Source organism: Mesorhizobium sp. ISC11 (assembly GCF_037162595.1).
In the GTDB taxonomy this organism is placed as follows: Bacteria; Pseudomonadota; Alphaproteobacteria; order Rhizobiales; family Rhizobiaceae; genus Mesorhizobium; species Mesorhizobium ciceri.
On record NZ_JAVSPW010000001.1, the window covers coordinates 2026024 to 2246568 of the forward strand.

Here is a 220545-nt window from a genome sequence, read left to right on the forward strand (position 1 = left end):
GTGGAGCTTCTGCGCAAGGAAACCGACGGCACGAAGTATCGGCTGCTCGGCATCGGCGTCAGCGACCTCTCGGACGACGACAAGGCCGACCCGCCCGATCTGGTCGACATCCAGTCGCGCAAGCGCGCCATGGCCGAAGGCGCCATCGATGCCTTGCGCGACAAGTTCGGCCGCAAGGCGGTGGAAACCGGCTACACATTCGGCAAGGGCCGCGATGCCCATCCGCCGGAGCCGCTCGAGGACTAGGTGCGCTGCAAGTCTATCCTGCTCGTCACCACGCTCTTGCCGGTTTTCGGGTCGGTGTCGATGACGGTCAGCCGCATGCCGTTCTCGCCGCGTTTCTCGACCTTCATCTGCGCCCTTCGGTCGCCATTGACCTCCTTGGCCCAGCGAATGCCCAGGTTGATCGCATTGCCCGAACGGCTGCCGTTGAGTTGCGCCGGTCCCGTGCGAGAGCCGACATAGGTGCCGCTGTATTTGGCACCTGTAACTTTCAGATTGGCGCTGATGGCCCGCGACACCACAATGAGACCGCGGCAATTTCCATCCAGCGATAGCGTGGTTGAGGTCGCATTCGACTTGAAGCTGCACGATACGGTGACGTTCGGAGCATCCGTGGTTACCTGGACAGTGCCCTTGCCGGCGAAATTGCCCTTGAACGACTGGAGAAATTGGGTCTCGTCGGCATGTGCTGCGCCTGCCGCAACCAATAGACCGCCGGTAAGCGCGAATTGCGCGAAGGATCTCATCGAAGCTCTCCTTGTCGTTTTCGAAAAAAGGCGGGGCGGTCCACGAGCACGGCTGACCATCGGGACTCAACGCCACCTACCGTTTCAGGTTCCGCCCGCCACATGACTGTTTTACAACATCGAGCCAGTCGCGACTGGCCCAGAAGAATGCCTTGGCTAGCGGTTGCAGCAGAGGTGCTGGCCTGCGACATAGCGCGAATGGCACCCACCCCCTCGATCCCCAAGGCCGCGTTCTGGATGGCGCTGTCTATCGCCTCGTTCCTTGGCATGACGGTCGCCGGCCGGGCCACGACAGCGGAGCTCAACGTCTTCCAAGTGCTGGAGTTGCGCTCCGTGATCGGCTTCTTCATCCTGCTGCCGCTGGTGATGATGAGTGGCGGCTTTCAAGCCATGCGCACGCAGCGCCCGGTTGCCCATATCGCCCGCAACGTCATCCATTACACGGGCCAGGCGGCATGGCTCTACGCCCTCACCTTGATTCCGCTGGCCGTGTTGATCTCGATCGAATTCACCACTCCGATCTGGACAGCTATCCTGGCGGTGATCTTTCTGGGCGAAAGGCTGAACCGGCCCAAGTTGGCAGCGATCGCGCTGGGGCTGATCGGCGTGGTGATCATCGTGCGCCCCGGTGTCGGCTCGGTCGATCCTGGACATCTCGTCGTGCTGGGCGCCGCGGCCTGCTTCGGCATCTCGGTGGTCACCGTCAAGTCGCTGACCCGGACGGACAGCGTCGTACGCATCATCTGCTGGATGCTGATTGTCCAGTCGGTGGTCGGTCTCATCCCGGCGCTCTATACGTGGCGCAACCCGCCACTGGAGCTATGGCCATGGATCGTGCTGATCGCCTTCACCGGCATGTCGTCGCATTTCTGCATGGCCCGCGCGCTTGGCTATGCCGACGCGACCATCGTCTCGCCGATGGATTTTCTACGCGTGCCGCTATCGGCACTGATCGGCTGGCTGCTCTATAGCGAGCAGATCGACGCCTTCACCGCCGGCGGCGCGCTGCTGATCCTGATGGGCAATCTGCTCAATCTGCAGCGCAGGCAGATAAAGCCGGCCGAAGTGGCGGCGTCGTAGTCCCGCCGGCCGTCAGTTCCCTTCGTCGGGTATGTTGAGAAGATGGCCGCAGGCCTTGCAATGCACGGCGTCCGGCTCGTGCCGCCGCAAGCCGCACTGCGGACAGGGAAACAACACCTTGGCTGGCCGGAAGATCGCCTGAGCCAGTCTGACAAACAGCGATATGCCGATGATCATGGTGACGATTGCCGTCAGCTTGCCGGCCATGCCCGGCAGCACGATGTCGCCGAAGCCGGTCGTCGTCACCGTGGCGACAGTGAAATAAAGCGCGTCGATATAGTTTTCCAGGCCGGCGCCAGTGCGAAAGAAGAACGTGTAGACGAAGCCGGTGATGACGAACAGGAAGGTCAAAAGGTTGATGACCGCGTGGCTGGCCTCTCGCCACGGCCGCAGTCCTCGCATCTCGAAATGCCGCCAGAGCGAACCGCTGCGCGACAGGGACCACAGCCGCAGGATGCGCAGGAAGGCGAGATTGGCGAACGCCGTTGGCATCAGCAGCGTCAAGAGGATGAAGACATCGACCCACGAGGTCGGCTGCTTCATCAGCCGCAGCATGTTCTTGGAGGCAAGCAGGCGGGCAGCGAGGTCCGCGGCAACCAGCGCGGCCGCCGAATAGTCGAGCCAGAGGAAGGACGGCTTGTCCTGGAGAACCGGCGTCGCGATGAAGAAGGCGATGATGGCGAGGTCGATGACGACGGCCACCAGTTGGAACCGGAAAGCGGCCGGCGTGCGCCCATGATAAAGCCTGCGCAGCCGGTCACGCAGCCGCGCCAAGGCCGAAACCGCCTGCGACCCATTCCTCTGCGCCGGCTTCATGCTGACTGCGCCGGCGTTGGCGGCAGCGACCGCCCGGCTGATTGCCGCGCGCCGAAACGAGCGGGGGTCACACCAATTCCACTTCGACCACGCCCGGCACCGCGCGCATCGCCGAGGCGATCTGCGGCGAGATACGGTAGCGGTTCGGCAGCTCTATCTCGATTTCACCCTCGCCTTCTTCCTTGATCAGCACGAAACTGACCTGGCCTTCGCCCCTGACGGTCAGTTGGCCGGCCAGCGTGTTGATCGGCGTGGCGTTGCGCACGAAGATACGCAGCGCCTTCTGGATGCGACTTGCCTCATCCTCCAGCGACTGCACCGAGTTGATGCGCAGATTGACGCCTTCCGGCCTGTCCTCGGCCGCAACGGTGATGACGACGGAGCGGCCGGCCTCGAGCAGGTCGCGATACTGTGCCAGTCCTTCCGAAAACAGCACGGCTTCGTACTGGCCTGACGTATCCGAAAAGGCGATGACGCCCATCTTGTTGCCGGTGCGCGTCTTGCGTTCCTGCTTGGATGTCACCGTGCCGGCCAGGCGTCCGGCGGCGGCACCGCGTTTGACGGCCGCCGAGAACTCGGCCCACGTTTGCACCCGCATCTTCTGCAGGGCCGCCTTGTACTCGTCGAGCGGGTGGGCCGAGAGGTAAAAGCCGACCACCTGGAATTCACGGTGCAGCCGGTCGGCGGCGAGCCACGGCTCTGTCGCCGGCAGATTGAGTGCCTGCGACTGGGCGCCGAGCGAGGCGCCGAAGATGTCGTGCTGTCCGGAAACCGCGTTCTGCTGCGCCAGCGACGCCAGCCCCATCATGCGCTCCACGCCCGCCATCATCGACGCGCGGTCGTGGCCGAAGCAGTCGAGCGCGCCGGCCATGATCAGGCTTTCGAAGACGCGCTTGCCGACGATCTTGGGATCGACCCGCTCGCAGAAATCGGCGAGGTTCTTGAACGGCTTTTCGCCACGCTGGGCAACGATGTGCTCGACCGCCGCGTCGCCGACGCCCTTGAGCGCTGCCAGCGAATAGTAGATGCGGTTCTCGCCGACCTCGAAGGGGCGAAAGCTCGATGTCACCGACGGCGCGAGAACCTCGATGCCGAGGCGCAGCGCGTCCTGGCGGAAATCGGCGAGCTTGTCGGTGTTGCCCATGTCGAGCGTCATCGACGCCGCCAGGAACTCGACCGGATAATGCGCCTTGAGATAGGCGGTCTGGTATGAAACCACCGCATAGGCGGCGGCGTGCGATTTGTTGAAACCATAGTCGGCGAACTTGGCCAGCAGGTCGAAAATGAAGTCGGCTTGCGGCTTGCCGACGCCACGCTCGACCGCGCCGGAGACGAAGCGCTCGCGCTGCTTGTCCATCTCGGCGCGAATCTTCTTGCCCATGGCGCGGCGCAGCAGATCGGCTTCGCCGAGCGAGTAGCCCGACAGCTCCTGCGCGATCTGCATCACCTGTTCCTGGTAGACGATGACGCCTTGCGTCTCCTTCACCAGATGGTCGATCTTGGGATGGATCGAGGCCATCTCCTCCTCGCCATGCTTGCGGGCGTTATAAGTCGGGATGTTTTCCATCGGGCCGGGTCGATACAGTGCGACCAGCGCGATGATGTCCTCGATGCAGTCGGGCCGCATGCCGATCAGCGCCTTGCGCATGCCGGCACTTTCCACCTGGAACACGCCGACCACTTCGCCGCGCGACAGCATGGCGTAGGTCTCGGGATCGTCGAGCGGGATGGTTGCCAGGTCGATCTCGATGCCGCGCCGGCGGATCAGCTTCACCGCCGTCTCCAGCACGGTCAGCGTCTTCAGGCCGAGGAAATCGAACTTCACCAACCCGGCCTGCTCGACATATTTCATGTTGAACTGGGTGACGGGCATGTCCGAGCGCGGATCGCGGTACATCGGCACCAGCTCCGAGAGCGGCCGGTCGCCGATGACGATGCCGGCGGCGTGCGTCGAGGCATGGCGGTAGAGGCCTTCCAGCTTCTGCGCCATGTCGAGCAGCGTCTGGACGATCGGCTCCCTCTCGGCCTCTTCGGCAAAGCGCGGCTCGTTGGCGATGGCGTCGGCGAGCTTGACGGGATTGGCCGGGTTCTGCGGCACCATCTTGGAGAGCTTGTCGACCTGGCCATAGGGCATTTGCAGGACGCGGCCGACGTCGCGCAGCACGGCGCGCGCCTGCAGCGTACCGAAGGTGATGATCTGGCCGACCTGGTCGCGGCCGTATTTCTGCTGGACGTAGCGGATGACCTCCTCGCGCCGATCCTGACAGAAGTCGATGTCGAAGTCGGGCATCGACACGCGGTCGGGATTGAGAAAGCGCTCGAACAGCAGCGAGAAGCGCAGCGGATCAATGTCGGTGATGGTGGTCGAATAGGCGACCAGCGAGCCTGCGCCCGAACCGCGGCCAGGCCCGACCGGAATGCCTTGCGCCTTGGCCCATTTGATGAAGTCGGCAACGATCAGGAAGTAGCCGGGAAACTTCATCTTGGTGATAATGCCAAGCTCGAAGTTCAACCGCTCGCGGTATTGCTCGACCGTATAGCCCGCGGTCGGGCCATGCATGGCAAGGCGCGCGTCGAGCCCCTCATGGGCCTGGCGGGCCAGTTCGTCGGCTTCCGCCTGCACGGCGGCGTCATTGTCGGCGACATCGCCGCCGGTGAAGCGCGGCAGGATCGGATTGCGGTTCTTCGGGTAATAGGAGCAGCGCAGCGCGATCTCGACAGTGTTGTCGATCGCCTCCGGCAGGTCGGCAAAGAGCCTTGCCATATCGGCCTGGCTGCGCAGGAAATTGTCGGGCGACAGCCGGCGACGGTTGTCGGCGGCGACGACCGATCCCTCGGCAATGGCAATCAGCGCGTCATGTGCGTCATAGTCGTCGCGAGAGGAAAAGAACGCCTCGTTGGTGGCGACCAGCGGCAGTTCATGGGCATAGGCCAGATCGATCGAGGATTTTTCGATCAGGCGATCGTAGCCGGAAACCCGGTCAAGCTCGACATAGAGCCGGTCGCCGAACATCTCCTTGAGAGTCAAAAGCCGGGCTTCGGCCAGATCGCGGCGATCTTCCTTGAGCGCGGTGCCGATCGGTCCGCGCGGTCCGCCGCTGAGGCAGATCAACCCGTCACAATAGCCTTCCATCATTTCGGTGGTCAGGTGCACGGCTTCGCCCGGCGGCGTTTCGAGGTAGACGCGGCTGACCAGCCTGACCAGATTGGAATAGCCCGCCTCGGTCGCGGCAAGCAGGACGACCGGCCGCATATCGGGACCTTGCCGTCGGCGGTCGCGCTGGCCATCGCTGTTTTCGCCGGAAAAGGCGAGCGCCGTCTGGCAGCCGATGATCGGCTGGATGCCGTCCTTCACCGCCTTCTGCGCGAATTCGAGCGCGCCGAACAGGTTGTTGGTGTCGGTGACGGCGATGGCCGGGGCTTCGTCCTTGACCGCATGAGCCACCACCTTGCCGATCTGCAAGGCGCCTTCCAGCAGCGAATAGGCCGAATGCACGCGCAAATGGACGAAGGGCCGCGCCGGGGCCTCCGGCCGCGCCGCAGCAATCGCCGCTTCTCGCTTCAAGGGATCGCGGGGGAGTTTTTCGTCGGCCATGGTGCTGCGTGAAGGTCCTTGAGTCGATGGAGATGTATTGTCCGGGACCGCGCGATGCCAGTCCAGTACAAACCACTGCTGATCACAGGCTGCCTGTCCGGCTAGCCCTAAGCAAACTCCATGATCACGGCGTCGACAGCCAGGCTGTCGCCCGGCTTGGCGTTGAGTTTGGAGACGACAAGGTCGCGTTCGGCGCGCAGCACGTTTTCCATCTTCATCGCTTCGACCACCGCCAATGTCTCGCCTGCCTTGACCTCCTGGCCTTCGGCAACGGCAATCGACACGACAAGGCCGGGCATCGGGCAAAGCAGCAGCTTCGACGTGTCCGGCGCTACCTTTTCGGGCATCAGCCTTTCCAGTTCGGCGGTGCGCGGCAGCATGGCGCGCGCGGTCACCGACATGCCTTTCCAGGCGATGCGAAAGCCATTGGCGACCGGCCTGACCTGAGCCGTAACCTTGCGCTTGCCGACCGTACCGCGCCAGACCAGATCGCCCGGCCGCCAGTCGGATGCAACGGTCAGCGCCTTGCCGCCCGCGATCGACAGATCGACTTCCATCGGAATGGAAATCATGCCCTCGATGATGGACGCCGACAGATAGTCATCATCGATCTTCACGACCCAGTCGCGCTTCAGCGCTCCCGAATGCGGCGCCAGGCGCCCGCCCAGCCGATCAAGCCGATCACGTCGCAGCAGTTCCACTGCGGTCGCGATCGACGCCAGCACCGCTTTCTCGTCGTCGTTCGACACGACCGGCGCGAAACCGTCGGGATATTCCTCCGATATGAAAGCGGTCGATATCCGCCCTTCCCGCCAACGCTGATGCTGCATCAAGGCAGCCAGGAACGGAATGTTGTGCTCGATTCCGTCGACGACGAAGCTGTCGAGCGCTTCCGACATGGCATCGATGGCTTCCAGACGCGTCGGCGCCCAGGTGCACAGCTTGGCCAGCATCGGATCGTAGAACATCGAGATTTCGGAGCCTTCGGTGACGCCGGTGTCGTTGCGGATGACGACATCGCCGAATTGTCCTTCCTCCGGCGGCCGGTAGCGCGTCAGCCGGCCGATCGAAGGCAGGAAATTGCGGTAAGGGTCTTCGGCATAGAGCCGGCTTTCCACCGCCCAGCCGTTCAGCTCGATGTCGCTTTGCTTCAGGCCAAGCTTTTCGCCGGCGGCGACGCGGATCATCTGCTCGACCAGATCGATGCCGGTGATGAGCTCCGTCACCGGGTGCTCGACCTGCAATCGTGTATTCATTTCAAGGAAATAGAAGTTCTTGTCATTGTCGACGATGAATTCGACCGTGCCGGCGCTCTGGTAGTCGACGGCCTTGGCCAGCGCCACGGACTGCTCGCCCATGGCCTTGCGTGTCGCTGCGTCCAGGAATGGCGACGGCGCCTCTTCGGCGACCTTCTGGTTGCGTCGCTGGATCGAGCATTCGCGCTCGCCGAGATAGAGCGCGTTGCCATGCGCGTCGGCCAGCACCTGGATTTCGATGTGGCGCGGATCGACGACGAATTTCTCGATGAAGAGACGATCGTCGCCGAACGAACTCTTGGCTTCCGAGCGCGCGCGGTCGAAGCCATCGCGCACTTCGGCTTCGCTCCAGGCGATGCGCATGCCCTTGCCGCCGCCGCCGGCCGAAGCCTTGATCATCACGGGATAACCGATTTCGCCGGCGATCTTTTCGGCATGATCGGCATTCTCGATGACGCCGAGCCAGCCGGGCACGGTGGAAACCTTGGCGGCGTTGGCGAACTTCTTCGATTCGATCTTGTCGCCCATCGCCTTGATCGCCTTGGGCTTCGGGCCGATGAAAATGATGCCTTCCGCTTCCAGCGCCTCACAGAAGGCCGCCCGCTCGGACAGGAATCCGTAGCGGGGTGCACGGCCTGGGCTCCCGTCTCCTTGCACGCGGCGATGATCTTTTCAGGGACGAGATAGCTCAGCGCGGCTGGCGAAGGCCCGATATGCACCGCCTCGTCGGCCATCTCGACATGCACGGCGTCGCGATCGGCATCGGAATAGACCGCGACCGTGGCAATGCCCATCTTGCGTGCCGTCTTGATGACGCGGCAGGCAATTTCGCCGCGATTGGCGATCAGGATCTTGGTGAACATGCGAAATGTCATCCCTCGGGTCGGCCGTTCCTTTTATGGCCTGTGCTTGCAGGGTCAAGCCGACCATGCAATTCACTGCCTTTCAATCGACTTGCGATTCCAATTCATCGCTGTGGCCCAGTCGGGGAGCCAGCTGCCAGTTGATCGTGTCGGCAAAACCTGAAACCTTGGAAAAAATTCGTATTGGAGGACGCCTGATGAAAACCCGCGCCGCTGTCGCTGTTGCCGCCGGAAAGCCGCTGGAGATCATGGAGGTCGACCTCGAGGGCCCGCGCGAGGGCGAAGTGCTGGTCGAGATCAAGGCGACAGGCATTTGCCACACCGACGAATTCACACTGTCGGGCGCCGATCCGGAAGGTCTGTTTCCGGCCATCCTCGGCCATGAAGGCGCCGGCGTCGTCGTCGATGTCGGCAAGGGTGTCACCTCGCTCAAGAAGGGCGACCACGTCATCCCGCTCTATACGCCCGAATGCCGCCAGTGCCCGTCCTGCCTGTCGAGAAAGACGAACCTCTGCACGGCGATCCGCGCCACGCAGGGCCAGGGCCTCATGCCCGATGGTTCATCGCGCTTCTCGATCGGCAAGGACAAGATCTTTCACTATATGGGCTGCTCGACCTTCTCCAACTTCACCGTGCTGCCCGAGATCGCACTGGCCAAGGTCAACCCCGACGCGCCCTTCGACAAGATCTGCTACATCGGCTGCGGCGTCACCACCGGCATCGGTGCCGTGATCAACACCGCCAAGGTCGAGATCGGCGCCACCGCGGTCGTCTTCGGCCTCGGCGGCATCGGCCTCAATGTCATCCAGGGCCTGAAACTTGCCGGCGCCGACATGATCATCGGCGTCGATTTGAACAACGACAAGAAGGAGTGGGGCGAGCGCTTCGGCATGACGCATTTCGTCAATCCGAAGGAGATCGACGGCGATGTCGTGCCCTACCTCGTCAACATGACCAAGCGTGGCGCCGACCAGATCGGCGGCGCCGACTACACATTCGACTGCACCGGCAGCACCAAGGTCATGCGTCAGGCGCTCGAAGCCTCGCATCGCGGCTGGGGCAAGTCGGTGGTCATCGGCGTTGCCGGCGCCGGCCAGGAGATCTCGACCAGGCCGTTCCAGCTGGTCACCGGCCGCACCTGGATGGGCACCGCCTTCGGCGGCGCGCGCGGCCGCACCGATGTGCCGAAGATCGTCGACTGGTACATGGACGGCAAGATCCAGATCGACCCGATGATCACCCACACGCTCAAGCTCGAGGACATCAACAAGGGTTTCGATCTCATGCATGAGGGCAAATCGATCAGAAGCGTCGTGGTTTACTGAGGAAGATCACAGGCCGCGGTCCAACCGGCGCGCGGCCTCCGTGGTTCACAATGGGAGGAGAAAAGAAACATGAGCGAACTCCCCGCCATTCTCGTCGATGCAGATGCCTGCCCGGTCAAGGCCGAGGTCGAAAAAGTGGCCGACCGGCATGGCGTCCTTGTCACCTACGTCTCCAATGGCGGCCTGCGGCCGTCGCGCGATCCGATGGTCCGCAATGTCGTGGTCTCCAAGGGCGCTGATGCCGCCGACGACTGGATCGTCGACAATGCACGCACCAACGACATTGTGATCACCGCCGACATTCCGCTGGCCGCCCGCGCGGTAGCGCTTGGCGCCCATGTGCTTGGGCCAACCGGACGTCCCTTCACGCCGGAAACGATCGGCATGGCGGTGGCGATGCGCGACCTGAAGCAGCATCTGCGCGAGACCGGCGAAAGCAAGGGCTACAATGCCAGCTTCGCGCCGCAAGACCGGTCGCGGTTTCTGGGCGAACTCGATCGCATCTTGCGGCGTGCCATGAAATCGGCCACACCGGATTAGCGCTATCCAGGGCTGGAACCACCATGGCCGCCGAAGCTCCGATAGACAAACCCATGCAGCGCCACATGCTGTTTGCTGTGTCTGCCTGCTTCGGCGTCTTTGCGCTTCTGGTGGCGTTGCTGCTGCACGCTCCGCTTGCCTATTCGATCGGCGCCAACGCGTTCTTTGCCGCCTATGTCATTCTCGTCGTCGCCCAGATGCCGAAGTTCACCGGCAGGTATCTGAGCAAGAATGCGCGCGCCACCGACCAGCCGGTGCTGGTCATCTTCGCCGTGACGCTTGTCGTCGTCGGCGTTGCCGTTGTCGCATTGTTCCTGCTGATCAATCAGAAGGACAGAAGCCATCCCATCGAGCTCTTGTTCGCGCTGCTGTCGATCCCGCTCGGCTGGTTCACCATCCATGCCATGGCAGCGCTCCATTATGCCCATGTCTACTGGATGGATGGCGATGCGATGGATGCCGAGACCAGGAAGAAAATCCCGGTCGGCGGACTGCTGTTTCCGGGCGACAAACGGCCGGAGGGTTGGGACTTCCTCTATTTCTCGACGGTGATCGGCATGACGGCGCAGACCGCCGACACCAACATCTCGACGACGCATATGCGTCGTGTCGTGCTTGTCCACTCGATCCTGTCGTTTTTCTTCAACACGGTCATCGTCGCCGCTGCCGTCAATCTCGCCGTCAGCCTGGGCGGTCCGTAATAAATCCGTGATCGGATGAAACATCGGTTTGGATCGCGACGTATCAGGAGGACAATGAGCGCGCAGGCCATGCCGCGAGGCCGGGAGACGAAACACGATGGAATCCGTTGCCAGAAGCCAATCCGCCGCCGATCCAGGCGCTTCGGCGTCGAACGACAAAACGCTGATTTACCGGCAGTCGCGCTGGACGCGGCTGACGCATTGGCTGTGGGCCATCTCGCTGTTCTTCATGCTGCTCTCAGGCCTGCAGATCTTCAATGCCCGTCCGCAGCTCTATATCGGCAAGCAATCGGGCTTCGATTACAACAACACCATCTTCGCCATCGGCGCCGAGAACTCCGATGCGGGTCCGCGCGGCTACACGGAGATCTTCGGCAAGCGCTTCGACACCACTGGGGTACTCGGCTGGTCGGGTCCGGCCGGCCAGGAGACGTCCCGCGCCTTCCCGTCCTGGGCGACCATCCCGTCCTACTATGATCTCGGCACCGCGCGCGTCATCCATTTCTTCTTTGCCTGGATACTCACCACGACGTTGATCGTCTGGCTGGTCGCCAGCATCGTCAACGGTCACATCCGCCGCGATCTCGCCCCACGCCTCGACGATTTGAAGCGGTTGCCGCAAGACATCGTCGACCACGCCAAGCTCAAATTCCACCACACGCGCGAATACAACACGTTGCAGAAGATGGCCTATGGCGGGGTTCTGTTCGTGCTGCTGCCGCTGATGATCATCACCGGTCTGGCGATGTCGCCAAGCATGAACTCGGTGCTGCCTTTCCTCAACGATCTGCTCGGTGGCCGGCAGACGGCACGCACCATCCATTTCACCGTCATGGTGCTGCTGGTCGCCTTCTTCGTCGTCCATATCCTGATGATCCTGGCCGCCGGCCCGATCAACGAGCTGCGCTCGATCATCACCGGCTGGTACCGCACCGATCCTCCCGCACAGGACGACAATACAGCCGAGAGGAGTGCCTGACATGGCGAAGTTTGAGATCAGCCGCCGCAAATTCCTGACCGCTGCCGGCCTTGGCGCTTCCGGTATCGTGCTGTCGGGCTGCGACGCCTTTGACAGCCAGCTAAGCGTCGGCAGCGGCCTGCGCAGTTTCCTCGAAAACGCCAATGGCCTGACCTACCGCGCACAGCGCCTGCTGGCCGGACGCGACGCGCTGGCGCCGGAATTCACCGAGGCCGATATCCGCCAGCCGCAGCGGCCGAACGGCGTCACCGCTCCCGATGACGACGTCTACAAGGGCCTGCTCGCCAACAATTTCGCCGACTGGCGTCTGGAAGTGACGGGTCTCGTCGAAAAGCCGCTGTCGCTCAGCCGCGAGCAGCTCCAGAACATGCCAAGCCGCACCCAGATCACCCGCCATGACTGCGTCGAAGGCTGGAGCTGCATAGCCAAATGGACCGGCACGCCGCTGTCGCTGGTGCTGGACCAGGCGGTGGTCAAACCGCAGGCGCGCTATGTCATGTTCCATTGCCTCGACACGATCGACCGCAGCCTGTCGGGCGACATCAAATATTACGGCACCATCGACCTCATCGATGCCCGTCACCCGCAGACGATCCTCGCCTACGGCCTGAACGGCAAGCCGCTGCCGGTCGAGAACGGCGCGCCGCTGCGGGTTCGCGTCGAGCGCCAGCTCGGCTACAAGATGCCGAAATATCTCTACAAGATCGAACTGGTCGACGGCTTTGCCGATGTCGGCGGTGGCAGGGGCGGCTATTGGGAAGACAATGGCTATGACTGGTACGGCGGGATCTGAGCTGCACACCGCAAATCCGGCGCTGAAGATGCTAGCCTAGCGAGCGGCGAAACAGCTCGCCTTTTCCGGCAATCTGCTCGCCAATGCCGCCAAGCCGCAGCATATGCCAGGCAAGTGCATGGTTGCTGGAGGTGACCGGTTTCCCCAACTCCTTCTCGACCTCCTCGATGATGCGGGCAACGCGCATGCTGGTGCAGGAAACGAACACCGCATCACAGTCGCTCGACGCACCGATTTCCAAGATGGCCTGCTTGACCGATGCCGGCGTGATGCGTGCAACGACATTGTCGTCCGCCTCGTTGAAGGAGCCCATGACCGGAATATCCATCCCCCGCGCCATCAACGATGCCCGCAGCGAATGATTGATTTTCGCCAAGTAAGGGGTGAGCAGCGCGATCCTCGAGACCCCCAGGGCCTTCAGCGCGGCGCGTGCCGCGGTCACCGGATTGGTCACCTGCACACCAGGCAGCACCTCGTGAACGCGCTCGGCAACCTTATCCTCGCCGATGACCAGCGCTCCCGACGTGCAGGCAAAGCCGATCACATCGAACTTGACGTCGGGCAAGAGTCCCACCGTTGCCGGGATTACCGCCGACATTTTCATCAGGTTTTCCGGTGTGATCTCGACATCGCTGTAGAGCCGCGCCTCGTACAGCGCGATGTCGCGCGCGGGCAGCGCATAGCGGAATTCATCCTCGATGGTCTGGTCGGTCCGCAGCACGAGCAGGCCGAGTTTGGCGCGCGTGCCGATACCGTCATCGGTCGTGAAGGGAATGTGTTCCTTGTCGAGGACAAGCGTGTCGTCGGCGCGCGTAACCGGGGCGTCCATGGTGCAGTGCCCTTCCTGATGTCCTCAATCAGAATTGTCGACAATAGAAACGGCGATATTGCCGAAACTGTCAAGGGCTCTGTGCAGATCCTGGGAACCGGTAAACGCCTCAATTTTGCGCTTGCGCGGATCGCTTGTCCGTCGCCGACCCATCCACCGTTGACAGGGATCGGCGTCTTCCTATTGAATTGTCGACAATAGGAACACAGCCCTTCGGGACAGCAATGCGCGTATTGATCTTGGGCGGCGGCGTGGTCGGGATCACCACCGCCTATCAGTTGCAAAAGGACGGCCACGCGGTCACTGTTCTCGAGCAGGCACCGCAGGTGGCCGAGGGCGCGAGCTGGGCAAATGCAGGCATGATCGCGCCCGGTCACTCCTTCGTCTGGTCATCGCCAGCCGCGCCAAAAATCCTGCTGAAGTCGCTGTTCCTGAAAGACCAGGCGCTTCGCTTCAAACTTTCCGCCGACCCGCATCTCTACAGCTGGTCGCTGCGCTTCCTCAGGGAATGCACGGCCGCCAAAGCGCGTCGCAATACCCTCCTCAAACATCGGCTTGCGGTCCATTCCCAATCGGTCCTGCAGGCGGTCGTCAGGGAGGAAGCGATCCAGTACGACAGGACCTCGGCCGGCATCCTTTACTTCCACCGCAGCCGTCAGGCGCTCGACAAGGGCGTCGCCAACATGCGCCTGCTGGAGGCCGACGGCCAGGAGATCCGCATTGTCGACGCACAGGAAATCATTGACCGCGAGCCGGCGCTGGCTTCGTCGCGCGGCAGCATTGCCGGCGGCATAATGTGTCCAACCGATGAAACCGGCGACGCCGCCAAGTTCACGCGCGCGCTGGCGGCCATCGTCGAAACGAGGGGCGGCAAGATCGGGACAAGCACGAGGATCGTCGGGATCGAACGCAGGAATGACGCGATCATCCGGGTCGTCACCGACAAGGGAGAATTTCTGGCCGACGCCTACGTTCTGTGTCTCGGCGCCGAAAGCCCGATCCTCGCCCGCAAGATCGGCCTTGGTCTGCCGATCTATCCGGTCAAAGGATATTCCCTGACCATTCCCATCGTCGACCCGGCGCTGGCTCCAAAACTCCCCGTCATCGATGAGCACAATCTCGTTGCCATCACGCCGATGGGCGATCGCATCCGCGTCACCGCCACCGCGGAATTCGCGGGCTATGATCGCAGCCACAAGCCTTCGGATTTCGCCTTCATGAAGCGCGTCACGCAGGACCTGTTCCCGCGCGGTATCGCCTATGATCGCGCCGAAATGCGGGCCTGCCTGAGACCTATGACGCCCGACAATCTGCCGATCCTCGGCCTGCGCAACATCAAGAACCTTTGGCTGAACACCGGCCACGGCCATATCGGCTGGACGATGGCGCATGGATCGGCCCGCATCGTCGCCGAACTGATCGCCGGCCGGGCTGCGCCGATCGCCCTCGACGGTATCCTTCCCACACAGGCGCGGTTCGCCGAACCAAGCGCCGCAAAGGCTTGACCGACGCCATGCTCCGACCCACCAGGCACAGCAACCAGGACGACGATGCGGCGTTGGCATCCAAGCCGATCAAGACCGGCCCGCGCGTCTATGAAGAGATCCGTCGCATGGCGATGGACTATCGCTTCAAGCCGAACGAGCGCATCAACGAAGTGGCGCTTGCCGCGAGGCTGAATGTCAGCCGCAGCCCGATCAGGGAGGCCCTCCAGCGGCTGGTCACGGAGGAACTCATCACCTTCCAGACCAATCGCGGCTTCTTTTGCCGCGGCTTCGATGTCGACGAGGTCGTCAATCTTTCCGACGTGCGGGCGGTGCTTGAGGAGCGCTCCGTCAGGCTGGCGATCCAGCGCGCGACCAACGAAGAGCTCGCCGCGCTCGTCGACTGGTGGACGCTCACCATGGCGCGCGCCGACTCGTTTTCCAGCGCCGAGCTGACCGCCAGGGACGAGGAGTTTCACATCCGCATCGCCAGTCTGTCAGGCAATCCCGAACTGGCGCGCATGCTCGAAGGCATCAACACGCGCATCCATTTCGTTCGCAAGATCGAAGTGGAGATGCACCGGCGACTGTCGACGACCTACACCGAACACAGCGAAATCGCCCGAGCCATGGTAGCCCGCGATGCCGACACGGCCGCAAGGCTCATGCATGACCACATCGACATCAGTGTCGCCGATGCCATGTCGACCGTCCGGGAAGGCCTGGCCCGGATATACGTCGACGTCGATCAGATCTGACCAGCATCCCGGATCCGATTAAGCAATCCCTGGCCGGTCAGGCAACCTTGTCGAGCAGCGGCCTGAGCGCCGGGTGAATTTCCGGCGAGGCGTGCTTGATCAGGGTCAGCAGCGCGCGTTCGTTCTCGTAAAGTGGCCTGTCGACGCCGATATGTTCGATCAGCCAGCCGGCTTCGCCGGCATCGATCGTCTCGGCACGGCGGGCCAGGGCCTCGGCCGCCCTGTTCTTGGCTTCCCATTCGGCTTCGATGTCGCCAGGAGATCGGTAGGCCTCCATGATGCCGGCAAGCCCGCCGGAGATCATGCGGCTGAAGAAGCCGCCGATTTCCGGATCGGCATGTTCGAGGAAGGCGTCATGGCGCAGCGCCACGTCGCGCGTCGGTGCTTCGTAGCCGGCCGAGCACATGACGAAATTGGCGATCGCCTTGACGAACAGCTCGTTCCAGGACGGATCGTTTTGTCCTTGAGCAGTCCGCTCGTTGATCTTGAGCAGCACCTCGGCCTCGGCGCGCGTGATGGCGATGTTGCCGTCGCCGCCATGGGCATGGAGTATCCGGCGCAAAAGCTCGACCTCCGCCTGCGCGACGAGGCCCGGAGCCAGCGCGCCGCCGAGCATCAGCGGCCCCTTGCCGTCAATGACGGCATGCGCCACCTGCTCCAGCGCATACACACAAAGCTGGGCCGGCGACGATTTCGCCTGTTCCAGCACATGCACCAGCAATTCGAGTTCGGTCCGGCTGTCGACCATGCCGTCGCGCGAGATCGTGCGGATCAGCCAGTCGGCATTGTCCTGCGAGATATAGCCCGATGGCTTTTCCTGGTGGACGATATAGTCGGTGACCGCCTCAATGAAGAAGGGCGGCCATTCCTGGCATTTGTCCTTCGCCGTGGCATCGAGCGCGAACAGCGCCTCGGCCTCGCCACGCGTCACGACGCCGTCGCCGAACACTTCATGGCGCAACATCGCCACGTCCTCCGCGGCGATGCGGCTTTTCGAGGTCAGCCCGGCCACCGGCGCGCTCATGATCAATTCGCCCATTTGTCGTCCCCGTCCGCCGTCGCCAAGCGCCGGCCCGATAGCGTCATACAAGCCAACATATCAGCAGTGTCTTGAAAAACCGGCAAACGGCGTGGTTAGTGAAGACTTGTCGCCAACGCATGTCGCCTGACAGCGTGCCGCGGTTTGAAGAACGACATGCACGCGCTTTAGATGTTGCTGACAGGTGACAAGCCGTCGCGCGCAAGCTATGGATGGCGCGTCGAGGACTCAGGGTCTTGAGTCCTACCTGTTTGCGGGAGAGAACAGCGAGAGCTGTCGCCGAAGGGGAAATCGCCCGAAATCTCTCAGGCAAAAGAACCGTAGACGGGAAAGACACTCTGGAAAGTCGGGGCTTGCCCCCGCGCCGAAGGTGTAAGCGCCGCTGACAGAGTTCCGGCTGCGCGAGTCTCTCAGGCTTCAGACAGAGGGGCACGGACTGGTCGCCATTCGCGACCGATTGCGTGCGACTCTGGAGACGACATGACGGGCGACGACACAAAACACCTTCCCCTTGAAGATATCCATATGGCCGCCGGTGCGCGCTTCGGCGCCTTTGCCGGCTGGTCGATGCCGCTGACCTATCCGGCCGGCGTCATGAAGGAACACCTTCACACCCGCGAGCAGGCCGGCCTGTTCGACATCTCGCACATGAAGCTGTTCGAGGTCAGCGGACCGGAAGCGGCGGCACTGCTCAACCGTGCTTGCCCACTGGATGCCGGCGCGCTCGAAATCTCGCAATCCAAACTGTCCTTTTCCCTCAACGAAGCAGGCGGCATCCTCGACGACCTGATCGTCACCAGGCTTGGCGATGCCAGGTTCATGGTGGTCGCCAATGCCGGCAACGCCGTAGCCGACGAAAAGCATTTGCGTGCACTTGCCGCGGATTTCGACGCCAGGATCGAGCCGCTCGACCGCGTCTTCCTGGCCATCCAGGGTCCTGAAGCCTGGGCCGCCCTTTCCCGCGCCGGCATCGAGACCGGCTCGCTGCTGTTCATGCATGGGGTCGAACCGCGCAAGAACTGGTTCATGAGCCGGTCGGGCTATACCGGCGAGGACGGGTTCGAGATCGGCTTGCCGGAGGCCGATGCACGCGACCTCGTCGCGAAGCTGCTCGGAGACGAGCGCGTGCTGTGGATCGGCCTGGCTGCGCGCGACAGCCTGCGCCTGGAGGCCGGTCTCTGCCTGCATGGCCAGGACATCACACCGGAAACCGACCCGGCCAGCGCCGCCTTGATGTGGGCAATTCCAAAGGACATCCGCGCTTCCGGCACTTTCATCGGCGCCGATGCGCTCCGCGCCGCGGTGGAACGAGGACCCGCGCAAAAGCGCGTCGGTTTGAAGCCGGAAGGCCGCCAGCCGGTGCGTGGCGGTGCCGCGCTCTTCGACGCCGACGGCAATCCGGCCGGCCATGTCACATCGGGCGGCTTCGGCCCCTCGGCCGGCCATCCGGTCGCCATGGGCTATGTCTCGACACCTCTGGCAAAGCCCGGAATTCGGGTTTTCGCCGATGTGCGCGGCACGAAAATCCCAGTCGATATCAGCTCCCTGCCCTTCACACCGCATCGCTACCGAAAAGGATGATCTCAATGGCAACGACCTATTTCACATCAGATCACGAGTGGCTCCGCGTCGAGGGCGGCATCGCCACGGTCGGCATCACTGATTACGCGCAGGAGCAGCTCGGCGACCTCGTCTTCGTCGAACTGCCGGAGACGGGAAAGAAATTGACCAAGGGCGACACCGCCGTCGTGGTCGAATCCGTCAAGGCGGCATCCGATGTCTATGCACCAGTCGACGGCGAGATCACCGAGGCCAACGGCACGCTGTCGTCGGATCCGTCACTGGTCAATTCGGCCGCAACAGGGGCCGGCTGGCTGTGGAAGATGAAGCTTGCCAACGAAAGCCAGCTCGCCGGTCTCATGGATGAGGCCGCCTACAAAGCCCATATCGGTTGATATCAGGACTTATTGAGATGACCGCAGCACCCTACCCCTTCTCGGCCCGCCATATCGGTCCCGGCCTCAACGATACCAGAGCCATGCTGGCCGCCATCGGCGTGCCCTCGATCCAGACGCTGATCAGCCAGTCCGTCCCGAAGTCGATCCGGCTCGATCGGCCGCTTGCCCTGCCGGCACCAGCGAGCGAGGCGGAAGCGCTGGCTGAGCTTTCGGCTGTCATGGCCGGGAATACGGTGCTGAAGAGCTTCATCGGCGCCGGTTATCACGGCGTCCATGTGCCGCCGGTTATCCAGCGCAATCTGTTCGAGAACCCGGCCTGGTATACGGCCTACACGCCCTATCAGGCCGAGATCAGCCAGGGCCGGCTGGAAATGCTGTTCAACTTCCAGACCCTGGTCGCCGAACTGACCGGCCTGCCGGTGGCATCGGCGTCGCTGCTGGATGAAGCAACCGCCGTGGCCGAGGCGGTCGGCATTGCACTGCACCATCACCGCGACAAGCGCACCAAAGTAGCACTTGCCGGCACGCCGCACCCGCAGACGCTGGACGTGGTGCGCACCCGCGCCGAGCCGCTCGGCATCGAGATCGATGGCGAGACGATCGACGACAACACCGCCGCCCTGCTTGTCTCCTGGCCGGATACTTTTGGTGTCTATGGCGACCACAAGGCAGCGATCGACAAGGCACACGCGACCGGCGCCCTCGTCGTCTTCATCGCCGACCCGCTCGGCCTGACGCTGACCGACGCGCCGGCCAAGCTTGGCGCCGACATCGCCGTCGGCCCGATGCAGCGCTTTGGCGTGCCGATGGGCTTTGGCGGCCCGCACGCGGCCTATTGCGCCGTCTCCGACAGGCTGACGCGGCTGATGCCTGGCCGCCTGGTCGGCCAGTCCACCGACAGCAAGGGCCGGCCCGGATACCGGCTTGCCTTGCAGACGCGTGAGCAGCATATCCGCCGCGACAAGGCGACCTCCAACATCTGCACCGCGCAGGCGCTGCTCGCCAATATGGCGACCGCCTATGCCATCTGGCACGGCCCCGCCGGGCTGCAGGCGATTGCCGGGCGCATCCACACGCTGGCCAATCGTCTTGCCGCCGGGCTCAAAGCAGCAAACATCTCCGTGCTCGGTTCAAGCCGCTTCGACACGGTGACGGCCGAGGTGAAGGGCAAGGCAGCTTCGATCGCCGCCGCCGCTGAAAAGGGCGGCAGATTGCTGCGTGCCGTGGATGCCGACCACATCGGCATCGCCTTCGACGAAACCTCCACCGAGGCCGATCTCGACGCAATCGCGGCCCTGTTCGGCGCCAAGGCTGGCGCCTCCGCCGACAGCACGGTGCCCGGCAAGCCGCGCGGCAAGGAGTTCCTGACCCAGCCTGTTTTCCACGAAAACAAGTCGGAAACCGAGATGATGCGCTTCCTGCGCCGGCTGGCCGACAAGGACCTGGCGCTCGACCGCGCCATGATCCCGCTGGGATCCTGCACCATGAAGCTCAACGCCGCCGCCGAGATGATGCCGGTGAGCTGGCCGAGCATTGCCAATCTGCACCCTTTCGCCCCGGCCGCGCACTCGGCAGGCTACCGTGCCATGATCGGTGAGCTGGCGGGCTGGCTGTCGGAGATCACCGGCTTCGACGCCGTCACGTTGCAGCCCAATGCCGGCAGCCAGGGCGAATATGCCGGACTGCTCGCCATCCGCGGCTATCACCGCTCTCGCGGCGACAACCACCGCACCGTCTGCCTGATCCCCTCCTCGGCGCATGGCACCAATCCCGCGAGCGCGGCGATGGCCGGCATGAACGTCGTCGTCGTGCGCTGCACCGAAGACGGCAACATCGACATGGACGACATGAAGGCCAAGGCGACTGAGCATGCGCAAAATCTCGCAGCGCTGATGTTCACCTATCCCTCGACGCATGGCGTGTTCGAGGAAGGCGCACGCGATCTCTGCGCGCTGATCCATGAGCATGGCGGCCAGGTCTATTTCGACGGTGCCAACCTCAACGCGCTGGTCGGGCTTGCCCGTCCCGGCGACATCGGCGCCGATGTCTGCCACATGAACCTGCACAAGACCTTCTGCATTCCGCATGGCGGCGGCGGACCCGGCATCGGGCCGATCGGCGTCAAGGCGCATTTGAAGCCGTATTTGCCCGGCCATGTCACCGAAGGCTCGGCGCACGCCGTCTCCGCCGCCCCCTTCGGCAGCGCCTCGATCCTGCCGATCACCTGGATGTATATCCGCATGATGGGCGCCTCGGGCCTGAAGCAGGCGACCGAAACAGCGATCCTTTCCGCCAACTACATCGCAACGCGGCTCGGTGCGCATTTCCCGGTGCTCTACAAGGGCAGGCAGGGACGCGTCGCGCATGAATGCATCCTCGACACCCGTGTGCTCAAGGAGAGTGCAGGCATCAGTGTCGACGATGTCGCCAAGCGGCTGATCGATTATGGTTTTCACGCGCCGACCATGTCGTTCCCGGTCGCCGGCACGCTGATGGTGGAGCCGACCGAGTCCGAGCCCAAGCGGGAAATCGACCGCTTCTGCGAGGCCATGATCGCCATATCGGCAGAGGCAGCAAAAGTCGCCAGGGGCGAATGGCCTTTGGCCGACAATCCGCTGGTCAACGCGCCGCACACCGCCGCCGAGGCGCTGGCCGGCCAGTGGAACCATCCCTACTCGCGCCTGGAAGCGGCCTATCCGGCCGGCGACGCCGACACGGCAGCCAAGTACTGGCCTCCGGTGTCACGCATCGACAATGTCGCCGGCGATCGCAACCTGGTCTGCTCGTGCCCGCCGCTGTCCGACTATCTGGGGGCCGCGGAGTAATTTACGCTGAGCGCAAGGCCGGCTTGATCGGCTCGGCCTTGCCCATCCTCTTGCGGCTGATGACGCAATTTCGTCCGGCGCGTTTGGCGGCATAGAGCGCCGCGTCTGCCTCGGTGAGCACGTTGTCGAGGCTGCTGCCGCTTGCCTCGCCAAAGCCGATGCCGCCGCTGACCGTGCTGCGCAATTTGCCGAGCTGGGTGGGGACGATTTCGGCGCCGAAAGCCACGCCGATCTTGCTGGCGAGATCGTAGGCCTTTTCGTCCGTCATCCGCGACATGACGACTGCGAACTCCTCGCCGCCAAGGCGAAAAGCGTCGACGCCGGGCCGGGCATATTTCTTGATGACGGCGGCAAAACGGCACAAGACCTGATCCCCAACCGGGTGACCGTAGACATCGTTCGTCCGCTTGAAGTGGTCTAGGTCGAACATGACGATGGACATGAATGGACCGAAACTCCGCTCGCCGTAAAGCGACGTCAATGCCCGGCGGTTCAGCAACCCTGTCAGCGGGTCGGTCATGGTCTCGGCCTTGAGCTCGATCTGCGCCTGCAGATGATGGAGGGAGAGCGTCAATGCTCCGAGCCCGGTCATGCAGGCCACCGCCACGACGGAATTCAATCGTTCGGCCCAATTGTCGGGCGCAACCGCGAGCGTCCATTGCCCCTTGGTCAGCAGAACCACGCCGCAAAACGCAAACGACATCGCGCAGGTGCCGCTCAGAAACGAAACCACCAGAAGGATGCGGCGATCCTGACTGCCGTTGATCCAGAACATGGCGCCGATCGCCGACAGCAGCGCCGTCACCGTGGTGTAGGTGATGATGAAACCAACGCCGTCAAAGCCCATAAAGGTCACGATGGCACAAATGGCCATGGCAGCAAGCGCCGGTGCAACGGCGCGCCTGTAGCCGGGCACGCCGAGATATTGCATGGCCGACAAGCAGAGGATCAGGAACCCCAGGCTGAGCAGCGCAAGCACGATCTGGCAAAGCAGCGGATCGGGATCCTTGGTGTACCGCCAGAACAGGATCACATGCGCGACGAGCACCAGAATTCCGCACGCCACCGTCAGCACGAAACCTGCCTTGGGTGCGGTGAACCAGATCGCAAACATGGTGACGCTGAGGCATATGCCCGACAGCGCGGCTGCGAGCAGGAGCGAACTGAAGTCCAGCATATCGGGCAAGGGCCTCTCGAGCGTCGGCGGTTGCGCTGCATTCTAGGTCAGCGGCTGCCCCCAGATACGGGTTTTCAGGCGATCCATCGATGCAACCTGCAGATAGGGTTTACAAAGCGTCGATGGCACGTGTCCCGAAACCGGACCATTGGACGCGAGATCAACCCTTGTTCAGGAGAGCGAGGTTGGCGTTGACGACGGTGGGATCGGCCATGCCGGCCTTCGCTTCGAGCAGCAGCGCCTTGGCCTTCTTGCGATTGCCGCGCAGCAGTTGCGAATAACCCATATTGTTGACGATCTGCGGCCTGCGACCGGCGACTTTCAGAAGCTGGCCGTAGGCACGGTCGGCGAAGTCGAAGCGGCCGAGTTCATCATAGGAAGCGGCGAGCCCCATCCAGGCCTCCGCATTGTCGGCCTTCAACTCGACGGCCTTGCGGAAGTGCTTTTCGGCGAGGCCGTAATTGGCGTCGCGAAACTGCGCCTTGCCTTGCGCCAGATCGGAGGTTTCGGTGTCTTTAGCCGCCGGTTGGATGGCGGTGGTCTTGGTGGTGTCGACGCCACTCGTCGAACAGCCAGACATCATCAAGACGGCCGCCATCGTGGCCATTGCCGGGAAATTATTGTGACGCATGCCCCTGCCTCATCGCCCGATTTGCCGGGTCGTTCTTCAGGAAACACAATATATCAGCGGCGATTAAACTTCGGTGCCGAAACGCCGCCAAAATTCGGCTTCGGGCACACCAGCCATTAACCACCAGGCCGCGGTGCTTCAGTCGCAGCCAGCGGCGTCCTCACGGCTCCAGGGCTTTGAGCCCCGCAGGAGCCGTATACCGGCTGCCGTCATAGCGCAGCCGGTAGGTTTGGCTCACGGACTTGCCGGGATGGGACTGGCACTCGCCATCCTTGTCGGGCAACGGATTGTCGGTATCCATTCGCTCGACCACCGTTATGTCGTGGTAGCCATGATGTTTGGCCGGGCTCATCGCCAGGCTAACCCGACTGGTATGGAAGGATCCGGCGCAATTGGTATCACCCTCGCCGCCATTGCCGGCCACGACCAGGCCATCGAGCACCATCCTCAGGGAATCGCCATCGACGGCATAGAGCCGCAGGTCGGTTTCACTGAACGGATTAGGCAGCGAATTGTTTGCCATTTCGATGCGCAGGCCAAAGGCAGTAACATCGGGCGCCAGCGCATAGCGGCCGGTATCAAGTTCCACCTGGCGGATGGCGATGGCATCATCATTCATCAGCCCGGGCTGGAGCAGGCGCTGGCGCACCTGCCGGCTCTTCCTGTCGACAATCAAAAGCTCGATATCGCCGGCATGCGCGTAGTCGCTGGGTTGGGACCCGTCCATCAGCGGCACTGCGACCAACAGCAGGTCGTCATGGGCGGGCCAGATCTTGCAAACCAGCCCTGGCGGATCGCCATACGCGAATGTCAGGGCAATGCTGGTGTGGGGTTCGAGCGTGAACGAGGTGCCGTCGGCGCTCTTTCGAGCTTTGGGATAGGCCTGCTGCACCAAGGCGGCGGCATCGCCGCAATCGCCGGCCACGGCCCAGGCGGGCGACAGGCTGGCCGCGGCAAGGCCAAGGAAGAGGGTGCGCAGCAGCATGGACTTTCTCACCTGCAAAGCCGGGTTCGGTCAGAACAATGGTTTGTCAGCCCCTTGCTAGGGCTTTTGTGGAGCGCTCGCTAGTGCGCCGTCATTTTGACGATGACTGGAATGGCCGCGATCATCAGCACCACCGGCAGGATGCACACAACCACGGGCACCGACATCTTGGCAGGCAGAGCGTGCGCCTTTTCCTCGGCCAACGACATACGCTTATGGCGCATGTCGTCGGAGAAGACGCGCAGCGCCCCCGACAGGCTGGTGCCGAGTTCCTTGGACTGCTGCAGCAGCGTGGCGAAGGAACGCACCTCGTCCAGGCTGAGGCGATCGGCGAGCGCCTTCAGCGCATCGTCGAGGCTGCGCCCGGCCCTCAGCTCCAGCGACACCAACTGCAGGTTCTGGCTGAGCGCGGGATAAGTCTTGGCGAGTTCCTTGGAGACGCGCTCTATGCCTGCCTCCATGCTCATGCCGGCATCCGAGCAGACAATCATCAGGTCCATGAAATCGGGAAAGCCGTTGCGGTACTCACGCCTGCGTTCCCGCACTTTCTGGCTCAGCACCAGGCCGGGCAGGAAATAACCGGCCGCGCCCGACAGGATGACGAATGTCCAGCGGCTGGCCATCGTTGCGTCCGGACTGGCCATCCAGCGGTTGAGCACAAACACACCGATTGCCGTGCCGATCATCGCGGTGAACCGGATCAGGAAGAACGTACCGACAGCGCGCGGCTCCATGTAGCCCGCCTGGATAAGCTTCATGCGCAGCCGCGCGACATTTTCCGGATCGCTCCTGGCGTAGAATTCCTGCGCCCGCTTCACCGCCTTCTCGCGCACGATGCCGGTATTCTTCTTTTGCACCGGCTCCGGTTTGGCGGCCACGGGACCGTTGTCGACCCTGAGCCGGCGCATGACCTCGTTGCGATCGCCCTTCGCCATGACAACAGGCCAGGCAACAGCGGCAGCACCCACCGCCAGCAGCAGGATGGCCACCGGCATCAATGAGGTCGGCGCAAGCGAGGCGAGGAATTCGATGAAGCCCTGCATGTCAGAACTTGAAATTCGACATCTTGAACATCATCAAATTGCCCAGCATCAGCCAGGTGATCGACGCGCCAAGCAGATACCAGGTCTTCGGCTCGCCCCAGACGTCGCTGTAGAAGCCCGGCATCAGTGCCATGATGGCGGCAAACAGCAACGCCGGCACGGCCGTCAGAATGTAGGCCGACATCCGGCCTTCTGTCGCAATGGCGCGCACCTTGCGGCGCAGCTTGCCGCGCTCGCGAATCGTCGTCGCCAGGCCGTCGAGGATCTCGCGCAGATTGCCGCCCGAACTGGTCTGGATCGAGACGGCGGTGACGAACAACGGCAGATCCTCCTGGCCGACCCGGTCGAACAGCGAGTTCAACGCCGAAACCAGATCGGATCCGTAGGTCACTTCGTCGGCGATGACGCCGAACTCGCTGCCGATCGGGTCGGGCATCTCGCGCGCCACCATGGCGATCGCCACCGGCACCGGATGGCCGGCCTTCAGGCCACGCGTGATCAGTTCCAGCGCCTCCGGCAACTGCATGCCGAACCGCTTCAGCCGGCGCTTGCGCTTGAAACGCAGCGCCAGCACCGGCAACAGCGGCATGAGCACCACGAACAGGACGAACCCCATCAGCGGCGGCAAGCCGTACCAGATGGCGACCAAGGCCATCGCCATCGCCACGCCGCAGGTGATCATGAGGAATTTCGACAGCGGCATGATCATGCCCGACTGGGTTCGCAGAGCGCGAAACCGGTCCGCCGAAAACAGCGGCGTGCCCGCGTCAAGGCCGCGCTCCTTGCGCAGTTGGACGAGCACCTGCTCCTGGCTGATCTTGTTTTCCTGCAGCTTCATGCGCCGGTTGATGGCGGTGCGCTTGTCGCTGCGGCCGGCATAAAGCAGGTAACAGGCCTCGGCGATCAGGATGCCGGTCAGCGCGGCCGCGGCATAGACGACATAGATCGCGCTCATTCCATCGAACACTTGGCTACTCCTGCGGCCGGCCGGGTTCGAAATATCGTCCGGGAAACTCGATGCCCATGGCGCGCAGGTCCTCGAGGAAGCGCGGCCGGATGCCGGTCGCCTCGTAGTGGCCCAGAATCTTGCCGTCGGCCTCCATGCCGGTGCGCACGAAGCGGAAGATCTCCTGCATCTGGATGACATCGCCTTCCATGCCGGTCACCTCGGCGACACTGGTCACCTTGCGCTTGCCGTCGGACAGGCGCGTCAGTTGGACGATCAGGTCGAGCGCGCTGGCGATCTGGCTGCGGATCGACTGCACCGTCATCGGCATGCCGGTCATGCCAAGCATCTGCTCGAGCCGCGAAATGGCGTCGCGCGGCGTGTTGGCATGGATGGTCGCCATCGACCCTTCGTGGCCGGTGTTCATTGCCTGCAGCATGTCGAAAGCCTCCTCGCCGCGGCACTCGCCGAGGATGACGCGGTCGGGGCGCATGCGCAGTGCGTTCTTGACTAGGTCGCGCTGCTTCAGCTCGCCATGGCCTTCGATGTTGGCCGGCCGCGTTTCCATGCGCGCGACATGCGGCTGCTGCAGCTGGAGCTCGGCCGCGTCCTCGATGGTGATCAGCCGCTCGTCTTCCGGAATGAAGGCCGACAGTGCATTGAGCATGGTCGTCTTGCCGGTGCCGGTGCCGCCCGAAATGATCGTCGTCTTGCGGGCATGCACGGCCGCCGCCAGCACTTCGGCCATGTTCTGGGTGATGGCGCCGAATTCGACCAGTTTATGCAGGCCGAGCTTGTTCTTGGAGAATTTGCGGATCGACACCAGCGGGCCGTCGACCGCAACCGGGCGGATGGCCGCGTTGAAGCGCGAGCCGTCCAGCATGCGGGCATCGACCATCGGCTGCGATTCGTCGACGCGGCGACCGACCGCGGCGACGATCTTGTTGACGATGCGCAGGAGATGCGCCTCGTCCTTGAACGGAATGTGGACCGGCTGCAGCTTGCCCTTCTTTTCGACAAAGCAGTTCATGTGGCCGTTGATCAGGATATCGTTGATGTCGGGGTCCTTGAGCAGCGGCTCGAGCGGACCGAGGCCGACCATCTCGTCGACGATGTCGTCGACCAGCGCATCAAGCTCGACGGTGTTGATCGCCATCCGCTCCTGCTTGGTCTTTTCCGAAACGAAGTCATGCACTTGCCGGCGCATCTCATCCTTCGGCAAACGCTCCAGCGCGACAAGATTGATCTCTTCGAGCAGCAGCCGGTGGATACGCACGCGCGCATCGAGCACCTTGTTGGCATTCTTCGCCAGCGCTGCTTCCGGCTTTGCCGGCAAAGCCTTTCGGCTGGTTGGTATGACGACGGCATGATGGGCGACCGGCGTCGTCTCATGCGCGCGCTGCGGACGCGCATCGCGGTTCTGCAGGGTGGAGAAGCGGCTGGTCATCCGGCTTTCCTCTTCAGCAATCCACGGCCCATGCCAAACAGCGAGCGCGATTTCGCCCGGGTCGGGACCGCTTCTTCCGGCAGGATGATCTTCTTCAGATCGTTGACGACATTGGCGTTGGGATCGATCTCGTGCAGCGGTACGCCGCGATCGACTGCTTCGCGCACCAGCCGGTAGTTGTTGGCGATGCCGCCGACGAAATGCTCGCCAAGGATTTCCTGGACGTCCGCCTGCTTGATGCCGTTATCGAACATCTTCTGTTCGAAACGGTTGACGATGACGTTCGGCTTCACTTCCTTGCCGGCCGTCTCGTAGACCGCCTGGATCAGCCGCTGGGTGTGGCGCAGGCACGGCACCGTCATTTCCGCGACGATGTAGAGCTTGTTGGAACCGAGCAACACGGTCTCCGTCCATGGAAACCAGGTGCGGGGCATGTCGATGACGACATTGTCGAAATAGGCCGAAACGAGATCCAGCATGCGCACCACGACATCGGTCTTGAACGAGCGCATCTCGGCTGGATGCGCCGGCGCCGCCAGCACGCAAAGCCCGCTGGCATGCTTGGACAGCATCACGTCGAGCAGTTGGCGGTCGAGACGCTCGGGCTGGTTCTCGATCTCGGTGATGTCGAAACGCGGTTCGAGGTCGAGATATTCGGCACAGGCGCCCTGCTGGAAGTTGAGATCGACGACGCAGGTCGAGGCTCCGCGCGTCACCGAGTGATGCAGCTGGAAGGCGGTCTGCAGCGCCAGCGTCGTGGTGCCGACGCCGCCCGCCGCAGGCATGAAGGTATAGATTTGCGACTCGGTGTTTTCCTCGCGCCCGGGCCCTTGCAGCGCCCGTACCACGGAGCGCACCAGATCGGCCGTGGTGATCGGCTTGACCAGGAAATCCGCGACCTTGAGCTGCACGAGAATACGCACCGCGGCCGCGTTGAACTCCTGGGTGACGACGACGACCGGAACCTTGTCCTCCAGCCGACGCATGATGCGCTGCAGCGACTCGACCTCCTCCAGCCTTGCCGCATCCATGTCGACGATGATGGCGCCGAAGTCGGCTTCCTGGATCTCGCCGCGCAACTCGGTAACGTTCTTCTCCACCGTCGAGAGCTGTATGATCTCGGAGGCGGAAAATGCGGTGCGCGTGTCCTGCGCAAACGTCCTGTCGGTCGATACGAGCAGGATCTTCCTGGTCTTGATGCCGTTTGCCATTCTGTCAGCCTGTCAGGTCGCCCGTTGACCAGTTGCCCGTTGAATCAGTTGCCTGTGGTCGACTGCGACGCCTTGGCACCGGCCGCCTGATCGGGTGTGACAGCCGCGGCACTGCCTCGTTGGGCCGGCACCAGGAGCCTGGTGTTCTGGACCCCGTATTTCCAGGGATCGACCATCTGCATGACGGTGTTGGCGGCCTGCGCATTGCCGGCGCCGGCCGTTGGCCCTTCGCTGCGCACATAGTCGTCGCTGGTGCAGCCAGCGGCAAAGCCGGCCAGCAGCAAGGCGACGCTCGATCCAAAGACCAGACGCATGGCTTCAATCCTTCGGCAGGTCGAGGAAATGCCCAGCCGAAGCGGCCGCTGCAGGTTGAGTGACGCGGCCGTCTGCCAACGCCACGGTGCGACCGGCATCGGAATCCTTCACTTCCTCGGTGTTGTTGAGAAAATAGTCGGCATTGCTGGCCGGCTGCGTGCCATCTGTCGGCTCGACGAGCTTCTTCGACGGATCGACCGGCTTGACCAGATAGGGCGTTACGATGATGACGAGGTCGGTCTCGCGCCGCTGATAGGATTTCGACGAGAACAGCGCCCCAAGCACCGGCATCTTGCCGAGGCCCGGAATGCGCGACGTGGTGATGTCGTTTTGCGACTGCAGCAGTCCAGCGATCATGAAGCTCTGGCCGTTCTTCAGGTCGACCGACGTCCTGGCACGGCGCACGATGAAGCCAGGAACCGAGATCGTCCCGATATTGTAGGAGGCCGACGCGTCGATCGAGGAGACTTCCGGCGCGATATCAAGGCTGACCAGCCCGTCTTTCAGAACCGTAGGCGTGAAATCCAGGCTGACGCCGTATTTCTTGTAGCTGACCGAGATCTTGCCGTTGTCCTCCGAGACCGGGATCGGGAACTCGCCGCCGGCGAGGAAGCTCGCCGTCTGGCCGGACCGGGCGATCAGGTTCGGCTCGGCCAGTCGCCGCGCCAAGCCGCGCTCTTCCAGCGCCTTGATGGCGATATCGATCGATACGCCGTTCGATAGGAGACGACCGATGATCTCGCCAGTACCGGCCGTCGGCACTGTGCCCGGATCGATCGAGACGTCGCGGCCGCCAAGGCCATAGGCGAAATTGGCGGCGTATTTGGCACCCAGATCCTGGCCCGCCTGGCGGTTGATCTCGACAAAGCGGACGTTGAGCTGGACCTGCTGCGAAGATGAGATGTTGACTGAGTTGATCACCTCCTCGGCACCGGAAAAGCGCGTCGCGATCTTGTTTGCCTTTTCGGCGGCGACGGCATCGTCGGCCTCGCCCGACAGCACCACACGGCCATTGGCCGATCCGACCTTGATCCTGGCATCCGGCACGCTGGCGCGAATGGTGCTGGCCAGTTGGTCGGTGTCGAGCGTCACCTCGATGTCGACGGTGCCGACAAGCTGCTTTTTCTCATCGAACAGCGCAATCCCGGTGGTGCCGAGATTGTTGCCGAGCACATAGAAGGATTTGTCGGTCAGCGGATTGACGTTGGCGATCTCCGGATCGCCGATGACGATCTGGTAGAAGGCAGCACTGGTGATGATCGTCTTCGGCTTGCCCTTGGCAACCTTGATTGACGCATTCTTGGTCGACGACACGTAGACGACGTCGTTGTCAGCTCTCGCCGCCGAGGCGCCCAAGGCCAGCATCGCCGCAGCGGCCAACGAAGACGCGACAGCCACGGCGCGCAAAACGCGCAACCGCGTCATGACCCGATATATGAACAGCCCGAACATTGTCCCGTCCCTCACCCAGTCCCCACTGGTTTATTTCTGGTCCCGCGAAGGAACCTGGTATTCCTCGGCCTTCGTGCCGCGCGTTACGATGACCGTCTTGAACTTCGGTTTCTCCGGCTCCTTGGTGACGGCGTCGAACACCGAGCCGGCCGCGGCCTGCACATTCGAGGCGACCGATCCGCCGAAGGAGGAGATGGTGGTGACGCCGCTCTTGCCGTCAGCGCCTTCGCTGGCGGACCGAAGCGACAGCGAGAGCGTGCCGACGGTGCGGGCCAGCGCTACTTTCTGCGCGCCGTCCGTCGTCACCTCGATTGTCACCGAATTGGAAATCTGCGGCGTTGTCTGCCGCTCGTCGGCGCCCTGCCCGACGCTCAGCACCTTGGCATCGGCGACAACGATCTCGGAGGTGATGGTGGAACCGGCAGCGCCTTGCGCATTCTTGGCCACTTCCTGAATTTCGCCGGCATCGCGTGTCAGCACGACATCAACCCGGTCGCCCGGCGTGACGAAGCCGCCAACCCCGGCGATCTCGTCGGTACGGATGGTCACCGCCCGCATTCCGGGCGTCATCATGTTGGAGAGCGTCGCGCGGCCATTCGGGCCGGACAGCTTGGTCAGCAGCACCGGTTCGTTGACCTCGATCGGCGACAGCACCACGCGGCTGCCGTCGGCGAGCAACCCATTGATGGTGGTGAAGGCGCCCTGCGGCACGGACTCTTGCGACCACGGGATTTCGCTGAGCTGCGCGCGGTCGAGCTCCATGCCGTAGCGCAACGGGGCATTCGCCACCACGATGGTCTTGAATTCGACCTTCGGCACGACAGGTGCCGGAATCGACGACGTCTTCTCTTCGGAATCGGCCTTGGCCTGGCTTTTGACCCAGAAATCCGCGGCAAAGATCGAGATCGCGCCGAAAACGGCGGCGATGCCGATCATCGATATGGCCTTGCCCCTCACGCCTAAACCCCTGATATCAGCAGTTTCTTATTTAGTTGGGCTCACGTTAGGCGGCATTGTTAAAGAATCAGGAATCCCGGGCGTTGGTATCGGATCTATTTCCGCCGGCTTGGTTATCGAATGGTTTTGGGGTAAGAGGGCCCAGATCCCCGAACGGAACAGGAACCTCGGTCGCTTGGCGCTGAAAAGCGTGGCAGTATCGCGAGGTGATTCGCAGCACCGGAACCTATGGCAGGCATGGACGACAGCAACGATCTCTTCGGCAATATGGACAAGCAGCCGCAGCCGGTGCGTACCGCTGCGCGCCCGGCGGATCCACTGGTGGTGCAAGCCACCAAGCGTCCTGCCTCGACCAAGGACGGCAGCGAGGGCTATAGCGCCGCCGACATCGAGGTGCTGGAAGGGCTGGAGCCGGTGCGCCGCCGGCCAGGCATGTATATCGGCGGCACCGACGACAAGGCGATGCACCATCTGTTCGCCGAGGTCATCGACAATTCGATGGACGAAGCGGTTGCCGGCCACGCCACCTTCATCGATGTCGAGCTTTCGGCTGACGGCTATCTCGCCGTGACGGACAATGGCCGCGGCATCCCGATCGATCCGCACCCGAAGTTCAAGAAGCCGGCGCTTGAAGTGATCATGACGACGCTGCATTCGGGCGGCAAGTTCGACTCCAAGGTTTACGAGACATCAGGCGGCCTGCATGGCGTCGGCGTGTCCGTGGTCAACGCGCTGTCGGACCATCTCGAGGTCGAGGTCGCGCGGGGACGGCAACTCTATCGGCAAAAATTCTCGCGCGGCGTTCCCGTGACCGGCCTGGAACAGTTGGGCGAGGTCCACAACCGGCGCGGCACAAAGATCCGCTTCCACCCCGACGAGCAGATTTTCGGCAAGGGCGCGGCGTTCGAACCGGCGCGGCTCTACCGTATGACGCGCTCGAAAGCCTATCTGTTCGGCGGCGTCGAAATCCGCTGGACCTGCGATCCGTCGCTGATCAAGGAAAAAGACCAGACGCCGGCCAAGGCGGAATTCCATTTTCCCGGCGGCCTGAAGGACTATCTCAAGGCATCGCTCGGCGACGACTTCCAGGTGACGCGCGAGATTTTCGCCGGCAAGAGCGAGAAACAGGGCGGCCACGGCTCGCTCGAATGGGCGGTGACCTGGTTCGGCGGCGACGGCTTCATCAATTCCTACTGCAACACCATCCCGACCGGCGAAGGCGGCACCCACGAGGCCGGCTTCCGCAACGTTCTGACGCGAGGCCTGCGCGCCTATGCCGACCTCGTCGGCAACAAGCGCGCCTCGATCGTCACCTCGGAAGACGTCATGATCTCGGCAGCGGGCATGCTGTCGGTGTTCATCCGCGAGCCGGAATTCGTCGGCCAGACCAAGGACAGGCTGGCGACGATCGAGGCAATTCGAATTGTCGAGACCGCGATCCGCGATCCGTTCGACCATTGGCTGGCCGACAATCCGCAGGAAGCCTCGAAGCTGCTCGAATGGGTGATCGCACGCGCCGACGAGCGGGTGCGCCGGCGCCAGGAAAAAGAGGTGTCGCGCAAGAGCGCGGTGCGCAAGCTGCGGCTGCCGGGCAAGCTCGCCGACTGCACGCAGAATGCCGCGGCCGGTGCAGAACTGTTCATCGTCGAAGGCGACTCGGCCGGCGGCTCGGCCAAGCAGGCGCGCGACCGCGCCAGCCAGGCCGTGCTGCCATTGCGCGGCAAAATCCTCAACGTCGCCAGCGCCGGCAACGATAAGCTGGCGGCCAACCAACAGATTTCGGACCTGATCCAGGCGCTCGGCTGCGGTACGCGTTCGAAGTACCGCGATGAGGATCTGCGCTACGACCGCGTGATCATCATGACCGACGCCGATGTCGACGGCGCCCATATCGCCTCGCTGCTGATCACCTTCTTCTATCAGGAGATGCCGGCGCTGGTGCGTGGCGGCCATCTCTATCTCGCCGTGCCGCCGCTTTACTCGATCAGGCAAGGCGGCAAGGTCGCCTATGCCCGAGACGACGCCCACAAGGACGAGCTCCTGCGCACCGAATTCACCGGGCGCGGCAAGGTGGAACTGGGCCGCTTCAAGGGTCTGGGCGAGATGATGGCCGCCCAGCTCAAGGAAACCACCATGGATCCGAGGAAGCGAACGCTGCTCAGGATCGATGTAATCGACGCCGAGACGGCGACCAAGGACGCCGTCGATGCGTTGATGGGCACGAAGCCGGAGGCCCGCTTCCGGTTCATCCAGGAACGCGCCGAATTCGCCGAGACGGAAGTGCTGGATATCTAGCCGCCAGCCGGTCCATAACAAGGCTCCAGTTGCGGAGACGAGCATGTGACCAGGACGCGGCTGAAAGGCTATTTCGAGACGAGTTTAGCCGGGTTGACGCAGCCGACGCGCTCCGACTGGATCTTTGCCTTGCGCACCGTTTCAGCCGGCTTGATCGCGCTGCTGGCAGCCTATGCGCTGAAGCTCGACCATCCGCAATGGGCCATGATGACGGTGTTCATCGTCGCCCAGCCGGTTGCCGGCATGGTGCTGGCGAAGGGCTTCTACCGGCTGCTCGGCACGCTGGTCGGCGGCATCGCCGCGATCGGCATCACCACCGTTTTCGGCACCAACCCCTGGGTGCTGGTGACTGTGCTTGCCATCTGGCTCGGCATCTGCACCTTCGTCTCGTCGCTGCTGCGCAATCCGGAAGCCTATGGCGCTGCGCTTGCCGGCTACACCGCAATGATCATAGGCCTGCCCGCTTTCGGACAGCCGCATCTCGTCGTCGACCTCGCTGTCGCGCGCTGTGCCGAGATCGTGCTCGGCATCGTCTGCGCCGGCCTGACCAGCCGGCTGATCCTGCCAAAACTGGCCAGCGACGCCATCGTCTCGCGCCTGAAACGCTGCATCCTCGATCTTGCCACCTATGCCGGCGGTGCGTTCTCCGGCGGCGACCCGGCAACGCTGTCCGCGCTGCACCGAAAGCTGGTCACGGATACCCAGACGCTCGGCGAGATGCGCGCCTATGCCAGGCTCGAGGCGCCGAGCTTCGCGCCGCGCGCGCATCCGGTCCGGCGCACGATCGGACAACTGCTCTCGGCGCTGTCGGCGGCACGTGCGTTGCATTCGCATGCCGCTCCGAAGAATGCGGCGCTCATTCCGGTGCGTTCGGAGTTGCAGGCCCTTGTCGGTGAAATGGCCGCGAAGCCCGGCGCGCTGGACGACACCACGCCTTGGGTGGCGCGGCTCGACACCATCTCGGCCAAGGCCCGGCAAATGCCCGATGCCTCGACCGACCAAGGCGACGACAGGGTCGGCACGATCACCCGCCTGACCATTGCCGCCGATTTCGCCGATGCGCTCAAGCAGGTGCTGCGCGGCCTCGATGCCCTGCGTGCGCCTGCCACGCGCCCGGCCAGGGGCAGCAGGCAGCCTGCGCTGGTGGTGCATCGCGATTACGCCGGCGCATCGCGCAACGCGGTGCGCGCTGCCCTTGCGACGCTGCTGGTCGCGGCCTTCTGGTTGACGACGAAATGGTCGGAAGCCGCCGGCACGGTCATTCTCGTTGCCGTCGTGTCGAGCCTGTTTGCTGCTCGCCCCGACCCAGTGCAGGTCGCCTGGGGTTTCTTCAAGGGAACGCTTCTGGCGCTGCCGTTTGCCTTTCTCGTCGGCCAGATCGCATTGCCTGCCCTGCCCGGCTTCGGCTGGTTCATGCTGTTTGTCGTGCCGATCCTGGTGCCGACGGCGCTGGCCATGGCCAATCCACGTTATGTCGGCGTGGCGACGGCTTTCGCCATCAACTTTCTCGCCTTCCTCAGTCCACACCAGGCGATGACCTACGATCCCGGACCCTTCTTCGCCGGTTCGGCGTCGATCCTGGTCGGCATCCTGCTGGCGATCGGTGTCTTCATCGTCGTGCTGCCGGCCGATCCTTGGCTCGCGGCCAACCGCATCGTGCGCGCCATGCGTGAGGATCTGGCGCGGCTTTGCCTGCATGAGCGGGTGCCGAGGCGGTCGGCCTTCGAGAGCCTCGCCTACGACCGCATCAACCAATTGATGCCGCTGGTGCAGAATGCCGGTCAGAAAGGCGATGCGGTTCTGGGCGGCGGCGTCGCCGCCGTCACCGTCGGCCTGGAGGTCCTTCGGCTGCGCGATGCGAGCCAAAGCCATGCCATCCCATCCGAGACCGCGCTTTCGATCGCCAACTTCCTGAGAGGGCTGGCGCGCGAACTGCTCTTCCGCGCCCCCGGCGATCCGCAGACATCCACCGTCACCGTCGCCCGGCAATATGCGGCTGGTATTGCCCAGCGAAACGGTACCGGGGAATTGCTGCAGATCGCGGCATCGCTGCGCATCATCGCCGCCGCGATGGAGGATTTTCCGGATTTTTTTGCCAGGGATAGGGGCTAGGCCGCGGCGATCGCCAGCGCGTGGCCGCGTGCGTTTTCGCGCAGCGCGTCGAGATGGATCGACTTGACCAAGGCGGCGAGATTACCCTCGGCGGATTGACCGCCCACTTCCTTGAGCATCAGCCAGCTTACCTCCTGCACACCGGCGACGCGCTTGCCGTTGGCGACCTCGCGCCAGATCTTCAGCGCACGCAGGATGATGGCGTGCGTGGCGCCGGCGAGCCCGGCGCTGCGGAACAATGCCTGCAAGGCCACGTCGTGCCCGCCGGCCAGCAGCGCCCTCACACGTTGTTCGGACTGCTGGCTGAGCGCAACCAGTGCCGAGCCGAAGAAATCGACCTTGCCATGCGCGATGGTGCGGATGAGGAAGCTCGCGGTGAGGTCGCCACGCAGCCTGAGATGCTCGATCAGGGCCGCATGTTCTTCCGTGCGCGTGCCTTCGATCAGCGTCACCGAAGCCTTGACGCAGGCGTCGCGCATGACGCGGTCGGCTCGCGCCGCGCCCATCATCGCCATCACCAGTGGCGACGTTTTCAGCATTTCGCCAAGCTTGACGAGCAGCATATGCCGGCAGTCGGCCGGCAGCCTGACATCCGATATCAGCGCCTCGCGCACCAGCGGCAGGTGCCCATGCCGTTCGGCCATGCGGCGGAAGCTGAGCGAGGCGATGTCGGCGCCGCTGTTGGCGAGCAGCACGGCGCAGGCGTCCGCCTCGCCGATCTCGGCGATGGCCGCTGACAGCGCCATCGAGACGAGCGGCCGGTCTGCGATCAGTTTTTGCGTCGCCTTCGGACTCGAAGCCACGCGGTTGATCAGGTCGGCGTCGGTGAGCAGCGGCGAGCGCGCCAGCACCACGCCGGCGACTTCCGGCTGGTCGGAGGCCAGCACGCTGATGATCTGCATTGGCGCGTGTTGGCTCATCGACAGCGCCTCGGCCATCGCCAGCCGCACCTTTGACGAGGCATCGTCGAGCAACAGTGTCAGCGCCGCCTCTGCGGCGCAGCGGTCCTCGAAGGGCAATTCGGAATTGATGTAGGCTCGGGCCAGAGCGCTCGCCGCCGCGGCGCGCTCCGACACCTTGGCCGTGTAGATCCACTTCAGGAAATGCGAAACAACAACCATGCCCGCCTGCTTACGCCCCTTGCCGGAAGGTTCCGACCCCACTGACGACCGTAGGCAGAATTGGTTTACGAACCGTTCACCATGTTCATTAACTGGCTTGCGAGGCTGATTTGCAGCGCCTATCAACCGTCAAGCACCTGAGGAGAAAGAAATGGCCGGACTTTATCTCGAAGAGTTCGTCGTCGGCCATGTCTTCCAGCACACGCTGCGCAAGACCGTTACCGAAAGCGACAACATGCTGTTTTCGGTGATGACGCTGAACCCGCAGCCGCTGCACATCGACTTCGATTTCGCCGCCAGGAGCGAATGGGGCAAGCCGCTGGTCAATTCGCTGTTCACGCTCGGGCTGATGATCGGCATTTCGGTCAATGACATCACCGTCGGCACCACGGTGGCCAATCTCGGCATGAAGGAAACCGTGTTTCCACATCCGGTCTTCCATGGCGATACCGTTCGCGTCGAGACGACAGTCATTTCGGTGCGCGAGTCCAGGTCGAAGCCCGATCGCGGCATCGTCGAATTCGAGCATCGCGCCTACAACCAGCATGGCGATCTCGTCGCCAAATGCACCAGGCAAGCGATGATGCTGAAGAAGGCGGCCTGATCATGCGCTCGCTGCTGTTCGTCCCCGGTGATTCCGAGAGGAAGCTGGAAAGGGGTTTTGGTGCCGGCGCCGACGTGGTCATCGTCGACCTCGAGGATTCCGTGGCGCCGCACAACAAGGCGCTGGCGCGCGGCGTAGCGGCGCGCTTCATCCTGGAACGCAGGGCACAAACGACTTCCGCCATCTATGTCAGGGTCAATGACCTCGCGACCGGGCTGACGGATGACGATCTGGCGGCGCTGGTTCCGGCGAAACCCGACGGCATCATGCTGCCCAAGTCGAACGGCGGCCAGGATGTGCAGCACCTGTCGGCAAAACTCAGGGTGCGCGAGGCCGAAAAAGGCCTGGCCGACGGCGCGATCAAGATCCTGCCGATCATCACCGAAACGCCGGCAGGCGTGCTGGCGGCGGCAACCTATGCCGGGACCAGCGCGCGGCTTGCCGGGCTCACCTGGGGCGCGGAAGACCTGTCGGCGGCGCTCGGCGCGCGCAGCGCCCGCGACGAGCATGGCCGCTACACGGACGTGTTCCGTCACGCTCGCACCATGACCATACTCGCCGCCGGTGCGGCGGAGGTCGCGGCGATCGACACCGTCTTCCCGAATTTTCGCGACATGGCGGCCTTCGCCGCGGAGTGCGCCGAGGCCGAACGCGATGGCTTCACCGGCAAGATGGCGATCCACCCCGATCAGGTGCCGGTCATCAACGCAGCCTTCACGCCGTCGGCCGAGGCGGTGAGACAATCGGCGGCAATCGTTGCTGCGTTCGCGGCAGCGGGAAGCCCCGGCGTCGTCGCTATCGACGGCAAGATGTTCGACCGCCCGCACCTGCGGCTGGCCGAGCGGCTTCTGGCGCGGGCAAAGGCGGCAGGTGTTTCCGCCTGAGCGCCTGCTACCAAACCAATGGAATCAGGCGGTAACGGACCCGGGCCACATAGTCGTCATAGCCGCGCAGACCGGCGCGAAGCGTTTTCTCTTCGATGAAGGTGCGGATGGCCAAGAGAACGACGAGCACGAGCACCGACGCCAGCCCCCACCAGGAACCAAGCAGAAGTGCCGTGCCGGCGAAGAAGAGGATGGCGCCGGCATACATCGGATGGCGAACGTAGCTGTAAGGCCCGGTGGAGATCACACGTTGTCCGCGTTCGTCCTGGATCTTGACCACGGGCGCCGCAAAACTGTTCTCCAGCATCGTCAGATAGCAGATCCAGATTCCGAGCAGCAGGACCAGTGCGCCGACCACCTGCACCCAGACGGGAACCGCCGACCAGCCGAAACGAACGTCGAATCCCATGAATATCTGAGAACCAAAGATGGCGAGCAGAAGTATGGACAGCAGCACCTTGTCGGCCGCGTCCTGATTCTTCTGGATGGGAGAGCTCAGCCGCTCATTCATCAGACCGGGATCGCGCCTCGCCAGCGCCACGCCCAAGGTGAGACTGAGGCCCACCATCCCCACCAGATAGACCCAGGCCCCCGGCCAATGCAGCGTGCCGGCCGACAGGAAGAGCAAGGCGCCCATAGCGACGAACCAGACGAATGTCTGAAGAACCAATTTCGCGATCATGATCGACCTGCCTTGATATCCGCTGATGATTGATATTTTAGACCATTGGTCTACCATACAGACCACTGGTCTATAGTTCAAGCGAACCTTCGACCCGAGGCTCCGAACTCCAGCTTAACAAAAGGCTTGCAGCAGTCGGTTGTGTTGGCCGCTTTTGCCGGGCAGCCTCCGTGATAGGAATTTTTTCTTGACTCGGTGATCTCAGCTATGGTACATTTTTGCCCATGGTGCTGATTTGCGCCAGTGACCCGCCGCACAGGCGGGTTTTTCGTTTGATGCTCCGTCAGCCAACGCGCAGGCGGAGGCTCCGAAGGGACCCGTTAACCCGAAATTCGTTGCCCTGGCTGCCGACGTCGGGACTGGACGGGAGCAGCCATCACGTGCAGAAAGTTCGTCATGCCCCGTGTCATCAAGCATCCAGAACTCAGGCGAGAAGAACTTCTGGATCATGCCCAGACCCTGTTCCTGACCCAGGGCTATGACAAAGCGAGCCTCAATGACGTGATTGCGTCCGCCGGCATCTCGAAGGGTGCTTTCTATCATTACTTCCCCTCCAAGGAGGCTCTCCTGGAGGCATTGGCCGATCGCTTTGCAAGACAGGCACTGGCTGGGGTCCAGGACATACTCCACGATCCCGGCCTCGACCCGCTTGGCCGCCTGAATGGCCTGCTCAGCCAGTCGCGGCGGGCCAAGATCGAAACCGTGCCGGAAGCTTGGGCTCTTTTCGAGACGATGTTCCGGCCTGAGAATCTGGTGCTTTTCCACCGTATCAATCTGGCCGCCAGCGCGTCGTTTTCACCGCTGCTGGTCAAGGTCATCAGGCAAGGAATCGAAGACGGCACTTTCAGGACCTTCGATCCGGAAGGTGTCGCCGACATCGTCATGCAATTCGGCATGGCCACGCGTGATGTCGTGGCCAAGGCCATTGCCGGCGGCAGCGACGCCGACATGGAGGCCGCGATCGAAGTCCTGGAGAAACGCGTCAGGCTCTACGAGATCGCCCTCGACCGCATACTGGGCCTGCCCGATGGAAGCATTCGGATCGGCGAGCCCGGCTATGTGCGCACCGTCATGACCGCCAGGCGGCGAACGAGTGCCGGCAAGGCGCGGTAACTGGCCGAGCCTTGGTATCTAGTCCTTGTCCCAGCGTGGCCGGCGCATCGAAAACACCTCGTCGACGCTGGCATAGTCCATATAGCCGAGACGAGCGACATTGCCGGCCTTGGTGATGTCGAACAGGCCGTCCGTCAGGAAGGCGTCGTCGATATGCACGCCGACCACTTCACCGGCGACGATGACGGCACTTGTCGGCGACCCGTCCAGGGCCTTTGGCCGAAAAACTTCAGTCACCCGGCATTCGAGCGCGGCCGGCGCTGCCGCCACGCGCGGCGGGGCGACCAGCCGCGACGGCGCCATGGCAAGATCGGCATAGACGAACTCATTGACGCCGCGCGGAGCATTGACTGACGTGCGGTTCATCTTCTCCGCGAGATCGCGGCTGACCAGATTGGCGACGAACTCGCCGGTTTCCTGGGCGAAGGAGGCGCTGTCCTTCTCGCCTTCGGAGGAGAACCAGACGATGAAAGGCCGCGTCGAAACGGCATTGAAGAAGGAATATGGCGCGAGGTTGATCTCACCAGCCCTGTTCAGTGTCGAAATCCAGCCGATCGGACGCGGCGCCACGATCGCCTTCGAAGGGTCGTGCGGCAGGCCGTGGCCCTTTGAAGGCTCGTAGAACATTCAGCCGACCCACGGCCCCGAATAGTCACTGTACAGCTTTGCCGGATCGGGCCGGGGCCGCTCCGGCGCCGGGCCGGCATAGGAGCCGATATGGATGAAGCCGATGACCCGCTCCTGCGGCGCCAGCCCCAGCAGTGCCCTGCCCTCCGGCACATCCGAATACCAGTTGCTGATCATGTTGGTGCCAAAGCCCAGCGCGTTGGCTGATATCATCAGGTTCATCGCCGCCATGCCGCCCGACAGGAACATTTCCCATTGCGGGATTTTTGGATTCTCCCTGGGGACAGATACGACGCCGATCACCAGCGGTGCGCGCGAGAACCGCGCCAGTTCCTGATTGCGGCGGCCCTCCGTCAATGGGCCCTCCCGCTGCTCGGCAAGTGCTGCCAGTTGCCTGCCGATCTCGACGCGGGCGTCGCCACGGTAGAGGATGAAGCGCCAGGGCTCCAACCGGCCATGATCGGGCACCCGGGAGGCAGCAGTGATCATTGTCGCGATCTCCGCATCGCTCGGCGCCGGCTCCTTCAGATCTGGAATCGGTGCGGAGTTTCGGGTCAGCAGGAAGTCGATAATCGGCGACGCCATGGGCGCAAGTCTCCTGGACATTCTGTTTTGAGCTGAAGCGCACCATCGGGGATTCGGGCGGCTCGGGCATTGGCGCGGGATACGCCGGACGGAAGAGTCGTATCGGTCGGACTCTTAAGCCTTGAAATTGCCACCGCCATGGGCTTCAACGCAAGGCATGTTTGAGGGGACTGTCCGTCTTTTCCTGATCTGGCTCGGCGCCCTGCTGTTCATGGCGCCGGTTTCGTTCGCCATGGCGCAGAATGTCGACGGTGTCAGCGACCTGAAGCTTCCGGGAATTTCGAGCTACGCGACGCCGAAAGGCGAGACGTCACTGGCGCTGAGCGGCGGCGGTGCCATCACACTCTCTGCCCAGTTGACCGACAAGGGTTCCGACATCACGCGCGGCATCGTCTGGCGGGTCTTCAAGCCGGAAGCCGTCAACGGCAAATTGCCGATGGTCGCCTCCTCGCATGGCGGCACCGCCGTCTTTCAACTCGAACCCGGCAGCTATCTGGTTCACGCCTCCTACGGCCGGGCCGGCGCCACCAAACGCATCACTGTCGGCAAGGACGCCAAGCGCGAAAGCCTCGTGCTCGATGCCGGCGGCCTCAAGCTCGACGCCGTGCTGTCCGGCGGCGTGCGCATTCCACCGAAGAAGCTGCGCTTTTCGATCTACGAGGGCACTGCCGAGGCCAATGGCGACCGCGCGCTGATCATTCCCGATGTCGAGCCCAACAGCGTCGTGCGGCTCAACGCCGGCATCTACCATGTCGTCTCGACCTATGGCGCGGTCAATGCGGTCATTCGCTCCGACATCCGCGTCGAGGCCGGCAAGCTGACCGAAGCCACCGTCGAGCATCACGCCGCCGAGATCACGATGAAGTTGGTGCGCGAAACCGGTGGCGAGGCGATCGCCGACACGTCCTGGTCACTGCTCAACGAGTCCGGCGATCCGATCAAGGAAACCGTCGGCGCTTTCGCCTCGATGGTGCTGGCCGAGGGCGACTACACCATCATCGCCAAGAACCGCGACCGCATCTACCAGAAGGATTTTACGGTCGTGGCCGGGCAGAACCAGGAAATCGAGGTTCTGGCCACCGAGGCCGCGGCGATGGACCCTGAAGAAGGCGCGGATTAACCTTCGTTTTAAGGATCAAGCCGCCAGCTCGGTCCGCGCCGGCAGGAACGGGATCCGGCGGCGTGGCAAAGCTGGCGCCAGGTCGAACACGCCGCGATAGAGGCGGTCGAGCAAGGCCTTGCGGTCGCGCAACGGCTCCAGTTCGCTCCAGCTCAGCACATCGCCGACGCGCACGTCGATCGCCTTGCCCGACAGCCGCGCGAATTCGTGGATGAGCAGCGATGTGCGCAGCGTCAGCGAGGCCTTGCCGACGAACTTGGCCACCCGGCCGTCGCGCTCGGCCATGTTCATCGGCCCGCTGACAAGATGGAACAGCCTGCCGTTCTGCCCGGAAAAATGCATCGGGATGACCGACGCCCTGGCGTCCTGGACGAGGCGGGCCGGAAACATCTTCCACGGCAGATCGCGCGCCCGGCCAAAACCCTTTGGCGCGGTGGCGACACCGCCGGCCGGAAATACCACGATGGTGACGCCCTCTTTCAACAGTCGCACCGCTTCATGGCGCACGGCCATGTTGTTCTTCAGCGCATCCTTGGTCTCCGAAAAGTCGATCGGCAGCGAATAAGGCTCCATCTCGCGGATCTTGAGCAGATCCTTGTGGATCATCACCCGGAACGGACGGCCGAGCTGCTCGGCCAGCGACAGCACGGCGATACCGTCACCGATGCCGAACGGATGATTGGCGACGATCACCAGCGGCGTGTCCGGCAATTGCGCGGGCGGCCACTGATCAGCGGTCCGCACCCGCACGTCGATCAGGTCGAGCATGCGGCTGAACACGCGTTCGCCGGTCGGCACGATCTGGCGGCGCCAGAAATCATAGAGTGCTGTGTAGCGGTCGCGGCCCGACAAGCCTTCGACCGAATGTATGAACCAGCGCGTCAGCGCCGGCTGGCGCGGATTGGCATAGGAAAGCTCGGGAAAGGGTCGTTCGCGCAATTTCAACTTGAGCATAGGGGCTCGTTACAAGGTCGGCGTGACAGGGATATGAAAATGGCGGTGGATCGCTCCACCGCCATTGGTCGAAATTATGCCAATCAGGCCGCGCGTTTGCGCCGGCGGTCGGGTGTAACAGCTTCCTCGGTCAGTCGCGCGATCGCCTGGTCAAGGCCAAGCGATTCCTGGTCGCGCGAGCCCAGTCGGCGCATGTTGACCGTCTGCTCTTCCGCTTCGCGCTTGCCGCAGACGAGGATGACCGGAACCTTGGCCAGGCTGTGCTCGCGGACCTTGTAGTTGATCTTCTCGTTGCGCAGATCCGCTTCCGCCAACAGCCCAGCGGCCTTGAGCTTTGCCACCACCTCGGTCGCATAGTCGTCGGCATCCGACGTGATCGTCGCCACCACCACCTGCAGCGGCGCGAACCACAGCGGGAAATGGCCGGAATAGTTCTCGATCAGGATGCCGAGGAAGCGCTCCATCGAGCCGCAGATGGCGCGGTGAACCATGACAGGCTGCTTCTTCTCGGAATCCGAGCCGATGTAGAAGGCGCCAAACCGCTCCGGCAGGTTGAAATCGACCTGCGTCGTGCCGCACTGCCATTCGCGGCCGATGGCATCCTTCAGCACATATTCGAATTTCGGCCCGTAGAAGGCGCCCTCACCCGGATTGATCGAGGTCTTGATGCGATTGCCGGACCGTGTCCTGATCGTCTCCAGCACGCCGCCCATGATCGCCTCGGCGTGATCCCACGCCTCGTCGGTACCGACGCGTTTGTCCGGCCGCGTCGAGAGCTTGACGCTGATTTCGTCGAAACCGAAATCAGCATAGGTCGACAGGATCAGATCGTTGATGCGCAGGCATTCCGCCGCCAATTGCTCCTCGGTGCAGAAGATGTGCGCATCGTCTTGCGTAAAACCGCGCACGCGCATCAGCCCGTGCAGCGCGCCGGATGGTTCGTAACGGTGGACGTTGCCGAATTCCGCAAGTTTGACAGGCAGATCGCGATAAGACTTCAACCCATGCTTGAAAATCTGCACATGGCCCGGGCAGTTCATCGGCTTCAGAGCGAAAACCCGGTCGTCATCGGTATCGTCGCCGGCCACCGTCACCTTGAACATGGCGTCGCGATACCATCCCCAATGGCCTGACGTCTCCCACAGGCTCTTGTCGAGAACCTGCGGCGCGTTGACCTCCTGATAGCCCTGCTCGTCGAGGCGGCGGCGCATGTAGTTGACCAGGTTCTGGAACATCTTCCAGCCCTTGGCGTGCCAAAAGACGACGCCAGGCCCCTCTTCCTGGAAATGGAACAGGTCCATCTCGCGGCCGATCTTCCTGTGGTCGCGCTTCTCGGCCTCCTCCAGCATCGTCTGATAGGCTTCGAGCTGCGCCTGATCAGCCCAGGCCGTGCCGTAGATGCGGGTCAGCATCGGATTGTTCGAATCGCCGCGCCAATAGGCGCCGGCCACCTTCATCAGTTTGAAGGCGTTGCCGATCTGCCCCGTCGAGGCCATGTGCGGGCCACGGCAAAGGTCGAACCAGTCGCCCTGCGCGTAGATCTTGAGATCCTGATCCTCGGGAATGGCGTCGATCAGCTCCAGCTTGTAGCGCTCGCCCTTGTCGGCAAACACTTTCTTCGCCTTGTCGCGCGACCAGACTTCCTTGGTGAACGGCTTGTTGCGCGAAATGATCTCGCGCATCTTCTTCTCGATCACGGGAAAATCGTCAGGCGTGAACGGCTCGTTGCGGGCGAAGTCGTAGTAAAACCCGTTCTCGATCACCGGCCCGATGGTCACCTGCGTTCCCGGCCACAATTCCTGCACGGCTTCCGCCAACACATGTGCGGCGTCGTGACGGATCAGTTCGAGTGCGCGCGGGTCGTCGCGGGTGACGATCTCGACCTTGCCGGATTTGCCTAGCGGATCGCTGAGATCGCGGACGGTGCCGTCGATCGCATAGGCGACCGCCTTCTTGGCCAGCGATTTTGAGATCGATTCGGCGAGGCCCGCACCGGTCATCGCCGCGTCGTATTCGCGGACGGAGCCATCGGGAAATGTCAGGGAAACGGAATTCAGCATGTATATCTCCTATCCAGTCCCGCAAACGAGCGCGGGTGGTTGAAATGCATGTCGCCCAAAAGTGTGTGGACGGTTTTGGGGTTACGACATGCAAAGAGTAGGCCGTATGCGTCCGGCAGCGGCTGTCTTTTATGGACAGATTCCGCCGCCGTAAAGCCCGGCTCAAATGTCAGACTTCATTTGATGAGCAGCGGCAGGTCCTTCAGGAACGCGGCCCGGGTCTTGAGGCCTTTGGGCATATCGGTCCGATCGGTGTCGACGACAAGGCGCGCAAAGACGATCTGGCGGCCATCCTTGTTCGCCCAGCCGACGAACCACCCAAGCGAGCGCTTATCCTGAACCTTGTCGGCATCGTTGCGCAGCCTGGTGCTTCCGGTCTTGCCCTGCACCGTCCAGCCTCCGGCCTGGAAGGTCGGGATGATGGCTGATGTCATGTCGTAGGCCCTGGCCGAGACAGGCAGCTTGCGGGCCAGCAGCTTGCGCAGGAAATCGACCTGCTCGACCGGCGTGATCTTGAGCGAGGAGTTTATCCAGGATTGGGTCAAACCATCATTCTTGCCGGGATTGCCGGAAACATCGGCATTGCCGTAGCCGAATTTGGAGACATAGCCAGCCAATTTTTCCGGCCCGAGCCGACTGGTGATTTCACGGGAGAACCAGACGATCGAATCCCGTTCCCAGATCACCGGATCGACGGTCTTCTGGTCCCGCTTCACCGCCTTGAACTCCGGCTTGTAGTCCCACGCCGGCGTATGCTCGTCGCTCAGGATCCCGCTGTCATAGCCGATCAGCGACAGCGGCACCTTGAACGTCGAGGCCGGGCTGAACCGCTGGTCGCACACTCCGTTCTGGTAAAGCGTCTTGCCGCTCGCCGCATCGGCGATCACCGTGCACTGCAAATCCCCCAGCGGCGCCGATTGCGCGCGCAGCGGAAATCCCAGCAGCCAGGCGAGCAGGAACAGGATCCCGGCAAAGATGAAGGGAAGACGGTCGAAATTGCGCATTTTCTGCTCGCTCCAGAAGGGGGTTCGCGAGCGGCTTAGCGGGGTCTCTTGTCTCGATTTTGTCTCAAATGCGCAGTCTTTGTGCAGGCTGTTGTTAACCCTACCGGATCGTAAACCTGCTCTCCCCCCGGCCATCATTCCTGCGCTTTGTCGCGCTTGCTGCCGATCCGCCAGTACCGCCAGGGCATGAACCAGAGATAGCGATCCGCAAGCGCCTCCGGCACGAGGTCTATGCCATGCGTGCCGAATGGCCCGCAGCGCAGCACGCGGAAGAATCCCATCCAGCCGCCGGCCCACAGACCATGGCGGGCGATCGCCTCATGCGCATATTCCGAACAGGTCGGCAGATGCCGGCAGGAATTGCCGACAAAGCCCGACAGCGTCAGCTGGTAGAGGCGCACGAGCGACGTGCCGAGGAGACGGCCTGGCGTCTTGCGCCAGGGGCCGGGCCAGTTGCGGCCGCGTTTTTGCGACCCGTCTATATGCGCATGCCCATGCTGGTCGCGCACCACAGTCTCCGTATCGCGTTTCCCAGGCGATAGATGTGGACTTCCGCCGGAGAACGCAATCCCCGCTCCTTGCGCGCCCCGCCATCACGGACGGGAACGGCGAAACGGCTGCCTGTCAGCCGACGGCGCCCAGCGGCCACGACTGGCCGGCCCCTCGCGGCGCTTTGAATGCTGCTTTTCGTCACGCCATTGAAACGTCACGATCCGCATGACATCGCAAAAAATGCTCAGCAACTGGATCATGGTCGGTCTCCTTTGACATGGATTAGACCGCCGCTGGCCTTCGCCTTCAAACGAGTATAATTTCCACTTCGGATAATCCTGGGTTATGCGAAATGAAGCGTGGGCGCCTGCCGCTGACGGCATTGAGGAGCTTCGAGGCGGCGGGCCGGCATCTGAGCTTCAGCCGGGCCGCCGAGGAGCTTTTCGTCTCGCAGGCGGCGATCAGCCGGCAGATCCGCGAGCTCGAAATCTTCCTGCATCGACCCTTGTTCGAACGTCACCATCGACGAGTCGAACTGACCGACACCGGCCGGCGTCTGCTGGATCAGCTTGTCAGAAGTTTCGACGCCATCGATACCTTGCTTGGCGATCTGGTGGCGACACCGGCGCAGTCCGTGGTCCGTGTCAGTGTCGAGCCGTCGCTTGCCTCCGTGTGGCTGGTGCCCCGGCTCAACCGCTTTCGCCAATTGCGGCCCGACATCGACGTCTCTCTCGAGGTCGATCCAAGGCTGATCGAGTTCCGCAGCGATCAGCCGGAGCTTGCCTTGCGCTTCAGCGCGCATGCCGACTCGTGGCCGCGCAGCCAGGCCGAGCGGCTTGCCTCGACGGTCGATTCGCCGGTCCTGTCGCCGGCGCTGCTTGCTTCTGGCCCTGCCCTCAGGAAGCCAATCGATCTTGGCCGCTACACGCTTTTGCACGAGGAGAATCGCCAGGGCTGGGTGCGCTGGTTCGAAGCGGCCGGCGTGCCCGCCGACGCCGTGCCCGCGCGCGGGCCGATGCTGGCGGATGCGTCGCTTTCAAAGCAGGCCGCCTTGCTCGGACATGGCGTGGCATTGGGCGATCTGTTGCAGATCGGCGGGGAAATCGCATCCGGCGCGCTGGTCAAGCCGTTCGACATCGACGTCGCATCCGGCGCCTATTGGCTGGTGGCCAGAAACCTGCACGACCTCTCGGAGCCGGCCGCCGCGTTCGCCGACTGGCTCAGAAGTGAATTTGCCGAAAGCAGGCGGGCGCTGGAAGCGCAGGTTTAAACCCTTCTGGCCCGGTTCCTGTCCAGCCAAATGCCAAGCAGTGGCAGCAAAGATTTGGGCGCCTGCGCGAAGCCTGCGCACCGTGGACGGCCAAATCCCAAGGTCAGGCCGCTTCTTCGGCGCGCTTCTTCTCGATCTGGCCGATCGCGTCGACCACGGCATCGAAAGTCAGCATGGTCGAAGCGTGCCGCGCCTTGTAGTCGCGCACCGGCTCCAAATATCTGAGATCCGCAAAGCGGCCGTCCGGCGGGGCGCCATTTTCCTTGAGCATCTTCAGCATGGAGTCGCGCACCGCGCGCAATTCCTCGGCACTCGCGCCGACGACATGCTGCGCCATGATCGATGACGACGCCTGGCCGAGCGCGCAGGCCTTCACGTCATGGGCAAAGTCCGTGACGACGCCGTCCTGCATCTTGAGGTCGACGGTGACGGTCGAACCGCATAGCTTGGAGTGCGCCTTGGCGGTCGCGTCAGGATGATCGAGACGGCCGATGCGGGCGATGTTTCCGGCAAAACCGAGAATTTTCGCGTTGTAGACGTCGTTTATCATAATTTTCCAATCCGTCGCCGCCAAGCGAACAGCGATTGCCGCTGTCGTGTCTTCCTTTCGCTCGCTATGACCTTATATAATGCTGGCAGTCCGGTATCGACAAGAACGACGAAAGCCAATGTCCTTGCCGGGAAGTTCACGCCGCTTACGGGGCTGGAAACGGGGCGAGTTTCCGACACCGAAAGGTCGTGGTCCGTTCAACTCGTTCCTCCGCCGAGAGGGACTACGGGAGACGCCTTTATGGATGCCGTCATCAAGAAGCTCATGCCACAGTCAGCCTATATGGAAAAGCCGGTCACCGACCGGCCAAGCGAAGCCGAAGTCGAAGCCGCCGTGCGCACACTTTTGCGCTGGACCGGCGACAATCCGGACCGCGAAGGGTTGGTCGACACGCCGAAGCGGGTGGCAAAGGCCTTTCGCGAAATGTTCGGTGGTTACGACATGTGCCCGGCCGACGAGCTCGGCCGCACCTTCGAGGAGGTCGCCGGCTACGATGACCTGGTCATCGTCAAGGACATAACATTCCATTCGCATTGCGAGCACCACATGGTGCCGATCATCGGCAAGGCGCATGTCGGGTATCTTCCGGACGGCAAGGTCGTCGGCCTGTCCAAGATCGCGCGTGTCGTCGATATCTTCGCCCACCGCCTGCAAACCCAGGAGGCGCTGACGGCGCAGATCGCCGGCGTCATCCAGGACGTGCTCAATCCGCGCGGCGTCGCCGTCATGATCGAGGCCGAGCACATGTGCATGGCCATGCGCGGCATCCGCAAGCAGGGATCAACCACGCTGACCTCGACCTTCACCGGCGTTTTCAAGGACACGCCCGAAGAGCAGGTCCGTTTCGTCACCATGGTGCGCGGCGGCGGGGTCTGATCGGCCCTCGCCGGCCATCAAAATAAGGACCGGCGATGTCGGCACTGGAATTTCCAAAAGCTCCGTCGGACAAGAAGGCTCTCGAGGAAGGCGCGGTGTTTTCGCCGCGCTTCGATGCAGCCGGGCTGGTCACGGTCGTCGTGACAGACGCCGCGGACGGCATGCTGTTGATGGTTGCGCATATGAACGCGCAAGCACTGGCGCTGACGCTTGAGACCGGCATCGCCCACTACTGGTCGCGCTCGCGCAGCGCGCTTTGGAAAAAGGGCGAAACATCAGGCAATTTTCAGCATGTCGTCGAGATGCTCACGGATTGTGACCAGGATGCCATATGGTTGCGCGTCAAAGTGTTGGGCCACGACGCAACCTGTCACACTGGCCGGCGTTCATGCTTTTATCGGACGGTGGGGCTGGTCGACGGCAAAGGGACGCTTGCCATCGACGGCAGCAAGCCGCTGTTCGATGCGGAAAACACGTATCGGAAACCAACAGCTTGAACCTTCTGCCTGACACCGACGACACAGATTCATCATTTCGATACGCCCCGCTCGTATAGTAGCCGTGGGACAAGGGAGATTATGATGCTCGAGTGGGCGTCATTGCGTAACAGACCAGATGTCAGGGAGGCCAACGGCCTGTCCTCGTCAGGCGGCGCGTCCGAAACGAACTCCCAAAAGAAAACAGGCATTTCGCTCGCCTTGGGTGGCGGGTGCGCCCGCGGCTGGGCGCATATCGGCGTGCTGCGCGCGCTGGATGAAGCCGGCATCGAAGTATCGATGATCGCCGGCACCTCGATCGGCGCGCTGGTCGGCGGCTGCTATCTCGCCGGCAAACTGGACGAGCTCGAAGAATTCGCCCGCAGCCTGACCAAGCGCCGCATTTTCGGCCTGCTCGATCTCAATTTACGCGGCAGCGGCCTGTTCGGCGGCATGAAACTCGATGCAAGGCTGCGCGAGCACATGGCCGGCATTCGTTTCGAGGACCTTGCCAAGCCGTTCGTCGCGGTCACTTCCGAAATCCGCACGGGCCACGAAATCTGGCTGTCGAGCGGCTCATTGATCACCGCCATGCGCGCCTCTTATGCGCTTCCCGGCGTGTTCGAGCCGGTGAATTGCAACGGCCGCGTGCTGGTCGACGGCGCTCTGGTCAACCCCGTACCGGTTTCGGTCTGCCGCGCCTACGAGCAGCCGCTCGTCGTGGCGGTCAACCTTCACTATGACCTGTTCGGCCGTGCCGCCGTCATCAAGCACAGCGCAGGCGAACTGGTCGTCGAAAAGGACGCGCCGAGGGCCGGACATGGCGATCCCGAACACCAGTCGCATCAGACCCGGCTCGGCATCACCGGCGTCATGGTCGAGGCCTTCAACATCATCCAGGACCGCATTTCGCGCGCCAGGCTTGCCGGCGACCCGCCCGACATGTCGCTGCAGCCGAAGCTCAGCCATATCGGCCTGACCGAGTTCCACCGCGCCGACGAGGCGATCAATCTCGGCTATCAGGCGACGATGGCGCAGATCGGCGAACTGACCCGGCTGCAGACAGTTCTCGCCTGATCAAAACCTACGCACGAGCCGCATCGGTGATACGAAACTGAACGGTGCGGTTGCCGTTCCAGTAATTCCCTGAGAGCGAACCGGCGACGTGGATTGTCTTGCCCCGGTTCTTGAACAGGAATTCGCCAAGCGCGGTATCGACGGCGCGAAAGGCGATCGCCTGGATCCGGCCGCCGCTTTCCGATTGCAGCTCGACGCGGATGTGATTGGTGCCGACCGGCCGCGCATCGGCCAACCGGTGGCGCGGCAACGCGAAAACAGGGGCCACGTGCCCGGCACCGAAAGGTCCGGCTTGTTCCAGCGCGTCGAGCAGGCTGAGTGTCGCGCCTTCAGCGGCAAGCGCACCGTCTATGGCCAGGCTTTCCTCGCCCTGCAGGCGAAACACGTCGGCTGCCGCCCGCTCTTCGAAAAACGCCCTGAGCTCACCAAGCCTCGCCCGCTCGACGGTGATGCCCGCCGCCATGCCATGCCCGCCACCCTTGACGATCAGACCGGCAATGGCCGCCTCGCGCACCAGCCGGCCGAGGTCGAAACCCGAGACCGAGCGGCCCGAGCCGGTGCCGATGCCGTTGGCGTTGAAGGCGATGGCGAATGCCGGCCGGCGGGCATGATCCTTCAGCCGTGAGGCGAGCAAACCGACGATGCCCGGATGCCAGCTGTTGCTGGCGGTGACGACGATCGCCGGGCCATTGCCGCCGGCGAGCTCCGCATCGGCCTCGGCGCGCGCCGCCGCCAGCATCTCCTGCTCCATCAGCTGCCGTTCCTGGTTGAGCCGGTCGAGCGTCTCGGCAATGGTGCGCGCCTCGACCGGGTCGTCGGTCGCAAGCAACCGGCTGCCAAGTGCGGCATCGCCGATGCGTCCGCCGGCATTGATGCGCGGGCCGATCAGATAGGCCAGATGGAAAGTGCTGATCGGCTCGCCGATGCGCGACACCCGTGCCAGTGCCGCGAGCCCTTCGTTCTTCTGCTGGCGCGCCATCTGCAGCCCCTTGACCACGAAGGCACGGTTGACGCCGGTCAGCGGCACCACATCACAAACGGTGGCCAATGCCACGATATCGAGCAGCGAAAGCAGGTCCGGCGGCGTAGCATCGGCCATGCGGCTACGCAGGATCCTGGCCGTCTGCACAAGGGCGAGGAAGACCACGCCGGCGGCACAGAGATGGCCCTGCCCGGAAAGGTCGTCGTCGCGATTGGGATTGACGACAGCGATTGCCGCCGGCAAGGCACCGCCGACCTGGTGGTGGTCGAGCACCACGACATCGGCCCCGGCCTCATTGGCGGCATCGATGGAGGCGGCGCTGTTGGTGCCGCAATCGACGGTGACGATCAGTGTCGCGCCACGCGAAACAAGTTCGCGCATGGCGTCGGGGTTGGGGCCATAGCCCTCGAAAATACGATCCGGGATGTAGATTTCCGACGGCACCGAGAAATGCGTGAGGAACCGCTTCAGCAAGGCCGACGAGGCGGCGCCGTCGACATCATAGTCGCCGAAGATCGCCACCTTTTCCCTGGCCATCACCGCGGCGGCGATCCGGGCCGCCGCCCTGTCCATGTCGGTCAGCGATGCCGGATCCGGCAGAAGATCGCGGATCGTCGGATCGAGAAACCGCTCGGTCTGCTCGGCGGTGACGCCGCGGCCGGCAAGCACCCGTGCTACGATATCGGGTACCCCGTAGCCTTGCGCGATGGCGAGCGCGATCATGTCCTGCCGCTCGGTCAGCCGGTGCTCCCAGGAAACCCCTGATACCGACTGCCTGACATCGAGGAAGAGGCGCTTTTCGCCGGTCATACGCTTTGCCAACTCATCGTTGGCCGCACGATAGTGCATGTCGCCCAAAAGTGCGCAGCGGTTTTGGGGCGACGACCTGCATTGGCAACGATTTAAATCGTGTCACGTTCATGCGACGCTCTATAGGCCAAAGGCAGGCAAAGCCAAGCGATTCACGGTGTGCGCCGTCCGGGAAGTGTCAAGAAAACTGCGCTTTCCGCTTTTCAGCCTGGCGCCGAAGCCATTCGTCGGCCGCATCGCCCATCGTCTTTTCCACACCGTCCTTGAGCCAGGCCATGAAAGGCCGGTCGAAGCTGAATGCGTAGCTGCATTCCCGGATGAGAAAGCGACGCACATTCTGGGTGTTGCGATAAGACTGCGTGATGGCGGTGGCGCGCGAGATCGGATCCGCGTGCCAGTCGAACGGTTTCATCGTCAAATCCTTGCAGCCAATATCGGGTGCGCCCGAATGGCTAACAATTGCAAGGTGGCTTCGCAAGCAAGCGTCAGAACTTATCCAGGTCCTGATGGCGTGCCTTGATCTCGCGCACCGTCCGCGACGACGAGCGCAGCACGATGGTGTGGGTGGTGATGTAATTGTGGCCGAACTTGACGCCAGCCAGCATGTTGCCGTCGGTGACACCGGTGGCCGCAAACAGCACATCGCCGCGCGCCATGTCCTCCGTCCGATAGACCCGTTTCGGATTGGAAATACCCATCTTTGCCGCGCGAGCAACCTTTTCCGGTGTGTCGAGGATCAGCCTGCCCTGCATCTGGCCGCCGGTGCAGCGCAGCGCGGCGGCGGCCAGCACGCCCTCGGGTGCTCCGCCAGTGCCGAGATAGATATCGATGCCGGTTTCTTCCGGATCCGTGGTGTGGATGACGCCGGCGACATCGCCGTCGCCGATCAGCCGGATCGCGGCACCCGTGGCGCGCACGGCATCGATCAGCTTGGCATGACGTGGCCGGTCGAGGATACAGGTGGTGATGTCCGAAATAGCCACGCCCTTGGCGCGGGCGAGGCTGGCGATGTTTTCGGCCGGTGAGGCATCGATATCGATGACGCCGTCCGCATAGCCCGGACCGATGGCGATCTTGTCCATGTAGACATCGGGCGCAAACAGCAGGCTGCCCTTTTCGGCGATGGCGATGACGGCGAGCGCATTGGGCAGGTTCTTGGCGCAGATCGTCGTGCCTTCGAGCGGATCGAGCGCGATATCGACCGCCGGACCTTTGCCGGAGCCGACTTCTTCGCCGATATAGAGCATCGGCGCTTCATCGCGCTCGCCCTCGCCGATCACCACCGTGCCCCTGATGGAAAGCCGGTTGAGTTCCTGGCGCATGGCATCCACGGCGACCTGGTCGGCCGCCTTTTCGTCGCCGCGCCCACGCAGCCTGGCGGCCGCGACGGCGGCCCGTTCGGTGACGCGCACCAGTTCCATGGTGAGTATCCGGTCAAGGCCGGCGACGATGTTCTGGGCCACATTCATCTGGTAATTTCCTCGTTGGCAATGCGGCCTCCCGCCGGAGGCGGGCCTGTTTTGTCAAACGAGCATGACAACGGCAAGACCTGCCACGAATATTATCGAATATCCAACAATATCAATCGATTAAACTACGTCTTGAAACACGACCGGCCCGATCGCCACGCGCCGGGCCAGTCTTAAAACGGTGAGAATGGCGGCCTTCGCGGCCTAAAAAACCGCGAGGTATTTGAGCAGCGAAATGATGCCGATGATGATGACGATGACCTGAACTATCTGTCTCATCCGGCCATCGAGCGGCAGGCGTTGAACCAGATAGAGAACGAGGATGATGACGAGGAATGTGATCAGGATGCCGATCAACGCTGATGAAGCCATGGTGTCCTCCTTAAAAGTGATTTGCTGAAAACAATAGAAAAGGCCGGAAGCCCGGCCCTATTGCGCTACGGTCAATACCAGCGGCGGGAGGTATCGTTCGTCGATTGAGCAATGGCGAAGCCGGCCAGAAAGCCGAGCAGGCCGATCACGCCGACCAAAGCTGTCGTCGTACCAGGATTCTCGCGCGCGACTTCCGAAACAGCCTGGGCCTGGCTGCGCAGTTGTTGCGCCGTACGCGAAGCGCGGTTCGCCGCGGTGTCGTACAACTCGGACGCCTGTTCGCTGGCGTCATCGAGCATCTCCGCGCCTCGCGCCGAGATGCTCTTGTTGATCTTGGTGATCTCCCTGCGCAGTTCGGCAATCTGCTTTTCCAGCGTCTTCTGGATGTCGTCGATATCGGGGGTGTCGGATTTGTTGGTGTCAGCCATGAAGCGGTTCCTCTGGTTGGTGACCAAGAGAACGGCGTCGACGCGAATTCGTTCCGGTCTGTGGCGGCTGCCTGCCTCCAGACCGGACCTCAATGCCTGCGGAATTTCCCGCGCGACTGTCGGACAGAGCTACCCTGCCCGTTCGATGCGGATGACCTGCGGTTTGTCGGTCAGATGTCCGTCCTTGGTGATGCCGTCTACCGCCTTGCGCACGGCGGCCTCCGTCGTCTCGTGGGTGACAAGGATCACTGTCTTCTGTGCCGCCGCCTCGCCGTTGACTGCGTGCTGGACGATCGATTCCAGCGAGATGTCATTGTCGGCCATGCGCTTGGCGATTGCCGCGAACACGCCGATGCGGTCGTGCACGGTCAGCCGGATGAAATAACCGCCGGCATGGCTGCGCATCTGCGCCTTCTTGTAGGGTTTCAGCTCCTTGGCCGGCCGGCCGAAGACCGGACCATGCTGGAAGCCTGGCCGGCTCTTGGCGATGTCGGCGATGTCGCCGATGACGGCCGATGCGGTGGCGTTGCCGCCCGCACCGGGGCCGGACAGCAGCAGCTCGCCCAGAATGTCGGTCTCGATCGCCACCGCATTGGTGACGCCATGCACCTGCGCGATGACCGATGCGGTCGGCACCATGGTAGGATGCACGCGCTGCTCGATGCCGCTCTCGGTGCGCTGGGCGACACCCAGCAGCTTGATCCGGTAGCCAAGATCGGCGGCCGCGCGGATGTCGGCCTGGGTGATGTTGGAAATGCCTTCCATGTAGATGTCGTTGGCGGCGATCCTGGTGCCAAAGGCAAGGCTGGTCAGGATCGACAGCTTGTGCGCCGTGTCGTGGCCCTCGATGTCGAAGGTCGGATCAGCCTCGGCATAGCCCAGCCGCTGCGCGTCCTTCAGGCAAGCATCGAACGAGATGCCCTCGGCCTCCATGCGGGTCAGGATGTAGTTACAGGTGCCGTTGAGGATGCCGAACACGCGGGTGACCGAATTGCCGGCCATCGCCTCACGCATCGTCTTGATGACGGGGATGCCGCCCGCCACCGCCGCCTCGTAATTGAGAAGCACGCCCTTCTTCTCGGCGATCTCGGCCAGCGCCACGCCATGCTTGGCCAGCAGCGCCTTGTTGGCGGTGACGACGTGACGGCCGGCTTCGAGTGCCGTCTTCACCGATGAGCGCGCCGGGCCCTCGTCGCCGCCGATCAGTTCGACGAACACGTCGATTTCTGCGGTCTGGGCCATCTTGACCGGATCGTCGAACCACTTTGCAGAGCTCAAATCGACGCCCCGATCGCGCTTGTGGTCGCGCGCCGAGACGGCGGTGACGATCACGTCACGGCCGCACTGGCGGGTCAGTTCCACCGCTTTGTCGCGCAGCACGCGCGCCACCGATGCACCGACCGTGCCGAGGCCGGCAATTCCAACACGCAATGCTTCAGCCATGTCCGGCGACGTCCCTCAAAGTCAGATCGAATTTGCGTGCGGCAAGCTTACCGGTGAGCGGAGAGCGGCACGACATTGTTGGGCTGCTTGGCGCTGGTCGACAGGAAGCGCTTGATGTTGCGCGCCGCCTGCCGGATCCTGTGCTCGTTCTCGACCAGAGCAACGCGCACGAATTCGTCGCCATGCTCGCCGAAGCCGACACCGGGCGCCACGGCCACGTCGGCATGTTCGATGAGCAGCTTGGAGAATTCGAGCGAGCCGAGATGCTTGAACGGCTCCGGGATCGGCGCCCAGGCGAACATCGATGCCGCCGGTGCCGGAATGGTCCAGCCGGCGCGGCCGAAGGCGTCGACCATCACGTCGCGGCGCTTGTGGTAGATGTCGCGCACCTCGGCGATGTCGGCGCCGTCGCCGTTGAGCGCGTGTGCCGCCGCCACCTGGATCGGCGTGAAGGCGCCGTAATCGAGGTAGGACTTCACCCGCGTCAGCGCCGAGATCAGCCGCTCGTTGCCGACGGCAAAGCCCATGCGCCAACCGGGCATGGAGAAGGTCTTCGACATGGAGGTGAATTCGACGCAAACGTCGATCGCGCCAGGCACCTGCAGCACCGAAGGCGGCGGATTGCCGTCGAAATAGATCTCCGAATAGGCAAGGTCGGACAGGATGATGATGTCGTTCTTCTTGGCGAAGGCGACCACATCCTTGTAGAAATCGAGCGAGGCGACCAGCGCTGTCGGGTTCGACGGATAGTTGAGGATCAGCGCCAGCGGCTTCGGGATCGAATGCTTGACACCGCGCTCGAGCGCCGGGATGAAACCGTCGTCCGGCTCCACCTGCAGCGAGCGGATGACGCCGCCCGACATGATAAAGCCGAAGGCATGGATCGGATAGGTCGGGTTCGGGCACAGGATCACGTCGCCGGGCGCGGTGATCGCCTGCGCCATGTTGGCAAAGCCTTCCTTCGAGCCAAGCGTGGCCACCACTTGCGTGTCGGGGTTGAGCTTCACGCCGAAGCGCCTGCCATAGTAGGCGGCCTGGGCGCGGCGCAGGCCCGGAATGCCGCGCGACGAGGAATAGCGATGCGTGCGCGGGTCGCGCACGACCTCGCACAATTTGTCGACGATAGCCTTGGGCGTCGGCAGGTCCGGATTGCCCATGCCGAGGTCGATGATGTCGGCGCCACGCGATCGGGCGCTGGCCTTGAGCCGGTTGACCTGCTCGAACACGTAAGGCGGAAGCCGGCGAACCTTGTGAAATTCTTCCATGGCAGTTCCAGACAGCGAAGGGGTGTTGGGCGCGCGCTATATACTTATTTGCAGGTAGGGTCGAGGGCGGGGTCGCATTTGGCTTCGATCTGCTTCAGCGTTTCGTCGCCATGCTTCTTGGCCAGATCCGTCAGCGCAGCCTGGTTGGCGACCTTGGGGCCGCCGCCCTTTGCCGCCTGCGCATTCTCATCCGCCTTCAATTGCGCGAGCTTGGCGTTCTTCTCGGCTTCGGTGAACTGCGGCGCCGCCACTTGCGGCTTGATGTTCAGGTTCGGGAAGGTGCCGGTGTCCTTCGGTCCCGCACCCACAGCGACAGGCGTCGGGCCATTCGTGTTGGTGCTCGAGCACCCGGCAATGCCGATGAGGACGATCGCCGCGCCGATGCGGCAAAAACGTCCGGCACCGAAAAAAACAGTCTCGCCAATATTAATCGTCATATTGTTTCCTTGGCAGCCGAGGTAGAGCGAGATTGGCCCGGTCGGATGTCCCATGTTAATATGTCAAGAAAAGGCCTCGGGAGGAACCCCGCCAACCATGTCCAAAACACCCGATTCGGGCAAAGCGGAAGATGACCAGCCTTCGACCGTCGAGCAATATCTGGTGAAGGACCCGGAACGCTTCGCCCTGAACATGGCGCGCATGATCGAGCAGGCCGGCAAGGCCGCTTCCGCCTGGGCCGAGCCGCGCGAAAAAGGCGACGTGCGCGACCATGTGGCCGAGCCCGTCGTCGATATGGTGAAGACCTTTTCCAAGCTCAGCGAATACTGGCTTGCCGATCCGCAGCGCGCGCTGGAAGCGCAGACGCGGCTGTTCTCCGGCTATATGACAGTCTGGGCCAACGCCATTCAGCGCACCAGCAACGCCGCGCAAGACACCGAAGACGCGGTCAAGCCGGAGCGCGGCGACAAGCGCTTCCTCGACCCGGAATGGGGCCGCAACGCCTTCTTCGATTTCCTCAAGCAGGCCTATCTCGTCACCTCGCGCTGGGCGGCCGATCTGGTCGAGCACGCCGAAGGTCTTGACGAGCACACCCGCCACAAGGCCGGCTTTTACGTCAAGCAGGTGTCCAACGCCATCTCGCCGTCGAATTTCATCCTGACCAATCCGGAACTGTTCCGCGAAACCGTCGCCTCGAACGGCGAAAACCTGGTGCGCGGCATGAAGATGCTGGCCGAGGACATCGCCGCCGGCAAGGGCGACCTGAAGCTGCGGCAGGCCGACTACTCGCCCTTCGAGATCGGCAGGAACATCGCCACCACTCCCGGCAAGGTGGTCGGCCGCAGCGACGTCGCCGAAATCATCCAGTACGAACCGGCGACCGAGACGGTGCTCAAGCGGCCCCTGCTGATCTGCCCGCCATGGATCAATAAATTCTACATCCTCGATCTGAACCCGCAGAAATCCTTCATTCGCTGGGCGGTTGAACAGGGCCACACCGTGTTCGTCATCTCCTGGGTCAATCCGGACGAGCGCCACGGCACCAAGAGCTGGGAAGCCTATATCCGCGAGGGTCTGCAATACGGCCTCGACACGGTCGAGAAGGCCACCGGCGAACGCGACGTCAACGGGATCGGCTATTGCGTCGGCGGCACGCTCCTGGCGGCGGCACTGGCGCTGATGGCGCAAGAGGGCGACGACCGCATCAAGTCGGCGACCTTCTTCACCACGCAGGTCGACTTCACCTATGCCGGCGACCTGAAGGTGTTCGTCGACGAAGAACAGGTCGCGGCAGTGGAAAAGTCGATGAGCGAAAAGGGCTATCTCGACGGCACCAAGATGGCGACCGCCTTCAACATGCTGCGCTCAGGCGACCTGATCTGGCCCTATGTCGTCAACAACTACATGCGCGGCAAGGATCCCCTGCCCTTCGACCTGCTCTACTGGAATGCCGATTCCACCCGCATGGCCGCAGCCAACCACTCTTTCTACCTGCGCAACTGCTATCTCGAGAACAACCTTTCGCAAGGCACGATGGAACTGGCGGGCCGCACGGTCTCGCTCGGCGACATCACGATCCCGGTCTACAACCTTGCCTCCAAGGAAGATCACATCGCGCCGGCGCTTTCGGTGTTCCTCGGCTCCAAATATTTCGGCGGCACGGTCGAGTATGTGATGGCGGGGTCGGGCCATATCGCCGGGGTCGTCAATCCGCCGGCATCCAACAAATACCAGTATTGGACCGGGGGTACGCCGACGGGCGACTTCAGCCAGTGGATAGCCAATGCCACCGACCATCCAGGATCCTGGTGGCCGCACTGGCAAGGCTGGATAGAGGCCAAGGACAACACCCGTGTGCCTGCCCGCAAACCGGGCAAGCATATGAAAACCTTGGGTGATGCTCCGGGCACCTATGTGAAGGTCCGTGTGTAACGGACTGTAATGTGTGGTGAGTTGACGGGCCGCCAAAAGCGGGCGAAATGGTGTCGTCAACCATCAAGCGGCCGTAATTCGGCAATCACTGCAAAAATACTTCCAGGCTTGCGGATTTGACACAGGTCTCGTTTCCGGATCGGAGACAAAGGTCACCTTGGCAGCGACGCATGCATGCCGCGCCAAGATATACCGACCGGACATCGAGGGGGAATTTGACTTTGAAATCAGCAGGATGGAGCCTCGCAAAGGGAGAACGCCGCGCCATTGTGGCAGCGCTCTGCTCCTTGCTTCTGGCCTCCTGCACTTCGGCTGGCGACCCGGCAATGTCGGTCGGAATGCCCGGCTACAATGCCACCGCATCGGACGTAAGCGCGGCCTCCAGCGGCAAGGCGATCGCCGCCTCCGATTCGTCTGATGTCACGACGGAGCAGACGACCGTGATGACGGCAAGCGACACGGCGCTGCCTGAAAAGGTCGCCTATGTGCCTGTGTCCAAACCGGGAGCTGCCTTTCCGCTGACCATGCCGGCGGGCGCCGAAACCATCGTTGGAAACACGCCGCAGTCGCTGACGCAGCAGGCACAGACCGCGCAGCAGACCGATGCGGTCGCCCAGCAGATCGCCGCGGCCGACGGCGACGTGGCGGCGCCGAAGCCCGCTGCCGCTCCGGCCATGAACAACCCGGTCTATGTGACGGCTGGCGAGATGCCGCAGGCCGAAGCACCAAAGAAGAAAGGCTTCCTCGCCTCGATGTTTGGCGCAACGCCAGCCTCGGCGACACCAGCCCCCCTCATCAGCAACGCCCGGACGGGCGAGCAGCCCCCGGCGCAGGCAAAAGCGACGCCAGCAGCGGCAAAGCCGATCATCACGCTTGCCTCGGCCAATTCCACGGCCAAGCCGGTACAGCTGGCTTCGCTCGGTGGCGATAGCGGTCACATCACCGGCAGCGATGCCCTGCCCGGCGTGCGCCAGACGGCCCTGTTCGAGATCAAGCGCAAGTCGGGCCTCGATGACGAAAGCGACGTCGACCTCAACGAGGATGAGGGGCCAGTGGGCGGCTCCTATCAGGTTGCGTCCGCCGCCGGCATGGCCCGGCTGGCGCCCAACGGGCTGCTCAAGCAGAACGAAAGCGTCGATGTGGCCTGCCTGAAGCCGTCGCTGGTGCGCGTGCTGAAGACGATCGAAGGCCACTACGGCCGCAAGATGACGGTGACGTCAGGCTATCGCGACCCGGCCCGCAACCGGCGCGCCAACGGCGCCAAGAATTCGCTGCACATGTATTGCGCCGCCGCCGACATCCAGGTTCCCGGCGTTTCGAAATGGGAACTAGCGAGCTACATCAGAAGCATGCCCGGTCGCGGCGGTGTCGGCACATACTGCCACACAGAATCGGTTCACGTCGACGTCGGTCCCGAGCGCGACTGGAACTGGCGCTGCCGCCGGCGCAGCGGCGGTGACGGCTAGCAGCGCTATTTGACGGCCTACGCCTGTCAGCCGCCAAGGCCGTTCCGGCAATATCGTTCCAGCCTCCTGAACATTCGAGATAGGCCGAAGCGTCCCCAACTTCGTCATCCTCGGGTCTTCGCGACGGAGCGCTCCTTGCTCCGCCCGTGGATGACGAAACGATGGGTGTCGCCGCTAATCGTCAAGCCTGCCAACCCTCGGCAAACCGTTGATTTGGCAGGCCTGGAAAAAAGTTGTCCAAGGTGGCACCTGACGGGTTGCCGGTTGCGCACAACGCCAGTATAAGCCGCTTCGTCTGAGCGCGCCCATCGTCTAGCGGTTAGGACACCGCCCTTTCACGGCGGTAACAGGGGTTCGATTCCCCTTGGGCGTACCAGATATTTCAAGCACTTAGCTAAAATGAACTCGGCTCTGTCCAATTTTTGGCCAATATCCGAACGAATCGCAAACCTGGGATGAAAGAGAATGCCGCTCGTGAGGACCAGCACTCAGGATCGAAACGGGACCGAGCTGAGTTCCGGGTTTCTGCCTCAGGGCTATGACACTGAGGAGGCGGCCAAGGTGCACATCTCCGAGATGCAAGAAATGTTTGACCTCTCCGGCTTTGACGGGCGCAGTGCGCGTTGGTGGGCACGGGATGCGAGCGCACAGTACGAAATCACCTATTGGTGGATCGAATACCCGTCCTAATAAAAGGCCCGCCACCGTGAGGCAGCGGGCCAACTGGGTGCGGGAGGTTTCGGGACAAACTGTCCCTAAACCCAAGTCGCCAACTTGGCGACTTGATCGGCCCCTCTTGATCAGCCTCGCAGCACGGTCACAAAGCCGGTCTGATGGTCGATCAGAATTTGCCACTTCCCGCCGTGGATTATAGCCATCGCATTTGCGATCGAAGCCGCTGCCTGCCGGATCAGCGCTGCTGACTCAACCATAGACGACATGCTGGACGCCATTCGCAACTGTGCCAGTGGCTCGGCTTTCATAGCGACACCAGCACGTCTTGGGACGCCAGATCGTCGCCCCACATGACGGTTTCGCCGTAGACGTCTGGACAGGGTTCAGGGTCGCCGCCTTCCTCGTCGTCAGCATTGTCGAGCTCTGGATCCAGCACGTCGCCGGGAGGTAGGTTCGGGGCGGTGCTGGACAGGAATGATTGCCCGCCGCGATGCCCCCAGCCTAGGGACGGCTCGTCGTCGGCTGTTTCCTCCAGATCGCAATCAACTTCCATGAGATCCAGTGCCGTTATTAGGCTCATGGCGCGGTCCAGGAGATCGTTCAGACGCGCCTCGACCGACTGGCGCCATGTGCGAGGGTCGACACCTTGCGGGCAGCCGTAGGGCTTCAGAATGGGCGTGTGGGCGTTCATGATGCACCGCCTTCCAAGAGCCTTGCAAGTCCCGTCCGCTCATAGCGAACATCACCGGGCTTGTCGGCCTCGACATGGGAAAGGATGATGACCATCCCGTCCGCGATGTTGTCGATGTCCATGATCCGAAGCGGTGCATCGGGCCACTTCTCCCAGAAGGCCGCCTTGATTTCCTCGATTGCGGCGGTGATCCGTTCGTCCGGTGTAGGCGACGTTGACGCCAAGTTGGCGGCAACGTTCGGGGGAAGCACGGACAGCGCTCCCAGGCCAGCCGCAGTTGCCCCTGTGCCCAGCAGCAGGCGCCGCCGGTCGATCGTTGTTGCCTTCGAGTTCATTTGATAGTCCCCACGGTTGGAACCGGCTTTCTACGGCCGGCGGAAACTCTCCCTGTTCTATGAGAGTTTCCATCATCGGCGACGGGCCGAAGCCGGGGGGTAGAAACCAGCCGTGAGACTGGCGCGACGCTTTTAAGCCCGAAGGCTCTGGACAGAACGGCGCCCCCCGGCCATAAAGGTCGGGTTTGGAGCCGCGCCGCCAAGCGCGTCCATTGTTTGCAAAATTTGCAAACATTCATCCGAGAGACTTTCCCGCCAAGGAAAGTTGTGTCCCCGCCAAGGGACCGTTCGGAGATATCACGGTCCGGGTTTCTACGCCCACGGACGATAAGCCGCTGATTTGCCGATTTCGTCAAGCCGCTCCCTTCGGGGGAGCCCGCTTGCGCGCGCGCCTGGTTTGCGCAATTGTTGGCTCGGGCAAATAAACAGGGGGAGATTACTATGCCTCACATAGAGCGCATCGAGAAACGCAAGCGCGGTTTCTTCGGCATGATTTTCTGGTGGATGTTCCTGGCCTTCAACGCGCTGATGGGCCTGTGGATATTCTACGCCATCAAAATATCGAGCGAGCACTTCCAAGCCACGGCCGATGCTGCGTCACAGGCCGGCACTGCCATCGGCGGGACACTGGCGGTCGGCATGCTGCTTTGGCTTTGGCTCTTCGGCGACATCATTCTCGGGTTGCTGGTCGCCCTCTCGCGCGGGAAGAAAGTCACGATCGAGCGGACCGTCGGCTGATGAGCGAAGACGACGACGACAAGGAAATTGTGCTTCAAGGCAACGGATTCTCTATAGTCAAGCTCAAGCAGCCTGGCACCATGGTGCCTTACCCGGCGCGCTCGATACCGGTGGAAGGCCGGTTGAATTACGGTTGGCTGGACCTTCGAGGAAGGCCGGACCTTGTCGACCAAGTTCCGGAAGCGCGGGAGATTCCGGCATTGGCGAAGCTGCTAAGGGTGCTCGCTACGTCTCCCACATTGATGTCCAGTGCGTGCGAACACGGGGTGTTTTATCGCGAAGGCCTCGATCCGCCTTGGCAAGGTGGATCCTTCGTCGTTATCGAATTCCTAGAGGAAGAAGACAACACCAACAGCGACAGGTTCGTTGATCTCGCCAAGTCTGTCTTAGGCGGCATCAAGCCGACAGAGGCACACCACATTGGCTTTGACATGATCGTCGAACCGTTAAAGACTTTTTTCGGCCGTGCTGACTGTTTTGCGCTCATGATCAGGTCGCTAGGATTAGGGTCGACCGAAAAGGAAGCTGTGGCGGCAATGGAACATGCAATCAATGCTGTCGCCGAATCGCTCCAGCGTAATCGACCTGAAGCGAAAAAGATTATCTGAACGGAGGATCCCGTCAGCGCACCACTCAGGCCGGCGGCTGTCCAATCACCGTTATGCGCCCCGTGCGTCTCCTGGCGCTTCGCTTACCACTTCTGATCGCGATTATCCCCAGTGTTCGATGCCGACGAGATCGGAACTGTCGGACCAGCACGACACGTTGAGCTTGGCAAAGTGCAGCACCCTGGCCGCCCACCATACCTTGTCGATGGGGATCTCGCCCGCGCCTTCCTGCCATGGCGTCCAACCCTTGCCGGGACGCTCGACTAGCTCGGCATCGCGCATTAGTCTGCCGCTGATGCCAGTTTCCGCTGCTTGGCGACATTCATTTGATGACCTCGGCGCTGATTGCATCCTAGGCACGCGGCAGCGAGGTTAGATCGCTTGTTCGATCCGCGGTGCATCTTAGGTGTTTTGTGTTCCAAGGTGGCTACCTTCCGCCCGGTCTCTGTGAACGGTTGTCGGCAGTAGCAGCATTTCCCGCCTTGGATCTCCACCAGTTCGCTGCGCACCTTCGCTGCATTCTTCATGGGGGTTGATTTCCTCCTTTTTCTTTTGACAGGATCACAGCCCGCACAGAAGGTCAATTGGCCCTAGACCGGCCACCAGGCCAGCGCCAGCACCACGCCAGCGGAGATTGTGAAGGCGAAGATGGGCATCATCATGCGGCGCCACCCGGCTCGGAGTCGTCGTCTTTCCCGCCCGGCAGCACCGTCAATTGCGTTGGCTTCCTGTCCAGAAACATAACCATTGCCTCGGCGTTCCTAAGCCCTTCCACCCAAGGCCGGATTTTCTCCAGCACGTCTGGCATGATCTGTTGCTCACCATCGCCGCGCTCGATTGCGTCGGTAAATGCGCAGGAAATGAAGCCGCGAAAATGGGCAATTGCCGCCTGCGCTGGCGAGCACTCGCGAACTTCGAGCATGGGCGAGGTGACGAGACGCGAGAACTCTTTGGAGACGTGCTCGCGCCAGGCTTCGTTTTCGCCTTCGAACGGACCTAGGTTTGCATTTGGCCAAGTCATTTCGTGCCCCTCAACGGTTTGCGACCGGTCGAGAGTAGCCCAGCTTTGACCGCAACGTTCTGCAGTTTTCTGATGACGTGGCCTTCGCCGATCAGATCGACGACATCTTGAGGGCCGAGACCGAAATCGAGCCGCACAGTTGTGAGGCCCGACGATCCTGCGATGCCGGCCGGCGCCAGCTTCATCTTGGCTAAACCGCCATCGGCGAAACGCGGGATCTGCATCGAACGATTGAGGTTGTCAGCAAACCCGCCGATGCTGAAACCGCGGAAGCTGTCCATCGCAGGCAGGAAGCCGTTGTTCAGCCTATGGAAGAAATCTACCCCGAGCTGCCGCACCACTTTCGCCTGGATAACGAATTCGCCTGCGCTCAGTCGGGCCAGAATGGAATCGGACCGCGGGCCACCAGGACCGCGAACAGAGCCGCCAGCAGCGAACCCTTTCCTTGAGGATGATCCGCCGCCGCCCGAGTCTCCGCCGCCGAACCCGGCAAGTTGCTTCGCGTAGTCGATCGCCGATTTGATCTTTGAGATGATAGAATCGACCAGCGATGACACACGCCCCAGCACCCTTTGGGCTATGCCGACAATCCCGTCGAAGATTGCCGAGATGCGAGCCGTGATGGCTTGGAAGACCGCCACAATGCGCTCGACGATCGCTTGAGCGATTGTGCCCAGGCGTTCGGACAAACTGCCCCACGCCGCCACGATGGCCTCGACGATGGCGTTGAAGGCATCCACTGCCATCTGCTGACCTGACTGGAAGGCGCCGACGATCTGAGACCATAGATCGGTTGCACCTTGCGCGATCGCGCCCCAAGCGGCTGTGGCGCCGTCCGTGACGTATTGCCACCCGGCAGCCGAACCGGCTTTTACCTGCTCCCAAAACACGGCAATTGCTATTCCTGCCGCAACTACTGCTGCGGTGATTGCCAGCGGGATACCGCCCACCACACCGGCCAGGAAGCCGACGCCGGCAATAACGGCGCTTATGGTTGAGGCGAGCAAGGTAAAGGCGCCGACGAGCGACAAGACGGCAGCGCCGAGCGCGAGCTCGCCGCCTGTGATGTCGGTTCCGAAAACCTTGTTGATCTGCTCGGCAACGAACTGCGCGCCCTCCCGGAGCAGCTTGAATGCCGGCAGGACGAGCCCGTTGAAGACGCCGGCGACATCGTTGCCAAACTGGACGATGGCAGCGGACCATTCCTTGATCCACGGGTTCTTGATGTTCTGGCTGTTGCCGCTCAAGAGGTGCAGCAGATCGCCGACCACACTGAGCACGTTTCGATTGATCGTCTGGCCGAACTCGACCAGCAAGTCGCGGTTGTTGGCGATGATGTCGGCGAAACCGTTGGCGAGCGCCGTCAGACCAGGCGCGAAGACCAGGCCGAGTTGCAGCCGGGCGCCGGCAGCGGCCTTGCTCACCGAATCGAGACTGTCGCCCAGATCGTCGCCGATCGCCGCCTGTGCATCGGTCAGGGTGACCCCGAGTTTCTTTGCCTGCTCGCCGAGCTCGAATAGCCCGGCTTTGCCCTCGTTGAGGAACGGCAGCAACTCGGCGCCGGCCTTGCCGAAAAGTTCGATCGCAAGCGCTGATTTAAGGGCGGAGTCCGGCATGCGGGCGAAGGCATCGGCGACGTCCAGAAGGATCGCTTCGTTGCTTCGCAGCTTGCCGTTGGCGTCGCGGACCTTGACGCCAAGTCGTGTGAACACGTTGCCGGCATCAGCGACCTGTTTGGCAGCATCCTTGGTCTTTTCGCCGAAACGCGTAACCGACACGCCACTGGCGTCGAGCGTGTCGCCGGCCTTGTCGGTTCCTTTGGCCGCCTCGGCGATCGCCTTGTTCAACCGGCCCATGCCCGAGACGAACTGCTCGTTGGAAACGTTGGCCATCTCGGCGGCGAATTGGAGCTTGGTGAAAGCCTCGACCTGCAAGCCTGTCGTTTGGGCTGCCTTGCCAGCTTTGTCGGCAACCTCGCCACTGGACTTGGCCAGGCCGAACATGGCAGCGCCAGCGCCGGCAGCGGCTGCCGTCAGACCAGCGCCGAGCAAGGCGATGTTCTTGCCGATGGTGGCAAGGTCGGTTCTCACCTTTGAGAGCGACGCCGTGAACCTGTCGAAGTTCGCCTTGTTGGCGGCCGCCTGAATCTCTTTGAACGCCTTCTCGCCAGCGGCGCCAAGCGACTTGAGTTGCTTCTCAATGTCTTTGCCGCCGTCGAGCGCGATGCGTTGCGTGATCGTCTTTTTGCCGGCCATCTTCTACATCCCCCCGCGCTTGTTGGCTTTATCGACCGCGCTCTTCCAGATGTCGTCATTGTTGCGCCGAGCGTAGATTTCAGAACTGTTCGGCATCTGGCCTTTTGCCTTGGCGACACGGCCGAGTTTCAACGCGGTCGCATAGGCGGCGGGCGATTCGGCTTTCAGCGTGCCCATCAGCGATGCAACGTCCGGTTCCTTCTCGCGGCCGAGACAGAACTGGCGAAGGAAGGACGTCACTGCCTCGTCGGTCGCTGCTTTGCGGGCCGTCGTGTAGCGCGCCTGGACAGCCTCAAAAGCGGCCGTGTTACGCACGGAACCGGCGAGCGCAACCAGTTGAGATGGCGCTTTGGAATAGACAGACCAATCGAACGCTGCGTGGCTGGGGAATTTGGCCCGACCGTCCACCACCTTGTCAGCGAACCGCTTGGCCACTGCCTCGTCGGCCGTGAACCACGTTTCGGCAGCCATCCACTTCTTGATTTCCGCGATCGGTTGCCGGGTCCGGTCGGCGTAAACTCGGACGATCGATTCGTTGATCGTTTTTAGTGCTTCGATCATCTCGGCATGGTCGGACGCCGTGCCGATGGTCATTGCACTTGCCTCATGGATCATAAAGAACGCGCCTGGCCTGATGATGATTTCCCGCCCGCCCATCGCGACGACGGACGCCGCCGACGCTGCGATGCCTTCAATCCACACAGTGACCTTTCCGCGATGCGCGGCCAGAATGTTGAAGATTGCGGCGCCATCGGTGACAGACCCGCCAGCCGAATTGATGCGAACTGTCACGTCCGCCGTTGGGCCGACCTTGAGCAGCGCGTCGCGGACGTTGAGGGGCGTAAAGCCGTCGAGGCCCTCTGCGATGCCTTCGCCAACGGTGCCGTAAAGCCAGAGTTCGTTGCCGATTAAGACGTTCATGGGTTTCCCCCGTGATTGATGGCGACAAGGCGCCGTTCGGTTTCGTTGATTGCTTCGACGGGCACGCCGGCCAGGCTTTGACGCGCAAGGATGGGGACAGCCTCGATCATCGGGCGCTTACCCGATCGTGTGCCAAGCTGGCCTCCCAGGCCCAAGTCTCGCCACCGGGCAGGCCTTCGCCTGGTTCGTCCGATGTCCAAAGGGTTTCGAATTCGGTTTCGGCAGTGCCGCCGACCGCTTCGAAAAACGCCTGCACTTCTGGCGATGCCCAGGTTAATTCTGGGATTGGCGTCAGCGGTTCTCTGAAATCGAAAACCCGGCCAGCGTTGAAGTCGTGATGCACGGCAACGGCAAGCGTGTCGACGAGATCACGCACGGTGATGACGGCACGCGCCTGGTTGAGTTCGTCGGCCCCGAGCAGGGCCATGGCCTTGCGGACCAGATCCGGCCACGCCGTCCGCATGACACACAGACACGCCATGACAGCCGGATCATAACCGTTGCTCTGCCTGGCTTTCCATTCCGATGCCTTGCGCAAGGTGCGATCAGGTCGCCCGCCGTGGCCGGTTACGATGTTGGAGTTCCGGCGCCGTGCAGAATCGGCCGCAGTGCGATCGATCAGCCGGCGACCGTCTGCCAGTTCCACAACCGGGATGGTGCCTTTCTGCACGCCCCGAGAAACCGTTGATGCGTGGACGCCTATCGCGTCGGCATACGCTGCAAATGTCATAAGTGCAGTCATGGCGGGCACCTCGATCTTACTTCGGCAATGCGCGGGAATGCGGGTTGCTCAACGGCGAGAGGGCCTTGCAATTGGCCATGCACAAGTTTTGGACACCTGTGTCTAGACATGCCGTGCGCTCAGCCGCCCCGCATACGTGGTACGGTTGGCCAAGGACCCGCCTTGCCAGCTTTGGGATCGGTGCAGGCAGGCCAGCCCGGAATGCCAGCCTGCCTGCGACGCACGCTGCGGAAAGGAGTTGACCCGCAACCGCGCCATTCATGAACGGCAGAGACCGGGCAGCGCCAGCCGTCCGGTCGAATAGCTTCAAGGAATCATCCATGCTCTGGATCATTGGGGCAGCGCGCTATCATGGGCGAGCACCGCTGCCGGGTTGGCGTCGGGCCGGCGCTGGACTTCGAAGCCAGCCTGCTCGGCGTTGCGAATGAGGCTTTCCTCAACCAGTTCGAGGTCGAGCATCTCGGCGTCGATCGCCTCGATCTTGGCCGCGCGCTCCTCGTTGGTGAGGCCGGGGCGGCTGGCCTGACTGGCCCGAATCTTGGCGTCCATCTCCTTTGCCCAGGCGTCAGCGCCGAGAGCTAGTGCCAGTCGTGCAGCGTTGTCGGTGTTCATGCCGAAGTCTTGCCTGACACCAGGAGCCGCCAAGAAGGCACCGACATAGTAGCTGTCCAGCGGCTGGCGCAGATAGAGCCGATGCTGTTCGAGGCGTTCGAGCGCCATATCGAGCGACGAGTGCGCTTCCTCGATTGCCTGACGTTCCTTGGCCAACTTAGCGATGCGGTCTCGCACGCCCTGGAGGCCGTCGGCGAGTTCGTTGGTGGCCTTGCGCGTGGCGCCAAGAGCGGCCTTGATCTTGTTGGTGATCGACGACATCAGATCAGCCTTTTCTCTTGCGCCCACCGGCGGACATTGCTGGCGAGGTTGCCGGCCGCGTTGTATCGCTCATGGGCGATCTCATTCGTGGTCCTGGCGAATTCCAATTGCTTCTCGGCCGCGGCGAGGGTGGCCCGAGCCGCCATGATCTGATCGGTGAAGTCGAGGCCAGGGCGATTGCGTGCCTGATCCTCAAGTCGGGTGATGTCGGCCAGCGCGGCAAGGCGCGCCTGGTTGGCTTCATTCTGCGCTTCGGTCCCATCGCGGGCAGCGCCGAGGTATCGGCCCTTGATGCGGTCCAGGAAGTTCAGGCGGCTTGGATCGAGCTTGTGCATGTCAGTTCGCCAGATGCCGGACAGCGACGATGGCGTCGGTCAACGTGGCCTTGCTGTTGAGCAGATCGACCATTTGGGTGAGAGGAGCATTGGCCAGGACACAGACTTCGACGATGGCGAGGACGTCAGCCTCAGCCTTGGCGAGACCAGCGGCATATCCCTGCGTAGGGTCGTACGACGCTTCAATCTGTCCCTCGACCTCATCGAGATCGATTGCCAGGCGGCGCAGCTCCTTGCGATTGACGGGATCGGATGCGGCGACGTTCCAGGCTGCGGCGAGAGCGTTCCGCTTTACCCTGAGTTCGGCGATGGTGGCCATGTGGCGTCCCTTTTTTCTGTTTTTCACTGTCAGGAAGGTGCGCTTGGCGAGTGGACATCCAAAGCATCGATGTCCACTTTTCTTCAGTCGCTTTCGAGGATCCGTTTCATCTGCTTGGCCGAACCGGGCATGGAATGCTCGCCCCTCAGAAGGCGCCAGAACGTCGCCTCGGGCTCCTGTGTCGGTGCCGACAGTGAGCGCGATTCCTGCGGCCAGCGTCGGGTTTCGTATTGCCGATATGCCCGCAGCATCGCCCTGGCTACGGCGCCGGGCCTGAGGTCGCGCCAGCGCTCGTGCTTCTGCCACAAGGCGCAGATGAGCCGGTTGCGTTCGGCCAGGGCGCTGGAGTGGACGAGCGAGGCGCCACCGCGTGCGCTTAGTCGACTGGAGGAGGCATACAGCCTCGCCATCTCGGCACCGACCATCTGGCAATCGGGATCATTGTCAGCTCGTAGGAGGGCGATGGCCTTTTCGATCGGCACCAACTCGGAAGGAAGGGCGCCGACGTTCGATCCTGGTCGGCCCTTTTTTTCAGAGCGATGCTCTAAAATCTCTCTTTCGGTTTTTCGTATGGTCTTAATCTCGGTCTCGGTCTCGGTCTCCGTATATCGATAGTCATCCGATACCGTATCCATGGGCTATCCCCTCATGATGCGGGTGTTCAGCAATCGGCTGCCCGAATTGGCTGGGGATGGTCTCTCGCTGGCCCGATCTGCCTCGCCAGCCTCATAGGCAGCTTGCCCGAGTTCGGTGGCCGCGAAATCGGCGTTCACCTTCTCGCGGAGCATCTCGCTTTCGATTTTGTCGATCTGGCCCTGGATTGCCTTGGCGTACTTCCAAGAGCCCTTGGAGTTGTGCTTGAACCATCGTTCGATGTAGATCTCGTCGGTTTCTGCATCGGTGATGATCAGCCCGGCTTGCCCTTCAAGGTCGCCCAAGGTCGTGAGATATTTTGCCAAGGGCCAGTTCGGCCCTAGGTCTGCACAGGCATAGCCAGGCTTGATCTGCGAGCAGCCGCAGCTTGTTTGATGCGGGCCTGTCAAAAGATAGACGAACAGCGCGCGGCCGCTGTCATCGAGGTCTAGGAAGCGCTTGGAACTATGAAGCACTGGCGCAACCATCGTGAAGTTGCGGGTGTTGCTCATCCGGTTGCCTCGCACCGCATGCGCTTATGCTCCCGGCGATGGTGGAGCCGGCAAAGCCAATCCACATCGAGCGGCCTGTCGTAGTCGCTATGGTGGGCCTCAGCCACAAGGTCGCCGCACTGAGAGCAAGGCATCTGAATGATGAGCCCGCGATTCAGCGCAGACCGCAGGCACTGGTGCGCCCAAACCTCTTTCGGATGAGCGTTTTTCCATTTGGTCTGTGCCGAAACCGGCCTAGCCAAATGAACCGATTTCTGGTTAAGTGCGTTTTGCGTATCTGCTTCTGAAAGTGCCCGGTTGTTGTCGCTGGCAGGCGATGGCGCCGGGCTTCGTTTTTCATGAGGCATTGTCGCCTCCTTTGATCTTCCGCAGCAGCGCAACGGCTTCGTCCTGGCTCAACTGGAACCGTTGGCGAAGCAGTTCTGTTGGCCAGCCCCCACTGGCGTAGGTCAGAAACCAGGCAGCCCGGTCGATTAGGTCGCGGGTGATGATCTCGGTCATGATGCGCGCGCCCAACGAAGCGCCTGGGCACGGCGGATTGCTTCAACAGCCTGCAACGGTTCTAAGCCAAAACGGCTGCGGATCTCCGGTATGATGGGGCTGGGTCGGTCCTTGGCATTTGCCAGCCATTCGGCGGCGGTCTGCACTTCGGCGTCGGGATTGAGGTCGGTCATCTATGCGGCCTCCGGCTTAGCCGTGCCGGCTTCGCAGGCTTTCCGCCAGTCGGCCGCCGCTTCCTTCGAGATCAAGACGCGCGAACCCACCTTCATGGTGCGCGGCGCATGCCCGTCATTCAGAAGGTTGTAGAACGTCGCGCGGCTGATCCTGTGAGCTGCGCAAAACTCTGGAATGTTGTAGGCTTCGAATATGTGGTCCACTTGAGTGCTCCTGTGTTGCTACAGGCCCAAGGTGGACGCGACATTGCACCGTCGCTAATTGTCGATGGTGGTAGTTAGTTCATTTTAATTCCGACAATTCTTGGCGGGCGCGTCGGCAGGTGTCCCGCGACGCCTTGAACTGCTCCGCCATGGCCTCTTCGGTCATGGTCTCCAGGATATGGCGATCGAAATTCAACATCTCCGTCTTGACGCTCATCAGCTTTTTGGGCTTAGGACCCCGCTTTCGTGGGGTCGGCAGTATTCTCGCCAAGTTGGCGACGAGTTGCGGCGACGAGTTTTCAGAATTGGCAAGGCGAAGTTTTTCGAGGATGGGATCGTCGGCTGGTACAGCGGCAACGAAGGCGCAGCGCAGCGCACGGAAATCGAGTCCGTCACCTTTGGCCGTCGCATTCTTCATATCCAAGGTCAGGAACGGCCAATAGCGGCCAGGGATGACCTCCTCGCCGGCCTCTATGTTTCGGCGTCCAACAGCAAACCATTTGCCGCGTGCAGCCCAATCCAACATGAGCCGAAGCGTTTCAGCATCCGCTGCCTCGATGAGGGCCCTCGTTGGCGCTACAGTCGCCTCATAGACGGGTAAGTCCTCGGGTTGCATCCCAGATGCCTCCCAAACGCGGGCCTCTTGCAGCAAGATGGCTTGCCATTTCTTTTGCAATGTCGTGACAGCCACGTACCTGCCATCCACCCCTGCCAAAGCCTCCCGCTCAATTGCCCGAAATATCTCTCGCGGCGATTTCCAGAAAGTCGCCATGGCTCACGCGTCCTTCTGCATGGAAAGGACGTTGCTTTTCGGGACGGTGCCGAACCGCGGCGCCCCTGCCCTCACCGCGTCAGCGACGTAGGACGGCGACAGATGCCCATAGTGCTTCTCGACCATCCGCGTGTCAGTGTGGCCTAGGTTCTTGGCAACGACCATGAGCGGCATGCCGTTCATTACGGACAGGCTGGCCCATGTGTGCCGCAGCCCGTGGAAGCCGATTGCCGGAGTGATCTTGGCGTTCTTGCATGCTTCATTCATCGGCCGGAACTGGTGAGACTTCTCCCACGTCCCACCGGCTGGCGCTGTCAGCAGCAACTGATCGCGCCGCTTGCCGGCTGCTAGTTGCCCGAACAGTTCGCTGCCCTCGTCGGTCAGCACCACATGCCGGGCTTTTCCGGATTTGCTTTCTCGAATGGTCAGGGTGCCGACATCGGCGTTGAAGTCCTCGACCCGGACCCGTGCGAGCTCGCTATAGCGGGCGCCAGTCTGCAGGGCTGCCTGGACAAGATCCCGGAAGCTGCCGCTGGAAGCATTCACCAGCCGTTGCGCATCGGCAATCGTCAGATAGCGGACGCGGGCGCTCTCGACATCTTCAAACGGCTCGACCCGGCGCCATTCCTTGTCCGAAGCCGCCTTGCCTTCTCGCCATGCATAGTTCAGCGCTGCCTTCAGGATTGTCAGGACGCGGTTCGCTGTCGCGCGGCGCTGCCGGATCGATTCCGCATCGGTCCCGAGTTCCTGAAACTTCTGCTCCGCATCCTTTTTGCTGCGGAGACGCGGTGCGGTTGCGGCAACCTTGCTGTGCCATTTCCGAATCTGGGCAGCTGTGAGTTTGGAAACATCCGTGCCGCCCAACTCGGGCAGGATCAGCGCCTCGGCCCGATACCGGGCATCCTTGGACGACTTCCGGTTGCCATCCATCCAGAGCAGGTAATCGGCTATGGCCTCTTTGACGGTGTAGGCGCCGGCAACCTCGCCGCTGTCCCCTGACAGGCGCTTGTGAAGCTCCCTTGCCTTGTCCTGGGCCTGCCAGAACGAAAGCACGCCCTTGCCGTCGGCGTCCGCTCTGTCGTCGGCGCTGGCGATCGTCTCGACGCGGTAGTCCTGATCGCCGACATACATGCGCACGACCCACCGGGCGGCTTCCTTGCCCTTCCGGTAGCCGACATGAAGGCCAGGCCCGATGCTCTTGTAGTAGGGCTTGCCGCGCGCCTTCAGTTTCGCCCGAGCTTCCTTGCTGTCGAGCGTCGCGTCACGAACTCTCTTTGCCATGCCCCTGCCCCTGCCGTGTCCAACACTTTGTCCAATATACCGGCGTGGACGACGTTGGACAAGCACAAACGCAACTGTACAGAAAACCTTATGCCGCAAGGGGTGCAGTAAATATGGCTGGACGGCGCTGGACGGCTTAGAAGCCCTTTCACGGCGGTAACAGGGGTTCGATTCCCCTTGGGCGTACCAGAAAAATTTGCGTTTGGCGCAAACCTCCCTCCCAATGTCGGCAATTTCGCTTGGCTCTCTGCTGCTCTCTTCAACTGACGCGCAGTCTTCCGCGATCACACCATAGGCCAACGCGGCCACACGGGTCATAATCCTGCTACAAAGTGGTCGATTCCTAAGGGATGTAGCCGCTCCAAGAGCCCGCCGCAGGTCGCCCCCGTGGCGGGCTTTTTATTGCACGGTCGAGTTGGGCTTTCACGGCATTGCGACAACGGGGCGAAGCCCCGAGTGGCAAGTCCGTATTTATTTGCCTGGTTTGCGTGCGGGAGCCTACATGAGAACGGGTCGCGCGCCGCTCAAGACGACCCTCTTCAGCGCTTCAACCGGCATCCGACAGTGCAAAGTCAAAAGCCTGTTATGATCCACGGATTGGAGTCGTATCCGAGACGCGGCTCTGCCTTTGCGCCGCTGTCTTCCAATTTGGCGGTTCCGGTGAAACCGCAGTCCAGATTTGCAACGGGCTTCTTGGTCGACGGTTTCGTGGAACACAAGGCGGCAGCGTCACTGACCGCCGCCTTCTTTTCCTTGGCAACAGCGACACCGGTCGCAGCGAAAACAACAGCCGCGCACAATACAGCCACTCTCATTGGAACCCCCACATTGCACCCGACAGATGGTCGAACATGACGTAACGTAATCTTAATATTAGCAATAACGAATATATTAGCTAGCCCCGTGCCATAAAAAGCAGGCCGAGTGCCAAGCTTGCGCCACGACCGCCAAACCGGTGCCATCTGGACACCAGCCGGCATGAGTCGCATTCTGCTCGTGGGGAGAAGGGCATGGATAAACTAAACATAGGAGCTGATCAGGCCAAACGCTGGCGCGACCGCGCCCTGCGCGGCCGACGGAGGCGTCTGTCGCACAACATCGTGTCGTGGGCGCTGATCCTGATAGCTATAGCCATTCTCGGTGGGCTGATCACGCTCAAGGCGTACAAGTAAGCAGAGCCCCAGCGCGCGAGGCTATCAGGCCACAGCCTAGCCGCTGCCAAGCAGCGGCACGGTAACGGTTGTCGCGTAGTTGATCGGGAAGGAACTGAAGTAGGGGAAGTCGATGACGAAGGCATAGGCGGCGGTCAGATGCGCCATGCGGAAGCCACCGCTCACCGGGTCGATGGCGATCGTGACGTTCACGTCCTTGAACCCCAAGGCCTGCAATTTCTGCGTGGCGATCGATTGAATGTCGGCTTGGGTCAGCGTGTTCTTAAGCTGCAGCGAGCGCGCTGACGTCTCCAGCGTATAGCGAACACTGGAGACCGAGTGCATCGACCAGCCAAAGGCGAATATTCCGAACAGCAGCATGACAAGGAAGGGGGCGATCAGCGCGAACTCCAGCCCGGCCCCGCCCGATCGATCCCGCCGCAACGCGCTTACCCTAGCGGACACGGATCATCTCCTGGTGACCTATGACGGTGGGAGCGGCAAAGGCGCCGAAGGCAATTGGCGGCACCCAGGTGCCCGATGCCTGTATCTGGACATAGATCGACGGCACCTTCGGCCCACTGCACATGGTGGAAGCGTCGACCACGGTCGTCCCGCACATACGGATGTGGCTTAGCGTGACCTGGCCGTCTTCCGGCCGATTTTCCCAGCTCGCAATGGCAAGGGCCTGGGTCGCCGCATCATCGGTCGATCCGCTCATGACCAGGTTCGCGGCCGTCTTCACACCGGCGCGCATCGACAGTGAACTCGTTATGTAGGACCAGCCGTCCAGAATACCAAGCAGCACCAGGCACAGAATGGGCAGCACCATCGCGAACTCGACTGCCGCAACGCCCGAATCATCGCCGAGGATCGGCATCGACCGGCGCCCCACGGAGCTACTCGGACAGTGCCACGGACCGCGCGGCTGGAATGTTGGGCACTCCGAGGCTCGAGCAATCCTGATTGATGGTTGAATTACCGGACCATTGAATCGTATTTGCGACGACCCTGGTGCAGCCGCCATTGCCCGAGAAGTTGCCAAGATAGCTCACTTGCTGCTTGGGGAAATAGATGGCCCCGGTCAAAAGCGAGTCCGCTGTGCCGTTGAATGTGCTGGATGCACTCATGCCGGTCCTGTCGCCGTAGAACAGAACGCCTGAGTAGGTGCCCGAAGTCGCCGCGCTGAGCTTCACGGACGCATTGCCATTCATGCTGACGGTCGAACTGCCCGACATGAAGATGGTCACCCCGGCGCCGGTGATGGCCGCGTTGGCGTTTATCTTGAGATTGCCCTGGACGACATAAACGCCGGGCGAAAGCGTGACGTTGCCCTTCAGGTTCATGCCGCTGCAATAGGTGCCTGGACCGAGCGTCGCCTTGTTGTCGTTCAGGCAGGGGGTCGCGGCCACCGGGGCCGGCAGGTCGACAAAGGGATCGCCGGCGGGCAGTGCCTGGGTGATCGGGGCCGCGCAGACGGTGGTGACGGGATTGCTGAGAGAGACACCGCCCGCCGATATCAGGCAATCGGCCTGCAGACCGGCCGCGCCCTGAAGCTTGATGGCGTCGGAGGCGATGGAATTGGACATGACCGAGCAGCCGGTGAGCTTAACGCTGGTGCTGCCGGAAAACAGCACCGCCTGCGACGCGGACGGATCGAGCGCGAGCATGCAAGCACTCGAGGCATCGGTAATAACGGCCACCGCCCTCGCCTGTTCGGGAACCTTTTCCTGTGTGAAGATCAGGGTGAACATCCGGTCGAGCTTCTGGCCGACGATCACCTCGACCGCTTTTTTCGCCGTATTCGGTCCGGACGCGGGCGGCGTATTGACGACGATCGTGCCCGAGCCCAGCCCGTTCGACGCCGCGGACTGGGTCGCAGCCGCGACGATCGTCGGCTTGTCGGAACCCGAAATCTGTTCGAGCGCTCCGGCATAGGCGGCTGCATCGGCCGTCGCCTGCAATCTCAGGCTGTTGTAGTACCAATAGGAGGTCTCGACGCCGAAGCCCGCAGCGCCGACAACGACCGGCAAGGTGAGGGCAAAAATGGTGGCGACATTTGCGCCCGTGCTCCGGCGCATGGCGTCCATTACAAGCCGAACACGGGTGAAGCTATTCAAGGCCATGGCTTAGATTAGAAAGCACGCATAAATGAACGAATGGCTAAAAAGTTCGGTGCATTTTTGAGCAGTGGTCCATTGGCTTCAAAAAAGAAGTGCTTCGCTGGCTGATCAACGCGCGAGCGCACTTCCTGGCAAGCGAGAAGGGCTAGGGCCAGCGGGAGGCGGCGAGAGAGAGCATCGATGTCCTAGAGCATCCGCCTGCGATAGGCAGCCATGGGTTCGCACCCGATCAGCGAACTTGCCGTCGAAGGCAGCAAACACCGATGTGTTGCTGCTCGCACTGTTGGAGAATGCAGTGGGAAGCCAAAGCTGTGCAGGATTTTCTTCAAGCGGAAAGAATCGGCATCGGCTCCGCAACCACCCCGGCCGACATCTCTCTTTGCACGGCCTGGAAAAACCTGCGCACTTCGTCGCCGGCTGCCGTTCTGTCCCTGCCCGATCCGACGACGAGATCGAGCAACTCCGACGCCTTGGCCCTCCAGAACGAGGTGGCGGGCTCGCCATGCAGATTGCCGAGCTTGGCGGCAACCTCTCTGACCAAGAATACCTGACGGTCGATCGGGAATGCACGGATTTTTTCTGGGGACATCTTCCGAACCATGAGACTGACGCAACGAATCAACCATTGCCAACAAGCAATGGCGTAGCCGGGAAGGTGGAAACGGAAGCTTAACGGCGCTGACGTGGGTGCGGGGACGCAACGATACGCTCGCGACATCGCCTGTGCGTCAAACGCGCTTCATTGGTTGCAGTGGGGGGCAGGCGAAACGGCGGCGGCCCTCAGGCCTGGAGCGCCCTCGCCTCACCGCCGCGCTTGCGCGGCGTCATCATGTCCCTGGCCATCAGTCCGCTGGCCCGGCAAAACGCCATGAACGCCCGGCAAGCATCCTCGGTCTTGACCACGTCTACCGTGGCCCCAAAGCAGGCGTTGAAGGCTTTCTGGTAGATCGGGCCCTGACGGCGCGCAGGCCAGTCCTGGAGAAAATCGAGCGCCTGTTCGACCCCGTAGATCTCCTCGACCGGCAGGCCGGGCGCGGGCGCTATGCGCACCGGCACCTCGAATTGCAGTCTGTCCATTTCCTGTCTCCCGAACTGGCGCCACCGCAGCAACGCCGTTCGTCGTCAAAAGTTGCTTTGACCGGCTTTTGGCCCAGAAATGTGTCGTCACTTGGGTCGCTGAACCGCCCATGCAAGGCGAATATCTCGAACTGTGCGGGTGCATCGGGCAGTTCTTCCTTGAACCTTTTGCCCTCAAGTGCCAAATCTGGGGAGATCTTCACGTCGGCTCTCCTGCAGGGCCCTACCCGCTACACGGACAAAATGGTCACCTATCTCGACGCTGCCACGGCCCCGCTCAGAAATACCGGCCAGATCCGCCTCTATGGCGAGGACGGCTTTGCCGGCATGCGCAAGGCATGCGATCTCACCGCGCGCTGCCTCGATGAGCTGGTGCCGATGGTCCAGCCCGGCGTCACCACCGAAGCAATAGACCGCTTCGTCTTCGAATTCGGCATGGACCACGGCGCGCTGCCGGCGACGCTCAACTATCGCGGCTACACGAAATCATCCTGCACCTCGATCAACCATGTCGTCTGCCATGGCATTCCCGACAACAAGCCGCTCAAGGATGGCGACATCGTCAACATCGACGTCACCTACATCCTCGACGGCTGGCACGGCGATTCTTCGCGCATGTATCCGGTCGGCACGATCAAGCGCGCCGCCGAGCGGCTGCTCGAAGTCACGCATGAATGCCTGATGCGCGGCATTGCGGCGGTCAGGCCGGGCGCCCGCACCGGCGCCATCGGCGCCGCCATCCAGACCTTTGCCGAAGGCGAGCGCTGCTCGGTGGTGCGCGACTTCTGCGGCCACGGCGTCGGCCAGTTGTTCCATGACGCGCCGAACATCCTGCATTACGGCAGCGCCAATGAAGGCGTCGAGATGCGGCCAGGCATGATCTTCACCATCGAGCCGATGATCAATCTGGGCCGGCCGCACGTGAAGGTTCTGTCGGACGGCTGGACCGCGGTGACGCGCGACCGCTCGCTGTCGGCGCAGTACGAGCACACGATCGGCGTGACCGACACAGGGTGCGAGATTTTCACGCTGTCGCCCAAAAAGCTCGATCGCCCCGGCCTGCCGGCTTAGAGCGCACCTTACCCGGCGGGAGGCCGTCTATGCCGACTGCACATCCGCGGCATTCGGCAGGTCGATGGTAACGACCAGTCCGCTGGGCTGGTTGTCCTCCAATTCGATCCTACCGCCGTGCCCCTGGACGATGTCGGCAACGATCGAGAGGCCCAGACCGAAGCCATGCTTCGACGCAATGCCGCGCGACGCATCTTCCTTGAAGAATGGTTCGAAAACACGGGCACGTGCCGTCATCGGAATACCCGGCCCGTCGTCCCCTACCGTGATGCGCGCCGCCGTGCCGGTCGCTGTCAAGGCGACAGTGACATTGCCAGCGAATTTGACCCCGTTGTCGCAAAGATTGGCGATCGCACGCGCCAATGCATTGGGCTTGCACCAGCCCAGAAGCCGGTCCGGCCCGGAATATGAGACAGGAAATCCGACATCAGAGAATTCGGCGCAGACGGTTTGCAGAACGCTGGCAATATCGGCGCGCTGCAGCTTCTCCGTCGAAACATCGTTGCGCAGGTAGGTAAGGGTCTCATCGATCAAGATTTCGATGTGCTGGACATCGGACAGGATTGCGGTTCGGATTGGGCCATCATCCATGCGCTCGGCGCGAAGCCGCAGCCGCGTCAAAGGCGTGCGCAGATCATGACTGACGCTGCGCAACATGCGCGTGCGGTTTTCGATCATCGTGCGGATACGCGTCCTCATCCTGTTCAGGGCGCGCGCCAACCCCACCATTTCAATGGAGCCGTGTTCGACGAAGAGCTGGTCGCCATTCTCGATCTCGGCCGAACCGACTGCCGCCGAGATGCGCTTCAACGGATCAGTCACGGCCCAAACCGCAAACAGCCAGATCAGCACGGGCAAGGCAACGAAAGCCATGAACCTATAGAACGAGGCACGGACGAGGCCCGATGTCAGCCAGGAATCGGGCATGCCGAAATGGGCCAGGACGTCCTGCTGGTCGAGGTCGATGACAAACGCGTATCGGCCGCCGACCCTTATCCAGCGTCCCTCAACCGTCCCCCTGTCGATACGCAAAAGCCATTCGACACTTCGCCATTGCAGATAGGATTGGGCAATGCCGGTTATCCGGTCCTTGGGCAATATCTCGAAATCAAAGCCGGCCCGCTTTGCTGTCGCCAGAATTGCGCCACGCGCCTGCGCCGGCGTTTCTTGCAACAAGGCAGCAACAACGGCCGCACGCCTGGCGTTATCTTCCGCGGCGGGAAGATCGGCGTTCTCTATGAAACTCTCGACGACCGAACCGACGAACATGATCACGATCACCGCGATGAAAATGATTGCCACAAACTGCCCACGCACGGACTGTGGCAAGAAACGGCGGATGAAATCCCTCATGCTTCCTCCACCGTCGCGGTGAAGATGTAGCCACCCAACCGAACGGTCCTCAAAAGCACCGGATCGCGCGCATCCTTTTCGATCTTCCTGCGGATTCGACTGATATGGACATCGACGCTACGCTCGATCGGCCCCGCGAGCCCGGCATGGGTTACGCCCAGAAGTTCCTCGCGCGAGAGAACCCGGCCTGCGTTGCGGCAAAACGCAAGCAACAGGTCGAATTCATGCGTCGTGGTCGTCACCCGCGCATTGTTGGGGTCATGCAATTGCCGGCGTATGGGATCAAGGCGCCAGCCGTTGAAACGAAGCACCTTCGACCAGTCCCGCTCGTCGGGATCATAGGCTGTACGGCGCAGCAGCGCCCGTATCCTGGCCGTCAGTTCACGCGCGCTGAACGGTTTCGTCACATAGTCGTCCGCGCCGATTTCCAGCCCGAAGATGCGGTCGATTTCCTCGCCGAGCGCGGTCAGCATCAGGATCGGAATGTTGGTTGCGGCACGAAGGCGGCGGCAGATGTTGAGACCGTTTTCGCCCGGCAACATGACATCGAGCACGATGAGATCGAATTTCTGGGTGCGAAGCGCGGCATTCATCTGGACGCCGCTCTCGGCAATTTCCACGGTCATGCCGTTGTCGGTGAGCGTGTCGCCCAGCATGCGCGCGATCTCCAGATCGTCTTCGACAATGAGGATGCGCGAACCTTGCCTTGCCGACCTGGATTCGGCGCTCAAATCGCTTTGGTGCCGTTGCTGTGCCATTCCGGAGCTTGTCCAGCTTGCATTTGGTGCCCTGGGTAGGCGTCAGAACCGATATCCGACGAGAAGCATCCCTGAAGGCTGGATCTTTTCGACGACGACGGGGCTGTCGGCAGCGTCACCCAAGAGAACGCCGACCCCCGCTTCGCCGCGCACCATCCAGTTCTCGTCGAGCATATATGTGGCGGAAATCGAAAAATCGGCGCGCTTCAAACCGGCGCCGGCATCATAGCGCGCCAGCCCCGAGCGAGCCGATTGCTCGGGCGTGACGCCAAAATAGGCCTGCATGTAGTTTTCGTCGGCGAACACGGCGGACGCGCTGGCGCCGATCATCAACGATTGAGACAGAGGCCGGGTCACCTCGATCCCCACCCTGCCCTCCAGGCCATCGCTGCCGCCGATGGTCTTGTCCAGCTGCGCGAATATTTCGGCCGGACCGAACTTCGCCGCTGCCTTCACGCCGACCGTCGCGCCCATGTCGACATCCCCCAAGCCGCGCAGATGGTCGGAGTCGTCTTCCTTGCGGCCCATCTCATAGCCAAGCCGCGCGCTGAAGGCGAACGGTCCTTGTTCATAAACGGCAATGTTGGCACCAGTCGGATCGATCGTCACCGTGTCGAGGAATGTCGCCGTGACGAAAGGCACCGGCATGATCTTGAATTCATTGCTGCCCTCGTATTTGGGGACGATGATGGCGCCGCCGCCGAGCACGACGTGCCAGTCGGACAGTTTCTGTTCGAAGCGCCCGAAACGGGAAGGCTCGGGCGGCAGGGTAAAATCATCGGAATTCACCGCAATGGCATCTGCCGCCAGCGCGCCGTCCGAATGGGCTGAAAGCAGGATTGCCATGACCGCAAGAGATGCCCGGCCGGCAAATAGTCCAGAGTCAATTTTGGCGAACATGCGTGCTCCAGTATAGCGAGGCAAAGAGCCTCCGGTGGCGTCACCATGTCAGGTGAAAGTGGCCGCATGCGTTAAGTGATGTTAAGTTTTGTTGCGCAATCGTGGTTTCATCTTGCCGTATAGGGAGGCCCTAGGCTGACAGTGGGCTGCCACGATCTGCCGTGGATCGTCTCGCGATCGGAGAACGGAACTGTTTCAATCCAGGCCAGAACAGCTCTAATGTCTGTGCCGGAGCAATGTGGGCGGGGTATGGGGAACACAAGCGACGATGACGAGCGGAGTTTCTTCTCCGAAGCGCCGATGCGGCCTGCTGCGAAAGCCAAGGCGACGCTCGACGAAAAGCCGCATTACCTCGGCCATCGCGACCGCTTGCGCGAGCGCTTTGCCCTGGCGGGTCCGGATGCCCTGCCCGATTACGAACTTCTGGAACTTCTGCTCTTTCGCCTGATCCCTCGTGCCGACACCAAACCGGCGGCCAAGGCGCTGCTGGCACGCTTCGGCACGCTGGCCGAAGTGCTTGGCGCCCCGGTGGGCCTGCTGCAGGAGGTCAAGGGCATCGGCCCTGCGGTGGCACTCGACCTGAAAATCGTCGCCGCAACGGCGCAGCGCATGGCACGCAGCGAGGTCCACGGCCGCGAGATTCTCTCGTCCTGGCAGCAGCTCCTCGACTATTGCCGCTCAGCAATGGCCTTCGAGGCGCGCGAGCAGTTCCGCATCCTGTTCCTCGACAAGAAGAACACGCTGATCGCCGACGAGGTGCAGCAGACGGGTACTGTCGACCACACGCCTGTCTACCCGCGAGAAGTGATCAAGCGGGCGCTCGAACTCTCGGCGACTGCCATTATCCTGGTCCACAATCACCCGTCAGGCGACCCGACGCCATCGCGCGCCGACATCGAGATGACGAAGGAGATCATCGACGCGGGCAAGCGGCTGGGCATCGCGGTGCACGACCACATCATCATCGGGCGGAAGGGATATGCCAGCATGAAGGGCCTGCTGCTGATCTGAGATGGCAGGGCCGGCGCCAACGCCGGCCGACCCCGACCACGCGATCCCAGAGATCGGGGCGGGCGAAGCCGGCTAGAACAAGCGACTGGCGGAATCAGGAGAGTATGATCATGGCGAAGACAAAAGTCCTTCTTGTCGGCGAAAGCTGGGTGAGTTCGGCGACCCACTACAAGGGGTTCGACCAGTTCGGCAGCGTCACCTTCCATCTCGGGGCAACGCCCCTGGTCGACGCCTTGAAGGACAGCGAATTCGATCTCGACTACATGCCCGCTCATGAGGCCGTCGAGAAGCTGCCTTTCACCATGGAAGGGCTGTCGCAATACAGGACGATCATCCTGTCCGACATCGGCGCAAACTCGCTGCTGCTTCATCCCGATGTCTGGCTGCACGGCAAGACAGTGCCGAACCGGCTCAAGCTCCTGCGCGACTGGACGCTGGCCGGCGGCGGCCTGATCATGATCGGCGGTTACTTCAGCTTCCAAGGCATTGACGGCAAGGCGCGCTGGCATCGCACGGCGGTCGAGGAGGCGCTGCCGGTGACCTGCCTTCCCAATGATGACCGGCTCGAAATTCCGGAGGGCTTTCGTCCCGAGATCACCGGTTCCAGAGACCATCCGCTTTTTGCCGGCATTGAGGGCGAATGGCCGCTGCTGCTCGGTGCCAACGAGGTCGTCGCCCGCGATCGCGACGATGTCGAGGTTCTGGCGCGGCTGCCGCAGGACCAGGGCGGCCATCCCCTGCTGGTCACCGGGCGTCACGGCGAAGGGCGCACGCTGGTCTGGACGTCGGACATCGGACCGCACTGGCTGCCGAACAGTTTTGTCGAATGGCCCGGCTATGCGCGGCTTTGGACCAACGTGCTCCGCTGGGTCAGCAACGCCGTTTGATGATGTCGCCCCAAAGTGCGTTTTTGAGGCAACGACATGTATGAGAACAAAGGTTTGAAGCCGATCAGCATCACCGGGAACGGCGAGCTCGGCCGTTGCCGCCTTCGCCTCACGGTCGTTCACGGCGGATCGGTGTTGCAGTTTCCGGCAACCTGGCTGACCGCTTCGCCGAACCCGGCGAGGTCGAAATCGGCCTCGCCGCGCCCCGCCAGCAGCCCGAACCGCCACGAAAGCTGGAGCCGGTTCGCGGCGACAAGGCGCCTGATGCCATCGGCGCCATCGCGCACCAGCATCCGGCCGCGCGGCCCGACCGACCAGCTTTCGTCGAACTTGCTCTCCTGATCGACCGTAATCGACATGGTGATCTTGCGGCTGGCCGAAACAGCGTCGTTCAGTTGCAGCCATTCAGTCCAATGCGGCTCGCCGTTTGCCCGGCAGGCAATCGTCAGGATCGGGCTGTAGCTCAAGGCACCGCCGCCGGTGATCAGCTTGTTGGTGGCGTAGAGCGAGGCCGTCACGAGGCCGTCTTCACTCGTGCCGAAGCGCCAGTTGTCAGGCACCGTGCCGGCCTGGGCAATGCCGCAGACCGAGATAAGGATCAGCGCGATTGCCGAAGCGTGTCCCAATTCGACGAACAGTCTCAACACGCCCTCCAACAACCAAGCGGCTTGCAATAGAAGCGCAGATAATGATCAAAGCTTGGTCGCCACAGGCCGTCGCTCGCGAAGCATGGCGGCTGTTGCAGTTTGGCAACGAAAAAGGCCGCCTCAAGGGCGGCCTTCCTGTTTCAGCAGAGCGCTGGTGTTATTCGGCGGCCTTCTTCTTCGGCGCGGCCTTCTTCTTGGGCTCTTCCGCGTCGTCGGCCGTCTTGGCGTCGGCCTTCTTGGCGGCGGCTTTCTTCGCCGGCTTCGCCTTGACGGCGGTCTCGTCCTCTTCGTCATCGGCCATCAGCTCTTCCTTGCTGACCTTGACGTCGCTGACCGAAATCTGACCGAGCAGATGGTCGACCACCTTTTCCTCGAACATCGGCGCCCGCAGCGTGTTCAACGCTTCCGGGTTGTTGCGGTAGAACTCGAAGACTTCCTGCTGCTGGTTTCCTGGATAGCGCCGCACCTGCTCGAACAGGCCGCGCTGCAGCTCTTCGTCCGATACGGTCACGCCGGCCTTCTCGCCGATTTCAGCCAGCACCAGGCCGAGGCGCACGCGGCGCTCGGCAAGCCGCAGATACTCGGCGCGCGCCTCTTCTTCCGTCGTCTCTTCGTCGGCGAAGGTGCGTCCGGCTGCTTCCAGATCACGATTGACCTGCGCCCAGATGTTGTTGAACTCGGCGTCGACGAGCTTCGACGGCGCCTCGAACGAATAAGCCGCATCGAGCTGGTCGAGCAGCTGGCGCTTGACCTTCTGGCGCGTCATGGCGCCGAACTGGTTCTCGATCTGGCCGCGCACGACGTCGCGCAGGCGCTCCAGCGACTCCAGGCCGAGGTTCTTGGCGGTCTCGTCGTTGATTTCCAGCGCGCCGGGCTGGGACACTTCCTTGACGGTGACATCGAAGGTCGCTTCCTTGCCGGCCAGATGCGCCGCCTGGTAGTTTTCCGGGAAAGTCACGGTGACCTGCTTTTCGTCGCCGGCCTTGGCGCCGACAAGCTGATCCTCGAAGCCGGGGATGAATTCCTTCGAGCCTAGCACCAGCGGCTGATCGGTGCCGGCGCCGCCATTGAAGGCCTCGCCGTCGATCTTGCCGACATAGTCGATGGTGACACGGTCGCCATTGGCGGCCTTGCCGGTCTTCGGCTCGTAGCTGCGCGCCGATTCGGCAACGCGCTGGACCTGCTCGTCGATCTCGGCATCAGGCACGTCGAACACCTGGCGCGTCACCTTGATGTCGGAAAAGTCCTTGATCTCGATCGCCGGGATGATCTCGTAGTTGAGGCGGAATTCGAAGTCGGCGCCGCCGGCCAGGATCTTCTCGGCTTCCTTCTCGTCCTCGGTCATGATGACTTCGGGCTGCATGGCAGCCTTTTCACCACGCCCGGTAATGATCGAACGGGTCGAATCGTTGAGGATTTCGTTGACCACTTCGGCCATGAACGACTTGCCGTAGACCTTGCGCAGGTGCTGCACCGGCACCTTGCCAGGACGGAAGCCGTTGATGCGGACCTTGTTGCGGGCATCCGAAAGCCGCGCCATCAGCTTGGCTTCCATGTCACCGGCCGGCACGGTGATCTTGATCTCTCGCTTGAGACCGGAGTTGAGCGTTTCGGTGACCTGCATCGTAAAACCTTTGTTTTCACCAATGAGACTGCCACGGCCTCTGCCGTTCACAGCCTGCCGGTATATTCTTGCCGGGAATGGCTTTTGGTACGGAACCTGGCGATTTGACCGAAAACCCGGCTCAAACTCTCCCAAACTGCGTTCCAAAATGTGAATAAGTTCTTGTTTTTCCTACTTCTTATCACATTCTGCAGAAGCGGATCGTCGCGTCCCGTCACATTTGACACGCCTTTTGTCACAGGCGAGGCCAATTTTCAACAGTCTTCGCATCCCAGCCAATAACCAGCATTCGGGCCTGCCCCACATCTTGTCGCTGGGCCACATCTTGTCTCTGACATTGACAGAATGATGGCCACATGGGATTGCCGGTCCATGCGGATGTGGCGGAACTGGTAGACGCCCTGGATTTAGGTTCCAGTGCCGAAAGGCGTGGGGGTTCGAGTCCCTTCATCCGCACCACCCTTCGCCCTTCGAGCTTCGGGTGGCGGGCCACCCGAAAGCCCTGGCAAGGAGGACCGGCGCCGTTCAGGCAGGCATCGGATTGAGCTTCAGATGCTGGATCAGGATGATGGTCTTGGCGTCGACGATACGGCCATCGGCGATGCCGGCCAGCGCCTCGTCGAGCGGCATTTCCAGAACCTCGATGTCCTCGCCCTCTTCTTGCGCGCCGCCGCCGGCCGAGATGCGGTCGGCGGGTGAATAGCGGCCGATGAAAAACCAGAGCCGTTCGGTGACGCTGCCGGGGCTCATATAGGGCGAAAACAGCCGCTCGATATCCTTCAAGCGATAACCCAGCTCTTCCTCGGCTTCCTTGCGGATGGCGGTCTCCGGATCGTTTTCGTCCAACAGGCCGGCACAGGCCTCGATCAGCGGCTCGCGGTGGCCGGTGACGTAAGCGGGATAGCGGAACTGGCGCACCAGAAGCACGGTCGAACGCAAGGGGTCGTAAGGCAGGATCACCGCACCATCGCCGCGATCATAGGTCTGGCGGATTTGCGTCTCCCACTGACCGTCGCGCCGGCGGTAGTCGAGGACGGTCTTCTTCAGGATGGCCCAGTCGTCGGAGAGGATTTCCTCCGAACGGACGCGAATACGATCTTCCATCCCGGTCTCCATGCTAAAGCGCGTCGCGCTTCATGCTCCTGTTTATGCCTGTCGTTCTCCCAAAACCGGAGCCACTTTTGGGAGACATGCCTGGCCGAGGCGTAGCCGCGAACCGGCATTTCGGCAATCCCGCCCGTGATTGGTCCAGAAGCCCTTTCACCGCCTCGTGTCTGGCGCAGGCGCCATCGGTCGCCTAAATAGCTGCGAACCCTCCCGGAGTTTCTCATGACAGCGTCGCTTTTCCAGTCGATCACTCTCGACGGCCTCACCTTCCCCAACCGCATCGCCGTCGCGCCGATGTGCCAGTATTCCGCCGAGGACGGCTCGGCCAGCGACTGGCATCTCCATCACTGGATGAACCTCGCAATGTCCGGCGCCGGCATGGTCACGGTCGAGATGACCGATGTCGAGCGGCGCGGGCGTATCACCCATGGCTGCCTCGGCCTTTACTCCGAAGACAATGAAGCGGCCGCCCGCCGCGCGCTGGACGCTGCACGACGCGTCGCCGCACCCGGCACGAAATTCGGCTCCCAACTCGCCCATGCCGGCCGCAAGGCTTCGAACCGCAAGCCGTGGGAGGGCGGCGGGCCACTGAAGCCAAACGAGGATCCCTGGCAGACCGTGTCCGCCTCGGCCATCCCCTACGACACCGGCTGGAACGTGCCGCACGCTCTGGAGGACGAGGAGATCCTACAGCTGATCGAGCGCTTCGCCGAGGCGGCAAGGCGAGCCGAACGCGCCGGCTTCGATTTCCTCGAACTGCACGCCGCGCATGGCTATTTGATCTTCCAGTTCCTGTCGCCCTTGTCCAACCAGCGCACGGACCGCTGGGGTGGCGCGCTGGAAAACCGCATGCGTTTTGCCGTCGAAATCACCAAGGCGGTGCGCAAGGCGGTGCCAAAGCTGATGCTCGGCGCAAGGCTGTCCGTGAAGGATTGGGTCGACGGCGGCTTCGACGTGGCGGACGCGATCGAAGTGGCCAAAGCGCTGAAGCACGAGGGCGTTGCCTATCTCTGCTGTTCGAGCGGCGGCAATTCGCCGTTGCAGAAATTGCCCACCGGCCCCGGCTATCAGGTGCATCTGGCGGAGGCGGTGCGCAAGGGCGCTGATATTCCGACCCGCGCCGTCGGCCTGATCGACGACCCCAAGCAGGCCGAAGCGATCGTCACCGAGGGCCGCGCCGACATGGTGGCGCTGGCGCGGGCCTTCCTGGCTGATCCGCGCTGGGGGTGGCGTGCGGCGGCGACATTCAGCGAGACAATCCACCCGGCGCCACAACTTGCCCGTTCGGTGACCACGATGCAGCATTGGATGAAGGCGGCGGGCTGAACAGTTCGCGCTCCCGACACGGCGCTGTAGAGCCTTCAAACAGCCTCTGAGACGTTTGGGCGCAGGCTGACGGCCATGGTTGCAACCAAATTGGCTGCTTTGCGTTGCGGCCATGATGGACAACAAACCTTTTGAAGTGCCGGTCGTCGTCGAACTTGGCCACGTCGGCAAATATCGCCACATCCGCAGCGCCCAGGAGGCCGCGGAGTGCCTGATGACGGTGTGGCCGCTCAATCGCGGCCCGCGCCATCGTGATGCCCTCGACACTTGCCTCAAAGTGCTGGAAGGTTATCGTTCGACAGCAGATGCGCGCCGGGCGCTGATTGAAGCCGCCAAGGAATCGGAAGTGCTGGTGCCCGACGACAGACTGCCCGACGACCGACTGCATTGAGCAGACGGACCTTTCAACCGGAGGTTTTTCATGGCGAAGCTGACTTACAAGATCGTCGAACATGACGGCGGCTGGGCCTACAAGGTCGGAGCGACCTTTTCCGAGACGTTTCCGACGCATCAGGACGCGTTGCGCGCCGCCGAAATCGCCTCGGCCGAGCAGCAGGTCGCCGGAGCGACGGACGGCATCCAGTATGAGGACGCCGAGGGAAAATGGCATGAGGAACTGGCCGACGGCCGCGACCGGCCGCAGACAGAAGTCTCGGATTGATTCGGTATCGCGGTTGACGTGGAGCGGTTCGACGGAGCGCCGACCGCAGCGCCGTCCGGAGAGAGGACGCGCCAGCGGCCAGCGGCTGTCCTTGCGGACTAGCCCTCGAACATGGATTTCCAGAAAATCGGCGTGCGCTTTTCGGAAATCACGTTCTGGCTATTTGCCGCAATACTGATCGTTGACGTTTTGCCCTGCGTTAGCGTCCGGGCCTGGTGTGTTGTGAGCACATGGGCCAATAGCGCCGGTGTTGCCTTGGGTGTTCAACCCGGAGCCGTCACTGATGCTTCCCGTGGTGTAGGGGTCGACAGTTGTCTGGTCGTTGTTACCGAACAGCCACCAGTCATGATTGTTTGAGTACCTGTCGTCCAGTGACTGGGCCATCGCCGATGTGGCGAGACCAATCGTCAGGACGGATGCTGCGAGAAGTTTTGTAACCATTGAATCACTCCGTATCTTAGCCGCCTTGGTGCGACACTCATAAAACCCGGTAGTCAGCCGAATGGTTCCTTGAAATTGTCGTGAAGCTGAGGTGAGGCCCCGATCAGCCCGGCCGGCGATGCGCTCGATGGATGCGGCGGTTCGCTCCGCGGCCACGAATTCCGGCAAGTGCCCCTTGCCATTGGGCCCCTCGATGCGGCCGAGATCTTGCTCGACCGCCACGTTATCGCAGAACATGGTGGGGAAATGCGTTGGACTCAACCGAGCCATCCACCTCCGGCGGTCATGTAGTCGGGCAGGGAAGCCGGCGCCGCGGAGATGACATTGCGGCCACCGCCGCGCCGCGCTATCTCAGACCACTCGCCTTCCCTGGCCACTCGCTTGCCGGAGCTTCCCATGCCTGAAATCGTGACCGCCGCCATGCTCGTCATCGGCGATGAGATTCTGTCCGGCCGCACCAAGGACAAGAACATCGGCCATCTCGCCGACATCATGACGGCGATCGGCATCGACCTGAAGGAAGTGCGCATCGTCCCGGACGAGGAAGACGAGATCATCGCGGCGGTGAACGCCGTGCGCGCGCGCTACACTTATGTGTTCACCACCGGCGGCATCGGGCCGACGCATGACGACATCACGGCCGATTCCATCTCCAAGGCCTTTGGCGTGCCTTGCGAATACGATGCCCGGGCCTATGCGATGCTGGAAGCAAGCTATGCCGCGCGCGGCATCGAATATACCGAGGCCCGCAAGCGCATGGCACGGATGCCGCGCGGCGCCGATCTCATCGACAATCCGGTGTCGGTCGCGCCTGGCTTCCGAATCGGCAACGTCCACGTCATGGCTGGCGTGCCGTCGATTTTCCAGGCCATGCTAGACAATGTCGTGCCGACGCTGAAGGCCGGCACGAAGATGCTGTCGGCGACCGTGCCCTGCCCGTTCGGCGAAGGCCTCATCGGGGGGCCGCTGGGTGATATCCAGAAAGCGCATCCCGATACGATCATCGGCTCCTATCCGAAATATGGCGATGGCAAGTTCTGGACCGAACTGGTCGTGCGTGCCCGCAGCCAGGAGGCGCTGGACGCTGCCCGCGCCGATGTCGAGGCGATGGTCGCCGGCTTCGCCAGCAATCCCGGCTGATCTGGTCCAGACCGGAACAAAGCACGACGCTGCAACGTTTCCCCGGCACGAGTTCGCCAGCTCGTGAACTGAGGGATTGTCATGCGATTCAAAACCATCGTCGCCATTCTGCAGAACGAGCAGGACGCCGAGCGCGTGCTCGACTGCGCCATTCCGCTCGCCAACCGGTTCCAGAGCCATCTGGTCGGCATCCACGCCGAAACGCTTCCCGTGCCCTACACCTCTGCCACAGGCTTTCCCGACACCGAATTCCTGCAGGTTTCGGCAGACATGAACCGGGAACGGGCCGAGAAATTGAGGACGCTGTTTCTCAGGCATATCGAGGATTCCGGTCTTTCCTTCGAGTGGCGAAGCCTGGAGAGCTTTTCGGGTGACAGCGCGCTGACCGGGATTTCGAGCGTGCGGGCCGCCGACCTGATCATAGCAGCGCAGCGCGAAACGGGCGGCGATTCCAGCGCGGACGTAGACACGCTGGTCTACGATGCCGGCCGGCCGGTATTGGTGGTGCCGCACGAGGGTCCGCTGATCACCACCTTCAAACGCGTCTTGCTCGCCTGGAACGGCAGCAAGGAAGCGGCGCGCGCCGCCTTCGACGCGCTGCCCTTCATCATCGAAGCCGAGAAGACCGACATATTGGTTATCGACCCTCCTGAAACGCTCGACGACAGCCCGGAGGCCGCCGGCGCCGAAATCGCGGCGGCGCTGTCGCGCCACGGCGCCACCGTCAGCGTCTCGGTGCAGCAGTCGGGCGGCAGTTCGGTCGATGACATCATCCAGACCAGGATCGCGGAGACCGGCGCCGATCTGCTGGTGCTCGGCGCCTACAGCCATTCATGGCTGCGCCAGCTTCTGTTCGGCGGCGTGACGCGCAGCGTTCTGCGCACCGCGCCGGTGGCAGCCTTCCTGTCGCGGTAAGCCCACGGCGATCGCTGGCCCTTGCCTTGCCAAGGCCCCTGCTCTTGCCAAGATGGGGGCTTTCCAGCTAATTCCGCGCGCATTCCCCTGTTTTCTTGCGCGCGATCCCCGCGTGCTGTGGAGTGCGCGACATGTCCCTTCCCGAAAAAGCCTTTCCGGTCTCCTGGGACCAGTTCCATCGCGACGCTCGCGCACTCGCCTGGCGGCTTGCCGGCGCCAACAAAGGGCAATGGAAAGCGATCGTCTGCATCACGCGAGGCGGGTTGGTGCCGGCGGCGATCATCTCGCGTGAACTTGGCATCCGCGTCATCGAAACCGTCTGCGTCGCCTCCTATCACGATTATACCAGCCAGGGGCAGCTGCAGGTCCTCAAGGAGATCACCCCTGCCCTGCTCGCCGAAGACGGCGCCGGCGTGCTGATCATCGACGACCTGACCGACACCGGCAAGACGGCGGGCATCGTGCGCGCGATGATGCCCAGGGCGCATTTCGCCACCGTCTATGCCAAGCCGAAAGGCAGGCCGCTGGTCGATACTTTCGTCACCGAAGTCAGCCAGGACACCTGGATCTATTTCCCGTGGGATATGGGCTTCACCTACCAGAAGCCGATCGCCGACGACCACGCCGGCTGATTCACAACTACCCTGTTACAGACCAGCAGCTTGCACCGGGGATGGATTTGCTTTCGCAAACACGTCCGGCAGAGCCGGATATTTCGCGAAATCGACGTCTATTGGCGGAAATTGGCCAGGCGAATGAAATTTTTTACTTTTATTGCCGACAATTAGCCGTAAGATTCGTGAGACGGCAAACGATTCCGGAGGCTGGGGCTAGCTTCTTCGATGTTGACGAGGCCAACGACACACAATCATCTGGCCGAAAGGGTCCGACGGCTCTTCGGCACCGCGCCGTGCCGCCTGCAGGTTGCCGCCCTGCCCTGGCGCGACACGGGAGACGGCGTCGAAATCATGCTGATCACCAGCCGCGATACCGGCCGTTGGGTTTTGCCCAAGGGTTGGCCAGAGGCCAGGGAGCCGCTCTGCGAGGCCGCCGCGCGCGAAGCCGGCGAGGAGGCCGGGCTACGCGGCCGTGTCTCTCATCTTGAAGCCGGCCGTTACTTCTACGCCAAGGCGCTGGCTTCCGGCGAAGAAGTGCCGTGCGAGGTCCTGGTGTTTCCGCTGCATGTCGACAAAGTCGCGGACCGCTGGAAGGAAAAACGCTCACGCACCCGCAAATGGGTCCGCGCAAGCGAGGCGGTGCGCATGGTCAACGAACCCGACCTTTGCCAGATCATCGCCTATTTCTGCGCCGACCCGCACAGCTTCTCCTGACGGGCGGCCACACCGCGCTCTTTGCAAAACGGGACTGGCTTGCAAAGGCTGGACACGCGTTGCCGCGCATCGACATGAATGCTTTGCTAAGGAATCAAAGGTAGGATTCGGCAGCTCTGGTATTTTTTGATCGATGGCGAATCCCGCAAATCCAATTCCAAACGAGTCCGACGAGCCTGAGCGCGAGCATCGTCCGCGCGTGCTCAAGGGCGGGTCGATCATCACCGGAATTTCGAATTCGGAAGTCGGCTGCACGCTGCGCAATCAACACGAAGGCGGAGCCGAACTGAAGATACCGCTGGAAGCCCGGGTTCCCGATCGCTTCCTTCTCTATGTGCCGCTCGACGGCATTGCCTATCGGTGTGAGGTCCGCTGGCGTCGCAATGACCGTATCGGGGTGCAGTTCACCGGCACCGAGCCAAAACCCAGGCTGCACTACGGCTGATCCATTCAGGCACGACGCTTTGGATCGTTGCCGCGTCCGGATTGCCTGGTGACGGCAAAATTGCGATCGCCGCACCGCATTCTATCCCCGTTATCCACATATGTGACACACAAGATGTTGGGGTCACAAAAGCTACGCAAACGAATCCTTGACGGCGCAAAACGAGTCGCCTTTTATAGGCCATGCGCTCCTGTTGAGAGTGCGACCGGAAAGTTCTGAGCCCGGTCTTTTTCCCGGATTATGTGCGTTTTGCTCGCATTTTCGCCTGGTTACGAGGCCGGCGGAAGCGTTGGAATTGTGGGGCGGTTGGGGTCGATAGGGACAATTGTCGGGCTTGAATAAATTGTCTGTTAATACTATATTTAGTGTTTGCAGGTAGGTTCGACGCTAGATAGTGTGAATTTCCCTCGACCGAGGGAATCGGAAAAAAATCAGTTTTGAGGGACCCGTGGGTTCGTCGGCACGTTGGACAGGCACTTCGCAAGGAGTTTGACCAGCAGGGCCGGCGGAGGCTGCGAAATGGAGAGCCGGCCGTTTTCGAACGCCGGCAGACGGCGGACATGCGCGTTTCGCATCGGGGGCAGAAATCCCTGGGGAAAAGCGCTACATATAGACAAAAGGGACCGGACCAATGCGCATCGAGCGTCGTTTCACCAAGCCAGGACAGTCCGCCTATGCGGAGATCGAATTCCGCAAGGCGCTTTCGGAGATCAAGAATCCGGATGGCTCGGTGGTGTTCCGCTTGGACAATATCGACGTGCCGGCGCAGTTCTCCCAGGTCGCAGCCGATATCCTGGCACAGAAATATTTCCGCAAGGCCGGTGTTCCGGCACGCCTGAAGAAGATCGAAGAGAACGACGTCCCCTCCTTCCTGTGGCGCTCCGTCGCCGATGAGGCGGAACTCGCCAAGCTGCCGGAAGCCGAGCGCTACGGTTCCGAGATCGACGCCCGCCAGGTCTTCGACCGCCTTGCCGGCACCTGGACCTATTGGGGCTGGAAGGGCGGCTACTTCAAGGCGTCGGAAGAAGACGCACGCGCCTTCCGTGACGAGCTTGCCTACATGCTGGCCACCCAGCGCGTGGCGCCGAACTCGCCGCAATGGTTCAACACCGGCCTGCACTGGGCCTATGGCATCGACGGCCCGAGCCAGGGCCACTTCTATGTCGACCCGTTCACCGGCAAGCTGACCAAGTCGAAATCCTCCTACGAGCATCCGCAGCCGCATGCCTGCTTCATCCAGGGCGTACAGGACGACCTCGTCAACGAGGGTGGCATCATGGATCTGTGGGTGCGTGAAGCGCGCCTGTTCAAATACGGCTCCGGTACCGGCTCCAACTTCTCGCTGCTGCGCGGCGAAGGCGAAAAACTGTCCGGTGGCGGCCGCTCGTCGGGCCTGATGAGCTTCCTCAAGATCGGCGACCGCGCGGCGGGCGCCATCAAGTCGGGCGGCACGACGCGCCGCGCCGCCAAAATGGTCATTGTCGACGCCGACCATCCCGATATCGAGGAATTCATCGACTGGAAGGTCAATGAAGAGCAGAAGGTCGCCTCGCTGGTGACCGGCTCCAAGATCGTCAAGAAGCATCTCGAAGCGATCATGAAGGCCTGCGTCAACTGCGAAGGCAATGGCGACGACTGCTTCGATCCGTCGATCAACTCCGCGCTGAAGCGCGAGATCAAGGCGGCCAAGAAGTCGGCCGTGCCGGAGAACTACATCTACCGCGTCATCCAGTTCGCCAAGCAGGGCTATAGCTCGATGTCGTTCAAGACCTACGACACAGACTGGGATTCGGACGCCTACCTCACGGTCTCGGGCCAGAATTCCAACAATTCGGTGTCGCTGAAGGACAATTTCCTGCGCGCCGTCGAGGACGATGCCGACTGGCACCTGACCGCCCGCAAGGACGGCAAGGTGCTGAAGACGCTGAAGGCCAGGGATCTCTGGGAAAAGATCGGTTACGCCGCCTGGGCGTCGGCCGATCCGGGCCTGCATTTCAACACGACGATGAACGACTGGCACACCTGCGCTTCCGCCGGTGCGATCCGGGCGTCCAACCCGTGCTCCGAATACATGTTCCTCGACGACACGGCCTGCAATCTCGCCTCGATCAATCTGCTGCCCTACCGCAACGCCGACGGCGCGATCGACATCGCAGCCTACGAGCACACGGTGCGGCTGTGGACCATCGTTCTCGAAATCTCCGTCATGATGGCGCAGTTCCCGTCGAAGGAGATCGCCAAGCAGTCCTACGAATACCGCACGCTCGGCCTCGGTTATGCCAATATCGGCGGCCTGCTGATGACGTCGGGCATTCCCTACGACTCCGATGAAGGCCGCGCGATCTGCGCCGCACTCACCGCGATCATGACCGGCATGGCCTATGCCACCTCGGCCGAGATGGCCGGCGAACTCGGTGCCTTCGCCGACTACGACCGCAATGCCCAGAACATGCTGCGCGTCATGCGCAACCATCGCCGTGCCGCCTATGGCGAGAAGCAGGGCTACGAGAAGCTCGCCGTCAACCCGGTGCCGCTCGTCGCTTCCGACCTGAAGCAGCAGGACCTTGCAACCCACGCCAAGGCCGCCTGGGACCGCGCCATCGAACTCGGCGAGGAGCATGGCTACCGCAACGCGCAGGCGACCGTCATCGCGCCGACCGGCACGATCGGCCTGGTCATGGATTGCGACACCACCGGCATCGAGCCCGACTTCGCGCTGGTGAAGTTCAAGAAGCTGGCCGGCGGCGGCTATTTCAAGATCATCAACCGCGCCGTGCCGGAAGCGCTGCGCACGCTCGGCTATTCCGAAGCCCAGATCGCCGAGATGGAGGCCTATGCGGTCGGCCACGGCAACCTCAACCAGGCGCCGGCCATCAACCCCGGCGCGCTCAAGGCCAAGGGTTTCACCGACGAGAAGATCGCGGCGCTCAACGCAGCCTTGAAGTCGGCCTTCGACATCAAGTTCGTCTTCAACCAGTGGACGCTCGGCGCCGACTGGGTGAAGGAGACGTTCGGCTTCACCGACGAGCAGCTCAACGACTTCTCGTTCGAGATGCTGCCGGCGCTCGGCTTCTCCCGCAAGGACATCGAGGCCGCCAACATCCATGTCTGCGGTGCGATGACGCTGGAAGGCGCGCCGTTCCTCAAGGCCGAACACCTCGCCGTGTTCGATTGCGCCAGCCCGTGCGGCAAGATCGGCAAGCGCTCGCTGTCTATCAACAGCCACATCCAGATGATGGCGGCGGCACAGCCCTTCATTTCCGGCGCGATCTCCAAGACCATCAACATGCCCAACGATGCGACGGTGGAAGACGCCAAGGGCGCCTACATGCTGTCGTGGAAGCTGGCGCTGAAGGCCAACGCGCTCTACCGCGACGGCTCGAAACTGTCGCAGCCGCTCAATTCCTCGCTGCTCGCCGACGGCGAGGACGACGAGGATGAAGCCGTCGAGCAGCTGCTCGCCGCACCTGCGGCAGCACGTGCCGCACAGATCACCGAGCGGATCGTCGAGCGCATCATCGAGCGCGTGTCGCGCGAGCAGGAAAAGCTGCCCGGCCGCCGCAAGGGTTACACGCAGAAAGCCAAGATCGGTGGCAACACCATCTTCCTGCGCACCGGCGAATATGACGATGGCCGTCTCGGCGAGATCTTCATCGACATGAACAAGGAAGGCGCGACTTTGCGTGGCCTTCTCAACAACTTCGCCATCGCCATTTCGTTGGGCCTGCAATATGGCGTGCCGCTCGACGAATATGTGCACGCCTTCACCTTCACCAAGTTCGAGCCGGCCGGCATGGTGCAGGGCAATGACGCCATCAAGAGCGCGACGTCGATCCTCGACTACGTGTTCCGCGAGCTGGCGATCTCCTACCTCGGCCGCAACGATCTCGCCCATGTCGACCAGTCGGACTTTTCCAACACCGCACTTGGCCGTGGCATCAGCGAAGGCAAGACCGATGCGGTCTCCAAGGGCCTGACCCGTGGCGCCTCGCCGGTGAAGCTGGTGTCGCGCGTCAGCGGCAACGATCCGAAAGGCTTTGCGGCCCCATCGGGCGCCCCTGCCCGCTCGGCACCGACCGCCTTCTCCGGCTCCAACGTGCTGGCGCTGAAACCCGCCAGCGACGAAGCGGTCGCCTACAAGCGCGACTATGAGGAGCGGGCAAAGGAATTGGCCGAGGACATCGCCTTCGAGGAAGCGGCGGGTGCTGCCTCCGACGCCACGGCAGGATTGTTCACCGACGCGGCGGCCGTCGAGGCGGCCGAAGCAAAAAAAATTGCCAACGACCGCCGCGCCAAATCGCTGCTCCAGGGCTACACCGGCAATTCCTGCTCCGAGTGCCAGAATTTTACCATGGTGCGGAATGGGACCTGCGAGAAGTGCGACACGTGCGGTTCGACGAGCGGGTGCAGCTGAGATCTAGTGCCACCTCGGCTTACAGTTCGCGAGATCATTCGCCTGCTGGAGGCCGATGGCTGGTATCTGGTTGCAACCAAGGGCAGCCATCGCCAATATAAGCATGAATTCAAAGCCGGCCGCGTCACCGTGGCTGGCAAGCCGTCTGAAGAGGTTGCGCCAGGAACACTGAACAGCATCCTCAAGCAGTCAGGTTTGAAGGAGTGATGACATGCGTTACGCGGTGGTGATTGAAAAAGCAGGAAATAATTTTTCTGCCTATGTGCCGGACCTACCCGGCTGCATCGCGACAGGTGCCACTGTGCCTGAAGTGGAAACCGAGATTCGCGATGCAATACGCTTTCACATCGAAGGTTTGCGAGCCGATGGGCTGGATGTGCCCAAGGGTGTCAGCCTCGCGGAATACGTAGAGGCATAGAGGCAGGCCTCCACTCGATCCGGATCAGGCTCTGGTCGGGGCGTCTAACTCGCCGGCAACACCCTTAGCGTCTGCTTGTCAAACAACGGCTCGTCCTGGCCGATGCGGACGAACAGCAGCTTCCGACCCTCGCCCAAGGGTACTTCGAAATACTGGATGCCGCTGGATGCCGTCAGGCATTTCGCCCCAGCCGCCGCAGGGTGGGTCGGGAACCTCATCGGGGCTGGCCAGTGCTTTCAGTATTTTCGCAATCCAGGGATGTGTAGCGTTTGACGGCGGCAAGCGCGGCGCTCTCGGTGTAAGGCGTCGCAATAACTTGTTTGCATCTGGCCATGCCTTCGGCCTGCCCAGATCAAAGCCTCTCAGCATGCCATCTCAGATGGTCGTCCATGAAACTGGAGATGAAAAGATACGAGTGATCGTATCCATCCTGCATCCGCAGCTTTAGCGGAATACCTGCTTTGGCGCAGGCCGCTTCAAGCAGCCAAGGCCTCAGCCCGTCGTCAAGAAATCCGTCCGACGTTCCCTGATCCACCAAAAATTCGGGGAAACGGTATCCGTCGTCGATGAGCGACGTCGCGTCGCAGCTTCGCCACGAAGCCTCATCCTTGCCGAGATACTTCTCAAAGGCCGGTCTTGACCAGCCGGCGGTGCTTGGCTGGGCGATCGGGGCGAACGCCGAGCAGCTCTTGAAACGTTGCGGATTCTTCAAGGCAATCGTCAGCGCGCCATGCCCGCCCATCGAATGGCCAAAGATTGCCTGGCGCGCCATATCGGCTGGAAATTCAGCCGCGATGAGAGCTGGCAACTCCTCGGCGACATAGGAATACATACGATAGTTCTTCGCAAAAGGCTCTTGCGTCGCATCGAGATAGAAGCCGGCGCCGGAGCCGAACTGCCAGTTGTCTTTTTCATCCGGAATGTCGGCCCCGCGCGGGCTGGTGTCGGGACAAACGACGATCAGGCCAAGCTCGGCGGCCATGCGCCTGTACTCGCCCTTGTCCATTACATTGGCGTGGGTACACGTCAGGCCTGAGAGATACCACACAACGGGACAAGGCGCCTCCCGCGCCTGCGGAGGTATGAAAACGGCAAAAGTCATGTCGCAACGGCAACTCGTCGACAAATGGGAATAGACGCCCTGCACGCCGCCATGGGCTTTCGCTTGAGAGATGATTTTCATGTGTTCTCCACGTTGCAGGTCGAATGACGGTCGGCCCCACCACTACCCCAGCGGCAAGCACTTGCGTCCTGCCATCGTATGGTTCCTGTGTCGACGGATCTCAGCGCGGAAAAAGAACCTCGCCCATTCCGAGCACTGCGTTATCCCCGCCATATTTGCGCGGTGCGCTCCCCAGAAGCGGCCGTTTCAAAATGCCCTCGGCGATCAGATAACGATCGATGATGGCGGCGAAGACGCTTTCGGGTGCGCCGCATTCGACGAAGCTCGGCGACATGCGTGCCGGCGCGCGATCGAGAAGGATCGAACCGCGACGCATCAGATAGCCGGGCATCTCACCGGTGCCACCGGCCACCACCAGGGTGCCGGCGATCATACGGCTGCCTGCATGGTCGCCGGAGCCTTTCAGCACCGCGATCAGGCCGCGCCGCATGCGGTCCGCGGCGAAGGCGCCCGCTTTGCCCCTGACGATCAAAACACCGCCGTTCATGCCGGCCAGTTCCCCGACGAGTGGCGCACCGAGGTGGTCGCCGGCATTGCCCGTTATCTCAAGCCTGCCGCCGCGCATGCCGGAGCCGGCGTGTGGACCCGCATTGCCTTCGATCGTGAGCTTGCCACCGCGCATAGCGCGCCCGGCCTGGGCGCCGGCATTGCCAACGAGGCGAACCGACCCACCCCGCATGCCTTGCGCCACAAGGTCGAGGCGCGTGCTTCCGCCCTCGAACACGATGTTTGTCGGATCGCTGCCGGCGACGCGAAAAATGTCGCCCACCTTCGAGCCGTGCTTCGTCATGCCGATCTGGATTCTTTCAACGTCGCGCCTGTCGATCCCGGCCAGCCGCTCCGGCGTCAGCGGCGACAGGTCAAGGCGCTCCGCCGGCTCGGCAACCAGGGTGAAGGTCAGCGCCTTCATGGCAGCATATCCTTCAGCGAGTAGATGAATTTTCCGAGCTTGCCGCCGTAATTGCCGGCGCTGATCCGAACCGCGCCTCTTTTCGGGCCGAGCTCTATGACAGCCTTAATGCCGGCCTTCATCGCGGCGGCAACTGCATCATTGGTCTCACCATCGATGACGATTTCCAGGACGGCGTTGATGTCGGGACCGAGTTCACTCGCGACGACGCCGCGCAGTGTCGGCGCGTAGGCTTCGTTGGCCGAGGCGATCATGCCTTTGTATTTGCCACCAATCTTGGAACCCGAACGGGCAATGCCGCCCGGAAACGGCACGATGGCGCCAGGCACCATGCCGATCGCACCGACGGCGGCCTCGGCAGCGGCCAAAGCGTTGGCGCTGCTTTGCGCCATGACAAAGAAATTGCCGCCACCGACAGCTTCCTTCGTCAGTCCGGTCGTTGCTTCGCACAGGAACTCGCCATCCATGACGGGAATACGCCAGAAATGCCTGTCGCCGATCTTCTTGGAGATTTGCCAGCCGTCGCCGAAATAACGCAGTGCCGAACCGAGCTTGAGCTCGGCGCTGCCCTGCAGCCCGGCAAAGCAGGCGGAACCCGGCGAGGTCAAAACGCACTGGCCGACACGATTGAGCAGTTGTTTCTGCAATTCGTCCGTTCCCATCGCGAAAATCATGACGCGGCAGCCCGGCCGGCCATCCGGTGTGGCCGATGGCGGCAGGTCGAGATCGATTGCCGCTTCGCAGCCGCAACCGATCACCGAGGTGGCGAAGCCGGTCATTGTGATCGCCGCCTGGCGAGCCCATTTCCGGCTCGGCGCGGTGATGACGATGGCGGTTGCGCGCATGCCGAAGGCTTCCGCGAAGGTATCGTCGATCGTTACGCCATTGATGCTCATGTTCGGCATGGCACCTCGCCGAATGGCTGTTCGCGCGCAATCGCGGAATCCGGGAAATTAAACCAGTCCAGCGACAGGCCGTAGCGCTGCTGGTGATAGTCCTCGAGCCGTCGCACCATTGCCTTGTCGACAGGCGGCTTGAGCCTCAATGCCTTGCCCCAGCGGTAATGGATGATTTCCCCGTCTTGCACGACGAGATCGCCATCCTTGAAAACATACGCCGCCTCTCCGAGCATTTTGGCGATACTGCGGTCCCTGCGATAGACAGCGACGTCGGCTGTTGCGCCGGCGCCGAGATGGCCTCGATCCGTCAAGCCGAGCAGCTTGGCCGGCGCCGCGCGCGTCATGATGGCGATTTCCTCGAACGTGTATTCGCGGTCGATTGCGGCCAGGGTAGAGAGCGCCAGGGCGGATCGGGAAAGTCCGGCGGCCATTTCGGTGCGCGCTTCCCGGCTCATCAGCAGTTCGAACAGCGCCGGATAGGCGGTAAAAGGTGCACCGTTGGGATGATCGGTGGTGAAGAACACACGCCAGGGATCGTCGATCAGGAGAAAAAGCTCGAGCCCGATCGCCCACTGCATCGTGCCGTAGAAGTCCTTGCCATAGCTGTAAGGCACGATGCCGCCGCCATTGCCGTCACCGTCATGAATGACGGTCTTTTTCGGATGCGCGCTGCCGCGCGCCGAAAACTGCCGCATGACGTCGGAGGAGACCGTGACCGTCTGGCCGAACATCACCTGGCCGATATCGATGGTGACTTCCGGCGTCGCGTTGACCAGTTCGGCAAGCCGTGCGGCGGCAGAGGAAAACCCGCGTTTTCCTTCCGTGCCATAGCCATAGAACTGGAGGTGGGCGAGATGCAGCGGCAGTCCATCCGTCGCTGCAATCGTCGCAGCCGCCGTATCCGCCGATCCGGGGCTGCCCAGATTGTTGCAATGGACATGCAAGGGATGCGGCAAGCCAAGATTGTCGACGGCGGCCTGCAGCGTCTTGACGATCTTGCGCGAACTGACGCCATAGGAAGGCACGACATCATCCAGCGAGAAGGTGCGGACGTTCTCCTTGAAGGCGGCCGCCGCACCGGCGTTGATCACCTTGACCCCAAGCGCTCGCGTCGAAGCGACCGTCCAGGCGACATAGTCCTCGATCATCGTCCGGGGGGCGTCGTCGCGGATCATCGACAACAGGAAATCGTCATTGCCGAGAATGGCAAGGGTCGCTTTGTCGATGATCGGGATGTCGGCCAGTTCGAGATGCGTGTGCAGCGCCGCTCCCGGCGACATCGCCGGCTCGACGACCGTCGTAAAGCCCATCTTTGCGTAGAGGCAGCCGGTCTGGAACGTCGACCAGCCGGCATTGGCGAGCGGCGTCATTGCTGGCCGCAGCTGATGGGCGGCATGCTGTTCGGGCAAGAGCAGCCGCGCGGTGTTCACATTGCCGCCACCGATGTGGGAGTGGATGTCGATGGCGCCAGCCATCACGATGCAGCCGCTGGCTTCGACGGTCCGGTCGGCCGCCCCTCCCGCCGGCGCCGGAACGATCTTGTCGTCCTTGATCCAGAGGTCGCCTTTGCCGAGACGGCCGTTGACGGGATCGATGATGTCGCCGTCGGCGATTTTCGTCAGCATGGCAGTGGCTCGAGGAAAGCGTGGGTAGCGATCAGGCGGATGATCGTCGCGGCGGAGGGCAATTGCGAGGCCGCTTGCGCATCGATCGACCTGAGCGAGCCCGTGCGGCTGGAGTAGACAACCGCATCGTGATCGACTCCAGCCTCGCCGATGGCCATGGTGACTGCGGCGCCGGCAACCGGCTTTTCCGTTTTCGTCAGCACAATCAGCGCCATGCGTGCCCTTTTTTTCTGTAGTTGGGCCGTTGCGGCGGAGATCCGCAGGTGCAGGTCAGCTTCGCCGGCAGCGATCATGCGCTCCACATCGCAGCGCCAGGGATCGAATTCAGGGAGGCCGCGCGCAAAGCCGGTGCGCAGCGGAAAACCTGTCATCCAGGCCGAGGCGAGCGCGCTTCCCCACCCGTTTTCGCTCGCCGGCAGATAAAGGCCGGATGCGCGCGATTTGCGATTGAGATCGGCGATCAGTCCTTGCAGCATCTCCAATGCCAAGCCTTCGGCGGCGTGGCCTGAAAACAGGAACACGGGAAAATGCGCGGCCGCCAGAGCTTTGGCAAAATCATTGAAATTCGACACCGGTTGCGATGTACGCCGCCCTTTGTACTGTGCCCTCAGTGCCGCCAGCGTGGCGGTGAGGCTAGCTTGGCCACAGGAAAGTTGCGTTGCCTTGCGTCCGCCGCTCAGCGGCGGCACAGACATCCCGTTTGGGCCTACCACGAAGAACGCGCGCTGGTTGCCGGTCGAGAGGTCGGGAACCGTCCCGGCAAGTTCGCCAACAAGACCATGATGGATCCGCGGGAGCTCGCCCACGATCACCACGACATCGGCACGCCGGCGCGTCTCTCCGGGGGCGACGGTCATTGCCCCCTTGTCGGTAAAAAGCGCGGTCTCTCGGGCAAGTGCCGCACCATCGGCATGGTCGTATGCCGCGCCAGCCCGCTCAGCCAGCGCGATCGCCGCCCTCGTGCCATCTATATCCGTATCAAAGCTGAAAACCGGGCACCGACTTGACGACACTAGCGACGCGGCATGCGCAGCCGCGTGCTCAATCAGCGCTTCCCGGTTGCCGATCCAAGCAACCGCCATTCGCTAAACTACTTTCTGGTGCCGGCTCGATCCTAGACGAAACTGGATTGGCCGTGAACCCCACCCTGCAGCGGATCAGCGAATGTTTTCATACGCGTCAACAAATTCCGACCCTGCTTAGTCATATTTGACGTAAGCGAAGCGTTGATCGGTCAGTGGAGTGCCCTCCAGTGCCCCGCCTTCCTTGGCCGGCTGCCACTGGACAACATCCTCGATCTTTTTCGCCAACTCGAAATCCTTGTCGGTAATGCCTTTCGCCGCGTGATTCGTCAGGCGCACCTCGACCCAGGCATAGGAGGCGGTGATATCAGGATGGTGCCACGCCGCCTCGGCGAGATGACCAACCGTGTTGATGACCATGAGCGTCGATTTCCAGCTGTGGGTCTTGTATTTGCGCCGGATCCAGCCGTTTTCATAACGCCATTTCGGCAGCTCCTTCTCAAGCCGGTCGGCGATCTCGGCTTCCGAATAGACCTTTTCCTTGACTGTCTCGTTCATCTCGACCTCCGCGAATTGCTCGGTCTGTCACACGCCGGAGCCGGCAAACACGTATGCGTTCTCTTTGGCTTGCCCCATCGACGAAAACAGTTATCATGGTACCGGGCACCTAAACTTCCATGATGCATCCATGATGCACCCATCGGGGGGCAGATGTCGAATTCTGTTACCATACGAGTGCCCGCTCGCCTGCACCTTGGCTTCCTTGATCTCAATGGCGATGCCGGACGGCGGTTCGGTAGCGTCGGGCTTCCATTGAGCGAACCCGAAACCATCGTCACCCTGTCGCGGTCCAGCGAGACCATCGTCGAAGGCTCCGAGAGCACCCGCGCCAGCGAGCATCTGTCGACGCTCTGCAAGCATCTCGGCATTCGCGGCCAGCACCATCTGGTGGTAGAGCAGTCGATCCCCAGTCATGCGGGTCTGGGCTCCGGCACGCAGATCGCCCTTGCCGTCGCCTCGGCGTTGCGCACGCTCCACAATCTGCCTCTGGACATCGCCGGCGACGCTAACCTGCTCGAGCGGGGCGGCCGATCCGGCATCGGCATCGCAAGTTTCGAAGACGGCGGCGTCATAGTCGACGCCGGCAAGAACGACCGCGGCGGAACGCCTCCGGTCGTCGCGCGGCTGCCGTTTCCGGAAGAGTGGCGCGTCCTCCTCATCCTCGACCATTCCGGGCATGGACTGCATGGAGCAGCCGAGGTTGCGGCGTTTCGCTCGCTGCCGCCATTCCCAACGGCAGGCAGTGGGGAGATCTGCCGGTGGGTGCTGATGGGCATAATGCCGGCTTTGGTCGAGCGGGACCTTCCGGCATTCGGCGCCGCCGTCACCGCGATACAGATGCTGATCGGCAGCCATTTCGCCCCGGCCCAGGGCGGCGTGTTCACCTCGAAGCGGGTCGAGATGGTGGCCCACTGTCTCAATGAAGCAGGCGCCGTCGGCATCGGCCAGAGTTCCTGGGGGCCGACAGGCTTTGCCTTCGCGCCATCGCAGGACGCCGCACTCAAGTTCGTCGACGCGGTTCGGAAGACGACAGTTGAGGGCGGCCTTGAGGTCAAGATCGTCAAGGGCAGGAACTCCGGCGCGAAGATCAGTTCAACCAGGCTGGATCTCGTCGGCAGCTGACGCTTCAGTTTCAGGCAGAAAGGCAAGAAATGGCCCGCAAACACATCCTGCACATGCTGACACCGTTGAAGCAGATGAGCCCCTTCGACGTGAACATGGCGCTCGACGCAGGTTTCGACGCCGCCGTCCCCTATGTCGATGTGGGCCTGGCCGAAGTGACAGGACTGGTCCAGGACGCGATCTTTTCACGCCCGCCGGATGCGGGTGTCGACACCGGCATCTTCATCGCCGGGAAGGATGCCTCGTTGGCGCTCGACATGTTCGACGCCGCGAAGAAGGCGATGGTGCCGCCTTTCCAGGTTTCGGTATTTGCCGATCCAGCCGGCTCGTTCACCACAGCCGCGGCGATGGTGGCCAAGGTCGAAAAGGCGCTGGAGAAGAAATTCCAGCGTGCGCTCAGGGATACGAGGGTGGCTGTTTTCGGCGCCACCGGAGTCGTCGGCTTCTGCACCGCCGTCATCGCGGCAGGGGAAGGTGCCCGGGTCACACTTGTCGGCCATGACGGCATCGAACGGGTCAAGCAGATCGCGGCCGAGATCGAAAGCAGGTTCCACCTCACCGTCGATGCGGCTGACGGATCGAGCGACGCCCGCAAGACAAAGCTGGTCGAAGCCAACGAAATTATCCTGGCTTGCGCCAAAGCTGGCGTCCAGGTGGTCTCCAAAGCCCAATTGAAAGGCAATGACCTGCTTATTGCGGCCGACGTCAATGCCGTTCCCCCGGCCGGCATCGAAGGATTGGCCGTCAATGCCAATGGTGATCCACTCGATGCGGCAAAAGCTGTCGGCATTGGTCCGCTTGCCATCGGCAATGTCAAATATAAGGTCGAATTCGGTCTCTTCAAAAGAATGATCGAATCCGAAAAGACGATCACGCTCGGTTTTCAGGAAGCGTTTTCCCTTGCACGCGAGATTGCCAAGTAACGCCGGATCTCTTTTGATCGCGGCAATTTCAGGCCGGGCGCTGGCCGCCGCCGCGCGTCGCGCCGGCTATCGTCCGCTGGTCGCCGATTTCTTTTGCGATACGGACACCGTCGCGCTCGCAGAACGCGCGACAATGCTGCCAGGCGACCTGCAAGGAGGCATCGACGGCGAGCGCATCATCGACACGCTTCGGCGATTGGCTGGCGACGACCTGCCGGCCGCCATTGTCCTGGGCTCAGGGTTTGAGCGGATGCCTGAGACCGTGGACAAAATCGCGCGACACTTTCGGCTCGCCGGCAATGGCGGCGCCGCGATCCGCAGGATCAAGGATCCGCAGTTGCTGGCCGATGATTGTGCCGAACTCGGCATCCCGCATCCGCAACTGCGATGGGACCAGCCGCCTGACCCGGAGAACTGGGTGGTCAAGACCGCGGGCGGCGCCGGCGGCGGACACGTCAGACGAGCAGCCGGAGAAAGCCCGACCGCCGGCCGCTACTTCCAGCGCTTCGTTGCCGGTCGCAGCATCTCGGCCCTGTTCGTCGGCAATGGTCAAACCGCGCACCTCGTGGGTTTCAGCCAACAATGGACGTCTCCCGCCCCCACAGCGCCCTATCGCTACGGCGGCGCCGTACGGTTGAGACGCTTCGATCGCAGACAGGCGGCGGTCATCGGCGGCTGGGTCTCAAGTCTGACGCGGCGCGCCGGCCTGGTTGGATTGTGCAGCGCCGATCTGATCCGTGGACCGGATGGCTACACGTTCATCGAGATCAATCCGAGGCCGGGCGCCACCCTCGACATTTTCGACGATGTTGACGCGCCATTGATCGAAGCGCATCTGCGCGCCGCGACGGGTCAGGTCTTCCGCTTGCCGCGCTTCGTCGATTCGATGGCGTCGATGGTGACCTACGCCGCGACGCCAATCACTCACTTTCCGTCGATTGCCTGGCCTGAATGGACAGCGGACCAACAGTCGGCTGGCACCCGTCTGATTGCCGGCGACCCTGTCTGCACGGTCTTCGCGCGCGGTCCGAGCGCCCAATCGACCAAGCGGCTCATCAAGGGACAAGCCAGCCAATTGCAACTCCAATGGGAAGGAGACCGGACATGAAAGACGGTTCGGCATTCCTGAACGACAATGCACAGCGCATCGTTGACGGCATGATCGGCGACGCCGAACGCCTGCGTATCGTCGTTTCCAGGGGACCATTGGGCGAGCGCCTGATCGATGCCGGCGCCAAGACCGTCGGCAGCGTCGAGGCCGGGATGCGCATGGCTGAGGCTGCGATGGGCGGTCTCGGCAGCGTTTCGGTGTTCATGGATCGCGCGTCACAGCAATGGCCGTTCACCGTCGAAGCGCGATCTTCGCAGCCGGTGCTGGCCTGCCTGGGCAGCCAGTATGCGGGCTGGAACCTGTCTGGCCAGGACTATTTTGCGATGGGATCTGGGCCTGCGCGGGCCCTCGCCCGGGTCGAACCGCTGTTCGAAACACTTTCCTATCACGACATCGCATCTTCCGCGGTGCTTATCCTTGAGACGGCCGAACCGCCTCCCCGCGCGACCGTTGAGAAAGTGAGCAAGGCAACTGGACTGGCGACGGAAAAGCTCACCTTCCTCTATGCGCCGACACAAAGCCTTGCCGGCGGCGTGCAGATCGTGGCGCGCGCGCTCGAGGTTGCCCTCCACAAGATCAACGATCTCAAATTCCCGCTGGAAAACGTTGTCGACGGCATCGGAACGGCGCCGATCCCCGCCCCCCATCCGGATTTCCTGACCGCTATGGGCCGAACCAACGATGCCATCATCTATGGCGGCAGCGTCCAGCTCTTCGTCAAAGGATCGGCGAAGGAGGCTGGCAAACTCGCGGAAAAACTTCCCAGCAGCGCCTCACGGGACTACGGCCAACCCTTCGCCGAGATATTCACGCGGTTCAAGGGCGATTTCTATGCCATCGACCCGTTGCTGTTCAGCCCGGCTGAAGTGATCGTGACAGCGATCGAAACCGGCGATACTTTTCGCGCCGGTCGGCGTGATCTGAAGATGCTCGAACGGAGTCTCGGCTAGGGCATGGCGGTGCAAAGGGATTCGTCTGTCATTCGCCCGCCCGGCGACTGCCTTTCGTGCAGCCCTGCCGCGGACGCGGCCATGAGGGCGTGGAATCGCTCGCGCCGCCGACATTCCCGCACCCGAGAGGCCACATGATCCCTCGCATCCTGATCGTCAGCGACAAAGTGGACACCGGCTCCAACGGCCTGGCGGCAGGACTTGGTCGGGGGGGCGCCGCCGTTACAGCCGTGCCGCTGGCGGCGATCGCATTCGATACCAGCAGCCCGAGCGGACTTGCGATCCCCGGCTTCGGCGGCACGCTGCCCGACGCCGTGCTCGTCCGTTCGATCGCCGCCGGATCGTTCGAAGCGGTTACCCGGCGCCTCGGGGTGCTGCACGCGTTAAGCAGACTGTCGGTTCCCGTATGGAATTCCGCGCAGGCGATCGAGCGCTGCGTCGACAAGTCGATGACGACATTCCTCCTGAAAAATGCCGGCCTGCCTACGCCACGCACCTTTGCCGTAGAAGGACTTGCCGTCGCCGAGGAGGTCGCGGCGCAAGAGCTTCCGCGGGGATCGCTGGTGCTGAAACCATTGTTCGGGGCGCAAGGCCGCGGCATAAAGCTGATCCGCACGTTCTCGGACCTGCCGGCCGCAGAAGAGGTGAACAGCGTCTACTACCTTCAGCAATATGTGTCGCGTGCCGGTCCGCCTTTCCGGGATTTCCGCGTGTTTGTCTGCGCCGGAGAGACCGTGGCGATGATGAGCCGCATCAGCGACGACTGGATCACGAACGTCAACCGGGGTGGCGTGCCGGAACAGGTTTCCGAACATGGCAAGGCGGAACTGGCATCGCTGGCCGTCGCTGCGTCAGCCGCGGTCGGCGCGGATTTTGCCGGCGTGGACATCGTGCGGGCTGACGACGGCAATCTGTTCATACTCGAAGTGAACAGCATGCCCGCATGGTCGGGATTGCAGTCGGTGGTCGCCGTGAACATCGCCGAAGCAATCGCCGATGCCTTGCTGAAACTTCTGGCCGACCGCGCCGAGGCGGCCGCCGCACCGCGGCCCTACCGTTTTGCCGCGCCTGCGAATTCGTGAGGGCGGGCAAGTTGGCGCTTTCGCGTGAACGCCTCCGGGCCAGCTATAAGAATGCCTGCAGGATGGAGATCGAAGCCCTAAAGCCGGGCAACGTCCATCTGTTCGCCGACGGACACGGCATGTCCGCCGCCCAGTTCATGACAAGTGCGGAGGTTTCCTCCGGGCCGCTGACCGATCCACGTCTGCCGGTCGGGCAGCGGATGCTGGAGGCGGTGCGCGCGACACGACTGGCGGTCGCAACCAATACCAATCTCGGAATCATCCTTCTGGCAGGGCCTCTGATATGCGCCGCCGAAATGGGCGGTGACAGACTGCGCGACAATCTCGATTCGCTGCTTCGGGCTTTGAGCGTGCAGGATACCAAGGCGGTATTCGAGGCGATCGTCACGGCCGCGCCAGGCGGCCTCGGAGAAGCCGCCAACGATGTGCGGCAGGAGCCGAAGGTCCATTTGCTGGACGCGATGAGGGAGGCTGCCGATCGCGACATGATCGCTCGCCAGTACAGCAACTGTTTCGGCGACGTGTTCGGGGTCGGGCTCGCCGCGCTGGATGGAGCGTTGGCACGTGAAGAAGACGGCATGTGGCCGACGGTGTTCGTCTACATGGCGTTTCTCGCCGGCTTCCCCGACAGCCATGTGATCCGCAAGCACGGCGTTCACGTCGCAAATCAGGCGCGGCAGGAAGCCGTTGCCGTTCAGGCGGCGCTCCATGCCGAGGGCGACGAACCGTCGCGCATTCGTCTGCTCATGGAGTTCGACCGCCGGCTGAAGGCCGACAACATCAACCCCGGCACCTCGGCCGACCTCACCGTGGCTACTCTTTTAGTCCACACCCTCGCCCTCACCTTGCATAATCGCGGCGTTGGTGCTTGACTTCCAAAAGCGGAAGCTGTGCTTCCGCGGCTATCTAGCCAACCGGTCCGGGCAAATCCGGACGCTGCCAACAAGGATAGCTGTCCATCGAGCGCCTGCTCGGTTGCAGCGTCCGTGGACATCATAATTGTGTCTTGGAGGAAATTGGCATGGCAAAAATCTCAAAGGTTATGGTCGGTGAATCACTGGTGGGAGACGGCAACGAAGTCGCGCATGTCGACCTGCTCATCGGCCCGCGGGGGAGCGCGGTCGAAACGGCATTTTGCAACGCGCTTACCAACAACAAGGACGGCTTTACTTCGCTTTTGGCGGTGATCGCGCCCAATCTTCAATGCAAACCCAACACCGTGATGTTCAACAAGGTCACGATCAAGGGTGCCAAACAGGCGGTCCAGATGTTCGGCCCGGCGCAGCACGCCGTGGCAAAGGCCGTGCAGGACAGCGTTGCGGACGGGACCATTCCTGCCAACGAAGCAGACGACGTGTTCATCTGCGTCGGGGTCTTCATCCATTGGGACGCGGCGGACGACGCCAAGATCCAGAAATACAATTACGAGGCGACAAAGGAAGCCATCCAGCGCGCCGTTGCAGGAACCCCGACCGCCGCCGAAGCAACGGCCCAGCGCGACAAGGTCAAGCATCCGTTCGCAGCCTAGACAAGAGACAGCCCCGCACAGGAAAAACCCTCTTCTGAGACGGATGGTCTGTTGCGCCGGCTGAAAAAGGTTCTGGGCTTTTGAAACGTCAGCTCCCGAAGGGCGCACGCCCTTCGGGAGCTGACGAGCAACGATGATCAGGCGCCGAGTGACGCGAGGCGGCCGGGCGTGAGCGTAGCGTTGTGCAATGAGGTTGCGACCAGTGCCGCGGCGACGCCCATGGCGGACAAGGCCCTGATGTCGTTCTCGTCGCGGACACCGCCGGCCGCAATGACAGCGCGATTTCCGGCCTTGGCCTTGACCTCCTGCAACCGCCCGAAGTCGGGACCGGCGGCCGCACCGACCTTGGCCAGCGTCATGACAATCACCTTTTGCGGCCAAAGCTCGGGCTCATCGAGAAGAGAACGCGGCCCGCAAAAACTATCGCCGACGAAATCAAGGGACAGGATGAGATCGGGATGATCGCGAAAACGCCGCAGCAACATGTCGTCTCGCTGCGATTCAGAGCCCAGAACAGGAGACAGCGAGCGTTCGGCAAGCGCCGCCAAAAGTGTCTTTTCGTCGGCCACGCCGGCATCGACCCAAAGTTCCGGCGGCTCCGCCATCGTCCTCAGCCGGGCGAGTGCGTCGCTGTTTGGCGCTCCGCCTTCGATAGCGTCCAGATCTGCGATGTAGAAGGTGGAAAAAGGATAAAGCCCACGCAGTCCTTCAGCGACCGCGACCACATCAGGGCTTCGGCTGAGCGGCGTAACGATCGGCCTGTAGCGATCGCGTTTTCCCTGCTGGGCGCGAACCACCACGCCGCCTTTCAGGTCGAGAACCGGAATGATACGCAACGCTTTTTTCACCGACCAATTGCCACCGTCATGAAAGCTTGAAGCGTGGAAAAAAGAAAGGGCATCATTGCCGGTTTCGACATTGGCGGCGCGCATCTGAAGGTGACCCGCGCACAAGACGGTCGCATCGTCGAGGCGGCAACGATCGCAACGCCGCTCTGGCAAGGGCTGGACAAGCTGGCTTCAGCCCTCGACGAAACGGCTCCGATCTACGCGGGTGCGGATCTCAACGCATTCACCATGACGGGCGAACTGTCGGACATCTTTCCGTCCCGCGATGCCGGCGTGGCGGCTCTGCTGGGTCAGATTTCCACCCATTTCCCCGCAGACAAAAAGCTGGTCTATGCCGGACCATCCGGTTTCGTCGGAGTCGAGCGGGCAGCGCAGCTGACCGCCGATGTGGCTTCCGCCAATTGGCACGCGACAGCCTTGTTGGTGGCAAAACTCGCCGGCGATGCCCTGTTCGTCGACATGGGCTCCACCACCACCGATATTATCGCCATCAAGAACAGCGCCGTGGCCAATGACGGCTACACCGATGCCGGACGGCTTCTAACCGGCGAATTGGTCTATACCGGCTTTACCAGGACATTCCTGTTCGGCGTAGCCTCGTCGGCTCCCGTCCATGGCAGGCTAACGCCGCTGATGAACGAATATTTCGCCTCGATCGCCGACGCTCACCGCATCCTGGGCGTGCTCGACGAGGACGACGACAGGCACCCTCCCGCCGACGGCAAGGAAAAGACCGTGGACGGCTCGATCGCGCGGCTGGCGCGCATGGTGGGGCGCGACGCCACCGACCTCACCCCGCCGGAATGGGGTGAAGTCGCGCGCTGGTTCAGCGAGCAGCAACTGCGCAAAGTGCACGATGCAGCCGCGCTGGTTGCCGGAACCCTGTCTCGGGATGTCCCGATCGTCGGCGCCGGAAGCGGTCGCTGGCAGATCAGGCGGCTGGCCGAACGCATGGAACGCAGTTACGTCGATTTCGCCGACATCATCCCCGCCGATGACACTGTTCGCGGGCAAGCGAGCAGCGCGGCACCCGCGTCCGCGGTAGCGCTTTTGGCGGCATATCCTTCGTAAGCAGGTTGCGGCGCTCGCGCCTATGCTCGCGGGTCCTCGCTACCCGAACCTTTGGCGGTCAAGTGATCGCTGATACGCTGCATCAGCCAGCCCCAGGCTTCCTTTTCGCCCTCGCCTGCGGTCTTTTCGATGGCAATTGAAAGGTAGGCAATTTCCGCCTCGATCTTGTCGCGCGGCAGCATGCCGAGCCGGCTGACCAGGATGGCCAGCTCAAGCACCGCCGCCTTGGCTCGGTTGAGGCCGGTGAACGGCGCGAGCGTTTCCTCCCGCACCACGCGGCAGAAATGGCGGGGGCGCACACCATTGTCATCGACCGCCCGGACTTCGAGGCCCGAATACGCCAGCGCCGCCTCGAGCCTCGGCACCGGAAACCCGTCAACCGGAACGGTTGGCCAATGCTTGCGGCCTGTCAGGCAGCCGGCAAAGACACGCACGTCGTCAGTATAATTGGCGATGGCGAACGGCACTTCGGCGAGATTGTCGAGCGTGACCGACGGCCGGAACGGCGCGATAACCCAACCGTCATTCTCGGCAATGATGCCAATCGGCGCGATGTGGACGTTGCCTGCCTTATTGACCGTCGTGATGATCGATTCGCGAATGTAGGGCATGGTCCTAGCGCTCTTTCCTTGCGCGGAGCGTCTTGCCCGGCTCGGCAAGACGGGTACGGTCGGTTTCGGGTGCCGGCGCGGCAACGCCCCATGCGAGCGGCTCGTCCTGCACATAACGCTTGCCGAGCCGCCACGCGATCTCCGCCTTCATCAGTTCCGCGCCGAGGTAAAAAGCGTGTGCGCCGTCGGCGTTGACGTCCAGCCCGGCAAAAAGTTCGAACGCATCCGTGGCAACCGCATGCCCTTTGCTATTGAAAACATGGATGCCGTCCTCCGCTACCGCGATCCGGAAGTTGGCATCGCGCACCTGGGCCGCCAATGCCTCGATATCGTCGGTTGAGGCTGTGAAAGGCTTGCGATCGTGGACCTGCAACAGGCCTGGGTGATAGCCGCGCGGCAACGCGCCGTCCGTGCAAGCAGCCAACATGACGCGGCGGGCGATATCGTGCTCCTCGATCGTCCGCACCGTGTGTGGGCTGACATGCACCGCCAGCACGTTCCGGATCCGGAGTTCCGAGCAGAGCCCCGCTAGCACGGCTGTAACGCCGGAACTGTCGGCGTCGGTCAATTCGGTGAGATTGCCGGTGCCCATCAGCAATTCGATGTCCGGCCAACGGCGCCGCGCCTCGATGAAGCGCCCGAGTGAAACGGCGAAGCCGAAATGGATCGGGTCGAGCACGGGATCGGCAATGAAGGCGACGCCGGCCTTTTGTGCCGCGGTAATCGCCCGGCCGAGCGAATCCAGATCGCCGGGGATGGAGGGTATCAACACTGCCGTAGCCCGATGGTCGAAGATCAACGGCAGCGTGTTCTCATCGAGGCTGAGAAGATAGTCCGCGCCGGCGTGCGCACCGATCGACAGTTCGTCTGCGCTGGCCGAATCGACGCTGACCACAAACCCCTGTGCCTTGAGTGCCCGCACTGCCTCAGCCAGCAACGGAAACGGCGTCTCCGGCAGGCAGCCCAGATCGATGACATCCGCGCCGGCCGCAGCCAGCATCGAGGCCCTCGCCATCAGGGCCTCGACCGACAGCATCGGCGCATCGACGATCTCGGCGAAGATGCGCATATCGTGACGCGTCAGATCGGGCGGTTTGCCCGCCCGGCCAAGGAAGGCCGGAAGGTCGGCGATCTCGTCGGGGCCGCGCACAAAGGGCACGCCGAAATGCTCCGACAGGTGTTCGATGTTTCCCCGATAGCGTCCGGGCAGGATGACGCGGTCGACGTCTCCTGTCAGAGTGAGCCGACGCTTCACGATGTCCTCGCTCATCAGCGCGGCGACCTTGACGCCGACGTCGACGATTTCCCACGCGAATTCGGTTCTGCCCAGCCCGGTCAGCAGCCGTTCCAGCCGCGCCTTGGCCAGATGGCCGGTAAGAAAAACCAGCCGCTCAGCCATCGCTTGCGAGTTCGGCCTGGCGCCGTGTGAGCGAGGCTTCGAGATCAGCGAGCGACTCGACCACCAGGGTCCGCTCGAAACTCTTCAACTGTTTGGTATTTTCCAGGTCGATCCTGCGCGGATAGACCTTGACCAGTCCGTGCGGTGCCTGGGTTTCGAGTTCCGGCGCAGTGTCGCAAGCAAAGACGATGGCTGGCACACGGCACTTTCCCGCTTGAGCAAAGACATTGGTAGCGAGCGTGTCGGAAATGCCATGCACGCATTTGGCGACCGTGTTGGAAGTGGCCGGCGCCACCACGACCGTGTGATAGACACCGTGGTAGAATTCGCCGACCGGGATCGCGCTTGCGGTCTTGTCGTGCAGCACGCGCGTCGTCTCCGGGAAATCAAGTTTAAGCTTGTACATGCGCAGGACTTCGTTGGCGGCCTTAGACACGAAGACATCGCAATGTTCGAGCTGGCGAACAAGTGCGAAGCTCTCCGTAAAAAAATGCCCGGAACCCGTCAAAACCCACGCCCAGCGCGGCACATGCAGCTTCACCATCGGCTATCCCGCCTTCTTTGCCGACGACCCTGTTGAAGCCACTATCCGGATGCCGGGCAGCTTGCCCGACGCGAGCATCGCGCCGGCCCCGGCAGCATCCTTCGGACCGGCGAGATGGAAATCGATGCCGTCGGGCAGCATGGCGGCAAAGCCTGGGTCGACAATGCCTCGGGCCCTCAGGCTGTCAGCGGTATCGCTGTCGAAGAATGCACCGGTCTGCTTGACAAGCAACAGCGCGTTTGCGCCAAGCTTGCCGGCAAGCCAGGCGGACAGAGAATCGGAGGTAATGTCCCAGGAGGCCGGAACATCCAGCGCCGCCAGTGCCAGTGACGACGGCAGCCACACCGGAATCTTCCCCGCCTCCAACACTCGCCCGATCTCGTCCAGCGACCGTGCCGGCGCCAGCCTTTCGTCCCGGTCGAGGATGACATGGCCGAACTGCTCCATGGCCAGGATCGCCATGGCATGAGCGGCGGTGTCGGAAAACTCCATGCTCGTCTGCGTCTCGCGCACATGATCGGCAAAGAGCCCGCCGCCGGGCACGATGACGATCGGCAGCCTGGAACCCGCCAGCGCTGCGATCCAGCTCTTCATCTCCGCCGCATGGGCCGTGCTGCCGCCAAGCTTGACGATGGCCCGTCGAAGCATTTCGGGGCGCTCCTGGCGCGGCCGGAAAACAACGCTTCGGTCTTTTCGGCCAGCAATGCCGGAGGCAGCACCGCGTCCCGCCGATTGGCGCTTGCGTTCGATCTCAACGCCGACGCCGCCAGGGCCGAGCTCGAGCTTTTCGACCCTAACCGTGACGCGCACGACACGCTGGTTCTCCAGCACGTGCGCTGCCACCTGCTCGGCCAAAGCCTCGCTGAGCTGGATATGGCCCCGCGCGACGATGGTGCGAATGCCGTCCATGATGATGTCGTAGGAGAACACATGGCGCATGTCCTCGGGATGGTCGGTGATTTGCAGCACGTCGGCGATCACATCAAAGCGCACTTTTTGAGTATGGCCATGCTCGAAGCTGTAGGCACCGATCTGGACCGGCAGAACAAAATCCCGCACAAAAATCCTGTCCGTGCCCAGTGTCGGGTCGGTGTCCGGCGAATAGCCTCTCGCTGCCAACAGGCGATAGTCGATACTCGATTGATCGCCGGTCCCGGATTCCGCTGGGATCAACTCGCGAATCCGCGAGACCGCCTCGGCGCTGATCGAACTCGTGCGACCGGAATGGCCACACAGCGCCCCCCGAAAGCCGAGAAAATCGGGAGCGAAAGGCAATAGGCGCGGAATGTCCGGAGCTTCCAGCGATCCACTCAGGCCGACCATCAGACCGAGCGATTTCGTTCGATCGACGAATCCCGGAATACGCTCCGGCGGCAGATGATCGAGCAGCCGGCCCTTCCCCTTTTGCGCGGTATCAACCATCACGCCGTGGAAGCGATGCCTGGCGAACATCGGCAGAAGCTCGAAGTCCGGCGCCAGATCGGCAAACAGCACGGCAATCAGCTTCGTTCGTGCGGCGAGCGGTTCAAGCGCCTGTGCGCAGGCAGAGATATTTGCCGAAGGAAAAAATCCGATCTTCACATAGTCGACGCCGGTCGCCGCGATCTCTTCGGCCTTTATGCGGATCGTTTCGGGTTCCATCGGCAGGTCGCCGCAGACAGCGCTGACCGGAGCCCGACCCGCGATGAAAGAGATCGTTCGGAGCATGGTTTCCATGGACACCGCGCCCAGGGCTCCCGCCTTCGGGTCCTTCAGGTCGACGATATCGACACCTCCAGAAAGAGCGATCTCCGCCTCTTCGATGCCGGTGACGCTTGCCAGCATTCTGGTCATTTGAACAGTTTCTCCAGTTTGGAGGACAAGACGCTTTTATAGAGGCGGTCGATCCCCCTGCGCCACGTCTCGCCGGTGTTGCCATGCGAATCGACGCTGGCGACCTTCCGCACCGTTCTGGCAGGCGCGAAAAGTCGTCCTATAGGGTTTGATAAATTTTGCGGGTCGGCTAAGTTGATCATGGGCACCTTGACTTGGCGCGGGTCCGGCAACCGTCGAACCTCTGCGCAAGAATGGGTAATTACTATCGATGACGAGCGCGGTGCCAGGCACTCTCGCTGCCTTTTTGTGCTTTTTTTCCCTGACCGTCAACGTTTCCGACGCGACAGGCCAGGAAACGGTGGCGAAGCCGGAAAAAAAGATAACTGAAATCAAGATAGGCTATTTGCGGGCCTACGCACCGCAATTGACGCTTTCCATGCTCGACCTGCCGCCACGTGACGAAGGTGTCGCCGGTGCCGAGGTAGCGATCGGCGACAACAACACGACGGGAAAGTTCACCGACCAGAAATTCAGCCTCGACGTGACCGAGGTCAAGCCCGACGGCGACGCGGTTCAGGCATTCGAAGGCATGATCGCCAAGGGCGACCGCTATGTGGTCGCCGATCTTTCAGCCAAACAATTGCTGTCGATCGCCGACATCGCCCGCGACAAAGGCGTGCTGATCTTCAACGTCGGCGCCACCGACGACAGCCTTCGCGAGGAGGACTGCCGCATCAACGTTTTCCATATCGCGCCGACGCGCAGCATGCTGGCCGACGCGCTGGCGCAGTATCTCATGGTGAAGAAGTGGCCGAATTGGGTGCTGCTCTATGGATCGCATGAGCAGGACCATCTCTACGCCGATGCGCTGCGCCGCGCGGCAACCCGCTTCGGCGGCCAGATCGTCGCCGAGAAGGAATTCAAGGATACCGGCACAGCCAGGCGCACCGACACCGGCGCCACGCAGATACAGCAGCAGATTTCCGTGTTCACGCAAGACCTCCCGGAGCACGACGTGGTGCTTGTCGCCGACGAAAGCGAGGTTTTCGGCACCTACGTGCCCTACCGCACCTGGACGCCGCGGCTGGTCGCCGGCACGGCCGGTCTGGTTGCATCGTCATGGCATCCCGCCAGCGAACAATGGGGCGGCATCCAGATGCAGAGCCGCTTCCTGAAGACGACGAGCCGGCGGATGCTCTCCAAAGACATGTCGGCCTGGACCGCGGTGCGTGCGGTCGGCGAGGCCACCACGCGCACCAAGGGCGACGATGCGAAAAAGATCAGCGACTATATACGCTCTGACGATTTTTCGGTTGCTGCTTTCAAGGGGCAGAAGCTGACCTTCCGCAAATGGAACCTCCAGCTTCGCCAGCCGATCTTGCTTGGCGATACCAAGTCGGTCGTCTCGACATCGCCACAGGAGGGCTATCTTCACCAGGTCTCCGAACTCGACACTCTCGGTGTCGATCAGCCGGAAACGAAATGCGCTCTCAAGTAGAGTCAATCGGGAGGAATTTGCGTGCAGAAACGAGCTTGCGCATTCGCCATTCTCGCGGCCGGCTTCACGGCCAGCCCGGCATCGGCCTATACGGCTTACGTGTCCAACGAGAAGGACAACACGATGACCGTCGTCGACACGGCGACGATGCAGGTGGTGAAGACCGTCGAAGTCGGCCAGAGACCTCGCGGCATCACCATCTCGCATGACGGCAAATTCGTCTATCTATGCGCCAGCGATGACGACACGATCCAAATCATCGACACCGCGACACTTGAAATCGTCGGTACGCTGCCATCCGGCCCCGATCCCGAATTGTTCGTCCTCTCGCCCGACGGCAAGACGCTTTATGTCGCCAATGAGGACGACAATCTCGTCACCGCCATCGACGTCGAAAGCAAGCAGGTCCTGGCCGAGATACCAGTCGGCGTGGAGCCGGAAGGCATGGGTGTCAGCCCCGACGGCAAGACCATGGTCAACACCTCGGAAACCACCAGCATGGCGCATTTCATCGACACCGGCACGCATGAGGTGACCGACAATGTGCTGGTCGACACGCGTCCTCGCTTCGCCGAATTCAAGCCCGACGGCTCGCAGGTCTGGGTCAGCGCCGAGGTCGGCGGCACCGTCAGCGTCATCGACAACGCCAAACGCGAAGTGGTGAAGAAGATCCAGTTCGCGATTCAGGGACTGCGGGCCGAAACCATCCAGCCGGTAGGCATCGCCATCAGCGCCGATGGCAAGAAAGCCTATGTCGCGCTCGGCCCGGCGAACCATGTCGCGGTGATCAATACCGACACTTATGAGGTGGAAAAATACATCCTCGTCGGCCAGCGCGTCTGGCATCTGGCCTTCACGCCCGACCAGAAAACGTTGATCACCACGAATGGCAATTCCAACGATATCACCTTCATCGACACGGCCACCGACGAGCCGGTCCAATCGCTCACTGTGGGCCAGCAGCCCTGGGGTGTGGTCATTTCGCCCAAATAGCAGACATTGATCATCGGGAGGCTCAAGACATGAAACTTTGCCGTAGGTTTTTCTTCGCCGCGCTCGCCGGATTTGTCCTTGCTCCGATCGTAGCAAACGCCGACGATGCGACGTCAAAACCGTCGCGTGCCAGCAAGAACCTGCCGGAATTGATTATCGGTTCGGCCGATTCCACCTATGCGGTCAATCAGAAGGACTTCGAGCTGATCGCCGGCCAGGGCTATCGCTGGAAGATCACCTCCAAGGGCGGTTTCGAGTACAAGTTCGTGACCGACCTCTTCCGCAATGTCTGGATGGACCAGATCGTCATCAACGATTTGGAAGTGCATATGGACGGCGGACCGGCCTGGCTGGAATTCGACGACGCGGGAACGATCCAGGTGCAGTTCCATACTGTTCGCCCGGGCGAATATACCTGGTCGGTTCCCGACCTTGCCGACAAGGGACTGAAGGGCAAGATTACGATCAAGTAAGACAAAAGGCGATCAGGGGCGCCAATAGGCCAACGCGTCCTGAAGGAGCGACCCGGCATGCAGCATATGAGGACAAGCGGACCGGGAGACGAGGTGGCGGCGCTCGATGTCCGAGCCGTCAGCCATTCCTACGGCCAGAAGCGGGCGCTCAACGACGTCTCCTTCTCGATCGCGCCGGCGACTTTCACCGTTCTGCTCGGCCTCAACGGGGCCGGCAAGACGACGCTGTTCTCACTGATAAGCCACCTCTACGACACGCGTCACGGATCGATCCGCATCTTCAGCCATGACATTCGCCGCGCGTCCGGCGAAGCACTCAGACGGGTCGGCATCGTGTTCCAGGCACGCACGCTCGATCTCGACCTCAGCGTCTACCAGAATCTCTCCTACCATGCCTCGCTGCATGGCATTGGCGGACGCGAAGCTCGCCAGCGCATTGCCGCGCTGCTGGAAACGGTCGACATGCAGGGCCGCCAGCATGACAAGGCACGCAGCCTCTCCGGCGGTCAGATGCGGCGCATCGAAATCGCCAGGGCGCTGCTGCACCGACCTTCCCTGCTCCTGCTTGACGAGGCGACCGTCGGCCTGGATATCGAATCTCGTGCGGGCATCCTCGCCACCATCCGCAAGCTCGTCCAAGCAGAGGGCATCGGCGTGCTCTGGGCCACGCATCTGATCGACGAAGTCGAAGACGCCGACCATGTCGTCATACTGCGGCGGGGTGACCTGGTCGCCAGCGGCAAGGTGTCGGATGTGATCCGTGCGAACGGCGGAAGTTCGATTCGCGAAACCTTTTCGAAGCTCAGCCGCGTCGATGCGGCGGGCATGACGGAGACGTTGCCATGAGCGCTCCTGCGATGCCCGGAAAGGTCGCCGGCATCATGCCGTTGCGGTCTGAGCCATTCGGCCTGCGCCACTATCTCATTTGCCTGAAAGGCGTCGTCCTGCGCGAGTGCCTGCGCTTCCTGCACCAGCGCGAACGCTTCATTTCCTCGCTGGTCCGGCCGCTCGTCTGGCTGTTCATCTTCGCGGCCGGCTTTCGCCAGGTGCTTGGCGTGTCGATCATCCCGCCCTACAAGACCTATGTGCTCTACGAGGTCTATATCACGCCGGGCCTTTGCGGCATGATCCTGCTGTTTTCCGGCATGCAGTCTTCGCTGTCGATGGTCTACGACCGCGAGATGGGCAACATGCGCATCCTGCTGGTCAGCCCGTTTCCGCGCTGGTTCCTGCTGGTGTCGAAGATGCTGGCCGGTGTGGCCGTATCGATCGTGCAGGTCTACGCGTTCCTGATCGTTGCCTGGTTGTGGGGCGTCAAAGCGCCGCCACTCGGCTATCTCTATGTTCTGCCGGCACTGTTCCTGTCGGGCATGATGCTTTGCGCGCTCGGCATGCTCTTGTCTTCGCTGATCAAGCAGCTTGAAAACTTCGCCGGCATCATGAACTTCGTCATCTTTCCCGGCTATTTCGCGTCTCCGGCGCTGTATCCCTTGTGGCGCATCCAGGAGGCGAGCCCCCTGCTCTACAAGATCTGCCTCTGCAACCCGTTCACCTATGCCGTCGAACTGATCCGTTTTGCCTTCTACGGGCAGATCGAATGGCTGTCGCTGGGCGTCGTCGCCGGCTGCACGCTGCTGTTCCTGGGCGGCGCCATCATCGCATACGACCCTTCGCGCGGTTTGGTGATCCGCAAACAGGACATGGGAGGAAACGCCTGATGGCGCGAATGAGACTTGTTCACACTCTGGTTCTGGTCACCACGCTTGCGTCGATGGGGGGCGCCGGCGCGGCAAACACCGATCCCGACTGGCCCTGCATGCAGCGTAAGGTGCCACAGCTCTCGCTTGGCCAGATCTGGAATGGGCCGGAGCTTCCGGCGACCGCGAAGGATTGGGCGAAGGATCCAGGCGTGTCGGCGCTTGTCGATGCTGTGGCGGCCCGGCGGACGCCGATTGCACAAGCCCAGAAAGAGATCAAGGATTTCGCGACTTCCCTACCGCCCGAGCAGGTCGCAACCAAAATGACGATGCTGGTGCAGGGAATGTTCGATCACATGGACGCCGAGCGTTCGCACGTGATCTCCGGCATCTCCCGCTATGCCCACAAACAGCTGGAAATGGCGGCACAGTTGCGCAAGGAAGCATCCGAAGTGGACGCGCTGCGCGCCAAGGCCGATGCGGATCCGGACGAAGTAGAACGGCGAACCGATCAACTGAATTTCGCGACGCGAATTTTCAACGAACGCGTCCAGTCGCTGACTTATGTCTGCGATGTGCCGACGATAATCGAGCAGCGGCTTTACCAGTTGTCGAAGACTGTCTCGGAAACGCTCATCGTGAAGAAATAGACCTTGGCCGCCTGTCTCACGACTCTCTGCCAGGCAGCACACGCCAGCGCTGCACGAAATAACCGGGATGCGTCTCGATCCACCTTGCCACCAGCGGCTGCGCCTGCATGAAGGCAGTCCCGGGATTCATCGCCAGACCGTCTACCATTTCCTCGCGTTGTTCGCAGGTCCGCGGTCCATCCGTCAGGCAGACCATCATAACGAGTGTGTAAAGCATTACCCCTTTTCCCCATCGAATTCCCGAACCCATACCCGGGAGAGTTCCGAACAGTCTGCAGGGGTTGCACATACAGATCGCTTACGGTGTGAAAGGACGTGGCCCCCGCTCTTTCGCACTGCAACATAACATATCGCTTATATAATACCAACGAGCGCGGGCGTTCTCCACCGGACTTTCATCCGTTGCGCTCGTGCAGTGTCATCCAGCCTTGTCTGGATACAGCTTTCCGAAAAGGGGCAGGTACATTGCGCCCTTGCGCATCAGGAAATCGTTGAATGTGGCCATCGCCGGCGAGATTGCGTGATCGGTTCGCATCACCGAGAACCATTGTCGGCGGATCGGCATGCCGACAACGTCGAGGATGACAAGCCGGCCTGCCTCGGTTTCCGCAGCGATGGTGTGAGCAGAGATGAAGGCGATGCCCAGACCAGCCATCACCGCCTGCTTGATCGTTTCGTTCGAGGCCATCTCGACACCGAGGTCGTCGATGCGCCCAGGCACGTCGCTCAGGAATATTTCCAACGAGATACGGGTTCCGGAGCCGGGCTCGCGAATAAGGAAATGCTCCTCGGCAATCCGCTCCTTGGAGATATCGCGCGCCGCCACCAAGGGATGGTCGGGCGGCGCGATGATGACCAGCGGGTGATCACCGAAGACCGAAGCACGCACCGGAACCTCTTTCGCCGGACGCCCCATCAGCGCGATATCGATGTCGTGGTTCCTGAGGTTGTCGATCGTCTGGGCACGATTGCCGATGGCAAGCCGCATGTCGATGTCGGGATGGTCCTTCATGAACGCAGCCATCAGCCGCGGCGCGAAATATTTGGCTGTGGAAACGACGCCGAGCCTCAAGCTGCCGGTGCGTACGCCCTTGATGGCATCCATCTTGTCTTCGAGCAAACCGAGATGCTCCTCGATAACCTGCGCTGTCTCGACGAAAGCCAGACCTGCGGCAGTGGGACGCATGCCGTCCGACGTTCGGTCGAACAGAGCCAGCTGGAATTCTTCCTCCACTTGTCGCAGTTGGATTGTCAGCGCTGGAGGAGACAGGCCTAACATCTTGGCTGCGCTGACAATTTTGCCGCACTTGATGATTGCCTGGACGGTCTTGAAATGCTTGAGCGTGAGATTTCTCATGTCGCATACTAAATTGTTTTTACTGACTAGGTAAAGTTATTGAATTTTACTTATCGTGCGACGTTTGTTTCCATTCCTCCAGTCCAGCCGCTCCGAGGAGATGCGGCGGGAGGGGAGGTTACGATGCCAGCGGCAACGCTCGACGCTTTTCTGAACTCCTATCTCGGCCAGCCAGACGAATTCCGCTCGGCCGTTGTGACGACCGTTCGTCAGTTGACACAGGCCGCCATCAAGGTCCGCAACACCATCAACCAAGGGGTGCTCGGCGCCGCCTTTGCCGAGACCCGTGGCGCCAATGCCGACGGCGACGTCCAGAAGGATCTCGACGTCTTCTCCGACGACATCTTCCTCGACGCCATGCGCCGTGCGCCGGTGGCGCTTTACGCCTCCGAGGAGCTGGAGCAGCCAGTCCTGCTCGACAGGCAAGCGCCACTCGCCATTGCGATCGACCCGCTCGACGGCTCTTCCAACATCGACACCAACGTGTCGATCGGAACGATCTTCTCGCTCCTGACCGCAACTGGCGCGCCGGACGCTGATCCGGCCGCCTCTTTCTTGCAGGCGGGCGTGAACCAGCTAGGCGCCGGTTTCTTCATCTATGGGCCGCAGTTGGCACTCGTCCTGTCGCTCGGCAGCGGCACGCATGTCTTCGTCTTCTCGACAAGGCTCGGCACCTTCGTCCAGGCCTATGAAAGCCGGATCATTCCGCAACGCACTCAGGAGTTCGCCATCAACGCCGCCAACTACCGGCACTGGGACGAGGCTGTGCGGCTCTATGTCGACGACTGCCTGGAGGGCACCGAGGGACCGCGCGAGAAGGATTTCAACATGCGCTGGATCGCCTCTCTGGTCGCCGACTGTTACCGCATATTGATGCGCGGCGGCGTTTTTCTCTACCCCGGCGATCGGCGCAAGGGCTATGGTCAGGGACGGCTGCGCCTCGTCTACGAGGCCAACCCGATCGCCTATCTCATAGAGCAGGCTGGCGGTGCCGCCACCGACGCGATCACCCGCATCCTAGAAATCGAGCCGGAGAGCCTGCATCAGCGCGTGCCGATGATCTTCGGGTCGGCGCGGGAAGTCGCGCGCATCACGCGCTACCACACAGAGCCGAGCAACATCGGTGAGCGTGCGCCGCTGTTCAGCCGCCGCGGCCTGTTCAGAGCCTGAGCAGCACCATGTCAGCCAAGCACCCCATCATCACCATCACCGGGTCGTCGGGCGCCGGCACGACCTCGGTCAAGCGCATCTTCGAGCTGATTTTCCGGCGCGAGAACATCGAGGCCGCTTTCATCGAAGGCGACGCATTTCACCGCTACGACCGCGCGGCGATGAAGGCAAAGGTGGCCGAGGAGGAAAAGGCCGGCAACCCGAACTTCACCCATTTCAATGCCGCGGCCAACGAACTCGGAATTCTCGAAGAGGTGTTCGCGGAATATGGCCGCCGCGGAACCGGCAAGACCCGCACCTACATTCATGATGAGGAAGAGGAAAAGCAGCACGGCACGCCACCGGGAACCTTTACCGAATGGCGCGAATTCGCTCCCAGCGACCTGCTCTTCTACGAGGGGCTGCACGGCTGTGTCGTCACCGACACGATCAATCTGGCCAAGCATGCGGATCTCAAGATCGGCGTCGTGCCGGTCATCAATCTCGAATGGATCCAGAAGATCCATCGCGACCGTTCGACACGCGGCTATTCCACCGAGGCGGTGATGGACGTGATCCTGCGCCGGATGCCCGACTATGTCCGCTACATTGTCCCGCAATTCTCGCAGACCGCCATCAACTTCCAGCGCGTGCCGATCGTCGATACGTCCAACCCGTTCATCGCGCGCTGGATTCCGACACCCGACGAATCGATGCTGGTTATCCGCTTCGCCAATCCGCGCGGCATCGATTTTCCGTATCTGCTGTCGATGATCCACGACTCGTTCATGTCGCGGCCAAATTCCATCGTGGTGCCAGGCAACAAGCTCGATCTTGCCATGCAGCTGATCCTGACGCCGCTCATCCTGCAATTGGTTGAACGCAAGAGCCGTGTGTCGTGAGGAGGATGCAATGACCAGCCAAACAGCACTGAAGCCCGTCACCACAACCGCTCCCGTCTCGGAGCGCGACATGGCGAACGCCATTCGCGCGCTGGCGATGGACAGCGTCCAAAAGGCGAATTCGGGTCATCCTGGCATGCCGATGGGCATGGCCGATGTCGCAACGGTGCTGTTCAACCGCTTCATCAATATCGATCCGTCGAGACCGGACTGGCCCGACCGTGACCGTTTCGTGCTTTCAGCCGGCCACGGCTCGATGCTGCAATACGCGCTGCATCATCTGCTCGGCTACGAAGACATGCAGGTCGAGGAATTGCAGCGATTTCGGCAGCTGGGCAGCCGCACCGCCGGACATCCGGAATACGGCCATGCGCTTGGCGTGGAGACCACCACCGGACCGCTTGGACAGGGCATTTCCACGGCGGTCGGCATGGCGCTGGCGGAACGCATGCTTGCCGCCCGCTACGGTGCCGATCTGGTCGATCATCATACCTATGTGATTGCGGGCGACGGCTGCCTTCAGGAGGGAATCAGTCACGAGGCGATAGACCTCGCTGGTCACCTGAAGCTTTCCCGCCTGATCGTCTTCTGGGACGACAATGCGATTTCCATTGACGGGCCGACCTCCCTCTCCACGTCGATGGACCAGCCGGCGCGCTTCAAGGCCGCCGGCTGGGATGTCCAAAGTGTCGCCGGGCACGACATGGCAGCAGTCGCCGCGGCAATCGAGGCGGCGCGGCGGTCGGATCGGCCATCGCTGATTGCCTGCCGCACAGTGATCGGCATGGGTGCCCCCAATCTCGGCGGTTCGGAAAAGACGCACGGCGCACCGCTGGGTGAAGCAGAGATCGCCGCGACACGCGAAAACATCGGCTGGGCCCACGCGCCGTTCGAGGTGCCGGATGATATCCTTTTCGCCTGGCGCGAGATTGCCGGTCGCGGCGAAGCGATGCGGCGCGCCTGGGAGCAGCGGCTTGCCGCCTCGCCGCGACGCGAGGCTTTTGAAAACGCCGTCGCCGCCGAACTGGCCGACACGGTCTTCGACGCGCTCGAAGCCTTTCGTCGCGAACATGTCGAGAAGGCAACCAAGGTGGCGACGCGAAAAGCCTCCGAAATGGCGCTGGAGGCCATCAACGGCGCAACGGAATTGACCGTCGGCGGCTCGGCCGATCTGACGCACTCGAATCTGACGATCACCAAGGGCATGAACCGCATTGCGCCGAGTGACTATGCCGGCCGCTACATTCACTACGGCATTCGTGAGCACGGCATGGCGGCCGCCATGAACGGCATCGCGCTGCATGGAGGTTTCGTGCCCTATGGCGGTACGTTCCTGTGCTTCGCCGATTATGCGCGCGGCGCGATGCGGCTCTCGGCGCTCATGGGCCAGCGCGTCATCTATGTGATGACACACGATTCCATCGGCCTCGGCGAGGACGGCCCGACGCACCAGCCGGTCGAGCACCTTGCGATGCTGCGTGCGACGCCTAATCTCAACGTCTTCCGTCCGGCGGATGTCATCGAAACGGCGGAGTGCTGGGAACTCGCGCTGAAGAGCAAGGATCGGCCGAGCGTCCTGGTGCTGTCGCGCCAGAACCTGCCGATGCTGCGTCGGTCGCACAGTGACGAGAACCGCTCCCGCCAAGGTGCCTACGTCCTGCGCGAACCAGCCGAGCACCGTGCCGTCACCCTGATCGCCACCGGCTCGGAGGTCGAGATCGCGGTTGCTGCCGCCGAAAGGCTGGAGACCGAGCATGGTGTCGCCGCCGCCGTCGTGTCGATGCCGTGCTGGGAGCTTTTCGAGGAGCAGGAAAGCGCCACCCGCAAGGCCGTCCTCGGCTCGGCGCCGCGCGTCGCGGTCGAAGCGGCAGCCCGGCTGGGCTGGGACCGCTGGATCGGCGAGACCGGCGCTTTCGTCGGCATGACCGGCTTCGGCGCCAGCGCCCCTGCCCCCGACCTCTACCGGCATTTCAACATAACGTCCGAAGCGGTTGCTGCAGCGGCGCTGAAGCTCATCATCTAGGAGGATTCACAATGGCTCGCATCACCCTTCGCCAGCTTCTCGACCATGCCGCCGAGCACGGCTACGGCGTACCGGCATTCAACATCAACAACATGGAACAGGGCCTCGCCATCATGGAAGCGGCCAAGGCCTGCGACGCGCCTGTCATCATCCAGGCTTCGCGTGGCGCCCGGTCCTATGCCAACGACATCATGCTGGCCAAGATGATGGAGGCGCTGACCGAAATCCACCCAACCATCCCGCTATGCATCCATCAAGACCACGGCAACAGCGAGGCCACCTGCCTTTCCGCGATCCGCCACGGCTTCACCTCGGTGATGATGGACGGATCCTTGATGGCGGACGCCAAGACGCCGGCAAGCTACGACTACAACGTCGCCATAACCGAACGCGTCGCACGTATGGCGCATTGGGTCGGCGCTTCCGTCGAAGGCGAACTGGGCGTGCTTGGCTCGCTGGAAACCGGCCAAGGCGAGGCCGAGGATGGCCACGGCGCCGAAGGCGCGCTCTCCCACGACCAACTCTTGACCGATCCCGATCAGGCGGTCGACTTCGTGACCGCAACCCAGGTCGACGCGCTGGCGATTGCCTGCGGCACCTCGCACGGTGCCTACAAATTCACCCGCAAGCCGGACGGCGACATCCTGGCCATGCAGGTGATCGAGGCGATCCACGAGAAGCTGCCCAACACGCATCTGGTCATGCACGGCTCTTCCTCTGTGCCGCAGGAGTTGCAGGACATCATCAACAGATACGGCGGCGAGATGCCCCAGACTTTTGGCGTCCCGGTCGAGGAGATCGAGCGCGGCATCCGCTACGGCGTGCGCAAGGTCAATATCGACACCGATTGCCGCATGGCCATGGCCGGGCAGTTCCGCCGCGTCGCGACGGAAGACCCGCGCGAGTTCGATCCCCGCAAATTCCTGAAGCCCGCCATGGATGCCTTGCGCGACCTTTGCCGGGACCGCTTCGAGCGTTTCGGTACGGCGTCCAACGCCTCGAAGATCAAGGTCATCGCCATGGACGAGATGGCGAAACGTTACGCCGCGGGAAAACTCGACCCCCAAATCGCAACCGCGAAAGCCGCCTGAGCAACAAACAGGAGACCTGTCATGAACAAGATCGACATACTGCCAGCGGGGACGCTCAAGGAAGGCAAGGAGCGCTACAAGTCAGGGGTCATCCCCTACAAGAAGATGGGCTACTGGGAGCCTGACTACAGGCCCAAGGAAACCGATCTGATCGCCATGTTCCGGATCACGCCGCAACCCGGTGTCGACCACGAGGAGGCGGCAGCCGCCATCGCCGGTGAATCCTCCACCGCGACGTGGACCGTGGTGTGGACCGACCGGCTGACAGCTTGCGAGCTCTATCGCGCCAAGGCGTTCAGATCCGAGCCGGTGCCGAACACCGGTCCCGGAACCAAGACCGAGCAACAGTACTTCGCCTACATCGCCTACGACCTCGACCTGTTCGAGCCGGGCTCGATCGCCAACCTGACCGCATCGATCATCGGCAATGTGTTCGGCTTCAAGGCAGTCAAGGCTTTGCGGCTGGAAGACATGCGTATCCCGGTGGCGTATCTCAAAACCTTCCAGGGGCCGGCGACCGGCATCGTGGTGGAGCGTGAGCGGCTCGACAAGTTCGGCCGGCCGCTGCTCGGCGCGACGACGAAGCCGAAGCTTGGCCTGTCGGGACGCAATTACGGGCGCGTCGTTTATGAAGCGCTGAAGGGCGGCCTCGACTTCGTCAAGGACGACGAGAACATCAACTCGCAGCCCTTCATGCATTGGCGCGACCGCTTCCTCTACTGCATGGAGGCCGTGAACAAGGCGTCGGCCGCCACCGGCGAGGTCAAAGGCCATTATCTCAACGTCACCGCCGGCACGATGGAGGAGATGTACGAGCGCGCCGAATTCGCCAAGCAACTTGGCTCCTGCATTGTGATGATCGATCTGGTCATCGGCTACACGGCGATCCAGTCGATGGCCAAGTGGGCACGCCGCAACGACATGATCCTGCACCTGCACCGTGCCGGCAACTCGACCTATTCGCGCCAGAAGAACCACGGCATGAATTTCCGCGTCATCTGCAAATGGATGCGCATGGCCGGCGTCGACCACATCCATGCCGGCACGGTGGTCGGCAAGCTGGAAGGCGACCCGCTCATGATCAAGGGATTTTATGACACGCTGCGCGAGGAGCGCACGCCTCAGAACCTCGAAACCGGGCTGTTCTTCGATCAGGAATGGGCCTCGCTCAACAAGGTGATGCCCGTTGCCTCGGGCGGCATCCATGCCGGCCAGATGCACCAGTTGATCCACTATCTCGGCGAGGACGTCATCCTGCAGTTCGGCGGCGGCACGATCGGCCATCCGGACGGTATCCAGGCAGGCGCGACGGCCAATCGCGTCGCCTTGGAAGCGATGATCCTGGCCCGCAACGAGGGGCGCGATTATTTGCGCGAAGGGACCAAGATCCTCGAACAGGCGGCCAGATGGTGCACGCCGCTGAAGGCTGCCCTGGAGACCTGGAAGGACGTCACCTTCAACTACGAATCGACCGACACGGCCGACTTCGTGCCAACCGCAACGCCCAGCTTCTAGACGAAAGGAACCGTCGTCATGATGACCAATCCGGGAAACAAGGTCACACAGGGGCAGTTCTCGTTCCTGCCCGACCTGACCGACGAGCAGATTTCGGCGCAGATCAAATACGCGCTGAAGAACCATTGGGCGGTCAGCGTCGAGTACACGGACGATCCGCATCCGCGAAACACCTATTGGGAAATGTACGGCAACCCCATGTTCGACTTGAAAGATCCGGCGGGCATACTGCTCGAGGTCAATGCTTGCCGGAAAGCCTGTCCGAACATGTATGTGCGGGTAACCGCCTTCGATTCGACCAAGGGCTGGGAAGCGCCGCGCATGTCGTTCATTGTTAACCGGCCGCCCAGCGAACCCGGGTTCCGGCTGCTGCGCCAGGAGCGCGACGGCCGCAGCCAGGGTTATTCGGTCGTGCCTTATGCGACCGACAGGCCCGAGGGCGAGCGGAGCTAGCCGAACCATGCTGAACGCGATGACAAAGGACGCTGCCGCACAGGACGCGACGGTTGATCTGCAGGCCGAGTTCGAGGCGTCCAACATCGACGAGGTGATGGACAAGCTCGACCGAGAACTCGTTGGCCTGAAGCCGGTCAAGACCCGCATCCGCGAGATCGCCGCCCTCCTCCTGGTCGACCGGCTTCGCCGCAGGTTCGGACTGACATCGGGTGCGCCGACGCTGCACATGAATTTCACGGGAAATCCCGGCACCGGAAAGACCACGGTGGCGCTGAGGATGGCCGAAATCCTGCATCGTCTGGGTTATGTCCGCGAAGGCCACATGGTCGCCGTGACTCGCGACGATCTCGTCGGCCAGTATGTGGGCCACACCGCGCCCAAGACCCGCGAGGTGATCAAGCGTGCCATGGGCGGCGTGCTTTTCATCGACGAGGCCTACTATCTCTACAAGCCAGAGAACGAACGCGACTACGGCCAGGAATCGATCGAAATCCTGCTGCAGTGCATGGAGAACAACCGTGACGATCTGGTTGTGATCCTTGCCGGCTACAAGAACAAGATGGACCGCTTCTTCGACAGCAATCCCGGCATGCGTTCGCGCATCGCCCACCACCTCGATTTCCCCGACTATGGCGTCAGCGAACTGAAATCGATCGCCGAGATTATGCTCGCGGAGCAGAATTATCGCCTCAGCGAGGCGGCGTCCCAGGCGCTCGAAGAGTATCTTCCGATCCGCATGAGGCTGCCGCATTTCTCCAACGCGCGTTCGGTTCGCAATGGGCTCGACCGGGCGCGGCTGCGGCAGGCTAACCGGCTTTTCGCATCGCGCAGCCGGGTGTTGACCAAGGCCGATCTTATCACCATCGAGGAATCCGACATTCGCGGCAGCCGCGTGTTCGCGGAAGGGAAACTGGAAGGCGAACCGGAGACGAAGATGCGCTGACAGGACGAAGCGGCCGGCGCAGCGACCAACACCGCAGACAGAATTGGAGACGACGACCATGGTCACCGGGACAATCATCGCACCCTCCGTGCTTTCCGCGGACTTCTCGCGGCTCGGCGACGAGGTCGAAGCTGTCGTGCGGGCGGGTGCCGACTGGATCCATCTCGACGTGATGGACGGCCACTTCGTGCCCAACATCACCTTCGGTCCGCCGGTGATCAAGGCGATCCGCGACCGAACGGACAAAATCTTCGACTGCCATCTGATGATCGCGCCGGCCGACCCCTATCTGGCCGCCTTCGCCGACGCCGGTTGCGACGTGATCACGGTGCATGCAGAGGCCGGGCCGCATCTCGATCGTTCCCTGCAGGCGATCAAAAATCTCGGCAAGAAGGCCGGCGTATCGCTGAATCCTTCGACGCCGGAGAGCGTCATCGAATATGTGCTCGACAGGCTCGATCTGGTGCTTCTGATGACGGTCAATCCAGGCTTCGGCGGCCAGGCCTTCATTTCCGCGGTCATCGAGAAGATCCGGCGAATCAAGGCATTGGTTGGCCACCGCCCGATTGACATCGAAATCGATGGCGGCGTCACGGCCGAAACCGCCCCGCTGGTCGCCGCGGCCGGCGCTAATGTGCTGGTCGCCGGGTCGGCCGTGTTCAAGGGAGGCGCCGAGGCGGCCTACCGCGCCAACATTGGAACCATCCGACAGGCGGCCGACGGCGCGATCCGGAAAGCCGCGTAAACCATTTCATCGGAGGCAAGCATGGCGGCCGTTCCCCCTGTCTGCGATTTCGGCTGGCGCGCGATCGATGCCGTTTTGCCCGGCGTCGACGGCAGGTCGCATTCGATCCTCAGCCAGGCCGGCCCGAACGGCCTGGTCGTGGCCTTCATCTGCAATCACTGCCCTTATGTGAAGGCGGTGATTTCACGTATCGTGCGCGATGCCAACGACCTCAAGGCCGAAGGTATCGGCTTTGTCGCAATCAACTCGAACGATGCCGACACCTACCCCGAGGATTCCTTTGACCAAATGAAGCTCTTCGCCACGACAAACGGCTTCAGCTTCCCTTACCTGCACGACCAGCGCCAAACTGTAGCGCGCGATTACGTGGCGGTGTGCACTCCCGATTTCTTCGGGTTCAACAGCGAGTTGGGATTGCAATATCGCGGTCGGCTGGACGCCTCGCGACGAGAAGCCGGAGCGCCCGGGCTGAGACGCGATCTGTTCGAGGCGATGAAGCAGGTTGCCCGAACCGGCGACGGGCCACTGGACCAGGTCGCCTCGATCGGCTGCTCGATCAAGTGGAAGGATGACGCATGAACGTCGGCGCAGATAGGCCGCTTCGATCGCCGAAGGCGATCCTGTTCGACCTCGACGGCACGCTGGTCGACTCGGCACCGGACATAGCGGCCGCCGTCAACGAATTGCTGGCCAGCCGCGATCTGCCGCCGCTGCGCCTGGACCGGGTCAAAGCCATGATCGGCGGCGGTGTCAGGAAACTGATCGAGCGAGCCTTCGCGGCATCGGGAGCGCCACTGCTCGGCAACGCTCTCGATGAGGCAAACCGCGTCATGGCGCCTATCTACCGCCGGCACCTGACCGGCCTGACAAGGCTGATGCCTGGCGTCAGGGAGGCCCTCACCCACTTTCATTTGGGCGGAGTAAGCATGGGGGTGGCAACCAACAAACCGCAGTTGGCGACCCGCGAAATCCTGCTTCATTTCGGATTGACGGAATATTTCGGTGCGATCGTCGGCGGAGACGCGGTGACATACCTGAAACCGGCGCCCGATGCCCTGCTGCTGGCGTTGGCACAGCTAGGCGTCGACCCGGGTGACGCGCTGCTGGTCGGAGACAGTGGCGCTGACCTGGGCGCCGCACGCGCCGCCGGCATGCCCGTCATTCTGCTGCGTGGCGGCTACAGCCACATTCCGGTGGAAGAGCTTGGCGCCGATCTTGTTTGCGACAGCCTTTTCGATCTGCCTTCGGCAATGCAGGGGCTGCAAGCCGATGCGTGATCGAGGCGAACGCCGGCCGAACGCAAGTTCGAACGGCCGGCGGCGCGCTATTTAGAGAATTGCTTCAGATAGGCGATGACATTGGCGATGTCTTCGTCCTGTTTGAGGCCGACAAACGCCATCTTTGTTCCTTTGACCATGGCCTTGGGATCGTGAAGGTAAGTCTTCAGCGTGGGTTCATCCCATTTGACGCCGGACTTGCCTGCCGCGACCATCGCCTGAGAATAGCTGAACCCCGGGTGCGTGCCGGCTGTTCGGCCGATGACGCCGTTCAACGACGGGCCGACCTTGTTCTTGTCCTGGTCGGCGACATGGCAGACCTTGCATTTGGCGAAGACCTTCTCACCCGCCGCCGCGTCCTGTGCCTGGGATTGGCTCGCGATGAAGGGCACAACGGACATGACTGCGAAAAATGCGATTGCGCGCATGGTATTTCCTCATTGATCGTCTGGGTGCCCTGGACGATTTGCGCATGCCGATCCTTTGATCCGTCGGCATGCGCCTTACGCGGTGGCGTGGAAATTCCGCTTCTCCCGTGGAGCCGCGCCGCGTCACCTGGAAGCTAATCGGCATGTTGTGAAAGTCAATCGTACAAAGGTTTAGAGGCCTGGGTGCTCAAGGATCCTGTCCATTCGTCTTTGTTGACGGCTATTGGGCGAGCGCGTAGCTTGACCTCATTCCGGTTTCTCCATTGGCACCTTGAGAAATCCGGCAAGTGGCGGTTTTGTCCTGGCTCCTGGTTGGGCTGGACTCGCCGAGATGGGCGTTTGGGAACGCGCAAGAGGTGCTGAATGGACATGGTCGATCTCATATTGACGGTTTGCCTCAGCGCTAATCCGAGCAATTGCCGAGACGAACATCTCTATTTCGAGAGCCGCGGCACCCTGTTCCAATGCATGTTCCTTGCCCCCAGCGAAATCGCGAAATGGTCTCAAGAACACCCGACCCTCAAGGTCATGCGCTGGAAATGCGCATTTCCGAGCAAGGAACGAGCCATCTGATTTGGCAGCGCGGAACCCTGGGGAGGAGGTGTCATGATGGTTTCACGGCGCATGACGTTGCGTCTGGCGGTTCTCGGGACAGCCGCTGTTCTTGCTACCAGGCCAGCCGTTGCGGCAGCCAGGATTCGCCTCGGTGTGCTGAAGTTTGGAACCGTGAGTTGGGAACTCGATACGCTACGGCAGCACAAGTTCGATGCCGCGAACGGGATCGATCTGGAGATCATCGGCTTCGCCGGCGAGGATGCAACCAACGTCGCGATGCAGGCTGGCGCGATCGACATGATCGTCTCCGACTGGCTGTGGGTCTCGCGCCAGCGCTCCGAAGGCGGCGACCTCACATTGTTCCCCTATTCCACCGCCGTGGGCGCGATCATGGTGAAGGAGGGTTCACCGATCCGGACGGTCGCCGATCTCAAGGACAAGAAGATCGGCGTCGCCGGCGGCCCGCTCGACAAGAGTTGGCTGCTGATACAAGCGCTGACCAGACGCGATCTCGGCGTCGACCTGTCGGCAACCAGCGACATCGTCTTTGGCGCGCCGCCGCTGATTTCGGAAAAGGCGATACAGGGCGAACTCGATGCAGTGCTGAATTTCTGGCATTTTTGCGCCCGTCTCGAGGCCAATGGCTTCCGTCGATTGATCGGCGTGAATGACGCGGCAAAGACGCTTGGGGCTCTGGGACCCGTGTCGGCGCTCGGTTACGTCTTCCATGACCAATGGGCGAACGAGAACCCCGATGCCGTCAGGGGGTTCGTGAGGGCGTCCGCGCAAGCCAAGGACTTGCTGGCCAGATCCGATGACGAATGGCTGCGCCTGGCGCCGATCATTCGCGCGGAAGGCAAGGAACTGGAAAAACTGCGCGATCGCTATCGTCAGGGCATTCCGAGACGGTCGGTCACCGAGGAAGCGGCTGACGCCGGCAGGCTATACCATGTGCTGGCGGCGATCGGCGGCGCGAAGCTGGTCGGCAGCGCGCCGGAGATGGCGCCCGGCACGTTCTGGCAGGAACCCTAGAAATGACCGCATCGGAAACCGACGGCACGCGTGATGCCCCGCCGAGCATGTCCGGCCGACGCAGCCTGGCGACGGCACTGGCGCCCGCGCTGACGGTAGCGGTTTCCCTGCTCGGGCTTTGCCTGCTGTGGAACCTTGCGGCAGGCGTCTGGCCAAGCCGTGCCTTTCCAGGACCTGGGCAGGTCTGGCAGGTGCTTCTCAGGGAGGCTGCGAGCGGCGACCTCTTTTACCATCTCGGCGTGACCCTCGGCCGGGTCGCCGCAGCATATATCGTCGCAATGATCATCGGATCCGTCATCGGCGTTTTGCTCGGCAGCTATCGTCGCGTCGACCGTTTTTTCAACCCGTGGGTGATCCTGTTCCTCAACATCCCGGCGCTGGTGGTCATCGTCCTCGGCTACATCTGGTTCGGCCTCAACGAGGCGGCGGCGATCGGCGCGGTGGCGGTGAACAAGATCCCGAATGTCGTGGTGACGATGCGTGAAGGCGCCAGGACGCTTGATCCAAGTTATGCCGAGATGGCCACCGTCTATCGCTTCGGCCGCCTTGATCGCATCCGCCATATCCTGCTGCCGCAATTGCAGCCCTATCTTGCCGCCGCGTCGCGATCCGGCATCGCCCTCATCTGGAAGATCGTCCTGGTCGTCGAACTGCTCGGCCGCTCGAACGGTGTCGGCTTCCAGATCCATCTCTATTTCCAGCTTTTCGATGTCGCCGCCATTCTTGCCTACACGCTGGCTTTCGTGGCGGTGATGCTTGTCATTGAACTTCTCCTGGTGCAGCCCGTTGAACGACATGCAACCCGTTGGCGCCGTCGTCCCGCTTAAGGTCGACATCGCCGAAAAGACCTTCAGGTCCGCGCGAGGCGTCTCGATCACGGCGCTTCAGGATCTTTCCTTCGAGGTCCGGCAAGGCGAATTCGCCTGCTTGCTTGGACCGTCGGGCTGCGGCAAGACCACGACGCTGCGTATCCTGCTTGGCTTGGACAAAGACTTTTCCGGCTCCTTCCAGTTGCCGCAAGGAGGTTCGAACCGCATCGCCGCCGTATTCCAGGAACCGACCCTGCTGCCGTGGCGAACGGTGGAGCAGAATGTCAGGCTGGCGTTGCCGAAAAGCTTGAGGGCGAAAGATCTCGACGGGCTGTTCGACACGCTCGGCCTCGCGGCCATGCGCTCGCTCTATCCTGCCGAACTGTCGCTCGGCCTTGCGCGCCGGGCAGCACTTGCCAGGGCTTTCGCCACGGAGCCGGCGGTGCTTTTCCTGGACGAACCCTTTGTCTCGCTCGACGAACAGACCGCCGAGCGGCTTCGGCATCTGCTTTTGACCGTGTGGTCGGCACGGCCCACGACCGCCTTGATGGTGACGCACAATCTACGCGAAGCACTGATGCTCTCGGACCGCATCATCGTGCTCGCGCCGCGGCCAACCCATGTGCTCGGCGTGTTCGACGTACGGTTGCCACGGCAACATCGCAATTCGCAGGTGATGAGCGACCTTCTGCGGTCGTTCCATCATAGATTTCCGGACGTCACCTGATCGCCTGCAGGTGAAATGCATATCGGAGGCCTTCATGTCGATCGATCGGCTAAGACGCAGGCTTGTGAGTGGCTTCGCCTGTACCGCCGCCAGCGCCGCCTTGCTGCCGTGCTGCCTCGGACGAGCCGCGGCTGGCAACCTGGGATTCTCGCTCAGGCAGATCGCCGACGGCGTCTTCGCCTTCCAGGGCGCGGATGAATTGATGACCGCCGCCAACGACGGTGCGATCTGCAATCTGGGCGCCGTCGTCGGTACCGATGCGGTTGCCGTCATCGACAGCGGTGGCAGCCTGATCGAGGCGCACGCCTTTCTCGCCGCGATCGGAAAGGTAACCGCAAAGCCGGTTCGCTTCCTGGTCAACACCCACATGCACCCCGACCACATCTTCGGCAATGCGGCATTCCGGGAGATCGGCGCGACCATCGTCGGTCACCGCAATCTGCCGCGCGCCCTCGATGCGCGTGGCGCGTTCTATCTGCACAACTATCGCGAACAGCTTGGCGAGGCGCTGATGGAGGGGGTCGAGATCGTGTCGCCGACGAGGCTGGTCGACGATCACCTGCAACTCGACCTCGGCGGGCGCACGATCGAACTGCGGGCATGGAAGGCGGCGCACACCGACAACGACCTGACCGTATTCGATACCGCGACCAGAACGCTCTTTGCCGGCGATCTCGTGTTCATGGGCTCCTTGCCGACGCTCGACGGATCACTGCTTGGATGGCTCCGCCAGATGGATGCACTCACCGCGATCGACGCCGCGCGCGTCGTTCCAGGTCATGGTCCTGTAACGGCCGACTGGCCACAGGCACTGGCGGGGGAGCGACGCTATTTCGAGGTTCTGGCGCGCGATATCCGCAAGGCGATCGCCGACGGAACGCCGCTGCGCGAAGCAGTCAAAACCGCAGGCGGAAGCGAACGGGACAGTTGGCACCTGTTCGACGATTACAACGAGCGCAACGCAACGGCCGCATTTGCCGAACTCGAATGGGAATAGACGACGCCGACATGCGCCAGGCGGCCGCAAAGCACGGCGATTTGCCAAGGCGTCGCCAAAGGCTTATCCTCAATGCCAGCCTGGGCACCACCTCTCTTGCATTGGTGGAGGCATCGAAATGCAAAATCAAGCTTACTCGAGCCGGCAGCTCGCCTTGCCGCTCGCATCCGTTTTCGCCGCGATCATCTTGACCATCGGCACGTTGCTCGGCTCCTCGGGAGCCGCCAACGCACAGCAAACAACCGCGTCCTCGGATAGAATCTGGCATGACTTGAAGGGCGACGTGTTCGGCGATCGGGCAATTCTGGTCGATACCGGCGTCGTCAGGATCGAAGCACCAAAGCGGGCGCAGGATGCCGCCATCGTGCCCGTCGACATCTATCTCGATCCAGCCAAGGCGCCAGACGGCATCAAATCCGTTACCTTGATCATCGACGCGAACCCTGCACCGGTGGCGGCAACGTTCCAGCTCGGCAAGGATGCCGGCGTGACGCATCTGTCGACGCGCGTGCGCGTCAACGACTATTCCTATCTGCGTGCCATCGCTGAGACGCAGGGTGGTCAACTCCATATGGTACAGACCTTCGTCAAGGCGTCAGGTGGCTGCTCCGCCCCTGCGGTCAAGAACCAGGACGAAGCCAACGCGACAATGGGTCAGATGAAGCTGCGCCAGTTCCCGCCCAAAGAGACGATGACCAAGACCGAGGAACTGCAGTTGATGATCCGGCACCCTAACAATTCGGGGCTGCAGCGGGATCCGCTGACCCAATATTTCATACCGGCGCATTTTGTCCAGAAACTGTCGATCTCCCAAGCCGGCCGGCCGATCCTCTCCATGGAAGGTGGAATATCGATTTCGGAAGACCCCAACTTCCGATTCGATTTCACCGTGCACGGCAATGGCGAAATCCAGGTTGAAGCGATCGATACGGACGGCAAAACATTTCGCAATCAGTGGCCGCTCGAGACAGCGGGACTCTGAAGTCTCGATATCTTGCGCTGGACTGCCGGGTGCTTGCCACTTGATCCCGAAAATGGAGCTCGTTCGGGAAGATCACGCCCAGGCAGAGGACGGAGCTCCATCCGGTTTCCGGATGGAGCAGGCTCTAAAAGCAGCGCACGTCGGCTTCCGACTGCGCACGCTTCAATTCGGTACGGGCTGCCTTCGCCGGTGCGCTTTCGCGAAACAGCGCCGCGCTTTCGCCTGTGGTCAAAGACATGCTCTTGAAAGTCTCGGCTCTCTCATAGTGGTCGTAGGGAAGGATCGAGGCGATGACGTCGATCGAGCAGGAACAGCTTTCCAGCGCCTGACGTGTCTGGCCGTTCGTCTGCATGCAGCCGAGCACGTAGTCGGCGATCGTTGCTGTCGGGTAATCACCCGCGGCGCCCGCGGGGTTTGCGAAGGCCAGCGGCGCGGCAAGGAGCAGCGGCAAAGTCGAAAATCCAACATATCTGATCACGGGAAAACCTCCGGTTAGCCTAGGCGCGATGCGCCCAGTCGGGATCACCGTGGCAGTTGGCAACGTGCAGCAGAGTCAGTCAAGCGCCTATGGCTTCCGTATGCGACCAAAGGAGGAATGCGGGGCTTGTCGACCGTGGTTCCGCATGGCGGCTCCGTGGCCTGCTCCACGCCCCGACTCCAACGATCATCTCATGCTTGGCCCACTATCGATTCCCAATGGAGCACGCGCATGACCATGCCGAGACATCGAAGCGAATACCTCCAAGTAAAATCAACGCTTAGGCGAAATGTAAAAATCAAAAAATAACTAAATTTTATGTGCCCAATCGTTATTTCGCGATCATAAATACTTTACCTAACAAATACCGTCCTGCTTATTTTCTTATATTGCACCGCATCATTTACGATATTGCGGTGCAAAAACACCAGCAGGCTTTTTTGCTTGCCTAGCCTTTTACGATGACATAGCCTCACCCTGTTTCCGGCTTCAAGGGCGTCACCGTCATTAGGGAGCGGCGACAGTCTTTCGTAGGCCAAGGTGAGGTGGGCAGTAACGGTGCCCTCTGCACATCTGGCTTAGGTCGTGACACGCTGCCGGAAATATTTCCCCCCCGTGAATCGCTTGGGCAAGCCCTTGTGGGCTCAGCAAATGATTCATCACGATGAACCTCGGGAGGAATTCGGATGCGTGTACTTACGAAAGCTACCTATATTCTAACCACTGCGGCGTTTCTGTCGCTCGGCGCGGCCTATACGGCGTCGGCTAACGAGGACCTTGCAAAGCTGGCTTCGGATTCGAAGAACTGGGCAATGCAGACGGGTGACTACGCCAACACCCGCTATTCCAAACTCAACCAGATTACTGCGGACAATGTGAAGAACCTGCAGGTCAAGTGGACCTTTTCCACCGGCGTGCTACGAGGCCACGAGGGTGGACCGCTTATCATCGGCGATGTGATGTATGTCCACACGCCTTTCCCGAACAATGTCTTTGCGCTCGATCTCAAGAATGACGGGAAGATCCTTTGGAAGTACGAACCCAAGCAGGATCCCAACGTCATTCCGATCATGTGTTGCGATACGGTCAACCGTGGCGTTGCCTATGGTGACGGCAAGATCATTCTCAATCAGGCCGACACCACGGTCGTCGCCCTCGACGCGAAGACTGGCAAGGTCGTCTGGTCGGTCAAGAACGGCGACCAGACCGATGGCGGCAAAGGCGAATCCGGTACGGCTGCCCCCGTCGTCGTCAAGGACAAGGTGCTCATCGGCGTCTCCGGCGCCGAATTCGGCGTTCGCGGCTGGCTGGCCGCCTACAATCTGAAAGATGGCAAACTCGCCTGGAAAGCCTATTCGGAAGGTCCGGACGCAGACACCCTGATCGATCCCGAGAAGACCACGCAACTCGGCAAGCCGGTTGGCAAGGATTCCGGCACGAACACCTGGGAAGGCGAGCAGTGGAAGACCGGCGGCGGCACGACATGGGGATGGTATTCCTATGATCCCAAGCTGAACCTGGTCTACTATGGCACCGGCAATCCCTCGACGTGGAACCCGGTCCAACGCCCCGGCGACAATCGCTGGTCGATGACGATCATGGCCCGCGATGCGGATACTGGTGTTGCCAAATGGCTCTACCAGATGACCCCGCATGACGAATGGGACTATGACGGCATCAACGAGATGATCCTCGTCGATGGCATGGAGGTCAACGGCGCCAAGCACGACGTGCTGGTGCATTTCGATCGCAATGGTTTTGCCTACACCATGGATCGCGCCACCGGCGATCTTCTCGTCGCCAAGAAATACGATCCGGCCGTGAACTGGGCGACCGAAGTCGTCATGGACCCCAAGAGCGAACAGTATGGTCGCCCGCAGGTCGTGGCGAAATATTCGACCCAGCAGAACGGCGAAGACACCAACTCGACGGGCATCTGCCCGGCGGCGCTTGGAACGAAGGACCAGCAGCCGGCGGCCTATTCGCCGAAGACCGGGCTGTTCTATGTCCCGACCAACCATGTCTGCATGGACTATGAGCCTTACAAGGTGAGCTACACCGCCGGTCAGCCTTATGTTGGCGCCACCGTGTCGATGTATCCCGCACCTGGCGGCGACGGCAACATGGGCAACTTCATTGCCTGGGATGCGGCCAAGGGCGAGATCGTCTGGTCGAAGCCCGAGCAGTTCTCGGTGTGGTCGGGCGCGTTGGCGACAGATGGCGACGTCGTCTTCTACGGTACACTCGAAGGCTACATCAAGGCGGTCGATAAGGACGGCAAGGAACTCTACAAGTTCAAGACCCCGTCCGGCATCATCGGCAACATCACGACCTACGAGCAGGGCGGCAAGCAGTATATCGCCGTTCTGTCGGGCGTCGGTGGATGGGCTGGTATCGGCCTGGCAGGCGGCCTGCTTTCGCCTGACAACGCCGCTGCCTGGCATGGCGCCGTCGATCAGGGCCGCGCGCAAGGCGACCAAGCCGCTGTCGTTGGTACAGCTGGCCTGGGTGCCGTCGGCGGCTACGCGGCACTTGCCGACTACACGACGCTGGGCGGTCAGCTCACCGTCTTCGGTCTCCCGGATTGATGCGCTGGGAACCTTGAGCATGCCTCAGGTCTTGTGAGACCAAAGGCTTGAAGAACGAGAGCCCGGACATCCGGAAGCCATGGCCGGGCTCTCGATTCGGTTACGCACCCAAAAACACCGATCAATGCCGGTCGCGACAGCAAAACCGTGTCTATTGGCAAATGAAGGAAGCGTTTGAATGTCCGTTCGCATTGTAATTTCGGCTTTCGTCCTGGCTCTGCTGCCTCTGGCAAGCTCGAGCCTCGCCCGGGCCGACGACAGCATGGAAAAAGCCAAGGCGGTAAAGGAAGAAGGCGGCAAGTATTTGGATGCGGATGGAAATCCGACCTACAAGATCGAAAACGGAACCGTCGATTGGTACACGTTCAGCGGCTACCGCCGGTATCATTCCGATTGCCATGTCTGCCACGGACAGGACGCGACAGGTTCGAGCTATGCGCCGGCTTTGGTCAACAGCCTGAAAACCATGGATTACGCCACATTCCTCTCGATCGTCGCCGAAGGCCGCAAGAATGTCGGCGGCGGCAAGGAAAACGTCATGCCTGCCTTTGGCGACAACAAGAACGTCTATTGCTACCTGGACGATCTCTACGTCTATCTGCGCGCGCGCGCGGATGGCGCGGCGCCCCGCGGAAGGCCGCCCAAGCACGAAGACAAGGCCCAGGCGGCGAAGGATGCCGAAGCATCCTGCATGGGTGGATGACATGATCGGCCGCGATGCATTGAAGCTGCGCGTCGTTCTGCCGATCCTCGGCACACTCGCCTTGCTGCCGTCGAACGCGCATGCGCAAAGCGCCGGCCTTGGCGCGGCGGGAGAACTGGTCGACCCTGACATTCTGCGCGTCTGCGCCGATCCTTCGAATATGCCCTTCACCGACAAGAGCGGCGAAGGCTTCGAAAACAAGCTGGCCGAACTGGTTGCCGCGAAAACCGGGCGCAAGTCCGTCTCCTACACCTGGTTTCCCACGATCACCGGCTTCGTGCGCAATACGTTGGGGGCCAACCGATGCGACATCATCATGGGCTATGCCCAAGGCGATGAGCTGGTGCAGAACACCAACGCCTACTATCGCTCCGCCTATGTGCTGGTGCATCCGAAAAGCCACGATATGGAAGGCGTGGAAACGATCGAGGATCCCAGACTCACAGGCAAAACGATCGGCGTCGTTGAAAGCACGCCGCCAACCGCCAACATGGCCGCCAACAAGCTTCTGCGGACCGCCAAGATCTATCCGCTTGCGGTGGATACGCGCGTCACCCCATCAATGGGGGAGGTCATGATCAAGGACATGCTGGCACACAAGATCGATGCGGCGGTGCTGTGGGGACCGATGGCAGGTTACTACGCCAAGGAACTCGGAGCTGATGTGACGATCGTTCCACTGGTGAAGGAAAAAACCGGCTCGCGCATGTCTTACCGCATCACCATGGGCGTACGTCCGTCGGACCAGGAATGGAAGCGGACGCTCAACCGGGTGATCAGGGAAAACCAGGCGGAGATCACCAGGATCCTGCTGAGCTACAACGTGCCGCTGATCGACGAACACGACAACCTGATTAGCCAATGAATGGAAGGGAGACTATTTTCGTGCTGGTCGCCGCGAGCCTTCTGGGTCTGGCCGAGCCGACATGGGCTGGCGACATCGCCGAACCCAGCGGTTTCCGGATGGACGACTATCGGGCGCCGGTACCGCGGACGCTGCAAGGCGCGAGGGTGGTGACGACGGTGGAAGCGGAAGCGCTGTGGCGAACGAAAAAGGCGATCTTCTTCGACGTGATGCCGGACACGCCCAAACCGGCCAATTTGCCGGCAGGGACGATATGGAGAGACAAGGTCAGAAAGGACATTCCAGGCAGCATATGGCTGGCCAATGTGGGATACGGCGCTATTTCGCAGGAGACCGCCAGCTATTTTCGCCAAGGCCTCGCGGCCAAGGCCGGGACGGACAAGTCGCGCACGGTTCTGTTCTACTGCATGACGAATTGCTGGATGTCGTGGAATGCGGCGAAACGGGCCGTCCAGTGGGGCTACAGTTCAGTGATCTGGTATCCGCTCGGCGCCGATGGATGGGAAGATGCAAACCTTCCACTGGAGGAGAAGAAACCCTACGCAACGAACAATTGAAATAAGGACTGCAATTATTCTCGATAGTTTGTTTTCAATTTTTCAAAACCTATTGTTTCATTTGTCCATTTTGAAACTTGATGGACGAGCCATTGCGTCGGTGCCCTGCAATGGTTGGCTAACGACAGGATCGGTCCCTTCGGGCTGGTATAAGAGGAGAAATGTCATGAAGAAGAACTGGAAAAAACCGACCATGTGTCAGGTTGCCGCTGGCTTCGAAATTTCACGGTATCTGCCTGCTGAAATTACTCCCAAGAAGTAGGCCGCAGAGGTGCGCGTCCCTGGCGACAGGGGCGCGCATCCCCTCCCCGCATGGGATTTTCGTGAAAGATTTTGACGCACGCAAAGCGCGCGGAGTGTTGTTTGTGACTGCAAATTGCCTGCAGGTCAGAGAAGCCGGCGCGCGGGCATTTTCATGCATTTGAGGATCATCGGATCGGCGGCGGGCGGCGGCTTTCCGCAATGGAACTGCAACTACCGTCTCAGTCGTGCGGCTCGCAACGGCATGGCAAGCGTGCATCCACGAACCCAGTCAAGTGTCGCCGCCTCGGCGGACGGGTTGGGCTGGGTTCTTTTCAATGCCTCGCCCGACATTCGCCAGCAAATCGCTGCAACACCTGAATTGCAACCTGCGGGCGATGCGCCGCTGCGCTCGACACCTATTCGCGCTGTGGTGCTGACCAATGCCGACGTCGATCATATCGCCGGACTGCTCAGCCTGCGCGAGCGGCAGCCTTTCGCCATCTATGCAACGGCGCAGGTTCTGGCGACGCTGGAGGCGAATTCGATTTTCAACGTTCTCGATCCAGCGCTTGTGCCGCGGCGCATCCTGCCGCCGGCGAAAGAGTTGGCCATCTGCGACGCAGAAGGCCGCGATACCGGCGTAATGATCGAGCCCTTTGCCGTGCCCGGGAAGATAGCACTCTATCTGGAGGATAGAGACCATCCGGATGCCAATTTCAGCTCCGACGCAGGTGACACGATCGGAGTCCGAATTGCCGGCATCGGCAGCCGCGGCTCCGTCTTCTATATCCCAGGCTGCGCGCGCATCGATGCGCGGCTACGCGCGCGTCTCACCGATGCCGCCTGTCTTTTGTTCGACGGCACGGTCTACACCGACGACGAGATGATCGTCGCCGGCGTCGGTCAGAAAACCGGCGCGCGCATGGGGCATCTGGCGATCTCGGGAGAATTGGGTTCGATTGCAGGCTTGGCCAATGTGAAGGTCGGCCGTCGCGTCTTCGTCCACATCAACAACACCAACCCCATCCTTGACGAGAGTTCCGCCGAACACGCGGCGGTCAAGGCGGCAGGCTGGGAAATCGCAAACGACGGTATGGAGATGGAATTTTGAGCGACTTCCGCGATGCAGCCAAAGGCGGACTCTCCACGAGCGCTCTCGAAGCCGTGCTGAGGCAGGTTGGCGCCGAGCGCTATCACAATCGCCATCCCTTTCACCACAGGATGACCAGCGGCGCGTTGTCGAAGGCCGAGATGAAGGCCTGGGCGCTGAACCGCTATTGCTATCAGGCGGTCATCCCACGCAAGGATGCCATGATACTCGTACATGCCGAGGATCCAGCGTTTCGTGCCGCGTGGCGCAAGCGGATCGAGGATCATGACGGCGAGGACGGCTGGAGCGGCGGCATCGCGCGCTGGCTGCATCTGGCAACTTCGCTCGGCCTGGACGCCGAGGCCGTGAAGAGCGAAAGGCTGGCACTGCCGGCGACACGCTTCGCGGTGGGCGCTTACCTTTCCTTTTGCACAAACCGGACGCTGTTCGAGGCGGTCGCGTCCTCGCTGACCGAGATGTTCTCGCCACTCATCATCGGCGAGCGGGTGCCGGCAATGCTGGCCAAATACGACTACATCACCGAGGATACGCTGGCCTATTTCAAGCAACGGCCCGAACAGGCCTCGCGTGACGCCGACTTCGCCCTTGACTACGTGCTCAGCCACGCCGATACGGCGGAGCGCCAGCAGCAGGCAATCGATGCACTGGTGTTCAAATGCGATATACTCTGGGCCATGCTTGACGCGCTTCAACACGCCTATGGCGAGCGGGGAAACATACCGCCCGGCGCCTTCCAGCCCGAGGCAGCCCTATGACGGCGCTGCGCGAAAGAGCTGTGGTGTCGTTGCGATCGGTACCTTCGCTGCCGAAGCACGTGCGCATACAATACGATCCCTTGCGGCAGGCATTCGCCGTGCTTTCACCGGAAAAGATATTCTGGCCGAACGATGTCAGTCTCGACATATTGCGACGCTGCGATGGACGGTCCACGGTCGGCGACATCATTGCCGGCCTTGCCGCCGATTATGAGGCCGAACAGGAGGCCGTGGCGACCGACGTCATCGCCTTCCTGCAGGAATGGTCGGACAAGCTGCTGGTGAGGCTATGAGCACGCCCCTCCTCCCTCCAATCGGCATGCTGGCGGAACTGACGCATCGCTGCCCGCTGCAATGCCCTTATTGCTCCAATCCGCTCGAACTGCTCAAGGCCAATCGCGAACTCGACACAGAGACCTGGCTCGCCCTGTTCTCGGAGGCCGCCGATCTCGGAGTGCTCCAGGTGCATCTGTCCGGTGGCGAGCCGACACTGCGCCGCGACCTCGAGCAATTGATCGCCGGGCTTGCGGGGCGCGGCGTCTACACCAATCTGATTACCGCGGGCGTTGGCATCGTCGAGGGCCGTGTCGAGGCATTTGCCGAAGCCGGTCTAGACCATCTGCAACTGAGCTTTCAGGGCGCGCGGCCGGCGACCACGGATCGCATCGGCAACCACAAGGGCGCCCACGAAAAGAAGCTGGAGACGGCACGCCGCGCGCGCGCGGCCGGTCTGCCTCTTACCATCAACGCGCCGATCCATCGCCATAACATCGAGGAGGTGCCGGAACTCATCGATCTCGCCCTTTCGTTGGGCGCGGAGAGGCTCGAGATCGCCAATGTGCAATATGCCGGCTGGGCGTTGACCAATCGCGATCAACTGATGCCGGAGCGTGAAGCGGTCGATAGGCAGGCGGAGATCGTCGCGGAGGCACAGGAGCGGTTGGCCGGCATCATCAACATCGATTTTGTGACGCCGGACTATTTCGCGATCTATCCCAAGCCGTGCATGGGCGGCTGGGCGCGGGACGCCTTCATGGTGACGCCTGACGGCACCGTACTGCCCTGCCATGCCGCACAGACGATCCCGTCGCTCAGCTTCGAGCGTTTCGAACCACGCAGGCTGTCCTCGATCTGGGCCGATTCGCCGGCGTTCAATGCTTTTCGCGGTACGGACTGGATGCAGGAGCCATGCCGCGGCTGTGAGCGGCGCGAGATCGACTGGGGCGGCTGCCGCTGCCAGGCGATGGCGATCGCCGGCGATGCCGCTGCAACGGACCCGGCTTGCGCGAAATCGCCGATCCATGCTCGCATGGCAATGCTGATCGACGAAGCCAAGCGCATTGCCACAGTTCCTTCGAGAGAAGAAGCATTCGTCTACCGGCGGATCGGTGCGGTGACCGAATCCGCCTGACCTGGCGAGAAAGCGCTTCTCACCCCCTCGGCAAGACGCGTAGCGTCTGCTCGTCAAACAATGGCTCGTCCTGGCCGATGCGCACAAAAAGCAGGCTGTACCCCTCACCCGCGGGCACCTCGAAATACTGCATGCCGTCAGGCATTTCACCCCAGTCGCCGCAGGGCGGTTCGGGAATCTCGTCGGAGCTGGCAAGTGCTTTCAGCTCTTTCGCATAGGCGGCGTCGGGGCTGAATGTGTAGCGTTTGACGCCGGCGGGTACCGTGCCCTCGGTGTAAGGCGCCAGCACACAGCGGGCGCTGACGGCCTTGTCGGTCTTTTCCAGGAACAGGCGCTGCAACGCAGCCTCGGCGGTTTCGCCAGGCTTGATGTCAAAGACCTCGACAAGAGGGTCAGCCGCGCCGCCGTCGCTGTATTTGATGGCGAGCGCTTTGCCGGCGAATTCGAAATGGATCTGGCGGAAGCCGAAATCGCAGCGCTGCGTCCAGGCGGCCAGCCCGACAGTTTTGTCAGACAATTTTTCCCAGGCGCATTTGTCGATGGGCGGGCGCGACGGCGCCGGCTCGTCCGCCATGGCTGGTATCGTCGCGGATGCAAGCAGGGCACTGGCCCAGATGGTCGATCGCACGCTATTCATCGCTGCATCCTGTTAAAATGAAGGCGTCCCAGGCCGAACCGCCTGGATTGGCATTGGCGAAATCGGCTCCTTCGGTGAAAGCCACGCCGAAACCGGGCAAGAGCAGCCCTCTCGGCGCCGGTGTCGCTTCGCGCGAATTCAACTGCTCGGCGCCGCCGCCGGTCAAGGCATAGACCTGGCCCTCCCATAGCCTGCACAATCCGCTACCGTCCTGCAGGCCGCCTTCCCGGTCGTCGTCGGTGCAGGCGTGGCGAATGGTGCCGAGCGGGAAGGAATTCTTGCCGTTGGTCCAGGTGATGTCGGCGGGCAGGCTCGTGCCGGTGTTGGGCACGGCCAGCGAAAACACTTCGGCCGTCAGCGCCGCCGGCTGGTTGGCGAGCGGGCGGAATTGCACGACGGCACCCGAGCGCGGCTCCTGATAGGTGGCGTGACTCAGGAGGCATTCTTTTGCCAAGGCCGCCTGCATCGGGCCGAGCAGGCCCAGGAGGAAAAAGGCCAGTATGCGGGTGATCATCCGATGTCTCTGGGAAAGCGTTGAGTCGGCCCGCACAGTCGCATCATTCACGCAAAAGCATAGCAAAATCCGGAACGGCGGCGTTTGTCCGATCCTGGACAAAACTTGTCCACGCAAAATCCCACCAGCCTGTATGGTCGAGCGCACTGATCGAAGGAGTGGTGATGCGGCGTTTGGTGATGACGACGGCAATATCCGCATTCGCCGGTGGCTCCGCGCTGGCGGCGCCGCCTTATGTTGGGACATGGTCTACCGACAGGCTGAACTGCCACGCGGCTCCCGACATCCAACGCGAGACTGTGTTCACAGTGGACCAGGCGTCGCTGTCGTTCCCCGATCTCGGCTGCGAGCAGGCGACATTTCGCAAAAGCTCGACCGGCTGGGTGGTGCATGCCAGCCAATGCTACGGTTCCGACCCGTCGATCGAGGAGCCGTTCGCGCGTGTCATCCATATCGTCAGGCATGGGGCCACGCTGCGGTTCACCTGGCCTGGCTTCAACAGCGGACCGCTCGTCCGCTGTTGAAGGCGTCCGGCGCCTCAGACCAGGCCGACCAGAAAGGCGGCGCCACCGAGAAAGCCTGCCGAGCAGATCCATAACAGCCAGAGCCCCCGTACCCGGCATTCCAGCACCGCCGAGCCGGGGTTGGCGCGGTCATAGTGGACGTCGACCTTGCTGCCTTCGACATACTGCCGTGCCTGGCCGCCGACGAGGCCGGGCAACGAAGCCGTCACGGTTCCGCCGAAGGTCACACGATCGGCGCTGTAGCGCTGGCCGGCGACGTCATAGGAGTAGACGATGCGGGATTTGAAGACGGTGCGCCAGCGACCATAGCCAGAATGGTTTCGGAGCGCCTGCAGGCCCGAGGCATCGATGCGGCCGGCAGTGACCGGCCATTTTGCCGCCTGCTCGGCCATCGATTTCTGGACGAAGCCCATGCGCAAGGCAAACAGGCCCATGAACAGCAGCAGCGCCGCCGCGCCGAGGTTTTGCGGCTTGGGCAAATGCGGCCTGATCGCCTCCAGGACGCCGCCGACGGAAAACACCAGCACCAGCGCGCCGACCACCAGCCCGGCCGAGAGCTGGATCATGAACTTGAAGGCGCCTTCGGGCATGGTGCGCTCGATCACGGCTTTGCTCGGATCGGCCGGATTGTAGAAGACAGTCACCTCCGCGCCGCGGGGAAACTGGGCAAGGGTTTCGGTGACTTCGAAATTCCCCAAATTCTCCTTCACGCTGTAGCGCGAGGTTTGAAATTTCTTGCCGCCGACCTTGTATTCGAAGGTGATCGCCGGAAAATTGCGCATTTCGGTCGTATCAGTGCTGTCCGAACCAACGCCCGAGCTTCTGACCTCGCGTGCCTCGACGCGCGACGAGATGATCTTTCCCGGCGTCGGCAGCCAGCGGCTGAGTGCCTTCACCTCTCGCCATTTCATGAAGGTGATGAACGACAGCGCGCCCGCGACCACGCAGGCAAAGCCGACAAGCATGATCTTGAGTTCCAACTCGTCTCCCCCCAGGAGTGCAGGAACCCGCACATAGACAGCATGGCGGCGGCAATGTCTTGTATTTTCGCAAATCTGAAAAGGCTGAGCAGCGCAAACGGCAACAGCCCACGCCGCGTTATGCAGGCTTCACGGCCAGGAACGTGTTCCATTCTTCGCTATTGCGGCCGACGTTGAAATCGTCCCTGATGAGGACCAGCCCGGCGCCTTCGAGACGGGCGGCGAAGTCGTCCCTGCGCCAGTAGACCATGTGATATTCGCCTGATGTCTCGCCATCGCCATTGCGCATCGAGACGAGGAAGGCGCCGCCCGGGCGCAGCGACCCGGCTATCTTGGCAAGCACCTGGTCGGTCTGGTCGCGAGGCACGTGGATCAGGACGCATCGGGCAAGGACCGCGTCGTAGGGGCCGCCGAGATCATCGGTGATGAGATCGAGCAACTCGCCATGCTTACCACGCGCGGCCTGCAGCTCGAGAAACCGCTTGGTGGCGTCGGTGCGCCGAACCTTGACGCCCAAATTTTCCAGAAAATCCGCATCGTATCCGGCTCCGGACCCGACTTCCAAAATCCGGCCACCTGTGCCGGCGATTGCCACCAGGCGCTTGAGCGATGCCTGCTCCCTCTCGTTGGGAACATGGCGCACGATGGCATCATATTGTTCCGCATAATCCTCGTAAGCGCTGATCGTTTGACGGCTCTGTGCCAGAGCCTCCGATGACACACCCATCTTTTCCTCCCATGCGTCCTTGTTGGTCAAAGAGCCAGACACTTTCCTCAGCGAATGCTGCCGGCGGAAGCGTGTCCATCGAGCAGTCCGATATCGCGCTTGAAATGGTCCGACAGCGCACGCTGGTCAAGCAGGCCGCGTGAGCGGGTCCTGAAGGGAGCGGCGAAGAGGTCGAGGATCGGCGGACACCCGAGAAAGCGAACGACGCCAAGCCTGATAGCTTGTCTCAGTTGGCGTCGGCTACCGTCTGCCGGCCGCCGGCCCAGGCGCGCCATTGCCGTTCGTCGCCATGGAAGACATTGAGGTCTATACGGCCAGTGACGCCGTGCGACAGGCCGGAGCCGGAATACTGCCAGAACAGCCATTTGCGGCCGGGATAGACCTTTGACGGATGCTGGGCGACCGCACGCAGCCAAAACGGATAGTCGAGGAATTCGCCCCTGAGATTGTCGCGGTAGAAATCGGGCGCGGTGTAGATGATGGGCCGCTGGCCGTAATAGCGCTCCAGCTTGTCCATGAACACCTGCATCTTTTCCAGCACCTTTTCGCGCGACGGCCGCCGCTTGCAGCTGGACTCGCCGTTCCACTCGACGTCGATCACCGGCGGCAGCGCGCCTTCGACCCTGGGCACGTTGCGGATGAACCAGTCCGCCTGCTCGCCCGCCGTGCGGCACCAGTAGAAGAAATGGTAGGCGCCGCGCTTCAAGCCGGCGGCGTCGGCGTTGCGCCAGTTTTTCATGAACATCGGATCGAGGTGGTCGCCACCGTCGGTCGCCTTGATGTAGGCGAAGTTGGCGCCCTGCGCCCGCAGCTTGTCCCAGTTGACGTTGCCTTGCCAACGCGAGACGTCGACGCCGTGCACTGCAAGGCGGCGAGGCGAACCCTTGCCGAAATTGATCGGCTTGGCGTCGCGAAAACCGTAACGGGTGAGCGGCCCGGCAAGCATGGCCGGTGCCGCGCGGGTCAATAGCTTGGGCGGCGACACCAAGGCTGCCGGCTCGACCGGCAGCCCGCCGATATCAGGCACTTGGGGATCAGGCGCATCAGGTGCGGCAAACACCCCCGTCTCTTCCTCCTCCGCCAAGCCGAACGGGCGCGTTTTTTCCCCCGGACCGTTGTCAGACATGGGAGCCAGTCCGGCCCTTGCCGCCCTGTTGCCCCTTGCCGCCGGAGCAGCGGCGATCGGTGCCGGCGGCCGGATCACGGAACTGGTGGTCTCGTTGGAGGGTTTCTGCAAATCCAGCGCATCGACGCCGGCCGTTGGCGAGCAGCCGGCAAGGCATAGCGATGCTATCAAAAAACTGACGACGCCCGGAATCCGCATCTGGACCTGTACTCAAAACACAACAGACCGAGGGCGAAACGACAGCCGACGGACAAACCGGATCAGTTATGAATGAGAAATTACCAATAAAGTTTGAATCAAGTTTTTTTCGCCATACCGCATGCGGGTAAGCGCGGTGGAAACCGGCTCAGGATTTCCTGAAGACGCCGATCATCGGCCCGAGATTCCAGTAGTCGTCTTTGCGGCCGATGGCAGGCGCAAACAGGCTGGATATCGTGCCGTCGAGGAACAGCGCGTTATCGCAACCGAGCGCGTCGCGGAAAAGCCGGGCGAAGGCATGGAAGGTCACCGTGCCATTCGAAATCGCAAAGACCGCGACGCCATCCTTTCGCACCCCGACACCGTCGCGGGTTTTCCGCGAAGTGCCGTCGGCCTGGAATTTCGGATGCAGCTTGCCGTCGATCACCAGCATCGGCCCCGATTGCGTCGCATAGTCGACGGTCGGGCGCCTCTTCACGAAGTCCCTGGTGGCGCGGACCGCGGCCCTGCCGTCGCGTATGTAGAAAATGCCGTTTGGCTGCAGGGAAAAGTTGCCGCTTCCCGAACCCGTTTTCACCGACGCCATCTCCTGGCCGCGCTCGACATAGAGACCGACCGGCGCGAGGTTCGGGTGATACATGCCGGCATTGATGCCGAACAGCATCGTGCGCCCGATCGCCTGTTGCGCGGCATGCAGATTGTGCAGCGACTGAAACGGCTTGCCCGCCGCATCCTTCCAGAACAGCTCGAGCTGATATCGTTTCGGATCGACCTCGCAAACGAGATAGCTGGTCGCCTCGAAGGTGAAGTCCCGGCATGGCGGCAGCGAGACAACCCACTGGCCGAACGACGCGCCAAGCGCCGCCACCGACGGCAGCGCCCCCTTGGCCATCGCCAGCAACAGTGGCACCGATTGCAGGAGGGTCAAAAAATCCATGCGCGTACCGGAATCGAAGTTCGAGGTCCGGTAGGGATATAGCCCGTTTCAAGCGATACTGTGGAACTGCCTTAGACGAGCCATCCCATGGCGACGCTCGACAACAAGACGATGCCGAGCAGGCCGCGATAGATGACGAACGGCCAAGCCGAGAAACGCTCCAGCACGCGCATCAGCCCCCATATGGCGAAGAAGGCGGAGATCGACGCGACGACCAGCCCGACAGCAAGCACCGACCAGCCATGGGCGTCGAGATGGACCTTGTGCAGTTCCCAGAGTTCCTTGAGGCCGGCGAGCGCGATGGCAGGCAGCCCGAGCAGGAATGAGAAGCGCGCCGCTTCGGCCCGCTTGAAGCCGAGCCCCAGTGCCGCTGTCAGGGTCGAGCCCGAGCGCGAGACGCCGGGGACAAGCGCGCCGATCTGGGCGATACCGACGAGCAGCGCATCGGTCAGCGACGCATCGCCCATGCTGCGCCGGTGACGGGCAAAGATCTCGGCCAGCGCCAGCAGGATAGCCATGGCGATGCAGGCCCAGCCGATCACCGTCAGGCTACGCAGCGGCGAATTGCAGGCGTTGAGCAGGCCCGACAGCGCAACGCCGGCAATGACGATGGGGATCGTCGCCAGCACGATCCAGAGCGCCAGCTTGAAATGCCGGTCGGCGAAATCGCGTCGCGCCAGAGCGTCGAGCGATCCAAACAGGATATCCCTGACGTCGCTCCAGAAATAGCTGACCACCGCGGCAAGGGCCGCAAGCTGCATGGCGGCGGAGAAGGCGGAGCCAGGATCCTGCCAGCCGAGCACGGCCGGCACGATGCGCATATGGGCAGTCGAGGAAATTGGCAGCAGTTCCGTGATGCCTTGCACCACGCCGAGGAACGCCACCTTGGCGAACCCCAGGCCGACGAAGCCCGTGTCGAGGCCTTGGGTGCAGATATCGGCCAAAATCGAATTCCGTGCATGAGAGATCGGAGTTGCGTGGACCAACCATCGGTCAATCCCGGGCAAGCCTTATCGTCATGGGCCGGATAATCAATTTACGGATTTGTAAGCTGGCACGCCGAGGTGCACGCCGTTCGAAAACCGGCCCACCTTGGGGCCGGCTTGAGGTACACAGGGAAAATCGCAAAGCGACTACGGGCAGAGCCAGAGTTTCTGGCATGTCCTGGCGATCACATGCGCCGGCGGCACTTCGGGCTCATCGGTCGAAGGCCGGCGAGCCCGTTCGAGCAGCATGCGCACCTGTTCGGGACGCACACGATCGCGCTCCATCACAAGCAGGACCATCGGATCGCTCAAAAGCTCGTCCAGGGTGCTGATGCTGTCGTTCATCCGTCGTCTCCTCGAATGCCGTACCCGCGCCCCTTAAATAGGACGACAAAGATGGCTCGCCAATGACGCTTTGCCGGCTATCTCGTGTCGATTTGGATTAAATTTTGGCCATGCTTGCGCTCTTCCCTTCCCCTGGCGCTGCGCGTCGATCCACCTTCTTCCACAACAAGGGGAGAAGGGAAAAATTAGCCTGGCGGAGGGGCGCCTTCGTATTTCGGCAGGCCGTCATCAAGCACAGCCAAGGCTGCTTCGAGGCCGTGAAAATATGCATTTGCGGCTTGAAAACCGTGGGATCGTCGAGCGAACCGGTGGTGATGCCGATAATGCCTGCGGAATCACGTCGGGAGAACAGCGTTGTGCCGCAGCTCGGGCAAAAGCCGCGCTTGAGATCCGGTGAAGAGCCTATAGTCGCCAGCGGCCCATCGATCGTCACGTCCTCGATGCGAAACAGCACGCGTGCGTTGAAGGCGGCGCCGATCGCCTTCTGGCAAAGCCGGCAGTGGCAGACGCGTTCGTTGATGGGAGCCGCGTCCGCGCGGTAGCGCACCGCCTTGCACAGGCATCCGCCCTCATATCTTGCCATTGTCTGGATCCACTGGTGGGAGAGAATAGGCGCGCAACGTATCGGCGGGGCCGATTGGGTCAATTGAAAAGCTTTGATGCAATGTCATCGCTTGTGCTGATGCGAGTTGGGATGAAGCCATGACGCCGAAAGCCGTCATGGAGCCACGGAATGCCGGCTGCCCGCCAACAGCCGGCGGTTTTGGCGTTCACTCCATTTCGCCGACGACCTCGTCCCAGGTCTTGACCTTGGTCTGGCCGTTTAGGAACGGCAGCGCGGCGGCCGTCAGCTCCGGGGCGAAGAAGACATCGTAGTGGGTGCGGTTGGGCAGGATCGCCAGGCGGTTCTGCGACAGGTTCTCGCGCATCCAGCCGGCGTCCTTCAGTCCGCCGCCGAGCATCTGATAGAACTTGATCTCGTGTTCGGGCTTGTACATATCGCTGTCGCCATAGACCAGCATGACAGGCATCTTCAGCTTGGCGACGTCGGCCGAGTAATCGCGGTTCTGACGCATGAAGCCGCCCAGCGCATCGAGGAGCTTCGGGAACTCCTCCGGATGCGGCGCCACCGCGACGTAGGATTTGTACATCGGCGTGTCCTTCATGAACTCAGCCGCGGCTGCGCTCACCTGTGCCTGCTGCGGACGCATCTCGTCATAGAAGCCGTCCGTGGCGTAGCCGGTCGATACCAGGACGAGGCGGCGCACCGCTTCGGGATGCTGGACGGCCATGCGGAAGGCGACGCCGCCGCCTAGCGAATAGCCCATGACATCGACCTGGCTGTAACCGAGCGCCTTGACGATGGCGGCCATGTCGTCGCCCATCGCCTCCACGGTGAATGGTCGGTCACCCAGCGCGGTGCGGCCGTGACCCTGCAGGTCGACGCCGATGACGGTGCGGTTTTCGGCAAGTTTCGGCAGGATCGGCGCGAACATATCCGTGGTGCCAAGACCACCATGCAGCAGAAGCAGCGGCTCGCCCTTGCCATAGATCGCATAGTAGTAGTTCAGGCCGTTGATCGTCAGAAGGCCGGACTTTTCCGGCTTCGGCAGTGCATTCGTTTCAGTCGTCATGGCAGGTTTTGTCTCCTCTGCATTGGTGATGCCCGGGCAGGCAAGCAGTGCTGCGGCCGAAGCAAAAATGGCGAAAAACAGGGTTTTGAACATATCGATCTCCTCTCCTGTCGATATCAAGGCGTTATGCGGATCAAAGCGTTTTGGCGAGTTCTTCGAGCTGGTCGGCGCACTGTCCCCAGCCCTCGTGGAACCCCATCTTCTCATGCTGTTCGCGGTCGGCGACGCTCCAGTGCCTGACCCGAGCGATGTAGCGGGTCTTGCCGTTGCCCTCGTCCTCGAAGGTCAGCGCGACGGTCATGAACGGCTTTTCCGAAGGCTGCCAAGCCTCAGTGTAGGCGTCGGTGAGGACGATCTTCCTGCCGGCAACGACTTCGAGGAAGACACCTGGGTTGGGGAACTCGTTGCCGTCCGGGCTGGCCATGACGACAAGGCTCGAGCCACCGGCGCGCACATCCATCTCCGCGCGCGGCGTCGTCCACGGTTTTGGCGAGAACCAGCGCGTGATCAGTTTCGGATCGGTCCAGCAGCGATAGACGTTCTCGCGCGGCGCATCGATGATGCGGGCGAGAACCAGTTCGCGGTCGTTGGTGGGGGCGATGTCGAGCTTGGTGGTCATGATGGCGTCCTGCGTTTGATCTGGCTTCCGTCCCAAGGACGAGCCGATGAACCGCAAGCCGACATCGGCCAGCGAAAATTTTGCGACACCGTTTCGATTGACCCGAGGCGTCACTCACCTTCGTCATCCACGGGCGGAGCAGGAACGCAGCTCCGTCGCGGAGACCCGAGGATCACGAAGTGATCGATGGGCCAAAGCCTCAGTGGCGCTTGGCTTGCACCAGATAGGCCTCGATCTCGGTCTCGCCGAGCCACTTTGCCGCTTCCAGCCGGTGCAGGCCTTCGACGAGGATGTGGCGCTTGCCGTCATGGCGGACCTGGATCGGCGTCTTCATGCCGTTTTCCAGAATGTCCTCGGCGAGATGGCGGACGGTCTCGGGATGCAGCGTCTTCTTGCGCGCCGTCGGCACGTAGATCTCGTCGACCTTGACCTTTTGCACTCTGAGCATGCCGACCCCCGTGGCGGAAACGCCGCCACCCCTGAGATAGTCCGTTTGATGGAGGCGGCCAAGGGTGCGGCTAACGAATACGAAGTCCGAAGGCCATTCTCGGTTCGAAGATGCCAGGGACAGCAGATCGTTTGCCTGTCGTCGCGCGTTTCGATATTGCGTCTGCGCGATCGTCGAAGGCCACGGAGCAAATCCCCATGAGCAAATCTCTCGTCACCTTTGTCGGCGTCGCTCATCCCTGGATGTGCGACGTGATGGGGCACGTGAATGTGCGTCACTACGCGGCGATGTTCGATGATGCCAGCTTCCAGCTTCTCGGCCATATCGCCGGACAGGACGACAACCAGGCGTCGCAGATCGGATGGGCCGACGTGCGCACCGAAATCGACTATCGGCATGAAACGAAAGCCGGTGCGCTCATCACCATCCGCTCGCATGTCGTGAAGATCGGCCGCACCTCCATCACCTTCGAACAGGTGATGTTGGGCTCGCTCGACGGCATTGTCCGCGCATCGAGCCGGACGACAAGCGTGCGCTTCGACCTTGCCGCGCGCGCCTCGGTCGCTCTGGACGAGCCGATGCGCGACCGCTCTTCGGCCTTCCTGATCGAATAAGCCTGTCTCCGCCCGTCAGCCTATGTAGATGCGGTCCTCGAGGGGCGTGTCGGCAATCAGCGTCTGCAGCCCTGACAGCAGCGCCTTCTCGGCGCGGTTCATCACCTTGTCCGGATTGACCAGCAGGAAGATGTCGATGGCCGGCGGCGCGTCATAGGGCGGCAGCCGCCACAGCATTCCATCCGCCACATCCCGCCGCGCGACGTGCAGCGGCAGCGGCCCAATGCCCAACCCGGCGACGATCATGCGCCGCACCTCTTCCAGGCTCGAGGACACGCCGACGACATCGGCGTTGAGCCGGGCCTCGCTGCGCAACAGCGCGACCGGCCGCAACGCATCCGAGATATGGTCGGTCTGGAACGATACCGAGGGCTCGCCCCGGAGATCGGTCAGCGTCAGCCCGGTTTGCCCGTAAAGCCTGTGCTGCGGCCCACAGAAGAAGCCGAAGAACTCGCGGTAGACCATCGCATATTCCAGCGCCGGATCGCGCTGGCTGACCAGGCAGATGCCGAAGGAAGCACGCCGCTCCCTCACCTGCTTGGCGACTTCGGTGCTTGCTGCGACTGAAATGGTGATGCTGGCGTGCGGGTAGTTGCTGTGGAACTCGGACAGCGCCTGATCAAAGAGCGGCGAGACGACATGGCTTGCCGTCGCGATCATCACATGGCCGGTAACATCGTCGCTGATGCCGCGCATCAGCAGCGGCAACTGCGATATGGTGCCGAACACCTCGACGCTCTGCTCGTAGAGAAGCCGCCCGACCTCGGTCAGTTCGAAGCGCGTCGCGTCGCGCTCGACCAGACGCCGGCCCACCCGGTCCTCCAGCCGCCGCAGAGCATTGCTGACGCTGGGTTGCTTGAGGTTCAGTCGCTCCGCAGCTCGCGTGATGCCCTTCACCTCCGCGATGACGACGAATGTCCTCAGAAGGTTCCAGTCGAGATCCCAGACCAGCCGTTCGGGGCGTGGAAGTGCCATTCCTGATATCTATGCTCTCTATTCCCATTATCTATTTGCGCAATGATACCGCAAAGGCAATCATTGATGACAGGAAAGCGTCTGCACGCCTCCCAAGAACAAACCTTGCGCGCCATCCAGAGGAGAGGAAATCAGATGAACAGAGTGTTTTCCGGCATCGCCGTTGCGGCCCTGCTGCTTGCGTCGACCTTCACTGCCGTTTCGGCCAGGGCCGACGACCTCGAAAAGATCAAGGCGGCGGGCGAGCTGAAGATTTCCATGAGCGGTCAGTATCCGCCCTTCAACTTCGTCAACGACCAGAATGAAGTCGTTGGTTTCGACGCCGATATCGGCAAGGCCATCGCCGAGCGCATCGGTGTCAAGGGCACCATCATCACCACGGCCTGGGACGGCATCATTGCCGGCCTGCTCGCCAACAAATACGACACCGTCGTTGGCTCGATGACGATCACGCCTGAGCGTGAGAAGGTGGTCGATTTCGTCGGGCCTTACTACCACGCCGGCCGCGCCGTTTTCGTCAGCGAGCAGTCGAAAGTGCAGAGCCTCGACGACCTCAAGGGCAAGACCATTGGCGTGACGCTGGGCGAGACGCATGAGAAATGGGCGCGCGAAAAGGGCGGCTGGGATATCCGTACCTACAAGGGCCTGCCGGAACTGCTGCTGGAACTGAGGGCCGGCCGCGTCGACGCGATAGTCGTCGACAACATTCCGGTCATGGTTGCCGTCAAGGAGACGGGCGAGAAGGTCCGCAAGCTCAACACGCCCGATATCGAAGGCGGCGCTGTTGCCATCGGCATCGCCATCCGCAAGGACAATCCGGAGCTCAAGGCTGCGATGCAGAAGGCGCTGGACGACATGCTGGCGGACGGCAGCTACGAAAAGATCTCGATGAAGTGGGTCGGCAGCGACATCCGCTGATCTCTCCTGGCTTCAGGCGACCAAAGCCGCCTGAAGCCGAGCGTTACTCCTGCTGGACCCTTTCATGGATTTCTCCTTGATGCAGCGCGTCTTCCCGTTCTTCGTGGAGGCCGCCTTGGTGACGATCGAGATCACGGTGTTGGCCCTGATCCTGGGCCTCGCGGCTGCTTCATTGGCCGCGGCCGCCAAGATGTCGAAATCGGCAATCCTGCGGACCATCGGCACGGTCTATGTCAGCCTGTTTCGCGGCACGCCGTGCCTGATCCAGCTCTTCGTGCTCTATTTCGGCGGCCCGCAGATCGGCATCAATCTGGAGCCGTTCGCCGCCGGCGTTATCGGCCTCGGTCTCAACATCGGCGCCTATATGGCGGAATCGATCCGTGGAGCGCTGGTCGCGGTCGACAGGGGCCAGACGGAGGCCGCCCGCACAATAGGCTTCAGCCGTTTCCAGACCTTGCGCAAGGTCGTGCTGCCGCAGGCCGCACGGCTGATGATCCGGCCGCTCGGGGTCAATACGGTTGCTTTGTTGAAGGGATCAGCACTTGTGTCGACCATTTCAGTCGTCGAACTGACCTACACCGCCCAGCGCTTCATCGGCTCCACCTACAAGCCGTTCGAGATATTCGGCGTTGCAGCCCTGCTCTACATGATCATGGTCTACGCGGTTGCGCGGGTCGTCGACCTGCTCGACAAACGCTTCGCCATCGTCTGACCGGAGAGCACGATGCAAGGTTTGGATTTCACCGTCGTCGCGCCCTACTGGGACCTTCTGTTGATTGGTGCCTGGTGGACGGCGGTGCTGACGGTCTCGGCGGGCGCACTCAGCTTCGTCGGCGGCATCCTGTTCGCGGTCATCGTGCTCTACGCTCCGAAGATCGTTGCCTATCCCGTGCGCGCGCTCATGTGGGTGTTCATGGGCACGCCGCTGCTGTTGCAGCTGTTCCTGATCTATTTCGGCCTGGTGCAGATCGGCATCGACATTCCCGCCCTTGCCGCCGGCATTGTTGGGCTCGGCCTGCACTTTGCCGTCTACAATGCCGACATCATCCGCGCCGGCATCGTCGCCGTCGATGTCGGCCAGACGGAGGGTGCGCGCAGCATCGGCTTCGGCAAGTGGCAGACGCTGCGCCATGTCGTGATACCGCAAGCCATCCGCAACACGGCACCACCGATCGGCGGCAATCTGATCGCGCTGTTGAAGGAATCCTCGATCGTCTCGGTCATCGGCATCGCCGAGTTGGTCCATTCGGCCCAGCTGGCGATCAGCGAAACGTTCCGCCCGTTCGAGTTCTACATCACCGCAGCGGCGCTTTATTACATTCTCAATCTTGTGCTCGAGGCGGCTTTGCGTCGGTTTGAAAGACATGTGGAGGTTTCCCGATGAGCCCGCAGCGGCCAATGGTCGAGGTTCGCGGCGCGCGCAAATCGTTTGGCGCCGTCGAGGTCCTCAAAGGCATAGGCCTGTCGGTCGATCGCGGGCAGATCGTCGCCATCATCGGCCCGAGTGGCTCCGGCAAGAGCACGCTGCTGCGCTCCATCAACCATTTGGAATCCCTGGACTCCGGTGAAGTCTGGCTCGACGGCGTGCAGGTCAACCAGAAGCTGCACGGCCATGCCTTCGAGCGGCACATCAACAAGGTGCGCCAGCAGATGGGCATGGTGTTTCAGCACTTCAATCTGTTCCCGCATCTGACCGTGATCGAGAACATTTCCATGGGACCGATCATCCTAAAAGGCATGACCAAAAGTGACGCGCATGCGCTGGCGCATAGCCTTTTGTCCAAGGTCGGGCTCGCCGACAAGATCGACGCCTACCCCTCGCGGCTTTCGGGCGGCCAGAAGCAGCGTGTGGCCATTGCCCGTGCGCTGGCGATGCAGCCCAAGGTGATGCTGTTCGACGAAGCCACCTCGGCGCTCGATCCGGAACTGGTCGACGAGGTCAATGCGGTGATGAAACAGCTTGCCGCCGAACACATGACCATGCTCATCGTAACGCATGAGATGCGCTTTGCCGGCGAAGTGGCCGACAGGGTGCTGTTCATGGATGGCGGCGTGATCGTCGAGGAAGGCCCGCCCGGCGACATGTTCCGCGCGCCGCAGAAGGACCGCACGCGCAGCTTCCTCAAGAAATATCTTTCCGCCTGAGGATGACCATGAACAGCCCAAACACGGAATTCCCCGATTTCGGACTGACGCCGGAGCAGCGCCGCCACGCGGTGCGTGGCCATTACTACGAATGGCCTGGCATGGATGGCGAGCGCGGCGAGATCTGGTGCTACAGCGACCGGTTTTCCTATCGCGCCGGCGAAACGGTGGCTTTGCATGTCAGTTCGACAGCTGCGACGTTCGGCATCACAATCACCCGAGATGGCGGCAGCGAAAACAAAGTATTCGAGAAATCGGGCATCGCGGCACGCTGGCAGGACACACCCGACCAGTGTTCGGCTGAAGGCTGCGGTTGGGAAGCCTCGTTTGAATTCCGTGTAGAGAACGACTGGCCGTCCGGCGCCTATCGGGTCACGCTGACCGCCGACGGGCTCGACGGCAAGCCGATCCAATGCCACCATATTTTCATCGTCTGCCCGCAGCCGGGCCGCAAACCTGGCCGCGTGCTCCAGGTGGCGGCGACAGGCACATGGCTGGCCTACAACACCTGGGGCGGCTCCAACCACTATCAGGGCATCACCGGGCCGGATCGCAACCAGTATTCGCCCATCGTCTCGACGCAGCGCCCCTGGTGCCGTGGCTTCGTCGTGCTGCCCAAGGATGCGCCGCGTGTGCCGCTGGAGGTCGCTGTGCCGCCGAAGACTGTGCCGCGCTATCCGCACATGGAGTGGGCGCTCGCCACCGGCCATTCGAAGAAATACGCTTCGTCCGGCTGGGCCAGCTACGACAGCCATTTTTTCCGCTTCGCCGAGCGGGCCGGCTATCAAGTCGATCTCGCCAGCCAGCATGATCTGCATTTTTCGCCGGAAATTCTCGACGGCTATGACTGCGCCGTGTTCGTCGGCCATGACGAATACTGGACCTGGGAAATGCGCGATGCCGTCGACGCCTATGTGACCCGCGGCGGCCATGCGGCGCGCTTTGCCGGCAATTTCATGTGGCAGACGCGGTTCGAAGACGAGGGCCGCCGGCAGGTCTGCTACAAATATCGCTCGCGTGCCGAAGATCCGGCCTATCTCCCAGACGGCGACGTCACCCGTGCCACCAATTCCTGGGAGGCGCCGGAAATTGGCCGGCCGGGTTCGGCGACCTTCGGGCTCAACGCGACGCGCGGTGTCTATGCCGGCTGGGGCGGCTGTGCACCGCGCGGCGTGCGTGGTTTCCCGGTCTACCGGCCCGAGCATTGGGCCTTCGCCGGCACCGGCATCTACTATGGCGACCTGCTGGGCGCCGACAGCCATGTCTATGGCTATGAGGTCGACGGGCTCGACTTCGAGATACGCGGCGGCCTGCCCTACCCGACTGCGACCAGCGGCGCGCCAGATGGCCTGCAGGTTCTCGCCGTCGGCATGGCCTCCCAGGTCGAGGAAAGCGCCGATATCCCGATCGAGGACCAGTTCCTCACCGACGAAGACGGCCGCTTCACCGCCGAAACGCTGTTTGGCGAGGCGAGCGACGCCAATCTGGAAAAGGTCAAACGCGGCAACGGCATGATCGTCAATTTCCCGCGCGGCAAGGGCGAGGTGTTCCATGCCGGAAGCTGCGAATGGGTCGCCGGCCTGCTAAGACAGGACCCGATGGTCGAACGCGTCACGAAAAATGTCCTCGATCGTTACCTCGGAAAGTCCTGACATGTCGAAAGTCCAATCCGCCGTTCAAGAAACCGAAGCCCGGCGAGACTCGCATCTGTTCTATCTGTCCAGCCTGCGCCGGCCGCTGATCGACCGCGCCGAAGGCATCTACATGTGGACGCAGGACGGCCGCCGCTTCATCGATGGCTCGAGCGGCCCGATGGTGGCCAATATCGGCCATTCCAATCGCAATGTGCTCGACGCCATGAAGCGGCAGATGGACCGCGCCACCTTCGCCTATCGGCTGCATTTCGAGAACGAGCCGGCGGAGGAGTTGGCGCGGGAGTTGGCCGGCAAGCTGCCGGAGGGCATGGACCGCATCTTCTTCGTCTCCGGTGGCTCGGAGGCGACGGAATCCTGCATCAAGCTGGCGCGGCAATGGGCGGTCGCCACCGGCCAGGCCAGCCGCTGGAAGGTGATCACGCGTTTCCCCTCCTATCATGGCGGCACGTTGGGTTCGCTCTCGATCACCGGCGACGATGCGCTGGCCGAAACGTTCGAGCCGATGATGCGGGTGATGCCAACCGTGCCGGCGCCGAATGCCTGGCGCGACCGCGACAATCTCTCGATTGAGCAGCGCGGCATCCGCTATGCCGACATGCTGGAGGAGAAGATTCTTGCGGAAGCCCCGGACAGCGTGGTTGCCTTCATCATGGAGCCGATCGGCGGCGCTGCGACCTCAGCCCTGGTTGCGCCCGACAGCTACTATCCGCGCATCCGCGAGATCTGCGATCGCTACGGCATCCTGCTCATCCATGACGAAGTGATGAGCGGTGCCGGCCGCACCGGCAAATTCCTCGGCGGCGATCACTGGAACTGCAAGCCAGACATCGTCGCCTTGTCGAAGGGGCTGGGCTCCGGATATGCGCCGCTTGGCGCACTCGCCGCACCGATGCGGCTGGTGCAGCCGTTGCTCGCCTCCGGCGGCTTCCAGCACGGCCACACCTATGCCGGCAATCCGCTGGCCTGTGCCGCCGGCCTGGCTGTGCTCGGCGAAATGGACCGGCTCGACCTGATCGCCAATGCGGCAGCCATGGGCGATGTGCTGATGGACGGGCTTAAAGGCCTGGCGAAGCGGTTTCCGTTCCTTGCCGACGTGCGTGGCAAGGGCCTGCTCACCGGCGCCCAGATGGTCGCCGATCCGGAGACCCTAAAACCGATCGACCAGAACAAGAAAGCCACGCAGCGGCTGCTCGACCTCGCCTATGAGCGCGGGCTGATCATCTATGGCCGCAGGGTCAAAGGCGGCGTCGACGGCGACAATTTCATGGTCGCGCCGCCGATGATCGTCACGCGCGAAGAGGTCGGCGAGATCATCGCCATCATCGGCGACTCGCTGGAGGTTCTGGCCTCCGAACTCGACCTGCCGGTCGAAGGGTAAAAGCATGGCCTCGCGAAAAGTCATCATCACCTGCGCCGTCACCGGCTCGGTGCACACGCCGTCCATGTCGCCCTATCTGCCGGTGACGCCGGACCAGATCGCCGCAGACGCGATCGCGGCGGCGGAAGCCGGCGCCTCGATCCTGCATCTGCACGCCCGCGACCCCAGGGATGGCCGCCCGACCGCCGATCCGGACGTCTACATGCAGTTCCTGCCGCGCATCAAGCAGGCGACCGATGCGGTCATCAACATCACCACCGGCGGCTCGTCGCTGATGACGCTGGACCAGCGGCTGGCAGCCCCTTTGCGGGCCGAACCCGAAATGTGCTCGCTCAACATGGGTTCGATGAATTTCGCGCTGTTCCCGATGCTCGACAAGCCGAGGGAATGGCAGCACGAATGGGAACCCAAGCTGCTGGAAGCCACCCGCGACACGATCTTCAAGAACACCTTCGCCGATATGGAAGCGGTGCTGGAAAGACTGGGAAAGGGCAGCGGCACGCGCTTCGAATTCGAATGCTATGATGTCGGCCATCTCTATTCGCTGGCGCATTTTCGCGATCGGGGGTTGGTGTCGGGACCGCTGTTCATCCAATTCGTCCTTGGCATATTGGGCGGCATCGGCGCCGACCCGGACAATCTCGTCCACATGAAGCGGATCGCCGACAAATTGTTCGGCGACAGCTACCAGTTCTCGGTGCTCGCCGCCGGCCGCCAGCAGATGCCGCTGATCTCAATTGCAGCAGCCATGGGCGGCAATGTCCGTGTCGGGCTGGAGGACAGTCTCTATGACGGCCGCCAGCTGGCGAAATCCAATGCCGATCAGGTGCGCCGTATCCGTGGCATTCTCGACGGGCTGTCGCTGGAGGTTGCAACGCCCACCGAAGCGCGCGACATGCTGGCGCTCAAGGGCGGCGACCGGGTGGCGTTTTGAGATGCTGATCTGAGATGAACCTGAAATGATTGCCTCGCCCAAAATCCGCCTCCGCCCCGGCCGAGTGGAAGACGTCGAAACCATCCACGCCGCGATCCTGAAACTCGGCACGCATATTGGTGCGCCGGAGGAGATCATTTCGACAGCAGATGATTTGCGCACCTACGGCTTTGGTGAAAAGCCCGCTTTCTCCACCCTGATCGCCGAAGTGGGCGGCGAGTTTGCCGGCCTTTGCCTGCATTTCCCGATCTTTTCGACATGGATGGGGCGGCCTGGCGTCTATGTGCAGGACCTCTATGTCGAGGATCGTTTTCGCGGCCGCAAGATCGGCGAGCGGCTGCTGCGGCGTGTTGCGGCGCAGTGCCGGAAGGAAGGCGGCGTCTATCTCCGGCTGTCCGTCGACACCGACAATGAAGGGGCCAAGGCCTTCTACGAGAGGCTGGGCATCGCCTGGTCGAGCTACGAACGGACCCAAAAAATCATCGGCGAGGCCTTCTTTGCTTTCGCCGACGCGCCGGAAAACGGGGATCAGGAATGAAAGCCTTCTATGCCGAGGAACAGAAGCGCCACGACCCCAGGGCCTTTCTTTCGAGCGGCGCGGCACAGCCCAATCCGGAAAAGCCGGAGCGCATCGAGAGATTGTTAGTCGGCGCACTATCTGCGGGTTGCACGATCGAGCGACCTCGGGATCATGGGCTCGGCCCGGCCGCGGCGGTGCACACGCCGGAATATCTGGATTTCCTCGAGCATATCTACGCGCGCTGGCAGCGCATCGAGGGCGCTTCGGCCGAAGTGATCCCGAACATCCATCCGATCGCGCGCAATGGCTCCTATCCGGCCTCGGCGGTCGGCCAGGCCGGCTATCACATGGCCGACACGGCTTGCCCGATCTCGGGCGAAACATGGCAGAGCGCGCTGTGGAGCGCCTGGAGCGCGGTCGAAGCCGCCGAGGCGGTGATATCAGGCGCGCCGGCCGCCTACGCGCTGTGCCGCCCGCCCGGCCACCATGCCTTTGCCGATGTCGCCGGCGGCTTCTGTTTCATCAACAATTCGGCCGTCGCGGCGCAGGTTCTGCGCAAACAGGCCGCACGGGTGGCGATCCTCGATGTCGACCTGCATCACGGCAACGGCACGCAAGGCATCTTCTATGCACGGCCGGATGTGCTGACCGTCTCGCTGCACGCCGATCCGGTGCGCTTCTATCCGTTCTTCTGGGGTCATGCCGACGAGCGCGGCGAAGGGCCCGGCCTCGGCTATAATTTCAACCTGCCGCTGCCGCGCAAATCCGCGGACGCGGCGTTTCTCGAAGCGCTCGAGGCGGCCTTCCAGCGCATCCGTGCCTTTTCGCCGGACGCGCTGGTCGTGGCGCTCGGCCTCGACGCGTTCGAGGGCGATCCGTTCGGCGGACTTTCGGTGACGACGCCTGGCTTCTCGCGCATCGGCGAGGCTATCGCAAAGCTCGACCTGCCGACGGTCATCGTCCAGGAGGGCGGCTACCTCTGCGACGAACTCGGCGACAATCTCACGGCGTTCCTCACTGGTTTCGGCGGCAAGATGCGGTGAATGCTCAAGCCAGCGTCAGGAGCGCTGCTGCCTGAGCATGGCGATGACCCGATGCACACTTTCCAGCGTTTCGTCGATTTCGGCTGCCGTGTTGTAGTGAGCAATGCCGATGCGCACGACGCCATGCTCGGCCGGAATGCCGAGCTGGTGGACGATCTCCCAGGCGTAGTTGTGACCGGACCACAGGAAGATGTTTTCGGCGTTCATCAGCCGTACGATCGTTTCGGGCACGATGCCATCGACGGTGAAGGAAACCGTCGGCACGCGATCGCCGAGCCGCTTCGGGTCAGTGATGCCGTGGACGGTCAAGCCCTCGATATCGGACAGGCCGTCGATCAGTTGTTGCGCCAACGGGTTTTCGTACGCGATCGAAGCCGCGAACGCCTTGGCGATCTTCTGCCTTCTTGAACCGCCGTCGCCCGCCGCCGCGCCAAGGTCGGCAAAGTAGTCGACCGCGGCGGTGAGGCCGGCCATCAGCTCGATCTGCGGCGTGCCGAGTTCGAACCGCTCCGGCAGACCGTTGGAAGAGCAGCGGCATTTGTAGGGCTCCAGCGTCTCGATGACATCACGCCGGCCCCACAATATGCCCATATGCGGGCCGAAGAATTTGTAGGCCGAGCAGATCAGGAAATCGCAGCCGAGCTCCTGCACGTCGATCAGGCCATGCGGCGCGAATTGGACGGCATCGACATAGACCAGCGCACCGGCATTCCTGGCTATCGCAGTCAGCGCCTTCACCCGGTTGATCGAACCGGTCAAATTGCTGGCGTAGTTCAACGCGACCAGCCGTGTCTTCTCCGAAAGCAAGCCAGCCAGCGTCGCCTCCTCGACCTGCCAGCTGGTTTCGTCGAACGGCAGCCAGCGCACGACGAGGCCGTGATCCTCGGCCAGTTGCAGCCAGGGCGAGATGTTGCCCTCATGGTCCATGCGGGTGAGGGTGATCTCGTCGCCGGGCTGCATCGTGCGGCCGAGCGTGCGCGAGATGTGGTAGGTCAGCGTCGTCATGTTGGCGCCGATGATGATTTCCTCAGGACTTGCGGCGCCGAGGAAATCGGCCATGGCCTCATGTGCCTCATCGACGACGGCCTGCGCGGCAATCGTCGTTTCGAAGTAGCCGCCAAGGTTCGCATTGGTGGTCAAGAGACAGCGCGATACCGCATCCGCCACTGCCTGTGGCACCTGCGTGCCGGCAGGGTTGTCGAGATAGATGCGGCGGCGGCCCTTGTCGGTCAGAGAGAGAGCGGGAAATTTTCCCCGGATAGCCTCGATCGGAAAATTCATTGCCGCCCTTCTCCCATTGTAATCGTTGGATATTCGGCCAGCAATCCCCGTTCAAGGACAGGGATTGCCGACCCGCTGGTGGATCGCATCCACCGCCTTCTGCATTTCGTCGGTCCAGACGACGTCGACGGAAGACAGCGCCATATCGAGCTGCGCAACGGTCGTCGCGCCGACGATGTTCGAGGTCACGAACGGCCGGCTCGAGACAAAGGCGTTGGCAAACAGTGCCGGCTCCAGGCCAAAGGAGCGCGCCAGCTCGTTGTATTCGAGTTGTGCCTCGGCGGCACCTGGCGTCTCGTAGCGCTGGCCGCGATTGAACAGCTGCGTGCGCGAGCCCTGAGGCCGCGCGCCGTGGTCGTACTTGCCGGTGAGATAGCCCTGCGCCAGCGGCGAATAGGGCAGCAGCGACACCTGCTCGCGCTCGCAGACCTCGGCGAGATTCACCTCGAAGGTGCGGTTGACGAGATTATAGGCGTTCTGGATCGACGCGACGCGCGGGCCGATACCCTGGTCGGCTTCGGCAAGGAACCGCATCACGCCCCAGGAACTCTCGTTCGACAGGCCGAAATGCCGGATCTTTCCTGCCTTCACCAATTCGTCAAACACGGCAAGCGTCTCGGCGATCGGCGTTTCGCCGGCCGGTGCGCCGACGGAATCGGCGCGTGGCGACACGGCGCCGACGCGCGTCGGGTTGGCGCCCCAGGGGATATCCCGCTCCGGCCAGTGGATCTGATAGAGGTCGATGTAGTCGGTGCCGAGCTTGGCTAGCGACTTGTCGATGGCGTCAAAGATATCGGCGCGCACCAGTTGCGACGGCCTGTCGCCGCGAAACCAGCTGTTGGCCGTGCGGCCGACGACCTTCGAGGCCAAGATCACCTTGTCGCGGTTGCCCTTGGCTTTCATCCAGTTGCCGATGATCTTTTCGGTCCGTCCCTGCGTCTCCGCCTTGGGCGGGATCGGATAGAGCTCGGCGGTGTCGATGAAATTGACGCCGCGCGAGAAAGCCAGGTCCATCTGGGCGTGGCCTTCGGCCTCGGTGTTCTGCTGGCCCCAGGTCATGGAGCCCAGGCAGATCTGGGTAACAAGAAGATCGGTCCGACCGAGACGGCGTTTGTGCATGGATTCGGCTCCGGAGGAAGGCTGGCGCGACTGCGCGGAGGAGCCGCATCTATAGGCAAAGCAGAGCCGCTCTCCAAGCCTCGCCAGGCCGACTTTTGCGTGAACCAGCCGGGTTAGCGGCGAGCACCGGCCAGTGCACGACGCTTGGCCTCGTCGATCAGCATGTTGGCCACTTGCATGCGGATCATGGCGCGCTGGCGCAAATGCGGGGCGACGCGGTCGGGATGGTTGGCAAAGGCAAAGCTGCGGCGCATACGGCCGAAATCGGCGACCTGCTTGGGCTGATTGAGGCCGAGTTCGACGGCGATGGCTTCGGGATCGATCGGCGGCAGTTTTTCCTCGGGCTTTGGCTCTTCGCCGGCGAGAACCAGCTTGGCATGATCGAGCAAAGCGGCGAATTCGGTCGCCAGATCCGCGCCCGCCTCGCGATATTCGGCAGCGGAAACCTTGATGCGACCGGAATGGAGCTCATCGGCCACCGAAAGATAGTCGAACGGGATGGATGGACGAGCGCCGGCCTCTACGTCCTCGCCATTCTTGTCGGGGGCGATGAAGAGGTCGTCGAGCAACGAAGCGAAATCCCGCTTGGCGCCAGTAGCGATGTCAGCCTCCCCCTCGCCCGACCATTCGGGTATCGAAGCATAGAACCGGCTCGTTAAAAATGCATGGCACCGATCTCAATGAATTTAGCCGTCGCCTCGTGGCAGCCATGCAGCCAGCATTCGAGGCTACGATGCGCGTCAGCAAAAGTTTCACCCGGTTGCGGAAAATGGCGAAAAAATTCGCCAAGACATGGCAGGTATGCAAATGCTGCACTGCACAATTGTCACGATTCACCTATATTGGCAGCCGTGGAGGACCAATTTGGGGCTTGAATCATGGGTTTCTTCACTGAAATGTTCGCCCGGCCTCGGCCGCAGGAACATCTGAGATACCGCTCGGCGCTCGCGCTGCTTCATTCGATGAGCAATGCCGACCGCGCCGACATCGGGATCAAGCCGGCCGACTTCCCCCGCATCGCCCGCGAAATGTCCGTTCGCTAGCTGCATCCGGTGTTCAGGATGTCCCGGATCGGTCCGGGACACCTCCAAAAAACTCAATTCCTTAGCGCGATCCCAGGAACGTCGCCTTGCCCAACGGTACGCCATTGTGGCGAAGGATGTCGTAAGCCGTGGTGAGATGAAAATAGAAGTTGGGCATGGCCACATGCAGCAGATACTGCAGGCCGGGCATCGAGCTTTCGCGTCCACCAAGCTTCAGCTCGATGATCTTGTCATCGGAGCCGTCGAATTCGGCAGCCGAAAATGTCGCGAGAAGGTCGAGCGTCTTCGTGATGCGAGCCTGGACATCGGCAAAACTCGCCTCATTGTCCTCGTATTTCGGCACTTCGCGGCCGGCGAGCCGTGACGGCGCGCCCTTGGCATGATCGGTGGCGATCTGCACCTGCCTGGTCAAGGCGAACATGTCCGGCGCCAGCCGCGCCGTCAGAAAAACCTGCGGGTCTATCTTGCGGTCCAGCGCATTCTGTTCGGCGGTCGCAAGCACATTGGAAAGCGCTTTCAGCCTGGCCGAAAACACCGGCACGGATGCCTCATACATCGATATCGTCACGTCAAATCTCCTGCCCGGCCCAGCGCCGGCGGACGCGACGTAGCGCCTTCGTGCAGGATTTTTCAAGGCCGCCGACGCCGCGTCACCACGTTGCCGCAATCGCCGTCGTAGAATCCTCTTATCGAGCGGAGGTTCCCGATGAGATGCGCCCTTTTCGCAGCGACTGCCTTTCTCTCCCTTGCCCCGATCGGTCAAACGACCTTGGCAGCCGAAGATGCCCGCGAAACGCCCTATGTCGACGACCGGTCGAGCGCCGATGCTGTTGTGCGTTCGCTCTACAGCGCCATCAGCCGGCACGAATTCGCTCGCGCCTGGGGGTATTTCGGCGATACAAAACCGGCAAAGGATTTCGACAGTTTCGTCAAGGGCTATGACGGCACCGACAAGGTCGAGGTCTTGACCGGGGCGGTTTCCGACGAAGGTGCGGCCGGCAGCATTTTCTACAACGTGCCCGTCGCCATCCGCGCCACCGACAAGAGCGGCGGCGAAAAGGTTTTTGCCGGCTGCTACACGCTGCGCCAGGTGAATGCCCAGATCCAGGCGGAGCCACCGTTCGATCCGATCCACATCGAGAAGGGGGCACTGAAACCCTCCACCGCCGATTTCGAGGAGGCGCTGCCGCCAAGCTGCGGCGACGGGCCGCCGCCACCGAAGAAGGACACCGCACTGGAGCAGGCAAAGAAGGCGTTTCTGGCAACCTATGGCGGCCAGTGCGACAAACAGTTCCTGGCCGACGAGCCGACGGTCTTTTCAATCAAATACAAGGACAAGGATGCGCAGCCCGGCGACCCCGACAAGGAGACGCGGCTGTTCCATTTTTCCTGCTCGGCCGCCGCCTACAATGAAAGCTCGGTCTATTATATGACCGACGAGACATCGGCCGTGCAGCAATTGCAATTCGCCGAACCCAAGATGGACATCCGCTACGAGAACAATGACAGCAACGGCAAATTGCTGGGCATGAGCATCGTCGGTTTCCAGACGTCCGGCTGGGCGGTCAATTCCGACTACGACGAGGCCACCCAGACGATCACCACGTTCAACAAGTGGCGCGGGGTCGGCGATGCTTCCGACGCCGGCACGTATCTGTTCCGCAACGGCAATTTCTCGCTGGTCCAGTACGACGTCGATGCATCATATGACGGCGAGCAAAATCCCGAGACTGTCGTCGACTACAACACTGCGCCTTGAGCGTCACACGGGCTTGCAGGCAGCCTGTCAGGGCGACTTCGACAGCATCCAGTTGAGCGTGCCGCGCCAGTCGGTCATGCGGATCGGGGTGCCATGGGTGCCGGTCTCGAAACGAACGAAACGGGTCGGGTAAGTCTTCGATTTGGCCAGGATCGAGCGAAAGAATGCCTCCTGATTTGCCACTGGGAAGACCACGTCGTGACTGCCCTGGCCGAAAAAGACCGGCACACGGCGCTTGAATGCTGGGCTGGTGAAAAAGCTCTCATCCCATAGCGAGCCGAGCAGCAGCAGGCCGTTGATGCGGCCGCCCATGTCCTTGCGCGCGGCAAGCTTCCAGCACAGCGCACCACCCATCGATCCGCAGGCAACGAAGATCTTCGCGCCTGGCGACCGGTCGGCATAGTGACCGATCAGCGCTGCCACCTGCGCTGCTCCCTTGTCGCCGAAATCGGTAAAATCCGGGCTAAGGTAGAGGCCGCCATTGCCGGCCATCAGGTTCTTGAGCCGGTTGAAATTGCCGCCGAAGGTGAAGTCGTCGACGCCTTGCTTGCGGCTGCCGCCCTGCCCGTGCAGGTAAAGCACGATGATGCCGGCGCCCTCGGTCTTGCCGACGGCGACATGCCTGATATCGCCGGCGTCGGTTTTCAGCAACAGATCCTGCTGCACCTTGCGCACGCTGGCGTCGGTATATTGGGCGTTCACCCGCCGCTCGGGCACCTGGTCACGCTGGTTGATGTCGCGCATCTCGCGGTAGTCGATGACCGTGTAGGCGCCGTTGCTGTCGGACGACAGCGTGGGCGGATAGGCGAAGAGATCGTCCTTGAAGGGTTTTAGGGACAGCGTCTGACTTTGCGCAGCCGACGACAGCAACGCGGTCGTGACTGCAAAGGCACAGAAAATTTGGCGGCGAAAAGACATACCCAACGCATGCGTAATTCGGCTTGGGTTTGTCAATCCTGCAGCACGCCGCCGGCGCCTTCCAGCGCCTCGCGCGTGTCGACATCGACAGACGCCGCCGCGCCGATCTCGACATCGATGACATCGAGCCCTTCGGTCTCGACCAGATGGCGTGCGCCGGTGTCGCCCTCCAGATGGGCGATCGCCGGAAACAGCGAACGCGGCAACAGCACCGGATTGCCGCGCTTGCCGTCATGCGAAGCGCGGACCACCGCATTGCCGCCGCCCTTGCGGAACGCATCGATCAATCTGTCGAGATCGTCGGACGTGATATCGGGCATGTCGCCGAGCGCGATCATCACACCGGCGGAGTCCTCCGGCAGATAGGCAATGCCGGCCTTCAGCGACGTGGACAAGCCGTCGGTAAAATCAGGATTGTCGGCGAAGGTCACGTCGAGGCCCGCCAGCGCAGCGCGCACCCGCTCGCGCTGGTGGCCGGTGACGACGACAGTTCTGGACGCCTTCGAGCCAAGCGCCCGCTCGGCGGTGCGGCGCACCAGCGGCTTGCCGTCGAACAGCGCCAACAGCTTGTTGGGTCCACCCATGCGGCTCGACCGGCCGGCCGCCAGCAGCACGATGCCGACCTTCAGTTGAGATTTGGCCGGCAGCGGTTCGCGGGGCTGCGGCCGTGTGGGGATTTCCATCAACAGCCCGCCGACCCCCATGCCGGCAATATCCCTGGCGGTCACGTCGAGACCGGCGATCAATCGGTCCAGCACCCAATCGAACCCGTTCTCCTTGGGACTGCGGGCGCAGCCGGGCGCGCCGATGACGTGCTTGCCGCCGAGCGTACCGAGCACCAGCAGATTGCCGGGATCGACCGGCATACCCGCGCGGACGACGGTACCGCCCGCTTTCTCGATCGCCGCGGGAATGACATCGGCGAAATCGCTCATCGCCGAGGCGCCGAAGATCACCACCATGTCATTGTCGCGCACCAGGGAAGCCGTGGCCTCCGCCACCGGCGCGATCTCATGCGCCGTGCGGCGCTCGGCCGTCAGCCTGCCGCCGGTGCGCGCCAGCCGTGCTTCGGTGACCCGCAGCGTCTTGTCGAGCACGGAAGGCTTGATGCCCGGCAGAACCGTCTGGATGACGCCGACACGCACGGGTCGGTAGGCATTGACGGCAAAGATCTCGCCTGCGGCGCAGATTTCTGTCGCAGCGTCGACCAGCGCTGAACCGACCGCGAAGGGAATGATCTTCACCGTCGCGACCATCTGGCCTTTCTCGACCGGCGCATGCTGCGCCAGCGTGGCGATGGTGATGGCGGGATCGATGGCATTGATGGCGTCGATGGCAGCGGCATCGACCGTGAAGATGCCCGGCGCCTTGGCGTGGAGGTTGACCCGCCCGGTCGCGGCAGGCTTGGCTTCGATGCCGCGAAAGGCCATGCTCCCGGCAATCGTTTGCGCGGCCGCATCCTCGCCGAGGTCGTCCTCAGCCAGAACAGCCGCAACGACCTCGGAAACACCGGCAGTCCGTAGCAGCGCCACATCTTCGGCGCTCAGCCTATGCGCCTTGCGGAAGCGGCGTTCACCAGCGGTGGTGGAGTGTGCCAGCACCGCGCCTTCCGCCGTCTCGATCGGGATCGGTCCGAATTTCACGCCGCCGCACCTTTTGCGTCCAGCCCGCGCGAGCGGAAGGCATGGATCGCCTGGGCCAACACCGCAACAGCAATCTCTCCCGGGCTGGCAGCACCAATATCGAGCCCGATCGGCGCATGGATACGGGCGATCTGGTCGGCGCTCGCGCCCAGCGCCAGCAAACGTTCGACACGCTTGGCATGCGTCTTCCTGCTGCCGAGCGCGCCGACATAGAAGCAGTTGGCGTCTAGTGCTGCCTTCAGGGCGAAATCATCGACCTTCGGATCATGGGTGACGGCGGCAAGTGCGGTGTAGCTGTCGAGCGGCTGACGCTTCAGCACATCCTCCGGCCATTCGGCATGAAGCGCCACATCGGGAAAGCGGTCCGGCGTGGCGAAAGCTGTGCGGGGGTCGATGATCTCCACGGGATAGCCGGCGATCTTCGCCATCGGCGCCAGCGCCTGGCTGATATGAACAGCGCCAATCACGACCAGACGCGGCTGCGGCAGATGCGCGTTGAGAAAGAAAGTCCGCCCCTCGGCTTCGACCGAACCGGAGTTGCCTGTGCGGAACGCCCTGGCGATCGCGGTTCCGAGATCGCCGGCGACGTGATCGCCCTCGCGCACGATCCGGTCGCGGCCGTCACCGAGATCGGTGACAAGGATCGCCGCACGGCGGGCGCGTCGTTCGGCGTTCAAAGTTTTTAAGGCGTAGGGATCCATCAGGAAATCTCTTGTCCGAGCATCATCTTGTCCAAAAACCGGGTCCCACTTTTTGGGATCATGCTCTAGCCCAGTCTTTCCACGTACACCTTGATGCGGCCGCCACAGGACAAGCCCACTTGCCATGCGGTTTCATCGGCAACACCGAACTCCAGCATCCTGGCCTTGCCGCTGTCGATGACGTCGATGGCCTCGCTGACCACAGCGCCTTCGACGCAGCCGCCCGAGACGGAGCCGTGGAAATTGCCGTCTGCGTCGATGACCAGATGGCTGCCTACAGGTCGGGGCGCCGAACCCCAGGTCTCGACCACTGTCGCGATGGCCACGTCCTTGCCGTCCTTCATCCAGCCCTCCGCAATGATCAGCGGGTCGCGGGCCTCATCCAGATAAATGCTGTTTTCCATGACCGTTTCTCCAGAAGTCTGTTTTTCTCGGGATCTGTTTTCCGGATGGGAAGGATATGGTTATGCGGCGCGCCTCGCGCCAGCTTCCAGCCATCGGCGCGGATCGACGGATTGTGCCGACTTCTTGTCCAATGACGCGCAGAGATCGGCGAGCGCATCGAGATTGTGCACCGAGCGGAACTCGTCGACATGCGGCAGCATCGCCTTGACGCCACGGGCGCGCGCCTGGAAGCCGTCGAAGCGCAGCAACGGGTTCAGCCAGATCAGCCGCCGGCAGGATTTGTGCAGGCGCTCCATCTCCTCCGACAGGCCGGCGACATCGTCGCGCTCCAGCCCATCTGTGATCAGAAGCACGACCGCCCCCTGCCCCAGCACGCGACGCGACCATATCAGGTTGAACTCGGCCAGCGTGTCGCCGATGCGGGTGCCACCCGACCAGTCCATGACCGCCGCCGAACAGTCGGCAAGGGCTGCATCCGGGTCGCGATGACGCATCTGCCGCGTCAGATTGGTCAGCCGGGTACCGAAGACGAAGGTGTGCACGCGACGCCTTTTTTCCGTCAGCGCATGCAGGAAATGCAGGAAAATCCGCGTGTACTGGCTCATCGAGCCGGAAATGTCGGCCAACACGACCAGCGGCGGATGAACCTCGCGGGCTGAGCGGAATTTCGGCAGGATCAGTTCGCCGCCGGTGCGCGCGGCCGAACGCATCATGGCGCGCGGATCGATGCGGCGGCCATGCGCATCGGCCTTGAAGCGCCGCGTCCGCACCATGTCGAAAGGCAACCGCAACTGCGCGATCGCCTTCTTGGCGTCGGCCATCTCGGCGGCGTTCATCTGGGCAAAATCCTTGGCCCGCAGCACCTCGTTGCCGGAAAAGGTGAAGCGGGCGTCGACCTCGATCTCGGGAATTTCCTGTGGCGGCTGGTTCTTCTGGTGTCCCTCGAACATCGCCTGGCTGACTCGGTTTTCAGCGGCGCGTGGCTTCTGCTTTTCCCTGGTGTCGGGCGCCACCGGCGAAAACATCGCCAGCATCTTTTCGATCAGTTCGCGCGACTTCCAGAACAGCCGGAAGGCCTCGTCGAAAATGGCGTGATCCTCATGCCGCGACACCAGCACGGCGTGCAGCGTCCAGTAGAAATCGTCGCGCGAACCGATGCCCGCGGCGAGCACCGCCTCGATGGCGTCCTTGACCGAGGCCGGCCCGACCCGCATGCCCGCCTTGCGCAAGGTGCGGGCAAAATAGACGATGTTGTCGGCGATCCGCCCGTGCGGCATGGCCTCTTTTGGCTCGGGGCGCGGCATCGCCTACTCCGCCGCCGAAAGCTCGGCCTTCACCTCGTTGAGGATGCGCCGGCCTTCGCCCTGCTCGATGCGGGCAATGTCGTCCTGGTATTTCAACAGCACACCGATCGTATCGGAGACGGTTTCCGGATCGAGCGCCACCTTGTCGAGCTCGGTCAGCGCGCCGGCCCAGTCGATGGTTTCGGCGACACCCGGCACCTTGAACAGCTCGATCTGGCGCAGCTTCTGGATGAAGGAGACAACTTCGGCCGAAAGGCGCTGGTTGGCCTGCGGCACCTTGCGGCGCACGATCTCCAACTCGCGCTCGGCATTGGGATAGTCGACCCAGTGATAGAGGCAGCGCCGCTTCAGCGCGTCGTGGATCTCACGGGTGCGGTTGGTGGTGATGATGACGATCGGCGGCTCTTCCGCCTTGATGGTGCCGAGCTCGGGCACCGTCACCTGGAAGTCGGACAGGATTTCGAGCAGGAAGGCCTCGAACGCCTCGTCGGTGCGGTCGAGCTCATCGATCAGGAAAACCGGGGCAGCCCCCGCCTTGCCGGTCAGCGCATCGAGCACCGGGCGGCGGATCAGGTATTTTTCGGAGAAGACGTTGCGCTCCATGGCGGAGCGCTCGACCTTGCCGGCCGCCTCCTCCATGCGGATCTCGATCATCTGCGCGGCGTAGTTCCACTCGTAGACGGCGGACGAGACGTCAAGGCCTTCATAGCATTGCAGGCGGATCAGCCGGCGGCCGAGCGCCTGTGCCAACACCTTGGCGATCTCGGTCTTGCCGACACCGGCCTCGCCCTCAAGGAAAAGCGGCCGCTTCATACGCAACGACAGGAACAGTACGGTCGCCAGCGACCGGTCCGCCACATAGTCCGCACCGGTCAGGAGATCGAGCGTCTCGTCGATCGTCCGTGGCGCGGCGCGCGGTTTCAGCTCGGTCATTCTTTCTCCGTGAACGCCGCCGCTCCGCTTTCCAGTACGTGGTAGCCGCGGGCGTGATAGATCAGCGGCCGCAAATTATCGCCCATCCGCAGGCCTGTCACCTTGCCAAAAAGCACACGATGGGTGGCCAGGTCCTTGGTATCGATCAATTCGCAGTCGAACACGGCGAGCGCACCCTTCAGCGTCGGCGCGCCGGTGGAGATCACGTCCCATTCGCCGAGCGCGAAGCGCTCCTCGACCGGCAAGCCGGTGATTCCGGAAAAGCCGACTGACAGCGGCTCCTGGTGGGAAGCCAGGGTGTTCAAGGCAAACCTGCCGTTTTTCACGAACGGTTCGTTCTTGGGATTTTCGCGATTGAGACAGACCAGAATGGTCGGCGGGGTGTCCGAAACCGAGCAGGCCGCGATCACCGTCGCGCCGCGCTTGCCGGCCGGCCCGTCGGTGGTGACCACATGGACGTGGCCGGCAAAGTGGCTCATCGCGTCGCGATAGGCCTGCGGCCCAATGTCGTTCTTCTTCAGCACCGTATTTTTTCCATTGTCAGGATCCTATCGACATATATGGCCAGACATAGCCCGCCACAAGCGAAGTGCCTGAGCCATATCCCGAAATTCGCGTGTTGCACCAAGGCCGGGCAGCCTTTAGGTCTTGGCGGCAACAGTGCCGGGAGCGTAGGACCGGCCCGGAGGATCCCATCGCTCGAATGCGACCCAGGACAAGAACAATAGCGGCGCTGTTCTGGCTGTTCCTGGCCAGTGGTGCGGATGCCCGGACGCTGCTGGTCGGCGTCTCGGCGCCCCTGTCGGGACCATCGGCCATTCTCGGCAAGCAGATCGAGGCCGGTACCGGTATGGCCGCCGAAGCGGACGGCATCGAACTCAAGACCGTGGATGACGCCTGCACCGCCGATGGCGGCGCTGCCGCGGCCAGGGAATTCGCAGCCGTCAAGGTCAATATCGTGGTCGGCTTTCTCTGCACCGAGGCGATCGAGGCGGCGATGCCGATCCTGAAGGACGCCAACATTCCGGTCATCACCATTGGCGTGCGAACCGAAAGCCTGACCGACCGCCGCGCCAAGACCGGCTGGCCGGTCTATCGCCTCGGACCACGCGGCGACGATGAGCGCAATGCGGTCGCGTCAGCCCTCACCCGCCTGTGGCAAAACGAATTGTTCGCCATTATCGACGACGGCACCATCTACGGCCGTGAAATCGCCGAGACGTTGCGGGCAGCGGCCGAACAGGCAGCGCTGAAACCTGTGTTCGTCGACACGTTCCGGCCCCAGCTCGACAATCAGATCGGCATGATCGGTCGGCTGAAGAAGGCCGGCGCGACGCATGTCTTTGCCGGCGGCGATGGCGACGACATCGCCATCATGGGCCGCGATGCCGCACAGCTTCAGGCGGGCATCGTCTTTGCCGGCGGCGAGAATCTGCGCACGCCGCCCGGCGACGTGCCCTATTCCTTGGGCACACTGATGATCGCACCGCCGGAATGGGCCGATGTCGCCGATCCAAAAGTGCTGGCGGCCTTTGCCGCGCAGAAGGTCGTGCCCGACGGCTATACGCTGCCGGCCTTTGCGGCGGTCGAAATCGCCAAGGCAGCGTCGGGCTTGTCAGAAAGCTCGGGCAAACCACTGACCGAAGCTCTGACCGGACAGGATTTCACCACGGCGATCGGGCCGATCCGGTTTGATGCGAAAGGCGATCTCAGCCGGAGCCCCTACCGCGTCTTCCGCTTCGATGGCACGCGCTTTGCGCCCTTGGAAAGCAACTGATGTTTCGCATCGGCCCACGCAACCTGATCACCGACGTTGCCGGCCTGCGCGTCGGCAATGCGTCCGACGCCAGGCTGAAATCCGGGGTAACGACCGTGCTTTGCGATGCGTCCACAGTGGCCGGCGTTCAGATCCTGGGCGGTGCGCCGGGCACCCGCGAGACCGACCTGCTCGAACCGCACAATTCCGTCGATGTGGTGCACGCCGTGGTGCTTTCGGGCGGCTCGGCTTTCGGCCTCGACGCAGCTTCCGGCGTGCAGGCGGCGTTGCGTGAACACGGCATCGGCCTCGAGGTCGGCGGTTTTCGCGTTCCGATCGTGCCGTCGGCGATCCTGTTCGACCTGCGCAATGGCGGCGACAAGGATTGGGGCCGTTATCCGCCCTACCGCGAGCTTGGCTATGAAGCCGCGCAAACCGCCACCGCCGATTTCCAACTCGGCAGCATCGGCGCCGGCACCGGCGCGCTCACTTCGGGGCTGAAAGGCGGCCTCGGCTCCGCCTCGACGCTGCTCGACAATGGCGTCACCATCGGCGCGCTGGCCGCCGTCAATCCGACCGGTTCGGTGACCACAGGCCGAACCCGCCATTTCTGGGCGGCACCGTTCGAAATCGGCGACGAATTCGGTGGGCTTGGCTATCCCTCGCCGATGCCTGACGAGGCGAAACGGATTCTTTTGAAGTACCGCGACAAACATTTTGGCCGGCAGACGGAGACCGGCGGCAACACCACCATCGCCGTCATTGCCACCGATGCGGTGCTCACAAAGGCTGCCGCCAAGCGCCTGGCGATGTCGGCGCATGATGGATTCGTGCGCGCCATCTGGCCGACGCACACGCCGGCCGATGGCGACCTTGTGTTCGCGCTGGCGACCGGCACGAGCGGTATCGAACTCTCCGCCGATGCAGCAATCGATCTCTACGCCGCCGCCGGCGCCACCATGGCGCGCGCCATCAGCCGAGGCGTCTATGCCGCGACGCCTGCCGAAAACGATCTGTTTCCGGTCTGGTCGTCACGCATGAAGTGAAGCGATCAATCAGACCGGATCGGACTTTTCTTCCTCGAACGTCACCGCGACATCAGAATTCGCCGACAGCCAGACCTTCTTGCCGTCGACTTCGGCAATCAGGCTCAGGGGAATGTAGTGGTGATGGCCCTTGTGGGCGCCCTCGCCGCTATCGGCCTTGGTCAGCTTGATGCGCTGGCCATCGACCTTGTCGACAGTGCCGACATGCACGCCATCGGCGCCGACGACTTCCATATGCTCACGAATTTTGCTGGTGTCGGTCATGGTGGTTCTCCATTGGGACTGCCGACAATAACAAATGACGGGCCGATTGGATGCATCGGCTTTCGCACCGCACGACGTTTTGATTCCGTCGTGCTAGGGGATTGAAACGATCACGGGGGTGAAGACCGATGCGAATGCTCTTTCTGTTTGCCGTTGGCCTGCTTGCACAGCTTGCGACCTCGATCGCGGCTCATGCCGGCGATGTCGCTGAACTTGAGATCCTCGGCTTCACCAAGGACGGCAGCGTCTTCGCTTTCGAGGAATATGGCGTGCAGGATGGATCGGGCTTTCCCTATGCCAACCGCTACTACATCGACACCAGCACCGACAGCTTTCTGAAGGGCACGCCGATCCGGGTCCGGCTTGAGGACGAGAATGCCAAACTGGATGCGGTGCGCCTTCAGGCCCGGCAAAAAGGCGAAGCCATTGTCAGCCAGGCCGAGTTGGACGCCAACCGGGGCATCACCGCAGGTTTCAACCCGGTGACCGAGCTTTCGGCGGATCCGCACCGGATGGCGGTCAATCCGCGCCCGATCTTCACTCCGGTCGACCCACCGCTCGAGTTCCGGCTCGACGAGTTCGGCATGAACAACGCCGATGGCTGCGAGAGCCAGGGCGAAATCAACAGCTTCCGGCTGCTGCGCATCGAGGCGCAGGATGGCGGCACGACCAAGCTGCTGCACGAGGACAAGGCGATACCGAAAAGCCGGGGTTGCCCGAACGGCTATCGCATCGGCGCCGTGCAGACCTTTTCCATGGACAGCCTCAGCGCCTATGCCGTGCTGATCGCGGTGCGCCAATACGGCTTTGAAGGCCCGGACTTTCGCTGGATCGCGGTGACCGGCCGCCTGTGACACCCCCTGCTCAACCCGCCGCGCGCGATCGTGCACTGAACCGCCTTCGCCGCGCGATACCGACGCCGCGCACAGCGCTTATCGGCGCCTTGTTGTGGGCCGTGACAATGGGCGCCAGCGCGCTCCTCACCTTGTCTTTGGGCGACTGGGAGACGCCGGCGAAAATCCTCATTGTCACCATGCTGTTTGCGGCGGGAGCTGCGCTGGCCTTCCCCATCGGCCTGTTTGCGGCGCGGCTGGTCTCGCAGGGAAGACGCTGGGAAGTCGCTTTCGCCGCCGCCTTCGTGTGCCTAGCAGCGGCAACGATCGGCCTGACCGGCGGGCTGTTTGCCCTGCAGTACCGCTCCTACTACGCCGAGTGGCATGCGCCTGCTTTCACCCGCACCTGGGTCCTCCAGTTCGTCTTCACGACGTTGATTGCGCTCTATCAATTCGTGGTGCTGGGCATCCGGCTCTATTTTCCAGTTGGTTTCATCGCTCTGTTTACCGCGGGCGTCTGGTTTGCGCGCCAGCGGCGTTGAGCATTTTGCTCGCCTCTGTTAGGACGCGGGCAAACTTCTCGATATGTCAGGACTGACCGATGATCCCTCGCTATTCCCGGCCGGAAATGGTCGCCATCTGGTCGCCAGAAACCCGGTTCCGCATCTGGTTCGAGATCGAAGCCTATGCCTGCGACGCACTGGCCGAACTCGGCGTCATCCCCAGGGAAGCGGCAAAAACCATCTGGGAAAAGGGCAGTGCCGCAAAATTCGACGTCGAGGCGATCGACGAGATCGAACGCGTCACCAAGCATGACGTCATCGCCTTCCTGACCCATCTTGCCGAATTCGTCGGGCCGGACGCCCGCTTCATCCACCAGGGCATGACCTCGTCCGACGTTCTCGACACCTGCTTCGCCGTACAGCTGACCCGCGCCAGCGACATCCTGCTCGCCGACATCGACGGTCTGCTTGCAGCGCTCAAGCGCCGCGCCTTCGAGCACAAGAACACCGTCACCATTGGCCGCAGCCACGGCATCCATGCCGAGCCGACGACCTTCGGCGTCAAGCTGGCGCAGGCCTATGCCGAGTTCTCGCGCTGCCGCGAGCGGTTGGTGCACGCGCGAGAGGATATCGCCACCTGTGCGATCTCCGGGGCGGTCGGCACCTTCGCCAACATCGACCCCTATGTCGAGGAACATGTGGCGGCGAAGCTCGGCCTGAAGCCCGAGCCGGTGTCGACGCAGGTGATCCCGCGCGACCGCCACGCGATGTTCTTTGCCACGCTCGGCGTCATCGCCTCGTCGGTCGAGCGGCTGTCGATCGAGATAAGGCATTTGCAGCGCACCGAAGTGCTCGAAGCGGAAGAGTATTTTTCGCCGGGCCAAAAGGGCTCCTCGGCCATGCCGCACAAGCGCAACCCGGTGCTGACCGAAAACCTCACCGGCCTTGCCCGCATGGTTCGCTCCATGGCGATGCCGGCGATGGAGAATGTGGCGCTCTGGCATGAGCGCGACATTTCCCACTCCTCGGTCGAGCGCATGATCGGCCCTGACGCCACCGTGACGCTCGATTTCGCACTGTCACGGCTGACCGGCGTCATCGACAAGCTGCTCGTCTATCCCGACAACATGCTGAAGAACATGAACAAGTTCCGCGGCCTCGTGCATTCGCAGCGTGTCATGCTGGCGCTGACGCAGGCTGGGTTGTCTCGCGAAGACTCCTACCGTCTGGTCCAGCGCAACGCCATGAGGGTGTGGGAGCAAGGCGCTGATTTTCTTGAAGAATTACTGGCCGACAAGGAAGTGACCGCTGCCCTGCCCGAGGCCGAAATCCGCGAGAAATTCGACCTGGGCTATCACACCAAGCATGTCGACACGATCTTCAAGCGGGTGTTTGGCAAAGCCTGAGGCAAAGCGCTATACCGTCGCTGGCGTCAAGCTGAGCACCCCCTCATCCGACCTCGCTTCGCGAGGCCACCTTCTTCCACAAGGGGAAAAGGAAAGGCTGCGGCAACCTTGCCGCCAAGCATCAGCGATCGAGATTTGCAGAGCCGCGAGCGGCAGGCTCCACCTTCTCCCCTGTGGGAGAAGGTGGATCGGCGCGCAACGCCGCGACGGTTGAGGGGTGCTCCAGCTTGGCGGAGCCCTCAAATCAAGCCTTGCCGGGAACAGTCCTGATCACCGTGCCCCAGGGATCTTCGCGGGTCACCGGGCTGGTCACATTGTCCGAACGCATCTCGACCCAGGCCAGACCCGACCGGCTGGGATCGCGGCGGCCGGCGCCCGAACTCTGCCAGGCGTTGGCGCCGATGTGGTGGTGATAGCCGCCTGACGACAGGAACACCGCCTGGCCGCCATATTTGGCCACCGTGTCGAAGCCGAATTCCTGGTTCCACCAGGCTTCGGCGTCTTCCGGCCTGCCGACGCGCAGGTGGACATGGCCGACGACGCTGTTTTCCGGCGCGCCCTGCCAGCCGGCGTCACCCGCAGGCACTTCGGCAACGACGGACGGAATGTTCATCCGCTCGGTCGCCATCGCCACCTTGTCGCCATTCCACTTCCAGTCCTGCGGACGGCGGTCGGCATAGATCTCGATGCCGTTGCCTTCGGGATCGGTCAGGTACAGTGCTTCGCTGACCAGATGGTCGGAAGCGCCCTCGATGGCGATCTTGTTTGATATGGCGTGGTTGATCCAGCGGCCGAGATCGGCACGGCTGGGCAACAGGAAGGCAGTATGGAACAGGCCTGCGCTGCGAGGATCATCCGGCTTGGCCGAAGGATCGGCCTCGATGACCAGCAACGGACGGTTGGCGGCGCCCAGCGTGATCGCCCCATCGGCGCGGCTCAGTTCCTGCAGACCGACGATGCTGCGATAATATGCGGCAAGGCTTTCCGCGTCGCGCGCCTTCAGCCCGACGCGGGCAACGCTGACCGGGGTGGTGGCGGCAAAAGGCAACTCGCTCATCAAATGCTCCGTTCGACCGGCCTGCGATGAAGCTCCCAAAGCGAGAAACCCCACTCCGCCGATCATTGTACGTCGTGTCAGTTCCAAAGTCAGGGTTCCCGCGCACGGCTGTTTCTTTTCCTGACCACAGATCGTCCATCCGCATCGTTCACACAAGACGCGAAGAAGCGAACATGGTGTTCACTATTGTGATCAAACGTGGCGTTTCTGCCGGTTGCACGAAGCGATGCCGCTCGCTATCTCAGCGCCATGAAGGTCAGAGACGCAGATATTCTCATCGTGCCGGGCTACACCAATTCCGGCCCCGACCATTGGCAGAGCCGCTGGCAGTCGAAGCTGTCGACGGCGCGCCGCGTCGAACAGGCGGAGTGGTCGAAGCCGGTGCGCGAGGACTGGACGGCGAGCGTCGCCAAGGCGGTCAACGAGGCCGAGCGGCCGGTCGTCCTGGTCGCGCACTCACTTGGCGTCGCCACCGCGGTGCAAGCCATTCCGCAATTCCGCAAGCCGGTCGCCGGGGCCTTCTTCGTGGCGCCGCCCGATGTCGCTAACCCCGAGATCAGGCCCAGGCACCTGATGACCTTCGGCCCCTACCCGCGTGAGCCGCTGCCCTTTCCCTCGATCGTGATTGCCAGCCGCAACGATCCGTTCTGCGCCTTCGATGTCGCCGAAGACATTGCCGGTGCCTGGGGCTCGCTGTTCATCGATGCCGGCGAAACCGGTCATCTCAACGCGGATTCGGGCTTCGGACCGTGGCCCGAAGGCTCGATGACCTTCGCCAAGTTCCTGACGGACCTGTAATATATACGGTCAAAGCCTGAACACGAAGCTGCTCGGCAGGCCATCCGGCTTGCGTGAACAATAATTTAATGCAGATCGCGATAATCTCTCCAGCAACGGCGAACTCTGTTCGCCGAACGATTATATTCGCGCGTACTAAATAGCAATTATTCAAAGAAAGCCCATACTTGGCCAAGGATGCTTCACTCGAATTGTTAAGAGGTGTCGCCGCGCTCGTAGTTCTGAATGGGCATTGTTTGGGTGCTTTTGCGCCATTGATGGAAGGCGAGGGAGACTTGGCCGGGCAATCGCTCAAAACAAGCCTGGCTTTCGTCGTGTTCAATGGCGGCTCCGCAGTCTACCTGTTTTTCGTCCTGTCTTCCTACGTGCTCGTGAAGCGTTATTTTCAGACCAGCAAGGCACAAGATCTGCGGTTGGGTGCGATCAAGCGCCTGCCACGCCTGGCCGGCCCGGTACTCGTTACGACGCTGGCATCCTGCATCATCTTCAAGCTCGACCTGTATTTCATCAAGGATGCGGCCGCTGTCACCCAATCCGACTGGCTGAGAAGTTTCGGCAATGCTTCAAAGGTGCTATCGCCGGAGACTGCGAGTTTCGCCGACGCGTTTCTGCAAGGGGCGTGGCGGACGTTCATCTACGGCGACAACTATTATGACAGCAGTCTGTGGACCATGACGGTCGAGTTCTGGGGGAGCATGCTGGCCTTCGCCCTCGCCCCGATCGTCTTTTTCCTTCAAGGCCGCTGGACGTTATCGTTCTGGGTCTGCATAGCAGCAGTCGTGTTCCTGGCGCTGCAAGTCAGTTACTTTCTTTGTGCCTTTCCGGCCAGCCTCTTGCTCTATCCGCTTCTCGCCATGGATTTTCGCCCGAATCGGTGGGTGAGAGGCGCCATGGTGATGGTTTCCCTGGCGCTGCTGGGTTATGCGGGGAGTGCCGTGGGCATATATCGCCCGTTCGCCGTGCTTGACGTGGCTTCCGATGTGGGCCTGCGGCAAGCCTGCGTGGCCATCCCGGCAAGCGTCATGTTGGTCTACGCGGTGCTGAGTGTGGATGAGCCTCTATCATGGCTCTCGGGTAAGGTGGCACGTTTTCTGGGCGACCTGTCCTTCCCACTCTACCTCGTGCATGTACCCGTTATCTGCTCATTGGGGTCATGGGTTTTGTTGACAAGCGGTTCCACCGCACTCGGCGCCGCCGCCGCCATACTGGGTTCGATCCTCGCGGCGTTGCCGCTCATGACCTTCAACAACTGGTGGGTCCAGATGGTCGGCGCCCTGTTCAACAGGTTCAGGCGCGGCGGACCTATCGCCGCGGCGCCTGCGGCGTCGAGCGCCTAACCGCCCGGCGCTGTGACGGCAGTGCGTCCGGTTCGGGTTCAGGATCCGATCGAATCCTTGATGCCCTTGAGCAGGGTCTTTGCGCCCAGTGAAATCAGCGCATGCTCCGAGCCCATGGCCAGCAGGCGATAGCCCATCGACACGACACGGCCGGCAATTGCCGGCTCGACAACGTAGATCGCCGCATGTTTGCCGGCCTTGCGGGTGCGCTCGGCCACCGACGCCACCGTCTCCATCATGCTTTCCAGCGTCGAATTGACCGTGGCGCCATTGCTCCAGGCGATCGAGAAATCCGACGGGCCCAGGAAGATGCCGTCGATGCCGGGCGTATCGAGGATGCCATCGAGCGCATCGAGGGCTGCACGCGTCTCGACCATGGCGAAGGCCATGGTGCGCTGGTTGGTGTCGCGCAGCCAGTCGGCCTGGTCGCCTTGGCCGTGGCGGGGAAAAGCGTAGGTCGGGCCCCAGGAGCGCTCGCCGACCGGCGGGTATTTCATGGCGGCGGCGAACAGTTTTGCGTCGGCAACCGAGTTCACCATCGGCGCGATGACCGCCTCGGCGCCGAAATCGAGCGCGCGGCTTGCCATGTCGAAACGGCCAACGGGAATTCGCACCAGCGCCGGCTTGCCGGTAGCGAGCACCGGCACCAGGCCACGCAGCACGCTGTCTTCGTGATGGCCGCCATGCTGCATGTCGAGCGTGACGGCATCGAAACCCTGCTTGGCGACGATCTCGACCGTCAAGGCATCCGGCACACCGGACCATGCGGTGAACAACGTTTCATCGGCCGCGAGGCGGGACTTCAGGGACATGAACTCTTTCCTTGTTAGCGACCGCAGTTTCAGCCGGAAACGGCGGCAAAGGCAAAGAAAAACCGCCCGGATAGGCCGGGCGGTCGATTGGTCCAGCGTATGGCCGCGGGATCAGCGCATGGTCCGGATCAGGTGTTCTTGATCTGCTCGATCGCCTGCGCCATCAGTTCGTCCATGGTGCGGCGGATCTGGTGGTCCGACTGCTCGACGCCGGCCGCGTCGAAATCCCCGCGGATCTTGCGGAACACGTCGTGGTCGCCGGCCTCCTCGATGTCGGAGATAACCACTTCCTTGGCATAGGCGTCGGCATCGGCGCCAGACTTTCCGAGCTTTTCGGCGGCCCACAGGCCGAGCGCCTTGTTGCGGCGCGCCGAGGCCTTGAACCGAAGCTCCTCGTCGAATGCGAATTTACGCTCAAAGCCCTCTTCACGGTCTTTCATGCTGCTCATGGCGTCCCTCCGGGTCAAATTCGATTCGTTGGCGGTGAATATGTGCGTTGTCAAAGCACAAACCAAAAGGTCGCGGGCCGGTCAATATGCTTCATCGCATGCTGCGCTGCGGCATTTCAGTCCCGAAAGCGGTTGATTGGAAGGATTTGCCGATTGAGCAAACGATGTGATTGGGATAGACCCGGCATTGAACCCTACCGTAGCCGCACTATTTCAGGCAGACGGACAGGAAATGGTCTGATACCGCCTGTCCGGAACCCCAGAGAAAAATCAGATGAAAAATCGCCGCCGCATTTATGAAGGCAAGGCCAAGATACTCTATGAGGGACCCGAACCGGGCACGCTTATCCAGTTCTTCAAGGATGATGCAACCGCGTTCAACAAGAAGAAGCACGAGGTCATCGACGGCAAGGGCGTCCTCAACAACCGCATTTCCGAGTATATTTTCAACCACTTGAACCGCATGGGCATTCCGACCCATTTCATCCGCCGTCTGAACATGCGCGAGCAGCTGATCAAGGAAGTCGAGATCATTCCGCTCGAAGTGGTGGTGCGCAATGTCGCCGCCGGCTCGCTGTCCAAGCGGCTCGGCATCGAGGAAGGCACCGTTCTGCCGCGCTCGATCATCGAATTCTATTACAAGGCCGACGCGCTCGACGACCCGATGGTGTCGGAAGAGCACATCACCGCGTTCGGCTGGGCGAGCCCGCAGGAAATCGACGACGTGATGGCGCTGGCCATCCGCGTCAACGACTTCCTCTCCGGTCTGTTCATGGGCGTCGGCATCCAACTCGTCGACTTCAAGATCGAATGCGGCCGCCTGTTCGAAGGCGACATGATGCGCATCGTCGTCGCCGACGAGATCTCGCCGGACTCCTGCCGCCTGTGGGACGTGGCGACGCAGGACAAGCTCGACAAGGACCGTTTCCGCCGCGACATGGGCGGCCTCGTCGAGGCCTACCAGGAAGTTGCCCGCCGCCTCGGCATCATGAACGAGAACGAGCCGCCGCGCCCGACCGGCCCGGTGCTCGTCGCCTCGACCGACGGCCTCAAAGGCAAGCCGCACTGATCGCGGTTTGCGACCGATAGTCAGAACAGGAGCATGTCCAGCGTGATCAAGGCCCGCATTACCGTCACCCTCAAGAACGGCGTGCTCGACCCGCAGGGCAAGGCGATCGAACACGCATTGTCCGGCCTGGGCTTCGGCGGCGTCGGCACGGTGCGGCAGGGCAAGGTGTTCGATGTCGAGCTGGCGGAAAGCGACAAGGCCAAGGCCGAAGCCGACCTCAAGGCCATGTGCGACAAGCTGCTGGCGAATACGGTGATCGAGAATTATAGTGTGACGCTTACCTAAGGCTGTGCCGGAGGCACGGATGCCTGAAGTCACGAATGAACTGATGTACGAGCTTCTCGAGATTGTAGCGATCAGGCTTGCAGGCGTTGAGCACGCAAACGGACGTCAACAATATCTACGCGATAGCAGGCCGTATCGATCAACATCTTGAACGGATTGAGCAGCGCCTCGAGTTGCGCGAACTCGCCGAAGCACAAAGGCCTTACGAACCGAAATGAAATCAGCCGTCGTCCTCCTGCCTGGCCTCAATCGCGACCGCGACATGATCGCGGCGCTGACCAAGATTTCGGGAACACCGCCGGTCACCGTCTGGCAAACCGACACCGAAATCCCCGATGTCGATCTGATCGCCATTCCGGGCGGTTTTTCCTTCGGCGACTATCTGCGCTGTGGCGCGATCGCCGCGCGCATGCCGGTCATGCGGGCAGTGGCCGAAAAAGCGGCCGCGGGCGTGACGGTCATCGGCGTCTGCAACGGTTTCCAGATCCTGGTCGAGGCCGGCTTGTTGCCGGGTGCCTTGATGCGCAACACCTCGCTGAAATTCGTCTGCCGGCAGGTGAAGCTCGAGATCACCAATGCCAACACCATGTTCACCCGCCGCTATCAGCCGGGCCAGATCATCCGCTCGCCGGTCGCGCATCATGACGGCAATTATTTCGCCGACGCCGACACGCTTGCCCGTCTCGAAGGCGAAGGCCAGGTGGCGTTCCGCTATGCAGAGGGCACCAACCCCAACGGCTCGATCAACGACATTGCCGGCATCGTCAACAGCCAAGGCAATGTGCTCGGGCTGATGCCGCATCCGGAAAACCTGATCGAAGCAGCTCATGGCGGTACCGACGGCCGCGGACTGTTCGAGAGCGCCCTCGGCATCGCTGCCTGACGATATCGAAGCGAACAGCTTGAAAACAGCCGGACATTCCTGTCTCTTTGGAGCAAGTCTGGTTCATTGGGGAGAGAGACGGTCATGAAACTCTATTCGCGGCCGTTGTCGCCCTACTCGTCGATCGTGCGGGCATTGGCCTACATCAAAGACGTACCACTCAAGATCATCGCGCCGCCGCCCGGTTTTCCCATCCCGGAAGAGTTTCGCGCCATCTCGCCGATGAACCGGATTCCGGTGCTGATCACCGGCTCGGGCGAGACGATCGTCGAATCGGTGGTCATCGCCGAATATCTCGAGGAACGGTTTCCGGAACCGGCGCTGCTGCCGCCCGATTCCAAGGACCGTGCGCTGGTGCGCATGTTCGCCCGCATCACCGATCTCGATGTGCTGACCCCGTTGATGAAGCTTTTCGAGCTTCATTCCGTGCCGAAGCGCAACAATGCCGAGATCGACGCTCAGTTCGCCCGCCTGCATCATGGACTGGCGGCAATCGAGGCCCGTATGGCGCAAGGGCCCTTCGCACTCGGCGACGACATCAGCTTCGCCGATGCCTGGCTGACGCCGACGCGGTTCATCTTCAACAATTTCCGCGCCATGACAGGACGCCACGACCTGCTCGACGCCTATCCCAAATTCGACGCCTACCAGCAGATCGCCTCGCAACACCCGGCATTGTCGCGTGTGTGGGGCGAGATGACCGACGGCTTGAAAATCTTCCTGTCCGAGCTTGAGATGGGTGCCGCTTGATCAAGTCGAGGACGATCGCGCTGGTCGCCGCGGCGGGCTTTGTGCTGGCATCCTGCCAGTCGACGCCAAAGAGCACGCCTGTTCCCTCGGGCAAAAGTGCTGCGCTGCTGGCCATGGAACAAGTGGCGATCGCCGCCCACAAATGCTGGATCGCCAGCAAGGACCCGGCCTTCAAACCGTACCAGATGGCCAATGAGCTGAATTCGTTCAGCGGCACGCCGCGTTTCCTGCTGGTTCCGGCCAAGCACTATGGCGGCAAACCTTTGCTGGTCGTGCAGGCGCAAGGCAATTCTAGCCGTGTCGACGTCTTCGGACCGCTGATGAACGATCCGCTCGGCGCCCGCATCGGCTCCGACATTGCGCGCTGGCAGGCCGGCAATCCGGCCTGCGCCGCGACGGCCTAGCCCATGGGCCGGTTCCTGCAGATTGTGGGGCTGGTCATCGGTCTGGCCGGGCTCATCCTGCAGTTCTGCATCAGCATTCCTGCATCGATGGAAGCAGGCCGCAGCCTGCTTGGCTCCGTCATTTTCGTCTTCAGCTTCTTCACCATCCTGACCAACATCGGCGCGGTGCTGGTGTACACGTCGCTGCTGTCACCCACCTTCTATGCCTGGCTGCCGGCCTTTGCAGGGGCGCGGATGCGCACCGGCGTTGCGGTTTCGATCGCACTGGTCTTCATCATCTACGCAACGGTTCTGGCACGACTCTGGCAGCCGCAGGGACTGTTCCTGCTCTGCGATGTTCTCCTGCACTACGTCACGCCGGTGCTGTTCGTGCTGTGGTGGCTGATATCGGGCGCCGACGGCCGGACACGCTGGAGCGACATTTCGTGGTGGGTGATCTATCCCATCGCTTATCTGGTCTATGCGCTGGTGCGGGCGCCGCTTGCCGGCGAGGTGCCCTACCCTTTCCTGAACATCGCCAAGAACGGCGCGACCAGCGTCGTCATCTCAACTGCAGCCATCACCGGACTTTTCCTCGTGCTGTGCGTGGTCGCCGTCCTTACGGACCATGCCGTTGCACGCACAAGGGCGTCGAGGGTCCGTTAGAACTGTGCGGACCTTCTGTCCGGATTTCCCGGGACCATCATCTTTCCCAAACCGGTTCCCACTTTTGGGATCACGGTCAGTCCCAGAACGGCCTGATGCCCTCGCGGTGGGCGTCGCAGCGCGTGACGCCGATATCCTTGAGCTGGTCGTCGGTCATCTCCAGCAGAGCCAACCGGCTGCGGCGGCGATCCAGCAGGTTGTCGATCCATCTTGCCAGCGACCTCAGCACGCGCACAAGGCGGCTGACAAAGCCGCGCTGAGCCGACGGGCGTGTCGATTGGGCCGATAATGCAGCGCTCGAATGACGTATTGTCGCGATTGTATTCATTTTCTTTCTGCCAAAGTCCTAAATTGTACCCTTTTGGCACGCGATTGATATGTATTGACTCATCTATCGGTGCAATATAGAAAATTGTCACCATGACAAATTGGCTTCCAGATCTCACTGCCGGCTCCGGCCCGCTGTATCAGCGGCTGGCGGATTCCATCGAGACGGACATCGATCGGGGCGTGATCGATGCCGGCGCAAAGTTGCCGCCGCAGCGCGACCTCGCCTACGACATCGGCACCACCGTCGGCACTGTCGGCCGGGCCTATCAATTGCTGCGCGAGCGTGGGCTGGTGAGCGGCGAGGTCGGGCGTGGAACCTATGTACTCGGCCAGCGCGCGAAGCCGGATTTTCCGGCTCCGGACGTCGGCGGCGAAGGCACGCGCTATATCGATGCGCCTAAAGGCAAGCTGCGTTTCGACAGCACCGCAGCACCTGATATCGGCCAGGGCGACATTGTCGCCGGTGTCCTGTCGCGCACGGCGCAGGACCATCCGCATGAGATTTCGAGCTACACCAGGGATTTCCCCGAACGATGGTACGAAGCCGGCGCCCGCTGGTTGGCGCGCAATTCCTTTCGCCCGGATGCCGACACCATCGTTCCCACGCTCGGTACCCATGCGGCGGTGATGGCGGCGATCGCGGCGCTCACCATGCCTGGCGACTATGTTGCCTTCGAGCACCTCACCTACTCGCAGGTTTCCCGCAGTGCCGGCTTGATCGGCAGGCGCACCGCGTTGGTGGCATCGGACGATGAAGGCATCGATCCGCAGGATTTCGAGCGCGTCTGCGCGCAAAAGCATCCCAAAATGATCTTCCTGATGCCGACGGCGCAGAATCCGACGCTGGCCACCTTGTCGGCGGCGCGCCGCGAAGCGATCGCCCATGTCGCACGCGAATACAATGTCGTCCTCATCGAGGACGACCTCTATGGCAATCTGACCGATGATCCGACGCCGTTGCTGGCCGAATATGCTCCTGAGAGGACCATTGTCGCGGGCGGCCTGTCGAAGTCGGTCGCAGCCGGTGTGCGCGGCGGCTGGCTTTCCTGCCCGCCCGCCTACCGCCACCGCATCCGCGTCGCCCACAAGATGATGACCGGCGGCATGCCCTTCCTGCTGGCGGAGGTGAATACAAGGCTGGTGCTGTCCGGTCAGGCGGATGAGATACGAAAGCGCAGCATCGCCGAAATCAGCGCCCGCATCGCCATCGTACGCGAGACTTTGGCCGGCTTCGCCTTCAAGTCGCATGACAGGGTGCCCTTTGTCTGGCTGACCCTGCCCGACCCCTGGCTTTCCGGCACCTTCAAGAACGCTTGCCTGGAGCACGGCGTGCTGATCGACGACGAGGACGAATTCAAGGCCGGCCGTTCCGAGCAGGTTTTCCATGGCGTCCGCTTCGGCGTTTCGCAGCCGAGACAGCGCGGGGATATCGCTGAAGGCGTTGCGGTGATCCGGCGACTTCTCGATGAAGGCCGCGCCGGCTACGACAGCTTCTCCTGACACTGCGTGGCTTTGTCCGGTTTTCCGTCGTTTTTCGTCAATCCATGGGTGTATCGGCCGCAAGGCTTGCGATAAGACGGGACTCAAAATCCCAACGTCCCGGATAAAAATCGCCGCCCATGACCATTTCCAATTCCGTGCCGATCACCCCCGAGCTCATTGCCTCACACGGGCTCAAGCCCGACGAGTACCAGCGCATTCTCGACCTCGTCGGGCGCGAGCCGAGCTTCACCGAACTCGGCATCTTCTCGGCGATGTGGAATGAGCACTGCTCCTACAAATCCTCGAAGAAATGGCTGCGCACGCTGCCGACCACCGGACCTCAGGTCATCCAGGGGCCGGGCGAGAATGCTGGCGTGGTCGACATCGGCGATGGCGACTGCGTCGTCTTCAAGATGGAGAGTCACAACCACCCATCCTACATCGAGCCCTACCAGGGTGCGGCGACCGGCGTCGGCGGCATATTGCGCGACGTCTTCACCATGGGCGCGCGGCCGATCGCGGCGATGAATGCGCTGCGTTTTGGTGCGCCCGACCATCCCAAGACCAGGCACCTCGTTTCAGGCGTGGTTTCCGGCGTCGGCGGCTATGGCAACGCGTTCGGCGTGCCGACGGTCGGCGGCGAGGTCAATTTCGATGCCCGCTACAATGGCAACATCCTGGTCAACGCCTTTGCAGCGGGCCTTGCCAAGACCGATGCGATCTTCCTGTCCGAAGCCAAGGGAGTCGGCCTGCCGGTCGTCTATCTCGGCGCCAAGACCGGCCGCGACGGCGTCGGCGGCGCCACCATGGCTTCGGCCGAATTCGACGATAAGATCGATGAGAAGCGTCCGACAGTGCAGGTCGGCGATCCCTTCACCGAAAAGTGCCTGCTGGAAGCCAGCCTCGAACTGATGGCCTCGGGCGCCGTCATCGCCATCCAGGACATGGGTGCGGCCGGCCTCACCTGCTCGGCGGTCGAAATGGGCGCCAAGGGCGACCTCGGCATCGAGCTCGATCTCGACAAGGTGCCGGTGCGCGAAGAGCGCATGAGCGCCTACGAAATGATGCTTTCGGAAAGCCAGGAGCGCATGCTGATGGTGCTGCGCCCGGAAAAGGAAAAGGAAGCCGAGGCGATCTTCCACAAATGGGGGCTCGACTTCGCCATCGTCGGCAAGACCACCGACGATCTGCGCTTCCGCGTGCTGCACCAGGGCGACGAGGTTGCCAACCTGCCGATCAAGGATCTTGGCGACAAGGCTCCGGAATATGACCGGCCGTGGACCGAACCGAAGAAGCCGGCGCCGCTGGCCGCCAATGATGTTCCGCAAGCCGATGTTGCAGACGCGCTGCTGAAGCTGCTCGGCGGTCCCGACCTGTCTTCGCGCCGCTGGGTCTGGGAGCAGTATGACACGCTGATCCAGGGCAATTCGCTGCAGCTTCCAGGCGGCGATGCCGGCGTGGTGCGGGTCGAAGGCCATGCGACCAAGGCGCTCGCCTTCTCGTCCGACGTGACGCCGCGCTATTGCGAGGCTGACCCTTACGAGGGCGGCAAGCAGGCGGTGGCCGAATGCTGGCGCAACTTGACCGCCACCGGCGCTCTGCCGCTGGCCGCAACCGACAACCTCAATTTCGGCAACCCGGAACGGCCCGAGATCATGGGCCAGCTGGTCGGTGCTGTGAAAGGCATAGGCGACGCCTGTCGTGCGCTCGAATTCCCGATCGTCTCCGGCAATGTCTCGCTCTACAATGAGACCAACGGCCAGGGCATCCTGCCAACCCCGACCATCGGCGGCGTCGGCCTGATCGCCGATTGGTCGAAGATGGTGCGGGCCGGCTTTGCGGCCGAGGGCCAAATGATCCTGCTGGTCGGCGCGCCGGCGTCCTGGGGAACGCATCTCGGGCAATCGGTCTATTTCAGGGACATACACGGCCGCACGGATGGACCGCCGCCGCCGGTCGACCTCGAGCATGAAAAGCGCGTCGGCGACCATGTGCGCGCGCTCATCGCCTCCGGCATCGTCACGGCGGCGCACGACGTTTCCGATGGCGGTGTCGCCGTGGCACTTGCCGAAATGGCGATGGCGTCCGGCATCGGCGCCACCGTCCCCGGGCTTGTCGGCACCGACCCGATCCCGGTCTGGTTCGGCGAGGATCAGGGCCGTTATCTGCTGACGCTGTCGATCGATCCGCATGGTGACGAATGGGACGCCATTCGCAAGCAGCAGGGCGAGCTTGGCATCTTCGCGCCGTGGATCGGCTCCACAGGCGGCAGCGCGCTGAAGCTTGGCGACGCCAGGGCAATCCCGGTCAGCGAACTCTCCTCGGCTCACGAAGGCTGGTTCCCGCGCTTCATGGATCAGGCTAGTTGACCACACTGGCTGCCCGGGCGCTGCTTGCAGTCGTTTTCTGGCCGTCGCTGTTCTTCTTCTGGTTCCTGGGACCGTTCGTCTTTTTCCTGCTGTCGACAACCTCGAGCGAGGTTTGTATGCGGCTGGAAACACGTGCGGAGTTCCTTGCCGCGGCGAACGGCGCCGTCCCGATGCTGGCGCTGCAGAACCTCCTCTACGCGGTCCCGATCATCTGCCTGGTGCTCTGGGGCCGCCTTTTCCCGGATCCGGCACGGGCAAGGCACATCGTCACCTGCGTCAAGCTTTTCGCCGGCACGGTGGTCGTGGGCGCGTTGTGGGAGTACGGCTCGTCGCTCATCTGCGACGGCCATGGCCAAGGGTTCTTCTCGCCGGCTTGGCAAATGACGAGCTATCTCCCCATTGTCAGCCTGCTGCTCAACGCGCCGCTCTATGTGCTTGCCTTCAGCCTTGGCCGCGCTTTCTCGACACGCGAGGACGTTGCCGAGGATGAAGCAAGCCCACCGGCCTAGTCTTTCTCTGAAGCCATGTGGCCGTTGGCGGGACAGAACGGCTTCAATCCGGACCGGAAAGGCTTTAGGCTCACCCGACTCTCATCTTATGGCCGGCTACCGGCCGCTCGAAACAGGATTTTGCCATGGCAATGGATGCCCACGACATCGAAAAACTGATCAAGGACGGCATTCCGGACGCCAAGGTGACGATTCGCGATCTCGCCGGCGACGGCGACCACTATGCGGCCGAGGTGGTGGCCGAGAGCTTTCGCGGCAAGAGCCGCGTCCAGCAGCACCAGATGGTCTATGACGCGCTGAAGGGCAATATGGGCGGCGTGTTGCACGCACTGGCGCTGCAGACCAGCGTTCCCGACTGACCTTAGCGCTTGGCCCAACACGGCTCATCCTTTGCGCCATTTCAGCCACGGCGCGGCTAACGTCTTGTTTCGAGCAATCGTTGGGTTTATTTGAAGGGTATGTTTCGAGCCTGACTCCCACAGGCGGGAAAGGATATTCCATGAGCGGCATCAACGACTACATCGACAATGAAGTGAAGGGCAACGACGTCGTCCTTTTCATGAAGGGCACACCTGGTTTCCCGCAATGCGGATTTTCCGGCCAGGTCGTCCAGATCCTCGACTATATCGGCGCCGACTACAAAGGCGTGAATGTCCTGGACTCGGCTGAACTGCGCCAGGGCATCAAGGAATACTCCAACTGGCCGACGATCCCTCAGCTCTACGTCAAGGGAGAATTCGTCGGCGGTTGCGACATCGTGCGCGAGATGTTCCAGGCGGGCGAGCTACAGACGTTCCTCGTCGAGAAGGGCGTCAGCGTCAAAGGCGCCGCCTGATTTCTGTTTTGTGCATGCCCGAAATCGACGTTGATTTTCGGGCATCGAGCACCAGGCACCGGGGCAACCCCACCTCGGCAATTTTCATGTCCTGACCCCAGGACCAGGACGAGCCAATGCGCCGGCCCGCCGGCGCATTTTCGTTTGAAAGATCGGACTTGCCGTGGACCAGCCAAAACCAGCGCCGCAATCGGCAAGCAAACTGCCCATTCCGCGCTGGGAGTTCATCGCTCTGTGCGCGGCACTGATGGCGCTGAACTCGTTGGCCATCGATATCATGCTGCCGGCTCTGCAGCAGATCGGCGCCTCGCTCGGCGTCGAAAATGAAAACCACCGGCAGTATGTCATAACGGCCTACATTCTGGGCTTCGGCGGCGGACAGCTGTTCTTCGGGCCGATCTCGGATCGCTTCGGACGTCGCGCACCACTGGTCGCCGGGCTGGTGATTTATGTCGCCGCGGCTGCGGCCGCCGCCGTTGCACCAAGCTTTGAAACACTTCTGCTGTGCCGGGCCGTGCAAGGCATCGGTGCAGCCGCCACTCGTGTCATCGCGGTCTCGATCGTGCGCGATACGTTCGACGGCCGGCGCATGGCCGAGGTGATGTCGCTGATCTTCATGGTGTTCATGGCGATACCGGTCATTGCTCCCGGCATCGGCCAATTTATCATGCTGTTTGCGACCTGGCATTGGATCTTCGTCACCATGGCCGTCGGTGCGCTGCTCGTCTCGGCCTGGTCGCTGCTGCGCCTTCCTGAAACGCTGCATCCCGAACATCGCCGGCCGCTGACGCTCAACTCCATTGTCGGCGGGTTTCGTATCGTTCTCACCAACCGCATTGCGATCTGCTATGCCTTCGCCAGCACCTTCATTTTCGGCGCCATGTTCGGCTTCATCGCTTCGGCGCAGCAGATCTATGTCGACATTTTCAAAGTCGGCGAGATGTTCCCGGTCATCTTTGCTGGGGTTGCGGGCGTGCTCGCCTTCTCCAACTTTCTGAACTCGCGCCTTGTCGGCCGCATCGGCATGCGCCGCCTGTCGCAGAGTGCGTTGCTGCTGTTCCTGGTCATCAGCCTTGCCTGGCTGGTGATTTCGCTGGAGATGAAGATGCCGCTCTGGCTGTTCATCACCTTCTTTGCCTGCGCCATGCTTCCATTCGGTGCGCTCGGCGCGAACTTCAACGCGCTGGCCATGGAGCCGCTCGGCCAACTGGCCGGCACGGCTTCGTCGATCCTCGGTTTCATGCAGACGTTTCTCGGCGGCATTCTCGGCACGCTGATCGGCCAGGCCTTCAACGGCACGGTGACGCCGCTGGCCGCCGGCTTCTGCAGCGTCTCGGTCGCCGCGCTGCTGATGATCTTCATCGCCGAGCGCGGCAAGATGTTCCAGCCACAGAACCCGCCCGTTTCAGGGCACATCACCGACTTGCATTAGGACGCACCTTCAAGGGCTGCCGTGAACCGAGGGGCAAGCATGCGCCCCGCAATTGCTTCGCCCATGCTGTCCGAAAAGTGCAATGGCAGAGCGTCATCGAGTGCCCTGAGGATGGATGCCACGAAGGCCCGGCTGCGCTGGGCATCGGTTCCCAGATCGGAATATGTGGCGCGAGGTTTGCCGATCAGCGTGCCGTTGCGGCGAAGCGAGAACCGCAGCGTGAGGGACATGCCCGCGGTTCCGGGTGGCGGCTTCCAGCAGGCATAGATCGCGTCCGACATCTCCTTTATCGTGTCGACGGGATCGGTACTGCGACAGCTGCGCTCTTGCGACCTTGCTTCCAGGGAACTGGCGAACAGACCGGCGGCAAGAGCCACCGCGACAAATGCAAACCGAGGTTTCATTCGAGAGCCTCCGGATTTGCGCGAGATTGTACTGCTTTCGGCTAACGCAGCAATCGATCCTACTGCGCCCAGAGCTCGCGGCGCAATTCGTGCCAGCTTTCCTTGTCTGGCGCGACAAGCAGGCCGCCGCCGAGATGCGAGGGCAGATAGGCGCTGCCGTCGAAGCGCGCCGCATGGCCGCCGGCCTCGGCATGGATCAGCACGCCGGCCAGGTGGTCCCACGGCATCAGCTTGTTGTAGACGACGAAGTGGGCATGGCCGCTCGCCAGCAGGCGATATTCGTGCGCGGCGCAGCGATAGGCGAACTGCGACAGGATCTTGGTCTGGTTGCGCGCCAGCCGTGTCCGTTCCGGCTCGGCCATATATTGCCAGGAGACAGAGCCGGTCATCTCCGAGATCGGCGCGGGTACCGCTACATGCACCTTCTCGATGCTGCCATGCGCATGCCGGATATGGCTGCCGGCACCCCTGGCGCCAATCAGCCAGTCCTTGCCGACGGGATCGTGGATGATGCCGGCGACGGTCTCGCCCTTGACCACGACCGCCAGCATGACGCCGAACAGCGGCACGCCGGAGGCGAAATTGAAAGTACCGTCGACCGGGTCGATGACGAAGGCCAGATCGGCATAGCCCAACCCGTTTAAAAGCGCTGGATTGTCGGAACAGGCCTCCTCGCCGACGACCATCGCTGAGGGATACCGCTCGCGCAGCCGCGCGGTGATCAGCCGCTCGGCATTGACGTCGGCTTCGGTCACCAGGTCGGCGGCCGACGTCTTCTGCCTGACATCGCCATCGCCCAACCGGCGAAAGCGCGGCATGATCTCGGCAAGTGCCGCCTCGGCCAGAATGCCGGCCAGCCAGCCGATCGCGGTGTCGTCAAATGTCATCGGCTTGCCTTGTGGTGAGGGTCTCGTTGAGGGCAGCGAAATCGAACAGCTTTCTGTCGAGCAGATGCGATGGCCTGCTGTTCGACAGCGCGCGCAGCATCGTATCCTTGCGGCCCGGCATGCGCTTTTCCAGGTCCTCGAGCATCGCCTTCATGGCGTTGCGCTGAAGACCTTCCTGGCTGCCGCAGAGATCGCAGGGAATGATCGGGAATCGCATGGCGGCAGCGAATTTTTCCAGATCGACCTCGGCGCAATAGCTCAATGGCCGCAGCACCATGACGTCGCCTTCGTCATTGAGCAGTTTTGGCGGCATGGCGGCGAGACGCCCGCCATGGAAGAGGTTCATGAAGAAGGTCTCGAGAATGTCCTCGCGATGATGGCCGAGCACCAGCGCCGAGCACCCCTCCTCGCGTGCAATGCGGTAGAGATGGCCGCGCCTGAGACGCGAGCAGAGCGAGCAATAGGTGCTGCCCGCCGGCAGCTTGTCGGTGACGACGGAATAGGTGTCCTGATATTCGATCCGGTGCGCAATGCCGTGGCTGTCGAGATAGTCCGGCAGGATATGTTTGGGGAAATTCGGTTGGCCCTGGTCGAGATTGCAGGCCAGAAGATCGACCGGCAAGAGCCCGCGCCATTTGAGGTCGAGCAGCACCGCGAGCAGGCCGTAGGAATCCTTGCCGCCCGACAGCGCTACGAGCCAGCGCTGGCCGGGCTTGACCATCGAGAAATCCTCGATCGCCTGCCGGGTCAGCCGCAGCAGCCGCTTGCGCAGTTTGTTGAACTCGACCGGGGACGGCACGTCGGCGAACAGCGGATGGAAACCGCCTTCGCTGTCGGCGACCGGTTCGAGCGTTTCAATGTCTGGAAGCATGTTCATGGCATGTCGCTTTCAATGGCCCAGAGCGCCGGATTAGCGGACATGACCGACAAAGAAAAGGCCGCCTCGACGGGCGGCCTTCGCAGGATGTCGCAGAACGCGCTCGTTTAGCGCGAATAGAATTCGACGACCAGGTTCGGTTCCATCTGCACGGCGAACGGAACGTCCGCCAGGCCGGGGATGCGCGAGAAGGTCGCGACCATCTTGTTGTGATCGGCTTCGATGTAGTCCGGCACGTCGCGCTCGGCGAGACCGACCGCTTCCAGAACGATGACCAGCTGCTTGGACTTTTCGCGGATTTCGACGACATCGCCCGGCTTGCAGCGGTACGAGCCGATGTTGACGCGCTTGCCGTTGACGTTGACGTGACCGTGGTTGACGAACTGACGGGCGGCGAAAATGGTCGGCACGAACTTGGCGCGGTAGACGACCGCGTCGAGACGCGACTCGAGCAGGCCGATCAGGTTCTCCGAGGTGTCGCCCTTGCGGCGGTCAGCCTCTTCATAAACCTTGCGGAACTGCTTTTCCGAAACGTCGCCATAGTGCCCCTTCAGCTTCTGCTTGGCGCGCAGCTGCAGGCCGAAATCGGAAAGCTTGCCCTTGCGGCGCTGGCCATGCTGGCCGGGGCCGTATTCACGCTTGTTGACCGGGGACTTCGGGCGGCCCCAGATGTTTTCGCCGAGACGGCGGTCGATCTTGTACTTCGCGGATTCGCGCTTGCTCATCGCATTCCCTTTTCAAAACAACACACCCGGAACCTCATGGTCCGGGTGAAGGAAACGCGCCCTCCTCTGGCCTCCGTTTTCGAGACCTGACAGGGTTTTCCCACGCAACGCGGCGGAAAACCCACGGGACACGTCAGTTCAAACAAGATAGTAGAATTGGATTTCCACGCATCTTGCGCACATAAAGAAAACCACCGGGCATTGCGGCCCGGTGTTGGCGCGCTGATTAAACGGAGATTTAACCGGTGTCAAGCTTGTGGCTGGCGTAGGCCATGGCGACGATATAGCGTCTCTGGGTTGAGTACAGTGCCGGATGTGGCGGGAGGTTGCGCCAGCGGCATCAGGAAGGGACCGGAGCAGAGGAGCTACATTCGCATGAAGAAATTCTTCCTTACCCTGACAGGAGCCGCTGTGTTGGCGGGATCCATGGCGGTCATGACACCGGAGCCGGCTGAGGCCAGGCATTGGCAAGGGCACCGGCACCACCAGGCTTGCCGCATCGTGATCAAGAAGAAAATTATCTGGCGGCACGGCCACAAGAAGGTCATCCGCTACAAGATCAAGCAGTGCAGAGGGCGCTGGTAGGCTGCAATCCGGTCTCAGGCGGCCGACATCACTTCAAAGCCCCGGTTTGGCCGCGGGCGTTTGATTCCGGCTCGTGTTCTTCGGCGTTTCCCTTGAACGGCGGACCGCACTCTAGCCTTTCGACTTCTTCTCCGGCAGGCCCTTGCGCTTCGTCTCGGCGAATTCCTCGAGCTGCTTTTCGCTCATCGATTCGTACATTCCCTTGGAAGCGCCCTGGAGTTCGCTCTTCTTGGTCTCGCCGCGCTTGGCCGACAGAGCCGCGCCGGCGGCTTTCTGCTGGGCTTTCGAGGTGGCTGGCATGGCTCTTTCTCCCGTTGGCATCAGGAGAAAAACGCAACGACTGCCGTGATGTTCCGCTTCGCAATCACGACATCGCCAACCCGAACCCCTGCATCAGGCGGCGGGTGGGGAAATCGGCTCTTTTCGATGTGAAGACGGCAAGGTCGGGCCCTTCAGGCAACATCTCGCCACGACCGCTCGGATCGATGTCGGCGAGAAGCGACAGCGCCCGGCGCGCGATCGCTTCGGCGGGGTCGAGCCAGTCGACCGGCCAAGGCGCCGTCTTGCGCATACGATTGGCCAGAAAGGGGTAGTGTGTGCAGGCGAGCACGACGATATCCGTACGCAGCGCATCACGTTCGACGAAGCATGGCGTGATCTCGGCGCGCACGGCCTCCTCATCGACGAAGCCCTCACGCATGTAGATCTCGGCCAGTCCCGCCAGCCTGTCGCTGCCGACCAGGCGGACATGGCATTTCTGCGCCCATTTGCTGATCAGGTCGCGCGTGTACTGGCGCTTGACGGTGCCAGGCGTCGCCAGCACCGAAACCAGCCCTGAGCGCGTGCGTTCCGCCGCCGGCTTGATCGCAGGCACCATGCCGACAAAAGGATGCTCGGGAAATCTGTCGCGCAGCGCGTCGATCACCAACGTCGAGGCGGTGTTGCAGGCGATGACCGAAATGGCCGGCGCAAACCGCTCAAGCAGTTTGCCGAACAATTCAAGGATATGCACCCTCAGCGCCGGCTCTTCCCAGGCGCCATAGGGAAACGCAGCGTCGTCGGCGACATAGATGAAGCGGCGGTCGGGCATCAGCACGCGCGCCTCGCGCAGTACGGTGAGCCCGCCGATGCCCGAATCGAACATCAGGATCGGCCGCTCAGTCATTGTCGGTTCCTTTTCCGCCAAGCGGCGGTATGTCATCGTCCTTGCCGGCGCCGGCAAGGCGCGCCGCTTCCGCCTTGCGGGCCCGCGCGGCGGCCGCGGGCAAGCGTCGTGGATCATCGCCAGGGGACCCGTCGCCGCGCGGCATCGCCGGCGAAAACCTGTCGAGCGACGAGATGATGCCGCGCAGCACCTTCAGCTCCGGTTCGGCAAAACCGGCGCGCGTCAGCACCGCACGCAGATTGTCGATCATTTTCGGCTTCTTCGGTGCCGGCCGGAAATAGCCGCGCGCTTCCAGTGCGCCTTCGAGATAGGCGAACAGGCCGTGCAATTCCTCCTTGCTTGCCGGCTTCATGTCCGGGCCGGAAAAATTGGTCTTGGTCTCGTCTTCCAGGCCGGACTTCATCCATTCGTAGGACATCAGAAGCGCGGCCTGGGCGATGTTGAGCGACGAGAAATCGGGATCGACCGGGAACGTGACGATCTCGTCGGCAAGGCCGACCTCGTCATTGTAGAGGCCGAAGCGCTCGCGGCCGAACAGGATGCCGGTGCGCTGGCCCATTGCGTGACGGGTCCGAAGCATCCTGCCCGCCTCCACCGGCCCGCGCACGGATTTGAAGCCGTCGCGCTGCCTGGCCGTGGTGGCGAAGACGAAGTTCAGGTCGGCGAGCGCCGAGGCCAGATCGTCAAAGACGGTGACGGCGTCGATGACATGATCGGCGCGGCTCGCCGCCGCGCGTGCCTTCTCGCTCGGCCAACCGTCACGCGGATTGACGAGGCGCAGCTCCGACAGACCGAAATTGGCCATGGCGCGCGCGACCATGCCGATGTTCTCGCCAAGCTGAGGCTCGACGAGGATGATCGCCGGGCCGGCGGTCATGAGGCCACGCTGAAAGTCCGTTCCTGCCATATGTTCCAGATGATTGCGCTACGAAGTTCCCGCGTCCTGCCATATCGATACGGCTTTTTGAAGAGCGGTCGACCGGCAAACCGAGAAATAACCCTATGTACCCCTGCCGCTCCGTTGGCTTACACAGCGGACCTAGGATTACGTGAATGAGCAGGTGGTCGCACGCTATGGATGCGTTGACCGCAGGCTAGAAGATAGGACCGCTTGTGCGCCGACGGACGAATTGCTGAGCCGTACGGACAAAAATGGTGGGACTCTACTTCCTACCGTACTGCGCACAGTCACCCAAAATCTCTGCAATATGTGGCGGCTCGTGTTGAAGTGACCAACAGCGGCAGCGGCATTCTTGTCGACGGCACCGGCAACACCGTTGCCATGAACATGACACTGACCAACAGCCTGGTCAGCGGCAATACCGGCAACGGTGTTGCGATCAAATCCATCGCCGCGGCATCGCCGGTGCGCGCGACAATTGTAGGCACCACGATCAGCGCCAATGCCGGCGTCGGCGTCAACGCAAACGGTGCTGCCGCCAGCGGCAACGGCAGCGCCATCGCCTTTCTCGGCGGATCGGTGGTATTCGGCAATGTCACCGGAGCCAGCAACACTGGTAGCGGCGCCGTCCAGTCGTTCAAGAACAACATGATTTCCGGCAACCTAACCGACGGCACGCCGATCACGGCATTCCCCGGCCCCGGCGGTACACCGTTGCAATAAGCGCCTGCCGCCTCGGCGGCAGCATGAAACAAAGGCGATGCCGGCAGCTTCCCAAGAGGCGTGCAGGCATCGCCTTTTTTGTTCCCGCTTACTACGGCAATGGCCCGCGTCTTTCGCCTTGCCCCAGTTTGCACCGTCCGGATCGCTTTGCTATAGGCGAGGTCCTATTCTGGCGGGGCCGGCCCGCAATCAATCAACTTTCGAACGAGGCATTCTTTCCATGGCGAAGATCAAGGTGGCGAACCCGGTCGTCGAACTCGACGGCGACGAGATGACCCGCATCATCTGGCAGTTCATCAAGGACAAGCTGATCCACCCTTATCTCGACCTCAAGCTCGAATATTACGACCTCGGCATCGAGCATCGCGATGCCACCAACGACCAGGTGACGATCGATTCGGCCAACGCCATCAAGAAATACGGCGTCGGCGTGAAATGCGCGACGATCACGCCCGACGAGCAGCGCGTCGAGGAGTTCAAGCTGAAGAAGATGTGGAAGTCGCCGAACGGCACTATCCGCAACATCCTTGGCGGCACGATCTTCCGCGAGCCGATCATCATGAAGAACGTGCCGCGCCTGGTGCCCGGCTGGACCAAGCCGATCATCGTCGGCCGTCACGCTTTCGGTGACCAGTACCGCGCCACCGATTTCCGCTTTCCCGGCAAGGGCAAGCTGACGATCAAGTTCGTCGGCGAGGACGGCAAGGTGATCGAGCACGACGTGTATGATGCGCCCGGCGCCGGTGTCGCTATGGCCATGTACAATCTGGACGAGTCCATCCGCGAGTTTGCCCGCGCCTCGCTGAACTATGGCCTGCTGCGCAATTATCCGGTCTATCTGTCGACCAAGAACACCATCCTCAAGGCCTATGACGGCCGCTTCAAGGACATCTTCCAGGAAGTCTACGAGGCTGAATTCGAGGCCGAGTTCAAGGCGAAGAAGCTGTGGTACGAACACCGCCTGATCGACGACATGGTTGCCTCCGCCCTGAAATGGTCGGGCGGCTATGTCTGGGCCTGCAAGAACTATGACGGCGACGTCCAGTCCGACACGGTGGCCCAGGGTTTTGGCTCGCTCGGCCTGATGACCTCGGTGCTGATGACGCCGGACGGCAAGACGGTGGAAGCCGAAGCCGCGCACGGCACCGTTACCCGCCACTATCGCCAGCACCAGAAGGGCGAGGAAACCTCGACCAATTCGATCGCCTCGATCTTCGCCTGGACGCGGGGGCTCGCCCACCGCGCCAAGCTCGACGACAATGCCGAGCTGAAGCGCTTTGCCGACACGCTGGAAAAGGTCTGTATCCAGACGGTCGAGTCCGGCTTCATGACCAAGGACCTGTCGCTGCTGATCGGCCCCGACCAGCCCTGGCTGTCGACCACCGGTTTCCTCGACAAGATCGACGAGAATTTGCAGAAAGCGATGGCGTAGGCATGTCGTCCAAAGGCTTCGCTCGATATTGATCTCGTGCGCGACAGCACTGAGTTAACGACAAAGACTTGAGGCGTGTCGAAGTGCAAATCTGTCTTCCGTGGATGAGCTGGATTTGCGAAAATAGGTAGATGTAAATGGCTATGTGGTTCGATCAGCAAGAACGGCTAAAGAGTACCAAGGGCAAAGAGCTCTTGGACTCCATGCCGAAGTTTGAGGTGCAAGCTGCCAATGTCGCTCCCGCTCCGGCGGAGCTTGGAGGCAAGATCACGCTCGTCATCGAAGATGGCAAGCCCGTTGTGAAGATAAAAGAATAGAGCGTCGCCCGCATCGATCATAGCGTCAACACCACATCGTCGAGCAAGCCCATCGTCTACGGGGCGGACTATAGCGTCTATGTGCGCATCGTCCGCCTCGTGCTTGAGGAAAAAGGCATCGACTACGAGCTTGTGCCAGTCGATGTCTTTGCCGCCGACGGGATTCCCGCCTGGTATTTCGAACATCATCCGTTCGGCCGCATCCCGGCCTTCGAGCATGACGGATTCCGGCTGTTCGAGACGAGCGCGATTGCCAGATATGTTGACGAGGCGTTCGACGGGCCAGCGCTGCAAGCGACGGAGCCTCGTGGCCGCGCAACCATGAACCAGATCATCGGCATGCTCGATGCCTATGCCTACAGATCGATGGTCTGGGATGTCGCCGTCGAGCGGCTGGAGAAGGCTCAGCCGGATGAGGCGTTGATCGCCGGCGGCCTTGCTCAGGCGAGCAAAGCGCTTCGGACGCTGTCCGCGCTGAAAGCGCCGGGACCGTGGCTGCTGGGCGACCAGCTGACGCTGGCCGACCTGCATGCCGCACCGATCATCGGTTATTTCGTCAAGGTCGCCGAGGGGCGAAATCTGCTGGCCGAGTTCCCTGATATCCGGGACTGGTATGCGCGCATTGCGGCTCGGCCGAGCTTCGTGCGGACTGAAAAAATCGGCTGATAAGTGACGTCCGCTGTCCCTCCAACCGTTGCTTTAAATTCAGTCCACTCGCCTACGCCGCTTCGAGTGCCGCCCTTACCGCAGCAATCGCATCATCGGCCTTGGAAGCGTCGGGGCCGCCGGCCTGGGCCATGTCGGGCCGTCCGCCGCCGCCCTGCCCGCCGAGTGCTGCGGAGGCCACACGGACAAGGTCGACGGCGCTGAAGCGGCCGACGAGGTCGTCGGTGACGGCGACGACGACGCTGGCCTTGTTGTCCTCACCGGAGCCGACGAAGACGACGACGCCGGAGCCGAGCGACGTCTTGCCGGCATCGGCCAGCGGCTTCAGGTCCTTCGGTGAGACACCTGAGACCGTCTTGCCGAGGAAGCCGACACCGGCCACCGTCTCATTGGCGGCTGGAGCATCGGCAGACGATCCGCCGCCCAATGCCAGCTTCTTGCGCGCTTCGGTCAGTTCCTTTTCGAGCTTCTTGCGCTCTTCGAGCAGCGTCTCGACGCGCGCCGGTACATCGGCCGGCGAAATCTTCAACACGGCTGCCGTCGCCTTCAAACGCCTGTCCTGCTCGTCGAGATGTTTGCGCGCGGCTTCGCCCGTCAATGCCTCGATGCGGCGCACGCCGGCGGCGACCGCGCTGTCCGATACGACACGCACGAGGCCGATATCGCCGGTCGCGCGGACATGGGTGCCACCGCAGAGCTCGACCGAATAGGGCCGGTTCGCCTTGGCGCCGTGCAGGCCGGTGCCCATCGACACGACGCGCACTTCGTCGCCGTACTTTTCGCCAAACAGCGCCATGGCGCCCTCGGCGATGGCATCGTCGACCGACATCAGGCGCGTGGTCACCGGGCCGTTCTGGACGACGATCTCGTTGGCCATGCGCTCGACCTCTTCGAGGTCTTCGGCCGAAATCGGCTTGTTGTGCGAGATGTCAAAGCGCAGGCGCTCGGGCGCGACCAGCGAGCCCTTCTGCGCGACATGGCTGCCCAGCACTTCGCGCAGCGCCTCATGGATCAGATGCGTCGCGGAATGGTTGGCGCGCAGCCTCGAGCGCCTTGCATGATCGACCTTCAGCTCGACAGCCGCGCCCGTCTTGACGGTGCCGCTGGCCACCTTGCCGATATGCACGAACAGCCCGTCGGCCTTCTTCTGCGTATCCGAAACCTCGATCGAGAACCCCTCGCCGGAGATGACGCCGGTGTCGCCCATCTGGCCGCCGGACTCGGCATAGAACGGCGTCTGGTTGACGACGATCGCCACCGCGTCGCCCTTGCCGGCGCCGTCGACAGCCTTGCCGTCCCGGACAAGCGCCTGGATGATGCCTTCCGCAGCTTCAGTCTCATAGCCGAGGAACTCGGTGGCGCCCGCCTTCTCGCGCACCGAGAACCAGATGGTCTCGGTGGCGGCGTCGCCGGACCCGGCCCAATGCTTGCGCGCCTCGGCCTTCTGCTGCTCCATCGCGTTGGTGAAGCCGGCAAGATCGACCGAGATGCTGCGCTGGCGCAGTGCGTCCTGCGTCAGGTCGAGCGGGAAGCCATAGGTGTCGTAGAGCTTGAAGGCCGTCTCGCCATCCAGCATGTCGCCGGCATGCAGCGTTTCGGTCGCCTCGGAAAGCAGGCCGAGGCCGCGCACCAGCGTCTTGCGAAACCTGGTCTCCTCGAGCTTCAGCGTCTCGGTGATCAATTGTTCGCCGCGCAGCAGCTCCGGATAGGCCTGGCCCATTTCGCGCACCAGCGCCGGCACCAGCTTCCACATCAGCGGTTCGTTGGCACCGAGCAGCTGTGCATGGCGCATGGCGCGGCGCATGATGCGGCGCAGGACGTAGCCCCTGCCTTCGTTCGAGGGCAGCACGCCATCGGCGACCAGGAAGGAGGACGAGCGCAGATGATCGGCAATGACCCGGTAGGAGGCGACCGTCTCCTTGTCGGGACCATGCCCGATCGCGGACGAGGCCGCGTCGATCAGGTGACGGAACAGATCGGTCTCGAAGACGCTTTCCACCCCTTGCAGGATGGACGCCATGCGCTCCAGGCCCATGCCGGTGTCGATCGAGGGGCGCGGCAGGTCGATGCGCTCCTCCTTCGTCACCTGTTCATACTGCATGAACACCAGGTTCCAGAATTCCAGGAAACGGTCGCCATCCTCCTCCGGGCTGCCGGGAGGGCCGCCCCAGATGTGCTCGCCGCGGTCGATGAAGATCTCCGAGCACGGCCCGCAAGGTCCGGTGTCGCCCATCGCCCAGAAATTGTCCGAGGTCGCGATGCGAATGATGCGGTCGTCGGAAAAACCGGCGATCTTCTTCCAGAAGCCGGCCGCCTCGTCATCCGTGTGATAGACGGTGACCAGCAGCTTGTCCTTGCTCAGCCCGAATTCCCTGGTGATCAGGTTCCAGGCAAGCTCGATGGCGCGCTCCTTGAAATAGTCGCCGAAGGAGAAGTTGCCGAGCATCTCGAAGAAGGTCAGATGACGCGCGGTGTAGCCGACATTGTCGAGATCGTTGTGCTTGCCGCCGGCGCGAACGCTCTTCTGGGCGGTCGAGGCGCGCGAATAGGGCCGCTTCTCCAGGCCGGTGAAGACGTTCTTGAACTGTACCATGCCGGCGTTGGTGAACATCAGCGTCGGGTCGTTGCGCGGCACCAGCGGACTCGACGCGACGATCTCGTGACCCTCCTTGCGGAAGTAGTCGAGAAATGTCGACCGGATTTCGTTCACGCCACTCATGAATGCTGCCTTTTCGGAAGGGCCGCCGGCAAACCGGCGGAAATGGGTTCTGCGTTTTAGAAGATTAGGACTTGGCCTTTTAGCCGCCGCGCTTCACCCTGTCCAGAAACACGGAATTGGTCCAATCCACGGCCTTTGCCGGCCGTTCGAACCGGCCTGTTTTCGCCGCCGAAACGCAAAACCGCCGGCACTGGGCCGGCGGTTTCAAAACGCATTAACGCGGAACTCGATTACTTAAGCCCGAGATAATAGAATGCGATTATGGCCGAACTCCGGCCGACCTCGCGAGTTGTCACATCGCGCCGGATTCCTCCTCGAACCCGTCGTCGCCACCTTCGGAGCCGCCATTCTCAAGGAACTTTTCGGCGATCAGCCCGGCATTCTGTCGGAGCGCCAGCTCGATCTCGCGTGCGGTGTCGGGATTGTCGCGCAGGAACAGTTTGGCATTCTCGCGGCCTTGGCCGAGACGCTGCGAATTGTAGGAGAACCAGGCGCCCGACTTCTCGACCACGCCGGCCTTGACGCCGAGATCGACCAGTTCGCCGGTCTTGGACACGCCTTCACCATACATGATGTCGAACTCGACCACCTTGAAGGGCGGCGCCAGCTTGTTCTTGACCACCTTGACGCGGGTCTGGTTGCCGACGACTTCGTCGCGGTCCTTGACCGAGCCGATGCGGCGGATGTCGAGGCGCACCGATGCGTAGAATTTCAGCGCGTTGCCGCCGGTCGTCGTCTCGGGCGAACCGAACATGACGCCGATCTTCATGCGGATCTGGTTGATGAAGATGACCATGGTGTTGGAGCGCGAGATCGAGGCGGTCAGCTTGCGCAGCGCCTGGCTCATCAGGCGGGCCTGCAGGCCGGGCAGCGAATCGCCCATCTCGCCTTCGATTTCGGCGCGTGGCGTGAGCGCCGCGACCGAATCGACCACCAGCACGTCGATGGCGCCGGAGCGCACCAGCGTGTCGCAGATTTCCAGCGCCTGCTCACCAGTGTCGGGCTGCGAAATCAGCAGGTTTTCGAGGTCGACGCCAAGCTTGCGGGCATAGACCGGATCAAGCGCGTGCTCGGCATCGACGAAAGCGCAGATGCCGCCCTTCTTCTGGGCTTCGGCCACGGTGTGCAGGGCCAGCGTCGTCTTGCCCGAGCTTTCCGGCCCGTAGATCTCGATGATGCGGCCGCGCGGCAGGCCACCGACGCCAAGCGCGATGTCGAGGCCAAGCGAGCCGGTCGGCACCGTTTCGATCTCGACGACCTGCTCGTTGGCGCCGAGCCGCATGATCGAGCCCTTGCCGAAAGCCCGCTCGATCTGCGACAGCGCCGCATCCAGAGCCTTTGATTTGTCCACTGCCTTGTCCTCTACCAGCCGCAAAGAATTCTGAGCCATGATACATCACCCCTTGGTCGTCAATGAAGGCCGGACAATCCGTAATCCCTGCCTATTTGTACCTTTTTTGTTCTCATTTGGCAAGAGGGACCAAATAACTGAAAAACAAGCAATATCCGGATTTGTTCTTTTTTTGTCCAAGGATTCGATCAGGAATGCACCGCACGTTGGGCCAGACGGCTCGGTTGTTTCGACCTGCCGAATCGCCGCCTTGCATGCGAAGCTCGGTCGCACAGCCTAGCGCTTGTGCGGCTGGAATAACAAAGGTCATATCGCCGGCATGCTGAAATCCGCGAAAATACTGGCCGTAGGCGGCGCCCATATCGACCGGCGCGGCCAGGTGTCCGGAGCCTACGTGCCCGCCGCCTCCAATCCGGGCACAATGCGCGAGGATGTCGGCGGCGGCGTCTTCAACGCCTTGCGCAGTGCCGTGCGGCGCGGCGTCTCCGCGTCGCTGATGTCGGTTCGCGGCGGCGATGCCGCTGCCGACACCGTTTCGCGAGCCATTGCCGGGGCAGGCATTACCGACCTGTCGGCGGTCTTCCTCGACCGCACGACGCCGAGCTACACGGCGCTGATCGACAGCGAGGGCGAACTGATCGTCGGCTTTGCCGACATGGCGCTCTACGACCTGGCGTTTCCCAAGCAGATCAGGCGCTCCAAGGTGCGGGAGGTGATCGCCGCCGCAGATGCCGTCTTCTGCGATGCCAATCTGCCGACGACGGCGCTGGAACGGCTGGTCGCGCTCGCCGCGGGCAAGCCGGTTTTCGCGATTGCCATTTCGCCGGCCAAGGTGGTGCGGTTGCTACCGGTGCTGAAGGAGCTTTCGCTGGTCTTCATGAACCGGCGCGAGGCCATGGCGCTGGCCGGCGTCGCCGCGAATGCCACGGAGCGCGAGGTCGTCGACGGGTTGCGATGCAGCGGCCTCGTCAGCGGCGTGGTGACGGCAGGCGGCGGGCCCATGCTGGGCTTCGATGAAGCCGGCGCCTTCTCTATCCTGCCGCCGCCACCAAGAAAGGTCGCCGACGTCACCGGCGCCGGCGATGCGCTGGCGGGCGCAACGGTCGCTGCCTTGCTGCGCGGACTGCCGCTGCGGGCAGCTCTGCGCGAAGGCATTGCCGGGGCGACGCTTGCCATCGAAAGCGCCGCCGCCGTTCCGGAGTTCACCGCGGCGAGCTTCGCGGAAGCGTTGGCTCTTGTGCCGGATGCCAGGGAAGTGGCATGAGACCGGCGAATTCATAGTGCCGCGATGTTGCCGAGCGTCCGACGGACGCGCCGCATTCCGGATAGGAGACCTTCATGACCCCTGAGACCGCCCGCCCCTTCATCGACATCCACGCGCCGGTGGCGCAGGCCCTGGCCGACGGCCGGCCGGTGGTGGCGCTGGAAAGCACCATCATCACCCATGGCATGCCCTACCCCGACAATGGCGCCATGGCGGCCGATGTCGAAAAGATCATCAGCGATGGCGGCGCCGTGCCGGCGACGATCGCCGTGGTTGGCGGCCGCATCAAGATCGGGCTTTCGGACGGCGAGCGCGAATCGCTGGCGATGACGGGCGACGCGATGAAGCTGTCGCGCGCCGATCTCGGTTTTGCCGTGGCGCAAGGGCGCACCGGTGGCACCACGGTCGCCGCCACCATGATCGCGGCGCATATGGTCGGCATAAAAGTGTTCGCCACCGGCGGTATCGGCGGTGTGCACAAGGGCGCCGAAAAGAGCTTTGACATTTCCGCCGATCTCGACGAGCTGGCGCGCACCCCGGTGATTGTCGTCTCGGCCGGCGCCAAGGCCATCCTCGACATCGAAAAGACGCTGGAAGTGCTGGAGACGCGCGGCGTGCCGGTGATCGGCCATGGCTGCGAGACGATGCCGGCCTTCTGGTCCAGGCAATCGCCGTTCCGCGCGCCACTGACCTTGCACGAGCCGGAAGAGATCGCGCATTTCTACCAGACGAGGGCGGCACTAGGACTCGCCGGCGGCATGCTGATTGCCAATCCTGTGCCGGAAAACCAGGAAATCCCGGCTGAAGAGATGGCGGGCTATATCGACGCCGCGCAGAAGGCCGCCGAGGCACAACATGTCACCGGCAAGGCGGTGACGCCGTTTCTGCTGGGAAAGATCCTCGAACTGACCGGCGGCAGGAGCCTGAAGACCAACATCGCGCTGGTGGAAAACAATGCAAGGTTGGCGGCAAGGATTGCGAAGGTGTTGTAGGGCACGGCCTCCAAGGTCGTCGGGACAGAGGGGGGTGCTGTCCCTCCGCTGTGCCAAGGTTGGCATTCACTTCCCCGCCCTTCGCCCCGCCTCATAGGCCCGGCGTGCCCAGGCCGTCATCTCGTCGGGATCATCGAAAGCGCTGTCGGGAACGCTCCAGTAGGGCATGGCGACCAGCTTGCCGTGGCGCGAGCCGGTATAGGTCCATTGCGTGCAGCCGGCGGCCTCGAACTCGGGGGCGCTTTGCTCGTCGGCTTTCAACAGCAATTCGCCGCGCAGCACGATGGCGACGATGACGCCGTCGAAATAGATGCCCTTGCCGCCGAACAGTTTGCGGATGCTGACAGGGCCGAGACCCTCGAACAGTTCGGCGATGCGTTCATTGTCCATGCCGCGATCATGTCACCGGCATCTGGCCTTGTCATCGCCGCAACCAAAATCATGCTGACAGGTTGAGAGAGGTATCGGAGTTTTCCCGCCATGCCGCTTCTGCTGAAAGGGTCCTGTCGCTGCAATGCCGTGCGTTTCGAGGTGGAAAGCCACACGCCGGCGCCATTCATGCTGTGCTACTGTTCGATCTGCCGCAAGCAGCAGGGCGGCGGCGGGTTTGCCATCAATCTCGGTGCCGACAACGAGACACTGAACATCAGGGGCAAGCGCAGCCTCGGCGTCTTTCGGGCGGAGATCGAGGACGACGAGCATCCGCATTGCGAAATCTCAACCGGCGAGCGCAATTTCTGCAAGAAATGCGGCTCAGCCCTTTGGCTCTACGATCCGACATGGCCGGAACTGGTGCACCCCTTCGCCTCAGCGATCGACAGCGATTTACCCATTCCGCCGAGCCGAGTGCACCTGATGCTGAAATACAAAGCGAACTGGGTGGAGCCGGTGGTTGGCAAGCGCGACAAGGTCTTCGACGTCTATCCCGAGGAATCGATCGCCGATTGGCACAAGCGGACGGGCATGTGGGTGGAGTGAGTTTCTTCGCCCCGTTTACGGGGAGGTGAGGAGTGATCCGCAGCGAACGAAAAGCCAATTGCTTGGATTTTCTAACGACGTACGCCGGCAGGCTGAGCGGAGCTAACTCTGGAGAGGCTGGCGCTGCCCCTCATCCGTCACTTCGTGACACTTTCTCCGGGGGCGAAGGAAAAAATCAGGCCGAAGCGCGTGCCTCTGCCAGTGCCTTCAGGTCGGCCGGCTTCAGTTCGACGGATTCGCCGCAGCCGCAGGCCGAGCTCTGGTTCGGGTTGTGGAAGGTGAAGCCGGTGCGCAGCGTCGTCTGCTCGAAATCCATCTCGGTGCCGAACAGGAATAGCGCAGCCTCGGGCGCGACATAGACATGAGCGCCGTCGCGCTCGATATGGTCGTCCTTGGTGTTGGGCTCGGTCACCAGATCGACCGTATATTCCATGCCGGCGCAGCCGCCCTTCTTGATGCCGAGGCGGATGCCATGCGCGTTGTCGCGGGTGGCGACGATCTCGCGCACCCGGTCGGCGGCCTTTTCGGTCATGGTGATGACGGCGAAGCGTCCCATTCTTTTTCCTTCCATTCCATGCAGGTTCAAGGCCTGCCGAATGATTCCTCACCTAAAATGGTGAAGTTTTATCCCTGGCGCAAGTGTGCCAGGCTTGACGCTAGTACCAGCCCACCGCCACCTGCGCCTCTTCCGACATGCGGTCGGCAGACCAGGGCGGGTCGAAGGTCATGTTGACCTCGACGCCGGACACGCCTTCGACGGCGCCGACGGCATTTTCGACCCAGCCGGGCATTTCGCCGGCGACAGGGCAGCCGGGAGCGGTCAGCGTCATGTCGATCTTGACCGAGCGATTGTCCTCGATGTCGATCTTGTAGATGAGGCCGAGCTCGTAGATATCGGCCGGGATTTCCGGATCGTAGACGGTCTTCAGCGCCGATACGATGTCGTCGGTCAACCGCGCCAGTTCGTCGGCTGGGATGGCCGATCCCGAAACCAGCGCATTGGGCGCGGTTTCCGGAGTGGTCTCGGCAGCGATGCTTGCATCATCCATGGTCGTCACCCAAAAAAATCGTCATCCGAAGAATTTGCGCGCTTTTTCAAGCGCCTCGGCCAAAGCGTCGACTTCGGCCCTGGTATTATACATGCCGAACGATGCCCTGCATGTGGAGGTTACGCCAAAACGTTTCAACAGCGGCTGGGCGCAATGGGTGCCCGCGCGGACAGCAACGCCCTGCCTGTCTATCACCATCGACACGTCGTGCGCATGAATGCCTTGCAGTTCGAACGAGATGATGGCTCCCTTGCCGGGCGCATCGCCGAAGATGCGCAGCGAATTGATGGCGCGTAGCCGCTCATGCGCATAAGTCTTGAGGTCTTCCTCATGCGCGGCGATGCGCTCGCGGCCGATCGTTTCCATATAGTCGAGCGCGGCACCCAGTCCGATCGCCTGCACGATCGGCGGCGTGCCGGCTTCGAAACG

The 220545-nt window shown here is 62.2% G+C and carries 238 protein-coding genes, 2 tRNA genes, 2 pseudogenes and 1 riboswitch (2 of these 243 cut by a window edge); of the genes and pseudogenes, 121 read left to right on the plus strand and 121 right to left on the minus strand.

What is annotated here, in order from left to right:
- Positions 1 to 246, plus strand: the 3' end of a protein-coding gene (locus RPF88_RS10090; protein ID WP_337122299.1) for a DNA polymerase IV. It extends 1083 nt beyond the left edge of the window; only the last 246 of its 1329 coding nucleotides appear in the window; its start codon lies beyond the left edge, outside the window; the stop codon is at positions 244 to 246.
- On the opposite strand, the gene RPF88_RS10095 is transcribed toward RPF88_RS10090, so the two are convergent.
- Positions 243 to 749 carry a hypothetical protein gene (locus RPF88_RS10095; protein WP_337122300.1) on the minus strand — a complete coding sequence of 169 codons (507 nt, stop codon included), beginning with the start codon at positions 747 to 749 and terminating at the stop codon, positions 243 to 245. The genes RPF88_RS10090 and RPF88_RS10095 overlap by 4 nt on opposite strands.
- 198 nt (positions 750 to 947) lie before the next feature.
- On the opposite strand from RPF88_RS10095, the gene RPF88_RS10100 reads away from it, so the two are divergent.
- Positions 948 to 1829 (plus strand): DMT family transporter, encoded by an 882-nt coding sequence (locus RPF88_RS10100; RefSeq protein ID WP_013531939.1) that lies wholly within the window; start codon positions 948 to 950, stop codon positions 1827 to 1829.
- A gap of 12 nt (positions 1830 to 1841) precedes the next feature.
- Here the strand turns inward: RPF88_RS10100 and RPF88_RS10105 are convergent, their stop codons facing one another.
- The 3 genes and pseudogenes from RPF88_RS10105 to RPF88_RS10115 all read right to left on the minus strand — a co-directional run bounded on the left by RPF88_RS10105 (position 1842) and on the right by RPF88_RS10115 (position 8359).
- On the minus strand, positions 1842 to 2645 hold the full coding sequence (locus RPF88_RS10105; protein ID WP_063167892.1) for a potassium channel family protein: 804 nt from the start codon (positions 2643 to 2645) through the stop codon (positions 1842 to 1844).
- Positions 2646 to 2712: 67 nt separating this feature from the next.
- Positions 2713 to 6240 (minus strand): DNA polymerase III subunit alpha, encoded by a 3528-nt coding sequence (gene dnaE, locus RPF88_RS10110; protein ID WP_337122302.1) that lies wholly within the window; start codon positions 6238 to 6240, stop codon positions 2713 to 2715.
- Between the two features lie 107 nt (positions 6241 to 6347).
- A pseudogene (locus RPF88_RS10115) lies at positions 6348 to 8359 on the minus strand (acetyl-CoA carboxylase biotin carboxylase subunit).
- A 197-nt stretch (positions 8360 to 8556) separates the two neighbouring features.
- On the opposite strand from RPF88_RS10115, the gene RPF88_RS10120 reads away from it, so the two are divergent.
- The 5 genes from RPF88_RS10120 (at position 8557) to RPF88_RS10140 (ending at position 12697) form a co-directional block, all read left to right on the plus strand.
- Positions 8557 to 9684, plus strand: a complete 1128-nt coding sequence (locus tag RPF88_RS10120; protein WP_063172038.1) for an S-(hydroxymethyl)glutathione dehydrogenase/class III alcohol dehydrogenase — start codon at positions 8557 to 8559, stop codon at positions 9682 to 9684.
- Positions 9685 to 9753: 69 nt separating this feature from the next.
- A complete protein-coding gene (locus RPF88_RS10125; protein WP_024505334.1) occupies positions 9754 to 10224 on the plus strand; it encodes a YaiI/YqxD family protein in 471 nt (156 codons plus the stop codon).
- A 23-nt stretch (positions 10225 to 10247) separates the two neighbouring features.
- Complete coding sequence (locus RPF88_RS10130; protein ID WP_337122303.1) at positions 10248 to 10925, plus strand: DUF1345 domain-containing protein; 678 nt, start codon at positions 10248 to 10250, stop codon at positions 10923 to 10925.
- A gap of 97 nt (positions 10926 to 11022) precedes the next feature.
- A complete protein-coding gene (locus tag RPF88_RS10135) occupies positions 11023 to 11904 on the plus strand; it encodes a cytochrome b/b6 domain-containing protein (RefSeq protein ID WP_337122304.1) in 882 nt (293 codons plus the stop codon).
- Between the two features lies 1 nt (position 11905).
- Entirely contained in the window at positions 11906 to 12697 is a 792-nt protein-coding gene (locus RPF88_RS10140; protein WP_337122306.1) for a molybdopterin-binding protein, read from the plus strand.
- Between the two features lie 31 nt (positions 12698 to 12728).
- On the opposite strand, the gene RPF88_RS10145 is transcribed toward RPF88_RS10140, so the two are convergent.
- The gene (locus tag RPF88_RS10145) at positions 12729 to 13526 is read right to left on the minus strand and encodes a maleate cis-trans isomerase family protein (RefSeq protein ID WP_337122307.1); all 798 of its coding nucleotides are present in this window, start codon (positions 13524 to 13526) and stop codon (positions 12729 to 12731) included.
- A gap of 224 nt (positions 13527 to 13750) precedes the next feature.
- Here RPF88_RS10145 and RPF88_RS10150 point away from each other — a divergent pair, with 224 nt between their 5' ends.
- Together RPF88_RS10150 and RPF88_RS10155 are read left to right on the plus strand one after the other, a co-directional pair.
- A complete protein-coding gene (locus RPF88_RS10150; RefSeq protein WP_337122308.1) occupies positions 13751 to 15031 on the plus strand; it encodes a D-amino acid dehydrogenase in 1281 nt (426 codons plus the stop codon).
- Between the two features lie 8 nt (positions 15032 to 15039).
- Positions 15040 to 15768: a GntR family transcriptional regulator gene (locus RPF88_RS10155; RefSeq protein ID WP_337122309.1), complete on the plus strand. Its 729-nt coding sequence runs from the start codon at positions 15040 to 15042 to the stop codon at positions 15766 to 15768.
- A 37-nt stretch (positions 15769 to 15805) separates the two neighbouring features.
- Here the strand turns inward: RPF88_RS10155 and RPF88_RS10160 are convergent, their stop codons facing one another.
- On the minus strand, positions 15806 to 16807 hold the full coding sequence (locus RPF88_RS10160) for a hypothetical protein (protein WP_063167889.1): 1002 nt from the start codon (positions 16805 to 16807) through the stop codon (positions 15806 to 15808).
- Positions 16808 to 17051: 244 nt separating this feature from the next.
- A riboswitch (glycine riboswitch) is annotated at positions 17052 to 17138 on the plus strand.
- A 149-nt stretch (positions 17139 to 17287) separates the two neighbouring features.
- On the opposite strand from RPF88_RS10160, the gene gcvT reads away from it, so the two are divergent.
- Genes gcvT through gcvP form a run of 3 tightly spaced genes read left to right on the plus strand, consistent with a single transcriptional unit; the run spans position 17288 to position 21590 of the window.
- The gene (gene gcvT / locus RPF88_RS10165) at positions 17288 to 18388 is read left to right on the plus strand and encodes a glycine cleavage system aminomethyltransferase GcvT (RefSeq protein WP_337122310.1); all 1101 of its coding nucleotides are present in this window, start codon (positions 17288 to 17290) and stop codon (positions 18386 to 18388) included.
- Positions 18389 to 18393: 5 nt separating this feature from the next.
- Positions 18394 to 18762, plus strand: coding sequence for a glycine cleavage system protein GcvH (gcvH, locus tag RPF88_RS10170; RefSeq protein ID WP_027162564.1), 369 nt, complete (start codon positions 18394 to 18396; stop codon positions 18760 to 18762).
- 17 nt (positions 18763 to 18779) lie between these two features.
- On the plus strand, positions 18780 to 21590 hold the full coding sequence (gcvP, locus tag RPF88_RS10175; protein ID WP_337122311.1) for an aminomethyl-transferring glycine dehydrogenase: 2811 nt from the start codon (positions 18780 to 18782) through the stop codon (positions 21588 to 21590).
- Position 21591: 1 nt separating this feature from the next.
- On the opposite strand, the gene RPF88_RS10180 is transcribed toward gcvP, so the two are convergent.
- From RPF88_RS10180 to cpaB, 10 genes are all read right to left on the minus strand, one after another.
- A complete protein-coding gene (locus tag RPF88_RS10180) occupies positions 21592 to 22767 on the minus strand; it encodes a GGDEF domain-containing protein (protein WP_337123870.1) in 1176 nt (391 codons plus the stop codon).
- 160 nt (positions 22768 to 22927) lie between these two features.
- A complete protein-coding gene (locus RPF88_RS10185; protein ID WP_013531956.1) occupies positions 22928 to 23398 on the minus strand; it encodes a hypothetical protein in 471 nt (156 codons plus the stop codon).
- A 160-nt stretch (positions 23399 to 23558) separates the two neighbouring features.
- Complete coding sequence (locus tag RPF88_RS10190) at positions 23559 to 24383, minus strand: hypothetical protein (RefSeq protein WP_275954596.1); 825 nt, start codon at positions 24381 to 24383, stop codon at positions 23559 to 23561.
- Between the two features lie 80 nt (positions 24384 to 24463).
- Entirely contained in the window at positions 24464 to 25426 is a 963-nt protein-coding gene (locus RPF88_RS10195; RefSeq protein ID WP_013531958.1) for a type II secretion system F family protein, read from the minus strand.
- A 1-nt stretch (position 25427) separates the two neighbouring features.
- Positions 25428 to 26393 carry a type II secretion system F family protein gene (locus RPF88_RS10200; RefSeq protein ID WP_337122312.1) on the minus strand — a complete coding sequence of 322 codons (966 nt, stop codon included), beginning with the start codon at positions 26391 to 26393 and terminating at the stop codon, positions 25428 to 25430.
- Positions 26394 to 26397: 4 nt separating this feature from the next.
- Positions 26398 to 27819 carry a CpaF family protein gene (locus tag RPF88_RS10205; protein WP_024505345.1) on the minus strand — a complete coding sequence of 474 codons (1422 nt, stop codon included), beginning with the start codon at positions 27817 to 27819 and terminating at the stop codon, positions 26398 to 26400.
- Entirely contained in the window at positions 27816 to 29030 is a 1215-nt protein-coding gene (locus RPF88_RS10210; protein ID WP_013531961.1) for an AAA family ATPase, read from the minus strand. The genes RPF88_RS10205 and RPF88_RS10210 overlap by 4 nt, the downstream gene beginning before the upstream one ends.
- 44 nt (positions 29031 to 29074) lie before the next feature.
- Complete coding sequence (locus tag RPF88_RS10215; RefSeq protein ID WP_013531962.1) at positions 29075 to 29344, minus strand: hypothetical protein; 270 nt, start codon at positions 29342 to 29344, stop codon at positions 29075 to 29077.
- 4 nt (positions 29345 to 29348) lie between these two features.
- Entirely contained in the window at positions 29349 to 30797 is a 1449-nt protein-coding gene (locus RPF88_RS10220; RefSeq protein WP_013531963.1) for a type II and III secretion system protein family protein, read from the minus strand.
- Between the two features lie 30 nt (positions 30798 to 30827).
- The gene (cpaB, locus tag RPF88_RS10225; RefSeq protein WP_245265407.1) at positions 30828 to 31754 is read right to left on the minus strand and encodes a Flp pilus assembly protein CpaB; all 927 of its coding nucleotides are present in this window, start codon (positions 31752 to 31754) and stop codon (positions 30828 to 30830) included.
- Positions 31755 to 31991: 237 nt separating this feature from the next.
- Here cpaB and parE point away from each other — a divergent pair, with 237 nt between their 5' ends.
- Both parE and RPF88_RS10235 read left to right on the plus strand, forming a co-directional pair.
- Complete coding sequence (gene parE / locus RPF88_RS10230) at positions 31992 to 34049, plus strand: DNA topoisomerase IV subunit B (RefSeq protein ID WP_013531965.1); 2058 nt, start codon at positions 31992 to 31994, stop codon at positions 34047 to 34049.
- Between the two features lie 45 nt (positions 34050 to 34094).
- Positions 34095 to 36161 carry an FUSC family protein gene (locus RPF88_RS10235; protein ID WP_337122314.1) on the plus strand — a complete coding sequence of 689 codons (2067 nt, stop codon included), beginning with the start codon at positions 34095 to 34097 and terminating at the stop codon, positions 36159 to 36161.
- Here RPF88_RS10235 and RPF88_RS10240 read toward each other — a convergent pair.
- Positions 36158 to 37282: a DUF2336 domain-containing protein gene (locus RPF88_RS10240; RefSeq protein WP_024505349.1), complete on the minus strand. Its 1125-nt coding sequence runs from the start codon at positions 37280 to 37282 to the stop codon at positions 36158 to 36160. The two genes, RPF88_RS10235 and RPF88_RS10240, sit on opposite strands and share 4 nt — an antisense overlap.
- 151 nt (positions 37283 to 37433) lie before the next feature.
- Here RPF88_RS10240 and RPF88_RS10245 point away from each other — a divergent pair, with 151 nt between their 5' ends.
- Together RPF88_RS10245 and RPF88_RS10250 are read left to right on the plus strand one after the other, a co-directional pair.
- Positions 37434 to 37886 carry a MaoC family dehydratase gene (locus RPF88_RS10245; protein WP_024505350.1) on the plus strand — a complete coding sequence of 151 codons (453 nt, stop codon included), beginning with the start codon at positions 37434 to 37436 and terminating at the stop codon, positions 37884 to 37886.
- Between the two features lie 2 nt (positions 37887 to 37888).
- The gene (locus tag RPF88_RS10250; RefSeq protein ID WP_024505351.1) at positions 37889 to 38770 is read left to right on the plus strand and encodes an HpcH/HpaI aldolase/citrate lyase family protein; all 882 of its coding nucleotides are present in this window, start codon (positions 37889 to 37891) and stop codon (positions 38768 to 38770) included.
- A gap of 7 nt (positions 38771 to 38777) precedes the next feature.
- Here the strand turns inward: RPF88_RS10250 and RPF88_RS10255 are convergent, their stop codons facing one another.
- Positions 38778 to 39452 (minus strand): methyltransferase family protein, encoded by a 675-nt coding sequence (locus RPF88_RS10255; protein ID WP_013531970.1) that lies wholly within the window; start codon positions 39450 to 39452, stop codon positions 38778 to 38780.
- 396 nt (positions 39453 to 39848) lie between these two features.
- Between RPF88_RS10255 and RPF88_RS10260 the strand changes: the two genes are divergently transcribed.
- Positions 39849 to 40565 carry a TetR/AcrR family transcriptional regulator gene (locus tag RPF88_RS10260; RefSeq protein WP_337122315.1) on the plus strand — a complete coding sequence of 239 codons (717 nt, stop codon included), beginning with the start codon at positions 39849 to 39851 and terminating at the stop codon, positions 40563 to 40565.
- Between the two features lie 18 nt (positions 40566 to 40583).
- Here RPF88_RS10260 and RPF88_RS10265 read toward each other — a convergent pair whose 3' ends face one another.
- Complete coding sequence (locus RPF88_RS10265) at positions 40584 to 41192, minus strand: flavin reductase family protein (protein WP_024505354.1); 609 nt, start codon at positions 41190 to 41192, stop codon at positions 40584 to 40586.
- Positions 41193 to 41777 (minus strand): nitroreductase family protein, encoded by a 585-nt coding sequence (locus tag RPF88_RS10270; protein WP_024505355.1) that lies wholly within the window; start codon positions 41775 to 41777, stop codon positions 41193 to 41195. It lies immediately after the preceding gene.
- Between the two features lie 157 nt (positions 41778 to 41934).
- On the opposite strand from RPF88_RS10270, the gene RPF88_RS10275 reads away from it, so the two are divergent.
- The gene (locus RPF88_RS10275; RefSeq protein WP_024505356.1) at positions 41935 to 42897 is read left to right on the plus strand and encodes a hypothetical protein; all 963 of its coding nucleotides are present in this window, start codon (positions 41935 to 41937) and stop codon (positions 42895 to 42897) included.
- Between the two features lie 15 nt (positions 42898 to 42912).
- On the opposite strand, the gene RPF88_RS10280 is transcribed toward RPF88_RS10275, so the two are convergent.
- The 5 genes from RPF88_RS10280 to RPF88_RS10300 all read right to left on the minus strand — a co-directional run bounded on the left by RPF88_RS10280 (position 42913) and on the right by RPF88_RS10300 (position 47667).
- The gene (locus RPF88_RS10280; protein ID WP_027162581.1) at positions 42913 to 43851 is read right to left on the minus strand and encodes a lysophospholipid acyltransferase family protein; all 939 of its coding nucleotides are present in this window, start codon (positions 43849 to 43851) and stop codon (positions 42913 to 42915) included.
- Positions 43852 to 43934: 83 nt separating this feature from the next.
- Positions 43935 to 45911: a threonine--tRNA ligase gene (gene thrS, locus RPF88_RS10285; RefSeq protein ID WP_337122316.1), complete on the minus strand. Its 1977-nt coding sequence runs from the start codon at positions 45909 to 45911 to the stop codon at positions 43935 to 43937.
- A 176-nt stretch (positions 45912 to 46087) separates the two neighbouring features.
- Entirely contained in the window at positions 46088 to 46915 is an 828-nt protein-coding gene (gene blaOXA / locus RPF88_RS10290; protein WP_337122317.1) for a class D beta-lactamase, read from the minus strand.
- A 134-nt stretch (positions 46916 to 47049) separates the two neighbouring features.
- The gene (yidD, locus tag RPF88_RS10295; protein ID WP_013531978.1) at positions 47050 to 47424 is read right to left on the minus strand and encodes a membrane protein insertion efficiency factor YidD; all 375 of its coding nucleotides are present in this window, start codon (positions 47422 to 47424) and stop codon (positions 47050 to 47052) included.
- A gap of 84 nt (positions 47425 to 47508) precedes the next feature.
- The gene (locus tag RPF88_RS10300) at positions 47509 to 47667 is read right to left on the minus strand and encodes a hypothetical protein (protein ID WP_337122318.1); all 159 of its coding nucleotides are present in this window, start codon (positions 47665 to 47667) and stop codon (positions 47509 to 47511) included.
- Between the two features lie 92 nt (positions 47668 to 47759).
- On the opposite strand from RPF88_RS10300, the gene RPF88_RS10305 reads away from it, so the two are divergent.
- Positions 47760 to 48677, plus strand: coding sequence for a LysR substrate-binding domain-containing protein (locus RPF88_RS10305; protein WP_337122319.1), 918 nt, complete (start codon positions 47760 to 47762; stop codon positions 48675 to 48677).
- Between the two features lie 103 nt (positions 48678 to 48780).
- Here RPF88_RS10305 and RPF88_RS10310 read toward each other — a convergent pair whose 3' ends face one another.
- Positions 48781 to 49227, minus strand: coding sequence for an iron-sulfur cluster assembly scaffold protein (locus tag RPF88_RS10310; RefSeq protein WP_063167874.1), 447 nt, complete (start codon positions 49225 to 49227; stop codon positions 48781 to 48783).
- A 240-nt stretch (positions 49228 to 49467) separates the two neighbouring features.
- Here RPF88_RS10310 and folE point away from each other — a divergent pair, with 240 nt between their 5' ends.
- From folE to RPF88_RS10325, 3 genes are all read left to right on the plus strand, one after another.
- Positions 49468 to 50103, plus strand: a complete 636-nt coding sequence (folE, locus tag RPF88_RS10315) for a GTP cyclohydrolase I FolE (protein WP_013531982.1) — start codon at positions 49468 to 49470, stop codon at positions 50101 to 50103.
- Between the two features lie 35 nt (positions 50104 to 50138).
- Entirely contained in the window at positions 50139 to 50600 is a 462-nt protein-coding gene (gene hisI, locus RPF88_RS10320) for a phosphoribosyl-AMP cyclohydrolase (protein WP_013531983.1), read from the plus strand.
- An 81-nt stretch (positions 50601 to 50681) separates the two neighbouring features.
- Positions 50682 to 51656 (plus strand): patatin family protein, encoded by a 975-nt coding sequence (locus tag RPF88_RS10325; RefSeq protein ID WP_174299064.1) that lies wholly within the window; start codon positions 50682 to 50684, stop codon positions 51654 to 51656.
- Positions 51657 to 51663: 7 nt separating this feature from the next.
- Here RPF88_RS10325 and recJ read toward each other — a convergent pair whose 3' ends face one another.
- From recJ to RPF88_RS10365, 8 genes are all read right to left on the minus strand, one after another.
- Positions 51664 to 53448, minus strand: a complete 1785-nt coding sequence (gene recJ, locus RPF88_RS10330) for a single-stranded-DNA-specific exonuclease RecJ (RefSeq protein WP_013531985.1) — start codon at positions 53446 to 53448, stop codon at positions 51664 to 51666.
- A 178-nt stretch (positions 53449 to 53626) separates the two neighbouring features.
- Positions 53627 to 53860 carry a DUF6434 domain-containing protein gene (locus RPF88_RS10335; RefSeq protein WP_337122321.1) on the minus strand — a complete coding sequence of 78 codons (234 nt, stop codon included), beginning with the start codon at positions 53858 to 53860 and terminating at the stop codon, positions 53627 to 53629.
- A gap of 73 nt (positions 53861 to 53933) precedes the next feature.
- Entirely contained in the window at positions 53934 to 54917 is a 984-nt protein-coding gene (gene glpX, locus RPF88_RS10340; RefSeq protein ID WP_013531987.1) for a class II fructose-bisphosphatase, read from the minus strand.
- 204 nt (positions 54918 to 55121) lie between these two features.
- Entirely contained in the window at positions 55122 to 55289 is a 168-nt protein-coding gene (locus tag RPF88_RS10345) for a Thivi_2564 family membrane protein (protein WP_013531988.1), read from the minus strand.
- A gap of 71 nt (positions 55290 to 55360) precedes the next feature.
- Positions 55361 to 55717, minus strand: a complete 357-nt coding sequence (locus RPF88_RS10350; protein WP_337122325.1) for a hypothetical protein — start codon at positions 55715 to 55717, stop codon at positions 55361 to 55363.
- Between the two features lie 129 nt (positions 55718 to 55846).
- Positions 55847 to 57160, minus strand: a complete 1314-nt coding sequence (locus RPF88_RS10355) for a homoserine dehydrogenase (RefSeq protein WP_013531990.1) — start codon at positions 57158 to 57160, stop codon at positions 55847 to 55849.
- 47 nt (positions 57161 to 57207) lie between these two features.
- Positions 57208 to 58425: an LL-diaminopimelate aminotransferase gene (locus RPF88_RS10360; RefSeq protein ID WP_013531991.1), complete on the minus strand. Its 1218-nt coding sequence runs from the start codon at positions 58423 to 58425 to the stop codon at positions 57208 to 57210.
- Between the two features lie 44 nt (positions 58426 to 58469).
- Positions 58470 to 58862, minus strand: a complete 393-nt coding sequence (locus RPF88_RS10365) for a hypothetical protein (protein WP_027162587.1) — start codon at positions 58860 to 58862, stop codon at positions 58470 to 58472.
- 97 nt (positions 58863 to 58959) lie between these two features.
- Here RPF88_RS10365 and phaC point away from each other — a divergent pair, with 97 nt between their 5' ends.
- The 3 genes from phaC (at position 58960) to RPF88_RS10380 (ending at position 62637) form a co-directional block, all read left to right on the plus strand.
- Positions 58960 to 60795 carry a class I poly(R)-hydroxyalkanoic acid synthase gene (gene phaC, locus RPF88_RS10370; RefSeq protein WP_337122327.1) on the plus strand — a complete coding sequence of 612 codons (1836 nt, stop codon included), beginning with the start codon at positions 58960 to 58962 and terminating at the stop codon, positions 60793 to 60795.
- Between the two features lie 215 nt (positions 60796 to 61010).
- Positions 61011 to 62261 (plus strand): YcbK family protein, encoded by a 1251-nt coding sequence (locus tag RPF88_RS10375; protein ID WP_224672896.1) that lies wholly within the window; start codon positions 61011 to 61013, stop codon positions 62259 to 62261.
- 301 nt (positions 62262 to 62562) lie between these two features.
- Positions 62563 to 62637, plus strand: a tRNA-Glu gene (locus RPF88_RS10380).
- A gap of 603 nt (positions 62638 to 63240) precedes the next feature.
- Here the strand turns inward: RPF88_RS10380 and RPF88_RS10385 are convergent.
- The gene (locus RPF88_RS10385) at positions 63241 to 63627 is read right to left on the minus strand and encodes a hypothetical protein (RefSeq protein ID WP_337122330.1); all 387 of its coding nucleotides are present in this window, start codon (positions 63625 to 63627) and stop codon (positions 63241 to 63243) included.
- On the minus strand, positions 63624 to 63962 hold the full coding sequence (locus tag RPF88_RS10390; RefSeq protein ID WP_337122332.1) for a hypothetical protein: 339 nt from the start codon (positions 63960 to 63962) through the stop codon (positions 63624 to 63626). The genes RPF88_RS10385 and RPF88_RS10390 overlap by 4 nt, the downstream gene beginning before the upstream one ends.
- 441 nt (positions 63963 to 64403) lie before the next feature.
- Between RPF88_RS10390 and RPF88_RS10395 the strand changes: the two genes are divergently transcribed.
- Positions 64404 to 64700, plus strand: a complete 297-nt coding sequence (locus tag RPF88_RS10395) for a hypothetical protein (RefSeq protein WP_337122335.1) — start codon at positions 64404 to 64406, stop codon at positions 64698 to 64700.
- The gene (locus tag RPF88_RS10400) at positions 64700 to 65308 is read left to right on the plus strand and encodes a hypothetical protein (RefSeq protein ID WP_337122337.1); all 609 of its coding nucleotides are present in this window, start codon (positions 64700 to 64702) and stop codon (positions 65306 to 65308) included. Before RPF88_RS10395 ends, RPF88_RS10400 begins: the two co-directional genes overlap by 1 nt.
- Positions 65309 to 65410: 102 nt before the next feature.
- Here RPF88_RS10400 and RPF88_RS10405 read toward each other — a convergent pair whose 3' ends face one another.
- The 16 genes from RPF88_RS10405 to RPF88_RS10475 form a co-directional block, all read right to left on the minus strand.
- On the minus strand, positions 65411 to 65590 hold the full coding sequence (locus tag RPF88_RS10405) for a hypothetical protein (RefSeq protein ID WP_337122339.1): 180 nt from the start codon (positions 65588 to 65590) through the stop codon (positions 65411 to 65413).
- On the minus strand, positions 65590 to 65835 hold the full coding sequence (locus RPF88_RS33395; protein ID WP_442921276.1) for an HNH endonuclease: 246 nt from the start codon (positions 65833 to 65835) through the stop codon (positions 65590 to 65592). Before RPF88_RS33395 ends, RPF88_RS10405 begins: the two co-directional genes overlap by 1 nt.
- 131 nt (positions 65836 to 65966) lie before the next feature.
- Positions 65967 to 66329: a hypothetical protein gene (locus tag RPF88_RS10410; RefSeq protein ID WP_337122341.1), complete on the minus strand. Its 363-nt coding sequence runs from the start codon at positions 66327 to 66329 to the stop codon at positions 65967 to 65969.
- On the minus strand, positions 66326 to 68584 hold the full coding sequence (locus RPF88_RS10415) for a phage tail protein (protein WP_337122343.1): 2259 nt from the start codon (positions 68582 to 68584) through the stop codon (positions 66326 to 66328). Before RPF88_RS10415 ends, RPF88_RS10410 begins: the two co-directional genes overlap by 4 nt.
- Before the next feature lie 3 nt (positions 68585 to 68587).
- Entirely contained in the window at positions 68588 to 69505 is a 918-nt protein-coding gene (locus tag RPF88_RS10420) for a head maturation protease, ClpP-related (protein WP_337122345.1), read from the minus strand.
- Between the two features lie 106 nt (positions 69506 to 69611).
- Positions 69612 to 70247 (minus strand): hypothetical protein, encoded by a 636-nt coding sequence (locus tag RPF88_RS10425; protein WP_337122347.1) that lies wholly within the window; start codon positions 70245 to 70247, stop codon positions 69612 to 69614.
- Between the two features lie 330 nt (positions 70248 to 70577).
- Complete coding sequence (locus tag RPF88_RS10430) at positions 70578 to 71120, minus strand: hypothetical protein (RefSeq protein ID WP_337122350.1); 543 nt, start codon at positions 71118 to 71120, stop codon at positions 70578 to 70580.
- Positions 71120 to 71455: a hypothetical protein gene (locus tag RPF88_RS10435; protein ID WP_337122352.1), complete on the minus strand. Its 336-nt coding sequence runs from the start codon at positions 71453 to 71455 to the stop codon at positions 71120 to 71122. Before RPF88_RS10435 ends, RPF88_RS10430 begins: the two co-directional genes overlap by 1 nt.
- 1 nt (position 71456) lies before the next feature.
- On the minus strand, positions 71457 to 71774 hold the full coding sequence (locus RPF88_RS10440; RefSeq protein ID WP_337122354.1) for a hypothetical protein: 318 nt from the start codon (positions 71772 to 71774) through the stop codon (positions 71457 to 71459).
- 83 nt (positions 71775 to 71857) lie between these two features.
- Complete coding sequence (locus RPF88_RS10445; protein ID WP_337122355.1) at positions 71858 to 72409, minus strand: hypothetical protein; 552 nt, start codon at positions 72407 to 72409, stop codon at positions 71858 to 71860.
- Between the two features lie 3 nt (positions 72410 to 72412).
- Positions 72413 to 72919 (minus strand): hypothetical protein, encoded by a 507-nt coding sequence (locus tag RPF88_RS10450; RefSeq protein WP_337122357.1) that lies wholly within the window; start codon positions 72917 to 72919, stop codon positions 72413 to 72415.
- Positions 72920 to 73255: 336 nt separating this feature from the next.
- Entirely contained in the window at positions 73256 to 73420 is a 165-nt protein-coding gene (locus tag RPF88_RS10455; RefSeq protein WP_337122359.1) for a hypothetical protein, read from the minus strand.
- The gene (locus RPF88_RS10460) at positions 73417 to 73593 is read right to left on the minus strand and encodes a hypothetical protein (protein WP_337122361.1); all 177 of its coding nucleotides are present in this window, start codon (positions 73591 to 73593) and stop codon (positions 73417 to 73419) included. Before RPF88_RS10460 ends, RPF88_RS10455 begins: the two co-directional genes overlap by 4 nt.
- On the minus strand, positions 73594 to 73797 hold the full coding sequence (locus RPF88_RS10465; RefSeq protein WP_337122363.1) for a helix-turn-helix transcriptional regulator: 204 nt from the start codon (positions 73795 to 73797) through the stop codon (positions 73594 to 73596).
- A gap of 79 nt (positions 73798 to 73876) precedes the next feature.
- Positions 73877 to 74569 carry a hypothetical protein gene (locus RPF88_RS10470; protein ID WP_337122365.1) on the minus strand — a complete coding sequence of 231 codons (693 nt, stop codon included), beginning with the start codon at positions 74567 to 74569 and terminating at the stop codon, positions 73877 to 73879.
- A gap of 3 nt (positions 74570 to 74572) precedes the next feature.
- Positions 74573 to 76168 (minus strand): tyrosine-type recombinase/integrase, encoded by a 1596-nt coding sequence (locus tag RPF88_RS10475; RefSeq protein WP_337122367.1) that lies wholly within the window; start codon positions 76166 to 76168, stop codon positions 74573 to 74575.
- A gap of 692 nt (positions 76169 to 76860) precedes the next feature.
- On the opposite strand from RPF88_RS10475, the gene RPF88_RS10480 reads away from it, so the two are divergent.
- Positions 76861 to 77022, plus strand: coding sequence for a hypothetical protein (locus RPF88_RS10480; protein WP_013531996.1), 162 nt, complete (start codon positions 76861 to 76863; stop codon positions 77020 to 77022).
- 36 nt (positions 77023 to 77058) lie between these two features.
- On the opposite strand, the gene RPF88_RS10485 is transcribed toward RPF88_RS10480, so the two are convergent.
- The 5 genes from RPF88_RS10485 to RPF88_RS10505 form a co-directional block, all read right to left on the minus strand.
- Positions 77059 to 77466 carry a TadE/TadG family type IV pilus assembly protein gene (locus RPF88_RS10485; protein ID WP_013531997.1) on the minus strand — a complete coding sequence of 136 codons (408 nt, stop codon included), beginning with the start codon at positions 77464 to 77466 and terminating at the stop codon, positions 77059 to 77061.
- The gene (locus tag RPF88_RS10490; RefSeq protein ID WP_064995340.1) at positions 77456 to 77881 is read right to left on the minus strand and encodes a TadE/TadG family type IV pilus assembly protein; all 426 of its coding nucleotides are present in this window, start codon (positions 77879 to 77881) and stop codon (positions 77456 to 77458) included. Before RPF88_RS10490 ends, RPF88_RS10485 begins: the two co-directional genes overlap by 11 nt.
- 19 nt (positions 77882 to 77900) lie before the next feature.
- Entirely contained in the window at positions 77901 to 79127 is a 1227-nt protein-coding gene (locus RPF88_RS10495) for a pilus assembly protein TadG-related protein (protein ID WP_063167868.1), read from the minus strand.
- Positions 79128 to 79449: 322 nt separating this feature from the next.
- On the minus strand, positions 79450 to 79713 hold the full coding sequence (locus RPF88_RS10500; protein WP_337122372.1) for a DUF6074 family protein: 264 nt from the start codon (positions 79711 to 79713) through the stop codon (positions 79450 to 79452).
- 191 nt (positions 79714 to 79904) lie between these two features.
- The gene (locus RPF88_RS10505) at positions 79905 to 80201 is read right to left on the minus strand and encodes a DUF982 domain-containing protein (RefSeq protein ID WP_013532001.1); all 297 of its coding nucleotides are present in this window, start codon (positions 80199 to 80201) and stop codon (positions 79905 to 79907) included.
- Between the two features lie 243 nt (positions 80202 to 80444).
- On the opposite strand from RPF88_RS10505, the gene map reads away from it, so the two are divergent.
- Positions 80445 to 81272, plus strand: coding sequence for a type I methionyl aminopeptidase (gene map / locus RPF88_RS10510; RefSeq protein WP_013532002.1), 828 nt, complete (start codon positions 80445 to 80447; stop codon positions 81270 to 81272).
- Between the two features lie 27 nt (positions 81273 to 81299).
- Here map and RPF88_RS10515 read toward each other — a convergent pair whose 3' ends face one another.
- Genes RPF88_RS10515 through RPF88_RS10525 form a run of 3 tightly spaced genes read right to left on the minus strand, consistent with a single transcriptional unit; the run spans position 81300 to position 84283 of the window.
- On the minus strand, positions 81300 to 82625 hold the full coding sequence (locus tag RPF88_RS10515) for a HAMP domain-containing sensor histidine kinase (RefSeq protein WP_127368364.1): 1326 nt from the start codon (positions 82623 to 82625) through the stop codon (positions 81300 to 81302).
- Positions 82622 to 83383 carry a response regulator gene (locus tag RPF88_RS10520; protein ID WP_063167867.1) on the minus strand — a complete coding sequence of 254 codons (762 nt, stop codon included), beginning with the start codon at positions 83381 to 83383 and terminating at the stop codon, positions 82622 to 82624. The genes RPF88_RS10515 and RPF88_RS10520 overlap by 4 nt, the downstream gene beginning before the upstream one ends.
- 42 nt (positions 83384 to 83425) lie before the next feature.
- Positions 83426 to 84283 (minus strand): MipA/OmpV family protein, encoded by an 858-nt coding sequence (locus RPF88_RS10525; protein ID WP_013532005.1) that lies wholly within the window; start codon positions 84281 to 84283, stop codon positions 83426 to 83428.
- A 249-nt stretch (positions 84284 to 84532) separates the two neighbouring features.
- On the opposite strand from RPF88_RS10525, the gene radC reads away from it, so the two are divergent.
- Together radC and RPF88_RS10535 are read left to right on the plus strand one after the other, a co-directional pair.
- On the plus strand, positions 84533 to 85294 hold the full coding sequence (radC, locus tag RPF88_RS10530; RefSeq protein WP_337122377.1) for a RadC family protein: 762 nt from the start codon (positions 84533 to 84535) through the stop codon (positions 85292 to 85294).
- 110 nt (positions 85295 to 85404) lie between these two features.
- Positions 85405 to 86181, plus strand: coding sequence for a glutamine amidotransferase (locus RPF88_RS10535; RefSeq protein ID WP_013532007.1), 777 nt, complete (start codon positions 85405 to 85407; stop codon positions 86179 to 86181).
- Between the two features lie 119 nt (positions 86182 to 86300).
- On the opposite strand, the gene RPF88_RS10540 is transcribed toward RPF88_RS10535, so the two are convergent.
- Positions 86301 to 86825: a hypothetical protein gene (locus tag RPF88_RS10540; RefSeq protein ID WP_013532008.1), complete on the minus strand. Its 525-nt coding sequence runs from the start codon at positions 86823 to 86825 to the stop codon at positions 86301 to 86303.
- A 160-nt stretch (positions 86826 to 86985) separates the two neighbouring features.
- Entirely contained in the window at positions 86986 to 88452 is a 1467-nt protein-coding gene (tig, locus tag RPF88_RS10545; protein WP_337122380.1) for a trigger factor, read from the minus strand.
- Between the two features lie 374 nt (positions 88453 to 88826).
- Here tig and RPF88_RS10550 point away from each other — a divergent pair.
- Positions 88827 to 88911 (plus strand) — tRNA-Leu (locus RPF88_RS10550).
- A gap of 66 nt (positions 88912 to 88977) precedes the next feature.
- On the opposite strand, the gene RPF88_RS10555 is transcribed toward RPF88_RS10550, so the two are convergent.
- Complete coding sequence (locus RPF88_RS10555; protein ID WP_024504405.1) at positions 88978 to 89556, minus strand: NUDIX domain-containing protein; 579 nt, start codon at positions 89554 to 89556, stop codon at positions 88978 to 88980.
- 225 nt (positions 89557 to 89781) lie between these two features.
- Between RPF88_RS10555 and RPF88_RS10560 the strand changes: the two genes are divergently transcribed.
- The 3 genes from RPF88_RS10560 (at position 89782) to RPF88_RS10570 (ending at position 91546) form a co-directional block, all read left to right on the plus strand.
- Positions 89782 to 90885: an NADH:flavin oxidoreductase/NADH oxidase gene (locus tag RPF88_RS10560; protein ID WP_337122381.1), complete on the plus strand. Its 1104-nt coding sequence runs from the start codon at positions 89782 to 89784 to the stop codon at positions 90883 to 90885.
- 112 nt (positions 90886 to 90997) lie between these two features.
- Complete coding sequence (locus RPF88_RS10565) at positions 90998 to 91276, plus strand: DUF982 domain-containing protein (protein ID WP_013532012.1); 279 nt, start codon at positions 90998 to 91000, stop codon at positions 91274 to 91276.
- Between the two features lie 30 nt (positions 91277 to 91306).
- Complete coding sequence (locus RPF88_RS10570) at positions 91307 to 91546, plus strand: DUF2188 domain-containing protein (protein ID WP_013532013.1); 240 nt, start codon at positions 91307 to 91309, stop codon at positions 91544 to 91546.
- A gap of 159 nt (positions 91547 to 91705) precedes the next feature.
- Here the strand turns inward: RPF88_RS10570 and RPF88_RS10575 are convergent, their stop codons facing one another.
- Positions 91706 to 92248 (minus strand): hypothetical protein, encoded by a 543-nt coding sequence (locus RPF88_RS10575; RefSeq protein WP_337122382.1) that lies wholly within the window; start codon positions 92246 to 92248, stop codon positions 91706 to 91708.
- 135 nt (positions 92249 to 92383) lie between these two features.
- Here RPF88_RS10575 and RPF88_RS10580 point away from each other — a divergent pair, with 135 nt between their 5' ends.
- The 8 genes from RPF88_RS10580 (at position 92384) to RPF88_RS10615 (ending at position 100650) form a co-directional block, all read left to right on the plus strand.
- The gene (locus tag RPF88_RS10580; RefSeq protein WP_063167866.1) at positions 92384 to 93127 is read left to right on the plus strand and encodes a competence/damage-inducible protein A; all 744 of its coding nucleotides are present in this window, start codon (positions 92384 to 92386) and stop codon (positions 93125 to 93127) included.
- An 81-nt stretch (positions 93128 to 93208) separates the two neighbouring features.
- The gene (locus tag RPF88_RS10585) at positions 93209 to 94042 is read left to right on the plus strand and encodes a universal stress protein (RefSeq protein ID WP_027162597.1); all 834 of its coding nucleotides are present in this window, start codon (positions 93209 to 93211) and stop codon (positions 94040 to 94042) included.
- A gap of 131 nt (positions 94043 to 94173) precedes the next feature.
- Positions 94174 to 94674, plus strand: coding sequence for a xanthine phosphoribosyltransferase (gene gpt / locus RPF88_RS10590; protein WP_013532017.1), 501 nt, complete (start codon positions 94174 to 94176; stop codon positions 94672 to 94674).
- 210 nt (positions 94675 to 94884) lie between these two features.
- The gene (locus RPF88_RS10595) at positions 94885 to 95373 is read left to right on the plus strand and encodes an NUDIX hydrolase (RefSeq protein ID WP_013532018.1); all 489 of its coding nucleotides are present in this window, start codon (positions 94885 to 94887) and stop codon (positions 95371 to 95373) included.
- Positions 95374 to 95506: 133 nt separating this feature from the next.
- A complete protein-coding gene (locus RPF88_RS10600) occupies positions 95507 to 95818 on the plus strand; it encodes a PilZ domain-containing protein (RefSeq protein WP_013532019.1) in 312 nt (103 codons plus the stop codon).
- Positions 95819 to 96449: 631 nt separating this feature from the next.
- A complete protein-coding gene (locus RPF88_RS10605; RefSeq protein ID WP_337122383.1) occupies positions 96450 to 100232 on the plus strand; it encodes a vitamin B12-dependent ribonucleotide reductase in 3783 nt (1260 codons plus the stop codon).
- Positions 100233 to 100238: 6 nt separating this feature from the next.
- Positions 100239 to 100439 (plus strand): type II toxin-antitoxin system HicA family toxin, encoded by a 201-nt coding sequence (locus RPF88_RS10610; protein WP_224619521.1) that lies wholly within the window; start codon positions 100239 to 100241, stop codon positions 100437 to 100439.
- Positions 100440 to 100443: 4 nt separating this feature from the next.
- Positions 100444 to 100650 carry a type II toxin-antitoxin system HicB family antitoxin gene (locus tag RPF88_RS10615; RefSeq protein ID WP_024504399.1) on the plus strand — a complete coding sequence of 69 codons (207 nt, stop codon included), beginning with the start codon at positions 100444 to 100446 and terminating at the stop codon, positions 100648 to 100650.
- Between the two features lie 352 nt (positions 100651 to 101002).
- On the opposite strand, the gene fghA is transcribed toward RPF88_RS10615, so the two are convergent.
- The 6 genes from fghA to RPF88_RS10645 form a co-directional block, all read right to left on the minus strand.
- Positions 101003 to 101833: an S-formylglutathione hydrolase gene (gene fghA, locus RPF88_RS10620; protein WP_224619531.1), complete on the minus strand. Its 831-nt coding sequence runs from the start codon at positions 101831 to 101833 to the stop codon at positions 101003 to 101005.
- A gap of 100 nt (positions 101834 to 101933) precedes the next feature.
- The gene (locus tag RPF88_RS10625; RefSeq protein ID WP_337122384.1) at positions 101934 to 102743 is read right to left on the minus strand and encodes a formylmethanofuran dehydrogenase subunit C; all 810 of its coding nucleotides are present in this window, start codon (positions 102741 to 102743) and stop codon (positions 101934 to 101936) included.
- Entirely contained in the window at positions 102740 to 103648 is a 909-nt protein-coding gene (gene fhcD, locus RPF88_RS10630; protein WP_063172014.1) for a formylmethanofuran--tetrahydromethanopterin N-formyltransferase, read from the minus strand. The genes RPF88_RS10625 and fhcD overlap by 4 nt, the downstream gene beginning before the upstream one ends.
- Positions 103636 to 105267 carry a formylmethanofuran dehydrogenase subunit A gene (locus tag RPF88_RS10635; RefSeq protein ID WP_337122385.1) on the minus strand — a complete coding sequence of 544 codons (1632 nt, stop codon included), beginning with the start codon at positions 105265 to 105267 and terminating at the stop codon, positions 103636 to 103638. The genes fhcD and RPF88_RS10635 overlap by 13 nt, the downstream gene beginning before the upstream one ends.
- The gene (locus RPF88_RS10640; RefSeq protein WP_337122386.1) at positions 105261 to 106349 is read right to left on the minus strand and encodes a tungsten formylmethanofuran dehydrogenase; all 1089 of its coding nucleotides are present in this window, start codon (positions 106347 to 106349) and stop codon (positions 105261 to 105263) included. The genes RPF88_RS10635 and RPF88_RS10640 overlap by 7 nt, the downstream gene beginning before the upstream one ends.
- A 117-nt stretch (positions 106350 to 106466) precedes the next feature.
- Positions 106467 to 106847 carry a 4a-hydroxytetrahydrobiopterin dehydratase gene (locus tag RPF88_RS10645; RefSeq protein ID WP_013532029.1) on the minus strand — a complete coding sequence of 127 codons (381 nt, stop codon included), beginning with the start codon at positions 106845 to 106847 and terminating at the stop codon, positions 106467 to 106469.
- Positions 106848 to 107000: 153 nt separating this feature from the next.
- Here RPF88_RS10645 and RPF88_RS10650 point away from each other — a divergent pair, with 153 nt between their 5' ends.
- From RPF88_RS10650 to fae, 7 genes are all read left to right on the plus strand, one after another.
- A complete protein-coding gene (locus RPF88_RS10650; protein ID WP_337122387.1) occupies positions 107001 to 107972 on the plus strand; it encodes a beta-ribofuranosylaminobenzene 5'-phosphate synthase family protein in 972 nt (323 codons plus the stop codon).
- A 29-nt stretch (positions 107973 to 108001) separates the two neighbouring features.
- A complete protein-coding gene (locus RPF88_RS10655) occupies positions 108002 to 108895 on the plus strand; it encodes an NAD(P)-dependent methylenetetrahydromethanopterin dehydrogenase (protein WP_337122388.1) in 894 nt (297 codons plus the stop codon).
- A gap of 13 nt (positions 108896 to 108908) precedes the next feature.
- Complete coding sequence (locus RPF88_RS10660; protein WP_024504392.1) at positions 108909 to 110003, plus strand: ATP-grasp domain-containing protein; 1095 nt, start codon at positions 108909 to 108911, stop codon at positions 110001 to 110003.
- Positions 110000 to 110956 (plus strand): methenyltetrahydromethanopterin cyclohydrolase, encoded by a 957-nt coding sequence (mch, locus tag RPF88_RS10665; protein ID WP_024504391.1) that lies wholly within the window; start codon positions 110000 to 110002, stop codon positions 110954 to 110956. The genes RPF88_RS10660 and mch overlap by 4 nt, the downstream gene beginning before the upstream one ends.
- 134 nt (positions 110957 to 111090) lie before the next feature.
- The gene (locus tag RPF88_RS10670) at positions 111091 to 112038 is read left to right on the plus strand and encodes a RimK family alpha-L-glutamate ligase (protein ID WP_032808919.1); all 948 of its coding nucleotides are present in this window, start codon (positions 111091 to 111093) and stop codon (positions 112036 to 112038) included.
- Complete coding sequence (locus RPF88_RS10675; protein ID WP_337122389.1) at positions 112035 to 112910, plus strand: triphosphoribosyl-dephospho-CoA synthase; 876 nt, start codon at positions 112035 to 112037, stop codon at positions 112908 to 112910. The genes RPF88_RS10670 and RPF88_RS10675 overlap by 4 nt, the downstream gene beginning before the upstream one ends.
- 149 nt (positions 112911 to 113059) lie before the next feature.
- A complete protein-coding gene (gene fae / locus RPF88_RS10680) occupies positions 113060 to 113566 on the plus strand; it encodes a formaldehyde-activating enzyme (protein ID WP_013532036.1) in 507 nt (168 codons plus the stop codon).
- 137 nt (positions 113567 to 113703) lie between these two features.
- Here the strand turns inward: fae and RPF88_RS10685 are convergent, their stop codons facing one another.
- Complete coding sequence (locus tag RPF88_RS10685; RefSeq protein ID WP_337122390.1) at positions 113704 to 114414, minus strand: HisA/HisF-related TIM barrel protein; 711 nt, start codon at positions 114412 to 114414, stop codon at positions 113704 to 113706.
- 33 nt (positions 114415 to 114447) lie between these two features.
- Between RPF88_RS10685 and RPF88_RS10690 the strand changes: the two genes are divergently transcribed.
- A complete protein-coding gene (locus RPF88_RS10690) occupies positions 114448 to 115485 on the plus strand; it encodes a hydantoinase/oxoprolinase family protein (protein WP_127367219.1) in 1038 nt (345 codons plus the stop codon).
- 20 nt (positions 115486 to 115505) lie between these two features.
- Here the strand turns inward: RPF88_RS10690 and RPF88_RS10695 are convergent, their stop codons facing one another.
- From RPF88_RS10695 to RPF88_RS10710, 4 genes are read right to left on the minus strand one after another with little or no spacing between them, the layout of a single operon-like run.
- A complete protein-coding gene (locus RPF88_RS10695) occupies positions 115506 to 116096 on the minus strand; it encodes a DUF447 domain-containing protein (RefSeq protein ID WP_127367220.1) in 591 nt (196 codons plus the stop codon).
- A 4-nt stretch (positions 116097 to 116100) separates the two neighbouring features.
- Positions 116101 to 117495, minus strand: coding sequence for a DUF6513 domain-containing protein (locus tag RPF88_RS10700; protein ID WP_127371818.1), 1395 nt, complete (start codon positions 117493 to 117495; stop codon positions 116101 to 116103).
- Complete coding sequence (locus RPF88_RS10705; protein WP_013532041.1) at positions 117488 to 118039, minus strand: flavoprotein; 552 nt, start codon at positions 118037 to 118039, stop codon at positions 117488 to 117490. Before RPF88_RS10705 ends, RPF88_RS10700 begins: the two co-directional genes overlap by 8 nt.
- Before the next feature lie 3 nt (positions 118040 to 118042).
- On the minus strand, positions 118043 to 119872 hold the full coding sequence (locus tag RPF88_RS10710; RefSeq protein WP_127385712.1) for a (5-formylfuran-3-yl)methyl phosphate synthase: 1830 nt from the start codon (positions 119870 to 119872) through the stop codon (positions 118043 to 118045).
- A 250-nt stretch (positions 119873 to 120122) separates the two neighbouring features.
- On the opposite strand from RPF88_RS10710, the gene RPF88_RS10715 reads away from it, so the two are divergent.
- From RPF88_RS10715 to RPF88_RS10740, 6 genes are all read left to right on the plus strand, one after another.
- Positions 120123 to 121352 (plus strand): ABC transporter substrate-binding protein, encoded by a 1230-nt coding sequence (locus RPF88_RS10715; protein WP_337122391.1) that lies wholly within the window; start codon positions 120123 to 120125, stop codon positions 121350 to 121352.
- A gap of 21 nt (positions 121353 to 121373) precedes the next feature.
- Positions 121374 to 122345, plus strand: coding sequence for a YVTN family beta-propeller repeat protein (locus RPF88_RS10720; protein ID WP_013532045.1), 972 nt, complete (start codon positions 121374 to 121376; stop codon positions 122343 to 122345).
- Between the two features lie 29 nt (positions 122346 to 122374).
- Positions 122375 to 122818: a hypothetical protein gene (locus RPF88_RS10725; RefSeq protein WP_013532046.1), complete on the plus strand. Its 444-nt coding sequence runs from the start codon at positions 122375 to 122377 to the stop codon at positions 122816 to 122818.
- Positions 122819 to 122875: 57 nt separating this feature from the next.
- Positions 122876 to 123664, plus strand: coding sequence for an ATP-binding cassette domain-containing protein (locus tag RPF88_RS10730; RefSeq protein ID WP_013532047.1), 789 nt, complete (start codon positions 122876 to 122878; stop codon positions 123662 to 123664).
- A 35-nt stretch (positions 123665 to 123699) separates the two neighbouring features.
- Positions 123700 to 124536: an ABC transporter permease gene (locus tag RPF88_RS10735; protein WP_063173657.1), complete on the plus strand. Its 837-nt coding sequence runs from the start codon at positions 123700 to 123702 to the stop codon at positions 124534 to 124536.
- Between the two features lie 98 nt (positions 124537 to 124634).
- The gene (locus RPF88_RS10740) at positions 124635 to 125165 is read left to right on the plus strand and encodes a hypothetical protein (RefSeq protein WP_164919954.1); all 531 of its coding nucleotides are present in this window, start codon (positions 124635 to 124637) and stop codon (positions 125163 to 125165) included.
- Positions 125166 to 125181: 16 nt separating this feature from the next.
- Here the strand turns inward: RPF88_RS10740 and RPF88_RS10745 are convergent, their stop codons facing one another.
- A complete protein-coding gene (locus RPF88_RS10745; protein ID WP_013532050.1) occupies positions 125182 to 125382 on the minus strand; it encodes a hypothetical protein in 201 nt (66 codons plus the stop codon).
- Between the two features lie 201 nt (positions 125383 to 125583).
- Positions 125584 to 126522, minus strand: coding sequence for a LysR family transcriptional regulator (locus RPF88_RS10750; RefSeq protein WP_013532051.1), 939 nt, complete (start codon positions 126520 to 126522; stop codon positions 125584 to 125586).
- A gap of 123 nt (positions 126523 to 126645) precedes the next feature.
- Between RPF88_RS10750 and RPF88_RS10755 the strand changes: the two genes are divergently transcribed.
- From RPF88_RS10755 to gph, 10 genes are read left to right on the plus strand one after another with little or no spacing between them, the layout of a single operon-like run.
- Positions 126646 to 127692: a class 1 fructose-bisphosphatase gene (locus tag RPF88_RS10755; RefSeq protein WP_013532052.1), complete on the plus strand. Its 1047-nt coding sequence runs from the start codon at positions 126646 to 126648 to the stop codon at positions 127690 to 127692.
- An 8-nt stretch (positions 127693 to 127700) separates the two neighbouring features.
- Entirely contained in the window at positions 127701 to 128573 is an 873-nt protein-coding gene (locus RPF88_RS10760; protein ID WP_013532053.1) for a phosphoribulokinase, read from the plus strand.
- A 10-nt stretch (positions 128574 to 128583) separates the two neighbouring features.
- On the plus strand, positions 128584 to 130596 hold the full coding sequence (gene tkt, locus RPF88_RS10765) for a transketolase (protein ID WP_063172002.1): 2013 nt from the start codon (positions 128584 to 128586) through the stop codon (positions 130594 to 130596).
- Between the two features lie 11 nt (positions 130597 to 130607).
- Positions 130608 to 131687 carry a class II fructose-bisphosphate aldolase gene (fba, locus tag RPF88_RS10770; protein WP_013532055.1) on the plus strand — a complete coding sequence of 360 codons (1080 nt, stop codon included), beginning with the start codon at positions 130608 to 130610 and terminating at the stop codon, positions 131685 to 131687.
- Positions 131688 to 131708: 21 nt separating this feature from the next.
- On the plus strand, positions 131709 to 133202 hold the full coding sequence (locus tag RPF88_RS10775; protein ID WP_013532056.1) for a ribulose-bisphosphate carboxylase large subunit: 1494 nt from the start codon (positions 131709 to 131711) through the stop codon (positions 133200 to 133202).
- Positions 133203 to 133220: 18 nt separating this feature from the next.
- Positions 133221 to 133655 (plus strand): ribulose bisphosphate carboxylase small subunit, encoded by a 435-nt coding sequence (locus RPF88_RS10780; protein ID WP_337122392.1) that lies wholly within the window; start codon positions 133221 to 133223, stop codon positions 133653 to 133655.
- A 7-nt stretch (positions 133656 to 133662) separates the two neighbouring features.
- Positions 133663 to 134601 carry a CbbX protein gene (cbbX, locus tag RPF88_RS10785; RefSeq protein WP_013532058.1) on the plus strand — a complete coding sequence of 313 codons (939 nt, stop codon included), beginning with the start codon at positions 133663 to 133665 and terminating at the stop codon, positions 134599 to 134601.
- A gap of 58 nt (positions 134602 to 134659) precedes the next feature.
- Complete coding sequence (gene rpe, locus RPF88_RS10790) at positions 134660 to 135346, plus strand: ribulose-phosphate 3-epimerase (protein WP_337122393.1); 687 nt, start codon at positions 134660 to 134662, stop codon at positions 135344 to 135346.
- A gap of 21 nt (positions 135347 to 135367) precedes the next feature.
- Positions 135368 to 135925, plus strand: coding sequence for a thioredoxin family protein (locus RPF88_RS10795; protein ID WP_013532060.1), 558 nt, complete (start codon positions 135368 to 135370; stop codon positions 135923 to 135925).
- Complete coding sequence (gph, locus tag RPF88_RS10800; RefSeq protein WP_337122394.1) at positions 135922 to 136623, plus strand: phosphoglycolate phosphatase; 702 nt, start codon at positions 135922 to 135924, stop codon at positions 136621 to 136623. Before RPF88_RS10795 ends, gph begins: the two co-directional genes overlap by 4 nt.
- Positions 136624 to 136670: 47 nt before the next feature.
- Here gph and RPF88_RS10805 read toward each other — a convergent pair whose 3' ends face one another.
- Entirely contained in the window at positions 136671 to 137051 is a 381-nt protein-coding gene (locus RPF88_RS10805) for a c-type cytochrome (protein ID WP_024504374.1), read from the minus strand.
- A gap of 363 nt (positions 137052 to 137414) precedes the next feature.
- On the opposite strand from RPF88_RS10805, the gene RPF88_RS10810 reads away from it, so the two are divergent.
- The 6 genes from RPF88_RS10810 to RPF88_RS10835 all read left to right on the plus strand — a co-directional run bounded on the left by RPF88_RS10810 (position 137415) and on the right by RPF88_RS10835 (position 142153).
- Entirely contained in the window at positions 137415 to 137624 is a 210-nt protein-coding gene (locus RPF88_RS10810) for a hypothetical protein (RefSeq protein WP_013532063.1), read from the plus strand.
- Positions 137625 to 137657: 33 nt separating this feature from the next.
- On the plus strand, positions 137658 to 138638 hold the full coding sequence (locus RPF88_RS10815) for an ABC transporter substrate-binding protein (protein ID WP_337122395.1): 981 nt from the start codon (positions 137658 to 137660) through the stop codon (positions 138636 to 138638).
- 2 nt (positions 138639 to 138640) lie between these two features.
- Entirely contained in the window at positions 138641 to 139465 is an 825-nt protein-coding gene (locus RPF88_RS10820; protein ID WP_027162619.1) for an ABC transporter permease, read from the plus strand.
- Entirely contained in the window at positions 139434 to 140174 is a 741-nt protein-coding gene (locus tag RPF88_RS10825; protein WP_024504371.1) for an ABC transporter ATP-binding protein, read from the plus strand. The genes RPF88_RS10820 and RPF88_RS10825 overlap by 32 nt, the downstream gene beginning before the upstream one ends.
- 34 nt (positions 140175 to 140208) lie before the next feature.
- On the plus strand, positions 140209 to 141171 hold the full coding sequence (locus tag RPF88_RS10830) for a quinoprotein relay system zinc metallohydrolase 2 (RefSeq protein ID WP_337122396.1): 963 nt from the start codon (positions 140209 to 140211) through the stop codon (positions 141169 to 141171).
- A 118-nt stretch (positions 141172 to 141289) separates the two neighbouring features.
- The gene (locus RPF88_RS10835; protein ID WP_063171999.1) at positions 141290 to 142153 is read left to right on the plus strand and encodes a quinoprotein dehydrogenase-associated SoxYZ-like carrier; all 864 of its coding nucleotides are present in this window, start codon (positions 141290 to 141292) and stop codon (positions 142151 to 142153) included.
- A 124-nt stretch (positions 142154 to 142277) separates the two neighbouring features.
- Here the strand turns inward: RPF88_RS10835 and RPF88_RS10840 are convergent, their stop codons facing one another.
- Positions 142278 to 142631 carry a hypothetical protein gene (locus RPF88_RS10840; protein WP_013532069.1) on the minus strand — a complete coding sequence of 118 codons (354 nt, stop codon included), beginning with the start codon at positions 142629 to 142631 and terminating at the stop codon, positions 142278 to 142280.
- 812 nt (positions 142632 to 143443) lie between these two features.
- Here RPF88_RS10840 and RPF88_RS10845 point away from each other — a divergent pair.
- From RPF88_RS10845 to pqqE, 8 genes are all read left to right on the plus strand, one after another.
- Positions 143444 to 145219, plus strand: a complete 1776-nt coding sequence (locus tag RPF88_RS10845; protein WP_128278335.1) for a methanol/ethanol family PQQ-dependent dehydrogenase — start codon at positions 143444 to 143446, stop codon at positions 145217 to 145219.
- Positions 145220 to 145397: 178 nt separating this feature from the next.
- Positions 145398 to 145922: a c-type cytochrome, methanol metabolism-related gene (locus RPF88_RS10850; protein WP_013532071.1), complete on the plus strand. Its 525-nt coding sequence runs from the start codon at positions 145398 to 145400 to the stop codon at positions 145920 to 145922.
- Positions 145894 to 146787 carry a quinoprotein dehydrogenase-associated putative ABC transporter substrate-binding protein gene (locus tag RPF88_RS10855; protein WP_337122397.1) on the plus strand — a complete coding sequence of 298 codons (894 nt, stop codon included), beginning with the start codon at positions 145894 to 145896 and terminating at the stop codon, positions 146785 to 146787. Before RPF88_RS10850 ends, RPF88_RS10855 begins: the two co-directional genes overlap by 29 nt.
- Entirely contained in the window at positions 146784 to 147344 is a 561-nt protein-coding gene (locus tag RPF88_RS10860) for a PQQ-dependent catabolism-associated CXXCW motif protein (RefSeq protein ID WP_024504368.1), read from the plus strand. The genes RPF88_RS10855 and RPF88_RS10860 overlap by 4 nt, the downstream gene beginning before the upstream one ends.
- Positions 147345 to 147759: 415 nt before the next feature.
- Positions 147760 to 148698, plus strand: coding sequence for a pyrroloquinoline quinone biosynthesis protein PqqB (gene pqqB, locus RPF88_RS10865; RefSeq protein WP_013532075.1), 939 nt, complete (start codon positions 147760 to 147762; stop codon positions 148696 to 148698).
- A complete protein-coding gene (pqqC, locus tag RPF88_RS10870; protein ID WP_024504367.1) occupies positions 148695 to 149453 on the plus strand; it encodes a pyrroloquinoline-quinone synthase PqqC in 759 nt (252 codons plus the stop codon). Before pqqB ends, pqqC begins: the two co-directional genes overlap by 4 nt.
- The gene (gene pqqD, locus RPF88_RS10875; RefSeq protein ID WP_024504366.1) at positions 149450 to 149746 is read left to right on the plus strand and encodes a pyrroloquinoline quinone biosynthesis peptide chaperone PqqD; all 297 of its coding nucleotides are present in this window, start codon (positions 149450 to 149452) and stop codon (positions 149744 to 149746) included. The genes pqqC and pqqD overlap by 4 nt, the downstream gene beginning before the upstream one ends.
- On the plus strand, positions 149743 to 150864 hold the full coding sequence (gene pqqE, locus RPF88_RS10880) for a pyrroloquinoline quinone biosynthesis protein PqqE (RefSeq protein WP_337122399.1): 1122 nt from the start codon (positions 149743 to 149745) through the stop codon (positions 150862 to 150864). Before pqqD ends, pqqE begins: the two co-directional genes overlap by 4 nt.
- 19 nt (positions 150865 to 150883) lie before the next feature.
- Here the strand turns inward: pqqE and RPF88_RS10885 are convergent, their stop codons facing one another.
- Together RPF88_RS10885 and RPF88_RS10890 are read right to left on the minus strand one after the other, a co-directional pair.
- On the minus strand, positions 150884 to 151501 hold the full coding sequence (locus tag RPF88_RS10885) for a hypothetical protein (RefSeq protein WP_063167841.1): 618 nt from the start codon (positions 151499 to 151501) through the stop codon (positions 150884 to 150886).
- On the minus strand, positions 151494 to 152015 hold the full coding sequence (locus RPF88_RS10890) for a hypothetical protein (RefSeq protein WP_337122400.1): 522 nt from the start codon (positions 152013 to 152015) through the stop codon (positions 151494 to 151496). The genes RPF88_RS10885 and RPF88_RS10890 overlap by 8 nt, the downstream gene beginning before the upstream one ends.
- A gap of 164 nt (positions 152016 to 152179) precedes the next feature.
- Here RPF88_RS10890 and RPF88_RS10895 point away from each other — a divergent pair, with 164 nt between their 5' ends.
- Positions 152180 to 152539, plus strand: coding sequence for a hypothetical protein (locus RPF88_RS10895; RefSeq protein ID WP_027162629.1), 360 nt, complete (start codon positions 152180 to 152182; stop codon positions 152537 to 152539).
- A 14-nt stretch (positions 152540 to 152553) separates the two neighbouring features.
- On the opposite strand, the gene RPF88_RS10900 is transcribed toward RPF88_RS10895, so the two are convergent.
- The 10 genes and pseudogenes from RPF88_RS10900 to RPF88_RS10945 all read right to left on the minus strand — a co-directional run bounded on the left by RPF88_RS10900 (position 152554) and on the right by RPF88_RS10945 (position 160539).
- Positions 152554 to 153519 carry a DUF3592 domain-containing protein gene (locus RPF88_RS10900; protein WP_337122401.1) on the minus strand — a complete coding sequence of 322 codons (966 nt, stop codon included), beginning with the start codon at positions 153517 to 153519 and terminating at the stop codon, positions 152554 to 152556.
- A 118-nt stretch (positions 153520 to 153637) separates the two neighbouring features.
- Entirely contained in the window at positions 153638 to 154246 is a 609-nt protein-coding gene (locus tag RPF88_RS10905; protein ID WP_337122402.1) for a class I SAM-dependent DNA methyltransferase, read from the minus strand.
- Positions 154247 to 154472: 226 nt separating this feature from the next.
- A complete protein-coding gene (locus RPF88_RS10910) occupies positions 154473 to 155570 on the minus strand; it encodes a glycoside hydrolase family 25 protein (RefSeq protein WP_337122403.1) in 1098 nt (365 codons plus the stop codon).
- A 148-nt stretch (positions 155571 to 155718) separates the two neighbouring features.
- The gene (locus RPF88_RS10915; RefSeq protein WP_013532085.1) at positions 155719 to 156507 is read right to left on the minus strand and encodes a phosphodiester glycosidase family protein; all 789 of its coding nucleotides are present in this window, start codon (positions 156505 to 156507) and stop codon (positions 155719 to 155721) included.
- Between the two features lie 71 nt (positions 156508 to 156578).
- The gene (locus tag RPF88_RS10920; RefSeq protein WP_013532086.1) at positions 156579 to 157451 is read right to left on the minus strand and encodes an undecaprenyl-diphosphate phosphatase; all 873 of its coding nucleotides are present in this window, start codon (positions 157449 to 157451) and stop codon (positions 156579 to 156581) included.
- 189 nt (positions 157452 to 157640) lie between these two features.
- Positions 157641 to 157838 carry a hypothetical protein gene (locus tag RPF88_RS10925; protein ID WP_013532087.1) on the minus strand — a complete coding sequence of 66 codons (198 nt, stop codon included), beginning with the start codon at positions 157836 to 157838 and terminating at the stop codon, positions 157641 to 157643.
- A 185-nt stretch (positions 157839 to 158023) separates the two neighbouring features.
- Positions 158024 to 158421: pseudogene (locus tag RPF88_RS10930) on the minus strand (GFA family protein).
- Between the two features lie 187 nt (positions 158422 to 158608).
- A complete protein-coding gene (locus tag RPF88_RS10935; RefSeq protein WP_127384924.1) occupies positions 158609 to 159565 on the minus strand; it encodes an alpha/beta fold hydrolase in 957 nt (318 codons plus the stop codon).
- A gap of 40 nt (positions 159566 to 159605) precedes the next feature.
- Positions 159606 to 160091: an SRPBCC family protein gene (locus tag RPF88_RS10940; protein ID WP_024504356.1), complete on the minus strand. Its 486-nt coding sequence runs from the start codon at positions 160089 to 160091 to the stop codon at positions 159606 to 159608.
- Positions 160092 to 160290: 199 nt separating this feature from the next.
- Positions 160291 to 160539: a ParB N-terminal domain-containing protein gene (locus RPF88_RS10945; protein WP_013532091.1), complete on the minus strand. Its 249-nt coding sequence runs from the start codon at positions 160537 to 160539 to the stop codon at positions 160291 to 160293.
- Between the two features lie 197 nt (positions 160540 to 160736).
- On the opposite strand from RPF88_RS10945, the gene RPF88_RS10950 reads away from it, so the two are divergent.
- On the plus strand, positions 160737 to 161153 hold the full coding sequence (locus RPF88_RS10950) for an acyl-CoA thioesterase (protein WP_024504355.1): 417 nt from the start codon (positions 160737 to 160739) through the stop codon (positions 161151 to 161153).
- Between the two features lie 15 nt (positions 161154 to 161168).
- On the opposite strand, the gene RPF88_RS10955 is transcribed toward RPF88_RS10950, so the two are convergent.
- Positions 161169 to 162128 (minus strand): LysR family transcriptional regulator, encoded by a 960-nt coding sequence (locus tag RPF88_RS10955; protein ID WP_013532093.1) that lies wholly within the window; start codon positions 162126 to 162128, stop codon positions 161169 to 161171.
- A gap of 135 nt (positions 162129 to 162263) precedes the next feature.
- Between RPF88_RS10955 and RPF88_RS10960 the strand changes: the two genes are divergently transcribed.
- The 9 genes from RPF88_RS10960 (at position 162264) to RPF88_RS11000 (ending at position 170721) form a co-directional block, all read left to right on the plus strand.
- A complete protein-coding gene (locus RPF88_RS10960) occupies positions 162264 to 163046 on the plus strand; it encodes an ABC transporter substrate-binding protein (protein ID WP_024504354.1) in 783 nt (260 codons plus the stop codon).
- A 64-nt stretch (positions 163047 to 163110) separates the two neighbouring features.
- Complete coding sequence (locus RPF88_RS10965; RefSeq protein ID WP_013532095.1) at positions 163111 to 163758, plus strand: amino acid ABC transporter permease; 648 nt, start codon at positions 163111 to 163113, stop codon at positions 163756 to 163758.
- Between the two features lie 12 nt (positions 163759 to 163770).
- Positions 163771 to 164430, plus strand: coding sequence for an amino acid ABC transporter permease (locus RPF88_RS10970; RefSeq protein ID WP_013532096.1), 660 nt, complete (start codon positions 163771 to 163773; stop codon positions 164428 to 164430).
- On the plus strand, positions 164427 to 165191 hold the full coding sequence (locus tag RPF88_RS10975; RefSeq protein ID WP_063171987.1) for an amino acid ABC transporter ATP-binding protein: 765 nt from the start codon (positions 164427 to 164429) through the stop codon (positions 165189 to 165191). The genes RPF88_RS10970 and RPF88_RS10975 overlap by 4 nt, the downstream gene beginning before the upstream one ends.
- 8 nt (positions 165192 to 165199) lie before the next feature.
- Complete coding sequence (locus tag RPF88_RS10980) at positions 165200 to 166843, plus strand: N,N-dimethylformamidase beta subunit family domain-containing protein (protein WP_027162637.1); 1644 nt, start codon at positions 165200 to 165202, stop codon at positions 166841 to 166843.
- Position 166844: 1 nt separating this feature from the next.
- Complete coding sequence (locus tag RPF88_RS10985; protein ID WP_337122404.1) at positions 166845 to 168224, plus strand: aminotransferase family protein; 1380 nt, start codon at positions 166845 to 166847, stop codon at positions 168222 to 168224.
- 4 nt (positions 168225 to 168228) lie between these two features.
- On the plus strand, positions 168229 to 169158 hold the full coding sequence (locus tag RPF88_RS10990) for a 3-keto-5-aminohexanoate cleavage protein (protein ID WP_337122405.1): 930 nt from the start codon (positions 168229 to 168231) through the stop codon (positions 169156 to 169158).
- 25 nt (positions 169159 to 169183) lie between these two features.
- Positions 169184 to 169696 (plus strand): GNAT family N-acetyltransferase, encoded by a 513-nt coding sequence (locus tag RPF88_RS10995; RefSeq protein ID WP_337122406.1) that lies wholly within the window; start codon positions 169184 to 169186, stop codon positions 169694 to 169696.
- A complete protein-coding gene (locus RPF88_RS11000) occupies positions 169693 to 170721 on the plus strand; it encodes a histone deacetylase family protein (protein ID WP_337122407.1) in 1029 nt (342 codons plus the stop codon). The genes RPF88_RS10995 and RPF88_RS11000 overlap by 4 nt, the downstream gene beginning before the upstream one ends.
- 15 nt (positions 170722 to 170736) lie before the next feature.
- On the opposite strand, the gene RPF88_RS11005 is transcribed toward RPF88_RS11000, so the two are convergent.
- The 3 genes from RPF88_RS11005 to RPF88_RS11015 form a co-directional block, all read right to left on the minus strand.
- Positions 170737 to 172002, minus strand: a complete 1266-nt coding sequence (locus RPF88_RS11005) for a cysteine desulfurase-like protein (RefSeq protein ID WP_337122408.1) — start codon at positions 172000 to 172002, stop codon at positions 170737 to 170739.
- Between the two features lie 51 nt (positions 172003 to 172053).
- Positions 172054 to 173121 carry an aldo/keto reductase gene (locus RPF88_RS11010; protein WP_337122409.1) on the minus strand — a complete coding sequence of 356 codons (1068 nt, stop codon included), beginning with the start codon at positions 173119 to 173121 and terminating at the stop codon, positions 172054 to 172056.
- Positions 173122 to 173234: 113 nt separating this feature from the next.
- Complete coding sequence (locus RPF88_RS11015) at positions 173235 to 173690, minus strand: hypothetical protein (protein ID WP_337122410.1); 456 nt, start codon at positions 173688 to 173690, stop codon at positions 173235 to 173237.
- A 309-nt stretch (positions 173691 to 173999) separates the two neighbouring features.
- Here RPF88_RS11015 and RPF88_RS11020 point away from each other — a divergent pair, with 309 nt between their 5' ends.
- Positions 174000 to 174164, plus strand: a complete 165-nt coding sequence (locus RPF88_RS11020; protein WP_023706483.1) for a hypothetical protein — start codon at positions 174000 to 174002, stop codon at positions 174162 to 174164.
- Positions 174165 to 174225: 61 nt separating this feature from the next.
- Here RPF88_RS11020 and RPF88_RS11025 read toward each other — a convergent pair whose 3' ends face one another.
- Positions 174226 to 174732, minus strand: a complete 507-nt coding sequence (locus RPF88_RS11025; protein WP_063167831.1) for a DUF1993 domain-containing protein — start codon at positions 174730 to 174732, stop codon at positions 174226 to 174228.
- A 138-nt stretch (positions 174733 to 174870) separates the two neighbouring features.
- Here RPF88_RS11025 and RPF88_RS11030 point away from each other — a divergent pair, with 138 nt between their 5' ends.
- Positions 174871 to 175923 carry a DUF1176 domain-containing protein gene (locus RPF88_RS11030; RefSeq protein ID WP_337122411.1) on the plus strand — a complete coding sequence of 351 codons (1053 nt, stop codon included), beginning with the start codon at positions 174871 to 174873 and terminating at the stop codon, positions 175921 to 175923.
- Between the two features lie 27 nt (positions 175924 to 175950).
- Here RPF88_RS11030 and RPF88_RS11035 read toward each other — a convergent pair whose 3' ends face one another.
- The 7 genes from RPF88_RS11035 to RPF88_RS11065 form a co-directional block, all read right to left on the minus strand.
- The gene (locus tag RPF88_RS11035) at positions 175951 to 176841 is read right to left on the minus strand and encodes an alpha/beta hydrolase family protein (protein ID WP_337122412.1); all 891 of its coding nucleotides are present in this window, start codon (positions 176839 to 176841) and stop codon (positions 175951 to 175953) included.
- Positions 176842 to 176873: 32 nt separating this feature from the next.
- Positions 176874 to 178484: a molybdopterin-binding/glycosyltransferase family 2 protein gene (locus RPF88_RS11040; RefSeq protein WP_337122413.1), complete on the minus strand. Its 1611-nt coding sequence runs from the start codon at positions 178482 to 178484 to the stop codon at positions 176874 to 176876.
- Positions 178481 to 179185: an XdhC family protein gene (locus RPF88_RS11045; RefSeq protein ID WP_013532111.1), complete on the minus strand. Its 705-nt coding sequence runs from the start codon at positions 179183 to 179185 to the stop codon at positions 178481 to 178483. The genes RPF88_RS11040 and RPF88_RS11045 overlap by 4 nt, the downstream gene beginning before the upstream one ends.
- 65 nt (positions 179186 to 179250) lie before the next feature.
- A complete protein-coding gene (locus RPF88_RS11050; RefSeq protein ID WP_013532112.1) occupies positions 179251 to 179589 on the minus strand; it encodes an XdhC family protein in 339 nt (112 codons plus the stop codon).
- Between the two features lie 60 nt (positions 179590 to 179649).
- Positions 179650 to 180894, minus strand: a complete 1245-nt coding sequence (locus RPF88_RS11055) for a vWA domain-containing protein (RefSeq protein ID WP_024504342.1) — start codon at positions 180892 to 180894, stop codon at positions 179650 to 179652.
- 3 nt (positions 180895 to 180897) lie between these two features.
- Positions 180898 to 181827: an AAA family ATPase gene (locus RPF88_RS11060; protein WP_013532114.1), complete on the minus strand. Its 930-nt coding sequence runs from the start codon at positions 181825 to 181827 to the stop codon at positions 180898 to 180900.
- On the minus strand, positions 181824 to 182351 hold the full coding sequence (locus RPF88_RS11065; RefSeq protein WP_013532115.1) for a flavin reductase: 528 nt from the start codon (positions 182349 to 182351) through the stop codon (positions 181824 to 181826). Before RPF88_RS11065 ends, RPF88_RS11060 begins: the two co-directional genes overlap by 4 nt.
- Positions 182352 to 182530: 179 nt before the next feature.
- On the opposite strand from RPF88_RS11065, the gene RPF88_RS11070 reads away from it, so the two are divergent.
- Positions 182531 to 183604: a branched-chain amino acid ABC transporter substrate-binding protein gene (locus RPF88_RS11070; RefSeq protein WP_013532116.1), complete on the plus strand. Its 1074-nt coding sequence runs from the start codon at positions 182531 to 182533 to the stop codon at positions 183602 to 183604.
- A complete protein-coding gene (locus RPF88_RS11075) occupies positions 183604 to 184629 on the plus strand; it encodes a P1 family peptidase (RefSeq protein ID WP_337122414.1) in 1026 nt (341 codons plus the stop codon). The genes RPF88_RS11070 and RPF88_RS11075 overlap by 1 nt, the downstream gene beginning before the upstream one ends.
- A gap of 9 nt (positions 184630 to 184638) precedes the next feature.
- On the opposite strand, the gene RPF88_RS11080 is transcribed toward RPF88_RS11075, so the two are convergent.
- On the minus strand, positions 184639 to 184893 hold the full coding sequence (locus tag RPF88_RS11080) for a DUF2171 domain-containing protein (protein ID WP_013532118.1): 255 nt from the start codon (positions 184891 to 184893) through the stop codon (positions 184639 to 184641).
- Positions 184894 to 185021: 128 nt separating this feature from the next.
- Between RPF88_RS11080 and RPF88_RS11085 the strand changes: the two genes are divergently transcribed.
- The 3 genes from RPF88_RS11085 to purB all read left to right on the plus strand — a co-directional run bounded on the left by RPF88_RS11085 (position 185022) and on the right by purB (position 187635).
- Positions 185022 to 185747: a DUF2259 domain-containing protein gene (locus tag RPF88_RS11085; protein WP_337122415.1), complete on the plus strand. Its 726-nt coding sequence runs from the start codon at positions 185022 to 185024 to the stop codon at positions 185745 to 185747.
- A 107-nt stretch (positions 185748 to 185854) separates the two neighbouring features.
- Positions 185855 to 186268, plus strand: a complete 414-nt coding sequence (locus RPF88_RS11090; protein ID WP_084016242.1) for a hypothetical protein — start codon at positions 185855 to 185857, stop codon at positions 186266 to 186268.
- 59 nt (positions 186269 to 186327) lie between these two features.
- Positions 186328 to 187635: an adenylosuccinate lyase gene (gene purB, locus RPF88_RS11095; RefSeq protein ID WP_127367026.1), complete on the plus strand. Its 1308-nt coding sequence runs from the start codon at positions 186328 to 186330 to the stop codon at positions 187633 to 187635.
- Positions 187636 to 187879: 244 nt separating this feature from the next.
- On the opposite strand, the gene RPF88_RS11100 is transcribed toward purB, so the two are convergent.
- Positions 187880 to 188692, minus strand: a complete 813-nt coding sequence (locus RPF88_RS11100; protein WP_013532122.1) for a VOC family protein — start codon at positions 188690 to 188692, stop codon at positions 187880 to 187882.
- A gap of 249 nt (positions 188693 to 188941) precedes the next feature.
- Here RPF88_RS11100 and RPF88_RS11105 point away from each other — a divergent pair, with 249 nt between their 5' ends.
- Both RPF88_RS11105 and RPF88_RS11110 read left to right on the plus strand, forming a co-directional pair.
- Positions 188942 to 189490, plus strand: coding sequence for an RBBP9/YdeN family alpha/beta hydrolase (locus RPF88_RS11105; protein ID WP_224673101.1), 549 nt, complete (start codon positions 188942 to 188944; stop codon positions 189488 to 189490).
- A 167-nt stretch (positions 189491 to 189657) separates the two neighbouring features.
- Positions 189658 to 190827: an acyltransferase family protein gene (locus RPF88_RS11110; RefSeq protein WP_337122416.1), complete on the plus strand. Its 1170-nt coding sequence runs from the start codon at positions 189658 to 189660 to the stop codon at positions 190825 to 190827.
- 38 nt (positions 190828 to 190865) lie between these two features.
- On the opposite strand, the gene RPF88_RS11115 is transcribed toward RPF88_RS11110, so the two are convergent.
- Positions 190866 to 191639: an HpcH/HpaI aldolase family protein gene (locus RPF88_RS11115; protein ID WP_013532125.1), complete on the minus strand. Its 774-nt coding sequence runs from the start codon at positions 191637 to 191639 to the stop codon at positions 190866 to 190868.
- 128 nt (positions 191640 to 191767) lie between these two features.
- Entirely contained in the window at positions 191768 to 192088 is a 321-nt protein-coding gene (locus RPF88_RS11120; RefSeq protein WP_013532126.1) for a DUF1476 domain-containing protein, read from the minus strand.
- A gap of 274 nt (positions 192089 to 192362) precedes the next feature.
- On the opposite strand from RPF88_RS11120, the gene purC reads away from it, so the two are divergent.
- The 6 genes from purC to RPF88_RS11150 all read left to right on the plus strand — a co-directional run bounded on the left by purC (position 192363) and on the right by RPF88_RS11150 (position 196124).
- The gene (gene purC, locus RPF88_RS11125) at positions 192363 to 193157 is read left to right on the plus strand and encodes a phosphoribosylaminoimidazolesuccinocarboxamide synthase (RefSeq protein ID WP_013532127.1); all 795 of its coding nucleotides are present in this window, start codon (positions 192363 to 192365) and stop codon (positions 193155 to 193157) included.
- A gap of 42 nt (positions 193158 to 193199) precedes the next feature.
- Entirely contained in the window at positions 193200 to 193442 is a 243-nt protein-coding gene (gene purS, locus RPF88_RS11130) for a phosphoribosylformylglycinamidine synthase subunit PurS (RefSeq protein ID WP_013532128.1), read from the plus strand.
- Between the two features lie 214 nt (positions 193443 to 193656).
- Positions 193657 to 194325 carry a phosphoribosylformylglycinamidine synthase subunit PurQ gene (gene purQ, locus RPF88_RS11135; RefSeq protein WP_337122417.1) on the plus strand — a complete coding sequence of 223 codons (669 nt, stop codon included), beginning with the start codon at positions 193657 to 193659 and terminating at the stop codon, positions 194323 to 194325.
- An 84-nt stretch (positions 194326 to 194409) separates the two neighbouring features.
- Positions 194410 to 195075 carry a glutathione S-transferase family protein gene (locus tag RPF88_RS11140; RefSeq protein WP_013532130.1) on the plus strand — a complete coding sequence of 222 codons (666 nt, stop codon included), beginning with the start codon at positions 194410 to 194412 and terminating at the stop codon, positions 195073 to 195075.
- Positions 195072 to 195479, plus strand: coding sequence for a hypothetical protein (locus RPF88_RS11145; protein WP_064995398.1), 408 nt, complete (start codon positions 195072 to 195074; stop codon positions 195477 to 195479). The genes RPF88_RS11140 and RPF88_RS11145 overlap by 4 nt, the downstream gene beginning before the upstream one ends.
- A 3-nt stretch (positions 195480 to 195482) precedes the next feature.
- The gene (locus tag RPF88_RS11150) at positions 195483 to 196124 is read left to right on the plus strand and encodes a Pr6Pr family membrane protein (RefSeq protein ID WP_275954655.1); all 642 of its coding nucleotides are present in this window, start codon (positions 195483 to 195485) and stop codon (positions 196122 to 196124) included.
- Between the two features lie 76 nt (positions 196125 to 196200).
- Here the strand turns inward: RPF88_RS11150 and RPF88_RS11155 are convergent, their stop codons facing one another.
- Entirely contained in the window at positions 196201 to 196452 is a 252-nt protein-coding gene (locus RPF88_RS11155) for a DUF1127 domain-containing protein (protein WP_013532133.1), read from the minus strand.
- A 92-nt stretch (positions 196453 to 196544) separates the two neighbouring features.
- Here RPF88_RS11155 and RPF88_RS11160 point away from each other — a divergent pair, with 92 nt between their 5' ends.
- The 6 genes from RPF88_RS11160 to RPF88_RS11185 all read left to right on the plus strand — a co-directional run bounded on the left by RPF88_RS11160 (position 196545) and on the right by RPF88_RS11185 (position 203081).
- Positions 196545 to 197954, plus strand: a complete 1410-nt coding sequence (locus RPF88_RS11160; protein WP_013532134.1) for an aminotransferase-like domain-containing protein — start codon at positions 196545 to 196547, stop codon at positions 197952 to 197954.
- 119 nt (positions 197955 to 198073) lie between these two features.
- Positions 198074 to 200305, plus strand: a complete 2232-nt coding sequence (gene purL, locus RPF88_RS11165) for a phosphoribosylformylglycinamidine synthase subunit PurL (protein WP_027162367.1) — start codon at positions 198074 to 198076, stop codon at positions 200303 to 200305.
- Positions 200302 to 200814 (plus strand): hypothetical protein, encoded by a 513-nt coding sequence (locus tag RPF88_RS11170; RefSeq protein ID WP_024504561.1) that lies wholly within the window; start codon positions 200302 to 200304, stop codon positions 200812 to 200814. The genes purL and RPF88_RS11170 overlap by 4 nt, the downstream gene beginning before the upstream one ends.
- 125 nt (positions 200815 to 200939) lie before the next feature.
- Positions 200940 to 201173 (plus strand): BolA/IbaG family iron-sulfur metabolism protein, encoded by a 234-nt coding sequence (locus RPF88_RS11175; protein WP_010909092.1) that lies wholly within the window; start codon positions 200940 to 200942, stop codon positions 201171 to 201173.
- Positions 201174 to 201313: 140 nt separating this feature from the next.
- Entirely contained in the window at positions 201314 to 201649 is a 336-nt protein-coding gene (grxD, locus tag RPF88_RS11180; RefSeq protein ID WP_013532137.1) for a Grx4 family monothiol glutaredoxin, read from the plus strand.
- 163 nt (positions 201650 to 201812) lie between these two features.
- Positions 201813 to 203081, plus strand: a complete 1269-nt coding sequence (locus tag RPF88_RS11185) for a multidrug effflux MFS transporter (protein WP_082826441.1) — start codon at positions 201813 to 201815, stop codon at positions 203079 to 203081.
- Here the strand turns inward: RPF88_RS11185 and RPF88_RS11190 are convergent.
- The 4 genes from RPF88_RS11190 to rpsD all read right to left on the minus strand — a co-directional run bounded on the left by RPF88_RS11190 (position 203078) and on the right by rpsD (position 205974).
- On the minus strand, positions 203078 to 203485 hold the full coding sequence (locus tag RPF88_RS11190) for a hypothetical protein (RefSeq protein WP_013532139.1): 408 nt from the start codon (positions 203483 to 203485) through the stop codon (positions 203078 to 203080). The two genes, RPF88_RS11185 and RPF88_RS11190, sit on opposite strands and share 4 nt — an antisense overlap.
- Before the next feature lie 59 nt (positions 203486 to 203544).
- On the minus strand, positions 203545 to 204372 hold the full coding sequence (locus RPF88_RS11195) for an inositol monophosphatase family protein (RefSeq protein ID WP_337122418.1): 828 nt from the start codon (positions 204370 to 204372) through the stop codon (positions 203545 to 203547).
- Positions 204362 to 205249 carry a tRNA 2-thiocytidine(32) synthetase TtcA gene (gene ttcA, locus RPF88_RS11200; RefSeq protein WP_337122419.1) on the minus strand — a complete coding sequence of 296 codons (888 nt, stop codon included), beginning with the start codon at positions 205247 to 205249 and terminating at the stop codon, positions 204362 to 204364. The genes RPF88_RS11195 and ttcA overlap by 11 nt, the downstream gene beginning before the upstream one ends.
- A gap of 107 nt (positions 205250 to 205356) precedes the next feature.
- Positions 205357 to 205974 carry a 30S ribosomal protein S4 gene (gene rpsD, locus RPF88_RS11205; RefSeq protein WP_013532142.1) on the minus strand — a complete coding sequence of 206 codons (618 nt, stop codon included), beginning with the start codon at positions 205972 to 205974 and terminating at the stop codon, positions 205357 to 205359.
- Between the two features lie 375 nt (positions 205975 to 206349).
- Here rpsD and RPF88_RS11210 point away from each other — a divergent pair, with 375 nt between their 5' ends.
- Positions 206350 to 206559, plus strand: coding sequence for a hypothetical protein (locus RPF88_RS11210; protein ID WP_013532143.1), 210 nt, complete (start codon positions 206350 to 206352; stop codon positions 206557 to 206559).
- A 111-nt stretch (positions 206560 to 206670) separates the two neighbouring features.
- On the opposite strand, the gene RPF88_RS11215 is transcribed toward RPF88_RS11210, so the two are convergent.
- The 3 genes from RPF88_RS11215 to RPF88_RS11225 form a co-directional block, all read right to left on the minus strand.
- Positions 206671 to 206859 carry a DUF3008 family protein gene (locus RPF88_RS11215; protein WP_013532144.1) on the minus strand — a complete coding sequence of 63 codons (189 nt, stop codon included), beginning with the start codon at positions 206857 to 206859 and terminating at the stop codon, positions 206671 to 206673.
- A gap of 64 nt (positions 206860 to 206923) precedes the next feature.
- The gene (gene murI, locus RPF88_RS11220; RefSeq protein ID WP_013532145.1) at positions 206924 to 207724 is read right to left on the minus strand and encodes a glutamate racemase; all 801 of its coding nucleotides are present in this window, start codon (positions 207722 to 207724) and stop codon (positions 206924 to 206926) included.
- Positions 207717 to 208631, minus strand: coding sequence for an RNA methyltransferase (locus RPF88_RS11225; RefSeq protein ID WP_337122420.1), 915 nt, complete (start codon positions 208629 to 208631; stop codon positions 207717 to 207719). Before RPF88_RS11225 ends, murI begins: the two co-directional genes overlap by 8 nt.
- A gap of 204 nt (positions 208632 to 208835) precedes the next feature.
- Between RPF88_RS11225 and RPF88_RS11230 the strand changes: the two genes are divergently transcribed.
- From RPF88_RS11230 to RPF88_RS11245, 4 genes are all read left to right on the plus strand, one after another.
- Positions 208836 to 209348, plus strand: coding sequence for a hypothetical protein (locus RPF88_RS11230; protein ID WP_337122421.1), 513 nt, complete (start codon positions 208836 to 208838; stop codon positions 209346 to 209348).
- A gap of 220 nt (positions 209349 to 209568) precedes the next feature.
- Positions 209569 to 210780, plus strand: a complete 1212-nt coding sequence (locus RPF88_RS11235) for an NADP-dependent isocitrate dehydrogenase (RefSeq protein WP_224672944.1) — start codon at positions 209569 to 209571, stop codon at positions 210778 to 210780.
- A gap of 137 nt (positions 210781 to 210917) precedes the next feature.
- Positions 210918 to 211097, plus strand: a complete 180-nt coding sequence (locus RPF88_RS11240; protein ID WP_027162373.1) for a hypothetical protein — start codon at positions 210918 to 210920, stop codon at positions 211095 to 211097.
- Positions 211098 to 211109: 12 nt separating this feature from the next.
- Positions 211110 to 211763, plus strand: a complete 654-nt coding sequence (locus tag RPF88_RS11245) for a glutathione S-transferase family protein (protein ID WP_063167814.1) — start codon at positions 211110 to 211112, stop codon at positions 211761 to 211763.
- Between the two features lie 52 nt (positions 211764 to 211815).
- Here the strand turns inward: RPF88_RS11245 and alaS are convergent, their stop codons facing one another.
- Together alaS and recA are read right to left on the minus strand one after the other, a co-directional pair.
- Entirely contained in the window at positions 211816 to 214482 is a 2667-nt protein-coding gene (alaS, locus tag RPF88_RS11250) for an alanine--tRNA ligase (protein WP_224619625.1), read from the minus strand.
- A gap of 292 nt (positions 214483 to 214774) precedes the next feature.
- Complete coding sequence (gene recA / locus RPF88_RS11255) at positions 214775 to 215872, minus strand: recombinase RecA (RefSeq protein ID WP_013532151.1); 1098 nt, start codon at positions 215870 to 215872, stop codon at positions 214775 to 214777.
- A 280-nt stretch (positions 215873 to 216152) separates the two neighbouring features.
- Between recA and RPF88_RS11260 the strand changes: the two genes are divergently transcribed.
- Both RPF88_RS11260 and RPF88_RS11265 read left to right on the plus strand, forming a co-directional pair.
- Positions 216153 to 217097 (plus strand): carbohydrate kinase family protein, encoded by a 945-nt coding sequence (locus tag RPF88_RS11260; RefSeq protein ID WP_337122422.1) that lies wholly within the window; start codon positions 216153 to 216155, stop codon positions 217095 to 217097.
- A 74-nt stretch (positions 217098 to 217171) separates the two neighbouring features.
- Positions 217172 to 218089 carry a pseudouridine-5'-phosphate glycosidase gene (locus RPF88_RS11265; RefSeq protein ID WP_337122423.1) on the plus strand — a complete coding sequence of 306 codons (918 nt, stop codon included), beginning with the start codon at positions 217172 to 217174 and terminating at the stop codon, positions 218087 to 218089.
- Between the two features lie 66 nt (positions 218090 to 218155).
- Here RPF88_RS11265 and RPF88_RS11270 read toward each other — a convergent pair whose 3' ends face one another.
- Positions 218156 to 218479, minus strand: coding sequence for a TfoX/Sxy family protein (locus RPF88_RS11270; protein ID WP_224695791.1), 324 nt, complete (start codon positions 218477 to 218479; stop codon positions 218156 to 218158).
- A 90-nt stretch (positions 218480 to 218569) separates the two neighbouring features.
- Here RPF88_RS11270 and RPF88_RS11275 point away from each other — a divergent pair, with 90 nt between their 5' ends.
- Positions 218570 to 219067, plus strand: a complete 498-nt coding sequence (locus tag RPF88_RS11275; RefSeq protein ID WP_337122424.1) for a GFA family protein — start codon at positions 218570 to 218572, stop codon at positions 219065 to 219067.
- A gap of 175 nt (positions 219068 to 219242) precedes the next feature.
- On the opposite strand, the gene sufA is transcribed toward RPF88_RS11275, so the two are convergent.
- The 3 genes from sufA to RPF88_RS11290 all read right to left on the minus strand — a co-directional run.
- Positions 219243 to 219623 (minus strand): Fe-S cluster assembly scaffold SufA, encoded by a 381-nt coding sequence (gene sufA, locus RPF88_RS11280; protein WP_013532156.1) that lies wholly within the window; start codon positions 219621 to 219623, stop codon positions 219243 to 219245.
- A 100-nt stretch (positions 219624 to 219723) separates the two neighbouring features.
- Complete coding sequence (locus RPF88_RS11285; RefSeq protein ID WP_013532157.1) at positions 219724 to 220116, minus strand: SUF system Fe-S cluster assembly protein; 393 nt, start codon at positions 220114 to 220116, stop codon at positions 219724 to 219726.
- Between the two features lie 21 nt (positions 220117 to 220137).
- Positions 220138 to 220545: the end of a cysteine desulfurase gene (locus RPF88_RS11290; RefSeq protein ID WP_337122425.1), read on the minus strand. 837 nt of this gene lie beyond the right edge of the window; only the last 408 of its 1245 coding nucleotides appear in the window; the start codon falls outside the window, past its right edge; its stop codon occupies positions 220138 to 220140.

What these genes read in the sequence shown, in the direction of transcription:
- purL (WP_027162367.1), top strand. Translation starts at nt 198,074, where the DNA reads ATGACCATTTCCAATTCCGTGCCGATCACCCCCGAGCTCATTGCCTCA.
- RPF88_RS11075 (WP_337122414.1), top strand. Translation starts at nt 183,604, where the DNA reads ATGTTTCGCATCGGCCCACGCAACCTGATCACCGACGTTGCCGGCCTG.
- RPF88_RS10910 (WP_337122403.1), bottom strand. Translation starts at nt 155,570, where the DNA reads ATGCGGATTCCGGGCGTCGTCAGTTTTTTGATAGCATCGCTATGCCTT.
- RPF88_RS10650 (WP_337122387.1), top strand. Translation starts at nt 107,001, where the DNA reads ATGTCGAATTCTGTTACCATACGAGTGCCCGCTCGCCTGCACCTTGGC.
- RPF88_RS10970 (WP_013532096.1), top strand. Translation starts at nt 163,771, where the DNA reads ATGCAAGGTTTGGATTTCACCGTCGTCGCGCCCTACTGGGACCTTCTG.
- RPF88_RS10860 (WP_024504368.1), top strand. Translation starts at nt 146,784, where the DNA reads ATGAATGGAAGGGAGACTATTTTCGTGCTGGTCGCCGCGAGCCTTCTG.
- RPF88_RS10635 (WP_337122385.1), bottom strand. Translation starts at nt 105,267, where the DNA reads ATGCTGACGAAAATCGCCGACGGCGACATCATCGATCCCGTCAACGGC.
- RPF88_RS10265 (WP_024505354.1), bottom strand. Translation starts at nt 41,192, where the DNA reads ATGTTCTACGAGCCTTCAAAGGGCCACGGCCTGCCGCACGACCCTTCG.
- RPF88_RS10180 (WP_337123870.1), bottom strand. Translation starts at nt 22,767, where the DNA reads ATGCTGGACTTCAGTTCGCTCCTGCTCGCAGCCGCGCTGTCGGGCATA.
- RPF88_RS10975 (WP_063171987.1), top strand. Translation starts at nt 164,427, where the DNA reads ATGAGCCCGCAGCGGCCAATGGTCGAGGTTCGCGGCGCGCGCAAATCG.
- RPF88_RS10645 (WP_013532029.1), bottom strand. Translation starts at nt 106,847, where the DNA reads ATGAACGAGACAGTCAAGGAAAAGGTCTATTCGGAAGCCGAGATCGCC.
- RPF88_RS10215 (WP_013531962.1), bottom strand. Translation starts at nt 29,344, where the DNA reads ATGCGTCTGGTCTTTGGATCGAGCGTCGCCTTGCTGCTGGCCGGCTTT.
- RPF88_RS10965 (WP_013532095.1), top strand. Translation starts at nt 163,111, where the DNA reads ATGGATTTCTCCTTGATGCAGCGCGTCTTCCCGTTCTTCGTGGAGGCC.
- RPF88_RS10205 (WP_024505345.1), bottom strand. Translation starts at nt 27,819, where the DNA reads ATGACCAGCCGCTTCTCCACCCTGCAGAACCGCGATGCGCGTCCGCAG.
- RPF88_RS10980 (WP_027162637.1), top strand. Translation starts at nt 165,200, where the DNA reads ATGAACAGCCCAAACACGGAATTCCCCGATTTCGGACTGACGCCGGAG.
- RPF88_RS11225 (WP_337122420.1), bottom strand. Translation starts at nt 208,631, where the DNA reads ATGGCAGGAACGGACTTTCAGCGTGGCCTCATGACCGCCGGCCCGGCG.
- RPF88_RS10240 (WP_024505349.1), bottom strand. Translation starts at nt 37,282, where the DNA reads ATGGTTGTTGTTTCGCATTTCCTGAAGTGGATCTACACGGCCAAGGTG.
- pqqD (WP_024504366.1), top strand. Translation starts at nt 149,450, where the DNA reads ATGACGGCGCTGCGCGAAAGAGCTGTGGTGTCGTTGCGATCGGTACCT.
- RPF88_RS10810 (WP_013532063.1), top strand. Translation starts at nt 137,415, where the DNA reads ATGGACATGGTCGATCTCATATTGACGGTTTGCCTCAGCGCTAATCCG.
- rpe (WP_337122393.1), top strand. Translation starts at nt 134,660, where the DNA reads ATGGTCACCGGGACAATCATCGCACCCTCCGTGCTTTCCGCGGACTTC.
- purC (WP_013532127.1), top strand. Translation starts at nt 192,363, where the DNA reads ATGAAAAATCGCCGCCGCATTTATGAAGGCAAGGCCAAGATACTCTAT.
- RPF88_RS10245 (WP_024505350.1), top strand. Translation starts at nt 37,434, where the DNA reads ATGGCCGGACTTTATCTCGAAGAGTTCGTCGTCGGCCATGTCTTCCAG.
- RPF88_RS11105 (WP_224673101.1), top strand. Translation starts at nt 188,942, where the DNA reads ATGAAGGTCAGAGACGCAGATATTCTCATCGTGCCGGGCTACACCAAT.
- recJ (WP_013531985.1), bottom strand. Translation starts at nt 53,448, where the DNA reads ATGACCGGCGAAAAGCGCCTCTTCCTCGATGTCAGGCAGTCGGTATCA.
- RPF88_RS10310 (WP_063167874.1), bottom strand. Translation starts at nt 49,227, where the DNA reads ATGATAAACGACGTCTACAACGCGAAAATTCTCGGTTTTGCCGGAAAC.
- RPF88_RS11030 (WP_337122411.1), top strand. Translation starts at nt 174,871, where the DNA reads ATGAGATGCGCCCTTTTCGCAGCGACTGCCTTTCTCTCCCTTGCCCCG.
- RPF88_RS10525 (WP_013532005.1), bottom strand. Translation starts at nt 84,283, where the DNA reads ATGTTCGCCAAAATTGACTCTGGACTATTTGCCGGCCGGGCATCTCTT.
- murI (WP_013532145.1), bottom strand. Translation starts at nt 207,724, where the DNA reads ATGACTGAGCGGCCGATCCTGATGTTCGATTCGGGCATCGGCGGGCTC.
- RPF88_RS10500 (WP_337122372.1), bottom strand. Translation starts at nt 79,713, where the DNA reads ATGTCCCCAGAAAAAATCCGTGCATTCCCGATCGACCGTCAGGTATTC.
- RPF88_RS10440 (WP_337122354.1), bottom strand. Translation starts at nt 71,774, where the DNA reads ATGGCCACCATCGCCGAACTCAGGGTAAAGCGGAACGCTCTCGCCGCA.
- RPF88_RS10735 (WP_063173657.1), top strand. Translation starts at nt 123,700, where the DNA reads ATGCCGTTGCGGTCTGAGCCATTCGGCCTGCGCCACTATCTCATTTGC.
- RPF88_RS11120 (WP_013532126.1), bottom strand. Translation starts at nt 192,088, where the DNA reads ATGAGCAGCATGAAAGACCGTGAAGAGGGCTTTGAGCGTAAATTCGCA.
- RPF88_RS11070 (WP_013532116.1), top strand. Translation starts at nt 182,531, where the DNA reads ATGCGACCCAGGACAAGAACAATAGCGGCGCTGTTCTGGCTGTTCCTG.
- RPF88_RS10270 (WP_024505355.1), bottom strand. Translation starts at nt 41,777, where the DNA reads ATGGCGTCGCCGATTATCGACTTCCTGCTGACCCGAAACTCCGCACCG.
- RPF88_RS10515 (WP_127368364.1), bottom strand. Translation starts at nt 82,625, where the DNA reads ATGAGGGATTTCATCCGCCGTTTCTTGCCACAGTCCGTGCGTGGGCAG.
- RPF88_RS10425 (WP_337122347.1), bottom strand. Translation starts at nt 70,247, where the DNA reads ATGACTGCACTTATGACATTTGCAGCGTATGCCGACGCGATAGGCGTC.
- RPF88_RS10335 (WP_337122321.1), bottom strand. Translation starts at nt 53,860, where the DNA reads ATGAAACCGTTCGACTGGCACGCGGATCCGATCTCGCGCGCCACCGCC.
- RPF88_RS11035 (WP_337122412.1), bottom strand. Translation starts at nt 176,841, where the DNA reads ATGTCTTTTCGCCGCCAAATTTTCTGTGCCTTTGCAGTCACGACCGCG.
- RPF88_RS11240 (WP_027162373.1), top strand. Translation starts at nt 210,918, where the DNA reads ATGGCTATGTGGTTCGATCAGCAAGAACGGCTAAAGAGTACCAAGGGC.
- RPF88_RS11005 (WP_337122408.1), bottom strand. Translation starts at nt 172,002, where the DNA reads ATGAATTTTCCGATCGAGGCTATCCGGGGAAAATTTCCCGCTCTCTCT.
- RPF88_RS11020 (WP_023706483.1), top strand. Translation starts at nt 174,000, where the DNA reads ATGGGTTTCTTCACTGAAATGTTCGCCCGGCCTCGGCCGCAGGAACAT.
- RPF88_RS10400 (WP_337122337.1), top strand. Translation starts at nt 64,700, where the DNA reads ATGAGCGAAGACGACGACGACAAGGAAATTGTGCTTCAAGGCAACGGA.
- RPF88_RS11045 (WP_013532111.1), bottom strand. Translation starts at nt 179,185, where the DNA reads ATGGATCCCTACGCCTTAAAAACTTTGAACGCCGAACGACGCGCCCGC.
- RPF88_RS10430 (WP_337122350.1), bottom strand. Translation starts at nt 71,120, where the DNA reads ATGTCGTCGATCACCAACAAGATCAAGGCCGCTCTTGGCGCCACGCGC.
- RPF88_RS10730 (WP_013532047.1), top strand. Translation starts at nt 122,876, where the DNA reads ATGCAGCATATGAGGACAAGCGGACCGGGAGACGAGGTGGCGGCGCTC.
- RPF88_RS10655 (WP_337122388.1), top strand. Translation starts at nt 108,002, where the DNA reads ATGGCCCGCAAACACATCCTGCACATGCTGACACCGTTGAAGCAGATG.
- RPF88_RS11260 (WP_337122422.1), top strand. Translation starts at nt 216,153, where the DNA reads ATGCTGAAATCCGCGAAAATACTGGCCGTAGGCGGCGCCCATATCGAC.
- RPF88_RS11050 (WP_013532112.1), bottom strand. Translation starts at nt 179,589, where the DNA reads ATGGAAAACAGCATTTATCTGGATGAGGCCCGCGACCCGCTGATCATT.
- RPF88_RS10985 (WP_337122404.1), top strand. Translation starts at nt 166,845, where the DNA reads ATGTCGAAAGTCCAATCCGCCGTTCAAGAAACCGAAGCCCGGCGAGAC.
- RPF88_RS11270 (WP_224695791.1), bottom strand. Translation starts at nt 218,479, where the DNA reads ATGGACAATGAACGCATCGCCGAACTGTTCGAGGGTCTCGGCCCTGTC.
- RPF88_RS10185 (WP_013531956.1), bottom strand. Translation starts at nt 23,398, where the DNA reads ATGCGTCACAATAATTTCCCGGCAATGGCCACGATGGCGGCCGTCTTG.
- pqqE (WP_337122399.1), top strand. Translation starts at nt 149,743, where the DNA reads ATGAGCACGCCCCTCCTCCCTCCAATCGGCATGCTGGCGGAACTGACG.
- RPF88_RS10705 (WP_013532041.1), bottom strand. Translation starts at nt 118,039, where the DNA reads ATGGTGAAGCTGCATGTGCCGCGCTGGGCGTGGGTTTTGACGGGTTCC.
- RPF88_RS10260 (WP_337122315.1), top strand. Translation starts at nt 39,849, where the DNA reads ATGCCCCGTGTCATCAAGCATCCAGAACTCAGGCGAGAAGAACTTCTG.
- RPF88_RS10755 (WP_013532052.1), top strand. Translation starts at nt 126,646, where the DNA reads ATGCCAGCGGCAACGCTCGACGCTTTTCTGAACTCCTATCTCGGCCAG.
- RPF88_RS10505 (WP_013532001.1), bottom strand. Translation starts at nt 80,201, where the DNA reads ATGGACAGACTGCAATTCGAGGTGCCGGTGCGCATAGCGCCCGCGCCC.
- RPF88_RS10885 (WP_063167841.1), bottom strand. Translation starts at nt 151,501, where the DNA reads ATGAATAGCGTGCGATCGACCATCTGGGCCAGTGCCCTGCTTGCATCC.
- RPF88_RS10850 (WP_013532071.1), top strand. Translation starts at nt 145,398, where the DNA reads ATGTCCGTTCGCATTGTAATTTCGGCTTTCGTCCTGGCTCTGCTGCCT.
- RPF88_RS11285 (WP_013532157.1), bottom strand. Translation starts at nt 220,116, where the DNA reads ATGGATGATGCAAGCATCGCTGCCGAGACCACTCCGGAAACCGCGCCC.
- RPF88_RS10555 (WP_024504405.1), bottom strand. Translation starts at nt 89,556, where the DNA reads ATGGAAGATCGTATTCGCGTCCGTTCGGAGGAAATCCTCTCCGACGAC.
- folE (WP_013531982.1), top strand. Translation starts at nt 49,468, where the DNA reads ATGGATGCCGTCATCAAGAAGCTCATGCCACAGTCAGCCTATATGGAA.
- phaC (WP_337122327.1), top strand. Translation starts at nt 58,960, where the DNA reads ATGTCCAAAACACCCGATTCGGGCAAAGCGGAAGATGACCAGCCTTCG.
- grxD (WP_013532137.1), top strand. Translation starts at nt 201,314, where the DNA reads ATGAGCGGCATCAACGACTACATCGACAATGAAGTGAAGGGCAACGAC.
- RPF88_RS10475 (WP_337122367.1), bottom strand. Translation starts at nt 76,168, where the DNA reads ATGACCCGTGTGGCCGCGTTGGCCTATGGTGTGATCGCGGAAGACTGC.
- RPF88_RS10640 (WP_337122386.1), bottom strand. Translation starts at nt 106,349, where the DNA reads ATGGCGGTTGCTTGGATCGGCAACCGGGAAGCGCTGATTGAGCACGCG.
- RPF88_RS10445 (WP_337122355.1), bottom strand. Translation starts at nt 72,409, where the DNA reads ATGGATACGGTATCGGATGACTATCGATATACGGAGACCGAGACCGAG.
- RPF88_RS10700 (WP_127371818.1), bottom strand. Translation starts at nt 117,495, where the DNA reads ATGGCTGAGCGGCTGGTTTTTCTTACCGGCCATCTGGCCAAGGCGCGG.
- RPF88_RS11000 (WP_337122407.1), top strand. Translation starts at nt 169,693, where the DNA reads ATGAAAGCCTTCTATGCCGAGGAACAGAAGCGCCACGACCCCAGGGCC.
- RPF88_RS10280 (WP_027162581.1), bottom strand. Translation starts at nt 43,851, where the DNA reads ATGCTCAAGTTGAAATTGCGCGAACGACCCTTTCCCGAGCTTTCCTAT.
- RPF88_RS10300 (WP_337122318.1), bottom strand. Translation starts at nt 47,667, where the DNA reads ATGATCCAGTTGCTGAGCATTTTTTGCGATGTCATGCGGATCGTGACG.
- mch (WP_024504391.1), top strand. Translation starts at nt 110,000, where the DNA reads ATGAAAGACGGTTCGGCATTCCTGAACGACAATGCACAGCGCATCGTT.
- RPF88_RS10595 (WP_013532018.1), top strand. Translation starts at nt 94,885, where the DNA reads ATGTTGACGAGGCCAACGACACACAATCATCTGGCCGAAAGGGTCCGA.
- RPF88_RS10130 (WP_337122303.1), top strand. Translation starts at nt 10,248, where the DNA reads ATGGCCGCCGAAGCTCCGATAGACAAACCCATGCAGCGCCACATGCTG.
- RPF88_RS10450 (WP_337122357.1), bottom strand. Translation starts at nt 72,919, where the DNA reads ATGAGCAACACCCGCAACTTCACGATGGTTGCGCCAGTGCTTCATAGT.
- RPF88_RS10385 (WP_337122330.1), bottom strand. Translation starts at nt 63,627, where the DNA reads ATGAACGCCCACACGCCCATTCTGAAGCCCTACGGCTGCCCGCAAGGT.
- RPF88_RS10145 (WP_337122307.1), bottom strand. Translation starts at nt 13,526, where the DNA reads ATGGACGCCCCGGTTACGCGCGCCGACGACACGCTTGTCCTCGACAAG.
- RPF88_RS10275 (WP_024505356.1), top strand. Translation starts at nt 41,935, where the DNA reads ATGTTTGAGGGGACTGTCCGTCTTTTCCTGATCTGGCTCGGCGCCCTG.
- RPF88_RS10190 (WP_275954596.1), bottom strand. Translation starts at nt 24,383, where the DNA reads ATGCTGCTGCGCACCCTCTTCCTTGGCCTTGCCGCGGCCAGCCTGTCG.
- RPF88_RS10435 (WP_337122352.1), bottom strand. Translation starts at nt 71,455, where the DNA reads ATGCACAAGCTCGATCCAAGCCGCCTGAACTTCCTGGACCGCATCAAG.
- RPF88_RS10950 (WP_024504355.1), top strand. Translation starts at nt 160,737, where the DNA reads ATGAGCAAATCTCTCGTCACCTTTGTCGGCGTCGCTCATCCCTGGATG.
- sufA (WP_013532156.1), bottom strand. Translation starts at nt 219,623, where the DNA reads ATGGGACGCTTCGCCGTCATCACCATGACCGAAAAGGCCGCCGACCGG.
- RPF88_RS10345 (WP_013531988.1), bottom strand. Translation starts at nt 55,289, where the DNA reads ATGGCTTCATCAGCGTTGATCGGCATCCTGATCACATTCCTCGTCATC.
- RPF88_RS10140 (WP_337122306.1), top strand. Translation starts at nt 11,906, where the DNA reads ATGGCGAAGTTTGAGATCAGCCGCCGCAAATTCCTGACCGCTGCCGGC.
- RPF88_RS11115 (WP_013532125.1), bottom strand. Translation starts at nt 191,639, where the DNA reads ATGTCCCTGAAGTCCCGCCTCGCGGCCGATGAAACGTTGTTCACCGCA.
- RPF88_RS10560 (WP_337122381.1), top strand. Translation starts at nt 89,782, where the DNA reads ATGACAGCGTCGCTTTTCCAGTCGATCACTCTCGACGGCCTCACCTTC.
- RPF88_RS11080 (WP_013532118.1), bottom strand. Translation starts at nt 184,893, where the DNA reads ATGACCGACACCAGCAAAATTCGTGAGCATATGGAAGTCGTCGGCGCC.
- parE (WP_013531965.1), top strand. Translation starts at nt 31,992, where the DNA reads ATGGACGACAGCAACGATCTCTTCGGCAATATGGACAAGCAGCCGCAG.
- RPF88_RS10925 (WP_013532087.1), bottom strand. Translation starts at nt 157,838, where the DNA reads ATGAACGACAGCATCAGCACCCTGGACGAGCTTTTGAGCGATCCGATG.
- radC (WP_337122377.1), top strand. Translation starts at nt 84,533, where the DNA reads ATGGGGAACACAAGCGACGATGACGAGCGGAGTTTCTTCTCCGAAGCG.
- RPF88_RS10195 (WP_013531958.1), bottom strand. Translation starts at nt 25,426, where the DNA reads ATGCAGGGCTTCATCGAATTCCTCGCCTCGCTTGCGCCGACCTCATTG.
- RPF88_RS10940 (WP_024504356.1), bottom strand. Translation starts at nt 160,091, where the DNA reads ATGACCACCAAGCTCGACATCGCCCCCACCAACGACCGCGAACTGGTT.
- RPF88_RS10480 (WP_013531996.1), top strand. Translation starts at nt 76,861, where the DNA reads ATGGATAAACTAAACATAGGAGCTGATCAGGCCAAACGCTGGCGCGAC.
- RPF88_RS10960 (WP_024504354.1), top strand. Translation starts at nt 162,264, where the DNA reads ATGAACAGAGTGTTTTCCGGCATCGCCGTTGCGGCCCTGCTGCTTGCG.
- RPF88_RS10355 (WP_013531990.1), bottom strand. Translation starts at nt 57,160, where the DNA reads ATGGCTGAAGCATTGCGTGTTGGAATTGCCGGCCTCGGCACGGTCGGT.
- RPF88_RS10725 (WP_013532046.1), top strand. Translation starts at nt 122,375, where the DNA reads ATGAAACTTTGCCGTAGGTTTTTCTTCGCCGCGCTCGCCGGATTTGTC.
- purB (WP_127367026.1), top strand. Translation starts at nt 186,328, where the DNA reads ATGATCCCTCGCTATTCCCGGCCGGAAATGGTCGCCATCTGGTCGCCA.
- RPF88_RS10945 (WP_013532091.1), bottom strand. Translation starts at nt 160,539, where the DNA reads ATGCTCAGAGTGCAAAAGGTCAAGGTCGACGAGATCTACGTGCCGACG.
- RPF88_RS11155 (WP_013532133.1), bottom strand. Translation starts at nt 196,452, where the DNA reads ATGAATACAATCGCGACAATACGTCATTCGAGCGCTGCATTATCGGCC.
- RPF88_RS33395 (WP_442921276.1), bottom strand. Translation starts at nt 65,835, where the DNA reads ATGAAGAATGCAGCGAAGGTGCGCAGCGAACTGGTGGAGATCCAAGGC.
- RPF88_RS10745 (WP_013532050.1), bottom strand. Translation starts at nt 125,382, where the DNA reads ATGCTTTACACACTCGTTATGATGGTCTGCCTGACGGATGGACCGCGG.
- tig (WP_337122380.1), bottom strand. Translation starts at nt 88,452, where the DNA reads ATGCAGGTCACCGAAACGCTCAACTCCGGTCTCAAGCGAGAGATCAAG.
- RPF88_RS10390 (WP_337122332.1), bottom strand. Translation starts at nt 63,962, where the DNA reads ATGAACTCGAAGGCAACAACGATCGACCGGCGGCGCCTGCTGCTGGGC.
- RPF88_RS10495 (WP_063167868.1), bottom strand. Translation starts at nt 79,127, where the DNA reads ATGGCCTTGAATAGCTTCACCCGTGTTCGGCTTGTAATGGACGCCATG.
- RPF88_RS11175 (WP_010909092.1), top strand. Translation starts at nt 200,940, where the DNA reads ATGGCAATGGATGCCCACGACATCGAAAAACTGATCAAGGACGGCATT.
- fhcD (WP_063172014.1), bottom strand. Translation starts at nt 103,648, where the DNA reads ATGCCGAACATGAGCATCAATGGCGTAACGATCGACGATACCTTCGCG.
- RPF88_RS10405 (WP_337122339.1), bottom strand. Translation starts at nt 65,590, where the DNA reads ATGCGCGATGCCGAGCTAGTCGAGCGTCCCGGCAAGGGTTGGACGCCA.
- RPF88_RS11210 (WP_013532143.1), top strand. Translation starts at nt 206,350, where the DNA reads ATGAAGAAATTCTTCCTTACCCTGACAGGAGCCGCTGTGTTGGCGGGA.
- RPF88_RS10710 (WP_127385712.1), bottom strand. Translation starts at nt 119,872, where the DNA reads ATGACCAGAATGCTGGCAAGCGTCACCGGCATCGAAGAGGCGGAGATC.
- RPF88_RS10935 (WP_127384924.1), bottom strand. Translation starts at nt 159,565, where the DNA reads ATGTTCAAAACCCTGTTTTTCGCCATTTTTGCTTCGGCCGCAGCACTG.
- cbbX (WP_013532058.1), top strand. Translation starts at nt 133,663, where the DNA reads ATGCTGAACGCGATGACAAAGGACGCTGCCGCACAGGACGCGACGGTT.
- RPF88_RS10830 (WP_337122396.1), top strand. Translation starts at nt 140,209, where the DNA reads ATGTCGATCGATCGGCTAAGACGCAGGCTTGTGAGTGGCTTCGCCTGT.
- RPF88_RS10135 (WP_337122304.1), top strand. Translation starts at nt 11,023, where the DNA reads ATGGAATCCGTTGCCAGAAGCCAATCCGCCGCCGATCCAGGCGCTTCG.
- RPF88_RS10490 (WP_064995340.1), bottom strand. Translation starts at nt 77,881, where the DNA reads ATGCCGATCCTCGGCGATGATTCGGGCGTTGCGGCAGTCGAGTTCGCG.
- RPF88_RS10835 (WP_063171999.1), top strand. Translation starts at nt 141,290, where the DNA reads ATGCAAAATCAAGCTTACTCGAGCCGGCAGCTCGCCTTGCCGCTCGCA.
- RPF88_RS10990 (WP_337122405.1), top strand. Translation starts at nt 168,229, where the DNA reads ATGGCCTCGCGAAAAGTCATCATCACCTGCGCCGTCACCGGCTCGGTG.
- RPF88_RS11275 (WP_337122424.1), top strand. Translation starts at nt 218,570, where the DNA reads ATGCCGCTTCTGCTGAAAGGGTCCTGTCGCTGCAATGCCGTGCGTTTC.
- dnaE (WP_337122302.1), bottom strand. Translation starts at nt 6,240, where the DNA reads ATGGCCGACGAAAAACTCCCCCGCGATCCCTTGAAGCGAGAAGCGGCG.
- RPF88_RS10535 (WP_013532007.1), top strand. Translation starts at nt 85,405, where the DNA reads ATGGCGAAGACAAAAGTCCTTCTTGTCGGCGAAAGCTGGGTGAGTTCG.
- RPF88_RS10615 (WP_024504399.1), top strand. Translation starts at nt 100,444, where the DNA reads ATGCGTTACGCGGTGGTGATTGAAAAAGCAGGAAATAATTTTTCTGCC.
- map (WP_013532002.1), top strand. Translation starts at nt 80,445, where the DNA reads ATGGTCACCTATCTCGACGCTGCCACGGCCCCGCTCAGAAATACCGGC.
- RPF88_RS10600 (WP_013532019.1), top strand. Translation starts at nt 95,507, where the DNA reads ATGGCGAATCCCGCAAATCCAATTCCAAACGAGTCCGACGAGCCTGAG.
- RPF88_RS10395 (WP_337122335.1), top strand. Translation starts at nt 64,404, where the DNA reads ATGCCTCACATAGAGCGCATCGAGAAACGCAAGCGCGGTTTCTTCGGC.
- recA (WP_013532151.1), bottom strand. Translation starts at nt 215,872, where the DNA reads ATGGCTCAGAATTCTTTGCGGCTGGTAGAGGACAAGGCAGTGGACAAA.
- RPF88_RS11190 (WP_013532139.1), bottom strand. Translation starts at nt 203,485, where the DNA reads ATGAAACCTCGGTTTGCATTTGTCGCGGTGGCTCTTGCCGCCGGTCTG.
- RPF88_RS10750 (WP_013532051.1), bottom strand. Translation starts at nt 126,522, where the DNA reads ATGAGAAATCTCACGCTCAAGCATTTCAAGACCGTCCAGGCAATCATC.
- RPF88_RS10305 (WP_337122319.1), top strand. Translation starts at nt 47,760, where the DNA reads ATGAAGCGTGGGCGCCTGCCGCTGACGGCATTGAGGAGCTTCGAGGCG.
- RPF88_RS10420 (WP_337122345.1), bottom strand. Translation starts at nt 69,505, where the DNA reads ATGAACGTCTTAATCGGCAACGAACTCTGGCTTTACGGCACCGTTGGC.
- RPF88_RS10805 (WP_024504374.1), bottom strand. Translation starts at nt 137,051, where the DNA reads ATGCGCGCAATCGCATTTTTCGCAGTCATGTCCGTTGTGCCCTTCATC.
- RPF88_RS10255 (WP_013531970.1), bottom strand. Translation starts at nt 39,452, where the DNA reads ATGATCGCGAAATTGGTTCTTCAGACATTCGTCTGGTTCGTCGCTATG.
- RPF88_RS10100 (WP_013531939.1), top strand. Translation starts at nt 948, where the DNA reads ATGGCACCCACCCCCTCGATCCCCAAGGCCGCGTTCTGGATGGCGCTG.
- fae (WP_013532036.1), top strand. Translation starts at nt 113,060, where the DNA reads ATGGCAAAAATCTCAAAGGTTATGGTCGGTGAATCACTGGTGGGAGAC.
- gcvH (WP_027162564.1), top strand. Translation starts at nt 18,394, where the DNA reads ATGGCAACGACCTATTTCACATCAGATCACGAGTGGCTCCGCGTCGAG.
- RPF88_RS10410 (WP_337122341.1), bottom strand. Translation starts at nt 66,329, where the DNA reads ATGACTTGGCCAAATGCAAACCTAGGTCCGTTCGAAGGCGAAAACGAA.
- RPF88_RS10520 (WP_063167867.1), bottom strand. Translation starts at nt 83,383, where the DNA reads ATGGCACAGCAACGGCACCAAAGCGATTTGAGCGCCGAATCCAGGTCG.
- RPF88_RS10855 (WP_337122397.1), top strand. Translation starts at nt 145,894, where the DNA reads ATGCCGAAGCATCCTGCATGGGTGGATGACATGATCGGCCGCGATGCA.
- RPF88_RS10715 (WP_337122391.1), top strand. Translation starts at nt 120,123, where the DNA reads ATGACGAGCGCGGTGCCAGGCACTCTCGCTGCCTTTTTGTGCTTTTTT.
- RPF88_RS10780 (WP_337122392.1), top strand. Translation starts at nt 133,221, where the DNA reads ATGATGACCAATCCGGGAAACAAGGTCACACAGGGGCAGTTCTCGTTC.
- RPF88_RS10585 (WP_027162597.1), top strand. Translation starts at nt 93,209, where the DNA reads ATGCGATTCAAAACCATCGTCGCCATTCTGCAGAACGAGCAGGACGCC.
- RPF88_RS10760 (WP_013532053.1), top strand. Translation starts at nt 127,701, where the DNA reads ATGTCAGCCAAGCACCCCATCATCACCATCACCGGGTCGTCGGGCGCC.
- RPF88_RS10105 (WP_063167892.1), bottom strand. Translation starts at nt 2,645, where the DNA reads ATGAAGCCGGCGCAGAGGAATGGGTCGCAGGCGGTTTCGGCCTTGGCG.
- RPF88_RS10890 (WP_337122400.1), bottom strand. Translation starts at nt 152,015, where the DNA reads ATGATCACCCGCATACTGGCCTTTTTCCTCCTGGGCCTGCTCGGCCCG.
- RPF88_RS10955 (WP_013532093.1), bottom strand. Translation starts at nt 162,128, where the DNA reads ATGGCACTTCCACGCCCCGAACGGCTGGTCTGGGATCTCGACTGGAAC.
- fghA (WP_224619531.1), bottom strand. Translation starts at nt 101,833, where the DNA reads ATGAAAATCATCTCTCAAGCGAAAGCCCATGGCGGCGTGCAGGGCGTC.
- RPF88_RS10150 (WP_337122308.1), top strand. Translation starts at nt 13,751, where the DNA reads ATGCGCGTATTGATCTTGGGCGGCGGCGTGGTCGGGATCACCACCGCC.
- RPF88_RS10220 (WP_013531963.1), bottom strand. Translation starts at nt 30,797, where the DNA reads ATGTTCGGGCTGTTCATATATCGGGTCATGACGCGGTTGCGCGTTTTG.
- RPF88_RS10740 (WP_164919954.1), top strand. Translation starts at nt 124,635, where the DNA reads ATGCAGCGTAAGGTGCCACAGCTCTCGCTTGGCCAGATCTGGAATGGG.
- RPF88_RS11100 (WP_013532122.1), bottom strand. Translation starts at nt 188,692, where the DNA reads ATGAGCGAGTTGCCTTTTGCCGCCACCACCCCGGTCAGCGTTGCCCGC.
- alaS (WP_224619625.1), bottom strand. Translation starts at nt 214,482, where the DNA reads ATGAGTGGCGTGAACGAAATCCGGTCGACATTTCTCGACTACTTCCGC.
- RPF88_RS10155 (WP_337122309.1), top strand. Translation starts at nt 15,040, where the DNA reads ATGCTCCGACCCACCAGGCACAGCAACCAGGACGACGATGCGGCGTTG.
- rpsD (WP_013532142.1), bottom strand. Translation starts at nt 205,974, where the DNA reads ATGAGCAAGCGCGAATCCGCGAAGTACAAGATCGACCGCCGTCTCGGC.
- RPF88_RS10825 (WP_024504371.1), top strand. Translation starts at nt 139,434, where the DNA reads ATGCAACCCGTTGGCGCCGTCGTCCCGCTTAAGGTCGACATCGCCGAA.
- RPF88_RS10905 (WP_337122402.1), bottom strand. Translation starts at nt 154,246, where the DNA reads ATGGGTGTGTCATCGGAGGCTCTGGCACAGAGCCGTCAAACGATCAGC.
- glpX (WP_013531987.1), bottom strand. Translation starts at nt 54,917, where the DNA reads ATGAATGTGGCCCAGAACATCGTCGCCGGCCTTGACCGGATACTCACC.
- RPF88_RS11265 (WP_337122423.1), top strand. Translation starts at nt 217,172, where the DNA reads ATGACCCCTGAGACCGCCCGCCCCTTCATCGACATCCACGCGCCGGTG.
- RPF88_RS11215 (WP_013532144.1), bottom strand. Translation starts at nt 206,859, where the DNA reads ATGCCAGCCACCTCGAAAGCCCAGCAGAAAGCCGCCGGCGCGGCTCTG.
- RPF88_RS10775 (WP_013532056.1), top strand. Translation starts at nt 131,709, where the DNA reads ATGAACAAGATCGACATACTGCCAGCGGGGACGCTCAAGGAAGGCAAG.
- RPF88_RS10695 (WP_127367220.1), bottom strand. Translation starts at nt 116,096, where the DNA reads ATGCCCTACATTCGCGAATCGATCATCACGACGGTCAATAAGGCAGGC.
- RPF88_RS10470 (WP_337122365.1), bottom strand. Translation starts at nt 74,569, where the DNA reads ATGGCGACTTTCTGGAAATCGCCGCGAGAGATATTTCGGGCAATTGAG.
- blaOXA (WP_337122317.1), bottom strand. Translation starts at nt 46,915, where the DNA reads ATGCGCAATTTCGACCGTCTTCCCTTCATCTTTGCCGGGATCCTGTTC.
- RPF88_RS10795 (WP_013532060.1), top strand. Translation starts at nt 135,368, where the DNA reads ATGGCGGCCGTTCCCCCTGTCTGCGATTTCGGCTGGCGCGCGATCGAT.
- RPF88_RS10605 (WP_337122383.1), top strand. Translation starts at nt 96,450, where the DNA reads ATGCGCATCGAGCGTCGTTTCACCAAGCCAGGACAGTCCGCCTATGCG.
- RPF88_RS10670 (WP_032808919.1), top strand. Translation starts at nt 111,091, where the DNA reads ATGATCCCTCGCATCCTGATCGTCAGCGACAAAGTGGACACCGGCTCC.
- RPF88_RS10895 (WP_027162629.1), top strand. Translation starts at nt 152,180, where the DNA reads ATGCGGCGTTTGGTGATGACGACGGCAATATCCGCATTCGCCGGTGGC.
- gcvT (WP_337122310.1), top strand. Translation starts at nt 17,288, where the DNA reads ATGACGGGCGACGACACAAAACACCTTCCCCTTGAAGATATCCATATG.
- RPF88_RS10365 (WP_027162587.1), bottom strand. Translation starts at nt 58,862, where the DNA reads ATGACGATTAATATTGGCGAGACTGTTTTTTTCGGTGCCGGACGTTTT.
- RPF88_RS11195 (WP_337122418.1), bottom strand. Translation starts at nt 204,372, where the DNA reads ATGACATTTGACGACACCGCGATCGGCTGGCTGGCCGGCATTCTGGCC.
- RPF88_RS10415 (WP_337122343.1), bottom strand. Translation starts at nt 68,584, where the DNA reads ATGGCCGGCAAAAAGACGATCACGCAACGCATCGCGCTCGACGGCGGC.
- ttcA (WP_337122419.1), bottom strand. Translation starts at nt 205,249, where the DNA reads ATGAACATGCTTCCAGACATTGAAACGCTCGAACCGGTCGCCGACAGC.
- RPF88_RS10160 (WP_063167889.1), bottom strand. Translation starts at nt 16,807, where the DNA reads ATGGGCGAATTGATCATGAGCGCGCCGGTGGCCGGGCTGACCTCGAAA.
- RPF88_RS10350 (WP_337122325.1), bottom strand. Translation starts at nt 55,717, where the DNA reads ATGGCTGACACCAACAAATCCGACACCCCCGATATCGACGACATCCAG.
- pqqB (WP_013532075.1), top strand. Translation starts at nt 147,760, where the DNA reads ATGCATTTGAGGATCATCGGATCGGCGGCGGGCGGCGGCTTTCCGCAA.
- RPF88_RS10325 (WP_174299064.1), top strand. Translation starts at nt 50,682, where the DNA reads ATGATGCTCGAGTGGGCGTCATTGCGTAACAGACCAGATGTCAGGGAG.
- hisI (WP_013531983.1), top strand. Translation starts at nt 50,139, where the DNA reads ATGTCGGCACTGGAATTTCCAAAAGCTCCGTCGGACAAGAAGGCTCTC.
- gcvP (WP_337122311.1), top strand. Translation starts at nt 18,780, where the DNA reads ATGACCGCAGCACCCTACCCCTTCTCGGCCCGCCATATCGGTCCCGGC.
- RPF88_RS10845 (WP_128278335.1), top strand. Translation starts at nt 143,444, where the DNA reads ATGCAGACGGGTGACTACGCCAACACCCGCTATTCCAAACTCAACCAG.
- RPF88_RS11160 (WP_013532134.1), top strand. Translation starts at nt 196,545, where the DNA reads ATGACAAATTGGCTTCCAGATCTCACTGCCGGCTCCGGCCCGCTGTAT.
- thrS (WP_337122316.1), bottom strand. Translation starts at nt 45,911, where the DNA reads ATGCTGAATTCCGTTTCCCTGACATTTCCCGATGGCTCCGTCCGCGAA.
- RPF88_RS10995 (WP_337122406.1), top strand. Translation starts at nt 169,184, where the DNA reads ATGATTGCCTCGCCCAAAATCCGCCTCCGCCCCGGCCGAGTGGAAGAC.
- RPF88_RS11055 (WP_024504342.1), bottom strand. Translation starts at nt 180,894, where the DNA reads ATGCCGCGCCCCGAGCCAAAAGAGGCCATGCCGCACGGGCGGATCGCC.
- gpt (WP_013532017.1), top strand. Translation starts at nt 94,174, where the DNA reads ATGTCCCTTCCCGAAAAAGCCTTTCCGGTCTCCTGGGACCAGTTCCAT.
- purQ (WP_337122417.1), top strand. Translation starts at nt 193,657, where the DNA reads ATGAAATCAGCCGTCGTCCTCCTGCCTGGCCTCAATCGCGACCGCGAC.
- RPF88_RS10210 (WP_013531961.1), bottom strand. Translation starts at nt 29,030, where the DNA reads ATGGCAAACGGCATCAAGACCAGGAAGATCCTGCTCGTATCGACCGAC.
- RPF88_RS11235 (WP_224672944.1), top strand. Translation starts at nt 209,569, where the DNA reads ATGGCGAAGATCAAGGTGGCGAACCCGGTCGTCGAACTCGACGGCGAC.
- RPF88_RS11140 (WP_013532130.1), top strand. Translation starts at nt 194,410, where the DNA reads ATGAAACTCTATTCGCGGCCGTTGTCGCCCTACTCGTCGATCGTGCGG.
- RPF88_RS10250 (WP_024505351.1), top strand. Translation starts at nt 37,889, where the DNA reads ATGCGCTCGCTGCTGTTCGTCCCCGGTGATTCCGAGAGGAAGCTGGAA.
- tkt (WP_063172002.1), top strand. Translation starts at nt 128,584, where the DNA reads ATGACCAGCCAAACAGCACTGAAGCCCGTCACCACAACCGCTCCCGTC.
- RPF88_RS10460 (WP_337122361.1), bottom strand. Translation starts at nt 73,593, where the DNA reads ATGACCGACCTCAATCCCGACGCCGAAGTGCAGACCGCCGCCGAATGG.
- RPF88_RS11010 (WP_337122409.1), bottom strand. Translation starts at nt 173,121, where the DNA reads ATGCACAAACGCCGTCTCGGTCGGACCGATCTTCTTGTTACCCAGATC.
- RPF88_RS10820 (WP_027162619.1), top strand. Translation starts at nt 138,641, where the DNA reads ATGACCGCATCGGAAACCGACGGCACGCGTGATGCCCCGCCGAGCATG.
- RPF88_RS10125 (WP_024505334.1), top strand. Translation starts at nt 9,754, where the DNA reads ATGAGCGAACTCCCCGCCATTCTCGTCGATGCAGATGCCTGCCCGGTC.
- RPF88_RS10570 (WP_013532013.1), top strand. Translation starts at nt 91,307, where the DNA reads ATGGCGAAGCTGACTTACAAGATCGTCGAACATGACGGCGGCTGGGCC.
- RPF88_RS10120 (WP_063172038.1), top strand. Translation starts at nt 8,557, where the DNA reads ATGAAAACCCGCGCCGCTGTCGCTGTTGCCGCCGGAAAGCCGCTGGAG.
- RPF88_RS11090 (WP_084016242.1), top strand. Translation starts at nt 185,855, where the DNA reads ATGGGCGCCAGCGCGCTCCTCACCTTGTCTTTGGGCGACTGGGAGACG.
- RPF88_RS11150 (WP_275954655.1), top strand. Translation starts at nt 195,483, where the DNA reads ATGGGCCGGTTCCTGCAGATTGTGGGGCTGGTCATCGGTCTGGCCGGG.
- RPF88_RS11060 (WP_013532114.1), bottom strand. Translation starts at nt 181,827, where the DNA reads ATGACCGAGCTGAAACCGCGCGCCGCGCCACGGACGATCGACGAGACG.
- RPF88_RS10625 (WP_337122384.1), bottom strand. Translation starts at nt 102,743, where the DNA reads ATGAAGGCGCTGACCTTCACCCTGGTTGCCGAGCCGGCGGAGCGCCTT.
- fba (WP_013532055.1), top strand. Translation starts at nt 130,608, where the DNA reads ATGGCTCGCATCACCCTTCGCCAGCTTCTCGACCATGCCGCCGAGCAC.
- RPF88_RS10095 (WP_337122300.1), bottom strand. Translation starts at nt 749, where the DNA reads ATGAGATCCTTCGCGCAATTCGCGCTTACCGGCGGTCTATTGGTTGCG.
- RPF88_RS10915 (WP_013532085.1), bottom strand. Translation starts at nt 156,507, where the DNA reads ATGGATTTTTTGACCCTCCTGCAATCGGTGCCACTGTTGCTGGCGATG.
- gph (WP_337122394.1), top strand. Translation starts at nt 135,922, where the DNA reads ATGAACGTCGGCGCAGATAGGCCGCTTCGATCGCCGAAGGCGATCCTG.
- RPF88_RS10455 (WP_337122359.1), bottom strand. Translation starts at nt 73,420, where the DNA reads ATGACCGAGATCATCACCCGCGACCTAATCGACCGGGCTGCCTGGTTT.
- RPF88_RS11085 (WP_337122415.1), top strand. Translation starts at nt 185,022, where the DNA reads ATGCGAATGCTCTTTCTGTTTGCCGTTGGCCTGCTTGCACAGCTTGCG.
- RPF88_RS10360 (WP_013531991.1), bottom strand. Translation starts at nt 58,425, where the DNA reads ATGGAAGAATTTCACAAGGTTCGCCGGCTTCCGCCTTACGTGTTCGAG.
- RPF88_RS10580 (WP_063167866.1), top strand. Translation starts at nt 92,384, where the DNA reads ATGCCTGAAATCGTGACCGCCGCCATGCTCGTCATCGGCGATGAGATT.
- RPF88_RS10815 (WP_337122395.1), top strand. Translation starts at nt 137,658, where the DNA reads ATGATGGTTTCACGGCGCATGACGTTGCGTCTGGCGGTTCTCGGGACA.
- RPF88_RS10565 (WP_013532012.1), top strand. Translation starts at nt 90,998, where the DNA reads ATGATGGACAACAAACCTTTTGAAGTGCCGGTCGTCGTCGAACTTGGC.